Origin of the sequence: Blautia sp. MSK20_18 (assembly GCF_020553125.1) — a bacterium.
Lineage (GTDB): Bacteria > Bacillota > Clostridia > Lachnospirales > Lachnospiraceae > Blautia_A > Blautia_A fusiformis.
In genome coordinates this window covers 1-230,686 of the sequence record NZ_JAJCGR010000001.1, presented here as the reverse complement: position 1 = coordinate 230,686, position 230,686 = coordinate 1, and the positions used below count along the sequence as shown (strand labels likewise).

General features: G+C 44.6%; 212 protein-coding genes, 1 tRNA gene, 3 pseudogenes and 1 other annotated feature (1 of these 217 cut by a window edge). Of the genes and pseudogenes, 71 read left to right on the top strand and 145 right to left on the bottom strand.

Features of this window, described 5'->3' with window-relative positions; all coding sequences use genetic code 11:
* The 6 genes from LI091_RS01075 to LI091_RS01050 all read left to right on the top strand — a co-directional run.
* On the top strand, nt 1-571 hold the 3' portion of the coding sequence (locus tag LI091_RS01075) for a sensor histidine kinase (RefSeq protein ID WP_021651951.1). It extends 347 nt beyond the left edge of the window; 571 of the gene's 918 nt are visible here — the last part of the coding sequence; the start codon falls outside the window, past its left edge; the stop codon is at nt 569-571.
* Nucleotides 572-787: 216 nt separating this feature from the next.
* Nucleotides 788-1,714, top strand: coding sequence for an ABC transporter ATP-binding protein (locus LI091_RS01070; protein WP_044961765.1), 927 nt, complete (start codon nt 788-790; stop codon nt 1,712-1,714).
* The gene (locus tag LI091_RS01065; RefSeq protein WP_021651949.1) at nt 1,707-2,501 is read left to right on the top strand and encodes an ABC transporter permease; all 795 of its coding nucleotides are present in this window, start codon (nt 1,707-1,709) and stop codon (nt 2,499-2,501) included. Before LI091_RS01070 ends, LI091_RS01065 begins: the two co-directional genes overlap by 8 nt.
* Before the next feature lie 12 nt (nt 2,502-2,513).
* A complete protein-coding gene (locus LI091_RS01060) occupies nt 2,514-3,329 on the top strand; it encodes an ABC transporter permease (RefSeq protein WP_021651948.1) in 816 nt (271 codons plus the stop codon).
* Between the two features lie 5 nt (nt 3,330-3,334).
* Nucleotides 3,335-3,796 (top strand): hypothetical protein, encoded by a 462-nt coding sequence (locus LI091_RS01055; protein ID WP_044961764.1) that lies wholly within the window; start codon nt 3,335-3,337, stop codon nt 3,794-3,796.
* Nucleotides 3,797-4,193: 397 nt separating this feature from the next.
* Nucleotides 4,194-4,607, top strand: a complete 414-nt coding sequence (locus LI091_RS01050; RefSeq protein WP_044961763.1) for a sigma-70 family RNA polymerase sigma factor — start codon at nt 4,194-4,196, stop codon at nt 4,605-4,607.
* Nucleotides 4,608-4,752: 145 nt separating this feature from the next.
* Here LI091_RS01050 and LI091_RS01045 read toward each other — a convergent pair whose 3' ends face one another.
* Nucleotides 4,753-6,117: a sensor histidine kinase gene (locus LI091_RS01045; protein WP_021651944.1), complete on the bottom strand. Its 1,365-nt coding sequence runs from the start codon at nt 6,115-6,117 to the stop codon at nt 4,753-4,755.
* Nucleotides 6,118-6,121: 4 nt separating this feature from the next.
* Nucleotides 6,122-6,823, bottom strand: a complete 702-nt coding sequence (locus tag LI091_RS01040) for a response regulator transcription factor (RefSeq protein ID WP_044961761.1) — start codon at nt 6,821-6,823, stop codon at nt 6,122-6,124.
* Between the two features lie 142 nt (nt 6,824-6,965).
* Here LI091_RS01040 and LI091_RS01035 point away from each other — a divergent pair, with 142 nt between their 5' ends.
* Genes LI091_RS01035 through LI091_RS01020 form a run of 4 tightly spaced genes read left to right on the top strand, consistent with a single transcriptional unit; the run spans nt 6,966 to nt 9,534 of the window.
* A complete protein-coding gene (locus LI091_RS01035; protein ID WP_118617161.1) occupies nt 6,966-7,730 on the top strand; it encodes an ABC transporter ATP-binding protein in 765 nt (254 codons plus the stop codon).
* A complete protein-coding gene (locus tag LI091_RS01030) occupies nt 7,727-8,452 on the top strand; it encodes an ABC transporter permease (protein WP_195567463.1) in 726 nt (241 codons plus the stop codon). The genes LI091_RS01035 and LI091_RS01030 overlap by 4 nt, the downstream gene beginning before the upstream one ends.
* Before the next feature lie 16 nt (nt 8,453-8,468).
* On the top strand, nt 8,469-9,233 hold the full coding sequence (locus tag LI091_RS01025; RefSeq protein WP_215707810.1) for an ABC transporter permease: 765 nt from the start codon (nt 8,469-8,471) through the stop codon (nt 9,231-9,233).
* A 4-nt stretch (nt 9,234-9,237) separates the two neighbouring features.
* Nucleotides 9,238-9,534, top strand: coding sequence for a hypothetical protein (locus LI091_RS01020; protein WP_215707811.1), 297 nt, complete (start codon nt 9,238-9,240; stop codon nt 9,532-9,534).
* Nucleotides 9,535-9,914: 380 nt separating this feature from the next.
* Here LI091_RS01020 and LI091_RS01015 read toward each other — a convergent pair whose 3' ends face one another.
* Nucleotides 9,915-10,154 (bottom strand): DUF6061 family protein, encoded by a 240-nt coding sequence (locus LI091_RS01015; protein WP_195567690.1) that lies wholly within the window; start codon nt 10,152-10,154, stop codon nt 9,915-9,917.
* A gap of 390 nt (nt 10,155-10,544) precedes the next feature.
* Between LI091_RS01015 and LI091_RS01010 the strand changes: the two genes are divergently transcribed.
* The 25 genes from LI091_RS01010 (at nt 10,545) to LI091_RS00895 (ending at nt 39,133) form a co-directional block, all read left to right on the top strand.
* On the top strand, nt 10,545-10,877 hold the full coding sequence (locus tag LI091_RS01010) for a DUF3784 domain-containing protein (protein WP_195273880.1): 333 nt from the start codon (nt 10,545-10,547) through the stop codon (nt 10,875-10,877).
* Nucleotides 10,878-10,930: 53 nt separating this feature from the next.
* Nucleotides 10,931-11,311 carry a mannose-1-phosphate guanylyltransferase gene (locus LI091_RS01005; protein ID WP_195273878.1) on the top strand — a complete coding sequence of 127 codons (381 nt, stop codon included), beginning with the start codon at nt 10,931-10,933 and terminating at the stop codon, nt 11,309-11,311.
* A 219-nt stretch (nt 11,312-11,530) separates the two neighbouring features.
* Nucleotides 11,531-12,208, top strand: a complete 678-nt coding sequence (locus tag LI091_RS01000; RefSeq protein WP_265190681.1) for a response regulator transcription factor — start codon at nt 11,531-11,533, stop codon at nt 12,206-12,208.
* The gene (locus LI091_RS00995; RefSeq protein ID WP_265190679.1) at nt 12,201-13,100 is read left to right on the top strand and encodes a sensor histidine kinase; all 900 of its coding nucleotides are present in this window, start codon (nt 12,201-12,203) and stop codon (nt 13,098-13,100) included. The genes LI091_RS01000 and LI091_RS00995 overlap by 8 nt, the downstream gene beginning before the upstream one ends.
* Nucleotides 13,101-13,235: 135 nt before the next feature.
* The gene (locus tag LI091_RS00990) at nt 13,236-13,907 is read left to right on the top strand and encodes an ABC transporter ATP-binding protein (RefSeq protein WP_055053974.1); all 672 of its coding nucleotides are present in this window, start codon (nt 13,236-13,238) and stop codon (nt 13,905-13,907) included.
* 15 nt (nt 13,908-13,922) lie between these two features.
* Nucleotides 13,923-16,565 carry an ABC transporter permease gene (locus LI091_RS00985; RefSeq protein ID WP_265190678.1) on the top strand — a complete coding sequence of 881 codons (2,643 nt, stop codon included), beginning with the start codon at nt 13,923-13,925 and terminating at the stop codon, nt 16,563-16,565.
* Nucleotides 16,566-16,593: 28 nt separating this feature from the next.
* Nucleotides 16,594-16,938, top strand: coding sequence for an Ig-like domain-containing protein (locus tag LI091_RS00980; RefSeq protein ID WP_243279070.1), 345 nt, complete (start codon nt 16,594-16,596; stop codon nt 16,936-16,938).
* 307 nt (nt 16,939-17,245) lie between these two features.
* Nucleotides 17,246-17,800, top strand: coding sequence for an RNA polymerase sigma factor (locus LI091_RS00975; protein ID WP_173760499.1), 555 nt, complete (start codon nt 17,246-17,248; stop codon nt 17,798-17,800).
* Complete coding sequence (locus LI091_RS00970; protein ID WP_265190677.1) at nt 17,773-18,873, top strand: DUF4179 domain-containing protein; 1,101 nt, start codon at nt 17,773-17,775, stop codon at nt 18,871-18,873. The genes LI091_RS00975 and LI091_RS00970 overlap by 28 nt, the downstream gene beginning before the upstream one ends.
* A gap of 84 nt (nt 18,874-18,957) precedes the next feature.
* Nucleotides 18,958-19,137: a helix-turn-helix transcriptional regulator gene (locus LI091_RS18700; RefSeq protein WP_084449169.1), complete on the top strand. Its 180-nt coding sequence runs from the start codon at nt 18,958-18,960 to the stop codon at nt 19,135-19,137.
* 555 nt (nt 19,138-19,692) lie between these two features.
* A complete protein-coding gene (gene mutS / locus LI091_RS00965) occupies nt 19,693-22,311 on the top strand; it encodes a DNA mismatch repair protein MutS (RefSeq protein WP_015525114.1) in 2,619 nt (872 codons plus the stop codon).
* 5 nt (nt 22,312-22,316) lie between these two features.
* A complete protein-coding gene (gene mutL / locus LI091_RS00960; protein ID WP_114001624.1) occupies nt 22,317-24,431 on the top strand; it encodes a DNA mismatch repair endonuclease MutL in 2,115 nt (704 codons plus the stop codon).
* A 27-nt stretch (nt 24,432-24,458) separates the two neighbouring features.
* The gene (gene miaA, locus LI091_RS00955) at nt 24,459-25,412 is read left to right on the top strand and encodes a tRNA (adenosine(37)-N6)-dimethylallyltransferase MiaA (protein WP_265190676.1); all 954 of its coding nucleotides are present in this window, start codon (nt 24,459-24,461) and stop codon (nt 25,410-25,412) included.
* Between the two features lie 21 nt (nt 25,413-25,433).
* A complete protein-coding gene (locus tag LI091_RS00950; protein WP_015525116.1) occupies nt 25,434-26,708 on the top strand; it encodes a methionine gamma-lyase family protein in 1,275 nt (424 codons plus the stop codon).
* Complete coding sequence (locus LI091_RS00945) at nt 26,705-27,910, top strand: NAD(P)/FAD-dependent oxidoreductase (protein WP_265190675.1); 1,206 nt, start codon at nt 26,705-26,707, stop codon at nt 27,908-27,910. The genes LI091_RS00950 and LI091_RS00945 overlap by 4 nt, the downstream gene beginning before the upstream one ends.
* The gene (locus LI091_RS00940) at nt 27,907-29,508 is read left to right on the top strand and encodes an NAD(P)/FAD-dependent oxidoreductase (protein WP_265190674.1); all 1,602 of its coding nucleotides are present in this window, start codon (nt 27,907-27,909) and stop codon (nt 29,506-29,508) included. Before LI091_RS00945 ends, LI091_RS00940 begins: the two co-directional genes overlap by 4 nt.
* Nucleotides 29,509-29,613: 105 nt before the next feature.
* Nucleotides 29,614-30,321 (top strand): RadC family protein, encoded by a 708-nt coding sequence (gene radC / locus LI091_RS00935; RefSeq protein ID WP_022427291.1) that lies wholly within the window; start codon nt 29,614-29,616, stop codon nt 30,319-30,321.
* A 16-nt stretch (nt 30,322-30,337) separates the two neighbouring features.
* The gene (locus LI091_RS00930; protein WP_015525122.1) at nt 30,338-31,351 is read left to right on the top strand and encodes a rod shape-determining protein; all 1,014 of its coding nucleotides are present in this window, start codon (nt 30,338-30,340) and stop codon (nt 31,349-31,351) included.
* A 13-nt stretch (nt 31,352-31,364) separates the two neighbouring features.
* The gene (gene mreC, locus LI091_RS00925; RefSeq protein ID WP_015525123.1) at nt 31,365-32,261 is read left to right on the top strand and encodes a rod shape-determining protein MreC; all 897 of its coding nucleotides are present in this window, start codon (nt 31,365-31,367) and stop codon (nt 32,259-32,261) included.
* Nucleotides 32,251-32,778: a rod shape-determining protein MreD gene (gene mreD, locus LI091_RS00920; protein ID WP_021652034.1), complete on the top strand. Its 528-nt coding sequence runs from the start codon at nt 32,251-32,253 to the stop codon at nt 32,776-32,778. Before mreC ends, mreD begins: the two co-directional genes overlap by 11 nt.
* Nucleotides 32,763-35,660, top strand: coding sequence for a penicillin-binding transpeptidase domain-containing protein (locus LI091_RS00915; RefSeq protein ID WP_110103139.1), 2,898 nt, complete (start codon nt 32,763-32,765; stop codon nt 35,658-35,660). The genes mreD and LI091_RS00915 overlap by 16 nt, the downstream gene beginning before the upstream one ends.
* 57 nt (nt 35,661-35,717) lie before the next feature.
* Nucleotides 35,718-36,506 carry a septum site-determining protein MinD gene (minD, locus tag LI091_RS00910; protein ID WP_118752708.1) on the top strand — a complete coding sequence of 263 codons (789 nt, stop codon included), beginning with the start codon at nt 35,718-35,720 and terminating at the stop codon, nt 36,504-36,506.
* A 45-nt stretch (nt 36,507-36,551) separates the two neighbouring features.
* Nucleotides 36,552-36,791: a cell division topological specificity factor MinE gene (gene minE, locus LI091_RS00905; RefSeq protein ID WP_015525127.1), complete on the top strand. Its 240-nt coding sequence runs from the start codon at nt 36,552-36,554 to the stop codon at nt 36,789-36,791.
* A gap of 3 nt (nt 36,792-36,794) precedes the next feature.
* Nucleotides 36,795-37,970: an FtsW/RodA/SpoVE family cell cycle protein gene (locus tag LI091_RS00900; RefSeq protein ID WP_015525128.1), complete on the top strand. Its 1,176-nt coding sequence runs from the start codon at nt 36,795-36,797 to the stop codon at nt 37,968-37,970.
* Nucleotides 37,967-39,133, top strand: coding sequence for a D-alanyl-D-alanine carboxypeptidase family protein (locus tag LI091_RS00895; protein WP_015525129.1), 1,167 nt, complete (start codon nt 37,967-37,969; stop codon nt 39,131-39,133). The genes LI091_RS00900 and LI091_RS00895 overlap by 4 nt, the downstream gene beginning before the upstream one ends.
* A gap of 83 nt (nt 39,134-39,216) precedes the next feature.
* Here LI091_RS00895 and LI091_RS00890 read toward each other — a convergent pair whose 3' ends face one another.
* Nucleotides 39,217-39,726, bottom strand: coding sequence for a hypothetical protein (locus LI091_RS00890; protein ID WP_129974499.1), 510 nt, complete (start codon nt 39,724-39,726; stop codon nt 39,217-39,219).
* Between the two features lie 195 nt (nt 39,727-39,921).
* On the opposite strand from LI091_RS00890, the gene LI091_RS00885 reads away from it, so the two are divergent.
* The 6 genes from LI091_RS00885 (at nt 39,922) to LI091_RS00860 (ending at nt 45,937) form a co-directional block, all read left to right on the top strand.
* Nucleotides 39,922-40,470 (top strand): hypothetical protein, encoded by a 549-nt coding sequence (locus tag LI091_RS00885; protein WP_015525131.1) that lies wholly within the window; start codon nt 39,922-39,924, stop codon nt 40,468-40,470.
* Between the two features lie 42 nt (nt 40,471-40,512).
* Nucleotides 40,513-41,754, top strand: coding sequence for a DNA polymerase Y family protein (locus LI091_RS00880; RefSeq protein ID WP_092070014.1), 1,242 nt, complete (start codon nt 40,513-40,515; stop codon nt 41,752-41,754).
* Nucleotides 41,755-41,882: 128 nt separating this feature from the next.
* On the top strand, nt 41,883-42,302 hold the full coding sequence (locus LI091_RS00875; protein WP_021652042.1) for a hypothetical protein: 420 nt from the start codon (nt 41,883-41,885) through the stop codon (nt 42,300-42,302).
* Between the two features lie 167 nt (nt 42,303-42,469).
* Complete coding sequence (locus LI091_RS00870) at nt 42,470-43,702, top strand: MYG1 family protein (protein ID WP_114001617.1); 1,233 nt, start codon at nt 42,470-42,472, stop codon at nt 43,700-43,702.
* Nucleotides 43,703-43,777: 75 nt separating this feature from the next.
* Nucleotides 43,778-44,008: a hypothetical protein gene (locus LI091_RS00865; protein ID WP_015525138.1), complete on the top strand. Its 231-nt coding sequence runs from the start codon at nt 43,778-43,780 to the stop codon at nt 44,006-44,008.
* A 174-nt stretch (nt 44,009-44,182) separates the two neighbouring features.
* Nucleotides 44,183-45,937, top strand: coding sequence for an alpha-amylase family glycosyl hydrolase (locus LI091_RS00860; RefSeq protein ID WP_118607987.1), 1,755 nt, complete (start codon nt 44,183-44,185; stop codon nt 45,935-45,937).
* Between the two features lie 220 nt (nt 45,938-46,157).
* Here the strand turns inward: LI091_RS00860 and LI091_RS00855 are convergent, their stop codons facing one another.
* Nucleotides 46,158-47,540 carry a citrate/2-methylcitrate synthase gene (locus tag LI091_RS00855; RefSeq protein WP_022427281.1) on the bottom strand — a complete coding sequence of 461 codons (1,383 nt, stop codon included), beginning with the start codon at nt 47,538-47,540 and terminating at the stop codon, nt 46,158-46,160.
* A gap of 311 nt (nt 47,541-47,851) precedes the next feature.
* Between LI091_RS00855 and LI091_RS18600 the strand changes: the two are divergent.
* From LI091_RS18600 to LI091_RS00810, 9 genes and pseudogenes are all read left to right on the top strand, one after another.
* Nucleotides 47,852-48,037: pseudogene (locus tag LI091_RS18600) on the top strand (purine permease); the annotation flags it as partial.
* A gap of 10 nt (nt 48,038-48,047) precedes the next feature.
* Nucleotides 48,048-48,719, top strand: coding sequence for a response regulator transcription factor (locus LI091_RS00845; protein WP_021652048.1), 672 nt, complete (start codon nt 48,048-48,050; stop codon nt 48,717-48,719).
* On the top strand, nt 48,716-49,726 hold the full coding sequence (locus tag LI091_RS00840) for a HAMP domain-containing sensor histidine kinase (protein ID WP_059085857.1): 1,011 nt from the start codon (nt 48,716-48,718) through the stop codon (nt 49,724-49,726). The genes LI091_RS00845 and LI091_RS00840 overlap by 4 nt, the downstream gene beginning before the upstream one ends.
* 198 nt (nt 49,727-49,924) lie before the next feature.
* Entirely contained in the window at nt 49,925-50,566 is a 642-nt protein-coding gene (locus LI091_RS00835; protein WP_114001614.1) for a GNAT family N-acetyltransferase, read from the top strand.
* Nucleotides 50,567-50,589: 23 nt separating this feature from the next.
* Nucleotides 50,590-51,462 (top strand): DegV family protein, encoded by an 873-nt coding sequence (locus LI091_RS00830; RefSeq protein WP_022427277.1) that lies wholly within the window; start codon nt 50,590-50,592, stop codon nt 51,460-51,462.
* Between the two features lie 174 nt (nt 51,463-51,636).
* Nucleotides 51,637-51,984 carry a hypothetical protein gene (locus tag LI091_RS00825; protein ID WP_015525145.1) on the top strand — a complete coding sequence of 116 codons (348 nt, stop codon included), beginning with the start codon at nt 51,637-51,639 and terminating at the stop codon, nt 51,982-51,984.
* A gap of 4 nt (nt 51,985-51,988) precedes the next feature.
* Nucleotides 51,989-52,561, top strand: a complete 573-nt coding sequence (gene cyaB, locus LI091_RS00820) for a class IV adenylate cyclase (RefSeq protein ID WP_114001613.1) — start codon at nt 51,989-51,991, stop codon at nt 52,559-52,561.
* 390 nt (nt 52,562-52,951) lie between these two features.
* Nucleotides 52,952-53,782 (top strand): rhamnulose-1-phosphate aldolase, encoded by an 831-nt coding sequence (gene rhaD / locus LI091_RS00815; RefSeq protein ID WP_173722139.1) that lies wholly within the window; start codon nt 52,952-52,954, stop codon nt 53,780-53,782.
* A 156-nt stretch (nt 53,783-53,938) separates the two neighbouring features.
* Nucleotides 53,939-54,196, top strand: a complete 258-nt coding sequence (locus LI091_RS00810; protein ID WP_265190673.1) for a hypothetical protein — start codon at nt 53,939-53,941, stop codon at nt 54,194-54,196.
* A 222-nt stretch (nt 54,197-54,418) separates the two neighbouring features.
* On the opposite strand, the gene LI091_RS00805 is transcribed toward LI091_RS00810, so the two are convergent.
* From LI091_RS00805 to LI091_RS00755, 11 genes are all read right to left on the bottom strand, one after another.
* Nucleotides 54,419-55,480 (bottom strand): tyrosine-type recombinase/integrase, encoded by a 1,062-nt coding sequence (locus tag LI091_RS00805; protein ID WP_022427274.1) that lies wholly within the window; start codon nt 55,478-55,480, stop codon nt 54,419-54,421.
* 223 nt (nt 55,481-55,703) lie between these two features.
* Entirely contained in the window at nt 55,704-56,153 is a 450-nt protein-coding gene (gene dtd / locus LI091_RS00800; protein WP_015525153.1) for a D-aminoacyl-tRNA deacylase, read from the bottom strand.
* The gene (locus tag LI091_RS00795; protein ID WP_147603575.1) at nt 56,150-57,577 is read right to left on the bottom strand and encodes an AI-2E family transporter; all 1,428 of its coding nucleotides are present in this window, start codon (nt 57,575-57,577) and stop codon (nt 56,150-56,152) included. The genes dtd and LI091_RS00795 overlap by 4 nt, the downstream gene beginning before the upstream one ends.
* A gap of 170 nt (nt 57,578-57,747) precedes the next feature.
* Nucleotides 57,748-58,389 carry a cytidylate kinase-like family protein gene (locus LI091_RS00790; RefSeq protein WP_022427272.1) on the bottom strand — a complete coding sequence of 214 codons (642 nt, stop codon included), beginning with the start codon at nt 58,387-58,389 and terminating at the stop codon, nt 57,748-57,750.
* 102 nt (nt 58,390-58,491) lie between these two features.
* Nucleotides 58,492-59,406 carry an RluA family pseudouridine synthase gene (locus tag LI091_RS00785; RefSeq protein WP_178529003.1) on the bottom strand — a complete coding sequence of 305 codons (915 nt, stop codon included), beginning with the start codon at nt 59,404-59,406 and terminating at the stop codon, nt 58,492-58,494.
* 51 nt (nt 59,407-59,457) lie between these two features.
* Nucleotides 59,458-59,928 (bottom strand): signal peptidase II, encoded by a 471-nt coding sequence (gene lspA, locus LI091_RS00780; RefSeq protein ID WP_242872557.1) that lies wholly within the window; start codon nt 59,926-59,928, stop codon nt 59,458-59,460.
* A gap of 62 nt (nt 59,929-59,990) precedes the next feature.
* A complete protein-coding gene (gene aroB, locus LI091_RS00775) occupies nt 59,991-61,082 on the bottom strand; it encodes a 3-dehydroquinate synthase (protein ID WP_092069990.1) in 1,092 nt (363 codons plus the stop codon).
* Between the two features lie 20 nt (nt 61,083-61,102).
* Entirely contained in the window at nt 61,103-61,855 is a 753-nt protein-coding gene (locus LI091_RS00770) for a YlmH family RNA-binding protein (RefSeq protein ID WP_021652062.1), read from the bottom strand.
* 4 nt (nt 61,856-61,859) lie between these two features.
* Nucleotides 61,860-62,513 (bottom strand): cell division protein SepF, encoded by a 654-nt coding sequence (locus LI091_RS00765; RefSeq protein WP_021652063.1) that lies wholly within the window; start codon nt 62,511-62,513, stop codon nt 61,860-61,862.
* A 24-nt stretch (nt 62,514-62,537) separates the two neighbouring features.
* Entirely contained in the window at nt 62,538-63,230 is a 693-nt protein-coding gene (locus LI091_RS00760) for a YggS family pyridoxal phosphate-dependent enzyme (protein WP_173760484.1), read from the bottom strand.
* Between the two features lie 19 nt (nt 63,231-63,249).
* The gene (locus tag LI091_RS00755; protein ID WP_021652064.1) at nt 63,250-64,692 is read right to left on the bottom strand and encodes an HlyD family efflux transporter periplasmic adaptor subunit; all 1,443 of its coding nucleotides are present in this window, start codon (nt 64,690-64,692) and stop codon (nt 63,250-63,252) included.
* A gap of 214 nt (nt 64,693-64,906) precedes the next feature.
* Here LI091_RS00755 and lexA point away from each other — a divergent pair, with 214 nt between their 5' ends.
* Nucleotides 64,907-65,527, top strand: a complete 621-nt coding sequence (gene lexA / locus LI091_RS00750) for a transcriptional repressor LexA (protein ID WP_015525162.1) — start codon at nt 64,907-64,909, stop codon at nt 65,525-65,527.
* Nucleotides 65,528-65,706: 179 nt separating this feature from the next.
* Here lexA and rsfS read toward each other — a convergent pair whose 3' ends face one another.
* The 17 genes from rsfS to LI091_RS00665 all read right to left on the bottom strand — a co-directional run bounded on the left by rsfS (nt 65,707) and on the right by LI091_RS00665 (nt 79,732).
* Complete coding sequence (rsfS, locus tag LI091_RS00745) at nt 65,707-66,072, bottom strand: ribosome silencing factor (protein WP_015525163.1); 366 nt, start codon at nt 66,070-66,072, stop codon at nt 65,707-65,709.
* Between the two features lie 6 nt (nt 66,073-66,078).
* Nucleotides 66,079-66,693 carry a bis(5'-nucleosyl)-tetraphosphatase (symmetrical) YqeK gene (gene yqeK, locus LI091_RS00740; protein WP_015525164.1) on the bottom strand — a complete coding sequence of 205 codons (615 nt, stop codon included), beginning with the start codon at nt 66,691-66,693 and terminating at the stop codon, nt 66,079-66,081.
* Nucleotides 66,680-67,321, bottom strand: coding sequence for a nicotinate-nucleotide adenylyltransferase (gene nadD, locus LI091_RS00735; protein WP_021652068.1), 642 nt, complete (start codon nt 67,319-67,321; stop codon nt 66,680-66,682). The genes yqeK and nadD overlap by 14 nt, the downstream gene beginning before the upstream one ends.
* Nucleotides 67,322-67,337: 16 nt before the next feature.
* On the bottom strand, nt 67,338-67,628 hold the full coding sequence (gene yhbY, locus LI091_RS00730) for a ribosome assembly RNA-binding protein YhbY (protein WP_021978046.1): 291 nt from the start codon (nt 67,626-67,628) through the stop codon (nt 67,338-67,340).
* Between the two features lie 11 nt (nt 67,629-67,639).
* Nucleotides 67,640-68,932 carry a GTPase ObgE gene (obgE, locus tag LI091_RS00725; RefSeq protein ID WP_021652070.1) on the bottom strand — a complete coding sequence of 431 codons (1,293 nt, stop codon included), beginning with the start codon at nt 68,930-68,932 and terminating at the stop codon, nt 67,640-67,642.
* 64 nt (nt 68,933-68,996) lie between these two features.
* Nucleotides 68,997-69,284, bottom strand: a complete 288-nt coding sequence (gene rpmA / locus LI091_RS00720; protein WP_015525168.1) for a 50S ribosomal protein L27 — start codon at nt 69,282-69,284, stop codon at nt 68,997-68,999.
* A 5-nt stretch (nt 69,285-69,289) separates the two neighbouring features.
* Entirely contained in the window at nt 69,290-69,610 is a 321-nt protein-coding gene (locus tag LI091_RS00715) for a ribosomal-processing cysteine protease Prp (protein ID WP_092069983.1), read from the bottom strand.
* Nucleotides 69,611-69,622: 12 nt separating this feature from the next.
* Entirely contained in the window at nt 69,623-69,928 is a 306-nt protein-coding gene (gene rplU, locus LI091_RS00710; RefSeq protein WP_015525170.1) for a 50S ribosomal protein L21, read from the bottom strand.
* A 141-nt stretch (nt 69,929-70,069) separates the two neighbouring features.
* Nucleotides 70,070-71,293 carry a ribonuclease E/G gene (locus LI091_RS00705; RefSeq protein WP_320442560.1) on the bottom strand — a complete coding sequence of 408 codons (1,224 nt, stop codon included), beginning with the start codon at nt 71,291-71,293 and terminating at the stop codon, nt 70,070-70,072.
* The gene (locus LI091_RS00700) at nt 71,277-71,993 is read right to left on the bottom strand and encodes a TIGR03936 family radical SAM-associated protein (RefSeq protein ID WP_334292737.1); all 717 of its coding nucleotides are present in this window, start codon (nt 71,991-71,993) and stop codon (nt 71,277-71,279) included. The genes LI091_RS00705 and LI091_RS00700 overlap by 17 nt, the downstream gene beginning before the upstream one ends.
* Nucleotides 71,968-73,839, bottom strand: a complete 1,872-nt coding sequence (locus tag LI091_RS00695) for a TIGR03960 family B12-binding radical SAM protein (protein ID WP_265190672.1) — start codon at nt 73,837-73,839, stop codon at nt 71,968-71,970. Before LI091_RS00695 ends, LI091_RS00700 begins: the two co-directional genes overlap by 26 nt.
* Before the next feature lie 434 nt (nt 73,840-74,273).
* On the bottom strand, nt 74,274-74,765 hold the full coding sequence (locus tag LI091_RS00690; protein WP_195656575.1) for an alpha/beta hydrolase fold domain-containing protein: 492 nt from the start codon (nt 74,763-74,765) through the stop codon (nt 74,274-74,276).
* Nucleotides 74,766-74,797: 32 nt separating this feature from the next.
* On the bottom strand, nt 74,798-75,259 hold the full coding sequence (locus LI091_RS00685) for an NUDIX hydrolase (protein WP_021652616.1): 462 nt from the start codon (nt 75,257-75,259) through the stop codon (nt 74,798-74,800).
* Between the two features lie 22 nt (nt 75,260-75,281).
* A complete protein-coding gene (locus tag LI091_RS00680) occupies nt 75,282-76,208 on the bottom strand; it encodes an AEC family transporter (RefSeq protein ID WP_195656573.1) in 927 nt (308 codons plus the stop codon).
* A 39-nt stretch (nt 76,209-76,247) separates the two neighbouring features.
* Complete coding sequence (locus LI091_RS00675) at nt 76,248-77,696, bottom strand: ATP-binding protein (protein WP_173760480.1); 1,449 nt, start codon at nt 77,694-77,696, stop codon at nt 76,248-76,250.
* Between the two features lie 21 nt (nt 77,697-77,717).
* A complete protein-coding gene (locus LI091_RS00670; RefSeq protein WP_022427257.1) occupies nt 77,718-78,419 on the bottom strand; it encodes a DNA alkylation repair protein in 702 nt (233 codons plus the stop codon).
* Nucleotides 78,416-79,732, bottom strand: a complete 1,317-nt coding sequence (locus tag LI091_RS00665) for a Na+/H+ antiporter NhaC family protein (protein ID WP_331463595.1) — start codon at nt 79,730-79,732, stop codon at nt 78,416-78,418. Before LI091_RS00665 ends, LI091_RS00670 begins: the two co-directional genes overlap by 4 nt.
* 314 nt (nt 79,733-80,046) lie before the next feature.
* Between LI091_RS00665 and LI091_RS00660 the strand changes: the two genes are divergently transcribed.
* Together LI091_RS00660 and LI091_RS00655 are read left to right on the top strand one after the other, a co-directional pair.
* Nucleotides 80,047-81,630 (top strand): glucose-6-phosphate isomerase, encoded by a 1,584-nt coding sequence (locus tag LI091_RS00660; protein WP_265190671.1) that lies wholly within the window; start codon nt 80,047-80,049, stop codon nt 81,628-81,630.
* A gap of 87 nt (nt 81,631-81,717) precedes the next feature.
* Nucleotides 81,718-82,547, top strand: a pseudogene (locus tag LI091_RS00655) (Cof-type HAD-IIB family hydrolase).
* Nucleotides 82,548-82,643: 96 nt separating this feature from the next.
* Here LI091_RS00655 and LI091_RS00650 read toward each other — a convergent pair.
* The 8 genes and pseudogenes from LI091_RS00650 to LI091_RS00615 all read right to left on the bottom strand — a co-directional run bounded on the left by LI091_RS00650 (nt 82,644) and on the right by LI091_RS00615 (nt 89,747).
* The gene (locus LI091_RS00650) at nt 82,644-84,086 is read right to left on the bottom strand and encodes a DUF6935 domain-containing protein (RefSeq protein WP_110104110.1); all 1,443 of its coding nucleotides are present in this window, start codon (nt 84,084-84,086) and stop codon (nt 82,644-82,646) included.
* 294 nt (nt 84,087-84,380) lie between these two features.
* Complete coding sequence (locus LI091_RS00645) at nt 84,381-85,637, bottom strand: competence/damage-inducible protein A (RefSeq protein WP_110104111.1); 1,257 nt, start codon at nt 85,635-85,637, stop codon at nt 84,381-84,383.
* Between the two features lie 31 nt (nt 85,638-85,668).
* Nucleotides 85,669-86,208 carry a CDP-diacylglycerol--glycerol-3-phosphate 3-phosphatidyltransferase gene (gene pgsA, locus LI091_RS00640; RefSeq protein WP_015525184.1) on the bottom strand — a complete coding sequence of 180 codons (540 nt, stop codon included), beginning with the start codon at nt 86,206-86,208 and terminating at the stop codon, nt 85,669-85,671.
* On the bottom strand, nt 86,192-87,529 hold the full coding sequence (rimO, locus tag LI091_RS00635; protein WP_265190670.1) for a 30S ribosomal protein S12 methylthiotransferase RimO: 1,338 nt from the start codon (nt 87,527-87,529) through the stop codon (nt 86,192-86,194). Before rimO ends, pgsA begins: the two co-directional genes overlap by 17 nt.
* 100 nt (nt 87,530-87,629) lie before the next feature.
* Nucleotides 87,630-87,884, bottom strand: a pseudogene (gene rpoZ, locus LI091_RS00630) (DNA-directed RNA polymerase subunit omega); the annotation flags it as partial.
* 53 nt (nt 87,885-87,937) lie between these two features.
* Nucleotides 87,938-88,558, bottom strand: a complete 621-nt coding sequence (gene gmk, locus LI091_RS00625) for a guanylate kinase (protein ID WP_015525188.1) — start codon at nt 88,556-88,558, stop codon at nt 87,938-87,940.
* The gene (locus LI091_RS00620; RefSeq protein WP_015525189.1) at nt 88,551-88,823 is read right to left on the bottom strand and encodes a DUF370 domain-containing protein; all 273 of its coding nucleotides are present in this window, start codon (nt 88,821-88,823) and stop codon (nt 88,551-88,553) included. Before LI091_RS00620 ends, gmk begins: the two co-directional genes overlap by 8 nt.
* A gap of 45 nt (nt 88,824-88,868) precedes the next feature.
* Complete coding sequence (locus tag LI091_RS00615) at nt 88,869-89,747, bottom strand: YicC/YloC family endoribonuclease (protein ID WP_015525190.1); 879 nt, start codon at nt 89,745-89,747, stop codon at nt 88,869-88,871.
* 149 nt (nt 89,748-89,896) lie between these two features.
* On the opposite strand from LI091_RS00615, the gene LI091_RS00610 reads away from it, so the two are divergent.
* Nucleotides 89,897-91,648: an Rqc2 family fibronectin-binding protein gene (locus LI091_RS00610; RefSeq protein ID WP_265190669.1), complete on the top strand. Its 1,752-nt coding sequence runs from the start codon at nt 89,897-89,899 to the stop codon at nt 91,646-91,648.
* Nucleotides 91,649-91,824: 176 nt separating this feature from the next.
* Here LI091_RS00610 and LI091_RS00605 read toward each other — a convergent pair whose 3' ends face one another.
* The 6 genes from LI091_RS00605 to leuS all read right to left on the bottom strand — a co-directional run bounded on the left by LI091_RS00605 (nt 91,825) and on the right by leuS (nt 99,817).
* Complete coding sequence (locus tag LI091_RS00605; protein ID WP_265190668.1) at nt 91,825-93,063, bottom strand: AGE family epimerase/isomerase; 1,239 nt, start codon at nt 93,061-93,063, stop codon at nt 91,825-91,827.
* A gap of 168 nt (nt 93,064-93,231) precedes the next feature.
* Nucleotides 93,232-93,435, bottom strand: coding sequence for a hypothetical protein (locus LI091_RS00600; RefSeq protein ID WP_021978076.1), 204 nt, complete (start codon nt 93,433-93,435; stop codon nt 93,232-93,234).
* A 147-nt stretch (nt 93,436-93,582) separates the two neighbouring features.
* A complete protein-coding gene (locus LI091_RS00595) occupies nt 93,583-94,869 on the bottom strand; it encodes a chloride channel protein (protein ID WP_265190667.1) in 1,287 nt (428 codons plus the stop codon).
* Nucleotides 94,870-94,947: 78 nt separating this feature from the next.
* The gene (locus LI091_RS00590) at nt 94,948-95,604 is read right to left on the bottom strand and encodes a TVP38/TMEM64 family protein (RefSeq protein WP_265190666.1); all 657 of its coding nucleotides are present in this window, start codon (nt 95,602-95,604) and stop codon (nt 94,948-94,950) included.
* A gap of 91 nt (nt 95,605-95,695) precedes the next feature.
* A complete protein-coding gene (locus LI091_RS00585; RefSeq protein ID WP_021652633.1) occupies nt 95,696-97,057 on the bottom strand; it encodes a radical SAM protein in 1,362 nt (453 codons plus the stop codon).
* Nucleotides 97,058-97,399: 342 nt separating this feature from the next.
* Nucleotides 97,400-99,817 (bottom strand): leucine--tRNA ligase, encoded by a 2,418-nt coding sequence (leuS, locus tag LI091_RS00580; protein WP_265190665.1) that lies wholly within the window; start codon nt 99,815-99,817, stop codon nt 97,400-97,402.
* 253 nt (nt 99,818-100,070) lie between these two features.
* Between leuS and LI091_RS00575 the strand changes: the two genes are divergently transcribed.
* Nucleotides 100,071-101,300, top strand: coding sequence for a dicarboxylate/amino acid:cation symporter (locus tag LI091_RS00575; protein WP_015525202.1), 1,230 nt, complete (start codon nt 100,071-100,073; stop codon nt 101,298-101,300).
* 217 nt (nt 101,301-101,517) lie between these two features.
* Here LI091_RS00575 and LI091_RS00570 read toward each other — a convergent pair whose 3' ends face one another.
* The 6 genes from LI091_RS00570 to LI091_RS00545 form a co-directional block, all read right to left on the bottom strand.
* Nucleotides 101,518-103,509, bottom strand: coding sequence for a glycoside hydrolase family 31 protein (locus tag LI091_RS00570; protein WP_022426496.1), 1,992 nt, complete (start codon nt 103,507-103,509; stop codon nt 101,518-101,520).
* 14 nt (nt 103,510-103,523) lie between these two features.
* Complete coding sequence (locus LI091_RS00565; RefSeq protein ID WP_265190664.1) at nt 103,524-105,200, bottom strand: glycoside hydrolase family 13 protein; 1,677 nt, start codon at nt 105,198-105,200, stop codon at nt 103,524-103,526.
* Nucleotides 105,201-105,419: 219 nt separating this feature from the next.
* Nucleotides 105,420-106,427 carry a LacI family DNA-binding transcriptional regulator gene (locus tag LI091_RS00560; protein ID WP_021652638.1) on the bottom strand — a complete coding sequence of 336 codons (1,008 nt, stop codon included), beginning with the start codon at nt 106,425-106,427 and terminating at the stop codon, nt 105,420-105,422.
* Entirely contained in the window at nt 106,424-106,594 is a 171-nt protein-coding gene (locus LI091_RS00555) for a chorismate--pyruvate lyase (protein WP_195656565.1), read from the bottom strand. The genes LI091_RS00560 and LI091_RS00555 overlap by 4 nt, the downstream gene beginning before the upstream one ends.
* 159 nt (nt 106,595-106,753) lie before the next feature.
* A complete protein-coding gene (locus LI091_RS00550; RefSeq protein ID WP_265190663.1) occupies nt 106,754-108,844 on the bottom strand; it encodes an elongation factor G in 2,091 nt (696 codons plus the stop codon).
* A 149-nt stretch (nt 108,845-108,993) separates the two neighbouring features.
* Nucleotides 108,994-109,716: a phosphatase gene (locus LI091_RS00545; protein ID WP_265190662.1), complete on the bottom strand. Its 723-nt coding sequence runs from the start codon at nt 109,714-109,716 to the stop codon at nt 108,994-108,996.
* Between the two features lie 319 nt (nt 109,717-110,035).
* Between LI091_RS00545 and LI091_RS00540 the strand changes: the two genes are divergently transcribed.
* The 3 genes from LI091_RS00540 to LI091_RS00530 all read left to right on the top strand — a co-directional run bounded on the left by LI091_RS00540 (nt 110,036) and on the right by LI091_RS00530 (nt 113,700).
* Complete coding sequence (locus LI091_RS00540) at nt 110,036-111,127, top strand: prephenate dehydrogenase (protein ID WP_265190661.1); 1,092 nt, start codon at nt 110,036-110,038, stop codon at nt 111,125-111,127.
* Nucleotides 111,128-111,198: 71 nt separating this feature from the next.
* Nucleotides 111,199-112,473, top strand: coding sequence for a 3-phosphoshikimate 1-carboxyvinyltransferase (aroA, locus tag LI091_RS00535; protein ID WP_118369235.1), 1,275 nt, complete (start codon nt 111,199-111,201; stop codon nt 112,471-112,473).
* 240 nt (nt 112,474-112,713) lie between these two features.
* Nucleotides 112,714-113,700: a 2-hydroxyacid dehydrogenase gene (locus LI091_RS00530; RefSeq protein ID WP_015525211.1), complete on the top strand. Its 987-nt coding sequence runs from the start codon at nt 112,714-112,716 to the stop codon at nt 113,698-113,700.
* An 82-nt stretch (nt 113,701-113,782) separates the two neighbouring features.
* Here LI091_RS00530 and LI091_RS00525 read toward each other — a convergent pair whose 3' ends face one another.
* Together LI091_RS00525 and LI091_RS00520 are read right to left on the bottom strand one after the other, a co-directional pair.
* Nucleotides 113,783-114,319, bottom strand: a complete 537-nt coding sequence (locus LI091_RS00525; protein WP_015525212.1) for a ribonuclease domain-containing protein — start codon at nt 114,317-114,319, stop codon at nt 113,783-113,785.
* Nucleotides 114,320-114,322: 3 nt separating this feature from the next.
* Nucleotides 114,323-115,168: a deoxyribonuclease IV gene (locus LI091_RS00520; protein ID WP_173740298.1), complete on the bottom strand. Its 846-nt coding sequence runs from the start codon at nt 115,166-115,168 to the stop codon at nt 114,323-114,325.
* Between the two features lie 153 nt (nt 115,169-115,321).
* Between LI091_RS00520 and LI091_RS00515 the strand changes: the two genes are divergently transcribed.
* On the top strand, nt 115,322-116,641 hold the full coding sequence (locus tag LI091_RS00515; RefSeq protein WP_173745764.1) for a CapA family protein: 1,320 nt from the start codon (nt 115,322-115,324) through the stop codon (nt 116,639-116,641).
* A gap of 102 nt (nt 116,642-116,743) precedes the next feature.
* Here the strand turns inward: LI091_RS00515 and queA are convergent, their stop codons facing one another.
* From queA to tnpA, 8 genes are all read right to left on the bottom strand, one after another.
* Nucleotides 116,744-117,769 carry a tRNA preQ1(34) S-adenosylmethionine ribosyltransferase-isomerase QueA gene (gene queA / locus LI091_RS00510; protein ID WP_015525215.1) on the bottom strand — a complete coding sequence of 342 codons (1,026 nt, stop codon included), beginning with the start codon at nt 117,767-117,769 and terminating at the stop codon, nt 116,744-116,746.
* Nucleotides 117,770-117,771: 2 nt separating this feature from the next.
* Nucleotides 117,772-118,524: a tRNA (guanosine(37)-N1)-methyltransferase TrmD gene (trmD, locus tag LI091_RS00505; protein WP_015525216.1), complete on the bottom strand. Its 753-nt coding sequence runs from the start codon at nt 118,522-118,524 to the stop codon at nt 117,772-117,774.
* The gene (rimM, locus tag LI091_RS00500; RefSeq protein ID WP_059085894.1) at nt 118,525-119,031 is read right to left on the bottom strand and encodes a ribosome maturation factor RimM; all 507 of its coding nucleotides are present in this window, start codon (nt 119,029-119,031) and stop codon (nt 118,525-118,527) included. It abuts the gene before it with no gap.
* Between the two features lie 59 nt (nt 119,032-119,090).
* The gene (locus LI091_RS00495; RefSeq protein ID WP_015525219.1) at nt 119,091-119,321 is read right to left on the bottom strand and encodes a KH domain-containing protein; all 231 of its coding nucleotides are present in this window, start codon (nt 119,319-119,321) and stop codon (nt 119,091-119,093) included.
* A 55-nt stretch (nt 119,322-119,376) separates the two neighbouring features.
* Complete coding sequence (rpsP, locus tag LI091_RS00490) at nt 119,377-119,622, bottom strand: 30S ribosomal protein S16 (RefSeq protein ID WP_015525220.1); 246 nt, start codon at nt 119,620-119,622, stop codon at nt 119,377-119,379.
* A 45-nt stretch (nt 119,623-119,667) separates the two neighbouring features.
* Nucleotides 119,668-121,020, bottom strand: a complete 1,353-nt coding sequence (gene ffh, locus LI091_RS00485) for a signal recognition particle protein (RefSeq protein ID WP_015525221.1) — start codon at nt 121,018-121,020, stop codon at nt 119,668-119,670.
* Between the two features lie 3 nt (nt 121,021-121,023).
* Nucleotides 121,024-121,347 (bottom strand): YlxM family DNA-binding protein, encoded by a 324-nt coding sequence (gene ylxM / locus LI091_RS00480; RefSeq protein ID WP_015525222.1) that lies wholly within the window; start codon nt 121,345-121,347, stop codon nt 121,024-121,026.
* A gap of 268 nt (nt 121,348-121,615) precedes the next feature.
* Nucleotides 121,616-122,035, bottom strand: coding sequence for an IS200/IS605 family transposase (gene tnpA / locus LI091_RS00475; protein ID WP_059085701.1), 420 nt, complete (start codon nt 122,033-122,035; stop codon nt 121,616-121,618).
* 385 nt (nt 122,036-122,420) lie between these two features.
* Here tnpA and LI091_RS00470 point away from each other — a divergent pair, with 385 nt between their 5' ends.
* Nucleotides 122,421-123,959 (top strand): PucR family transcriptional regulator, encoded by a 1,539-nt coding sequence (locus LI091_RS00470; protein ID WP_118608052.1) that lies wholly within the window; start codon nt 122,421-122,423, stop codon nt 123,957-123,959.
* 22 nt (nt 123,960-123,981) lie between these two features.
* Here LI091_RS00470 and LI091_RS00465 read toward each other — a convergent pair whose 3' ends face one another.
* The 13 genes from LI091_RS00465 to LI091_RS00405 form a co-directional block, all read right to left on the bottom strand.
* Nucleotides 123,982-124,806, bottom strand: a complete 825-nt coding sequence (locus tag LI091_RS00465) for a TrmH family RNA methyltransferase (RefSeq protein WP_118608053.1) — start codon at nt 124,804-124,806, stop codon at nt 123,982-123,984.
* A gap of 131 nt (nt 124,807-124,937) precedes the next feature.
* Entirely contained in the window at nt 124,938-125,744 is an 807-nt protein-coding gene (locus LI091_RS00460; RefSeq protein ID WP_015525224.1) for an alpha/beta hydrolase, read from the bottom strand.
* Between the two features lie 316 nt (nt 125,745-126,060).
* Nucleotides 126,061-127,869, bottom strand: coding sequence for a Na/Pi cotransporter family protein (locus LI091_RS00455; RefSeq protein ID WP_118608070.1), 1,809 nt, complete (start codon nt 127,867-127,869; stop codon nt 126,061-126,063).
* A gap of 252 nt (nt 127,870-128,121) precedes the next feature.
* On the bottom strand, nt 128,122-129,741 hold the full coding sequence (locus tag LI091_RS00450) for a hypothetical protein (protein ID WP_265190660.1): 1,620 nt from the start codon (nt 129,739-129,741) through the stop codon (nt 128,122-128,124).
* Between the two features lie 96 nt (nt 129,742-129,837).
* Complete coding sequence (locus LI091_RS00445; RefSeq protein WP_022427033.1) at nt 129,838-129,975, bottom strand: DNA cytosine methyltransferase; 138 nt, start codon at nt 129,973-129,975, stop codon at nt 129,838-129,840.
* A 383-nt stretch (nt 129,976-130,358) separates the two neighbouring features.
* Complete coding sequence (gene glmS, locus LI091_RS00440) at nt 130,359-132,197, bottom strand: glutamine--fructose-6-phosphate transaminase (isomerizing) (protein ID WP_022427034.1); 1,839 nt, start codon at nt 132,195-132,197, stop codon at nt 130,359-130,361.
* A 107-nt stretch (nt 132,198-132,304) separates the two neighbouring features.
* The gene (gene ilvA, locus LI091_RS00435; protein ID WP_015525229.1) at nt 132,305-133,516 is read right to left on the bottom strand and encodes a threonine ammonia-lyase; all 1,212 of its coding nucleotides are present in this window, start codon (nt 133,514-133,516) and stop codon (nt 132,305-132,307) included.
* Between the two features lie 6 nt (nt 133,517-133,522).
* On the bottom strand, nt 133,523-134,461 hold the full coding sequence (ftsY, locus tag LI091_RS00430; RefSeq protein WP_015525230.1) for a signal recognition particle-docking protein FtsY: 939 nt from the start codon (nt 134,459-134,461) through the stop codon (nt 133,523-133,525).
* Between the two features lie 18 nt (nt 134,462-134,479).
* Nucleotides 134,480-138,040, bottom strand: a complete 3,561-nt coding sequence (gene smc / locus LI091_RS00425; RefSeq protein ID WP_022427035.1) for a chromosome segregation protein SMC — start codon at nt 138,038-138,040, stop codon at nt 134,480-134,482.
* A 13-nt stretch (nt 138,041-138,053) separates the two neighbouring features.
* Complete coding sequence (gene rnc, locus LI091_RS00420) at nt 138,054-138,734, bottom strand: ribonuclease III (protein WP_022427036.1); 681 nt, start codon at nt 138,732-138,734, stop codon at nt 138,054-138,056.
* Nucleotides 138,724-138,972, bottom strand: a complete 249-nt coding sequence (locus tag LI091_RS00415) for an acyl carrier protein (protein ID WP_021652554.1) — start codon at nt 138,970-138,972, stop codon at nt 138,724-138,726. Before LI091_RS00415 ends, rnc begins: the two co-directional genes overlap by 11 nt.
* A gap of 48 nt (nt 138,973-139,020) precedes the next feature.
* The gene (gene plsX / locus LI091_RS00410; RefSeq protein WP_021652553.1) at nt 139,021-140,067 is read right to left on the bottom strand and encodes a phosphate acyltransferase PlsX; all 1,047 of its coding nucleotides are present in this window, start codon (nt 140,065-140,067) and stop codon (nt 139,021-139,023) included.
* Between the two features lie 230 nt (nt 140,068-140,297).
* Nucleotides 140,298-142,133 (bottom strand): ABC-F family ATP-binding cassette domain-containing protein, encoded by a 1,836-nt coding sequence (locus LI091_RS00405; RefSeq protein WP_022427037.1) that lies wholly within the window; start codon nt 142,131-142,133, stop codon nt 140,298-140,300.
* 455 nt (nt 142,134-142,588) lie between these two features.
* On the opposite strand from LI091_RS00405, the gene LI091_RS00400 reads away from it, so the two are divergent.
* Nucleotides 142,589-143,317: a LytR/AlgR family response regulator transcription factor gene (locus tag LI091_RS00400; RefSeq protein ID WP_022427038.1), complete on the top strand. Its 729-nt coding sequence runs from the start codon at nt 142,589-142,591 to the stop codon at nt 143,315-143,317.
* Here LI091_RS00400 and LI091_RS00395 read toward each other — a convergent pair.
* The 7 genes from LI091_RS00395 to pta form a co-directional block, all read right to left on the bottom strand.
* Nucleotides 143,256-145,124 carry a sensor histidine kinase gene (locus tag LI091_RS00395; protein WP_265190659.1) on the bottom strand — a complete coding sequence of 623 codons (1,869 nt, stop codon included), beginning with the start codon at nt 145,122-145,124 and terminating at the stop codon, nt 143,256-143,258. The two genes, LI091_RS00400 and LI091_RS00395, sit on opposite strands and share 62 nt — an antisense overlap.
* A 40-nt stretch (nt 145,125-145,164) precedes the next feature.
* Nucleotides 145,165-145,839: a hypothetical protein gene (locus LI091_RS00390; protein ID WP_015525237.1), complete on the bottom strand. Its 675-nt coding sequence runs from the start codon at nt 145,837-145,839 to the stop codon at nt 145,165-145,167.
* A 163-nt stretch (nt 145,840-146,002) separates the two neighbouring features.
* Entirely contained in the window at nt 146,003-147,370 is a 1,368-nt protein-coding gene (locus LI091_RS00385) for an MATE family efflux transporter (RefSeq protein WP_021652545.1), read from the bottom strand.
* Nucleotides 147,371-147,466: 96 nt separating this feature from the next.
* Complete coding sequence (gene rpmF, locus LI091_RS00380; protein ID WP_015525241.1) at nt 147,467-147,649, bottom strand: 50S ribosomal protein L32; 183 nt, start codon at nt 147,647-147,649, stop codon at nt 147,467-147,469.
* Nucleotides 147,650-147,652: 3 nt separating this feature from the next.
* Complete coding sequence (locus LI091_RS00375) at nt 147,653-148,180, bottom strand: YceD family protein (protein WP_015525242.1); 528 nt, start codon at nt 148,178-148,180, stop codon at nt 147,653-147,655.
* A gap of 251 nt (nt 148,181-148,431) precedes the next feature.
* On the bottom strand, nt 148,432-149,622 hold the full coding sequence (locus LI091_RS00370; RefSeq protein WP_021652542.1) for an acetate/propionate family kinase: 1,191 nt from the start codon (nt 149,620-149,622) through the stop codon (nt 148,432-148,434).
* Between the two features lie 27 nt (nt 149,623-149,649).
* Nucleotides 149,650-150,657 (bottom strand): phosphate acetyltransferase, encoded by a 1,008-nt coding sequence (gene pta, locus LI091_RS00365; RefSeq protein WP_015525244.1) that lies wholly within the window; start codon nt 150,655-150,657, stop codon nt 149,650-149,652.
* A 428-nt stretch (nt 150,658-151,085) separates the two neighbouring features.
* Here pta and LI091_RS00360 point away from each other — a divergent pair, with 428 nt between their 5' ends.
* Nucleotides 151,086-152,360 (top strand): tRNA(Met) cytidine acetate ligase, encoded by a 1,275-nt coding sequence (locus LI091_RS00360; protein ID WP_022427105.1) that lies wholly within the window; start codon nt 151,086-151,088, stop codon nt 152,358-152,360.
* A gap of 75 nt (nt 152,361-152,435) precedes the next feature.
* Here LI091_RS00360 and LI091_RS00355 read toward each other — a convergent pair whose 3' ends face one another.
* The 10 genes from LI091_RS00355 to LI091_RS00310 form a co-directional block, all read right to left on the bottom strand.
* The gene (locus LI091_RS00355) at nt 152,436-153,596 is read right to left on the bottom strand and encodes a pyridoxal phosphate-dependent aminotransferase (protein ID WP_015525246.1); all 1,161 of its coding nucleotides are present in this window, start codon (nt 153,594-153,596) and stop codon (nt 152,436-152,438) included.
* 218 nt (nt 153,597-153,814) lie between these two features.
* Nucleotides 153,815-154,603: an ABC transporter ATP-binding protein gene (locus tag LI091_RS00350; protein WP_015525247.1), complete on the bottom strand. Its 789-nt coding sequence runs from the start codon at nt 154,601-154,603 to the stop codon at nt 153,815-153,817.
* Between the two features lie 3 nt (nt 154,604-154,606).
* Entirely contained in the window at nt 154,607-155,518 is a 912-nt protein-coding gene (locus LI091_RS00345; RefSeq protein WP_118608071.1) for an ABC transporter permease, read from the bottom strand.
* Between the two features lie 72 nt (nt 155,519-155,590).
* Entirely contained in the window at nt 155,591-156,619 is a 1,029-nt protein-coding gene (locus LI091_RS00340; RefSeq protein WP_021652537.1) for an ABC transporter substrate-binding protein, read from the bottom strand.
* A gap of 132 nt (nt 156,620-156,751) precedes the next feature.
* Nucleotides 156,752-157,002, bottom strand: a binding site (T-box leader).
* A 58-nt stretch (nt 157,003-157,060) separates the two neighbouring features.
* Nucleotides 157,061-158,425, bottom strand: a complete 1,365-nt coding sequence (locus tag LI091_RS00335) for a PFL family protein (protein WP_015525248.1) — start codon at nt 158,423-158,425, stop codon at nt 157,061-157,063.
* A gap of 70 nt (nt 158,426-158,495) precedes the next feature.
* Complete coding sequence (locus LI091_RS00330) at nt 158,496-158,768, bottom strand: ACT domain-containing protein (protein ID WP_015525249.1); 273 nt, start codon at nt 158,766-158,768, stop codon at nt 158,496-158,498.
* A 13-nt stretch (nt 158,769-158,781) separates the two neighbouring features.
* Entirely contained in the window at nt 158,782-159,579 is a 798-nt protein-coding gene (locus tag LI091_RS00325) for an MBL fold metallo-hydrolase (RefSeq protein ID WP_022427103.1), read from the bottom strand.
* Nucleotides 159,566-160,165, bottom strand: a complete 600-nt coding sequence (coaE, locus tag LI091_RS00320) for a dephospho-CoA kinase (RefSeq protein WP_265190657.1) — start codon at nt 160,163-160,165, stop codon at nt 159,566-159,568. The genes LI091_RS00325 and coaE overlap by 14 nt, the downstream gene beginning before the upstream one ends.
* Nucleotides 160,166-162,805, bottom strand: a complete 2,640-nt coding sequence (gene polA / locus LI091_RS00315) for a DNA polymerase I (protein ID WP_265190656.1) — start codon at nt 162,803-162,805, stop codon at nt 160,166-160,168. It lies immediately after the preceding gene.
* A gap of 2 nt (nt 162,806-162,807) precedes the next feature.
* Nucleotides 162,808-163,173, bottom strand: a complete 366-nt coding sequence (locus tag LI091_RS00310) for an anti-sigma factor family protein (RefSeq protein WP_265190655.1) — start codon at nt 163,171-163,173, stop codon at nt 162,808-162,810.
* Between the two features lie 212 nt (nt 163,174-163,385).
* Between LI091_RS00310 and LI091_RS00305 the strand changes: the two genes are divergently transcribed.
* Entirely contained in the window at nt 163,386-164,255 is an 870-nt protein-coding gene (locus LI091_RS00305; RefSeq protein WP_265190654.1) for a DegV family protein, read from the top strand.
* 267 nt (nt 164,256-164,522) lie between these two features.
* On the opposite strand, the gene ftsH is transcribed toward LI091_RS00305, so the two are convergent.
* On the bottom strand, nt 164,523-166,388 hold the full coding sequence (ftsH, locus tag LI091_RS00300; protein ID WP_015525255.1) for an ATP-dependent zinc metalloprotease FtsH: 1,866 nt from the start codon (nt 166,386-166,388) through the stop codon (nt 164,523-164,525).
* A gap of 221 nt (nt 166,389-166,609) precedes the next feature.
* Between ftsH and LI091_RS00295 the strand changes: the two genes are divergently transcribed.
* Both LI091_RS00295 and LI091_RS00290 read left to right on the top strand, forming a co-directional pair.
* A tRNA-Leu gene (locus LI091_RS00295) sits at nt 166,610-166,691 on the top strand.
* A 77-nt stretch (nt 166,692-166,768) separates the two neighbouring features.
* Complete coding sequence (locus tag LI091_RS00290; protein ID WP_118608058.1) at nt 166,769-168,145, top strand: MATE family efflux transporter; 1,377 nt, start codon at nt 166,769-166,771, stop codon at nt 168,143-168,145.
* 126 nt (nt 168,146-168,271) lie between these two features.
* Here LI091_RS00290 and LI091_RS00285 read toward each other — a convergent pair whose 3' ends face one another.
* The 4 genes from LI091_RS00285 to LI091_RS00270 are packed head-to-tail and all read right to left on the bottom strand — an operon-like array spanning nt 168,272 to nt 172,940.
* Nucleotides 168,272-169,561, bottom strand: a complete 1,290-nt coding sequence (locus LI091_RS00285) for a diaminopimelate decarboxylase (protein ID WP_059085911.1) — start codon at nt 169,559-169,561, stop codon at nt 168,272-168,274.
* A gap of 52 nt (nt 169,562-169,613) precedes the next feature.
* Nucleotides 169,614-171,050: a pyruvate kinase gene (gene pyk / locus LI091_RS00280; RefSeq protein WP_129975040.1), complete on the bottom strand. Its 1,437-nt coding sequence runs from the start codon at nt 171,048-171,050 to the stop codon at nt 169,614-169,616.
* Nucleotides 171,051-171,077: 27 nt separating this feature from the next.
* Entirely contained in the window at nt 171,078-171,968 is an 891-nt protein-coding gene (locus LI091_RS00275; RefSeq protein ID WP_059085913.1) for a hypothetical protein, read from the bottom strand.
* 30 nt (nt 171,969-171,998) lie between these two features.
* Nucleotides 171,999-172,940, bottom strand: coding sequence for a magnesium transporter CorA family protein (locus LI091_RS00270; RefSeq protein WP_022426904.1), 942 nt, complete (start codon nt 172,938-172,940; stop codon nt 171,999-172,001).
* 226 nt (nt 172,941-173,166) lie between these two features.
* Between LI091_RS00270 and aroC the strand changes: the two genes are divergently transcribed.
* Nucleotides 173,167-174,261 carry a chorismate synthase gene (gene aroC / locus LI091_RS00265; protein WP_022426905.1) on the top strand — a complete coding sequence of 365 codons (1,095 nt, stop codon included), beginning with the start codon at nt 173,167-173,169 and terminating at the stop codon, nt 174,259-174,261.
* A 128-nt stretch (nt 174,262-174,389) separates the two neighbouring features.
* On the opposite strand, the gene LI091_RS00260 is transcribed toward aroC, so the two are convergent.
* The 7 genes from LI091_RS00260 to hemA form a co-directional block, all read right to left on the bottom strand.
* Nucleotides 174,390-175,472, bottom strand: a complete 1,083-nt coding sequence (locus LI091_RS00260) for a lactonase family protein (protein ID WP_015525261.1) — start codon at nt 175,470-175,472, stop codon at nt 174,390-174,392.
* Between the two features lie 188 nt (nt 175,473-175,660).
* The gene (hemL, locus tag LI091_RS00255) at nt 175,661-176,941 is read right to left on the bottom strand and encodes a glutamate-1-semialdehyde 2,1-aminomutase (protein ID WP_015525262.1); all 1,281 of its coding nucleotides are present in this window, start codon (nt 176,939-176,941) and stop codon (nt 175,661-175,663) included.
* Nucleotides 176,941-177,924 (bottom strand): porphobilinogen synthase, encoded by a 984-nt coding sequence (hemB, locus tag LI091_RS00250; protein ID WP_022426908.1) that lies wholly within the window; start codon nt 177,922-177,924, stop codon nt 176,941-176,943. The genes hemL and hemB overlap by 1 nt, the downstream gene beginning before the upstream one ends.
* A gap of 2 nt (nt 177,925-177,926) precedes the next feature.
* On the bottom strand, nt 177,927-179,432 hold the full coding sequence (gene cobA / locus LI091_RS00245) for a uroporphyrinogen-III C-methyltransferase (protein WP_015525264.1): 1,506 nt from the start codon (nt 179,430-179,432) through the stop codon (nt 177,927-177,929).
* Nucleotides 179,429-180,322, bottom strand: coding sequence for a hydroxymethylbilane synthase (gene hemC, locus LI091_RS00240; RefSeq protein ID WP_334297694.1), 894 nt, complete (start codon nt 180,320-180,322; stop codon nt 179,429-179,431). Before hemC ends, cobA begins: the two co-directional genes overlap by 4 nt.
* Entirely contained in the window at nt 180,309-180,800 is a 492-nt protein-coding gene (locus LI091_RS00235; RefSeq protein ID WP_015525267.1) for a precorrin-2 dehydrogenase/sirohydrochlorin ferrochelatase family protein, read from the bottom strand. The genes hemC and LI091_RS00235 overlap by 14 nt, the downstream gene beginning before the upstream one ends.
* On the bottom strand, nt 180,790-182,019 hold the full coding sequence (gene hemA / locus LI091_RS00230; protein WP_015525268.1) for a glutamyl-tRNA reductase: 1,230 nt from the start codon (nt 182,017-182,019) through the stop codon (nt 180,790-180,792). Before hemA ends, LI091_RS00235 begins: the two co-directional genes overlap by 11 nt.
* A 201-nt stretch (nt 182,020-182,220) precedes the next feature.
* On the opposite strand from hemA, the gene LI091_RS00225 reads away from it, so the two are divergent.
* Nucleotides 182,221-183,018 carry a sirohydrochlorin cobaltochelatase gene (locus LI091_RS00225; RefSeq protein WP_110103277.1) on the top strand — a complete coding sequence of 266 codons (798 nt, stop codon included), beginning with the start codon at nt 182,221-182,223 and terminating at the stop codon, nt 183,016-183,018.
* A gap of 122 nt (nt 183,019-183,140) precedes the next feature.
* Here LI091_RS00225 and LI091_RS00220 read toward each other — a convergent pair whose 3' ends face one another.
* The 8 genes from LI091_RS00220 to LI091_RS00185 form a co-directional block, all read right to left on the bottom strand.
* Nucleotides 183,141-184,352, bottom strand: a complete 1,212-nt coding sequence (locus LI091_RS00220) for an NADP-dependent isocitrate dehydrogenase (protein ID WP_015525271.1) — start codon at nt 184,350-184,352, stop codon at nt 183,141-183,143.
* Between the two features lie 163 nt (nt 184,353-184,515).
* A complete protein-coding gene (locus LI091_RS00215) occupies nt 184,516-185,340 on the bottom strand; it encodes a S8 family peptidase (RefSeq protein WP_015525272.1) in 825 nt (274 codons plus the stop codon).
* Between the two features lie 146 nt (nt 185,341-185,486).
* The gene (locus tag LI091_RS00210; protein ID WP_195656469.1) at nt 185,487-186,446 is read right to left on the bottom strand and encodes a transglutaminase-like domain-containing protein; all 960 of its coding nucleotides are present in this window, start codon (nt 186,444-186,446) and stop codon (nt 185,487-185,489) included.
* 28 nt (nt 186,447-186,474) lie between these two features.
* Nucleotides 186,475-187,464: an SH3 domain-containing protein gene (locus LI091_RS00205; protein WP_195656468.1), complete on the bottom strand. Its 990-nt coding sequence runs from the start codon at nt 187,462-187,464 to the stop codon at nt 186,475-186,477.
* Between the two features lie 15 nt (nt 187,465-187,479).
* The gene (locus tag LI091_RS00200) at nt 187,480-188,877 is read right to left on the bottom strand and encodes an alginate O-acetyltransferase AlgX-related protein (protein WP_195656467.1); all 1,398 of its coding nucleotides are present in this window, start codon (nt 188,875-188,877) and stop codon (nt 187,480-187,482) included.
* Nucleotides 188,878-188,892: 15 nt separating this feature from the next.
* Nucleotides 188,893-190,185 carry an MBOAT family O-acyltransferase gene (locus LI091_RS00195; protein WP_320442561.1) on the bottom strand — a complete coding sequence of 431 codons (1,293 nt, stop codon included), beginning with the start codon at nt 190,183-190,185 and terminating at the stop codon, nt 188,893-188,895.
* A gap of 132 nt (nt 190,186-190,317) precedes the next feature.
* Nucleotides 190,318-190,980: a hypothetical protein gene (locus LI091_RS00190; protein ID WP_129975026.1), complete on the bottom strand. Its 663-nt coding sequence runs from the start codon at nt 190,978-190,980 to the stop codon at nt 190,318-190,320.
* 16 nt (nt 190,981-190,996) lie between these two features.
* A complete protein-coding gene (locus LI091_RS00185) occupies nt 190,997-191,827 on the bottom strand; it encodes a transglutaminase domain-containing protein (protein WP_195656465.1) in 831 nt (276 codons plus the stop codon).
* 140 nt (nt 191,828-191,967) lie between these two features.
* Here LI091_RS00185 and LI091_RS00180 point away from each other — a divergent pair, with 140 nt between their 5' ends.
* Nucleotides 191,968-192,129 (top strand): hypothetical protein, encoded by a 162-nt coding sequence (locus LI091_RS00180; RefSeq protein WP_015525281.1) that lies wholly within the window; start codon nt 191,968-191,970, stop codon nt 192,127-192,129.
* 36 nt (nt 192,130-192,165) lie between these two features.
* Here the strand turns inward: LI091_RS00180 and spoIVA are convergent, their stop codons facing one another.
* The 4 genes from spoIVA to LI091_RS00160 form a co-directional block, all read right to left on the bottom strand.
* A complete protein-coding gene (gene spoIVA, locus LI091_RS00175) occupies nt 192,166-193,635 on the bottom strand; it encodes a stage IV sporulation protein A (RefSeq protein WP_022426914.1) in 1,470 nt (489 codons plus the stop codon).
* Nucleotides 193,636-193,780: 145 nt separating this feature from the next.
* A complete protein-coding gene (locus tag LI091_RS00170; RefSeq protein WP_015525283.1) occupies nt 193,781-195,478 on the bottom strand; it encodes a [FeFe] hydrogenase, group A in 1,698 nt (565 codons plus the stop codon).
* Between the two features lie 15 nt (nt 195,479-195,493).
* Nucleotides 195,494-197,365, bottom strand: coding sequence for an NADH-quinone oxidoreductase subunit NuoF (locus LI091_RS00165; RefSeq protein ID WP_021653014.1), 1,872 nt, complete (start codon nt 197,363-197,365; stop codon nt 195,494-195,496).
* Nucleotides 197,362-197,841, bottom strand: coding sequence for a complex I 24 kDa subunit family protein (locus LI091_RS00160; RefSeq protein ID WP_015525285.1), 480 nt, complete (start codon nt 197,839-197,841; stop codon nt 197,362-197,364). The genes LI091_RS00165 and LI091_RS00160 overlap by 4 nt, the downstream gene beginning before the upstream one ends.
* Before the next feature lie 400 nt (nt 197,842-198,241).
* Here LI091_RS00160 and LI091_RS00155 point away from each other — a divergent pair, with 400 nt between their 5' ends.
* Complete coding sequence (locus LI091_RS00155; RefSeq protein ID WP_265190653.1) at nt 198,242-199,750, top strand: 4Fe-4S dicluster domain-containing protein; 1,509 nt, start codon at nt 198,242-198,244, stop codon at nt 199,748-199,750.
* Between the two features lie 215 nt (nt 199,751-199,965).
* On the opposite strand, the gene LI091_RS00150 is transcribed toward LI091_RS00155, so the two are convergent.
* The 16 genes from LI091_RS00150 to LI091_RS00075 form a co-directional block, all read right to left on the bottom strand.
* Entirely contained in the window at nt 199,966-200,727 is a 762-nt protein-coding gene (locus LI091_RS00150) for a glucosaminidase domain-containing protein (RefSeq protein WP_330583953.1), read from the bottom strand.
* Between the two features lie 30 nt (nt 200,728-200,757).
* Entirely contained in the window at nt 200,758-201,609 is an 852-nt protein-coding gene (locus tag LI091_RS00145) for a bifunctional 5,10-methylenetetrahydrofolate dehydrogenase/5,10-methenyltetrahydrofolate cyclohydrolase (RefSeq protein WP_015525289.1), read from the bottom strand.
* Between the two features lie 14 nt (nt 201,610-201,623).
* Entirely contained in the window at nt 201,624-202,253 is a 630-nt protein-coding gene (locus LI091_RS00140) for a cyclodeaminase/cyclohydrolase family protein (protein ID WP_021651423.1), read from the bottom strand.
* 98 nt (nt 202,254-202,351) lie between these two features.
* Entirely contained in the window at nt 202,352-204,037 is a 1,686-nt protein-coding gene (locus tag LI091_RS00135; protein WP_138277590.1) for a formate--tetrahydrofolate ligase, read from the bottom strand.
* 98 nt (nt 204,038-204,135) lie between these two features.
* Entirely contained in the window at nt 204,136-204,798 is a 663-nt protein-coding gene (locus LI091_RS00130; RefSeq protein ID WP_021650185.1) for a DUF3786 domain-containing protein, read from the bottom strand.
* 27 nt (nt 204,799-204,825) lie between these two features.
* The gene (acsV, locus tag LI091_RS00125) at nt 204,826-206,766 is read right to left on the bottom strand and encodes a corrinoid activation/regeneration protein AcsV (RefSeq protein WP_015525294.1); all 1,941 of its coding nucleotides are present in this window, start codon (nt 206,764-206,766) and stop codon (nt 204,826-204,828) included.
* Between the two features lie 148 nt (nt 206,767-206,914).
* Nucleotides 206,915-207,700 carry a carbon monoxide dehydrogenase/acetyl-CoA synthase methytransferase subunit gene (gene acsE / locus LI091_RS00120; RefSeq protein WP_015525295.1) on the bottom strand — a complete coding sequence of 262 codons (786 nt, stop codon included), beginning with the start codon at nt 207,698-207,700 and terminating at the stop codon, nt 206,915-206,917.
* 110 nt (nt 207,701-207,810) lie between these two features.
* Complete coding sequence (gene acsC / locus LI091_RS00115; protein WP_015525296.1) at nt 207,811-209,157, bottom strand: acetyl-CoA decarbonylase/synthase complex subunit gamma; 1,347 nt, start codon at nt 209,155-209,157, stop codon at nt 207,811-207,813.
* Nucleotides 209,158-209,178: 21 nt separating this feature from the next.
* The gene (gene acsD / locus LI091_RS00110; protein ID WP_015525297.1) at nt 209,179-210,120 is read right to left on the bottom strand and encodes an acetyl-CoA decarbonylase/synthase complex subunit delta; all 942 of its coding nucleotides are present in this window, start codon (nt 210,118-210,120) and stop codon (nt 209,179-209,181) included.
* Between the two features lie 173 nt (nt 210,121-210,293).
* Complete coding sequence (acsB, locus tag LI091_RS00105) at nt 210,294-212,423, bottom strand: acetyl-CoA decarbonylase/synthase complex subunit alpha/beta (protein ID WP_092072021.1); 2,130 nt, start codon at nt 212,421-212,423, stop codon at nt 210,294-210,296.
* 17 nt (nt 212,424-212,440) lie between these two features.
* Nucleotides 212,441-213,214 carry an ATP-binding protein gene (locus LI091_RS00100; RefSeq protein WP_015525298.1) on the bottom strand — a complete coding sequence of 258 codons (774 nt, stop codon included), beginning with the start codon at nt 213,212-213,214 and terminating at the stop codon, nt 212,441-212,443.
* 44 nt (nt 213,215-213,258) lie between these two features.
* A complete protein-coding gene (gene cooS, locus LI091_RS00095) occupies nt 213,259-215,151 on the bottom strand; it encodes an anaerobic carbon-monoxide dehydrogenase catalytic subunit (RefSeq protein WP_021975846.1) in 1,893 nt (630 codons plus the stop codon).
* A gap of 117 nt (nt 215,152-215,268) precedes the next feature.
* Nucleotides 215,269-216,039 carry an ATP-binding protein gene (locus LI091_RS00090; protein ID WP_021975845.1) on the bottom strand — a complete coding sequence of 257 codons (771 nt, stop codon included), beginning with the start codon at nt 216,037-216,039 and terminating at the stop codon, nt 215,269-215,271.
* Nucleotides 216,040-216,151: 112 nt separating this feature from the next.
* Nucleotides 216,152-217,084: a methylenetetrahydrofolate reductase gene (locus LI091_RS00085; RefSeq protein ID WP_059085931.1), complete on the bottom strand. Its 933-nt coding sequence runs from the start codon at nt 217,082-217,084 to the stop codon at nt 216,152-216,154.
* A 23-nt stretch (nt 217,085-217,107) separates the two neighbouring features.
* A complete protein-coding gene (locus tag LI091_RS00080) occupies nt 217,108-217,290 on the bottom strand; it encodes a CooT family nickel-binding protein (protein WP_021975843.1) in 183 nt (60 codons plus the stop codon).
* Nucleotides 217,291-217,354: 64 nt separating this feature from the next.
* Nucleotides 217,355-217,747 carry a hypothetical protein gene (locus LI091_RS00075; RefSeq protein WP_021650179.1) on the bottom strand — a complete coding sequence of 131 codons (393 nt, stop codon included), beginning with the start codon at nt 217,745-217,747 and terminating at the stop codon, nt 217,355-217,357.
* 346 nt (nt 217,748-218,093) lie between these two features.
* On the opposite strand from LI091_RS00075, the gene LI091_RS00070 reads away from it, so the two are divergent.
* Nucleotides 218,094-218,921 (top strand): aldo/keto reductase, encoded by an 828-nt coding sequence (locus tag LI091_RS00070; protein ID WP_265190652.1) that lies wholly within the window; start codon nt 218,094-218,096, stop codon nt 218,919-218,921.
* Nucleotides 218,922-219,075: 154 nt separating this feature from the next.
* Here the strand turns inward: LI091_RS00070 and LI091_RS00065 are convergent, their stop codons facing one another.
* From LI091_RS00065 to LI091_RS00050, 4 genes are read right to left on the bottom strand one after another with little or no spacing between them, the layout of a single operon-like run.
* Entirely contained in the window at nt 219,076-220,092 is a 1,017-nt protein-coding gene (locus LI091_RS00065) for an NAD(P)H-dependent glycerol-3-phosphate dehydrogenase (RefSeq protein ID WP_265190651.1), read from the bottom strand.
* A 12-nt stretch (nt 220,093-220,104) separates the two neighbouring features.
* Nucleotides 220,105-220,752, bottom strand: coding sequence for a glycerol-3-phosphate 1-O-acyltransferase PlsY (plsY, locus tag LI091_RS00060; protein WP_265190649.1), 648 nt, complete (start codon nt 220,750-220,752; stop codon nt 220,105-220,107).
* Nucleotides 220,753-220,756: 4 nt separating this feature from the next.
* The gene (gene der / locus LI091_RS00055) at nt 220,757-222,082 is read right to left on the bottom strand and encodes a ribosome biogenesis GTPase Der (RefSeq protein ID WP_015525309.1); all 1,326 of its coding nucleotides are present in this window, start codon (nt 222,080-222,082) and stop codon (nt 220,757-220,759) included.
* Nucleotides 222,045-223,430, bottom strand: coding sequence for a DUF512 domain-containing protein (locus LI091_RS00050; RefSeq protein WP_173739424.1), 1,386 nt, complete (start codon nt 223,428-223,430; stop codon nt 222,045-222,047). The genes der and LI091_RS00050 overlap by 38 nt, the downstream gene beginning before the upstream one ends.
* A 144-nt stretch (nt 223,431-223,574) precedes the next feature.
* On the opposite strand from LI091_RS00050, the gene LI091_RS00045 reads away from it, so the two are divergent.
* Nucleotides 223,575-224,747, top strand: a complete 1,173-nt coding sequence (locus LI091_RS00045; RefSeq protein ID WP_015525311.1) for a ribose-phosphate pyrophosphokinase — start codon at nt 223,575-223,577, stop codon at nt 224,745-224,747.
* Here the strand turns inward: LI091_RS00045 and pgeF are convergent.
* The 8 genes from pgeF to LI091_RS00005 form a co-directional block, all read right to left on the bottom strand.
* Nucleotides 224,734-225,579, bottom strand: a complete 846-nt coding sequence (gene pgeF / locus LI091_RS00040; protein ID WP_022426627.1) for a peptidoglycan editing factor PgeF — start codon at nt 225,577-225,579, stop codon at nt 224,734-224,736. The two genes, LI091_RS00045 and pgeF, sit on opposite strands and share 14 nt — an antisense overlap.
* 18 nt (nt 225,580-225,597) lie before the next feature.
* Nucleotides 225,598-225,957, bottom strand: a complete 360-nt coding sequence (locus tag LI091_RS00035) for a YraN family protein (RefSeq protein ID WP_044960433.1) — start codon at nt 225,955-225,957, stop codon at nt 225,598-225,600.
* A gap of 45 nt (nt 225,958-226,002) precedes the next feature.
* A complete protein-coding gene (locus LI091_RS00030) occupies nt 226,003-226,758 on the bottom strand; it encodes a ribonuclease HII (RefSeq protein ID WP_015525313.1) in 756 nt (251 codons plus the stop codon).
* Nucleotides 226,758-227,615 (bottom strand): ribosome biogenesis GTPase YlqF, encoded by an 858-nt coding sequence (gene ylqF, locus LI091_RS00025; protein ID WP_015525314.1) that lies wholly within the window; start codon nt 227,613-227,615, stop codon nt 226,758-226,760. Before ylqF ends, LI091_RS00030 begins: the two co-directional genes overlap by 1 nt.
* A 42-nt stretch (nt 227,616-227,657) precedes the next feature.
* The gene (gene lepB, locus LI091_RS00020; RefSeq protein WP_015525315.1) at nt 227,658-228,266 is read right to left on the bottom strand and encodes a signal peptidase I; all 609 of its coding nucleotides are present in this window, start codon (nt 228,264-228,266) and stop codon (nt 227,658-227,660) included.
* A gap of 96 nt (nt 228,267-228,362) precedes the next feature.
* Nucleotides 228,363-228,710 (bottom strand): 50S ribosomal protein L19, encoded by a 348-nt coding sequence (gene rplS / locus LI091_RS00015; RefSeq protein ID WP_015525316.1) that lies wholly within the window; start codon nt 228,708-228,710, stop codon nt 228,363-228,365.
* Between the two features lie 138 nt (nt 228,711-228,848).
* Nucleotides 228,849-229,724, bottom strand: coding sequence for a methionyl aminopeptidase (locus tag LI091_RS00010; RefSeq protein WP_015525317.1), 876 nt, complete (start codon nt 229,722-229,724; stop codon nt 228,849-228,851).
* Nucleotides 229,725-229,920: 196 nt separating this feature from the next.
* On the bottom strand, nt 229,921-230,686 hold a 766-nt coding region (locus LI091_RS00005), incomplete at its 5' end, for an RNA-guided endonuclease InsQ/TnpB family protein (protein ID WP_265190647.1).

Sequence of the window (230,686 nt, the reverse complement as noted above, 5' to 3'; positions counted from 1 at the left end):
AGGAAAAGACCGGGATGATTATATTGAAACCGCCCGCCGGAAAGCCCATGATCTGAAAGAATATATTGATGTACTCTTTGACTGGTTCAAGTTAAATTCTAACGAGTTTGCTTTGGAGATCCAGAGCGTTGAAGCTGCAGAGCTGACAAGAAATATCCTAATCGACTGGATACCGATTTTTGAAGATAAGCAGGTCGATTATGACATTGATATTCCCGAACATCCTGTCCGGGTAAGATTGGATATGGACAGCTATATGAGGATCGTTAATAATCTCATTCAAAATGTAATCGCTCACAGCCATGCAGACAAAATCGAAATTGCCCTGTCAAAGAAGGAAAATAACATGGAGCTGCTGCTTGCGGATAATGGAGTGGGAATTGAGAAGGAAGATTTGAAACACATTTTTGAACGGCTCTATAAGTGTGACAAAGGACGGTCTGACAAAGGCAGCGGTCTTGGTCTTTCTATTGTCCATCAGCTTGTAGAAAAGATGGGTGGGAGCATAACAGTTGAAAGTGTACCGGGAAAAGGAACGGAATTTACTTTGCTTTTTCCTTTGGAAATTTAAGCGGGTTCCCGTCTTTATGGCGGGAGCCTTACTTATTTTCAGAAGTCTTTTAGAAAATGGCATGGGAACCTTCTCAATCCCCAAACGGATTGAGAAGTAGCGGAATAGGATTTACATTGCAATTCATTCCTTAATTGCAAGGTTAATGCAAGGTTGCGGCAAGGTTAATGCAAGGTTGGCATGATAGAATACCTTACAGAACAGGAGGTTTTGAATATGGATACAAATTATATCATTGAAACAAAAAATCTGACGAAGCAATACGGCTCACAAAAGAGTGTGGCTGACTTAAATATCCATGTGAAGCGTGGGAGAATTTACGGTCTGCTGGGCAGAAACGGAGCCGGAAAAACCACTACCATGAAAATACTGTTGGGCTTAACGAAGCCGACTTCCGGGGAGGTCAAAATCTGGGGAAAGTCTTTGAAAGGGAATGAAAAGAAGCTGTTGCCCCGTATCGGAAGCCTGATTGAGTCCCCAGGTTTTTATCCCAATCTGACCGGCACAGAGAACCTGCGTATCTTTGCTACTTTGCGGGGCGTACCAAACAATCATGCTATCAAAGATGCTCTGGATCTGGTAGGACTGCCCTACAAAGATAAAAAGCTCTTTTCACAGTATTCTCTTGGTATGAAGCAGCGGCTTGCCATCGCCCTTGCCGTTATGCACGATCCGGAGCTTTTGATTTTGGATGAGCCGATCAACGGCCTCGATCCCATCGGTATTGCAGAAGTACGCTCCTTTATTCGGGAGCTTTGCAACGCAAGAGGAAAAACTATTTTGATTTCCAGTCACATTCTTTCAGAGATTTCCTTGCTGGCTGACGATATTGGAATTATTGACCACGGTGCATTGCTGGAAGAAGAAAGCCTTGCTGAGCTGGAGCAAAAAAGCAGTAAACATATCCGTTTTACGCTCTCTGATACTGCACAGGCGGCAAGAATTTTGGAACTCAATTTCCATGAAAACCATTTCTCCATACAGGACGACCATAATCTGCGCCTGCACAACCTTGATCTACCTGTGGGGAAAATTGTAACTGCCTTTGTAGAAAATGGATTGGAGGTATCGGAGGCGCATACTTGTGAAGAAAGTCTTGAAGATTACTTCAAGCGTGTGACAGGGGGAGAAGGAATTGCTTAAACTAATCAAATGCGAATTTTTGAAATTGAAACGGAAGCCATTGGTATTTATTTCCCTACTGCTTTCTGTTTTCATGCCATTGGCTTATGCTTTCTTTCTGGCAGATGTAAACACTGATGTGGATGCTGTAAATGGAGTGATGTCCAGCCTATTCCAACTTAGTGCATATTTGTTTTTGATGCCACTTCTTGTGATACTGGCTTCGAATCTGTTGTTTGAGGAACTCGATAATGACACACTGAAAAACCTTGTTACCATACCGGTAAATAGAACCAAGCTAGTGCTGTCCAAAATGCTGGTTTTACTGTTGTTTGCCGTTGGCTTTATGGCAGTTGGAGGATTGGTAAACCTTGCGGTTTTGTTGTTTCAGGGTTGGGAGCCGGTTGGTTTTTTGACCTTGTTTGGCGTTGGGATTGAAGAAGGGTTGATTATGTGGGTTGGCGCACTTCCCTGCATTCTGCTCGTTATTCTTCTTAATAAAAACTATATCGTGTCTGTTGTGATTACCTTTTTCTATACGATTGCGAATTATATCCTTTCCATGAACGATATGTTTCTTACACAGCCTTTTGGTTTGAACATAGGAACCCTGTTCCCGGGACCGCTGGCCTTCCGCTGGACATTTCAATTTTATGACCAAAGCCAGACCAGTGCGGAGTTGGCAGATTTGTTGGAACGGGTCAGTCCGTATTTTCTGAATAGTGTTCAGGTATTTGGTGTGGTTATTGTAGAAGCCATTGTATTTCTTGCGCTGATTGCATTTGTTTACCGGCGTCAGGAAATCTAAGGGGGTGTGACTATGTGGAACTTATTAAAATCGGAATTATTGAAACTGCGCCGGTGCCAAATCCTTTTGGTAGGGTTGGTAGCGCTTGCACTTTGTCCTTTGGTGCAATATGGAAGCCAGTTAATTATGGAGGCGGAGTACCGAAATCCAAACTATGATTTTTCTGCACTATTTGAAAATGTTGTTTGGGGAAACACTCAGATATTCCTTCCAATTTCACTGGTAATGATCGGAGGATGGCTTATAGACAGAGAATCCACTCATGATACACTGAAAAACATCATGACAATTCCTGTTTCTATGCCGAAAATGTTGGGAGCTAAGTTACTTTTAGTCGGTATGCTTGCAGTTTTGCTGGGAATATACAGCGTTGGCATTACCTTGATTACTGGTTTGACGGTTGGATTATCGGGATTGACAGCGGAAGTGTTTTTTCATGGAGGTACGCAGATCGTGTTAGCAGCTCTGACGACCTATTTGGTCTGTATGCCGCTGATTCTGATTTTTGGGCATATCCGAGGGGCATATCTGGGCGGTTCCATTCTGGCGTTCTTTCTTGGATACAGCATGTTGTTTTTCAAAGGTGGTATCCTTGCCAGCATCTATCCGTTCTCTGCTGCGCTGATTTTAGTGGGATTTGACATGAGTGAATATGCCGGAACAACCACATCCTCAACCCCTTTGTTGGCGGTCATTGGGGTTGGCATCATGGTTCTCTGGGCGGTGCTGTTGTTACTGATGTCCAGTAACAAAAAAGAAATGAAATCCCGTAAACAGGCAAATGCCAAGGGAAAAGGAAAGCGTGCTGTACGCAGGAAAGGAAGGTGATAGCTGTGAAGAAAATAGTTTTATCATTATGCCTGATACTATTGGGTGCTTCTGTGCTTTCAGGTTGTACAAAAGACGAATTTCTCGATCAGTATAACAATATTGTTCAGTCTGCTGGTTCCATAGCGCTTACCGGAAATTCATCCTTACAAGGTACGAAAGAAAAAGGAATTGATGATTATACAGGAAGCTATACAGCCAACTATGAGGATTTTTCAGATACAGAGTATTTGTTCGGCGGAACTTCCATAAAGCGTGAAGCTGGTAAGGACCTGTCTATTGACTGCGCGCTGGAGGTTACGGAGGGAACTGCAAAAGTATTTTGGATTTCTGGAGCTGATGAAGCAGTCACTTTGTTTGAAACAACCGGAACATATAGTGACACAATTACACTTCCTGATGGTGGAAATTATATTGGCATTGAATGTGAGAATTTCACTGGAAACATTGAATTAAATATTGAATAATACTCTGCCGGACGACGGCAAAAGAAAAAAAGCCGTCGTAGAGCAGACAATTTGACACGCCCATTTGAAACGGCGGCTTTGATTTTCAGAGCCGCCGTTTCTTTGCGTTTACACAATCCTATGACGACTTGCAGGGACACGGTAGCCGATTGGAGGTTATTTTGCCGTGTCTCGTTTGCTTTTTCAAAGCTCGCATGATCTACATCAGTTAAAAAAGCATTGCTCCTCCCGGGCACGTATAACATTGCATCGGCATTATCGTTCCGTGTAATTCAGTACAATAATGGCTGTTCTTGGTGCCATTATTTCGGAGATACTCCAGTTGTCTGCTGCTACCGTTCCCCATCTCTGTTCGGTTCACCCTTTAACCACCCGTGAATCGAAATGGAGGTACATAATGAAGAAAGTCAATCTCCGGGATCTGTATCCCGATGTTTATAAAACCGATCACTTTGTAGAAGTAACAGAAGATGTGCTGGAGACGATCAGAGATTCTGAGCGTGCAGAAGCTGCCTATGATCGGAGGATGTATCATTATAAGGCGCATTACTCTCTGGATTGTGAGAATGGCATTGAAAATGCGATCCTGATGAAGCCCCAGACGCCGGAAATGCTCCTGGAGGAAAAGCAGCTGCGGGAGCAGCTCTACATCGCAGTGATGGCTCTGCCGGAGAAGCAGGCCAAGCGGATTTATGCCCGATACTACCTGGGAATGACGGTAAACGAAATTGCCGAAGTAGAAGGTGTAGACCCAAGCCGTGTCCGAGACAGTATCCGGCGTGGCTTAAAACAGCTCGGAAAATATTTTTGATAAAGTTTCATTTGATGCGCCTGTTTTTTGTCAGTGTTAATAAGAAGGTTATACCGATTTGAAGTGCGCTTATTAAGAAAACGCCAGATCCAGGGGCGTATCACCTCTGCATCTGGCGTTTTCTTATAGATTTGTACTTGCCTGTTTATCCAATATACGGGAATATTAAAGCAGCTTCACACCCTTTCGGGAAAACATTAGTAAGTTTGAAATTGCCGTTATGAGCTATGGCGACTTGTTGGACAATCAGAAATCCAAGCCCATGTCTTAAATCAAGCCGCTCATCTGTGCTTTCCATATAATGCGGTTTTTCTTCCAGCTCTTGCAGCTTTTCAGCAGACAGACCCGTTCCGTTATCCGTAACCGCCAAGATAAGATAGTTTTGCGATGTTGTAAGCGAAAGGCAGACTTCACAGCCCTGTGGGTTGTGTTTTATGCTGTTCTGGACAAGGTTGTTTACAGCTCGCGAAATCAATCTGGCATCACATTCCAACACAGCATTTTCGGCGTCAGGAGTGATCTTAATTCCGATGTTGTAGCTATCGGAAATTCCTGTATTCAACAGGTCTACTACATAGGATCGCAGTAGTTTGGATAAGCGAACCATCTCTTTATGAAGCGGCTGCATCTCATATTCCAACTGCGATACTAAATTCAAATCCTGCACCAGCTCTTTGATTTTTACACTTTGCTTCCGTACTATTTCCGCCTGTTCACGGATGCTCTTGCTGGCAGCTTTACTTTCTGCAATACGGCCCGCATACCCCATAATCATGGAGAGAGGTGTGCGGATGTCATGAGAGACCCCGCTGATCCAGTTGGCTCTGGCTTCGTTTTGCCTGCTTAATATCAGAGAGGCTTTATTTACGCTGTTCGCAATTTCGGATAACTCTCTATCAATATGGAGAGAAACGGGTTTGCCATCGGCCAATGTTTCAATGGCATCTACAATCGGTTCCGTGTTCTGGATGATCCTGCGTTTTGAAAAATAGTAGGCCAAAAACAGGCACAGCACATCCATACCCAACATTCCTATCACATAGAGGGGAATTTTCTGAATAGTCTCCATGGAATAGTAGTTGCTGGTGAGCTTCATATAGCTATTCTTTGGATACCCTAAAACTAACAATCCATCCTCTGTACTCCAGACAAAAACAGGATAATCCTCCAGATAGCCTTTGGAAAATAAAGCTACCTCTTGAATGCTGTAATGTTGCGGCACTTCTTGTGGCACATCGAGCCGCCAGAAGCATTCGCCCGTTGACGTTAGATACATGGCCCAGATATTGTACTGGCGCAATTTCTGCTCTGCGTAATCGGGCAAACCTTCTGTGGTAGCCGCAGTAGAGGTCAGCTCAAGCATGGCGCGCGGGGACGCTTCTCCGTAATCCTCTGAAACTGTGTGATAGAAAGTCACGCCATACAGAACGACATTGACAATTACCAGGATCAAAAGAAATGCAGCGAAAGACGCCAAGTGCTTTGAAATATAGGTTCCAAAAGATTTCATGGCGTCACTTCCTTGTAATCAGTTTATAACCCAGCCCCTTGATCGTAATCAGGGAAACGGGCTTTGAGGGATCGGCTTCAATTTTTTCCCGAATCCGCCGTACATGGGCATTCAGGCTATTTTCATAGCCGAAAGGATTGTCGCCCCATAATGCTTCACAAAGAGCGTCAACCGTAACGATCTTTCCCTCGTTGCGGGCCAGCGTTTCCAGCAGGGTATGCTCTTTTGCGGTCAGGGGGATAATCTCGCCGCCCTTGTTGACCTCTGCCCGGCTAAAATCAATCGTACATCCATCCAGGAAAACCCGCGGGCTGTCCTCTTTATAAGTTCGGCGCAAAACCGCATAGACACGCAGTAATAGCTCCTGCGGCATAAACGGCTTTGAAATATAATCGTCTGCTCCAAGGCCAAGACCGGCCAACTTGTCTGCTGCTTCGTCTTTTGCGGTCAGAAAGATGATTGGCACATTTGTAAAAGTGCGGAGCTGCTTCATCAGGGAAAAGCCGTCCCCATCTGGCAGCATGACATCCAAAACCATCAAGTCGGGTTTTTCTTTTTCTGCCGTTATTATAGCCTCTTTTACCGTTGCGGCAGTAAGTACCGTTTCAAAACCAGCATCGCTTAAAAAATCGGATACCATTTTCAGCAAATCTGGCTCATCGTCTACAAGCAAGAGCTTCTTCCGATGCAGAAAAGAGTTGTCCATAGCGTCACCTCCCGAAAGTATTATAACATAGGATTTCAAGTCTGCGGAGGGCATCCTCAAAAAGTAAGGTAAAAGTAAGGACGGGAGAATGTAGATGTCAGGTTGAAGTTGTACCATAGAAGCATCGAAAGGAGATGTTTCTATGGACTATATCATTACAACGGAACATTTGACCAAGAAATATAAGAACTTCACTTCGGTCAATCATGTTTCGCTTCATATTCGCAAGGGCAGCATTTATGGTTTTCTTGGCCCGAACGGGGCAGGCAAATCCACTACCATGAAAATGCTGTTGGGGTTGACCGCTCCCACAAAAGGCAGCTTTACCATTGATGGGAAACAGTTTCCGCAGGATCGGATTGCCATTCTCAAAGAGATCGGCTCTTTCATCGAAGCGCCGTCTTTCTACGCGAATCTCACCGGGCGGGAAAATCTTGACATTATCCGCCGCATTTTGGGACTGCCGAAAGCTGATGTGGAAGATGCTCTGGAACTGGTAGGGCTGACCGAGTTTGGCGACCGGCTGGCAAAACAGTATTCGCTGGGAATGAAGCAACGCTTGGGCCTTGCCGGGGCGCTCTTGGGGCGTCCGCCGATTCTGATTCTGGACGAACCCACAAACGGTCTTGACCCGTCTGGTATCCACGAAATCCGCAATCTGGTAAAATCCTTGCCCAGCCTTTACGACTGCACGGTGCTGATCTCGTCCCATATGCTGTCTGAAATCGAATTGATTGCAGATGACATTGGGATTCTCAACCACGGGCGGCTGCTGTTTGAGGGAAGCATGAATGATCTGCGTCAATACGCCCTGCAATCCGGCTTCGTTGCGGACAATCTGGAAGATGTGTTTCTTTCTATGGTTGAGAAAGATAACATGGACAGAAAGCAGAGGGCAAAATTATGAAAACGCTGGCAATCGAACTTCGGAAAGGAAAGCGAACCGGCGTGATTCCCGTGCTGCTGGCCGTTGGTGTCTTGGGAGCCGCCTACGCATTTGTCAATTTCATTGTGCGGAAAGACACACTTCTGAATTTGCCGCTGGCCCCGATGGATGTCTTGTTGACCCAGCTCTACGGCATGATTATGGTGCTGAATCTGTTCGGTATCGTGGTTGCTACCTGCATGATCTACAACATGGAATTTAAGGGAAGTGCCGTAAAGAAGATGTATATGCTTCCCGTCAGCGTCCCGGCCATGTATCTGTGCAAATTTCTGATTCTGACGGTCATGTTTTTGGTTGCAATCGTGCTGCAAAACCTGGCGCTTGCACAGATTGGAATGACGGACTTGCCGGACGGCGCATTTGAGATGGGTACGCTGGTACGCTTTGCCGGATACTCTTTTCTCACATCCATGCCGGTACTGTCGTTTATGCTGTTGATTTCCTCGCGCTTTGAAAATATGTGGGTGCCGCTTGGAATTGGTGTTGCCGGTTTTCTGAGTGGTATGGCCCTTGCAAATTCGGGGCTGACGCTTTTGCTGGTGCATCCTTTTGTGATTATTCTGAAACCAGCAGTAGCCATGAGCGCCCAGCCTGATTCGACGGTTGCCCTTGTCGCTTTAGTGGAAACACTGTTGTTCCTTGTTGTGGGCTTGTGGCTGGCGAAGTACAGACGCTACGAGTAAGGAGGGATAATAAGAAATGAGCTTTTTGGATTTACTCAAAATCGAGTTTATGAAAGTAAAACGCTCCAAAATCGTACCCCTGATTTTCATTGCACCTTTATTGGTGGTGGTTTCCGGGGTTGCGAGTTTGAGCAACTACTTTACACCGGAATACACCAATGCGTGGCCTGCTATGTTTATTCAAAGTGCGCTTGTTTACGCCTACTATCTGCTTCCATTCAGCATGATCGTGGTTTGCGTGATGATCGCAGGACGAGAAACAGGAAATAACGGGATTCTGAAAATGCTGGCGCTGCCGGTCAGCCGCTGCACATTATCCATTGCCAAATTCTGTGTGCTTACCTTTTATCTGTTTATGGAGATGGTGGTGTTTCTTGTCGTATTTGTAATTGCTGGGTTGATTGCGACACAGACAATGGGAGTAACAGGAACCCTGCCGATCCTATATCTTCTGAAATGGTGCTTGGGGCTGTTTCTGACTATGCTGCCGTGCATTGCGGCTATGTGGGCCATCACTGTGCTGTTTGAAAAGCCGCTTCTTTCTGTGGGATTAAATCTGCTGCTTGTGATTCCCGGTGTATTGGTTGCGAATACGCCGCTGTGGATCGCCTACCCGTACTGTTACAGCGGTTATCTCGTTTCCTGCTCTCTCCATGACTTTACAGCAGAAACTTCCGACGCCGCTTTTTCGGTGTTTCCGTTCCTGCCATGCGCGATTGTAGTGTTTGGCCTGTTTTTCGCGCTGGCTGTCACCAAATTTGGGAAAAACGAAATGAGGTAAAACTATGGAAAAGAAAAAACTTCAATCAGTTAGTATCGCTGCGCTCATTGTGAGCATCCTACCGCTGGCGGCTCTTGCCCCATCGCTTCTGCACTTTTCGCTGTTGGATGGAGTCCGAACCGCTTGGGCCGGAGCCAATATCGTTTTTGTCCTGCTGGGTCTGATTCTTTCGGTGGTATGTGTGCGGAGCAGGGAAAGCCGCAGCATTATCAATATTGTATCAACTACAATCAGCGTTTTTTGGCTGCTGCTGATGGTGGGAATTGTTGCGCTTGCCATGTTCCTTACTTTCGTTCAGTGAGGAAACGGTTATGCGTAGAGTTGGGAAATTTATTGGATGCTGCCTGATCGCGGTTTCTTTGCTAGCTTGTACTGCCTGCTCCATCTCGATAGGTTAGAGCAAAAAGCAAAGCTGTATTATGGTAACTATTGCTGTAAAACGGATTTTGATTTAATTCGAAAAATTAAAGCCTTAGTCAAGTAACTAACTACAGACACCATCTGCCAGACGACGGCAAAAGAAAAAAAGCCGTCGTACAGCAGACAATGTGATACGCCCATTTGAAACGGCGGCTTTGAGAAATCAGAGCCACCGTTTCTTTACGTCTACACAAACCTATGATGAATTTTCAAGGAATATTGTAGCCAATAGTGATTTAAATTGTTATATTTGTTTGAAAATCAAAAAAGATCTAGTGAATCTTCTGCATATACCCACATTTGCAAATTTTCATCAAGATATAATCTTGTATATTCCAGTGGTTCATTAATAGCAAGTTCATTTAATACACAGTCTGATCCAGGCGTGGTTTTTAAGTCCTTCTCAGCTTCCCAACAATCAATGCGGAGCATATAGCCGGCACTGGTATAAACATCAATACTGTTGCACTGTGGATTGTATTCTGCAAATATTGTTCTCATCGTATCCCATCTCCCTATGATTCAATCGATCATTAATTGTAAAAATTAAGAAGCATTCCAATCAGTTCACCATGTCAGTTTTATTTTGTGTTATACTATTTTATATAATTTTTTTGCCCTTGTATTTTCCCTTATCAGAGTTCGTAAACACTGGTGGGACGATATAACACAAGGGAAACAATAAGGGAAAGTTCGCCTGTGATAAATTCAGTATTTTCAAGGGTTTGCGGAGAATTTAACAACAAGATATAATAGTTATTAAATTTCTTAAAACAGGTGAAATCTCAATCGGAATTGACCGAGCACATTGGGCGAGGGATACTTCTTATTTGAAGGGAAAGAAGATGGAATTGAAGAGTTTAGAAAAACTTGAATTTAAGGAGCATATAGATGAAATTAGCAGATTTAGCAACAGGTTCTGATTGGATAGTGTGGATTGTCTTTGCAATATTTGCTGTACTTTCTATAACTTTACTTTCTGGACGCGGGAGCTGGTTTATTTCTGGATATAATACAGCTACAAAAGAAGAAAAGGAAAAATATGATGAAAAGAAGTTATGCAGAACAATGGGAATTGGAATGTCTATTATAGCAATTCTTGCATTAATTATGGGCTTGCTTGAAAATATTTTGCCTGCATTTTTTGTATATATTGCATTGGGGATTATTTTGATTGATGTCGTGGTAATTATCATTTTGGGAAACACGCTATGCAGAAAGTAATAACTTCCAGTTAGTTGAGATGTTGCAAAATTTGGAATCAGGAGAGAATAAGAATGATTAACAATTTGATGTACATTGAATTAAAAACGGGATATTCTGATGATGGTCCGGCATGGATTGGATATGTCAAAACTTCAAAAAGTAAGAAAACAATCTATTTTAATGACCATGCCTTTCAGAAGAATATCGGTAACTATGCAAATTATATAGATATTGAAAATGGTGATAAATATTGGCTTTCCGGACTGAAAAAGGAAGAGAGCAATCGTCATTGGGCAGGACATGGAAAGATTATGATTGATCGTAGAGCTGTTAATGAATACCTTTCCCTGATTGGTGAAAAGGAATTGCCATTAAATCTGTTTGAAGTAGTTGATATTGAAGATAGATTTCCGGTTAAAAGAGTAAAAGAATTATTGAATGAAAAGAAATAGCAATGCCAGCAGTCTTGCAATATTGAGAATAAAAAAATTGTGACATTGTCACATATGCGTGCTAATATGATTATAGAAAAAGTGTGCTGCCGATAGACGGTTAGCCCACATACTTAATTGATTGAAAATAACCGTTCAGTTTGCGAGGCGGGGGCGGTTATTTTTGTGTCTTGTTATTAACTTTGCCGAATACCTTTGAGTAACGAGGGAGTAAGATATATGGAGCAGTTATTGATTGTTGAAGATGATATTGGTTTGAATCAAGGTTTATGCAAAGCACTGAAAGTAGATGATCGGAAAATCATTTCCTGCAAAGACCTGAAAACGGCGAAGGAGCAGCTGCTTTGCGGCGGTGTATCCCTGATCCTGTTAGATATCAATCTGCCGGATGGCAGTGGGCTTGAATTGCTACGGGAGGTCAAGGAAACCATACCCGGGATTCCTGTTATTCTGCTGACTGCCAATGATACCGATCTGGACATCGTGGACGGACTGGAGAGGGGCGCTGATGATTACATTACCAAGCCCTTTTCTCTTTCGGTTTTGCGGGCAAGAGTGAATACCCAACTGCGAAAGCAAGCGTCAAGCCATAAAAATGCACCGACCCATATTGATCTTTTTCACTTTGACTTTGAAGCAATGACCTTTTATGTGGGAGATTCAAAAGTAGAATTAAGTAAAACAGAGCAAAAATTACTGCGTCTTCTTGTTGAAAACCGCGGTCAGACCATGTCGCGTGGAAACCTTATAGACAGGATCTGGACAAATGGTGCAGAATATGTGGATGAAAATGCTTTGTCTGTTACGATCAAGCGTCTGAGGGATAAGCTTGGGGCACAGAAATACATTAAAACCGTCTATGGAATCGGTTATAGCTGGGTGACAAAAGATGAATAAAAGCGGCATCGCGATCATACTGCTGTGTTTTCTGGCGGCAGCAGCTGTTGTATTATGGGAGCGGAGAAAGGTCATAAAAACGATGGAAGAAATCGAAAGGATGCTGGACGCCGCCATGACCGGCTCCTTTTCTGAAACAACTTTTGATGAAAGCCAGCTGTCTGCTTTGGAAACAAAGTTTGCACACTATCTTTCTGCCGCAGAAGCATCTTCTCGAAATATGGCACAGGAAAAAGACAAAATCAAATCCTTGATTGCGGACATTTCCCATCAGACGAAAATGCCGATTGCAAACCTGCTGTTATATAGCGAGCTTTTGATGGAGGAAACTCTGTCTGCATCGGCAAAGGAAAATGTGGAGGCACTGTACAAACAATCGGAAAAGCTACGATTTCTGATTGATTCTCTCGTAAAACTTTCCAGACTGGAAAATGGGATCATTTCACTTTCCCCTCAGCAAGCATCACTTCAGCCGCTGCTTGAAAGCGTAGTAGAACAATATGCCGCCAAGGCTTCTGGAAAAGGATTATCCATATATCTGTACGATACAGATATTTCCGCTACATTTGACTTCAAATGGACAGCGGAAGCACTGGCTAATATTGTAGACAATGCCATCAAATATACGGAGCATGGAACAATCACGATTTCTACCGTAAGTTACGAAATGTTTACAAGGATCGATATATCGGATACCGGTTCAGGTATCCCGGAAAACGAGCAGGCAAAGATATTTTCCCGTTTTTATCGTTCAAATGTTGTTCAGGAACAAGAAGGGGTTGGCATCGGCTTATACCTTGCCCGACAGATTATATCCGGTGAGAGCGGTTATATCAAGGTTGCTTCCGTTCCGGGAAAAGGAAGTACGTTTTCCATATTTCTGCCGAAATAACAACAATTCTATCAAAACTGTTAGATTTCATTTTCTGCCGGAAAGAATGTGGAAAGAATCCTATGCGATAATCTGTATGTATCAAAGGATCATTTCCTTTCATACATACAGATTTTTTCATGGAGGTACTCGTTTATGGAGGTTTTACAGGCAAAAGACCTGAAAAAGATTTATGGCTCCGGTAATAACGCAGTTCATGCGTTGGATGGAGTTGATTTAAGTGTGAAGAAGGGAGAGTTTGTTGCAATTGTCGGCACATCCGGATCCGGAAAATCCACGCTGTTGCATATGCTGGGCGGGCTGGATCGCCCTACAAGCGGCACGGTCATAGTGGACGGACAGGATATTTTCTCCCTGAAGGAGGAAGCGCTGACCATCTTCCGCCGCAGGAAAATCGGCTTTGTATTTCAGAGCTACAATCTTGTTCCGGTGCTGAATGTATATGAAAATATCATTCTACCCACTGAACTGGATGGCGGAAAGGTAAACAAGGCTTTTGTGCAGCAGATCGTGCAGACGCTTGGACTGAGCGACCGTCTGGATGCCTTGCCCAATCAGCTCTCAGGCGGTCAACAGCAGCGAGTAGCCATTGCCCGAGCGCTGGCGGCAGCACCCGCTATCATTCTGGCAGATGAACCCACCGGCAATCTGGATTCCAAAACCAGCCAGGATGTATTGAGCCTTTTGAAAGTCACCAGTCAAAAGTTCGCCCAGACAATCGTAATGATCACTCACAACGAAGAAATTGCGCAGATGGCAGACCGCATTATCCGTATCGAAGATGGTCGGATCGTCTCCCAGAACTAACGGGAGGTGGCCACGATGAATGTCAAAAACAGAAAATGTATTCGAAAGCTCAGCTTAAAATCCCTTTATGCGAACCGTCGCCGCAATCTGATCGCCATTTTTGCCATTGCGCTGACAACGCTGCTATTTACTTCCATGTTCACCATTGTCTTGTCGTTGAACGCCAGTTATGAAACCTACCAGTTTCGGCAGGTAGGCGGTTATGCACACGGCACCTTTAAAGATGTTTCCCCCGAGCAGGCGGAACGTATCGCTGCTCATCCAAAGGTGAAGGCTGTGGGGGCACGGAAGGTGATCGGCATCACTGTGGATGGTGTCTTTTCCAAAACGCCTGCAGAGATCAGCTACATGGATGCCAACTGCACCAAATGGAGCTATGCCACCCCTACTACCGGGCGGATGCCCGAAAGCGGCAAAGAAGTAGCCATGGATACGGCAGCGTTGCAGCTGCTTGGCGTAACGCCGGAGCTGGGTGCCGAGGTCACGGTTTCCTATTCCATCACGGACAAGGATCAAACCGCCTTTACTGTAACAGATACCTTTACGCTGGTGGGCTATTGGGACTATGATGAACTAATGCCTGTTCACTACATCAACATCAGCCGTGATTACGCAGATGACATCGAAGCGCAGGCAGTGAAAACAGGGTTACAGCCTTTCCGCACCGATTTGAATGTCATGTTGGCTTCCGGCACAAACATTCAAGGGCAGATGGAGCAGGTGGATACCGATCTTGGTTACACATGGGACAGCTATACTGATCCCAACAGCGTCCGAATCGGCGTCAATTGGGGATATACCTCATCCCAACTGGAGTCGCAGCTCGATCCAGAGCTGATGGTCGCCATAGCAGCTTTTCTGCTGCTGGTGATTTTCACTGGGTATCTTATCATCTATAACATTTTCCAGATCTCTGTTGCGGGGGATATCCGGTTTTACGGACTTCTGAAGACCATTGGCACAACGCCCCGGCAGCTCAAACGCATCATTCGCCAGCAGGCACTTCTGCTTTGTCTGATCGGTATTCCGGCGGGGCTGCTGCTGGGCTATGGCATCGGCGCTGTTCTGGTGCCTGTTGTCTTGCGCTCCACCCAGTTGGATGCAGGCATCACCACCATCAGCACATCGCCTGTGATCTTCCTTGGTTCTATGCTGTTCGCCTTGTTGACGGTGCTCTTGTCCTGTTCCAAGCCCGGCAAAATGGCAGCTAAGGTCTCTCCGGTAGAGGCTACCAAATATACGGATGCGATACAGACTAAGAAAAAACAGCGCAGCACCCGGGGAGCCAAGCTCCATCAGATGGCCTTTGCCAATCTGGGACGAAACAAGAAAAAGACGGTGCTGGTGGTCGTGTCTCTGGCACTGTCGGTGACACTGTTCAATGCGCTGTGTGCCTTTGTGGGAGGCTTCAGCATGGAGAAGTATGTATCCTCCATGACCTGCGCCGATTTTATCGTCAGCACTCCCGACTATTTCCGTTACAACCCGGCAGATGAATTCATCACGCCAGAACAGATTGAGGAGATCGCAGCAAACACAAAGGCCAGTCTTTCCGGCACGGGATATGCTGTGCGAAAACCCGCCTACCTGTGGATGACGGAGGATGCTCTGCGGCAGGACTATGCAAGGTACGAAAGCGCCGAACAGTTGGACAGCCATATGAGCCGTCTGGAGCACCGGGGCAATATGGTGATGGGAGATACCAGAATCGAGGCTCTGGATAACAGTCTGTTTGACAAGCTGCAAGTATTCGACGGAGATATTTCTCCCATGTTGGAGCCGGACAATAACGCCATTGCCATTGCGGTTTCCTTAGATGACTACGGTAATCTGCCCAATCTTGAATACTACCCCAAGGTGGGAGACACGATCACCGTTACCTATGCGGACGATGTGAAATATATCGACAGCCGCACCGGGGAACTCACCGAAGATACACCGGAGGAGTACTTTCAGGCAAAATTGTATGGAGCCAGAGATGTAGAGTACACGGTCTGCGCCTTGGTAGAACTTCCGAATTCCATGAGTTATCGTTATGGTGGTATTGGATATGACGTAGTTTTGTCTGTGGACACCGCACAGAGGGACAGCGGTGGTGCGGTCGTTCCGATGCTCTACTTGTTCGACACAGCGGACGAAGCTGACGAGGCCGAAGCAGAGCAATATCTATCGAAGCTCACGGCCGGTGAGTTTTCGCCCCTGATGTATGAAAGCAAGGCCACGGCTCGGTCTGAGTTTGCTCAGTTCCGGCAGATGTTCCTTCTGATCGGTGGTATCCTTTGTGCTATCATTGGGCTGGTGGGACTCTTAAATTTCTTCAACGCCATGATGACTGGTATTCTTTCCCGCTGCCGGGAATTTGCTGTGCTTCAGGCTGTAGGAATGACGTCCCGACAGCTCAAAACCATGCTGATCTACGAGGGGTTGTTTTACGCAATGTCTTCCGTATCGGTGGCCTTTGTGCTTTCACTGGCGGTGGGACCTCTTGCGGGGAAAATGCTGGGCAGTATGTTCTGGTTCTTTGAGTATCGGTTCACCGTTCTGCCTGTCCTGCTGACAATTCCGGTATTTCTTCTGCTTGGGTGGCTGATTCCCTGCATGATGTATGATAATGCAGCGAAATGCAGCATTGTAGATCAGTTAAGGGATGCTCAATAATTGTTAAGCCAAAATTAGCCCTCTGTCAATGAAAAGGCTGAGGGCTGGAATTCAAATAATAATCAAAGTGACCATTACACTGGCCAGCGGCAAGAAACAGGTCATTTCCGTTACTGTGCAAAAAACAACAGTAAGAACAACAAAGATCACCGGACTGAAATCAAGCGTGACCGTTGCAAGAAATAAAAAACTTACGCTGAAACCGGTCATCGGCCCGATCACTTCCCAGGAGAAGGTTACCTACAGTTCTTCAAATAAGAAGATCGCAACGGTAAGTTCCAGTGGTGTGATCACTGGAAAGAAAAAGGGAACAGCCTATATCACAGTGAAATCTGGAAAGATCCGCAAAAAAGTAAAAGTAGTAGTTAAATAAAAATGATTTAAGCAGGAGCTGCCTTTCATGAATACACATGGAATGGCAGCTCCTTTTTTCATTTTTTGCATGTAGCTTTATTTGCAGAAGTAGATTACGATATTAATAGTTGACCAGGGAGAGAAGAATGATTAGATAATATGTTATAGTGATAATGGAAGCATGGTAACAAAAAAAATTATAAAAATAGAAAAAAAGTGCAACCAAACAGAAAAAAATACGTTCTATATAATAGAAAAGATTAATATGGCACACTGCAAATAACCTATCTGCATAAAAACACTAATATACAGGGGAGAAATGTGATATGGAAGATATACATATTATAAATTTATTTTTAGAAAGATCAGAAGATGCAATTCGCCAGGTAGAAGTAAAGTATGAAAAATTTTGCTTTAAGATTGCATGGAATATTTTATATAACACAGAAGATTCAGAAGAATGCGTAAATGATACGTGGCTGATAACGTGGAATAAGATTCCGCCCAAAACGCCAATAAAATTACCTGCATTTCTTGGAAAAATAACCAGAAATTTGGCATTAGACAATTTCAGAAAGAAAAATGCTTCAAAAAGAGCAGATACACATATGATGGATATTTGTGGTGAAGTGGAAAAACTGGAAAATACAATAAAGGATTATGTGGAAGAGGATATAAAGAAAAAGGAAATTTTGAATATTTTAGAAAAATTTTTAAGTGATTTAAAAGCAGGAGACAGGGATATTTTTGTCAGGCGATATTGGTATATGGATAATATTAAAGACATTGCAAAAAGACATGGATGCTCTGAGACTAAAATTAAATCCAGTCTTTTTCGAAGCAGAAACAGATTATGGGAAGAGGTGAAAGAAATCATATGAAAAAAGAAAACAATTTTTTGGATCTGATGGGAGAAATAGATGAAAAATTTGTTTATGAAGCTTCCTTGCCATGGGAAAAGCGAAATGTTAATTTGAAATTAAAATTAGCAAAGATTGCAGCAGGAGTTGTAATAGCATTATTGATAGGAGGTTTGGGACATCCGCACGAGATAAATGCGGCCTGGGAACAGATTACTTCGTGGATTCAAACTGCATTGGGGATTAATGAAAATGTAGAATCATATATAGATAGTGTTGGAAAAACGATTACTAAAAATGGAATTTCTATTACGTTAGATGAAATTGCTGCTGATAAGGAGAATTTATGGGTGGCAATATCTGACAATATAAATGATTCAAAAGAAAAAGAGACTATTCTACTAACAGAAGTGGAGATAAATGGAAAAGCGGCACAGTTAGATGGAACATATGCTCTGGAGAAAAAGGAGAACGGAGCAGATGGTCAGGTTTGTCATTATAGGTTGGAAGATACAACTATTAAAGATAATACAGCAGATATAAAAATGAAAGTATGGTTATTTGATCCAACAGAAATGGATACTGCAGATACAGAAGATACGGATGACTATATTTTTGAATTTTCATCAAATTGGGAAGAACTGGAGAAGAATACCATAAATGTAAATGTGAATAAAAAAATAAAGATATCTCCAAATCAAAATCTGACGATTTCAAAAATGAGCTTAAACGATTTGGCAAGTACAATTTATGGAAATTTGGATAATAAAGAATATGAAGATTATTATTTAATAGGAACCGACGATAAAGGAAATCAGGGGCTTTATAGAATGACAAATTATGGAGACACAGAGACTGTGTTTGAAGAAAGCAGAAATAATACAAAATATAAAGGAATTTCTCCAGATGCTAAAACGGTGACATTAGAATTATATGTAAATAAAGAAGAAAAAAACAGAACAACATATAAAAAATATGAAACAGGAACAGAAGATACTTACGGAGAAGGCGAAGGACGTGTTTATGAAAGTGATGAAGATCCTCTGGATTTATATAGCCCAGTGGAAGGAAAAATAGAAATTAAAATCAGATGACAAAAGAATAATTTTATCGAAGAGAGGAACAGCCAATATCATCTGCCTTCAGATATTGGCTGTAATATATATGATACATAAAAAATACAAGCAGCAGATAACGATAAGATTCTTATATCAGTCAAGGAAGCCTGTGAACGCACAGGTCTTTCAGAGAAAACCATGAGAACTCTTATGAAGAATAATACCTTCATGGTACGAATTGGGCGAAGAACCCTGATTGATAAGAAAAAATTTCAGAAATGGATAGATCGGCAGTCTTGAAAGGTTTTTGGGGTTGTGTTAAAATTAAGTCCAGTGCCATGCATGATCATCTATTGTTATTAGAAAAAGGATGGTAATGTTATGGAAAAAATCTAAGAGGAAAAGAAATAGGTAAGGGAATCCGACAAAGAAAAGATGGGCGGTAAGAAGCCAGAATCACAATTAAGGGATCTGGCAACCGCCTTTTTCTATCTATGGAACAAATCTTCAGCAGGTGAAAAAGCAAAGAAACATGTATTTGGCGGAAGTTCTCCCAGGTATTCCAGGCTTTGATTCGAGTATGTCCGTTTCAAAATGGTATGAGAAATGGATGGAACTTTATAAGGTTCGGAATCTTAAAGCAACCACGATAAGAAATTATGAAGAAAAGTATGGAAAAGAAAGCTAATTTTACTGATAAAATGACAATTTAGGAAGAGGTTTAAATATTTGGAAAAAGCAAGAAACACTGAAGAAGAGAAAAAAATGGGTCAAAAGTGGGTCAAAAAAAAATATAAGGCATCTGAAACCCGCATAAACACTGGGTTTCCGGCTGATACCAGTACATTATCACCGATGATGAAAGAATACGTAAAGACCAAAGAAGAATACAGCGACTGTATCCTTTTTTACCGTCTGGGCGATTTTTATGAAATGTTCTTTGATGATGCGCTGACTGCATCCAAGGAACTGGAGATCACACTTACAGGAAAAGACTGCGGATTGGAAGAGAGAGCGCCCATGTGTGGCGTTCCTTTTCATGCTGCGGAAACTTATATCAACCGGCTGATCGAAAAGGGCTATAAGGTTGCCATCTGCGAACAGGTAGAAGATCCGAAAAAAGCCAAGGGTCTTGTTAAACGAGAGGTTGTCCGCATTGTCACGCCGGGAACTACTCTGGATACCATGTCACTGGACGAGTCCAAAAACAATTATCTGATGTCCATCGTCTCCATTGGAGAGCATTTTGGCTGTGCAATTGCAGATATCACAACCGGTGACTGTTTTCTCACAGAACTGGATAAACCTCAGAAGCTTCTGGATGAGATCAATAAATTTACACCTGCAGAGATCATCTGCAATGACGCCTTTCTTTTAAGCGGTGTGGATGTAGCGGATCTGAAGGGGCGTCTTGGAATCTGTGTATTTGCTCTGGATCCCTGGTACTTTGACGACCAGCTGTGCCAGAAAACCCTGAAAGAGCATTTTCACGTCGGAAATCTGGAAGGTCTCGGGATCGGAGATTATGACAGCGGGATCATTGCTTCCGGTGCACTGTTCCTGTATCTGAAGGAAACACAGAAAACAGCACTTTCCCATATGGCAAGCATCCGCCCTTACTCTGCTGAAAAATATATGCTCATCGACAGCTCCAGCCGTCGTAACCTGGAGCTTGTGGAAACCATGCGCGAAAAGCAGAAAAGAGGTTCTCTTCTCTGGGTTCTGGATAAAACCAAAACTGCCATGGGTGCAAGAACCCTTCGTTCTTATGTGGAGCAGCCTCTGATCGATGCAGAGGAAATCGAAAAGAGACTTGGTGCCCTGGAAGAACTGAACGCAAAACCTATGGATCGTGATGAGATCCGGGAATACTTAAATCCGATCTACGATCTGGAACGTCTGATAAGCCGTATCAGCTATAAATCTGCCAACCCAAGAGATCTGGTTTCCTTTGCCTCTTCCCTGGAAATGCTGCCTTATATAAAGCAGATCCTTGCAGAATTTAAATCTCCGCTGCTTATGCAGATCAACGAAGACATGGATCCATTGTCAGACATTACCGATCTGATCCGTAATTCCATTGCTGATGATCCGCCCCTTGCCCAAAAGGACGGCGGTATCATTCGGGAAGGTTATAACGAAGATGTGGATAAATTCCGCCGCTCCCGGACAGATGGAAAGAAGTGGTTATCTGAATTGGAAGCAAGAGAGCGGGAACGTACCGGTATTAAGAGCCTGAAGATCAAATATAACCGTGTATTCGGCTATTCCCTGGAAGTTACCAACACCTTCAAGGATCTCGTGCCGGAGGACTATATCCGCAAACAGACCCTTACCAACGCAGAGCGTTACATCACCCAGGAGCTGAAGGATCTGGAGGATCTGATCCTTGGAGCAGAAGATAAGCTTTATGCATTAGAATTTGAACTGTTTTCAGATATCCGTGATCAGGTTGGAGCTGAGGTTGTCCGTATCCAGCGTACTGCAAAGGCAGTAGCTGCTCTGGATGTTTTTGCTTCCCTTGCACTGGTTGCACAGAGGAATAACTTTGTCCGGCCCAAGATCAATGAGACCGGCCTCATTGATATCCGAAATGGCCGCCACCCGGTTGTGGAACAGATGATTGAAAACGATATGTTCATTCCAAATGATACGTATCTTGACAACCACAAAAAACGTATCTCCATTATCACAGGACCGAACATGGCCGGAAAATCCACATACATGCGCCAGACAGCATTGATCGTACTGATGGCACAGATCGGAAGCTTTGTTCCTGCGGACAGTGCGAATATCGGTGTGGTTGACCGGATCTTCACCCGTGTGGGAGCATCCGATGACCTTGCAAGCGGACAGAGTACCTTTATGGTGGAGATGACAGAGGTTGCCAACATTCTTCGTAATGCCACTTCCCGAAGTCTTCTGATCCTGGATGAGATCGGACGTGGAACTAGTACCTTTGACGGCCTTTCCATTGCCTGGGCAGTGATCGAACACATCAGCAACACCAAACTCTGCGGCGCCAAGACCTTATTTGCGACCCATTATCACGAGCTTACCGAACTGGAAGGCAAGCTTTCCGGTGTCAACAACTACTGTATCGCTGTCAAGGAAAAAGGCGACGATATCGTATTCCTGCGTAAGATCGTAAAAGGCGGAGCAGATAAAAGCTATGGTATCCAGGTAGCCAAGCTTGCCGGTGTTCCGGATTCCGTGATCCAGCGTGCCAAGGAACTGGTAGAGGAGCTCAGTGATGCAGATATCACTGCAGCTGTAAAAGATCTAACTGCTCCAAAGAAAAAGCAGAAGATCACCTATGATCAGTTAGATATGGCACAGATGTCACTGTTTGACACGGTACAGGACAATGATATCATTGAAGAGATCAAAAACCTGGAGATCGGGAATCTGACACCAATGGAAGCTTTGAACATTCTCTATAACCTGCAGAACAAAATTAAGAACCGGTGGTGAGACCCTTGAAAAAAATTGCAGTTTTAGACCAGAATACCATTGATAAGATCGCAGCAGGAGAGGTCGTAGAGCGCCCCTCCTCTGTTGTAAAAGAGCTTGTGGAAAATGCCATTGACGCAGGTGCTACCGCTATTACTGTAGAGATCACAGACGGCGGAAAAAAGCTGATCCGTATCACGGACAATGGCTCCGGAATGGATGCAGAGCAGGTTCCGCTTGCTTTTCTCCGCCATGCCACAAGTAAAATTGAAAAAGTAGAAGACCTGACCCACATTGCCTCTCTTGGCTTCCGTGGTGAAGCACTTTCCAGTATTGCCGCCGTCTCCCAGGTGGAGCTGATCACAAAGACTCCTTCCGGGATCAGTGGTACCCGTTATGTGATCGAAGGCGGAAAAGAACAGTCTCTGGAGGAAATGGGGGCACCGGAGGGAACAACATTTCTGATCCGAAACCTCTTTTACAATACACCTGCAAGGAGCAAATTCCTGAAATCCGATATGACAGAAGCCGGTTACATCAATACTCTGATGGAGCAGTTGGCGCTTTCCCATCCGGAAATCTCCTTTAAATATATCCAGAACCGTCAGGTGAAGCTTTCCAGTTCCGGAAACTACAGCGTAAAAGATGTGATCTACAGTGTCTACGGCCGGGAGATCGCCAAGGCGCTTCTGGATGTTTCCTACGAAAATGATTTCATGAAGATCGAGGGCTTTGTGGGGAAACCGGAGATTTCCAGAGGAAACCGTACTTTTGAGAATTATTATATCAATGGCCGATATGTAAAAAACAAGATCATTACCAAGGCCATTGAGGACGGATATAAAGGACTTGTCATGCAGCATAAATTTCCGTTTGTCTCACTTCGGATCGAAATGGACGGCAATGACCTGGATGTTAATGTGCATCCCGCAAAGAGAGAAGTGCGTTTTGCCAGAGAAACCGAAGTTTATACGGCCATTTATGAAACTGTCCGCAAGGTATTGACCCACAGAGAACTGATCCCACAGGTATCTGTTGGAAAAGACGAACCGACATCCCGCACAGAACAGATAAAGCCAGGAAATATTCCGGAGCCTTTTGAAGTAAAACGGCGGCAGGAGATGTACGGTCACCCAAATCGGACGGCAAATATAGCTTCCCATGCTGCACCGACAGCTTCTGAAGTACGTAGTACAGCGCCGGTTCCATCGATACCTTATAATAAGCCAACAAATGGTACCGCCTCCTATGGTTCAGCTGAAACAACTCACAATTCTTCAGCTTCTTCTGCAGATAAATACAAACGTGTGGATTCTCTGCGGGAAAATCCCGTATATGAATCGCAGCCTTTCACAAAAGAAGAAGAGGAAATGTTTTCCGGAACATTAAAAGACGGAAGAAATGAAAATTCCGCTACAGAAACAGCAGATTATGAAGTGATTTCTGAAAAGCCTGCTGAATCGGCACCTCCTGAGGTAGACAACGAGCCGATCAAATCGCAGGAACAGGAACCGCCAAAACAGCTGGAACTGTTCGAAGAACGGCTTCTTGCTCCTGAATCCAGAAGCCGCCACAGACTGATCGGACAGCTGTTTGATACCTACTGGCTGGTACAGTTTGAGGATAATTTTTATATCATTGACCAGCATGCTGCCCATGAAAAAGTATATTATGAGCGATTCGTAAAGCAGTTTCAGTCCCAGAACATCCAGTCCCAGTATGTAAGTCCCCCACTGATCGTTTCACTCAGCCTTGAGGAGGAGAATCTGCTGAAGGCAAACAAAAAGTATTTCCGGGATTTCGGCTTTGAGATCGAACCCTTTGGCGGAAGGGAGTACAGTATCAGTGCGGTTCCCTCCAGCCTTCTGGGAATGACAGAAGAAGAGCTGTTTCTGGAAATGCTGGACCATCTCACTGCAGACGGTTCCAAGGATGCCTTTGAAATTTTTGCCTCAAGGCTTGCGACCATGGCCTGTAAGGCTGCTGTAAAAGGCAATCATTCCATGTCGCCTCAGGAAGCTGATAAGCTGATCGATGAATTATTGACACTGAAAAATCCTTATAACTGTCCTCATGGAAGACCAACGATCATTGCCATGAGTAAGACAGAAATCGAAAAAAAATTCAAACGTATCGTGTAAGATACTTAACATAAACGGAGGAAATATATGAAAAAACCTCTTATCGTCCTTACCGGGCCTACTGCCGTGGGAAAAACAAAGCTTTCCATTGCCCTTGCAAAAGCAGTAAACGGAGAGATCATTTCCGCGGATTCCATGCAGGTTTACCGCCATATGGATATCGGTTCCGCCAAGATCACGCCGGAAGAAATGGATGGCGTCCCACATCATCTGGTGGATGTACTGGAGCCAACAGAAGATTTTAACATTGTCCTTTTTCAGCAGATGGCAAAAGATGCCATGGACAAAATTTATGACAAAGGTCGGATTCCGATCCTGGTAGGCGGCACAGGATTTTATATTCAGTCTGTGACCAGAGATATTGATTTTACCAGCTCCGACCAGGATGAACATTACCGCAGGGAGCTGGAAGAGCTGGCAGAGCAGAAGGGGCCTGCATTTCTCCATGACATGCTTGCCAAGGTCGATCCCAAGTCAGCCGAAGATATCCATGAGAACAATGTCAAGCGGGTGATACGTGCCCTGGAATTTTATAAACAGAACGGTACCAGGATCTCCGAACATAATGAAGAACAGAAGGAGCATACCAGTCCCTATGCACTGGCTTATTTCGTCCTGAACGCACCACGCCCACTTCTCTATGAACGCATTGACACAAGAGTGGACGAAATGCTGAAAAACGGTCTGACAGAAGAAGTTAAAAAGCTTCGGGAGATGGGCTGCCACAGGGGAATGGTTTCCATGCAGGGGCTTGGCTATAAGGAAATCCTGGACTGGATGGACGGAAACTATTCTTATGAGGAAGCCGTAAGGGTCCTGAAACGTGACACCAGACACTTTGCCAAACGTCAGCTTACCTGGTTCCGCAGAGAAAGCGAAGTAACCTGGGTAGATAAAGATAACTTTGATTACGATGACAGCAGGATCCTTTCCTACATGCTTTCTGTATGCAGGGAAAAGGGAATCCTCCCTGCCAAATAAAATAAAAAAGGAAAAATGATCATGAAAGAATTATATGCACAGCTTGGAATCTCTTCTGCAGTTTACGATTTCGGTAAATCTGTGGAAGATTCCCTGAAAGAACGTTTTGAGAAATTTGATAAGACTGCCGAATACAACCAGATGAAGGTTATCCGCGCCATGCAGAAGAACCGTGTCAGTGAGGCTTGTTTCGGAGCTTCCTCCGGTTATGGCTACAACGACCTTGGCCGCGAGACTCTGGAGCAGGTCTATGCCGATACCTTCCACACAGAAGCCTGCCTGGTACGCCCGCAGATCACCTGTGGAACTCATGCACTTGCCATTGCTCTCTTCGGAAACCTGCGCCCCGGTGACGAGCTTCTTTCCCCTGTAGGAAAGCCTTACGATACCCTGGAAGAAGTGATCGGTATCCGCCCGTCCAATGGTTCCCTTGCGGAATATGGCGTAAAATATCGTCAGGTGGATCTTCTCGAGGATGGTACCTTTGATTATGAAAACATTAGAAAAGCAGTCAATGAAAAAACAAAGCTGGTAACCATCCAGCGTTCCAAAGGCTATCAGACCCGTCCTTCTTTCTCCGTAAAACAGATCGGTGAGCTGATCTCTTTTGTAAAAAAGATCAAGCCGGATGTGATTTGCATGGTAGATAACTGCTACGGAGAATTCGTAGATACCATCGAGCCCAGTGATGTAGGTGCAGATATCATGGTCGGCTCCCTGATCAAAAATCCAGGTGGCGGCCTTGCTCCTATCGGTGGTTATATCGCAGGAAGAAAAGACTGTGTGGAAAATGCCTCCTACCGTATGACCTGCCCGGGACTGGGCATGGAAGTCGGTGCAACTCTTGGTGTAAACCGTTCTCTGTATCAGGGATTTTTCCTTGCACCGATGATCACCAAAGGAGCTTTAAAGGGCGCTGTTTTTGCAGCGAACATTTATGAAAAGCTTGGTTTCCCGGTAGTTCCCAACAGCACAGAGCCACGTCAGGATATCATCCAGGCGGTCACTCTCGGAACACCGGAGGGTCTTGTAGCATTCTGCCAGGGTATCCAGGCTGCTGCACCGGTAGACAGCTTTGTAACACCGGAGCCGTGGGATATGCCGGGATATGACAGCCAGGTGATCATGGCAGCAGGTGCTTTCATCCAGGGTTCTTCCATCGAGCTTTCTGCCGATGGTCCTATGAAACCGCCTTATGCAGTTTATTTCCAGGGTGGTCTCACCTGGGAGCATGCAAAGCTGGGAATCCTGAAATCTCTTCAGTATATGGTTGATAAGGAACTTGTGAGATTATGAAAAAATCCGAAGGACCGGACTTAAAAAAACAGATCTTTGTCATAGGAGCCGGTGCTTCCGGTCTTATGGCAGCTATTCAGGCTGCTGTATACGGAGCTGCAGTTACGGTTCTGGAACAAAATGACCGTCCCGGCAGAAAAATCTGTGCTACGGGAAACGGCCGTTGTAATATGACGAACCTGAATCAGGATAAAAACGCTTACCGGGGATCTCATCCTGAATTTGCCAAAGATGCCCTGGCACAGTTTCCTGTGGAAAAAACTCTGAAATTCTTTCAGGAACTGGGAATCTGTACCACAGACCGCAGCGGATGGATCTATCCCCGAAGCAACCAGGCACAGAGTGTGGTAGATGTTCTTGTCATGAAGGCACGCAGCCTGAAGGTAAAGCTGAAAACCAATCAGACCGTTACCGGCGTGTCTTTTGCAGACGGACAGTGGAAGATCCATACGGACGGATGGACCTACAGTGGTGATGCCGTGATCCTTGCAAATGGTTCCCGTGCGTCTTCCGTTGCAGGTTCCTGCGAAAGCGGATATGAAATTGCAAAAAGTCTCGGACATCATCTGATCGAACCCCTTCCAGCTTTGACAGCTCTGAAATGTAAGGGAAATTCTTTTTCCGGCTGGAGTGGTGTACGGACAGAAGGTAAGATAACACTTTATATAGACGGCACACCGACAGTTTCCCAGCAGGGAGAACTGCAGCTTACCGATTACGGTGTATCCGGGATCCCGGTATTCCAGATTTCCCGCTATGCTATCCGTGCCGTCCATGAAAACAAAAATGTGGAGCTTTCCATAAATTTTTTTCCGGAACTGAACCGGAAAGAGCTGGAAGAATACCTGGAGCACAGAAAAGCAGCCTGCCCTTACAAAACAGAAAAAGAACTTCTCATCGGACTTTTTCCTGAAAAACTGATCCGTGTTTTATGTGCACAGAAGGATCTTATCCGCGGAATCACCGATTTTCGTCTCCCGGTAAAAAACGGCCTTTCCTTTGAACAGGCACAGGTTTGTTCCGGTGGAGTGGATACGTCTGAAGTTCACAGCAAAACCATGGAGTCCAGACTTCATAAAGGTCTTTATTTTGCCGGAGAGCTCCTTGACATTGACGGTACCTGCGGAGGTTATAACCTGCAGTGGGCATGGTCAAGCGGAGCTGCCGCCGGTATCTGGGCAGCAAAGGAGGAAGAAAAATGATCCGGATCACACAGCTGAAGCTTCCCATCACTCATACAGAAGAGCAGCTTCACCGAAAAATAGCAAAAATGCTTCGTCTTGGAAATCAGCCGCTCACCTATGAGATTCGAAAACAATCTCTGGATGCCCGGCACAAAGAGGACAAAAAATTTGTCTACACTGTAGATATTAAACTGGATAACGAATCCCGTGTTCTCAAAAAGGTTCACGATAAAAATATTATGTTAACCTATGAGAAGAAATATCATTTTCCCTCATCTGGCTCTGAAACTCTTTCCCATCGTCCTATAGTGATCGGAAGCGGACCTGCAGGATTATTCTGTGCCTGGTACCTGGCCAAAGCCGGGTACTGTCCACTGGTACTGGAACGGGGAGAAGAAGCAGACAAACGCCAGGAAACCGTGGAAAATTTCTGGAAAAACGGCATCCTGGATCCGGATTCCAATGTACAGTTCGGAGAGGGCGGTGCAGGGACTTTTTCCGATGGAAAGCTGAATACTCTGGTAAAAGATACTTTTGGAAGAGGAAAGGAAGTTCTTTCCCGATTTGTGGAGGCAGGAGCTCCCTCTGAGATCCTTTACCAGCAAAAGCCTCATCTTGGCACAGATCAGCTTGTAGGTATCGTTCAGTTTATGCGTCATCAGATTGAAGAAATGGGCGGGGAATTCCGTTTTCGTTCCACAGTAACTGATCTGATGATCCGTGACCGGAAGCTTAATGCAGTCATTGTCAATGCAAAAGAGGAAATACCGGCAGAAATCTGCATTCTTGCTCCCGGCCACAGCGCCAGAGATACGTTTGCCATGCTGGAAAAACACAATATTAACATGGAGCCGAAATCTTTTGCAGTGGGGGTACGTGTGGAACATCCGCAGACCATGATCAACCAGGATCTTTACGGGGAACCGGAAAACGACCGTCTGGGTGCATCCAGCTACAAGGTTACCCATACACTGGAAAACGGACGTGGCGTTTATTCTTTCTGTATGTGTCCCGGCGGATATGTTGTAAATGCATCTTCTGAAGAAGGTATGCTTGCAGTGAATGGTATGAGCTATCAGGCACGTGACAGCCATAATGCCAACAGTGCTATCATCGTTACGGTAAACCCTTCTGATTTTCCTGAAGAGGGAGTTCTCGGCGGAATCGCTCTGCAGCGAAAACTGGAGCGCGCAGCCTGGGAAGCCGGAAACGGAAAAATTCCGGTACAGCTTTTCAAAGATTACTGTACCCATCAGAAAAGTACCAGGCTTGGAGATGTGATCCCCTGTATAAAAGGAGCTTATACACTTACCGATGTCCGCAGTATTTTCCCGAAAGAGATCGGCGATTCCATTGAAGCAGGAATCCATGCTTTTGGAAAAAAGCTTTCCGGTTTTGACCGACCGGATGCATTGCTGGAAGGAGTAGAAAGCCGTACCTCTTCTCCTGTACGGATCGTTCGGGAACCGAAAAAGCTCACTTCCAATATAGAAGGGATCTACCCCTGCGGAGAGGGCGCCGGTTACGCCGGAGGCATTACATCCGCAGCGATGGACGGGATCAAGGTGGCAGAAGCAGTCGCTTCTGTTTATGCCCTGCCTGTAAACAAAATGTGAAAAAAGTGGAAATTTCCGGGATAGAGTGTACATCCCTGCTTTTTTATGCTAAAATAACTTCTGCAATTTTGCATCCCCTTCTTCGAGAGCGAAAAGGGAAATCATATGAAAGATACTATAATGGAAATGCCAGATTATCAGCGTCCGTATGAAAAATGTCTGCGGGAAGGAGAACAGTCCTTAAGCGATCGAGAGCTTCTTGCCGTGATCCTGCGCTGTGGCGTACAGGGATCCAGTTCCCTGACTCTGGCAGATAAAATCCTGAATTTATCGAAACAGACCGGATACAGTGGCCTGCTTGGACTGTTTCATATTTCCATGCAGGAACTGATGAAGATCCATGGAATCGGTAAGGTAAAAGCCATACAGCTGAAATGTATCGGGGAACTTTCCAAGCGTATGGCAACCGCAGCTGCAAAACCGGAATTATCTTTTCACCATCCGGTAACCATTGCGAAGTATTATATGGAGCGGCTCCGGCATGAAGAGCAGGAATTGCTTTACTGCATGATGCTGGACGGACATAACCATTTGTCGGGTGAACAGCTTTTAAGCCGCGGTACAGTCAATGCCACACTGATCACACCAAGAGAAGTCTTTGTAGAAGCTGTAAAGTATCGGGCGGTGAACCTGATCCTGGTCCACAATCATCCAGGAGGCGATCCCTCCCCCAGCCAGGCTGATCTGGATGTTACAGAACGGATCTATCATTGTGGTGAACTCCTCGGCATCCATCTTCTGGATCATATCATTATCGGTGATCACAGGTATGTCAGTTTCCGCGAAAAAGGGATTTTTGATGAATATACTTAAGTGAAGGGACAGATTTATGCTTTTTAGAAATAATTACGGAGTAGACCTTGGAAGCAGCTCTGTAAAAGTCTATTCATTTTTCAGAAACAAAAGTTACATAGAAAAGAACATGGTAGCCTACAGAGGACGCCGGATCCTTGCCATAGGGAACGAAGCTTATGAAATGTTTGAAAAATCACCTGCAGATATTTCCGTAAATTCTCCTATGGCTTTCGGTATGCTGGCAAATCTGGAATTGCAGGAGATCGTCCTTTACAGCATGATAAAAAAAATCGATCATACATCCGGTCTCGGAGCAGACATGTATTTCTCCGTACCACTTGATATGACTGCTATCGAAAAGAGGGCATACTATCATCTGGTCAATGGTCACTGGCTGCGGAAAAACCGTGTTTTTATGGTGGAGGCCCCTATTGCAGATGCCATTGCCATGGGAATCGACCCTGAAAAGAATCAGGGCAGCATGATCGTAAACATCGGTGCACAGAGTACAGAGTTTTCCATCATAACCGACGGCAAGATCATCATTAGCCGTAAGATCCCCATCGGAGGCAGACAGATGAACGAATCTATCTGCAGCGAGATCCGAAAACATTATAATCTTCAGATTGGAACACGAACTGCAAAACGTCTGAAAGTAGTTATGGGAAGACTGAATGATCAGAAAAAAGAAGCCCGAAAAGTAGTCGGGATCGACAGTATTTCCGGACTTCCACGAGAAGAAGTTATTTCTGCCTACGTTGTTAATGAAGGGATCGCCAACTGTGTGAATCAGATCGCAGCAGAGATGAAATCTTTTCTGGAACGTACCCCGCCACAGATTGCTTATCATATCGCAAAAGAGGGCATTTATCTGACCGGCGGCAGTACACGGCTTCCTTATATAGATAACTATCTGGCTAGCTATACAGGATTTGCCTTTAATCTTTCTGATCTGTATGAAACTTCTGCAGCATACGGCCTGGAAAAGATCATCCGCGACAGAAACCTGCGCAAATGGGCCCAGCCGGTAAAGCAGAAAAAACTGTAAAGGGGCATATATAATGAAAAACATCCGAAAAAAAGTGCGTTTTCATTTTAATTTAAAAAGTAAACATCTTCTGGTAATCATGACACTTTTCTGTGGAAGCTGCATTGTAGCTACAGCAGCCTCCGGAACCTCTTCCGCACCACTTCAGGAGGCAGCCGGTTTTCTTATCGTTCCCTTTGAAAAGGGGATCGCCGGTGTCAGCGATATATTTGGAAATGTAAAAAACAATCTTCGTGATAAACAGGACGTGCTTCAGGAAAACGAAGAGCTGAAAAGTCAGATCAACAGTCTTACGGAACAGAATAACATCCTGATCCAGGACCAGACAGAGCTCACACGCCTGAAGGAACTTTACGATCTTGATCAGGAATATACCGACTATCCCAAGGTTGCCGCAAGGATAATCTCCAAAGATCCCGGAAACTGGTATGATACCTTTATGATCAACAAAGGCAGTAATAACGGGATCCGGGTTGATAACAACGTGATCGCCGGAAAGGGTCTTGTGGGTATCGTTACAGAAGTGGGACCTTCCTGGGCTACTGTCCGTTCCATCATCGATGACAGCAGCAATGTCAGTGCCATGGCAGTCAGTACTTCCGACAACTGCGTTGTCACTGGAGATCTGAAACTGATCGATGAAGGCAAATTAAGCTTTGAGCAGCTTTACGATCAGGATAACAAGGTAACAGTCGGAGAACGTATTGTCACCTCGAACATCAGTGAAAAATATGTGGAAGGACTGTTTATTGGTTATGTCAGTGAGATCCAGCAGGATCCCAATAACCTGACAAAAACAGGTACGATCGTTACACCGGTTGATTTCGGTCATCTGAAAGATGTATTTGTGATCACCACCAATAAACAGGACGCGATAGACAAATCGGAGGATGCGTCCAATGAAAAATAGGATTATATTATTTATCACTATCATTGTCTGTTTTCTCCTTCAGTGCACAGTAATGGACCGTATTTCCATTGGATCCATCACTCCAAATCTGCTTTTGATCCTGTGTGTATCCATGGGACTTATGCGTGGAAGAAAAGTCGGTCTGTGGACTGGATTTTTTTCCGGGCTTTTCGTCGATCTCTTTTATGGATCATTGTTTGGATTTTATGCACTGATCTATATGTATATAGGTTTTATCAGCGGCTATGCATTCCGCAGTTTTTATGATGATGATCTGAAAGTTCCGCTTTTTCTTGTAGCAGGAACAGATCTTCTTTATAATCTGGCTGTGTATGGCCTCCAGTTTCTGCTCAGAGGCCGTCTTGGATTCTGGACCTACATATACAGGATCATTATCCCCGAGATTGTATATACGGTTTTTCTCACCATCATCGTATACCGGGTATTTTACTGGATCAACTACCACTTAATGGATACTGTAAGGAAAGAAAGTGAGTCTATTTGGGAATTAAAATAAAAAAAATCATCAAAAAAATCCGTCTGAAACGTACTACAGTTCTTGTGATCGTATTTATTTTTCTGTCATCTGTCCTGGTCCGGCAGCTTTTCAGTCTGCAGATCATACAGGGAGAGGATTACATCAGTAAATTTCAGACACGTACCACCAAAACACGCGTGATCAAAAGCACCCGTGGTAATATTTATGACCGTAACGGCACAGTTGTCGCCTCCAATGTACTTGCATATTCTGTCACATTCGAAGATAGCGGTACATACAACAGCACCAGAGAAAAGAATCTGACTCTGAACGGTATCGCCTACCAGGTATTACAGATTCTTTCCAAAAACGGGGACAGCTTATCTGATAATTTTCATATTACCGTCAATGATCATGGCGACTATGCTTTTGATGTAGATGAAGGATTTACTCTTAACCGTTTCCGTGCGGATATTTACGGAGAAGCACAGATTGATGATCTCAGTGAGGAGCAGAAAAACGCAACCGCAGCCCAGATCATGGATCATCTTACCGGAAGCAGCGGATTTTCTATCGTTCTTTACGGAAAAGATGCCTACACCCCGGAAGAACTTGCCGCACATTCTCTTCCGGAAGAGCTTACCAAACAGGAAATCCTCGAAATTGCGATCATGCGCTATCAGCTGAACACCAACAGTTTCAAGAAATATATGCCGGTGACCATTGCAACAAATGTCAGTGAAAAATCTGTGGCAGCCATAAAAGAAAATCAGGCCGCTCTCCAGGGTATTGACATTGTAGAAGATTCCACCAGAAAATATGTGGACGATGAGAGTATGGCGCCGATCCTCGGTTACACAGGCCAGGCCTCTTCTGAGGAATTGGAAACCCTTCGTAAGGATAATCCTGATTATTCCAATGATGCGGTTGTTGGAAAAGCCGGAATCGAACAGTATATGGAGCTTGAACTTCAGGGAAAAGACGGAGAAGAAACGGTCACAGTTGATAATCTTGGTAAAGTCCTTGACATCGACAATTCTAAAACTGTTGATCCTGTGGCCGGAAACGATGTTTATCTGACCATTGATTCCGACTGGCAGAAGAGTATTTACCAGATCCTGGAACAGCGTGTTGCTGGTATTGTCCTCTCTAAACTGACACCGAATAAAAGCTTTGATTATGAAGCAGAGAAAGATGCAAGTAAGATCACCATCCCAATCTATGATGTATACAATGCACTGATCGCAAACAGTGTGATCGATATCAATAAATTCAGTGATGCAGATGCTTCCGACACAGAAAAAAATTTATACGTCAAATTTCAGCAAAAACAGCAACAGGTTTTTGATACAATAAGTAACAGGCTGACAGGCGACAATCCTCCAGCCTATAAGGATGAAGATACGCAGATGCAGGAATATCTTACCTATATCTGTGATGATCTTCTTACCAATACCTTGAAGGTACTGAAAAGTGATTCCATTGATACCGCGGATGAAACATACAAAGCCTGGAAAAATGATCAGAGTATCAGTCTGAAGGATTATCTGAACTACGCTGCCAGTCAGAACTGGATCGATATTTCCCAGATCTCAACCTCCGGAGAATATCTGGATTCTGAAGAGATCTATCAGGCTCTTACCGCCTATATCATTGATTACCTGAAAACAGATACAGGCTTTTCAAAGCTTCTGTATAAATATATGCTTCAGGAAGACACCATCAGTGGAGAAGATCTGTGTCTTGTTCTCTATGAACAGGGCGTTCTTTCCAAAGAAGACGAGCTGTATCAGACAATGGCCTCCGGTGGTCTTGATGCCTACACCTTCATGTATCGCAAGATCGCAAATCTTGAGATCACACCGGCCCAGCTTGCGTTGGCTCCGTGCTCTGCATCTGCGGTGATCACAGATACTACAACCGGAAATGTTCTCGCATGTGTTTCCTATCCGGGATATGATAATAATCGTCTGACCAACAATATGGATACTGATTATTATGCAAAGCTTTCCACAGATCTTTCCAGCCCGTTCTTCAACAAGGCAACACAGCAGAAGACGGCTCCAGGATCTACCTTAAAGATCTTATCTACTGTTGCCGGCATGTCTGAGGGCGTAATAGATGATGGCACATATATTGAATGTACAGGAAGCTTTGACCTTGTAACACCTCCGATCAACTGCTGGAATAAACAGGGCCACGGTTCTCTTGATATCCGTGAAGCCATTGAGCAGTCCTGTAACGTATTTTTCACTACGATTGGTTTCGAACTTGGTAAAGATTCCGAAGGTAACTTTTCTGAAGCCAGAAGTCTTGGAATGCTTCAGAAATATGCTTCCCTCATGGGATTGGATCAGAAAACCGGCATTGAAATTTCCGAAGCTTCTCCGCAGGTTTCTGACAAAAACGCCGTCCCTTCCTATATTGGACAGGGTACCAATGCGTTTACGACCAGCCAGCTTGCACGTTATGCGTCAACGATCGCCACTTCCGGTACGATCTATAAGCTTTCCCTTCTGGACCGTGTGACGGATTCCAAAGGAAAACTTATAAAGGAATATCCTTCCGAAACAGCTGGACAGCTGGATCTTTCCAGCAATATCTGGGATGACATCCATGACGGTATGTATCGTGTGGTGCAGACTCATGATCAGTTTAACAGACTTGGAGTTGAAGTAGCAGGAAAAACCGGTACTGCCGAGATTGACTATTATCATCCGAACAATGCACTTTTTATCGGATATGCGCCTGTTTCTGATCCCAAGTACGCAATATCTGTACGAATCGCAAACGGATATGCATCCGGTAATGCCTGCCTTGCAGCTAATGATATCTTTAAATACATTTTCGGACTTGCAGATGAAAGCACCATTCTCACTGGCTATGCAGCAAGCGATACCAGTAATGTATCGAATGACTAAACAAACTTTATGAGGATACCAGAAGTGTGGAACATTTTATAGGAGGAATCAGAAAACATGAGTGAAGTCATTGTCATTACATCTGGAAAAGGCGGTGTTGGAAAAACCACCACCGTGGCAAATATCGGGACCGGACTGGCTGCCATGGGAAAAAAGGTTGCAGTTGTAGATACCGATATCGGACTCCGAAATCTGGATGTTGTCATGGGACTGGAGAACCGTATTGTTTATAATCTGGTTGATGTGATCAATGGGAGCTGCCGCCTGAAACAGGCACTGATCCGGGATCGTCGGCATTCAGAACTGTATCTTCTTCCGTCTGCCCAGACCAAGGACAAAACTGCCGTATCTCCGGAACAGATGATCAAGCTTACCGATGATCTCCGGGAAGAATTCGATTATGTCCTTCTGGATTGTCCGGCAGGAATTGAACAGGGATTCAAAAATGCAGTAGCCGGAGCGGACCGTGCACTGGTCGTGACCACACCGGAAGTTTCCGCGATCCGGGATGCAGACCGTATCATCGGGTTGCTGGAGTCCGGAGGGCTCCGTGATATCCGGCTGATCATCAACCGGCTTCGACCGGAAATGATCGCCAGAGGTGATATGATGTCCGTAGAAGATGTGTTGGAAATCCTGGCTGTAGATCTGATCGGTGCGATCCTGGATGATGAACAGATCGTAATCTCCACAAATCAGGGAGAACCTTTATCCGGAAAAAATTCCCAGGCAGAAGAAGAGTATCGCAATATCTGCCGGAGGCTTATGGGCGAAGAGGTCCCTTATGTTACTGTGCGTCGAAAAAATGGTGTATTCCACCGTCTTGGCAGCATTTTTCGAAAATAACAGACGCTTTGCTGTCTGACATTTTTCATCACAGGAGGAATGATTATGGGATTTTTCTCCGGGAAAAACCACTCTGCAGGCTATGCACGCGACAGGATGAAGCTTCTTCTTGTATCGGAACGCATAGACTGTTCTCCACAGATGATGAAGCTTTTACGGAACGATCTGATACATGCCGTAAAAAAATACGTTGTAATTGATGAACCAGGGGTGACCATACAGATCACACAGGAACCACCTGTTCTGCATGCAGTCATACCCGTACTTAAGAAAAGAGATGCATAATTTATGATTAAACAGTATAAGCTGCGGTTTTACAATTTTCGACTGGTGATCTTTCTCCTGGCGATCAGCTTTATTGGAATTCAGCTTGTAGGAACAGCTGCCGACTACCTTCGCACACGTCAGCTTCTGGGTGTGATCATCGGTGTAGTCTTTATGCTGATCCTTTCACTGATGGATTATTCCTGGCTGCTGAATTTTCAATGGATCATGTATGGATTTAATATCGTTATGCTTCTGGCTGTCCGGTTCTTCGGATCCAGCGCCAATGGTGCTGCCAGATGGGTGGATTTAGGTTTTATCCGTTTCCAGCCTACCGAGCTTTCAAAGATCATCATCATCCTGTTTTTTGCCAAATTTTTTATGGATCATGAGGAAGATCTGAATACCTTAAAGACTCTGATACAATCAGCTGTCCTTCTGGTCATCCCACTGATGCTGATCTATGTACAGCCGGATATGAAAAACACCATCACCGTAACAGTCCTGTTCTGTATTCTGATCTACATCGCAGGACTTAGTTATAAGATCATCGGAGGTGTAGCCTTGATCGCGATTCCTCTGGCCATCATCTTTCTGTCCATTATCGTGCAGCCGGATCAGAAACTGATACAGGATTACCAGAGAAACCGTATCATGTCATTCCTGTATCCGGAGAACGAAGAATACGCAGATGATATTGAACAGCAGAACAACTCAAAAACAGCCATCGCCTCCGGAGAGCTTGTGGGACGTGCTTTCAGTAATGACACCAGTGTTACATCCGTAAATGATGGAAACTTTGTTTCTGAGAATCAGACCGACTTTATTTTTGCGGTGGCTGGAGAGCAGTACGGATTTATCGGCTGTACTCTGATCGTACTGCTGCTGTTTCTGATCACCTTTGAATGTATCCGTATGAGCCTGCGGGCCAAGGATCTTGCCGGTAAGATCATATGCTGCGGTGTTGGAAGCATTGTTTCCATACAGAGCTTCATCAACATCTGTGTTGCTACCGGCCTTGCACCAAACACAGGTACTCCGCTTCCTTTTGTAAGCTATGGTCTTACTTCTCTGATCAGTCTGTTTATGGGTATGGGACTTGTTCTCAATGTAGGACTGCAGAGCAGTGCATATAATAAAGAATTACAGAAAAAAGGTCAGAAATCGGATACCTACTTTCGGAAAGAGGAATACTTATGACACGTAAAGAACCTGTAAAAAATCATATACGTTCTGGCAATCCTTCCAGAGGTCAGGCTTCCCGGGCTGCACATACAGCTTCCAAGGGGACAAAAACAACTTCCATGCCGTCTGACAGGACTGTTTCTGCCAGACGTAAAGCTCAAAATACCCGGATGAAACGGATGCGTCGTAAAAGGATCCGCAACACCATTTTTCTCCTTCTTCTGCTGATCGTACTATGCACAGCTGGCGGTTTTGGTGTTTACATGCTGAAGGGCGGAGATTTTTCCACTCCTGCAAATTCTTTCAATGCATTCTCCGAGTTTGATAATACTCTGACTTCCAAAGAAGAGCAGCGCGCGGCAGGTTTCGCCCATGATCTCTGTGTTGTTACAAAAGATGTTGCTCTGGATTCTGTCAGTCTGGATGACAGCCAGTCCGGTGTGCTTCTGAATCTCAGTGATAAAAAGGTACTCTATGCAAAAGGTGCCTACAACAAGGTTTATCCTGCCAGCATCACAAAGATCATGACAGCTATGCTTGCACTGAAATATGGAAACATGGACGATACAGTAACGATCTCACAGGAGAATGTTACCCTGGAATCCGGTTCTCAGGTAGCTGGTTTCCAGGCGGGAGATCAGGTTACCATGGATCAGCTTCTTCATTGTCTTCTTGTTTATTCTGCCAATGATGCAGCATCTGCCATTGCGGAACATATAGGTGGATCAACAGATAAATTTGTAGAGATGATGAACAGCTTTGCTGCAGAACTTGGCTGTACAGGAACTCACTTTACCAATCCCCATGGTCTTCAGGACGAAAATCATTATACAACGCCTTATGACATTTATCTGATGCTGAAAGAAGCCTTGAATTATCCGGAGTTTACAGACATCACACAAATGGCATCTTATACAGTTAGCTATAAGCATTCCGATGGCTCCGATGCAAGTGCTACCTTACCCGCTACAGATCATTATCTTACCGGAGAGGCAGCAACTCCTAAGGATGTCACTATCCTTGGAGGAAAAACAGGAACAACCGATAAAGCCGGTAACTGTCTGGCACTTTTAAGCCAGAATGCTTATGGGAAGCCATTTATTTCCATCGTCATGGGTGCGTCCTCAAAGGATGTTCTTTATCAGGAAATGACATCCTTGCTCCAGAACATCAACTGACAGGATTCCATACAAAAAACAAAAAAGCAGATCTGTTTGAAATTTTATTTCGCAGATCTGCTTTTTTATTCTTTTTTTTACATTCAGTTAATTTCTACTGTATCATCGGTGCCATCACTGCCGGTATCTTCGGTCTCACTGCTATCAAGATCCGTATCCGAAGTACCACTGTAATCATTGTCATCGACCACTTCACCTGAGCCACTGTCCGGATCTTCATAATTGCCTGCGTCTTCACCGGTTCCACCTGAAGTATCCGAGGTATCTACTCCATTGGCTTCACTATCCGTATTGCCGTCGTAAGAATTATCACCTGGATCATAAGTCGGCTCTTCCGTATAGGAATCTCCGTCCCCAGTATCGTCAGAACTCTCGGGCTCACTGCTGTAGCTGTCCTCTGTATAGATTGGAAAATCCGCATCAGCAGTTCCCTCTGATGTAGAATCTGTAACAGGCTCCGCCGCATTATTATCCGGAATAGCAGTAAGATGAGAAACCGTTCCATCCTTTGGGACGACGATATAGATTCCCAGCATCACGATACATAATGCCATGGCCAATCCGGCAATCTTCATTTCTTCCATATGTTTCATCGCTGATGATCTCCCTGTCGTTTTTTTGTATTATAGCACAGAATCACTCATATTTGTAAAACAGCCATGTATTTCTTTTGTTTTTCTGTAACAGTTCCCGAAATTTATTTCGCGATCATATAGACACACTTTCTCTGGGTGTTTATAATAAATAATCATATTTATTCATAAGCTTAAAGAAAGGCGTAACATTTTATGGGCGACTGCATTACCACATACACTGGAAAACATTTTGATCCGACACATCCGGACGAAGAGCTGATCTGCATTGAGGACATTGCACACGCACTTTCTCTTCTATGCCGCGGAAATGGTCATGTAAGGACTTTTTTCTCTGTAGGGCAGCACTGCATCCTCTGTGCCAAAGAAGCCGAAGCACGTGGCTATTCCGGCCGTCTTATACTGGCGTCCCTTCTTCACGATGCCAGCGAATGTTATATGTCCGATGTTCCAAGACCATTTAAGAAAAGTCTTCCTGAGTATCGGAAACAGGAGGAAGCTCTTTTAAACATTATCTATCAGAAATATCTGGGATCCGGACTTTCTGCCATAGAAGAGCAGAAGCTGAAGGAGATCGACAATGACCTGCTCTGGTATGACCTGAAATATCTTCTGAATGAAACACCGGACACTCCAAAACCGGTTGTCCATGTTCCGATCCAATACCGGCAATACCCTTTTTCACAGGTAGAAGAGGAATATCGGAACCTTTTTGATCAGCTGTCTGCAAAAATCTGTAAATAGATATAACAGACACACTTTATACAATTGAAAGAAGAACCCTATATGGAACGATTGATTTTTCATGTTGATGTAAACAGTGCTTTTCTTTCCTGGGAAGCAGCAAAAAGAGTAAAGATGGGACTTCCGGATCTGAGAGACATCCCTTCCTGTATTGGCGGAGACCCCAGTAAACGTACCGGCATCGTTGTCGCCAAGTCCATTCCTGCAAAAAAATACGGAATCCAGACAGGAGAGCCTATGGCTATGGCTTTTCGCAAATGTCCGAATCTTGTGGCCGTTCCATCTGACTTTGAATTATACGATAAATGTTCCAGAGCCTTCAAAAAAATCTGTGGGTCCTATGCACCGGTAATGGAATCCTTTTCCATTGATGAGGTTTTTCTGGATATGACCGGAACCTCCTATATTTACCCGGATCCAGTGGCAACTGCCCATGAGCTGAAGGATAAGATCCGTACAGAACTCGGCTTTACCGTAAATATCGGCATCTCCACCAATAAACTTCTTGCAAAAATGGCCTCTGATTTCGAAAAGCCAGATAAGGTGCATACTTTATTTCCGGAAGAAATCCCTGTAAAAATGTGGCCTCTTCCAGTGAGAGAGCTTCTTTTTCTTGGCAGATCCTCTGAAAAAAAACTGCAGGACGCAGGGATCAGAACCATAGGCGATCTGGCTCATGAAAAAAAAGCAAAGATACAGGCACTTCTCGGTGAAAAAGCAGGACAGCAGTTATATCAGTATGCCCGTGGCCTTGATGACTCCCCTGTGAAAGCAAAACCTGATGAAGCAAAAGGATTCAGTCTGGAAACTACATTTAACGATGATCTGGTCTCACTGGAGCAGGCACTTCCGATCCTGCTGGAACAATGCGATATTCTGGCCGCCCGCATGCGCCGCAAAAAGAAAAAATGCACCTGCATTTCTGTAACCTTCCGTACCCTGGATTTTCGAAACAAATCTCATCAGACTAAACTGCCAAATGCCACCGATATCACAGAAGAGATTTACAGAAATGCCCAAAACCTCTTTCAGGAGTCCTGGATGAGACAGCCACTCCGGCTCCTGGGAGTATCACTGACCGGTCTTACGGATGATTCCTTTGAACAGCTGTCCTTTTTTGAGAATACTCACAAGAAGGAACGCCAGCAGAAACTGGATGCAGCACTGGATTCCATCCGTCTGAAGTACGGAAACGACAAGGTTACCCGGGCCAGTATCATGAACAGCACTGCTCGGATCGGAAGGAAAGCAAAAGCACAAATGGAAAATGAAAGAGAGCAGTAAGGCTTGATTAAAATTACCAGTTTTTTTCAAAAAGCCCTTGCAATTTTATTCACAATGCACTATAATTTGAAGCATATCAATAGCAATTTTATTCAAAATTATTATATGTGTCTAAGGAGGAAAACAGGATGGTTGAACTGATCGTAGGAAAGAAAGGCAAAGGAAAAACAAAAGTACTATTAGACAAAGTAAACGGAGCTGTTAAGGACGCCAACGGCAGTATTGTTTACTTAGACAAGAGCACCAAGCACATGTATGAGCTGAACAACAAGGTCCGCCTTATCGATGTTTCCGGATTTCCGGTTAAAAATGCGGACGAGTTTGTAGGATTTATCTGTGGTATCCTCTCTCAGGATCATGATCTGGAGCAGGTATATCTGGACAGCTTCCTTACAACAGCCAAGCTTGAAGGAAAGGATGCAACCGAAACACTGGATCAGTTAAGTGCCATCGGTGAGACCTTCAAAGTTTCCTTTATTATCAGTATGTCTCTGGATAAAGAAGAAGTTCCGGAAGCATATCAGGATAAAATTATCTGCGCATTATAATAAAATTGAATATGAACGTCCTATTTTGTACATAAAGCATAAAAGAACGTAAATTTTTAAAGGGATCTGTCCTCAGGACGGATCCCTTTTTAACTGTAGGAAACTTTGTTTATTCTTCATTTCTGTGGTATACTGAAGAGCAGAATAAACACACAGGAGCGTTTCATATGAATCATTTACTGGAAAAAATCAAACAAAAAAATGCATCCGCATTCACCCACAGCGGGAAATTTCACGCAGACGATGTTTTTTCTGCCGCTCTGCTTTTATATCTGAATCCCGAGATCACCATCACACGTGGAAACCAGGTTCCTGAAAACTATGAAGGTCTTGTTTTTGATATTGGCAGAGGACAGTATGATCATCATCAGAAAGACAGCCGTATCCGCGATAATGGCGTCCCATATGCGGCCTTCGGCCTTCTCTGGGAAAAGCTTGGACCGGAAATCCTAGGTGAGGAGCTGGCACTAAAATTCGATGAATCCTTTGTCCAGCCTCTGGATATCAATGATAATACCGGTGAAAAAAATGAACTTGCCACACTGATCGGCAATTTTAATCCGGGATGGGATTCCAAAAGCAGTAATGACGAAGCCTTTTTCCAGGCAGTCAGTGTGGCAGGCATGATCCTGGAAAATAAATTCGAGCGTTACCTTGGAAATGAACGTGCAGACAGACGGGTGGAAGAAGTTCTTACAGAACATGCTGCTTCCCTCGCTTCGGGCGATACCCCGGCAGAAAATACCAATATCCTTATACTTCCGGAATTTATTCCCTGCCAAAAACGCCTTTCGGAAACCAACATTGCTTTTGTGATCTTTCCGTCCAACCGGGGCGGTTACTGTATCCAGCCACAGAAAAAAGAATATTCCATGAATTACAAATGCAGTTTTCCTTCTTCCTGGCTTGGCCTGGAAGGCGAAGAGTTATCTTTGGTAACCGGTCTTAAAAGTGCAGCCTTTTGTCATAAAGGAGGATTTCTCATGACCTGCGGAACCCTTGAGGATTCTGTTCTTGCCTGCAGGAGCAGTCTTGCCGCCTTCCATGAAGAAGCTGTGATCGTAAGCCTTGGCGGAAATAAAGAAACAGACATGCTGCTTCAAAAGCTTCCGGATCTTTCTTCTGCCAGGATCGTACATCTGCCGGTTCCCCAATTACCGGAGCTGACTCTGAACGGAATCTACGGAGAACTCTCCATGGAAAAGACAGAATGGAAAAGCTTTATAAAAGACAGGATTAAAGAAATCCTCCGCTACAAACCGGAAGCAGTTTTTGCAGATAATGCCATGTTTTCCCTGTATCCCATCGTTCATGCTCTGCGAAAAAAACATATTCCCGTTCTTACAGCAGTAGAAAAAGACGGACAGAAGCTTCTGGTACGGATCCCATCCGGTTCTTAAAGATCTTAAACATGTAATTAATTGTATTTACAGATATATTCACATTGCGTATTTATACAGAAAGAAGGCATGTTTATGCGAGAAGAAAAATTTAAAATGGAAAGACAGGGGCTGATACAGGTGGGAGATAAAGTAAAGATCTCCGAATTTCTCTCTGCCACAAACTACAGCTATATCATTGAGCCTGCAGTAGCCATGTCTGGCTGCTACAGAAACGCAGACCGCATCAGATCCAAAGAGGGGATCATCAAAAGCATTGAGCATACGCCACGCGGCTTTATAGTTACTGCAGAATTTGACGAATAAACATATGTCCATCAGGTAAGATCCGGCAATTAGCAATATGCCGGATTTTTCGCTGAAAAACTGGCTGATTTATTCTGGATTATATTATAGGAATCTGGTATTATAGAGAAGATATTTGTGTAATTTCTCTAATTATCAGGAAATTGCAAATTTTTAGAACAGAGGTGTAATATTATGAGCTGGTACAACGAAGCAATCTTCTACCATATTTATCCACTTGGACTTACAGGCGCTCCAAAAGAAAATGATTACGGAACTCCTGTACATCGACTGAACACACTGCTGCCGTGGATTGACCACATCAAAGAGATCGGATGTACTGCCTTATATATAGGGCCGCTTTTTGAAAGTGTCGGACATGGCTATGAGACAACCGATTACAAAAAACTGGATTCCCGTCTTGGAACTAATAAAGATCTCACCAATTTTGTAAAAGCCTGCCATGAAAAAGGCATCCGCGTGATCTTTGATGGTGTATTTAACCATACAGGCCGTGATTTCTTCGCTTTTAAGGATATCCAGAAAAACCGTGAGCATTCCCCTTACGTTAACTGGTACTGCAATGTAAATTTCGGCGGAAATACCGAATATAATGACGGTTTTTCCTATGAAAACTGGGGTGGATACAATCTTCTTGTAAAGCTGAACCAGCGCAATCCGGAAGTACAGAACTATATCTGTGATGTGATCCGTTTCTGGGTTTCCGAATTTGATATTGATGGAATCCGCCTGGATGCCGCTGATGTTCTGGATTTTGATTTCATGCGTATTCTACGTCATACCGCAGATGAGGTTAAGAAAGACTTCTGGCTTATGGGAGAGGTCATTCACGGAGATTACAGCCGCTGGGTAAACGGACAGACTCTTCACAGTGTAACCAACTATGCCCTTCACAAGGCACTTTACAGCGGACATAATGACCACAACTATTTTGAAATTGCTCATACAGTAAAATATCTTCAGAATATGGGAGATCTGGACCTCTACAATTTCGTGGACAACCATGACGTAGAGCGAATTCATACCAAATTGCAGAACAAAGCACATTTTGCTCCTGTACATGTACTTCTTTATACTTTACCTGGCGTTCCAAGCATTTATTACGGCTCAGAATTTGGTATTGACGGAAAAAAAGAAAAATTTTCCGATGCCAGCTTACGTCCGGCACTTGATCTTAACGATTATGCGGATGCTGCAACAAAGAACCCATGTACTGCACTGATCGCAGCCCTCGGAAAGGTCCGCCAGGGAACTCCTGCATTAAGCTATGGTTCCTACGCAGAACTGGCTCTTACAAACCGTCAGTTTGCCTTTGCAAGAGATCTGGAAGGCATACGAGTGATCGTTACTGTGAATAATGATGACAGTGATTCAGAGATGAACCTTCCAACAGGAAGTGCTCCGGAATACGTAGGTGCCCTCACAGGTCAGAAGGTTTCCGCACAGGGCGGACGGATCCGTGTCCGTGTTGCAGCAAACAGCGGTGAGATCTGGCTTCCTGCAGGAGATATGCCGGAATATAAGCCGGTTCAGACTAATGTTCTGGAAACTGCCGTAGCAAAAGAGAACGAAAACGCTGCATCTGAGGCAGAAGAGGAGCAGGCGGCTGAAAACAGCACTGTAACAGAAGCTGCCCCGGAAAAAGAAGCTTCAAACGCTGAAAATACAGATAAAGCTTCTGACAATACAGCAAACGCAGCGGATATTCCGTCAACTCCTGAAGCAGAATCCTCCAATACACAGGAAACGGAAACGGTCACTGCGCCAAATCCGCACAAAACACCAGAAGAAATGACAGTAGGCGAACTTCAGGCTGCTATCCTTGCAAAAATGGCAGGAAACGGACCCGTAGATGACCAGATGAAAAAGACCGTATACGACAACATCTGGCATGATTCTCTTGTAAACTGGCTGAAGAGCTTCCGATAGGAAAGGAATAATAAAGTAAGATTCCATAAAAAACAAGGCAATCCGATCATATCTTATGCGGTGAGCCTTGTTTTTTTGTGAAAACAGATATTTATTTTACATAATATATATTATGTATAGTTATGATTCTGTTTTTCTGTAATTTAGGAGAACAAAAAAACAGCAGAGATTTCCAACTTAAATAGGTCAGAAATCCCCACTGCTTTTATCATTCTGTTTATTATCTCTCATCAAAAGGTACAAAATCTGCATGATGCCCCACATACTTATAAGCAGGACGGATGATCTTATTGGCACTGATCAGCTCTTCCAGACGATGTGCACTCCAGCCAGGCATACGTGCGATGGCAAAGATCGGAGTAAAAAGTTCTTCCGGAATACCAAGCATTGAGTAAACGAAGCCACTGTAGAAGTCAACATTTGCGCAAACATTTTTGAACAGCTTTCTGTGTTCCATGACCAGTTTTCCGGCAATACCCTCAACCTTATCATAGAGTTTAAATTCATCTATCATTCCTTTTTCCTCTGCAAGAGCCTGTGCAAAACGTTTCAGGATCACTTCTCGCGGATCGGAGAGTGTATAAACTGCATGTCCCATACCATAGATCAGACCTGCATGATCAAATGCTTCTTTATTCAGTATTTTCTGCAGATATGCCGTGATCTCCTCATCACTTTCCCAGTCCTTTACATTGGCCTTCAGATCTGTAAACATGTTCTGGACCTTCAGGTTGGCACCACCATGACGCGGTCCCTTCAGTGAACCGATGGATGCAGAGGTAGAAGAGTAGCTGTCTGTTCCGGAAGATGTTACTACATGTGTGGTAAAAGTAGAGTTATTACCACCGCCGTGCTCTGCATGAAGTACAAGTGCGATATCAAGGACCTTGGCCTCAAGCTCTGTATAATTGCCATCCGGACGAAGCATCAGAAGGATATTCTCGGCAAGTGAAAGCCCCTTCTGCGGATTGCGGATAAAAAGTGTCTCGTCTTTACGGAAATGACGGTATGCGTGATAGGAGTAAACCGCGATTTCAGGAAGCTTAGCGATCAGTTCCAGAGACTGGCGGAGTACATTCTCCACAGAAATATCTTCCGGGTTATCATCATATGTATAGAGAGCAAGTACGCAGCGCTCCATAGCATTCATAATATTGGCATTGGTTCCCTTCATGACAACGTCACGGACAAAACGTCCTCCCAGATCCTCCATGTCAGAAAGAAGCTCAAGAAATCTGGAAAGCTCTTCCTTGCTGGGAAGCTTACCGAAAATCAGAAGATAGATCGTCTCCTCAAAACCAAAACGTCTGTCCTTCAGTCCGTTTACGATATCCTGCACATCGATTCCCCGGTAATACAATGCACCGTCTGCAGGAATACGTCTGCCATTGACCAGCTTATAGCCGGTAACATCGGAAATCTCAGTAAGACCTGTGAGAACACCTTTACCTGCGGAATCACGAAGTCCTCTTTTTACATCGTATTCCACATAAAGGTTGGGATCGATGTGATGATTCTCTACCAGTTCCTTTTCAAAGAATTTCATTCTGCCTTTCAGCTGTTCGGAGTCCTCCAGACTCATCATTTCATGCTTTTTTTCCATAATCTTTTTCCTCGTTTCCCCATTGTATATTAAAAAACACTGATACAGTTAAGATTGGTTACATCTTTGTAATCAGTGTTCGGGTATGGCATACATTTGTGTTTACCTGGTTAATAATTCTACAGTAAAAGTTTCGAAAATGCAAGAGGGTATTTCTTTTTTTCGTGTATAAATATTCATAATATGACCTAATTCATCTATTATTACATTTATTCATCAAAATCCGTCTGGTTTCCACAACGAATCTATGTTATGATTATTCCGTAATTTTTCTTATAATAGTAGTTTGTTTCACATCGGACTGCTGCCGCCTATCTCTTTCTCTTGCTGTCGGAATCGGATTCACCACAGCAAGTGAGAGCGGGATCTGGGATATTTTCCCGTCGATCATACAGTCCGTTTTTGCGTAAAATGTAGTTGCTGTTGTATTTATCATATCCATTGTTTTAAGCTGTATCCTGCCTGAAAACATGGACATTGAAAAGATCAAGGAATAGGGATGTAAAAATGTTTAAAATTCTCATTGCGGAAGATGACCTGGAACTCCGCCAGCTTTTCCGGCATGTCCTCTTAAAAAACGGTTATACAGTAAAAGGGGTCTCTGACGGGCAGGAAGCGCTGGATGTCCTGGAAAAAGATTATTACGATCTGATCATTTCGGACATAATGATGCCCAACATGGATGGCTATGAACTGGTCCGCTCACTCAGAGATGCCGGAGATTCCATTCCTGTACTTATGGTCACTGCCAAAGATGCTTTTGATGATATGCGTATGGGATTTCTGTCCGGTACCGATGATTATATGGTGAAACCGGTCAATATCAATGAACTGGTTTTGCGGGTAGGTGCACTTCTCCGCAGAGCACAGATGATCAATGAGCGGAAACAGCGAATCGGAGATACCATTTTGGAGTGCGATTCCCTGACGGTCTCCACCTCCTCGGAAAGTATGGTACTTCCTCAGAAAGAATTCATGCTCTTATATAAGATGGTTTCTTTTCCGGGAAAAATCTTTACCCGGCAACAGCTTATGGATGATATCTGGGGATATGATTCCGCAAGCGATGCCCACACAGTAGATGTCCACATTGGAAGGCTTCGGGAACGCTTTCGCGATAATCCGGATTTTAAGATCGTGACGATCCGTGGAGTTGGATATAAGGTGGTAAAGGCATGAAAAAGAAACTCTTCATAAATTTAAGCATTCGTTTACGTTTTATCTTTATGATCATGTTGGAGCTTGTCTGTGTATCTCTGATATCCTGGCTTGTTATGGATGTACTGCATATTTCAGCTGTTCCGAACATCGTATGGATCATCCTGGCCAGCGTGACCGCAGGGGGTGTCCTTAACAACTTTCTCAGTATCCGGTATTTCGGTCCTGTACTAAAGCTGAAAAAAGCCATGCAACAGGTTGCTGAAGGCGATTTTTCCGTCCGACTGGAAACGGAAAAGCAAATGAAGGAAATCCGGGATATTTATTCTAATTTCAACCTGATGGTCCAGGAACTGGAAGCAACGGAGATTCTGCAGACAGACTTTGTTTCCAATGTTTCCCACGAATTCAAAACTCCCATCAGTGCTATTGAGGGTTATGCAACTCTGCTGCAGGATGATGACATGCCTATATCAGAAGAGCAGGAGCAGTACATCAGCAAAATCCTTTTTAACACCAGAAGGCTTTCCCACCTGGCAGGAAATATCCTGTTGCTGTCCAAGATCGAACACCAGTCGATCCAGACCCGTCAGAACTGGTACCGTCTGGATGAGCAGATCCGACAATCCATTGTTATGATGGAACCGAAATGGTCAGAAAAAGAAATTGAATTTGATGTGGACATGATGGATGTGGAGTATCTTGGAAACGAAAATCTCATCTGTCATGTATGGGACAATCTGCTTTCCAATGCTATCAAATTCAGTCCCTGTGGTGGTACGATCTATATCCGGATGATGCCGGAAGGAGAAAAGATTCGTTTTTCCATAGAAAACGAAGGCCCCCAGATCAGTGAATACTCCATGAAACATATCTTTGACAAATTTTACCAGGGCGACAGTTCCCATAAACAGGAGGGAAACGGTCTTGGACTTGCCCTTGTAAAACAGATCCTGAACCTGTGTAAGGGAACCGTTTCCGTGGAAAATATTCCCGGAAGCGGCTGTCGTTTTACTGTTATACTGTAAAACAAATATTTTACACATATCCATAAAACCAAAAAACAGCGGACACCTTATTTTTCATGAGGTTCTTCCGTTGTTTTTTATTTATATAAACTTTTTCATAAACTTCAACAATTGTTGAGAAACAGTTGATGTTAAGTTGCAGATCATCTTTTAAAGTATAGGATAGTTATTTATGAAAAAATACAGGAGATATGGACTATGTTATTAAAAAAAGCACCTGCCTACCGGAAAGCAGAAAAGGAAGATTTTTCAATAATCCGGGAATTTATCCGAAGAAATTATAAAGACCGCTGGGAGTTTGAGGAAACACATACCGAAAAACATCTGACCAGACTTTTCTTTTACACCTATATGATATACAGAGATAGCGTTACCGTGGCAACCTACCGTGATCAGGTAGTTGGGGTGCTCATTACCGGTAAAGAATCTCATGGCCATTTTGCCCCGGTTTTCCGTTTGAAAAAAGGCTATCATTTCCTGCGCCTGAAGTTTACTAAGGAAGGCCGGAAGAATCTGGAGCATTTTAACAAACTTCAGGATATGAAAAAACAATTGACTGTTTCCCCGGAGAAACCGACTCCCGGAAATATCCTCTTTCTTTATGTAAGCAAAGATTACCGTAGAAACGGAATCGGTACCGGGCTTCTCAAACAGATTTCAATAGAGAAGGATACGGATTATTCCATATATATGGACCAGCTGGATCAAAGAACCTTTATGGAAAGTCATGGTTTCGTAAAGAAAAACGAGGTTTCCCAGATGCGGGAGCTGAACAAAAAACGCTTCCGTGAAAGTGTAGCTCTTTATAAAAAAGAACCGCGTTGCGAAACACATTCATAAATTACGCAGGAGATAAATGGAAAATGAAAAAAATTGGAATCATGGCTGACAGCCACAGTGGCATTTTAAAACAAGAAGCAGAGGAACTGGATATTCATGTCCTTCCCATGCCTTTTTATCTGAATGGAGAACTGTTTCATGAAGACCTGGATTTTTCCAGAACAGGATTTTATGAGAAGCTGCGTGAAGGAGCAGATGTTTCAACTTCACAGCCTTCCCCACAGGAAGTTATGGAAATGTGGGACGAAATGCTTTTATCTTATGATCAGATCCTCTACATTCCGTTGAGCAGTAGTTTAAGCGGTTCCTGCATGACTGCTGCCGCCTTGTCTCAGGAACCAAAATACGAAAACAAAGTGTATGTGGTAGATAACGGGCGTGTTTCCACACCCCTTCACCGTTCCATTCTGGATGCGATAGACCTGGTGGAAGATGGATATACAGCACCGCAGATCAAGGATATTCTGGAAGCTTCCCGTGAAAAAACCGTGATCTATGTCGGATTAAGTACACTGGAATATCTGAAAAAGGGAGGCCGTATCAATACCACCACAGCACTGGCCGCAAATCTTCTCAATATCAAACCGGTTATGAAATTTGGAACCGGTAAACTGGATGTTTTCCAGAAATGCAGAGGCATGAAAAAATCAAGAAAAGCCATGATCGATGCTATGCACAGAGAATTGGAAACAACTTTCAAAAAAGAATATGATGCCGGAAAAGTATATCTTATGGCTGCCTCCAGCAGCACTGCGGAAGTTACCGCAGACTGGATCTCACAGATCCGGGAAAGCTTTCCGGGAATGGATGTGATGTGTGATGATCTTTCCCTTGGACTTTCCTGCCATATTGGCCCGGACGGACTGGGAATCGGTTGTTCCTGCATGCCTTTATAAAAAACGTCTCAATATTTTCTGCAAATAATCCAGGGTTGTGGTATGATATTGTTATCAATACATAACAGGCAGATTTTATCTGTTATTATAGCACTTCCAACCATTCATGTTCTGCACAGCTGAACTTGATGCAGTAATTTCTGGGAGTGCTATGATCAGAAGGGAGAAATTATCATGGCAAAAACAATTAAAGAATTAACACAGGATCTTCTTCAGGCACCATCTGCATGCAAAGAAGTAAAAGAAGCGGCACAGAATTATCTGGATGCGGCAGGAACTGAGAAAGAAGCAGATGCGGCAACTGCTTACGTAAAAGAGCTGGAAGCAGATATCATGCCCATCGACGGACTGATCTCTTTTGCAGGTTCTGACATGGGCGCACAGGTATTTGGCGCAGATGACGCAAAAAAGATCCTGGCTCATGCTGAGGAGATCAAAGCTTCCGGTGCAAAATACTGTGACTGCCCAGCATGTGCAGCCTGCGAAGCACTTCTGAACAAAAAAGCAGAAATTCTGAAGTAATCACATGGCCCAGTTTGAAATTGAGATCAAGCTTCCATTAAAGAATCTTAAGGAAACCCTGAAATTTCTGACAGATCAGGGATTTCAGGAGACAGCACAGATCCAGGAAAAAGATACCTATTTTAACAGTGTCTATCATGATGTAAAAAAACGTGATGAAGCACTGCGTATCCGAACAAGCACAGACTGCAGATCCGGTATTTCTAAGACTCAGATTAATTTTAAGGGACCCAAACTGGATAAAATCTCCATGTCCCGAATGGAACTGGAAACAGAAGTATCCGATGCAGAAGTGCTTAAAAATATTCTCATCCATTTGGATTTTTCTCCGGTAGCGTCTGTCATGAAAACGCGAAAGTATATGAAATGTGGCAGATTTACCGCCTGTCTGGATCAGGTAGAGGGACTTGGAGACTTTTTGGAGCTTGAGGTGATCGCAGAGCAGGAAAGTGAGCGGAAAGAAATTTTATCCAAAATGGAAGATCTGCTTGCCATATTGGGATATCACATGTCGGACACTGTACAGACTTCTTATCTCAGTATGCTTCAGCAAAAATTAAATAAAAATCTTCTTTAAACCAGCAGGAATATTTTCGTGTGAGTATCAAAGGTACAGAATACGGAAATGTTCCTGTTTTTTCTTTTCTTACAATTCTTCGGCGTTCCAAGTTTATCTACCATACTATAAATCCCACATCACAAAGCAACATCAAACCACATTCAATGTACATGTCATTACTATTGACCACTCGTGTTTTTTGTTGCTTTATGTTTATTTTTATGTGGTTTATTGAATGTTTACAAGATTTTTTGCATTTTACATGTGGATTTATTGATATTTTTTCAAAAAAGCTCTTTACAAATCCACATAATCGGGCATATAATAAAGTCACAAACAACAAGAAAGCATATTGAAGCAATCGCAAACCCAACAATAAACCACATTTAAACACGGAGGAAATATATTATGAAAATTCTTGAATCTAAATTCGTACAGGGTTTTATCAAAATGGCAGACGATGGATATCAGCAGGGATGGCACGAGAGAAACGGTGGAAACTTAAGCTATCGTCTGAAAGCAGAAGAAGTAGAGATGATCCGTCCACGACTGAACGCACCTGGAGAATGGACCCCTATCGGTGTTGAGGTTCCGGGACTGGCAGGAGAGTTTTTCCTGGTAACAGGAAGTGGAAAATACTTTCGTAATATCATCGTTGACCCGGAAGTATGTCTTGCGATCATTGAGCTTGACGAGACAGGAACCAATTACCGTATCCGCTGGGGTCTTGTAGAGGGAGGAAGACCGACCAGCGAGCTCCCGACACATCTTATGAACCATGAAGTAAAGAAAAAGCTTACCAACGGAAGACATCGTGTTATTTATCATGCACATACCACCAATACCATTGCACTTACCTTTGTTCTTCCTCTGGATGACAAAGTATTCACCCGTGAACTCTGGGAATCTGCAACAGAGTGTCCGGTAGTATTTCCGGATGGTGTGGGAGTTATCGGATGGATGGTTCCAGGCGGAAGAGATATCGCTGTCAAAACTGCTGAACTGATGAAAAAATATGATGTGGTTATCTGGGCGCATCATGGTATGTTCTGCTCAGGCGAGGATTTCGACCTGACCTTCGGACTTCTTCATACCGTTGAAAAATCCGCAGAGATCCTGGTTAAGATCTTATCCATGGCTCCACAGAAGCTGCAGACTATCACACCGAATAACTTCCGCGCCCTTGCAAAGGATTTCAAAGTAACTCTGCCGGAAGAATTCCTTTACGAAAAGAAATAAAATCCTTCATATGCAGCAAATCCTATAATCGGTATCTCTATCTGAAACTTTATCAGAAACAACCAAATATTTGCTGATTTTTGCCGATAAATCTGGTATGATAAAAACATATCTGGTTTATCAGCAAATTAATATCAGAAAGGATATGGATAAGGTATGGAAGAATTATATAAAGCGATCGAAGAGAAGATCAAGGCAAGCGGATACCCGCGAAAGATTTCCGGAGAGGAAGTTTACGACGACATCTGCGATCAGATCGATGGGAAAGAGAATGGATGCTATGTGCTGCTTTCCAAATTTGATGATGATGTGATCTTTGAATATCATATCTCAATTATGGACAGTGAATTTAATCTGGGTGTTCTTACCATGCGTACTCCGGAAGGTGTTTTTGAGGCAGATTTTGATAAATAAGTTAAGTACGGATTTTGATTTTGGGTCATGGATATAATACAGATGTCCACAACCACTGCTTAAAGTTTTTTTGAACCCTACAGGGAATTTGAGATTTTCTTGATCTGATTAAATATGTAGAGGCAGTTAATTTACATAATTTATATTATGTGAACTAACTACCTCTATATTTATATGCAATGTATGCCAAACGAATCAGTTGCTCCGTAGTCCAATTATTCATCAGTCCTCGCGAAGGCGTACTGCCTTGGCCGCCTGACGCCGTCTGGCATCATCCAGAGCCGCATAATGCTTCTTGGTAGTATTGACATCCTTATGTCCCAAAACATCTGCTACAAGATAAATATCACCGGTTTCCTGGTACAGGGCAGTACCATAGGTGCTGCGAAGCTTATGCGGAGTGATCTTTTTTGTAGTTGTGATCTCCCTGGCATATTTTTTAACCAGATTCTCGATAGCCTGAACACCGATCCGGCGGCGTTGGGTAGAATAGAAGAGAGCGTGCTCATGGCCTGCCAGAGGCGTAATATTCTCCCTGACTTCCAGATATTTCTTCAACGCTTTTTCTACTTCAGGACCAAAGTATACAACCATTTCATTTCCGCCTTTCCGGGTAACTTTGATTCCATTGTTTTTGAAGTCTACATCCTCAACATCCAGTCCGACACATTCCGATACTCGGATCCCGGTACCAAGAAGGAGAGTAACAATAGCAAGATCTCTGTCCTTCGTTTTTTCATGGTACATCCGTTTCTGCCCGGTCAGCGTATCTCCGCAATGTTCAATATAATCCAGCAGCATGGCAACCTCATCTGTATCCAGACGGATAATATTCTTATCATGGATCTTGGGCACATCGATCAGAACAGACGGGTTGGTGGTGATCATTTCATGTTTATAATAGTAAGCATAAAAACTTCTTAAAGCAGAAATTTTACGTTTGACGCCACGTTCACCATTTGTTTCCGTTTTGGAAGAGTCGGCAGATTTATAAACTTTGAGAAATTCTTCATATTCCTCAAGATCAACAGCCTTGACCTGATCCAGAACATCAACTGTGAAATCCGACATGGTTTTGTCTTTGAACATTGGATTTTGCTCCAGTAAAAACTGGAAAAATATACGAATGTCATATGCATAGGAAATTCTGGTCTTGGTTGTAGTCGTTGCATCAATAGCCCGGAAATAATCCCTGCAAAATGGCGGAAGCGTTTTTAAAACCTCACGGAGTTTTAAAGTATTGTCAATGTCATTTTGTTCGTGGTAAGTAATTTTGTTATCCATAAAAACTCCTTAATATATAAATTTTACATAATTTGCAGGAAATACCTGAAACACCTGTTAAAAGAAGTGGTTTTACACTCATCTATATCTATACGACAAACCCGAGTTTTTCAAATAGATGGGTAGTATAAACAGCTACTTCCTACAAAATTGCCTGTTTTTGATAAATTTTCAAGTAAATAAAGTGCCTCCTTATGGAAGCACTTTTTATTATTATTTGTCGTTACCCTCTGAGGTTTTCATCAAAAATAACGGTAAACGGCCCGTCATTTTCCAAAGATACTTTCATATCTGCACCAAAAATTCCGTGTTCCACAACCGGAACCTGTTTACTGGCTTCTGAAATAATATATTCATATAATTTATTTGCTTCATCCGGTGCACCGGCTTCTATAAAGCTTGGACGGTTTCCCTTACGGCAGTTTGCATATAAGGTAAACTGTGAAACCAAAAGCAATTCCCCGTTTACATCCGCCAGGGACAAATTGGTCTTTCCATTTTCATCCTCAAAAATACGAAGTCCCAGAAGCTTTTTCAAATACCAGTCTGCATCCTCTTTGGTGTCCTCACGGCCAACGCCGATCAGAACAAGAAACCCTTTTCCGATTTTTCCGACAATTTCTCCGTCTACTTTGACTTCTGCATGATTTACACGCTGAATTACAAATTTCATAACCTGTTCTTCCTCCGTCTCCGTCTGTTTTTCTGCTTCAATCGAAAGCCTATATATTTCGCCTGAATAAATTTAACTAAAAATGTAAACATTCGTTTAATTTCATCCCAAGCCCCGGACCAGATTCTGTTTTTTTCCGCTTTTACTGTAACTTCCTGTGCTTTTGATACGGATTTTTTCACCGGCATTGGCAGGACCTTTCCGGAAACGGGGTCTACACAATCAATATCTCTATAAAACTCAGCATCTGCAGACATATCTTTTTCATCAAGACTACGTCCGATCAGCTTCCATACGGCAGCATTCAGCACAGCAAATACCGGAACTCCAACGATCATTCCCGGAACTCCAAATAAACCACCACCGACCATGATTGCAACAATAACCATAAAGCTGGACAGTCCGGTCGACTCACCCAGGATCTTTGGTCCAAGGATATTTCCGTCAAACTGCTGAAGGATCAGAATAAAGAGCAGGAAATACAAACTCTGAATGGGATCTACCAGCAAAATAAGAAGAATACATGGAACTGCTCCCAGATATGGCCCGAAAAACGGAATAACATTTGTAACACCGACGATCACACTGACCAGAATCGCATATGGGGTTCCGATGATCGATGTTCCAACATAACACAATACACCGATAATTGCGGAATCCAGGATCTTTCCGCTGATAAATCCACCAAAGGTTTTATGCGTAAAACGCATGGAATGAACAAGAAAGGTTGCCCATTTGGTTGGAAGAACTGCATAAACAGCCATTTTTGCCTTGGCAACAAATCCCTCTTTATCCGCCAGTATATAAAGAGATACGATCGCTCCAATAAGGAAATTCTTCAGAAAAACAAGAAGATCCAGAAAGCTTGCGGATATATTTTTCATCATAAACTGCATCTGGGGAAGGATCGTATTTGTCAGATACTCCTGTAATCTACTGGAATACTGATTGATCTGGCTGATCATATCCGGATTCAATTTCCATCCCTTTTCCACGACGGAGTTTAACCAGTTTTCCACTACACTTACGTAATGAGGAAAACTGTAAATAATATTCATGATGCTTCGAATCAATTGAGGAAGGATCATCATGACAAGGGCATAAATGACCAGAAACATAAGAAATACAGAAAGGATCACACAGATCCAGCGTACTACTTTCCTCCCCTTTTTCTGAAGTGTTTTATTCCTTTTTTCAAAAATCGGAAAAATGATCTTCCGCTCCAAAAAATTAACAATGGGGGTTAGCAGATATGCTATGGCAGCTCCGTAAATGATCGGCGCCATAATACCGAAAAATGTTTTAATTCCGGTGATCAGAGATTTCATATGGAAAATCCCGTAATAAAATAAAATACTGGCAGCAATAACCAGAAATGCAGTCACACCTAACTGCACATAACGATGGTTCCAACGAATTTTCATAGTAATTTCCTCCACCAGGTGATTATAACATAGCATCTCTGGTTTGTGTCTAAAAAAAACATAAACATTATTTTCCAATAACCTGCAAAGATAAATTCCGACTTCAGGGTATCGCGCTGATACAGAAAACACCCCGCCATAAAATGGCAGGGTGCCTAAAAATCTGATGTTTATTTTTTCAGGCTGTCATAAATGTGAATGGCTTCGATGATTGCCTTCGCAGTTCCATCAATGCCAAGCTTGCTGCTATCCAGACAAAGATTATAGCTGTCCGCAGATCCCCATTTCTTGTTGGTATAATAATTATAGTAGCTGGAACGGCTTTTGTCTGTTTTGTTGATCATGTCCTTAGCCTCTTTGGCATTTTTATTGTATTTCTGAGCAATACGGTTGATACGCCAGTCAAGGTTTGCATGAACAAATACACTGAAACAATCCGGATTATCTGCAAGTGCATAATCCGCACATCTGCCGACCATTACACAGGGACCTTCTGAAGCCAGCTTCTTGATTGCCTCAAACTGTGCAAGAAAAATCTTATGGTTCATAGGCATGTCTGTAAATCCGGCTGAGGAATACCCAAATGAATAAGTATCCATTACAAGAGAATAAAGAAAACTGTTTGTTGGCTTCTCATCATGATGCTCAAACAGCTCCTTGCAGATCCCACTGTCATTGGCTGCGTGCTCCAGCAGCTCTTTATCATAGCATTTGATTCCAAAATATTTAGCAACTTCCTGGCCGATCTGTCTTCCGGCGCTGCCATATTTACGACCGATAGTAATAATAGAACTTGTTGTATTGTTACTCATAACAGCCACATCCTTTCTGCTCAGATTCAGCGAATTTGCAAATATTAACTCCGCTTCCTCTTTAATATAGTTATTATACACTATATTTCACAAGTTTTCCAGTTATTTTCGAAATTTTGTCAGCAATTTAACAAAATATTCCGGAAGTGGGGCTGTAAATTCCATATATTCCCCGGTACGTGGATGAACAAATCCAAGGATCATTGCATGAAGTGCCTGTCCCTCCAGATGATAGGGATTTCTGGATGAACCATACACCGTGTCCCCAAGAAGCGGATGTCCGATACTGGCCATGTGCACACGGATCTGGTGGGTACGTCCTGTTTCAAGACGACATTCCACATACGTGGCCTCGCCAAAACGTTCCAGCACTTTGTAATGTGTTATTGCATCTTTACCATTTTTATGATTGATGGCCATTTTTTTACGATCTGTCGGATGCCGTCCAATAGGTCCCTCTATGGTTCCCTCATCCTCTTTCAGATTTCCCTGCACAACTGCCCGGTAGCGTCTGCGGATACTGTGACATTTCAGCTGTTCTGCCAGATCCCGGTGAGCAATATCATTTTTGCATACCAATAGTGCCCCGGTGGTATCCTTATCAATTCTGTGGACAATTCCAGGCCGCATCACTCCGTTAATACCGGAAAGGCTGTCACCACAATGTGCCATAACTGCATTGACCAGTGTTCCCTGATAATGCCCAGCTGCAGGATGTACAACCATCCCTTTGGGCTTATTAACGATCAGTACATCTTCATCCTCGTAAAGAATATCCAACGGAATATCCTCCGGAACGATATCCGGCTCACTGGAATCCGGGATCTCCAGATGGATCCTGTCATTTTCACGAACCTTATAATTAGATTTGGCAGCCTTCTCTCCCACGGTAATCTGTCCTTCTTTCAGAAGTTTCTGAAGGAAAGACCTGGAAAGACCGCTGTCTTTCTCAGCAAGATAGCGGTCGATTCGTATACCTGATTCTTCTTTTTCTACTATATAATCATATATTTCCATTTATATCTCCTACAAAAACAGACAAATGCATGATATATCTCTCTGCCCGGATCACTGTTTGATATTCAGAAACGCAAAATCATCATCTCTGTATTTCGTGCATACAAACAGGATCAGAAAAATTCCACTTACAACCACATAAACATCCGCAAGATTAAATACCGGAAAATCGATCAGGGAGAAATAGATAAAATCGATCACATATCCTCTGAAAAAACGATCAATAAAATTTCCCAGTGCACCAGCTGCAAGTACTGTAGCAATGGTGAGCAACGGCAGATAAAACCGCTCTTTCGGAATACGGATCCATGCATAGAGGATCACTCCCAGAAACAGTACACTCACAATGGCAAAAAAGAGTACACTTCCCTGAAACATTCCAAACGCAATTCCCCTGTTTTCCGGATAGAGATAATGAAGTTCAAGTACGCCAGGAATCAGCGAAACCGATGGTTGTCCTTTCAGATACAGATATGACAGCCATTTTGCTCCCTGATCCGCAGCCACGAGTAAGATCAGCAAAAAAATGTCCCCCGACATACACTTACTAAAAGACATTTTCTGATGATGGTTAACACGACTGATCATAGAGTTATCTCCTGAATACAGGAAAGCATTTCTTCATCGGTAACTGTTTTGTCGATAAAGCTTTTTCCGATACCATCCATCAGGATAAACCTGATATGTCCCTGTTCCATTTTTTTGTCTTTCTTTGTTGCGGAAAGAACTTCTTCCGGGATAAGACCATCTACATGCACCGGAAGATCGTAATCCGAACATCCCTGGCAGATTTCCTGATATTCTTCTTTGGTCAGAAGTCCTCGTTTCATGGAAAGATATGCCGCTGCCACCAGTCCGACTCCCACACACTGTCCGTGGAGCAGGGTGAAATTCTTAAGTTTTTCTACTGCATGCCCCACAGTATGTCCCAGGTTAAGAAGCGCACGCTCTCCCTGTTCCTTAGGATCACGTTCCACAACGCCTGCTTTGATCTCACAGCATCTGCGTACCATTCTGGCAATCTGTTCCATATCCAGCTTTTTGATCCCTTTCTGCTCACAGCATACATAGCGGAAAAAATCTCCATCACAGATCAATCCTGTTTTTAAGATCTCACCCATTCCGCAGGCAAACTGTTCTGCCGGAAGCGAAGAAAGAGTGCTTAGATTCATATATACAAGACGTGGCTGGTGAAAAGCTCCTACCATGTTTTTGTACTGCTGAAAATCTACGCCGGTTTTTCCGCCAACGCTGCTGTCTACCTGTGCAAGCAGTGTTGTCGGTACCTGAATGAAGTCAATCCCCCTGAGATAAGTTGCCGCGCCAAATCCGGTAAGGTCGCCTACCACACCACCGCCTAATGCAACAAGCAGACTTTTTCGGTCAAGACCATTTTGGATCAGGGCCTGATACAATGCCGAAACGGTATTAAGGTTTTTGTTTTTTTCTCCTGCCTCAAAGGTGAACACAGAAATATCGGAACTTACCTCACTTAAAACCTGTTTTACAGATTCTTCATACAGTGGTCCCACATTAGAATCTGTTACAATGCAGATTTTTCTGTCAACAAGTCCTTCTTCCTTCATAACCTGTGCCAGATTAGAAAAATCTTCTTCAAAACAGATGGGATAATGAAAATCACCTTCTCGTTTTACAAGTAATTTTGATGCTGTCATTGCGTTTTCCTCCTAGCTGTTCAGATATAAAGCAGAATCCGTACCCCAAGACGTCCTTTTTTTGTCTGACGGGATACTCCATCATAAATAAAACGTCCCTTTTTCCGAACGGATATGATGTCTCCCTCTTTGGGCTCATAACCATTGGATGTGATCAGTTTTCCATTTACAAAAACAAGCCCTTCTTCAATACAATGCACAATACTGCTTCTGGAAGTCCCAAAAGCCAGTGCGATCAGAGAATCCAGGCGTACGGACGCACAGGTTCCACTAACTGGTTTCAGTTCCGGCCTCGGAAGATCACCCGGATCTTCTATCTTCGACGCCACAACTGTGGTATGTCTTACACGACACAGATTCTCCAGAAAAAAATCTGTCATCTGACGCAGACAAAAAAAACTCGCAGTATGATCTTCTATAAGAATATCCCCAACAACACTCCTGTCAACCCCAAGATTCAGGATCGCTCCCAAATAATCCCGATGTGTCAGATCTTCTGAAAATTTCACTGCTTTTGGCTCAAGCCGGATACAATCAATGGGATAATCCCATGTAAAAGCAAGAGCATCAGGGTGAAAGGCTACCATCTGACGCTCTGCATTCTCATATCCGCCAAAACCTTCCGCTGTAACACCCAGCTTATGAAAATTCTGACTGTTTAAAATATTCCGTTCATTTAAATTAAGAAAATCCGTAAATGTGGTAATATCTCTCTGATAGGCCAGATTTGCCAGTTCACGGATTCTCTTAACAAAAAGTTCTTCTTTATCCATGAGGTTAATAACCCACTCTAACAGACGGCACAGAACCGCCAAGGATATTCTGAAGATCACCTGTAATATCTACATTATATGGTCCAAGTACAAAAATATAGCTGGATACCTGCTGAAGGCTTCCTCCAAGTGAATAACATGCACCGGAAGTAAAATCGATGATCCTCTGTGCAAGCTCCACATCGATTCCTTCAAGATTCAGGATCACGGTAGAATTATCGACCAGTGTATCCGCAATTTCTCTTGCTTCCTCCATGGTTGTAGGCTTGATCACACAAACTTCCATATTTGCAGCCTGGGAAGAACGCTTGCTTGTACGCATTGGGGTAATCTTAGAAGAAGGTGCCGGTCTGGAAATACGTTCCTGCCTTGCCGGGGCCTTGGCTGCAGCTGTCTTTGCAGATGACTTGGCAACAGGTGCCTTAACCGTTTCATCTTCCGGCTCATCCTCTAGAAAATCCTCTTCCTCGTCATTTTTTTTCTTGGAAAATTTCTCAAAAAATTTCTTCTTTGGTTTCTCTTCCATATCATCATCTTCATCGAGGAAATCGTCATCATAATCGTCCTCATCCTCAAGAAGGCTATCATCTAACAATTCGTCATCGTCATAATCGTCGTTCAGTTTGATGGCATCTAAAAACTTGTCTAAAACGCCCATTTTAAATCTCCAATCTTATTAGTCTTATAATGCGTAATTTCTTGCACCAAAAATACCAGTGCCTACACGCACCATCGTAGCGCCCTCCTGCACGGCAACCATGTAATCTCCGGTCATTCCCATACTCAGAACACTCATAGTAACATTATTAATGTTTTTAGCAGCAATGTCAACACTTAATTTCTTAAGTTCACGGAAAATTTCGCGATTTTCCTCTGCATTATCAACATAGGGAGCAATTGTCATGAGCCCCTTTATCCGAATGTGTGAAAAATCTGCGATCTGTTCTATAAACGGTAAAACTTCTTCCGGTTTCAGACCAAATTTACTTTCTTCCTGCGCTACATTTACTTCTATAAGGATCGGAACAATAACCGCTTTTTTCGCTGCTTCTTTTTCAATCGTCTCGGCCAGGCGAAGCGAATCTACAGAATGGATCATTGCAACTTTATCCACAATATATTTTACTTTATTACGCTGAAGATGTCCGATCATATGCCATTTGACATCTGAAGGCATCTGATCATATTTATCCACGATCTCCTGCACTTTGTTCTCTCCAAAGACACGTGCTCCGGCATCATAAGCCTCCTTCAGCATCTCCACCGGTTTGGTTTTGCTTACTGCGATCAGTGTGACTTCATTCGGATCTCTGTTAATTTTATTGCAGGATTCATTAATATTTTTCTGCACCTGTGCCAAATTTTCCGCTACCATGATATAAATCCTCCTTTAATCAGTAAAGTATATCCTGTTCACTTACTTTATCTGCATTTTTCACAATACGGTCATATCGGACAAGCCCATTATAGGTTTCCTTTGATACAACCGCATATTCCTCATTTTCATCCAGGATCTCGATCCGGCGGAATACCGCATATCCCTGATTGACACAGAAAACTCCCTCCAGAACTTCTGTATCTCCGATGATAAACTTCTCTCCACTATCCGGATCAACAAGAGCATCTCCTTCTTTAAATTTATTCTTGTCTACGTAATAAATATAGCTTGTTTCCTGTGTTTCTTTGTCTGTGATCTCATCACGGCCATAGATACCGGCATTGACAAAGGTTGTCGTACTGTCGCCCTTTTTATTTCTGCCGGAAAGCATAAATCCGGATTGCTGTGTTTCATCATCCGTCGTAAGATATTTGGAAGGTATTGCATAAAACTCCTTCGTTACGATAGAAGATAACGGGATCTTTAAACCTGTCACATTGTTCGTGACAAGTTCTATTTCCAGAAACCGGTCTGACGCATATCGGATCAGTCCCTTATTAAAATCAATCTTACCGTATTTAGCCCCATCGATCTCCATGATTGAAAAGTCTCCTGTCTGCGTCAGATCATCTTTCAGAAACTTGACGCGGATCGATGTACGCTCCTTCAGATTAGCAGCCTGCTTCTCACTTAAAGGAATCAAAAGACTCCAGCGTTCATCTGTAATGATCGTATAAATATCATCTCCGGCCTTTATCTGTCCATCTGTTTTCAGATCCGTTTCCTGATAGGAATTCTGATCAAAATCAGCAGCTGTGACATTATCAACGGTTTTGGTTTCGTAGCCATCTGTAGAATACAGGATGATCCCGTCTGTCTGCGCACGGCGGATATTTGGATCACTGGAAACTATAGTTGTAACTGTGGCTTCCTCTCCATCTTCAGACGTCGTGCTTGCAGAAGAAGCTCCCGAACTGTCTGAAGCATACTGAAGGATGCTTCCATTGAGCTGATATTTAAAACTATAGGCACTGTTGAATTTGCTGGGATCAAATCCTTTGGAAAAGCTTTGCATATTACTGCGTATATCCGCCAGTTCCTCTCTGCTCAGAGAGGTTACATTGTCTGCAGATCTTGAACTGTTCAGGCTGTAGACAGCACCGTTGGCATTGATCTTGGTACCTTCCCTTGCGTAATATGTAACGTAACCGCCCGCATCTGCCTGCACTACGTTCTCTGTCATGATCGCCAGCCCTGTGTATGTCTCATTCATGGATAACGGACCGGAGGGAACCTGATAAGATTCCATATGAGAAGCTGTAAGATAAAGAATCACACTAAAGATCATATAGATAAAAATTGCTCCGAACATTACAGTTCCAATGTTCAGACCAAAAATTTTACGAAGCTTTGCTAAGAATCCCGGAGTTTTTCCGGAATGTACTTTATTATCCGGCAAATGAATGCCTCCTTTACATCGTTCATCTCTTAAAGTTCGTTTTATTGTAACATTTTATTTAAATGAATACAAGCTTTAAAACGTGCGAACATACTTTCCGAATATCCGTTTGCCATTTTTTCAAAAGTATGTTATACTATTCAAAATATAATTTCGTGATGCTGTCATATTATGGTCGACAGCAGATAAAATCAACCCAGGGAGGTAAGTACACATGACATATGGCAGAATCAGTAAAAAGCAGCAGGAAATACTGGATTATATGAAAAATGAGATCCTTAACAGAGGTTTTCCGCCCTCCGTCCGTGAAATCTGTGAAGCAGTAAACCTGAAATCCACATCTTCCGTTCACTCCCATCTGGAAGCTCTGGAAAAAAACGGATATATCCGCAGAGATGCCACCAAGCCCCGTGCGATCGAGATCATTGATGATAATTTCAATCTGGTCCGCCGCGAGGTTGTCAATGTTCCTCTTGTAGGCACTGTTGCTGCCGGACAGCCGATCCTGGCAGTGGAAAATATCGATGCTTACTTTCCGATCCCGGCTGAATATATGCCCAATGAACAAAGTTTCATGCTGACTGTCAAAGGTGACAGTATGATCAATGCAGGTATTTTTGATGGAGATCAGGTTCTTGTAAAGCAGCAGGCAACAGCAGAAAACGGCGACATGGTAGTTGCTCTGATCGATGATTCTGCAACAGTTAAGACTTTCTACAAAGAAAATGGTTATTATCGACTTCAGCCGGAGAACGACAATATGGAACCGATCATCATCACCGGTAATCTGCAGATCCTCGGCAAAGTATTTGGTGTATTTCGTTTCTTTTCATAAAAATATAAACAACAGATCCCACCCAATGTAATGTGATTTAAAAAGAGAGATATCTTTAAGGTAGCTGTACAGCCCCACAAAGATATCTCTCTTTTCTTTTTCAGCAGAAAACTTCTGCTTTTTGATTTCTTCTTATTTAGTTCACATAATATTTTTACAGTAAACTAATATAACAAATTTTACTCATTCTCACCAAGAAATTCTTCCGCATCAAGAATCTTGCCGTCTCTCCAGATCCTCTCAAGATCGTAGAAAAGTCTGTTTTCCTCATCAAAGATATGGATGATCATATCACCGTAATCCATGAGGACCCAGCTGGAGTTTCTGGTTCCCTCGATCTGTTTTGCTTCATATCCGGCACGGCCAAGCATTTCATCTGCATTGTCAACCATTGCCTGTACCTGATTCTGGTTGGAAGCACTTGCGATCACAAAATAATCTGCGATCACGGAAACCTCATGGATATCAATGATCTTGATATCCTTTGCTTTTTTATCATCCAGTGCCTTGCAGGCGATCCGGACCATCTCTTTTTCGATACTCATAGAATTTTAATCCTCCTGTCTGTTAGCTGCATCCTGCATTTTTCTGTCATGGAGTTCTTTATAATAAACATAAGCATCCCTGGTCGTACTGTCGATTTCCTTGGGATTTTCCTCCAGATATTCCAGTGTATCCTTTAAAATCTCATACATACACTCATCCAGATCTTCAAAAGCAATCTTTCGCACCTTCGCAAGATTCGGAGCTTTGTCACGCATTGGTTCAATATAGTCTGAAATATATACGATCTTCTCAAGAAGGCTCATTCCCGGTCTTCCTGTTGTATGATAAGTGATCGCTGTCAGGATCTCTTCGTCTTTAATATCATATTTACTGCTGGCCACATAAGCCCCCAGTTTGGCATGAAGAAGAAACGGATGATCCTTTTCAAAATCTGATACCGGAATATCATGCTGGCTGCACAGCTTCAGTTTCTTTTTATTAGGAATACACTTTGCACTGTCATGAAGAAGTCCTGCAGCCTGTGCATCCTCCAGATCATAATCATAAACCATGGCAAGCGCAGCACAAGTGTACATAACCCCCATTGTATGCTCAAATCTAGCCTCATCCAGATATTTGGAAAGTTTCTTTTTTATCTTGATAAAATCATATTTTCCCATCTGAATCATTTCCTTTATAGATATCGTTTTTCTCAATATAGGAAATCACAGGCTTGGGAACATAATAGCGGAGACTCTGCCCGCTTTCATGCCAGGAACGGAGCAGCTCACTGGAAACATCAATATTCATGGTATCCAGTCGAATAAAATTCCCGTTATACTTCTGTGACAGAAGTTGCATCTGCTGATCAAGTTCCTTCAATGGAGTATGATCTCTGGTTGCCACTACCAGTACTGCTTCCTGACAAATGCGTTCCGGTTCCATCCAGGTATCAAAATTAAAAAGCGAATCTGCACCGATGATAAAATAATACTCTGTGTCCGGATTCGCTTTATTCAGCTGTTCCAGAGTCCGGTAAGTATACGTATAGCCTTCCTCATGCATCTCGATCAGAGACAGCTCAAAGTGAGGATTATCCTCTATGGCAAGACGGACCATTTCCGCACGCTGTTCATCAGTCGCTCTGCCCTTACGGTTCCGTTTATGAGGTGGATTTCCGCAGGGCATGAACAAAACTTTATCAAGCTCAAGCTGTTCATAGGCTTTTTCTCCCAGGATCAAATGCCCCATATGAATGGGATCAAAAGTACCACCCATGATTCCTATTTTTTTTGTTGCTTTGCTCATTTATAACCTCCCGAGATTACGGAAGAATGATTTTTTTCTTGTCCTTTTTACCTTCTCTGTAGAGAACGATCTTTTTACCGATCACCTGTACTACCTGAGATCTTGTTCTCTCTGCAAGAACCTGTGCCATTTCACGTGGATCCTCCAGACAGTTCTGAAGAACGCTGATCTTGATCAGCTCTCTTGCTGCAAGAGCTTCCTCAACAGCAGCGGTATTTTCAGGAGTAAGACCACCCTTGCCAAGCTGAAGGATCGGATCCATTGTCATGGCAAGGCCTTTTAAATATGCTCTCTGCTTACTTGTCATTGTCATACCTCTTATTTATAATAATCAAAATCAAAGCCATACATACGAACCGTATCGCCTTCCTGGATACCGGCTTTTTCCAGTTCCTCCAGGATACCGCCCTCTTTCAGGAATTTCTGGAAGAAGGCAAATCCCTTCTCAGAATCCAGATTTGTATAGCCAAGCATTTTTTCAATCTTAGGACCTTCCACAAGGAATACTTCCGGATCTTCCTCGCTGCGCTCCACAGTAAACGGAAGATTTTCATTTACAAGAACATCTTCCGGGAAGAATTCCTGTTCAAACACTACCGGTTTCATCGGGCTCTTATCCAGAAGCTCTTTCACATGGAAAAGGAGTTCTCTGACACCCTGCCCGGTAACGGCTGAGATTGGATAAACCGAAATACCCTGTGGCTCAAATTCTGCTTTCAGTTGATCAATAGGGCTTTCTTCGCCATCATCAAAAATACAGTCAATCTTGTTGGCTGCGATCACCTGCGGTCTTGCTGCAATTTCCGGATTGTAGGCCTCCAGTTCTTTATTGATCTTGTGGATATCCTCCACTGGATCACGACCTTCTACGGAAGCGGCATCTACAATGTGGATGATAACTCGTGTACGCTCAATATGACGGAGGAATTCATGTCCAAGTCCCACACCTTCTGATGCACCCTCGATCAGTCCCGGGATATCAGCGATAACAAAGCCGCCGTTATCAGTATCTACAACTCCAAGATTAGGGCTCAATGTTGTAAAATGATAGTTGGCGATCTTCGGCTGTGCATTTGTCACACGGGAAAGGAAAGTAGATTTACCAACATTCGGAAATCCTACCAGACCGACATCTGCGATCACTTTAAGTTCAAGGAGAACCTCAAGTTCCTGAGCCGGCTGTCCAGGCTGGGCATATTTCGGTACCTGCATGGTAGCTGTTGCATAGTGCTGATTGCCTTTTCCACCACGACCGCCTTTTAATACGACCTGTCTGCGATTCTCACCGGACATATCCGCGATGACCTTGCCGGATTCCGCATCCATGATCACCGTACCTTCCGGAACCTTCAGGACCACATCCTTACCGTCTGCACCATGGCAGCGTTTTTTACCGCCTTCCTGGCCATCCTCAGCTTTATATTTTCTTCTGTGTCTGTAGTCTCCGAGAGTATTCTGGCCCTCGTCGATCTCAAAAATCACATCACCGCCACGGCCACCATCGCCGCCATCCGGCCCGCCATTGGGTACATACAGCTCACGTCGGAAGCTTACATGTCCGTCGCCGCCTTTACCGGAGCGGATAATGATCCTTGCTCTATCTGCAAACATATTACACCTCTATTCCAAAAAAAGGCTCCAAACCGGATCGATTTGAAGCCTTTTACCTATTTCATTACTCTGCGTCTACAGGAACGATAGAAACCTGTTTCTTATCGCGACCTTTTCTTGTGAATCTTACGACTCCGTCTGTAAGTGCAAATAAAGTATAGTCTTTACCGCAGCCTACGTTTTCACCTGGGTGAATCTTGGTTCCGCGCTGTCTGTAAAGAATGTTTCCGGCTTTTACAAACTGTCCGTCTGCTCTTTTCGCACCTAATCTCTTAGACTCGGAATCACGACCGTTCTTTGTAGAACCAACTCCCTTTTTATGTGCGAATAACTGAAGGTTCATCTTCATCATTGTTGTTACACCTCCTTGACTTTTACTGTCAAATATCGATTGTTATAACTACCAGCAATTTCCGTCAGACCGAGAAGTAAGGAATCCATAAGGAGCATCCCCCGTTCAGAAAGATCATTTCTGAAATGAATGGAAACAAATCCATCCTCTTCCTGCACATCAAATTTATCATCTGTGAATTTCTCAAGAGAATTCACCGTGGTAATGATCAGTGCAGATACCGCAGCACAGACAATATCCTGTCCGGCTTCTGCATAACCGGCATGTCCCTTCGAAATAAATTCTTCGTAAGATCCGTTTTTCTTTCTGACTTTAATTGTAATCATGATGACACCAGATTAACCGTTAATCTTTTCGATCTTAACCTTGGTGTACTGCTGTCTGTGTCCGTTTTTCTTGTGATATCCAGTTTTGCGTTTGTATTTGTAAACGATGACCTTGCGATTCTTACCGTTTTCAACTACAGAAGCGGTAACACTGGCATCTTTTACATCCTCGCCAACCTTTAATCCGTCATTGCTGACTGCGATCACGTTGTCAAATGTTACGGTTTCACCAGCTTCTACACCGAGCTTTTCAACTTTAATTACGTCACCCTCGGCAACCTTGTACTGTTTACCACCTGTTGCAATAATTGCGTACATCTGTGGCACCTCCTAATTATTTACTCGCCAAATTCGGTGGCTCCTGTTCTGAAACTGAAGCTCTTTAACCTCTTTGTGCGGCATACTCGATTATCATAACAGTGACATACTGTTATGTCAATAGTTTTTTTGATATTTTTATTATTTTTTTGTAAGCTCCCGAATGTCCTCGATCACCGGACGTCTTACTTTCTTTCTGGTCATTTCCAGGATATGCAATGGTGTGATATCAATGGCCCTGCTCTTTATCGGATCTTTTCTGAGGAGCTTCTGTAAAACATGAAAGAGTTCATCTCTGTGATCCGGATTTTCCATGTTGATAAAATCGATCAGGATAATACCTGAAAGATTACGCAGCCGTAACTGCCGGCCGATCTCCGCAGCCGCTTCCAGATTGATCTTGCGAAAGGTTTCTTCCATTTTCTTCTTTCCGGTATATTTTCCACTGTTTACATCAATGGATACAAAGGCCTCCGTCTGCTGGATCACCAGAAATCCGCCGCTGTTCAGCCATACCTTTTCTTTCTGGATCGCATCCAGTGCGGTTTCCACGCGATACAGCTTATAAAGCGGAAGAAGTTTGTCCTGATAAAAACGAAGCTTTTCTTTAAGCTCCGGGCTGATCTCTTCCAGATATCCCCGGATCATTTCCCCGATTTCCGGCACGTCGGTAATGATCTCATCCAGGTCACGGCCATAAGCATCTCTTACAGCCGCCACATAAAATGGTTCTGTCTCCAGTACAAGACTGAAACAGGTACGGTTCCGTCCCTGAACTACGGCTTTATGGTAGCGGCCCTTCAGCCACTCCAGTTCCTTCAGGATCTCTTCTTTGGAAGCGTCTGCGGCATTGGTCCGGACAATGATACCGAATTCCTTATCCGGACGCTCTGCTTCCTCTTTCAGCCATCCGCTGAGGCGATGGCGATCTTCCAGTGCCAGCTTGGAAGACAGACCAAACTTTTTATCTCCTGTAGTGAGAACAAGATATCTTCCCGTAAAATTCAGATTGGATGTCAGTGCCGGAAGTTTTCCCTTCATGGCATCCCTGCTCACCTGTACCAGGAGCTCATCTCCAGGCCGCAATGGTCCGTTTCCTTTTCTTCCTGCGGAAAAAACAGCTCTCTGTGCCTCTGCAAGAGAATAGTAGCATCTCTTTCCAGGCTCGATCTGCACAAAAGCCGCCTGGATATTGGATGCGATATTTTCGACCTGTCCGGTGTATATATTTCCAAGAATGGATTTTTCCTGATCGGATTCCAGTCGGATCTCAACGATCCGTTCCTCCTCTGAAAGGGCCGCTACTGTACAGGGCACACCATGGATCTCCATTCTTGTTATGATCAGTTTACTCAATTTCCTCACCTAATGATTCCAGAGTCACAAAACGTGGGCTTGCATTTTCTCCTTTATCGGCATACATTTCCAGACGTTTCACTGTGAAGGCAAATTCCGGAAGTTCTTCTCCAATCCAGTGGAAAAAGGTGTTTGTTACCATCTCCGGCTTCGTATAATTAGAGCTTGCAGATGCCAGCATATAAAAGAACCCATTCTCTCTTACTTCCATTTTATAGATATTCGGACGAAGATCGATCTCCTTTTCGCTGCGCTTGGTCTGCTTGGTCACTTTGATCTCCGGCTGTGCCAGAAATTCTTTCACACGGCTTTTCCAGTCAATAGAAGGCTCTTTGCCCGGACGGAACTCCACAAGATAATCTGCTGCTGCCACCAGTGCCATCGCTTTACCCGCTTTTCCATCCTCTACCTTGCGGACGCTAACGATATGCATCCCCTCTGCCATCTGTTCCTCCAGACGGGCTGCGATCTCTGCAGTAGGCATATCTTCTGCCATTTCCAGGTCAAAATAATCTCCGAGACTCTCCATCCCCACTCCAAGTGGAACCGCAAAAGACATGATCATATGCGGGCTGTATCCACCGGAAAACGCTACCGGAAGCTCTGCACGACGAAGTGCTTTCTGGAAATAACGCATGGTATCCAGATGTCCCACAAACTTCATAGGACCTTCTTTGCTGAATTTAATTCTTACCTTCAAGGCAGACACCTCCTTTAAATTTCATAGCTCCACATGCAGAACATTTCTGACGGCAGTTTTCCGTCACAACACCCTCTTTTGCACGCTGCCATTCACGCTCCAGGAATCTGCGGCTGACACCGGTATCAATGAAATCCCATGGAAGGATCTCATCCAGGCTTCTTTCACGAAGTGTGTAGAATGTCATATCCACTCCGCATTCAGCCATAGCTTCCTTCCAGATATCATAATCAAAATTTTCTGTCCAGGCATCGTAAAGGGCACCTTTTTCATAAGCCTTCAGGATCACATCCGCGCATCGTCTGTCCCCGCGTGCGAGAAATCCTTCCAGAGCTGTTACATCCGGTTCATGCCAGTTATAACGGATACTCCTCTGATTCAGCTGGGCGCGGACTTCATTTTTAACCACCTTGGCTTTTTCCACAAAATCCTGCTCTGTATACATTGGTGCCCACTGAAATGGGGTAAACGGCTTCGGCACAAAGAAAGATGTGCTGACGTTGATCTGTACCTTACCTTTACGCTGTTCTTTCGGAACTACCTCATAATAGGTCTCTGCGATCTTCTGTGCCAGATGAGCAATTCCCTTCATATCGTCTTCTGTTTCTGTAGGAAGACCGAGCATAAAGTAAAGCTTCACCTGATTCCAGCCACCCTTGAATGCTTCGCCTGCACCATGAAGGATCACTTCCTCTGTCAGACCTTTGTTGATAACGTCACGAAGTCGCTGAGAACCGGCCTCCGGAGCAAAAGTCAGGCTGCTTTTCTTTACATCCTGCACTTTACTCATAACATCCAGCGCAAACGCATCGATCCTGAGAGATGGTAAGGAAATATTAACAGCCTTTCCATGAAACTCTTCGATCAGGAAGTTCACCAGTTCTTTCAGCTGGGAATAGTCACTGGAGCTTAAGGAACTAAGGGAAATCTCTTCGTGTCCTGTATTTTTCAGCATGATACGTGCGGATTCTTTCAGAGTCTCCACATCACGTTCACGGGTAGGACGGTAGATCATTCCTGCCTGGCAGAAACGACATCCACGGATACATCCTCGCTGGATTTCCAGAGTTACACGATCCTGTGTAGCTTTAATATGTGGAACAACCGGTGCTTCCACTGCACGGTATTCCTTCTCCATATCTATAATCAGCTGTTTCTGGACTTTTTCCGGAACGCCAGCCTCTGTTGGCGCAAAGGATGCGATCGTGCCGTCTTCTTTATAGGTAACTTCATAAAGAGATGGAACATAAATTCCAGGGATCTTAGCTGCTGCCAGAAGAAAATCTCTCCTGCTGCCGCCAGCTTTCTTATTGGCCTTATAAGCATCAAAAAGAGCATCATAAACCGTCTCGCCCTCTCCAATATAGAACAGGTCAAAAAACGGCGCCAGCGGCTCCGGATTATACGCACAGGCACCACCACCGATCACAATCGGGAAATCCTCACCACGGTCCGCACTTTTCAGCGGAATCCCGCTGAGATCCAGTACCTGGAGGATATTGGTATAACACATTTCATAACCAAGAGTAATACCAAGAAAATCAAAATCACGGATCGGCTCCTGGGACTCCAGTGCAAACAACGGAATCTTCTTCTCCCTCATCACCTTATCCAGATCCGGCCATGGAGAAAAGAGACGCTCACACCATACATCCTCACGCTGGTTGAACATGTTATAGAGGATCATCATGCCCAGGTTTGACATGCCGATCTCGTAGACATCCGGGAAGCACATTGCAAAACGGATATCTACCGCATTTTTATCTTTCATTACGGAGTTAACTTCACCGCCAATATAGCGGGCAGCTTTATCAACTTTGAGCAAAATTTCATCACTTAATGCTAATTTTCTCATTCTATCCCTTTCTAAAATTAGTAATATTTCACAAAGAATTTAAAGATATAAAATTCAGTGAAACATCAAAAATGTTTATATTTGTAAGCCAATTCTTGTGTAAAAAGTTGCTATAAAATGATGCCCAAAACCCCGTTTGGTCAAAAATGGACATTTTTTCAACTTGCCAACAACGGTTATCATTACCCTCAAACAGTTAATATCCTGCGGATTTTCGCGAACTTATCGTAAAGAAAAATGGCATTTTGTATATTAAAATACAATGCAATGCCAAATATCACTAATAGCACAAAATTGACATACCTTCTCCCTATTATAATCATCTATGGTTAGGATTTCAAGAAAATTGTGTTCTTAACTGTATATGGCGATTGCATCCTTGTGCAGGGAGAATAATCCGGATCCGGACTCCAGTAAGGTTTCCTGGCATTTCATCAGTATTTAAAAAGAAATTCCACCATCTGCGTATTTGCACATTTACTTTCCTCCATTTCAGGAAAAGTTGTACTAAAAGCATGCGGAAGTTTTTTGTCCACCTCATAATCTTCAAGATGACAGATCACACCGGCTTTTTTTATCGCTTTTGCATACTGTCTGCTGTAATTTCGAAGAGTATCTCCGTAAGCTGTGACCAGAAATGACGGTGGCAGGTTTCGGATAATTTCTTTGTTTTCCGGATTTATATATGGATAAAACGAACTCTTTTTCCAGTGTTTCCCGTAAATATAGGAGGGAAGAACCTTCATAATTTTTCGGGGACGGTAAATATCCATGAAATGACAGGGCTTTCCATCTCCCATATAGTCAATGTCACAAATGAGTTCCACATCTTCCGGAAACGGATATTCCGCTTCATGTTTTTTCAGAAAATTATCAAGAAGTTTTTCTTTTTTTGCGGTTTGCTGTGCAATCATTTTATTAAACATGATTTCCCCTCCAGCTATGAAACAATCTACTATTAATACAAATGAATTTTCTTCTCTACAAGTCTGTCACCTTCATACTGCAATTTTACAGAAAAAAAGCGTTTTTCTCCTGAAAGGAGCAGATCAAGAAATACCTGATCCCCCTCCCATGCCGGAAGATTCGGCACCATGGCTTTGTCAACCCAGCAAAGTTCTCCCTCATCACATTCAATCAGTTCTCCTGCATATTCATCGGCCGTGAACACACACATAAGTTCTGATTCGCATTCACTGTTTATAAATGTCACCAGGCCACGGAACTTATAGGAGGTAAGTGTCAGCCCTGTTTCCTCTTTCACCTCACGAACAAGGCATTCTTCCGGAGTTTCCTGACTTTCCACATGCCCGCCAACGCCGATCCATTTGCCCTCATTCATATCATCCTGTTTTTTTACTCTGTGAAGCATCAGGAATTTATCATCGTTTTCTATATAACATAATGTCGTTGTCGTCATTTGATCCCTTCTTTCAGTTCCATCATCCTGCCACTGCCAGTGTGATATAAACCAGGATTGAAACCACACAATACAGAGAATTTGTTGTGGATGCATAAGCACTGCTCTCTTTCTTTCTCAGAAAAGTCTGCATACTGAATGTAGCAGGCGAGGACATATATGTAATAACCGCCAGGTTCAGAAGCCTGGAACCTCCTACCAAATATTTTACTGCCATGAGAACTCCCGCAATCATCACTGCCTGCAAAAGGACTCTCAGCAATATGGTTTTGAGGCAGGGGCTGATAAGTTCCGGCGCAAGTTCCATACTGTACCCAACTACAATAAGAATAATCGGCGTAATGGCCGTTGTCAGAATATTCTCCACACTGAGATAACAATTGCCAAAAGGACTGTCCAGAAGCTGGGTGATCATTCGTGTCAGTCCCGCAATAATTCCAAGAACCGTTCCTATAAAAGCAGGGGTTCGCAATGCACTGTAAAACAGGCTTTTTGCATTGATCTTTTCCCCGTTTTCCGTCTGTCCCAGCATTCCCATATACACACTGAATCCAAAAAGAAGTCCCGCAATATCCAGCACTGCAATCTGTGAAAGATTTTCGCTGCCACAAAGACTTGTATACAACGGATAAGCCATCATTCCACCTTCATAGATACAGACCAGAAACGGAAGATATTTCTTATATGGCTCGTCCATAAATCTTTTCATCCAGAATCCTGCCCCAAATGAAATCAAGAGCATCACAAACATGATCAGAACCAGAATTCCGATCTTTCCACTGTACTCTGCTGTTGCCAGTGCATGAAAAATTGCCACAGGAAGCATAATATTTGTTACCAGTGTTTTCATGTTATTGACACCACTCTGATCTAAAAGTTTCCATTTTCTGCACAGGATTCCAAGAATGATCATCGCCAGTACAGGCAAAACAATCTCCAAAACTTCCATCCCTCTGTCTTCCTCTCCATTGTCTTTAATCTTTTGTTTTTATCTGTTTCTGTGCATCTGCAAAATCTCCATCATCACTTCATATACCGCCATATTCTCTCTCACCACCAGAGCCAGGCTCTCTTTCGCCTGATTCAAAAGATGAAAAAGTTTTCGTACACTGGAATATTTTTCCGCAGAGCACCTGGATCTTAAATATCCTTTTTCGTCGTAATAATACTGTTCATCCAGCAATACAACGATCTTCTCCGCATCTCTCACTGCCTGGATACCAAGCTGTCCAGAACCCTCTGGCATCCGCTGCTGATATCCCTGTCCCGCAAAATCATTCAGAAAATTTTCCACCTCGCGGTCATTATTGGCATACACCACTGCAATATGCGGATACCATCTGGGGCTTCTTTTTTCCGGCAGGTGCATCATGTTCTGGATAAAAGAGGAAAGTTCCGCATTGGTACGGATCCGGTTTGTCAGATGGAATTTCTGGATCTCCGGCAGATTTCCCAGGCTTTCCACAATGCTACGATCCATCTCTTCCGGTGAGATCACATCCTCGGAATCACTGGAAAAGATCACCGGCCTGTGCTCACTCCATGTAAGCAGAACCGATAATTTTTCCAGGGACAGAAGATGTGCTTCATCTACCAGAATGCTGCTGTAACAGCCAAGATCCGTCGTTCCGTCCAGCTGAGTATCTGCCAGAAAATCTATCCGCCGCAGACGTTCATGAAGAATCTTCCATTCTTTTCCCGCCTCTCCACAGTGAATGATACAGACTCTCTGGCGCACGGACAACTTCATCGCAATATCATAAAGCAACAATGTTTTTCCGGTTCCTGGAAGTCCGCTGAACCAGAAATATCCTCCTCTTTCTCCACGTATTCTCTTCAGAATCTGCCGTTCAATATCTCTCTGCTGGGAAGTAAGGAAATACTCTTTTTTGAGAAAACGCTCCGGTTCTGTCAGCGGAGAGATCAGATAAAGCTCTGCCTGAAACAGATCCTCGATATCTCCCTCATAGTCCGGGCTTTCTTTCCCCAATGCAATACATAGCTGTTTCCAGTCCCCCTCCACAATGTGATCGTGATTGGTCAGTCTCACCAGACGATCTTCACTGCTGATATAGGTATAAGACAGGATCGATTTCCCAAAAACAGACAGATAATACCGGTTCTGAATCAGCTGTCTTCGAATGGCCTCATCCGATACACTGCCGCTTTTCAGTTCAATATTTACGATCTGATCATCCTTGATCTGAAGGAGATCAAACTCCTTTCCAAGCTTCGGGATCTGGAACGAATAAAAAAGCCGGAGCTTATATACCTCTTCCATATGCAGTTCCAGCTGCTTCACCAGTGCTTTCATACTTTCCAGTTCCCACTCTTTGATCCTGAGAAAAAAATCTCTGCCGGAAAGCTGGCGTTCCAGCTTCTGGACACATTCCATATTTTGATTTCTTGTAAGTGCATAGATCGATATTGCCTTCATATTTTAACCCTTACCTGCTGTTTATTTCTTTATCCGCAGTGTCCTGAGATGATTCTTCTGTTCCTGTGTGATCCGGTAGCTTTCAATGGATTTCTGGATCGTCTTGTTATGAGTCCAGATATCCATTCTCTGCTCTTCCAAGAATGGAAGGATCTTCTCATACTGTTTTGCCAGTGCTGTAGCAAAATACCAGGCTCGCATCATATTTACATAATATTCTTCCGAGCGGATCGCTGCCACTTTCTCCGGATATTCCGGTTTAAATCCTTCGTCCAGATAATGGCGCATCAGCATACTGATCCCGAACCGGATGATATACGGCTTATCCGACTCCATCCAGCGATAAATCTCCCGGATAAATATATCACGGTGTTTTTTCATCATATGGAGCGCCAGCAGATCACAGGTCGCCCAGTTATCAATATACGGAAGAAAACGCTCCAGTTCTTTCAGACATTTATCATAATCTCTGATCTGCTCGATCAGCAGGCCATGGAGATTATTTTCCTCATAATACTGATGAGGAAGAACCTTCAGGAACATTTCGGATCTTTCTGTTTTTCCAAATTCTTTTGCAAATTTCCGGAGTATCGGTGTCCGGATACCGATGATCTTTTCTTTCTCCACAGTCGGAACCAGCCTTGCATGAAAATCCCGATATCCTGTATCCTGCATTTCAAACAGTCTTTTCCGGACATCCCGGATCATCTCTTCCTGATTCATTTATCATCCCCGCCTTTTATACCAAAGATCGCGATCAGAGAACTCACTAGCAGAAGCATGGGGTAAAACAGTTTCGGCATGATCTGAAAAGCAGAAAGCTCAAATCCCAGTTCCTTTGCCGCAGAAATGGCAACCAGCATCTGGGCTCCATATGGGATCACCCCCTGGAAAATACAGGAAAATGTATCCAGGATAGAAGCTGTCTTTCTGGAAGTGATCTTATATTCCAGCGCCATTTCCTTTGCAATGGGGTTGGCCATAACAATAGCTACCGTATTATTGGCTGTTGCGATATCCATGGCTCCAACCAGAAGTCCCATACCAAGAAGTCCGCCTTTTTTCCCTTTAAAAACTCTCTGTATTCCGGAAAGCAGCGCTTCAAAGCCTCCATGCTCCCGGATCAGCGCACACATGGCTGCTACAAGGATAGCCACCATACAGGTCTCGAACATTCCGGAAACACCGGATCCGATATTGGTCAGAAGCTCCACCGGTGTGATATGTCCTCCAAGAAGCATGATAAATGCGCCGGAGATAATTCCAATCAGAAGTACCACAAATACATTGATGCCGATGATCCCGCCGATCAGCACCAGAACATATGGAAAGATCTGTATAAGATGATAATCCTGTACCACTCTTCCCTGGATCTCTGTCTGAAAAGACAGGATAAGGATCAGGAGCAGTGTAACAACAGCTGCCGGAAATGCGATCCAGAAATTTTCCCGGAATTTATCTTTCATCTGACAGCCCTGACCGTTGCAGGCTGCGATCGTGGTATCAGAAATAAAAGAAAGGTTGTCACCAAACATGGCTCCTCCCATCACCGATGCCACACAAAATGCCATATCAAAACCGGAAGCTTTGGAAACCGCTACCGCAATAGGGGTAAGAAGCGTGATCGTCCCAACGGAAGTTCCCATAGCCACAGATACGAAGCAGGCAACTACAAACAATACCGCAACAGAAAAACGTGCCGGTATCAGAGAAAGCATACAGTAGGCCACACTTTCTGCACTGCTGCGCCCCACAACACCCACAAAAGAGCCTGCGGTCAGAAAGATCAGAAGCATGGTGATGATATTTTTATCTCCTACTCCTTTTGCCATAAGCTCCAGCTTTCTGTCAAAGCTGATCGTTCTGTTCTGAACACATGCCACCAGGATCGCAGACAGAAAAGCCACAACGATCGGTACATTATAAAATCCCATAGGGATCTTCATCACATACTCAAACAAAATTCCCAGTCCCAGATACAGAACCAGAAAAACACCGATAGGCAACAGTGCAATCACATTTCCTTTTTTCTTCATTTCCTCCATAAAACAATTCCCTTCATCACTTATTATATTCCCGGTTTTTTTCTCCGGGTGATCTGTTTTCTATCATATCATATTTCCCCATTCCTGTCCTGCTGCTGACGGAAACTTCTTCATATTTCCGTCACGATCCTGTTATCTCTGATATTTTTTACCTTATTTAACAAGATTTTCACCAATTAAATCGTTCCTTCCGTTGAAATCCAGAGCTTTTTTCAGTATAATTGGCTGTAGACAATTGTGAAAAAGATATCCGAAGGATTTATGGTGATATCTCTGATCACAGTCATTAAAGGAGGAATATGATTATGGCAACATGGAAAAATCTGGACACTCTTGCTTCTTACAGCAAACTTAACAGTCTGAAAGATCACGTGAACATTGCAGAGGCAATGTCTGGCGAGCAGGGTGCAGAACGTGTAAAGAAGTACAGCGTACCGATGGCAGCAGGTCTGGCTTACAATTACGCAGCTAAGGAAGTGGACGAGACCGTTCTTGACGCACTTTCCAAACTGGCTGATGAGGCAGAACTGATCGAAAAATTCCAGGAATTATATAACGGCGCAGTGATCAACACAGGCGAGAAACGTATGGTCCTTCATCATCTTGCACGTACACAGCTTGGCGAGCCTGTTGTTGTTGACGGTGTGGACAAGCGAGAATTCTATGTAGCTCAGCAGAAGAAAGCTGCAGATTTTGCAAACAAAGTACATGCAGGTGAGATCACAAATGAAGCCGGTGAGAAATTCACTACGGTTGTACAGATCGGTATCGGCGGAAGTGACCTGGGACCGCGTGCATTATATATCGCACTTGAGAACTGGGCAAAGGCAAACAACACCTTCAAGATGGAAGCAAAATTCATCAGCAACGTTGACCCGGATGATGCAGCTGCTGTTCTTGCATCTGTAGATCTTGCTCATTCTCTTTTCATCGTTGTATCCAAATCCGGTACAACACTTGAAACTCTGACAAATGAGGCATTCGTAAAAGACGCCCTTACAAAAGCGGGCCTGAACCCATCCAGACATATGCTTGCTGTAACCAGTGAGACCTCTCCTCTTGCAAAGAGTGATGAGTACCTTACCGCTATTTTCATGGACGACTATATCGGCGGACGTTACTCTTCCGTTTCCGGCGTAGGCGGAGCGATCCTTTCCCTTGCATTCGGACCGGAAGTATTCGCAGACATCCTTGACGGAGCTGCCGAGGAGGATAAGCTTGCAACAAATAAGAACATTCTTGAGAACCCGGATATGCTGGATGCCCTGATCGGCGTTTATGAGAGAAATGTACAGGGATATCCTTCTACTGCAGTTTTACCATACTCACAGGCATTAAGTCGCTTCCCTGCTCATCTTCAGCAGTGTGATATGGAGTCTAACGGTAAATCTGTAAACCGCTTTGGTGAGCCGGTGGATTATGTGACCGGACCGGTGATCTTTGGTGAGCCAGGAACCAACGGACAGCACTCCTTCTACCAGCTTCTGCATCAGGGAACCAATATTGTTCCGCTTCAGTTCATCGGCTTTAAGAAGAGCCAGCTTGGTGTTGATGTTGATATCGAGAACAGCACAAGCCAGCAGAAGCTCTGTGCAAACGTTGCAGCACAGATCGTTGCTTTTGCATGTGGAAAAGAAGATGAGAACCTGAACAAAAACTTCAAGGGCGGACGTCCTTCCAGTATCATTGTTGGTGAGGAACTTACACCGAAGTCTCTGGGTGCGCTTCTTGCACACTTTGAGAACAAGATCATGTTCCAGGGCTTTGTATGGAACCTGAACAGCTTTGACCAGGAGGGTGTACAGCTTGGTAAGGTTCTTGCAAAACGTGTTCTCGCTCATGATACAGACGGATCACTGAAAGTTTACAGTGATCTTCTTGATATCTGATAAACAGATAGATACCGTCCCGGAAAATGTTTTTTCGGGACGGTTTTTCTGTATATGTGACCTTAACCGGGAAAGGAAATCTTAAATATGCAGCAGATAAAAATGATCGGTCTTGATCTGGACGGAACTCTTCTGAATACAAAAAAAGAACTCACAGAAAATACCAGGCGCGTTCTCAGGGAAGCTATTGATGCAGGTATCCTTGTTCTGATGGCTACCGGCCGGCCATATACCGGCATTCCCGCGGAACTGAGAAATTTTCCGGGAATTCACTATGCTCTCACCTCCAACGGAGCCAGAGTCCTTGATACAGACCATAATAAACTTCTTATCGAGCAGCTTCTTCCCATGGAAAGTGCAAAAAAGCTCTCCGTATCTTTGAAAAATATGATACTTTAAGTGAGATCTATTTTGACGGCCAGGGATATGCAGACGCTGCCAAGCTTGATAATGTAGGAAAATACCATCACGACCCTAATATGTGGAATTATGTCCGTACTACCCGTATCGCGGTTCCGGACATCCAGGATGTCATTACAAAAGAAAACAGAAGCATGGATAAAGTCCAGGCGCTTTTTGCAGACATGGAGGAACGTGCCGCCGCCTGGAAGGAATTAAGTGAACTTAAGGAGCTGGAGCTTGTAGGCTCCTTAAGCTACAATATTGAGATCAACGCCGCCGGTGTCAACAAAGGAACCGCTCTTGTTGCTCTTGGCGAAATGCTGGGAATCCCAAGGGAATCCATTATGGCATGCGGAGACGGTGACAACGATGTCCATCTTCTCCGGGAAGTCGGTTTTGGCGTAGCCATGGCCAATGCACAGCCCCAGGTAAAAGAAGCAGCCGATTATATTACTGCTTCCAATGACGAAGACGGTGTAGCACGCGCCATTGAAAAGTTTGCGCTGCACCGATGAGATATTCTATTATGTATGCCCAAAAGGAACCGACAGTTTTTACGCTGTCGGTTCCTTTTTTAGAATGGGATTGAATAGCGGTACATTCACATTCGATCAATATTCATAGTTTCCTGCCGGCTGTTTGATCCTGGTAAGAAGATCATGCCAGGACTGATCCCAGATATACCATTTTCCGGTTTTGGAGTGCTTATATGTACAGATCCATCTGGAACTGTCGCTGCCTGCAAAATCAGTAAATGATCTGTAAATCGCAGGAGTGGTCTGGGTCGGTTCAAAATACGGGATATCTTCACTGATGGAATTTCCCTTACCCGGAAGTGTGTCCTGTCTTAACGTAATGGAAATCGGTTTAGACGGAGTATAATTGTTGGCCGGAGTTGCTCCGTTCAGGTAAGAATTGCCAAGATATTTATATCCGTTATCCGCTTTCATACGATCCCTCAAAAAGTTTTTGTAATACTGAGTCATCTCTTTATTATTGAGATAAGAAATCATCTCCTCGCAGTCCGTCGGATTGGTCGGTGTCCAGGTACGATATGCAAGGATCAGCAGAGCCATGGTCTTATAGCGTCCGTCTGCCGTTGTGATATCATACTGTTTCAGTTCCTCTGCATTGGTCGGGATCGTGGTAAAGGTGTAAGTATAGGTATTTATCGTTACATTAATGACTTCCTTCTGTCCTTTATCATTGGTGATCTCTTTTTTTGCAGATTTAGTTCCTTTTGTAAGAACCGGCTCCACCTGTTTCTTTACTGTCTGTGTCACGTGGACAGTACAGCTGCCTCGCCAGGTACTCTTATCCCGGACCTGGATCTTTGTTGTTCCCACATTCACTGCCGTTACCTTGCCTTTACTGTCTACAGTTGCAACAGATGTATCATCACTGGTCCATACAAGAATCTCTTTATAATTCTTTACCTGAAGCTGTCTCACATCACCTTTATTCATATTTAAGGTGGTGTCACTTAAAGATGGTTTCGGCACCGGTGTAGGTGTCGGCTTCGGTTTCTGCGCTGCTTTTACTGTAACCTTACAGTTGAATTTCTTCGTATTTGCCTTCGCTGTGATCACTGCTGTTCCTTTTTTCACTGCGGTGATCTTTCCTTTGGAATCCACACGTGCGATCTTCGGATTGGAAGAAGAATATTTCACCTTCACAGTTGTTCCTGTCAATTTAATGGCACTGGATTTCTTTTCTGTTAATGTCAGCGATGTCCTGCTGAGCTTCGGTGTTTCTACCTTTACAACACATTTATACGTTTTTTTGCTTACCTTTGCATAGATCGTTGCGGAACCTTTATTTTTGGCAACCACCTGACCTTTGCTGTTTACGGTCGCAACACTCTTTTTGGAAGATCTCCAGGCAACCTTCTGCCTGGTTCCGGTAACCTTAAGTGTTGTCTTCTCACCTTTTAAAAGAGTTACTTTTGTTCTGTTCAGTTTTGGTGCGGCGCTGACCGTCACACTTCCAAATGCCATCGTAAAAATAAGGCTGATCAGCAGCACAAAACACAATAGATTTTTTCTCTTTTTCATTCTGATTTCCCCCTTTCCGGTAAAACGTATATTTACGTCATATATTGCTTTAATCACATTTTAGAGGAAATCCCTTATAAAAACACTAGCACTTATGATAGTATCCTTGTAAATATGATCGTTTATATTCTTTCATCGCCCATACCGGGGCTTATTGTCAGGAAACAAAAATAAAACAGGACTGATTTTTGATACAGATACTTGAAATCGAAAGTTTCATCTGTTTAAAAATCAGTCCTGTTATATAAAAAATATCATGGTTGATCCGTAATAGCAGGCAGATCAAGACATTCGCTATCTGCTCATAATGATACAGTCACGTAACATCGCCAGTGCATGCGCTGTAGTCTGCTCGCGGATCCGCATGCGATTTCCTGTAAAGTGGAACTCTTTGGCAATAGCCTTGCCCTTATAGCAGCAGCCCATAAATACAGTACCAACTGGAGTTTCCTTTGTTCCGCCTCCCGGTCCTGCCAGACCCGTCACGGAAATACTGATGTCTGCTCCGGATGCTTTGCAGGCGCCCTTTGCCATTTCTCTGGCACATTTGGCGGAAACTGCCCCCTGCTCCTTCAGAGTACGCTTCTTCACTCCCAGACATTTATGCTTGGCCTTGTTACTGTAAGTCACAAAGCCATAGCCAAACACCTCAGACGCACCGGATACATTGACAATGCGCTGGGCGATCATACCGCCGGTAAGCGATTCCGCCAGGGAAAGCTTCAGATCTTTCTCTTTCAGAAGATCGATCACTGCTTCCTCCAGTGTCTTGCTCTCATCTGTAGCGAAAACATTCTCTCCAAAACGCTTCTTTAGCTCCTTGACAACCGGTTTGATCAGCTTTCTGCAGGCCTTTTCATTCTCTGCGCTTGCTGTCACACGAAGATGCACTTCACCGGTTTTTGCATAAGGTGCAATGGTAGGATTGGTCTGGCTTTCGATCAGATCCTGGATTTCCTCTGCTACCTGACTCTCACCGATCCCGCTAATCTTTACCATCTGGGACACAATGATCTCCGGCTGGTTTTTCTGCAGATATGGGACCACGTACTCCTCGAACATGGGCTTCAGCTCATTGGGAGGTCCAGGAAGAAGGATCGCGGTTTTTCCTTTTTTCTCAAGGATCAGTCCCGGAGCAGTTCCGTTATGATTGTCAAGAACAATGGCTCCCTCAGGAACCATGGCCTGTTTATAGTTGTTCTTCGTGATACGTCTCTGAGGATTGTTTTTCTCATATTCCTTCAGATATTTATCGATCAGTTTCCTTGAGTGGGAATCTTCCTTAAGAGACATTCCCATCAGATCCGCAGTTACTTCCTTGGTGATATCATCCTCTGTTGGTCCAAGACCTCCGGTGAGGATCACAACATCGGAACGATCCAGTGCAGTACGGATCACGTCACGCATACGGCCTTCATTATCACCTACTACATCCTGATAGTAAACACTTAACCCAAGCAGGGCGCATTTTTCAGAAAGATAGGCGCTGTTGGTATTTACGATATTTCCTAGAAGGATCTCGGTTCCTACGGATATCAGTTCTGTGATCATGAAAAGAAACTCCTTTCGTATACTCTGATCCCTACTCCTGCATGGAAAGGACCTTTCTGTTCTGCATGATATAAGTCAGCAGGGAGATAATGGTCAGTGCAACGGACAGCCAGATAAATATCTGTGTCAGCACTGCAAAAACACCTCCGAAATCCAGCATCAGAAGTATGATCATGATCATCTGGGAAACGGTTTTGAATTTTCCCCAGTAGTTTGCGGCAATGACAATTCCGTTCTCCGCTGCGATCAGACGGAAACCGCTGATGATAAATTCCCGTCCGATGATAATGATCACAACCCATGCCGGAAGCTTGTCAACCTCGATCATGCAGATCATGGCAGAGCATACCAGAAGCTTGTCTGCCAGCGGATCCATAAATTTTCCAAAATTGGTTATCAGGTTATATTTTCTGGCAAGATGACCGTCAAACCAGTCTGTCACACTTGCTGCGACAAAAATCGCAAGACAGATCCAGCGGTTTGCTTCTCCTCCCCAGCCTGTCAGTAAGAAAACTACAAGAAATGGTACAAGTATCATTCTTGCAACTGTAAGTTTATTCGGTGTATTCATCGCTCAGCACTCCTATCAAATCATACTCAAGCGCACCTGTCACACGTACCTTTGCAAAATCACCTGTCATAAGCAGTTCGCCTGTCTGAACGAAAATGTATCCGTCAACCTTCGGTGCATCCCCGTAGGTACGTCCGATATAGGCACTTTCATCTGCAACTTTTCCTTCGATCATAACAAGAAGTTCCTGTCCGATACGGTCCTGGCCTCTGTCATAAGAAATCTCCTGCTGAAGCTCCATCAGCTCGTCTCTGCGTTCTTCCTTCACTTCTTCCGGAACCTGGTCTGCCATCTCTGCTGCCGGGGTATTCTCCTCCGGAGAGTAAGTGAAGACACCGAGACGGTCAAATTCCATCTCATCTACGAACTCCTTCAGTTCTTCATGGTCTTCCTCCGTCTCACCCGGAAATCCGGTGATCAGAGTTGTACGCAGTACGATATCCGGAATCTCCTTACGGAGCTTTCCGACAATATCGATCAGTTCCTGTTTGGAAGTACGGCGGCCCATTCTTTTAAGAATTCGGTCCGATGCGTGCTGGATCGGAATATCCAGATAATGACAGATCTTCTTCTCATCACGAATGGTTTCGATCAGTTCATCGTAAATCTCCTCCGGATAACAATAAAGGATGCGAATCCAACGGATACCTCTGATCTCACAGAGCTTCTTTAAAAGAATGTGAAGAGATTTTTTGCCGTAAAGATCCTTTCCGTAAACGGTGGTCTCCTGTGCTACCAGGATCAGCTCTTTCACTCCCTGTTCAGCCATATCCTCTGCCTGGGCAATGAGGCGCTCCATTGGGACGCTTCGAAATTTACCTCTGAGCTTCGGGATAATGCAGTAGGTACAGTGCTTGTCGCAGCCTTCTGCGATCTTCAGGTAGCCGAAATGTCCACCTGTTGTAAGGACACGTTTGCTTCCTGTATCCGGCAGATAATCAATATCACGGAATTCTTCGAAATGATTTCCGGCTACTGCTTCCTCCAGAGCCTTTACGATGTCGCCGTAGGATGTGGTTCCAAGAACAGCATCGACCTCCGGAACCTCCTCAATGATCTCTTTCTGGTATCGCTGTGCCATACAGCCGGTAACGATCAGTGCATGGCAGCTTCCTGTTTTTTTGTATTCTGCCATTTCAAGAATGGTTTCCACACTCTCTTCCTTGGCATCCTTGATAAAACAGCAGGTATTGATCACGATTGCATCTGCCTGTGTTTCATCGTCTGTGATCTCATGACCTCCGGATGTAAGAAGTCCCAGCATTTCCTCAGAATCCGCTAGGTTCTTGTCACAGCCAAGAGAGATGAATAATATTTTCATAAAATTACTCCGCTTCTGTCTGAGCTGCTTCTACAGTCTCAGTGCCTTCTGCGGTCTCGCCCTCTGCTGCCTCAAGAGCCTCCTTCTCAGCTTCAAGAGCCTCCAGCTCTTCCTCTTCCTCCTGTCCGGGAAGGATCTTTACTTTGCCCTTGTAAAGCTCATCAATGGCAACGGAAAGCGGTTTCTTTCCTGCTGCACCCGGTACAAGCGGCTCTGCTCCTGCGATCAGCTGGCGGGCACGTTTGCTTGCTGCAAGTACAAGAGAATAACGGCTGTTCAGCACGAGAGCCTCATCGTCGTCCTCGTTGTTTGTGTTGATAGCCTCAATTAATTCTGAATAAGATGGATGTATCATATCTTTTCTCCCTTCTGTAACGGCAGGGCCGTATTTAACTTTTTAATTGGTATTTATAAAAAAGCTTCCGCTTCTTTCTGGATCCTGGATACAAAATCATGATTCCTGGATGTACGCATGCGCTCACACCGGATGGTCTCATGAAGTGTATCAACACATTCCTCCAGATCATCATTGATCAGGAGATAATCATATTTATCCATTCCTCTGGATTCTTCAACCGCTCTTCTGAGACGCCCGTTGATCACATCCAGAGTCTCTGTTCCGCGACCTACCAGACGGTTCTTAAGCTCCTCCATAGACGGCGGACATACAAATACCAGCAGTGTATCCGGAAACTTCTCACGGATCTTCATGGCACCCTGGATCTCGATCTCAAGGATCACATCTTTCCCTGCGGAAAGCTGCTCCTCTACATATTTGCGGGGTGTGCCATAATAATTCTCCACATACTGTGCATACTCGATCAGTCCGTCTTCCCGGATCAGCTGTTCAAATTCTTCTTTTGTGCGGAAGAAATAAGCCTCTCCGTCCTTCTCACCCGGTCTTGGATTTCTGGTAGTAACAGAAACAGATAATGCATAATTGTCATATTTTTCCATCAGCCGTTTCATGACAGTACCTTTTCCGGAACCGGAAAAGCCCGAAACAACAACTAAAATTCCCTTACTCATTTCCTTCCTCCCTCATTTCCTCTCCATACGCTTCCGAAAATCTCCTGGCAATAGTTTCCGGCTGCAGAGCGGAAAGGACAAGATAATCATCGGAAGTAACAATCACTGCTTTTGTTTTTCTTCCCTGTGTGGCATCGATCAGAGTTCGGGTCCCCTTGACACTCTGTATCATGCGCTTTACAGGAGCGGCATCCGGACTTACCACAGCCACGATCTTGCGTGAATTGACAACATTTCCAAAGCCTACATTAATAAGTTTCGCCATTTACGCTCTCCCTTTCTGTCTGTGTACAGCCTGTTTCCTGTCCGGTTACTCGATATTCTGGATCTGCTCACGGATCTTCTCGATCTCTGTCTTCAGATCGATGGCCGCGTTGGATACAATAAGATCATTGGATTTAGACAGGATAGTGTTCGCCTCACGGTTCATCTCCTGTGCCATGAAATCCATCTTACGTCCCACGCCCTCGTTCTCATCCAGGATCTTTCTCATTCCGTGGATGTGGCTTCGAAGACGTACCGTCTCCTCATCATTGCAGATCTTATCTGAAAAAAGTATCACCTCTGCGGCGATCCTGGAATCATCGATCTGGTTATCTTCAAGTAGCTCGTGCATCTTGGCTTCCAGTTTCTCCCGATAAGCCTTCACTACTTCCGGAGAACGTTTTTCCACTACATCGACCTTTGCTTCCAGTCCGTCCAGCTTCCCAAGAAGATCCTGTTTCAGATTAGCACCCTCACGCTGGCGGGTCTCCACAAATTTCCGGCAGGCCTCATGAAGCGGACCTTCCAGAAAATTCCAGAGCTCTTCCTCATCCGGAGCCTGCTCTTCCATTGTAAACACATCCGGATATCTGGAAAGTGTGGAAACACGGATATCATTCTCGATCCCCAGTTCCTCACTCATCTGGTTCAGATAGCCCAGATATTCCTTTGCCAGCTCTGCATTGTATTTCAGAGCCATTCCGCCCATTGTATAGTCTTCATAGGTGATGAACACATCGACTTTGCCGCGGCGGATATAAGTCTTCATCACATTTCGGATCTCTCCCTCAAAATAGCTGAGTCTTTTCGGCATTTTGATGTTCAGATCCAGATATCTGTGATTGACGGATTTCAGTTCAACAGAAACCTTACGCTCTCTGGAAACTGCTTCTGCCCTGCCAAAGCCGGTCATACTTTTTATCATGTTATCCTCCAATACTGCCTCTTAAGTTTATCAGCTGCTGATAAATACAGTAACTGATTGCATACGGATTTATTATAGTTCATTCCAAAACCCTAGTCAAACTCTTTTTTTACTGTTATAATGATTGATGTTGAAATGGAGGTAAAATCATGGCATTTGACGGAATTACAGTTTCTGCTCTCGTGGCAGAGATCGATGATAATTTAAAAGGCGGACGTATCAACAAGATCGCCCAGCCGGAAAACGATGAACTTTTGATCACAGGAAAGGGTGCAAATGGACAGAAACGTCTTCTCTTAAGTGCAAGCGCATCCCTTCCTCTGATCTATTTTACAGATAAGAACCGTATCAGTCCTTTAACCGCACCGAACTTCTGCATGCTTCTCAGAAAGCACATCGGAAGCGCCCGTATCCTTGATGTGAAGCAGCCTGGAATGGAGCGCGTGGTGGAATTTGAGCTGGAGCATCTTAATGAGCTGGGGGATCCCTGCAGAAAGCGTCTGATCATGGAACTGATGGGCAAGCACAGCAACATCATCTTCTGTGACGAAAAAGGCATGATCCTGGACAGCATCAAGCATGTCTCTTCCCATATGAGCTCTGTCCGTGAGGTTCTTCCCGGAAGAGAATATTTCATTCCCAATACCAGGGATAAAGAAAATCCGCTGACTGTTTCCGAGGAAGAATTTACCGGACATATCTGTAAAAAGCCTGTGAATATTTCCAAGGCGCTTTACACTTCACTCACAGGTATGAGCCCGGTAATGGCTGAGGAGATCTGCTACCGTGCATCCATTGACGGAAGCGATGCATCGCAGTCCCTGGATGAGGCAGCCTGCACCCATCTTTATCATACCTTTCTCCGCCTTATGGAACAGATCCGGAACAGAGAGTTCACCCCGAATATTGTCTACCGCGGAGAGGAACCTGTGGAATACGGTGTCTTTCCTTATCAGCAGTTTGGCAGTGAATACCGCAGCGAAATCTTTGACAGTGTCTCTGTTATGCTGGAAACCTATTATGCTACCAAAAGTCTGCTGACACGTATCCACCAGAAATCCTCCGATCTTCGCCGTGTAGTACAGACCGCTCTGGAACGTAACCGAAAAAAATACAACATCCAGAAAAAGCAGCTGAATGATACTGCAAAAAAAGATAAATTCAAGGTCTACGGTGAACTGATCAACACCTACGGATACGGGCTTGAGGAAGGCTGCAGATCCTTTAAGGCACTGAACTATTACACCAATGAGGAGATCACTATCCCTCTTGACCCGACACTGACTCCGGCACAGAATTCCAAGAAATATTTTGATAAATACGGAAAGCTAAAGCGTACAGAGGAAGCCGTCACAGAACAGATCACAGATACGGAAAGTGAGATCTCTCATCTGGAATCTATCTCCAATGCTCTGGATATTGCCAGATCTGAAAGTGACCTTTCCCAGATCAAGGAAGAGCTCACTGAGTACGGCTATATCAAACGTCACTACACAAACAAAAAAGGCCAGAAAGCCCAGCCGAAATCCAAACCGCTCCACTACATATCCAGTGACGGTTTTGATATCTATGTAGGAAAAAACAATTTCCAGAATGATGAGCTGACTTTCAAGTTCGCAACCGGAAATGACTGGTGGTTCCATGCAAAGAAAATGGCTGGTTCCCATGTGATCGTCCGCACCAAAGACGGTGAACTTCCGGACCGTACTTTCGAAGAAGCAGGCCGCCTGGCAGCCTGGTACTCCAAAGGACACTCTGCTCCCAAGGTAGAGATCGATTATATCCAGAAAAAGCATGTGAAAAAACCTGCCGGTGCGAAACCCGGTTTCGTTGTTTATTACACCAATTATTCTCTCATGGCTTCTCCGGATATTTCGGATCTGAAAGAGGTTACGGAGTAATAACTATTCAACAAAAAACCTTCCTGTGTTTTCTTATTTCTTCAAGACCGGATACCTGTATCTCTGCAAGTATCTGTCCTGAGAAATTTTTCTGTAAACACAGGAAGTTTTTTTATTGAACATTCGCACTCCGCTTCGTTACATGCTCACGAACAAAAATCGCAAAACGATTTTGTTCAGATCTCCAGTTTTTTCTTCACTGCCGGTGCAATAGACGTATCTGCTTTATGATATGGGATCAGTGTAGACTGCAGTGCATGGTACAGATCGGATTTTCCGGGCCATACGGTTCCTTTCAGATGATTCTGCTCATCCAGCTGATGAAACCAGGAGCCGTTTTCGTGATCCATGACCACTTCATCCAGGTACTTCATAAACGCAGCATAATCTTTCGCATATTTCTTCTTACCGGTCACCTGATAAAGAACTGCAGAGGTATTGATCGCTTCCGCAAGAGTCCAGTGCATACGGTCATGTACCACCGGTTTGCCATTCCAATCTGTCGTGTATACAATTCCCGGTGCACCATCTGCGTTCCAGCCATCTTTTATTGCTGTTGTGTAAAGGTTTTCTGCTGCCTGAAGATGTTTTTCCAGTTTTTCTTTCTCTTCTCCACAGTTTGCAAGCGTCCACTGTGTGATCAGCCTTGCCCATTCGATTCCATGTCCCGGTGTTGCGCCGTACGGCTTGAACGGATCATCCGGACGGTCACGGTTGCAGTCAAGATCTGCCACCCATTCCTTCGTAAAATGTTCCGGGATCCTCCAGGAGTTATCTTCTGCCCACTGGATCACATGATCAATAATCCTGCCTGCACGAATGTGATATTTTTTATCCCCGGTGACATCTCCTGCTGCCAGAAAAGCCTCTACCGTATGCATATTGGCATTTAATCCCCGGTAATCATCCAGCACGGTAAATTCCGTATTCCAGGTGTCGCAGGCCAGCCCCTCCTCTTCATTCCAAAAATGTCGGTCATAAACAGCCAATGCCTCTTCAAGGAGCTCTTTCGCCCCGGGCCTTCCGGCTGTCAGTGCGGAAGATGCAGCCAGGATCACAAATGCATGGGCATAACACTGTTTATTGGGCACAATATCTCCTTTCGGTGTTACACCTGCATGCCAGCCACCGTTTTTTTCATCGTGAAGCTCTCCCTTCAGACCTTTCAATGCCGCATCCGCAAGCTCTCCGCTTCCCTCATGGCCAAGCATCAGACCCAGACTGTATACATGAGCCATACGACAGGTGATCCAGGTTTCCCGATTTCTGTCCTTCCATGGTGTTCCGTCGTCCCCCAGATAATAGGAACCTCCATTCGGTGAAGGAAACCGATGTCCGAAATTCAAAAGCTCCTCACAGGATGCTTTCAGGAATTCCCGATTTTCTTTTGTGCTAATCTCATATTTGCTGTTCATTTCAACCACCCCATCTACTTTTTTCTTTAGGATACCATTCTTTTTTGGGGACTTCAATTCCTTTGGATTCTTTTGACAGATTGACGAAAAAAGGAGAATGCCATATACGCATTCTCCTCATATTCAGACTTCTTAATTCCATTACCGTAACGGTCACAGATATCCTCATTAATCTTCAAAACAGGTGATCACATAGCGGTCACTTTCTATGATCACATCAGAAACATTATCTCTGTCCCAGATCGCATCGCTGATGATATCTTTCAACTTATCATCCATAACGATATTAAAATTCTCCTCGATCACCTGAAACGGGACTCCCTCATTCTCCTGTGCATACTCCATGATAAAATCAAGAATCTTCTCTTCCATACCTTAAAATCTGCCTTTCTGTAAATACTAACGTTTAATATATTACATCAGATTTCCGCAGATGTCCAGATATTTTCCAGCCATGTCCATGTGGTATTCCATAAGACATTATGCCAATATACACACCTCTTCACATTTCGTTCTATATCAGAATCTGGTATGTCGGTTCACATATTTTGCTTTATATTTGGAGTACACAATGGTCTGATCCTTGTAAAGGCCATAATATCCCGATGCTGCATAGCTGATAGATACTGCGATCAGATAGAAGGATACTCCCTTAAATCCAAACATTTCAAAAGCGATCAGGATCGAAGTGATCGGACAGTTGGTCACACCGCAGAAAACTGCTGCCATTCCGCAAGCTGCACAGATCGACGGAGAAATTCCCAGAAGATTACCCATCACACAGCCAAAGGTAGCTCCAATGCAGAAAGAAGGTACGATCTCTCCCCCGCGGAATCCTGCGCGCATAGTCAATGCTGTAAGCACCATTTTCCAGAAAAAGGCGAAAGTATCCGCCTGTCCGTTTTCCACCGCTTTTTCAATAAGCTCCGCACCAGCGCCCATATATTCATCTGTTCTCAGAATAAAGGTGACAACAATGACCAGGCAGGCGCCCACTGCAACCCTGACATATTTATTCTTAAACCATCTGCCATAAAGTCCTGCTGCACCATTCAGCGCAATACAGAACATAATGCTGACAATTGCACAGCCCAGAGCGATCACTCCCATTTTCAGGCCAGTTTCCACAGTCAGTGCCGGAATATCCGTCACATGAAAACTTTCCGGTGTGACTCCCATTCCGGCTGCAAATCCGGAAGCGATCAATGACGCGATCATACACGGCATCAGTGCTGCATAATACATCACGCCCACACTGACCACTTCCAGCGCAAAAACTGCCGCTGCCATCGGTGTTCCAAACAGCGCGGAAAACGCCGCGCTCATGCCGCACATGACAATTACATGACGGTCCTCCTCGTCCAGATGGATCCATCTTCCAAGCTGGTTGGCAATACTTCCTCCAAGCTGGATCGCTGCTCCCTCACGTCCCGCAGAACCACCGGTAAGATGAGTCAGCGCCGTTGTGATAAAGATCAGAGGCGCAGAAAGGATTGGCACATCATCTCTGGAACGCACGGTAGAAAGAACCTGATTGGTCCCTCCATCCTCTTTTCCAAGCTTCTCATACAAAAATACAATGACAAGTCCGGATAATGGCAGCAAAAAGAAAATCCATTCATGAGCCTTCCGATAATTGGTCACTGCCTTCAACGTAAAAGAAAACAGTGTACTGGCAGCTCCTACGATACATCCTGTAATGACAGCAAGAACCAGCCACTTGATCAGATTTGAGATATCCCGGCTGATTCTTGCACTGTAATAATATAAATGTTCCTTTAATCTTTTGTTATGATCGATCCCCATGTTCCTTCCCTTCTTTTCTTTACTGTCTGCATTATACTACATTTTTCCTCTCAGTAAAAGCAGGAAGAGAAAGCCCTGTTATTTTTTCTTCCGGGAAATATGCCTGTGTATCAGGATCGAGAATACACTGATCATCACAAGAAGCACTGCGGAAAGCCAGAATGCCGGAGACTTCGGATTTTTGATATTTGCTCCAAATATTGTAGCGAGAATAACTCCCGGCAGCGTTCCAAGCACGCCACCTACCATATAGGTTCCAAATGGGATCTTTTCAGCTCCGAGAAACAGACTCACAGCATCTCCCGGTAAAAAGTTCAATGTCCGCATAAAAAATGAAATATACAGGGAATTTCCGTTCTGGTAATCTACTACTGTTTTCAGTTTCGGATATTTAGCTGTAAGACTTTCCACCATGGATACACCTGAGAAGCGTCCCATCCAATATGGAAGCGCCAATGTAACTGCTCTTCCCAGAAAGTTCACCAGAAGTGCAGTTCCTGTAGAAAACAGATGTCCTACAGCAAGCTGCAGGATCGCAATTGGAAATATAAAAGAGACACTTTTCACTGCATAAAGCCCAAGCATAAGTAATGCAGCCTTAACAGGTTCCTCCGGTGTATAGCTTAAGATCCTTTCCACAGACAGATCCTCTCTATAACGGATACAGAAAAGGAGAAGCACAAGAAGGAGCACCGCCGGCAGATATTTTCTGATGTTATCAATCATTTTTTTCATGGTCTGATCCCTCCGTTTTCAAAAAAAGAGCACCGGCACCTGTTTTCGGTACCGTGCTCTTTCATAAGTTCTGCTTTTTTAAGTTTCAGGATCAGCAGCCTTTCTTCGCTGCCTTTCTCTCCTGGTCTTCCTTCCACATTTCCTCTGCTACCGGTTTCCAGTTTTCAGCATACCGGTCACATTTCGCACAGAGATGCTCTGCACTCTCCGGTGACTGAAGATCTGTGGAATGTGCTCCGGATTTTTCTACCATTTCTCTCAGCTTCTGCGGATTTTCAAGCATCGGGCATGGACGGTACATATTGTCATTAAACGGCTGTCCGTCATGATATGCCATCATCATCGGAGACTGCAGTGCTTCCAGAAGTGTTTTCTCGCGGATATTGGAATCAGAATAATGGATAAACACACATGGATCGATATCGCCGTTTGCATTGATATGCAGATAACGACGGCCGCCTGCAATACATCCTCCCACAAACTCTGCATCATTCTGGAAATCCATGGCAAACAACGGCTTTGTTGCACGGTATTTACGGATACGCTCATAGGTTTCTCTTCTCTGTGCAGGAGTAGGAAGCAGCTCCGGTGCTGCATCATTTCCAACCGGCATATAATGGAAATACCAGATAAAGTACGCTCCAAGATCGATCAGGCTGTCGTAAAATGCCTCTGATGTGATAGACTCGAAATTTGCACTCGTATAACATGCAGAGATACCAAATACAAGCTTCTTCTCTCTGAGAAGATTGATGGCCTTGATAACCTTCTGGTATACACCATTTCCTCTTCTGCCATCTGTTGCAGTCTCAAATCCTTCCAGTGAAATTGCAGGAACAAAGTTTCCTACCCGAAGCATATCATTTGCAAAATCCTCATCGATCAGTGTTGCATTTGTGAAGGAAAGGAAGATACAGTCATTATGTTTCTCGCAAAGACGGATCAGATCCTTTTTTCTTACAAGTGGCTCTCCGCCTGTGTAAATATACATATAAACGCCAAGCTCCTTACCCTGGCGGATGATGTCATCGATCTCATCGTAGGTGAGGTTCAGCTTGTTTCCATACTCTGCTGCCCAGCATCCTGTACAGTGCAGGTTACATGCACTTGTTGGGTCAAGAAGGATTGCCCACGGGATATTACAGCCATATTTCTCACGGCATTCATCCTGTTTCTTCCAGCCTGCAAGATTTGCATTGATAAAGAAGTTTGCAACCAGAGTTTTCATAACATGCGGATCAATATCAGTTACCAATCTATGAATAAACGGATAATACGGATGTTCCGGATTGGAAATGGCTGCGCGGATCATTGCTCTCTGTGTAGGAAATCCACCACCGGAAAATTTATCTGCCCAGTCCATGATCTTGATAAAATTCTTATCCGGATCTTTATAAACATAGTTAAATGCCTGTTCAAGTCCGAATTTCTTAAGTGTGTTCATTGCGCTCATACTATCTCTCCTTATTTCTCTCAATGTAAATATGCAATCTAGCTAAACGGACATCTTCATTCCGTCACACTGCATTTCGAGTACCAAAGCTTTCTTACTATCTTTGCCTGACTCATGGTGTTAGTGTACGTTTTTTCCATTTGAATAACAATAGGCAATATAATTGGTATGACCAAAAACTAGGCAAATCTGTTAAAATGCCTAAATATTATTGGCATTTATTCTAAATAACATTAGTTATTTTTGTGCATACTTACTTCACGATGTTTATCCATATAAAAAACACCCTGGCAAAGGCAGAAATATCTTCCGCCCTGCTTCGGGTGTTTTTGATTTATCTTATTACTTTACTACGATATTGATGATCTTCTTCGGTACGTAAATCTCTTTGATGATATTTCCGGAAATCTTATCTGCAACTGCCTTCTTTCCTTCGGCAATCGCATCTTCTTTGGAGATTTCTGCCGGAATACTGATAACAGCCTTGGTCTTGCCGTTGATCTGAACCGGAACCTCGATCTCATCATCCTTCATAATCTCCTCATCGTGAGCCGGCCACTGTGCATGGAAAATGGAATCCTCATGACCAAGCTTCTCCCAGATCTCCTCTGCAATATGAGGAACAAATGGCGCAAGAAGAATGGTAACTGTCTCGATGGTTTCTTTGTCAACAGCGCCGTCGTTCTGCTTTGCGATAGCAATCAGCTTGTTTGTGTATTCCATAAATCCGGACACTACGGTATTCAGGCTGAAGGCCTCAAGTCTGCTGGTGATATCGTATACCATCTTATGACGGGTCTTCTCCATCTCTTTGGTAGCCGGGATATCTTTCTCAATGCTGTCAAGAGCCAGATTCCAGAAACGTTTCAGGAATCTGGATACACCATCGATTCCTCTGTCATCCCATTCTGCATCCAGTTCCGGCGGTCCTACGAACAGCTCATACATACGTAAGGAATCACATCCGTAATCATTTACAAGATCATCCGGTGAAATAACATTTCCTTTGGATTTACTCATCTTGATTCCGTTTTTACCTGTGATCATACCCTGGTTGAACAGCTTGACAAACGGCTCATCGAAATCAATAGCTCCGATATCATACAGGAACTTGGTGTAGAATCTGGAGTACAGAAGATGAAGAACAGCATGCTCTACACCACCGATATACATATCTACCGGCAGATATTTATCAGCTTTCTCTTTGGAAACCAGTTCTTTATTATTCTTATTATCTACATAACGGAGGAAATACCAGGAAGATCCTGCCCACTGAGGCATGGTGTTTGTCTCACGTTTTGCAGGAGCACCACAGCATGGGCATGTGGTATTTACCCACTCGTCAATAGCTGCAAGCGGTGACTCTCCGGTTCCTGTCGGCTGGTAGCTTTCTACCTCCGGAAGTCTTAACGGAAGCTGATCCTCCGGTACCGGTACCGCACCGCATTTCGGGCAGTGTACGATCGGGATCGGCTCACCCCAGTAACGCTGACGGGAAAATACCCAGTCTCTTAGTTTGTAGTTGACAGTCTTACGTCCGATACCCAGCTTCTCGATGATATGCGGTGCTTCCTTCTTCAGTACGGAAGATTCCATTCCGTTCCACTCACCAGAGTTGATCATGGTTCCGGAAGCCTCTGTGTAAGCTTCTGTCATATTCTGAATCTCTTTACCATCTTTTGCGATAACCTGGATGATCGGAATATCGAATTTCTTTGCGAACTCAAAGTCACGGTCATCATGAGCAGGTACACACATGATAGCACCTGTACCATAATCAGCAAGTACATAGTCAGAAAGCCAGATTGGAAGCTTCTCGCCGTTCAGCGGATTGATCGCATAAGTACCTGTGAACACACCGGTCTTCTCTTTATCCTGAAGACGGTCTACATTGGATTTCATGGAAGCATCAAAGATATATTTCTCTACAGCCTCTCTTGTCTCGTCTGTTGCAAGAGATTTTGCAAGAGCATGCTCCGGTGCAAGTACCATGAATGTTGCTCCATGAAGAGTATCCGGTCTTGTTGTATAGACCGTGATCTTCTCTTCTCTTCCCTCAACCGGGAAATCGACCTCTGCGCCGTAGGATTTGCCGATCCAGTCTGTCTGCATCTTTTTAACCTTCTCCGGCCAGTCCAGTTTATCCAGATCACTTAAAAGTCTGTCTGCATATTTTGTGATGCGGAGCATCCACTGACGGAGGTTCTTTTTGGTAACCGGAGTGCCACAACGCTCGCAGCATCCGTTTACAACCTCTTCATTTGCAAGACCTGTCTTACAGGAAGGGCACCAGTTGATCGGGAACTCCTTCTCATATGCAAGCCCCTCTTTGAACATTTTTACAAAGATCCACTGTGTCCATTTATAGAATTCCGGATCTGTTGTGTTAACCTCCATATCCCAGTCATAGATCGCTGCGATATCGTTGATCTGACGTTTGATATTTTTGATGTTTGCTGCTGTAGATACTGCCGGATGAACACCCATCTTGATGGCATAGTTCTCAGCCGGGAGACCAAAAGCGTCCCATCCCATCGGATGGATCAGGTAATAACCCTGGAGCATTTTATAGCGGCTCCATACATCAGAGATCACATAGCCTCTCCAGTGTCCTACATGAAGACCGTTTCCGGACGGATACGGGAACATATCCAGACAGTAGTATTTCGGTTTCTTGCCATCATTGACATTTACCGGCTTTTTCTCCCAGTTTGTGCGCCATTTCGCTTCGATGGCTCTATGGTTATAAGGTGCAGCCATTTTTTTATTCCTCCTGACAAATTACTCAGTATTAATACTTTAATGCTTTCACACACTGCTATTAATTTTAACTACTTATGATGTATTTGTCAAACAAAAATCCAAAAACAGCCCTTTTCCATCAAAATATACATGAACCTGCAATCCTGGCCTGGTTTAGTTGACGCTTCTTTTTTCACATGATATAATTTCCTGCATGTATTTTCCTATATTATACATACCATACATATTTATCTTAGGAGGGAACGCATAAATGAAATCTTTTTATTCCTGGTACCGGAAGCATATTACCGGTGCGATCTTTACAGGACTGATCCTGGGTATCCTCACAGGACTTTTCCTGGCCGGACGGTTTGAACCTGTCCTCACTGTGACCAGTCTGATCGGAAGTATCTACATGAACGCCCTGAACATGATGATCTTTCCCATGGTCTTCTGTTCCATTGTCATTGGAATCTGTTCCATCGGAAACGCGCGTACTACCGGCAAGATCACTGCAGCATCCATGATCTATTTTCTCTGCACAACGGCACTTGCCAGCCTGTGCGGACTGATCATCCCGAGACTGATCCATCTCGGAAAGGGAGTCAAATTTGAGATGGCAACAGCCGATATCCAGGCTACAGAAATGAGCAGTATCCTTGACACCCTGAAAAACCTGATCCCTTCCAACCCAATCGCCGCATTTGCTGACGGAAACATGCTCCAGGTTCTGGTGTTTGCCCTGATCATCGGTTTCACACTGATCGCAGTCGGTGAAAAAGGAACTCCATTCCTGAATCTGATTGATTCCATCAATGAAGTATGCCTGAAGATCATCACAACCATCATGTACTTTACACCCATCGGTGTTTTCTGTACCATCGTACCGGTTGTGGAAGCCAACGGAACTGAAACGATCATTTCCCTTGCAACACAGCTTGTCATTCTGTATGTGGCATTCTTTGGCTTCGCTATTGTAGTGTACGGTTTCTCTGTAAAGCTGATCGGCAAACAGAGTCCGCTGAAATTCCTGAAAGCGATCCTGCCAGCAGCACTGAACGCCTTCGGAACCTGCTCAAGCTCCGCAACCATTCCATTAAGCAAGCAGTGTATGGAAGAAGAAATGGGCGTATCCAACCAGATCACCAGCATCGCCATTCCTCTTGGTGCTACCGTTAATATGGATGCTGTATCTATCCTGATGTCCTTTATGATCATGTTCTTTGCAAACGCCTGCGGGATCCATGTAAGTATTCCTCTTATGATCATTATCCTTCTTGCAAACGTACTGCTTTCCGTTGGTACTCCAGGTGTTCCCGGTGGTGCTATCGCATCTTTCGCAGCACTGGCAACTATGGCCGGACTTCCTGCCGGAGTTCTTGGTGTTTATATCAGCATCAATACCCTCTGTGATATGGGCGCCACCTGTGTCAATGTTATCGGTGACATGGCATGCTGCTCTGTACTGAAAAATGTTATCCAGATTGAGGAAGAAGCATAAACAAATCTTTCTGAAGTGTTATTTAAACAGAATACGAATTACTTTACATAAAATATTTTATGTAAAGCAGCAATAGCAAAAGCCGTAAGATATATGTTTAAGAAACTTTCACATATACTTACGGCTTTTCTGTTTATCAACTGTTCACATCCTGTATTCTTTATACTGTTTAACGTAAATGATGTAACACAGAAATTTATATTTCATTTTGCTGACTTTATTTTTTCAGAACACGGTAATTTTCTTCTCTGTCGTAATCCTTATGGACCCCATCGTCCTCATATAAGGTATACTCCGCACCTTCATATCCGAGAAGCTGCATATTTTTTGTATCCAGAGCTGCCACACATTCCGCTGCTTCTGCAACCGGAATACATTTTCCCTTCCGGATAAACAACGGAATCTCATTCAGTGCCACCTCTACATAATGAACACCCTTTTCAAGGATCTCCTCTGCAATGGTTCCATCCGGAAGGAATTTCACAAACTTCATCTCCTCCGGAAGATATACATAACGGCCTCTTGCGTTCTGTTCATAAACCGGAGCGATCATGATCTCATTTCCAAGAAGCAGCTGGTCTTCCACATGTACAGCAATCTTATCCTCCGGATAAACAAAGCCCAACGGCCGGAAATACATATCATCGTTCAGAGCCGCCTTCATATATTCACTGTAAAGATATGGAATAAGACGATATCTTACACCGATCACATGACGGAAATCTTCCACATTTTCAAACTGGTAGCATTCCTGCTCTCTGGTACCGATTGCTGTATGATCACGCATCAGCGGTGTGAATACTCCAAGTGCCAGGAAACGAAGCAGCAGTTCTCTTGTTGTATCAGCGCCAAATCCACCCAGATCTGCTCCTGCATACAGGAAACCACACATATTCAGAGATGGCATCATCTTCAGGTTCAAAAGGATATGAGCCCACCAGGATTTATTATCGCCGGTCCAGATCCCACCATAACGATGCATACCAATATAGGATGATCTGGAGAACATCAGAAAACGTTTTTCCGGATCGATCCGTTCAAAAGCCTCCCCTGCGGCTCTGGTCATATTGTAGCCAAACAGGTTATGGACTTTGTCATGGCGGATCTTTCTGCCATCCACATTATGGTAAAATCTCCGATAATCTTCCGGATTGTTTGCAACATTGCGAAGTGCACTCTGCATCTTCCAGATATGGATCTTTCCTTCCGTATCTTTTGCAAATTCTCCTGCAAGCTCTTTGACCTCTTTCATTCCCTCTGTGGAATAGAAGATCGCCGGCTCATTCATATCGTTCCAGAAACCGTCGATTCCCTTCTCGATCAGGAAACGGTATTTGTCACCGAACCATTTTCTGGCATCTTTGTTCAATACATCCGGAAAATGAGTATCCCCCGGCCATACAGCAGCTACAAAATCACTGCCGTCCTCTCTCTGGCAGAAGTAGCGGTTTTTGACACCCTCTTCATAAACATCGTATCCCGGCTCTACCTTGACGCCGGCATCGATGATCGGGATCAGACGGATATCCTGATCCTTCAGTTCCTTTACGAATTCCGGAAAATCCTGAAAATTCTCTTCACTTAATGTAAAGTCCTTATAAGACTGCATATAATCAATATCCATATAGATCATATCAATAGGAATATGATTTTCACGATATCCAGCTGCAACCTTCCGGAAATCCTCTTTTGTAGTATAGCCCCATCTGCTCTGGCCAAATCCAAAGGCAAATTTCGGCGGGATATAGCTTCTTCCGATCACATGACGGAACTGCTTTACAATATCATAGGGACTCTCCCCTTCGATCACATAAAGCTTCAGGTCTGCATTTTCGCAGGTTACCTTCATGGTATCCATTCTGGTATAGCCAATGTCAAAGGTGATCGCTGCCGGATAGTCAAAAAACATTCCAAAGGTTTCTTTTCCGGACACAATGATAAGATTATGTGCACCGTACAGGGAATGTTTATCCTCTGTATGCTCCGGATCATCGGTACAGTTACTGGTGTAAATGAATCCTCTCTTGTTGATACCGCGGTTGGATTCTCCCAATCCGTAGACGATATCCTCTTCATCCATGATATAAGTAAAAGAAAATCCATCTTCTGCACAGATTTCTCCATATCCTGGCTTTCCTTCTGCTGTCTCAATGTTTTCTGTCAGTGCCTCAGTCTCAAAGGGCTCTCCATATACATATTTTTTTATCATTTTTCCCTCTCCTGTTACAGATTTCTGTAAAGAACAAATGCCTCATAAGGTTTCAGGACCACTTTCTTTCCAAAATCCTTTCTTCCAAGATTTGTAATCAGACATTCTGCATTTTTCTGAAATTCTTCCGGAATTTCCATTTCTGCCACATGCTCACTGAAATTGCAGACTGTGAGAAGCTTCTCTCCCTCAAGGGTTCTGGTATATGCAAAAATCTGATCATGATCTCTGTAAAGTGCCTCAAAAACACCGTAAACGATCACCGGTTTTTCTTTTCTTAAACGGATCAGCTTCTGATAATAATGGAAAATAGAATTCGGATCTGAAAGCTGCTGCTTCGCATTGATCTCCTTATAATTAGAGTTTACCCTGATCCATGGCGTTCCCTCCGTAAAGCCGGCCTGATGAGAATCCTCCCACTGCATTGGTGTTCTGGCATTGTCACGTCCTCTCAGCATCAGGCACTTCATCATATATTCCGGTGTATAAATACCTGCTTCTGTATATTCATGGAAATACTGAATACTCTCGATATCACGATAATCCTTAAGCTCTGTAAAATAAGCATTGGTCATTCCAAGCTCTTCTCCCTGATAAACATAAGGAGTTCCCTGCATCATATGAAGACAGGTTGCCAGCATCTTGGCTGAAGTTTCCCTGTATGCCGGATTATCATTTCCAAATCTGGAAACACTTCTTGGCTGGTCATGATTTCCAAGAAACAGACTGTTCCATGCTTTTCCCGCAAGCTCTTCCTGCCATTTGATCATAACCTTTTTAAATTCCTGGAAATCGTATTTCTCGGTAGTCCATTTACCATGGTCTGATCCCTGGTCCTCTACATGCTCAAACTGAAACACCATGTTCAGCTCATTCCTGTCCTCACCTGCATATTTCTGTGCCTCTTCGATAGTCACACCGGAGGTTTCTCCAACTGTCATCACATCGTATCGGGATAAAACCTCTCTGTTCATTTCCTGAAGAAACTCATGGACCCTCGGGCCATGGACGCAGTAAGGACCAAAATCACCGTATAATCCTCCATTCATTTCTCCATCCGGATATGACTGATCCTTGGAGATCATGCTGATCACGTCCATTCGGAAACCGTCGATTCCTTTTTCACACCAGAAATTCATCATATCGTAAACTTCCTGACGAACCTTTTCATTTTCCCAGTTCAGATCCGGCTGTTTTCTTGAAAACAGGTGAAGATAATACATCTCTGTCTGAGGATCATACTCCCATGCAGGTCCTCCGAACGCACTTCCCCAGTTATTCGGTTCTTTTCCATTCACCGGCTCTCTCCAGATATAGTAATCCCTGTAAGGATTATCTTTGGATTTCCTGCTTTCAATAAACCAGTTGTGTTCATCGGAAGTATGGTTTACGACCAGATCCATGAGGATCTTAATGCCCCGTTTATGCGCTTCTTCAAGAAGCTTTTCATAATCCTCCATGGTTCCATATTCTTTATAGATTCTGCGGTAATCGGAAATATCATAGCCATTGTCATCCTGCGGAGATTCCAGCATGGGTGAGATCCAGAGAACATTTACTCCCAGTTCTTTCAGATAGTTCAGTTTTTCTATGATCCCGGGAATATCACCAATTCCGTCTCCGTTGCTGTCCTTAAAACTTCTCGGGTAGATCTGATATACCACGCTTTCTTTCCACCAGTTTTTTTCCATGGTAAATTGCCTCCTTTTTCTGTTGATTCTGAAATCAGCATATCCTATCCCACCTTTAAAATCAATAAGTTTCTCGTGAAACTTAAATTACTGCCAAACTTTTCTGTTTTTTTTATGCAGTTTTAACAATAAAGCACTACTGGCCTCTAAAAATAATTTCCAACCGTATTTCGATGATGTGCCAGGAAAAGTCAGCACAACATAAAAAAAGAGATCCTGCTACTCTTTTACAGAATCTCTCTTTACAAGCCAGACAGGGCTTTTTACATTTTTTTCGGCAGGTTCCTTTCCCTCTGCCATAAGAAGCAGCTTCCGCAAGGCCAGAACTGCTTTCTGATGAACATCCTGATGAATGGTGGTCAGCTTTGGCCTGACGATCTGCGCATAAAAATTATCATCAAAGCCGGTAATGGAAATCTGATCCGGAATCCGGATTCCCCTGTCTGTAAAAAAATTGATGGCCTCCACAGCTGTGTAATCCGAAGAAAATGCCAGAGCCTTTGTCTCCAGAAAATGAGGCAGCAGCTCTTCATATTTTTTCAGTCTGCGCCGGGGTTCCTGGGGAACCACCACATAGCGGGAGCGGCTGCAGAAGCCGCCATTTTTTTCCATAGCCTGTTTGAATCCAAGCCATCTGGCATAATCACTGTCCTGCTCTGTTTCCGCAACAAAAAGTGCCCGGTGGTATCCACAGGAATGCAGATATTCCCCGATCTGATATCCGCCGGAATAATCATCCACTCCTACATTCTGAAAGCTATATCCACCCTTCGGATAGGCATCGATCAATACCATTTTTTTATTCAGTTTTCTGGAAAGCTGATGATACTGTTCTTCATTATACCCTATAATGATAAGACCCTCTACATTCCAACGGGATGCCATATCTACCACATTATCGATCCGTTCACCGCCAATGAGCATAATATAATAGCCTCTGTTTTCTGCTTCGACCTGCAGCGTTCCGGTGATCTCTCCCACAAAAGAATCCTGCAGAGACTGCATACCATGAATGAAGGAAAAACCAAGAACCACTCCAATGATCCTTGAGCCGTGTCCGGATAGCATCACAGATCCCATGTGGGGAACATAATTCTGCTCCTTCAGGATCGCCGTGATCCGGTCAATGGTGCTCTGTGAAACCCGTTTTGTATTTCCATTGATCACATTGGATACGGTTGTACGACTGACACCTGCCATATCCGCGATATCCTGCAGCCTTATCATTTCATTGAATACTGCATCAGCTCATAATGAAGCTCACAGCCCTCATAGATTTCTGCCGGAAGTAATGCTCTGGCAACCACTTTCAGTTCCTCCTCCAGCTGATCCACACGCTTCAAATGTGCATAATCTCCGTCAATCTGTTCCACGATATAATCACATACTAACATTTTTTGTCCTCTCTCTTTTCTTTTTTGCTCATACTTCAATAACCTGTATGAGCGCAATTCGTTTCTCTGACTGTTTATTCACGAATGCATCTAAAAACAGGCTACAGCAAATGCTGCAGCCTGTCAACTCTTTATTCTGCCCTCAAAAAATATCTCTGTTTATTCGTCAGCACTGTCAACCTTGCTTGCGCGTGCCGCGATCTCTTTCTCCTGGATATCATTAGGAGCCTGCTCATAGCGTGCAAATTCATAGGAGAAATCTCCGCTTCCACCGGTCATGGAACGAAGGACAGTGGAATAACCATAGATTTCAAGAAGCGGAACATCTGCCTCAATGATGGTATTTCCTTCGTGATCCGGATTCATTCCGAGAACACGACCACGTCTCTTGTTCAGATCTCCCATAATATCACCGGTATATTTATCCGGAACTGTAATCTTCATGGAGATGATCGGCTCAAGAAGTACAGGAGACGCTTCCATAAAGCCCTTCTTGAAGGCAAGGATAGTTGCCATCTTAAATGCCATCTCAGAAGAATCTACCGGATGATAAGATCCATCATAAAGGGTTGCCTTCACACCAACAACCGGATATGCAGCCAGAGGTCCCTTGAGAACACATTCCTGAAGTCCCTTCTCAACAGCCGGGAAGTAGTTCTTCGGAACTGCACCACCTACAACTACCTGCTCAAATACATAAGGTGTTTCCAGATCGCCAGATGGCTCAAAGCGCATCTTAACGTGGCCATACTGTCCGTGTCCGCCGGACTGTTTCTTATGTTTGCCTTCTACATCTGAATTCTTACGGAGTGTTTCACGGAACGGAACCTTCGGTTTGGAAAGCTCTACATCCACTTTATAGCGCTCCTTCAGCTTGCTGACAACGATATCCAGATGCTGATCTCCCATACCGTAGATCAGGCTCTGACGGTTTGCACTGTCATTGACAACCTTCAGTGTTCTGTCCTCTGTCATCATCTTGGCAAGGGACTGTGCGATCTTATCCTCGTCGCCCTTCTTCACTGCCTTAAATCTCTTATATGTATATGGTGTGGAAAGTATAGCCTTTGGATAAAGGATCGGATTCGCCTTGGTTGCAAGGCTGTCACCGGTCTGTACACTGCCAAGCTTGGCAATGGCACCGATATCCCCTGCAAAAAGCTCCGGAACTTCGATCGGTTTGGAACCTTCCAGGACATAAAGCTTGTTTACACGCTCCTCTGTTCCTTTCTCTACATTAAGAAGTGTATCATCGGATTTCAGCACACCGGAGCATACCTTGATCAGAGAATATTTACCAAGGAACGGATCCGCGATGGTCTTAAATACATAGGCGGATTTTGCCTTGGCAAAGTCATAATTGGCCTCAAAGATCTCGTTAGTCTTCTGTGCGATACCATTGCAGGAACGTCCGCTTGGGCTTGGGAAGTAACCGCAGATATCATCCAGAAGGTTAGATACACCGCGAAGGTTCACCGGTGATCCCATGCATACCGGAACAATACTTCCATCCTGTACATTGGTTGCAATAGCGGCGGAAACCTCTGCTACGGAGAAGGTATCTCCCTCGAAATAACGGTCCATAAATTCTTCGCTTGTCTCTGCAACAGACTCCATCAGAGTTTCATGATATTTCTCAAGATATTCTGTCAGATAATCCGGAACCGGGCATTCTTCCTTGCCGGCCTTATCAATATATCTTCTTCCTGCCTGCTTCACAACATTGACATAACCTACAAACTTACCATCCTCACGGATTGGGAAATGAAGGGGAGCGATCCTCTTGCCGTACAGCTCTGTCAGCTCTTCCACGACCTCACGATAGCTGACATCATCCACGTCCATATCTGTAACAAAGATCATTCGCGGAAGCTTATATTTCTCACAGAGATTCCATGCTTTCTGTGTTCCTACCTGAACACCGGCCTTACCGGAAACAACGATGATCGCTGCATCTGCGGCACTGACTGCCTCCTCAACTTCTCCCACAAAATCGAAGTATCCGGGAGTATCCAGTACATTTACCTTCACCTTGTCCCATGGTACCGGGATCAAAGAAGTTGTGATGGAAAAATGTCTCTTTATTTCTTCCTTGTCATAATCGCTGACAGTATTGCCATCCTCAACACGTCCGAGCCTGCTTGTCATACCTGCCAGATAAGCCATTGCCTCAGCCAGTGTTGTTTTGCCTGCGCCACCATGACCTAATAGGACTACATTTCTGATTCGGTCTGTTCTGAAAACGTCCATATGTAATACCTCCCTGTTTGTCTTACTTAATATGTTCACATTTTACTAAATTTCCATGCAAATTTCAAGTATTTTATTCAATTTTGACAACTTTTTTTCAGAAAGTTTTTCGTATTACCGTCAATTAATACAGAACAGTCGTCTATCTTTCAGAATTTCCGGTTTACATACTTTTTCACGGCATCCACAGAACGGTTCAGTACCAGCTCTTCCGGAAAATCCAGTTTGGTCAGAAGGTCTCTGGCAAGATCAAATTCCCCGATCAGAAGATCAAAATGGGCATCACTGTCCATAACCACAGGTACCCGATATTTTTTGCAGTATTCCAGCATGATGGTATCATTCTCTACTGCATTCTCACGGTTACAGTCAGGGTCTATGGAGTGATTGTTCAGCTCCAGGACTTTACCGTATTCTCTGGCTCCCTGTACAAGCGCCTCATAGTCAACCTCGTATCTTCCGTCATCCGGATGTCCGATGATATTGACACACGGATTCTTCATAGCATTAAGATAGGCCTCCGTATTCTCCTGTCTGCTGCCTGGTCTGATGCATGGAACATGAAGACTTGCAATGACCACGTCCAGCTTCTCCAGGGTTTTCTGCTCAAGATCTACCGTTCCCGCCGCATCCAGGATATTTACCTCCGAACCCAGAAGCAGCTGAATCCCGTACATTTCACGGGGTACTACCTTTATATTCTGGAAATAAAACTTATGACAGGTTCCGGGCATTTTCGGTGCATGCTCTGTGATTCCCAGAAGTTCAAGGCCTTTATCGGAAGCAGCCTTGGCCATCTCGCGAAGTGTGCAGTATGCATGTCCGCTGGCTACGGTATGTGTGTGAAGATCCATAACTGACTGATATTTCATGATAAATTCTCCTCTGTATCTTATATTGTTTTTTTCTTATTATATTATACGTCCGAAATCTCCGATTTCTCAAGCCTTTTTCTATTGTTACTGTTTACTCCGTTCTCAGCAACACGCTTCGCGGAATATTACCAATGAACAGTAACTTTCTATTACTCTTCCCTGTTCGCAAAACATTACGGTAAACAACTATAAAAATGGCCTTCCTGTTTCCGCTAACATTTGTTGACATTTTTCACACTTTCTTTTACAATATAGTCGTGATTTACACTATTAAAGAATAAAAGTAAAAAGTAACCTGAAAGGACTCTGAAGTACTATGAAAACCATAGGTTTTATCGGCCTTGGACTGATCGGCGGCTCCATTGCCAGAACCATACGAAAATTTCACCCGGATTATCGCCTGCTTGCCTTTGACAAAGACAGAACTGCTCTGGCAGAGGCAGTCAGTTTAAACGTGATCAACGGGATCTGTGATATTGACGATGAGCAGTTATATAACTGTGATTATCTTTTTCTCTGTGCACCTGTAGAATTTAATGTGGAATACATGGAAAAGATCAAAGATTCTCTTGGAAAGAACTGTATCCTCACAGATGTAGGCAGTGTAAAAAGCGTTATCCACGAAAAAGTAACCGAGCTCGGACTTGAAGGACGCTTCATCGGCGGTCATCCTATGGCAGGCTCCGAACGCAGCGGTTTTTCCAATTCCAGTGATCATCTTCTGGAAAATGCTTATTATATCATCACTCCGGGAGGAGAAGTTGCTTTGGAAAAGATTTCTGATTTCACAGAACTGATCTCCTCTCTTGGTGCGATCCCCCTTGTTATCACTGCAGAAGAACATGATTTCATCACGGCAGGAGTCAGCCACCTTCCTCATATCGTAGCCTCCGCTCTTGTAAATCTTGTAAATCTTCTGGATAACGACGCCCAGTATATGAAAATGATCGCAGCCGGCGGTTTCCGTGATATCACACGTATTGCCTCTTCTTCACCGGTTATGTGGGAACAGATCTGTCTGGAAAATCAGAAAAACATTTCCACGGTTCTAGATGAATTTATCCGTATGCTGATCCAGATCCGCTGTTCCATTGACAACAAAGAAGCTGACAACATCTTTGACATGTTTGCAAGCTCCAAGGATTACCGTGACTCCATTGACATTGTAGACAACAGCCTGATTCCCCGCTCCTATGTCCTTTATATCGATGTGGCAGATGAGGCCGGTGCCATTGCAACCATCGCAACCATCCTTGCAACAGAAAAGGTCAGCATCAAAAATATCGGTATTATCCACAACCGAGAATTTGAAGATGGCGTTCTGAAGATCGAATTTTATACAGACGCAGCTCTGGAGCAGGCTAAAGTGCTTCTTACAAAACGTAATTACAAGATCTGCGAACGCTGATATATAAACGGCAGCAGATATCCGATCTGCTGCCATGTATTTCAAAAATAACAATACAGGCAGGTACTAATATGGAAATCAAAAAAGCAAAAAAATTATCCGGCTCTCTTGCCATTCCCGGAGATAAATCCATTTCTCACAGAGCTGTCATGTTCGGCTCTCTTGCAGAAGGCACTACCAAAATCACAAATTTTCTGGAGGGTGCAGACTGTCTCTCCACTATTTCCTGTTTCCGGAAAATGGGTATTAACATTGAAAATACAGAAGGAGAGATCCTGGTCCACGGAAAAGGTCTCCATGGTCTCTGTGCTCCGTCAGAGACTCTTGACGTCGGTAACAGCGGTACCACCACCCGCCTCATCTCCGGGATCCTTGCAGGACAGGACTTTGTATCAGAGCTTACCGGCGATGCTTCCATCCAGAAACGCCCTATGAAACGGATCATGACTCCGCTTTCCCAAATGGGTGCCGATATCGTAAGTCTCAACGGAAACGGATGTGCACCGCTTAAGATCTCCGGAAAAAAGCTCCATGCCATCCACTACAATTCTCCGGTAGCATCTGCCCAGGTAAAATCCTGCGTACTTCTTGCCGGAATGTACTCTGACGGCATTACCCGTGTAACAGAGCCGGTCCTTTCCAGAAATCACACGGAGATCATGCTGAATTACTTTGGCGCCAATGTAACCGCAGAGGGAACAACAGCATCCATCAAACCGGACCCATCTCTTTACGGACGTGAGATCCTGGTTCCGGGAGATATCTCTTCTGCAGCTTATTTTATCGCAGCAGGTCTTCTTGTTCCCAACAGTGAGATCCTTCTGAAAAATGTGGGGATCAACCCGACCCGTGACGGCATCCTCCGTGTATGCAGGGCCATGGGAGCAGATATCACTCTTCTTAATGAAACCACAGAGGGCGAACCTACTGCCGATCTTCTGATCCGCTCCTCTGCGCTTCACGGGACCACAATAGAAGGCGCGATCATTCCTACTCTGATCGATGAACTTCCGATGATCGCCGTTATGGCAGCTTTTGCAGAAGGAACCACTGTTATCCGGGATGCACAGGAGCTTCGTGTCAAAGAGTCCGACCGCATCCAGGTTATGACGGAAAATCTTCGGAAAATGGGCGCAGAGATCCAGGAAACCGAAGATGGCATGATCATTCATGGTGGAAAAGCCCTTCATGGCGCAGAGATCGATTCTCATCTGGATCACCGTGTAGCCATGTCTTTTGCAGTAGCAGGACTGCTTTGTGAGGGAACACTTTCCATCAAAAACGGAGAATGTGTCAACATCTCCTATCCGGAATTCTATTCCGATCTTTATAGTCTGGCAGAATAATTATCTTATATCCAGACAGAGAGCATTTTCATGTATCACAGCGTCTGTTCCATCAGATGACAGTGCATAAAATGCTCTCTTTTTTTATATTTCGTATAATTTTTATTTATTATGGATATCATAATTCCAAAATGAAACCATTTTTTTGATAAATTTTATCGTTTTTCCCACTTTCCAAATTCCTACTATTATGGTATTATTTTTTCGGAAAATAATTATTTCCAGAGAGGAGCAACGATTATGAAAATTTTGTTTTATGACACCAAGAGCTACGATAGGGAATTTTTTGAGAAGCTGCTTCCATCTTATCCAGGTATTGAAATTAAATTCATTGAAGCAAATATCCATGAAGAAACCGCAGCTCTTGCCCACGGCTACGATGCCATCTGTGCATTTGTAAATGCAGATCTCGGCGCACCGGTCATTGAAGAACTTCACCGCCAGGGTGTAAAACTGATCCTCATGCGCTGTGCCGGATACAATAATGTTGATCTGGAAACTACAGCAAAATGCGGGATCCAGGTGGCACGTGTTCCCGGTTATTCTCCGGAAGCAGTTGCCGAACACGCCATGGCACTGGCTCTTACTGCCAACCGGCACACCCACAAGGCATATATCAAATGCCGTGAAAATAACTTTGCACTGAACGGTCTCATGGGCGTTAACTTTTATCAGAAAACAGCCGGAATTATCGGCACCGGAAAAATCGGTCAGGCAATGGCAAAAATCTGCCGCGGCTTTGGCATGAAGGTAATTGCTTATGATCTTTTCCCTAATAAAAATCTTGACTTTCTGGAGTATGTTTCACTGGACGAACTCCTTTCCACCAGTGATCTGATCAGTCTGCACTGTCCGATGACTCCGGAAACAGAGCATCTGATCAACTCCGAAACGATTGCAAAAATGAAAGATGGTGTGATCCTTGTAAATACCTCCAGAGGTGGACTGATCAAAACCGATGACCTGATCGCAGGTATCCGTGATCACAAATTCTTCGCCGTTGGTCTGGATGTTTACGAAGAAGAATCTGCATATGTATATGAAGACATGTCAAGCAGCATTCTTCCTACTTCCACGATCCAGCGTCTTCTGTCCTTCCCAAATGTGACCATGACCTCACATCAGGGATTCTTTACGGTAGAAGCACTGACCAATATTGCGGAGACAACCCTGGAAAACGCAAAAACTTTTATGGATGGAGCTGAAATGAAAAATCTGGTCCACTGATCAGTCTCAACCCTGACATGCAAAATCCCCCGGATACTGATCGTTTATCTGTATCCGGGGGTCTTATTTTGTTCTTTTGATTTTAATAGATCTCGTCAAAAGACTGTCCGTCATCGTCTGTGTAATAAATGCGCTTTGCATCCTGAGTGAAGATCAGCTTCTGTTTCCCTGCATCATCAAGGCTGCACTGCTGATAGGTTACGCCCTCCTCTACCGGAAGCATACTGTCTGCATTATCATAGTCTGCAGCAGTCAGATTGGAGGGTACATGGCCATACTCATAAATGTACTGGGCCACTTCATCTTTATCTGTATAGGTGCCATTTTCATCCAGTTTCTTTTCGCTCTGTGAGTCTGCTGCATCCGATGAAGCGGACCCATCTGTGTCTCCTGATCCTGCAGCATTTTCAGAATCCTGCAGCTGCTCCAGGTCGCTTTCATCAGCTACTGCCATCTCATCGTCACCATTCTGGTCCATGGCCTCCACTTCATCCTCACTCAGAGGTTCCAGGTCATCCTGAAAAGCAGATTCGTCATATTTTTCCTTATCTTTGCATCCTCCCAGCATCATCGCTGCCACCCCGGCAAGCACCAGGATAAAATATCTGAACTTTTTCATGGATCAATCTCCTTTCATGGAATATCGTTCTCGTAAAAGTGCAATTTCTCTTTTCCATCCTTCATCATCATTTGGTGTCTCCAGAATAAAGGGAATTCCCTCAAGAGCCGGATGGCACACCACATTCACAAGTGCATCCAGGCCGATCTGGCCTTCGCCGATCTTTGCATGGCGATCCTTATGACTGCCCAGTCCGTTTATACTGTCGTTAAGATGAACAGCCTTCAATCTGGAAAGGCCGATCACCCGGTCAAACTCATCAAGAACACCATCCAGATCATGGACAATATCATAACCGCCATCCCATACATGACAGGTATCCAGGCAGACACCCAGTTTATTATTTTTTTCCACCCTGTCAATGATATCACGAAGCTCCTGAAACGTTGCTCCTACTTCCGAACCCTTGCCGGACATAGTTTCCAGAAGGACGGTCGTACTCTGTTCTTCTGTAAGGACATCATTGAGGATTTCCGCAATTTTGGTAATTCCCGTCTCAGTTCCCTGCCCTACATGACTGCCCGGGTGAAAATTATAATAATTTCCCGGTGTATATTCCATACGTTTCAGATCGTCTGCCATGATCTCTCTTGCAAAATCTCTCAGATTTTCTTTTGCGGCACAGGCATTCATGGTATACGGTGCATGTGCCACCAGCTTTCCAAAATGATTTTCCCTAGAAAGCTCCAGAAATCTTTCCACATCTGCAGGATCGATCTCTTTTGCCTTGCCTCCTCTGGGATTGCGGGTAAAAAAAGCGAACGTGTTTCCACCGTTTTTCAGCATCTGACGCCCCATGGCAGCATAGCCTTTGGACGAACTTGTATGATTTCCGATATATAATACCATATCAGTACCATCTCCCTGTAGTTTATATTTCTGCCTTTTGGCCTAACTATTATATCAAAAACTTCTTTTTCTGAAAAGTCCGCGATTCTTTCTTTACAATACTTACCATTCTTTCTATAATAAAGATATCTTTACATACGAAGGAGAAAAAGAATGGCAAACGACAATCGAAGGCGGCCGCCTCATGGCCATGATCCGGAGCAGGCACGCAGAGAAGCCACCAAAGCACGGGAAGCACGGCGAAAGCATTCTGGTTCTGCATCCCGTAATTCCCGTTCACGTTCCACTGGGACTCGCAGGAATGACATCAGCAAAAAATCCAGATATTACCAGGTACGCCGTCAGAAAATGTTTCTTGCAGCTGGCGGGATCCTGATCATACTTATTCTTGTGATCATTTTTTCCGCACGTGCATGCATTTCTTCCCGGAAAGCTGCAGAAGCCGCTGCACTGCAGAAGGCCCAGGAAGAGGAGGCCGCAAAAAAGGCAAAAAAAGAAGCTGCTGCTGTGAAAGATCCCGTTTCACTGACGCTCAGCGTAGTCGGGGACTGCACATTGGGTACCGATGAGACCTTTGATTATGACACAAGTCTGAACGCATGCTACGATAACAACGGCAAAGATTATTTCTTTAAGAATGTAAAAAGCATCTTTGAGGCAGATGACCTGACAATTGCCAATTTTGAAGGAACTCTCACCGATTCCGATGCCAGAGAAGATAAAACCTTTGCATTTAAAGCACCTGCCGAATATGCTCAGATACTCACCAGCGGTTCCGTTGAAGCCGTAAACACTGCAAACAATCACAGCCATGATTACGGAGAGCAGAGCTACACGGATACTCTGACTGCTCTGGATAATGCAGGCATTACACACTTCGGTTATGATGATACTGCGGTTATGGACATCAAGGGGATCAAAGTTGGCCTTGTCGGAATTTATGAGCTGAAGGATCATCTTGGACGCGAACAGCAGCTGAAAGATAATATCGCAAAGGTCAAAGCAGATGGGGCAGAACTTATAGTTGTGATCTTCCACTGGGGCAATGAGACCGAAACAGTTCCTGATACCAATCAGATGACCCTTGGCCGTCTTGCTATCGATGAAGGTGCAGATCTGGTATGTGGCCATCATCCGCATGTACTCCAGGGAATCGAAACCTATAAAGGAAAAAACATCGTCTACAGTCTTGGCAATTTCTGTTTTGGAGGAAACAGTTCTCCAAGTGATATGGACACCATGATCTTCCAGCAGACCTTCACTGTCACCTCAGAAGGCGTACAGGCTGATAACGTGACCAATATCATTCCCTGTTCTATTTCTTCCGCAGATGGCTACAACAATTATCAGCCAACTCCTGCATCCGGAGATGAGGCATCCAGGATCAAATCCAAGATAGAGGAACGCAGTGCTGCGATTCCTGCCGCGGATTCTTCATCCGCTACATCGGAAGGCTCTGACAGTGAAGAATAAATAGCATAACAAAAAATAATATCCCAACAGATCCTGTAATAATGCATGTTTCCATGCTGCGATCCGTTGGGATATTATTTATATAAAAAGTAATTTTAAATCTTATTCGATCATCATGGCATCCCCGAAACTGAAGAAACGATATCTTTCCTTAACAGCTTCTTCATAAGCAGCCATAATATGTTCTTTTCCGGCAAGGGCTGAAACTAACATCAGAAGCGTGGACTCCGGCAGATGGAAATTGGTGATCAGTCCATCGATAGCTTTGAATTTATATCCAGGATAGATAAAGATCTCTGTCCATCCGCTTCCGGCCTTCACGATTCCATCTTCTCCGGCTGCGGACTCCAGGGTACGGCAGCTGGTAGTTCCCACAGAAATCACTCTTCCGCCGTTTTTCTTTGTATCATTGATCAGTTTTGCCTGATCTTCTTCTACAATATAAAACTCCGAGTGCATATGATGCTTTTCTACATCATCCACCTTTACCGGGCGGAAGGTTCCGAGACCTACATGCAAAGTTACATGTGCAATATTCACACCCTTCTCCTTTACTTTCTCAAGAAGCTCCGGCGTGAAGTGAAGTCCTGCGGTAGGTGCGGCAGCAGATCCCTCATTCTTTGCATATACAGTCTGATAACGGTTCTTATCCTTCAGCTTGTGGGTAATATACGGCGGCAACGGCATTTCTCCCAGCTGATCCAGGATCTCTTCGAAAATCCCCTCATAATGGAACTGGATCAGACGGTTTCCCTCATCTACAATATCAATGATCTCACCCTTCAGGATACCGTCACCAAAAGTGATCTTTGCACCGGGACGTGCTTTTTTTCCCGGCTTTACAAGACACTCCCAGATATCATTTTCGCGGCGTTTTAGAAGCAGGATCTCGATCAGCGCTCCAGTTTCTTCCTTGTGACCATAAAGACGTGCCGGGATAACCTTGGTATCATTGATCACAAGACAGTCTCCCTTATGCAGGTAATCCAGTATATCGGTAAAATGACGATGTTCGATACTTCCATCTTTCAGGGACAGATGCATCAGTCTGGAAGAACTTCTGTCCTCCAGCGGATCCTGAGCGATCAGTTCCTGCGGCAGATCATAATAAAAATCTGATGTTTTCATAATTATTTTTCCACTTCCTCTTTCCACTGTTTGCGAAGCCTGCGGACCTCGTTCCACTCTTTGTTGGTCAGATCAGCTTTTGGTAAAAGATCCGGCCTCCATTTGGCTGTACGGATGATAGACTGCTCTCTTCTCCATTTATCCACATTGGCATGGTGTCCAGAAAGCAGCACCTCCGGAACCTTTTTGCCATGCCATTCCTCCGGGCGGCTGTACTGGGGATACTCCAGAAGATTCCCGGAAAAGGATTCCGTCTCACCGGATTCCTGATTATTCAGAACACCTGGTACCATTCTGGAAATAGAATCCATCATGACCATAGCCGGAAGTTCTCCTCCGGTAAGTACATAATCACCAATGGAAACATAGTCTGTTACGATTTCTTCCAGAACACGCTCATCAATTCCCTCATAATGACCACAGAGGAAAACCAGGTCTTCTTCCAGGGCAAACTCTTTTGCCATATCCTGATTGAAGGTTTTTCCCTGAGGAGTCAGAAAGATCACGCGGGGTTTCCTTCCAATACGTTCTGCAATGGATTCATAAGACAGATATACCGGCTCCGCCTGCATCAGCATTCCGGCTCCACCGCCATAAGGATAATCATCTACCTTCTGGTGCTTATTGAATGCAAAATCCCGTATATTGATCGCTTCCAGTGATAACAGTCCCTTTGTAATGGCACGGCCTGTAATACTTGTGTTCATTCCGTTCTCGATCATTTCCGGAAATAATGTAAGTACATGATAATTCATTTAAACAAGCCCTTTCATCAAATGTACAGTCATGGTATTTTTTTCCACATCCACATCAAGAACACAGTCATGGATCGCAGGAAGCAGGATTTCCTCGCCATCCACACGATCTACAATATAAACATCATTGGCGCCGGTCTCCATCACATCACGGAGCACTCCGAATTTCTCCCCATTCTCCAGAAGTACCTCCATTCCGATGAGATCCGCCACATAATATTCGTCCTCGCCAAGCTCCTGTGCCTCTTCACGTGGGATCCAAAGCTCACGGCCCTTATACATTTCAATATCATTGATGTTGTCAATGCCTTCAAACTTCAGGATCGCAAGATTTTTAAAAAACTTTACATTCTGAATATTCAATCTGCGAAGCTCTTTTCCTGTATCCAGAAGCACATATTCAATATCAAGAAAACGCTCTGCGTCATCCGTTGTCGGAAAAACTTTTACTTCACCACGGACGCCATGGGTCGTTGTAATAACTCCTACCTTTAATAAATCTTCCATTTTTGCTCCCTTTCAGAGTAAAAACAGGAGCCATGGAATCCACAGCTCCTGTCTCTTTTTCATTGCAGAATATCTACAATCACTTTTTTGCTGCTTTTTGAAGAAGCCGCTTTCACAACAGTACGGATTGCCTTGGCAATTCTGCCCTGTCTTCCTATAACCTTACCCATATCGGCCGGTCCGACCTTCAGTTCAACAACAATCGCGTCGTCTTTTTCAGTCTCAGTAACGACTACTTCATCCGGATTTTCAACAAGAGATTTTGCAATTACTTCTACAAGTTGTTTCATTACATACCTCCTTGCTCCTGCCTCATTGAGGCCACAGATCCAAATCTGTCAGGTATTATTTCTCGATTCCGGCAAGTTTAAGAAGCTTAGCAACTACCTCTGTAGGCTGAGCACCAGCTGCAAGCCATTTTTTTGCTGCCTCTTCATCAATTTTGTATACGCTTGGGTCAAGGTTCGGATCATATGTTCCGATCTCTGCGATGCATCTTCCGTCACGTTTGCAGCGAGAATCTGCTACTACGATTCTATAGAAAGGTGCTTTCTTCTGTCCCATTCTTCTTAATCTGATCTTAACTGCCATTTTTGTTTTCCTCCAATTATCTTTCTGAAAATTTATTGTTATTTATTAAAAGGGAAGCTTAAAGCCGCCTCTTTTTCCCATATTCATCTTGCCGCCTGTTAATCCCGGCATCTGTTTCATCATCTTCTTGCTCTGCTCAAACTGCTTCACAAGACGATTTACTTCTGTAATATCCACTCCGGCGCCTCTGGCGATACGGTTCTTGCGTGAGATGTTCAGAATGTTAGGGTTACTTCTCTCCTGAGGTGTCATGGAAAGAATGATGGACTTGGTACGGTCCATAGCCTTCTCATCGATCATACCCTCGATATCCTTCATCTTACCGCCCATTCCGGGAAGCATGTTCAGGATACTGGAAATACCACCCATCTTGTTCATCTGCTCCATGCTGGTAAGATAATCATTGAAGTCGAAGTCCATTTTCTTCAGCTTCTTTTGCATCTCCTGAGCCTGTTCCTGATCCACAGATGCTTCCACCTTCTCGATCAGACTCATTACATCGCCCATTCCAAGGATCCTGGAAGCCATACGTTCCGGATAAAACTGTTCCAGATCTGAAAGCTTCTCTCCCATACCAACATAGAAGATCGGTTTGCCGGTCACGGCTTTAATGGAAAGCGCAGCGCCGCCTCGTGTATCACCGTCCATCTTAGTCAGGATCACACCATCAATGCCGACTTTATCAGAAAAGTTCTGCGCCACATTTACTGCATCCTGTCCTGTCATGGCATCAACTACAAGCACTGTAGCATCTACATTCACATTCGCTTTGATATCCTCAAGCTCCTGCATCATATCCTCATCAATGTGAAGACGTCCTGCTGTATCGATGAGCACAACATTCTGCTGATTGGATTTCGCATGCTCGATAGCTGCTTTTGCAATATCCACGGGATTCTGCTTATCTCCCATGGAAAAGACCTCGACGCCCTGTTTCTCACCGTTTACCTGCAGCTGTGTGATCGCTGCCGGACGGTAAACATCACAGGCCACAAGCAGTGGTCTCTTTCCCTTGGATTTCAGTTTGCCTGCCAGCTTGGCAACCGTCGTTGTCTTACCTGCACCCTGAAGACCAACCATCATAAGAACGGTAAGATCCATTCCCGGTTTGATCGGAAGCTCTGTTGTCTCACTTCCCATCAGGTTGACCAGCTCATCATTTACGATCTTGATCACCATCTGTCCCGGATTCAGACCATTCATAACATCCTGTCCGATAGCCTTTTCCTGAACGGATTTCGTAAACTGCTTAACGACCTTAAAGTTAACATCCGCTTCCAGAAGCGCCATCTTAACTTCCTTCAGTGCTACCTTGACATCAGCCTCTGTGAGACGACCCTTGCCCTTCAGCTTCTTAAATACATTCTGCAGTTTATCTGTTAAACTCTCAAATGCCATTGATCATAACTCCTCTAATATCACATTGGAAATCGCCGCAATATCTTCGGCGTGGTACTTGTCAGCCAGTTCATGGATCTTTATGACCTGACTGCGGATGTTCAGGAATTTCTCGACCAGATGAAGCTTCTCTTCATATTCTTCCAACGTCCGATTGCACCGTCTGATCATATCATGCACACCCTGTCTGCTGATGCCAAGTTCCTCAGCAACCTCACTTAAGGAATAATCCTCAAATACCACACTGGTGTACACCTGCCGCTGCCTCTCTGTCAGAAGCTCTCCATAAAAATCAAATAAAAATGTCTGCTCTACAAATTTCTCCATCTGTAATCACCTTGGCTATCATACACGATTCCGACACACCTGTCAAGGGTTTTTGCTTTACAAATTTATTTTTTCCTGAATTTCACAAAAAAAGGCCGGAAAAGCACTTTTCTGCTGGGTTTTGCAGGCTTTTCCGACCTTTGTTATTCTAAGTCATGAACCACCAGTTCAACTGGTGGTTTGATTATGCCCCTATAAGGGGCCTATGCCTGCAACGCCTGAAAGGCGGATGCCTCAAGCACTTATACCGGCTGGCCTCTAAAAGAGGCTATCTTCTAGTATCTTCTCTTCTCGATTCTTCTTTTTGTTGCTGAATGTATTCCTTTACCGCATCTTCTGTGATATTGCCTACTGTTGCGACATAATATCCTCTGGCCCAAAAAGCTTTTGACCATCCATTTACACTTTCCGGATATTTATCGTGTATCATTAATGCACTTTTTCCTTTTATGTACCCTACCACATCTGACACTTTTTCGCTTGGCGGAATGCCTAAACACAAATGTACATGATCTGCGCATACTGCACCTTCTACTATTTCTATGTTCCGGTAATCGCACAGTTTTTTTATTATTTCTCTTACATCTGCTTTTAATCTTCCGTACATAATTCGTTTTCTATACTTTGGTATAAACACTATATGATACTGGCATTTATACCTTGTATGTGATAAACTACTACTGTCCACGTTGGACCGCCTCCTATTCTCTTTAGTATTGGCTTGAGACACCTTTACTATTGTATCATAGGAGGCTTTATTATACATTCTACAACGTCACTACTACACTATTCGCCCCAGCATAGCTGGGGGATTAGCTCTTTCATTTACTTCTTATTAATAAATGTGATATCTTTTCCATATTCTTTGATCAGCTTCGGAAGATCATTAACAGACATACAGCCCTGCTCTTTTTTCCGCACTTGTTTTGCCACACCCCAATATAAAAGGCTTGTTTCTGCACTTGTTTTTTCCTTATGATTCTATTATACTGTAAATCAAAAGAATCACAATTCCACATAATATGGCTATTATTCCTGTTTTTTCCTACAAAATATAGGAGGGAGGATTTTCCTTGAAACTCAGTGCAAAACTCATCTGCTATCATTTACAGAAATCTTTTCCCATGCATACATCCAGGCTGGATACATTCCCCACCCTTTCCTGCCCTTCCCGCTTTGAAAAGAACACCTCTCTTCAGGATGGGCGTGTTTACCTTATCACAGATCCGGATTTTCAGCTCACTTTTCATCATCCCAAAAATATTCTGTTCCTGATGATTGGAAAAATCTATCAGAACTACGAATTAACTCAGCCAAACATGTGTATCATCCCTGAAGATATTCCAGTCAATATTGTCTTTAACAGGATTCAGGATATTTTTATCCTATATGATCAGTGGAATCAGTCCCTGATGGATTCCCGTCTCCGGAACGCATCTATCCAGGAGCTTCTGGATCTTACAGCTTCCATTATTCCCAATCCAATGATGCTGATCGGTATGGATTTTACTATCATTGCCTCCAGAGACTGGAATCTAAGTGATCTTTCCAATTCTGTTTTGGGTTCCACTGAAAATTCCTGGGCTATTGTGGACAGCCTGAAGCAGGATCCTCATTACGAAGAGGCTTTTTATAAAACCGGATATTTTTATTATCCGGGAAATGGCCTTACTGCTCCTTCTCTTTGCGTAAATATCTCCAATAATGATAAAGCAGTATACAGGCTGATGTTTTCCGAAGGTGAGGTTCCCCTGGATGATACGTTTGGTTTTGTTCTGGAGTACCTTTCCCAGATGGTATCCCATGCACTTTCCACAGGAATCATGCACAGCCGGGATAAAGCTTTTCCTCTGCATCAGATTTTTATGTCCATTCTGACTGATCCCGGAGCTGATTATGTAAAAGTCAGTCAGCAGCTGACAAATGTAGGGTGGCTTTCTTCCCATATATATCAATGTATTTTGATCCAGACCGGGCTGATCGACCAGAAAAATCTGACCCTCAATGCCATCTGTAATTATCTTGAAAATACGATCCCGGCCAGCTGTGCTACCGAATATAAAGGAAATGCGGTGCTTTTTATCAATCTGGATCTCTGCACTCTGACTATCCATGAGATTTCCGATAAGATCGAGGGTTTTATCAAAAGCAGCATGTTAAGCGCCGGATACAGCCGGAAGATGCTTGGACATTTCAATTTCCACCGGCAATACACGCAGGCTTCTGTTACCCTGCAGGTTGGAAAACGCAAAAATCCCGCAGAAAGTATCCACTATTTTGACTCCATCGCTCTGCCCTATATTCTGGAACAGGCAACCAAAAAGCTTCCTGCTTACATGGTCTGTCACGAAAAGCTTCTGTCAATGAAATATAAGGATGAGGCAAAGCAATCTCATCTCTATGAAACACTACGTTGTTTTCTGGAGCACAACCAGAACATTTCTCATACTGCCAGCGCTTTATTTATCCACAGAAGTACTCTTCTTTATCGTCTGGATAAGATCAAAGCTTTTCTGGATTCAGATCTTACAGACAGAAACGAGATCCTGTATCTGTTGCTTTCTTTTCATCTGATGGATATGGAAGAAGAAAACCGGAATGCAAGATCATAAAAACGGGAACTCTCTTAAATATTTAGCGTTTTCCCAGCTGCCAAAATGCAACTGCACTGGCTGCCGCCACATTCAGTGAATCCACACCGTGTGCCATTGGAATACATACTGTATAATCACAGTCCGCAATGGTCTTCGAAGCAAGGCCATCCCCCTCTGTTCCAAGAACTACTGCCAGTTTTTCTTCTGCCATCAGATGAGGATCATCAATATCAAAGGAATCCTCCCTAAGAGCCATGGCTGCCGTCTTAAATCCCATCGCTTTCAGAGACCGGATTCCTTCCGTTTTCCACTCTGTTTTTTCATCAAAAAATGTCCATGGTATCTGGAATACGGTTCCCATGCTGACACGGATCGCACGGCGGTACAATGGATTGCTGCACCCCGGTGTCAGCAGCACCGCATCCATCCCAAGAGCCGCCGCAGAACGAAAGATCGCGCCTATATTAGTAGGATTTACCACATTTTCCAGAACTGCGATCCTGCGGGCATTTTTGCATACATCGACTATATCAGGAAGCGCCGGCCGGCGCATTGCACAGAGCATTCCTCTTGTCAGCTTGAATCCAGTCAGCTGCGTCAACACATCAAATTCTGCCGTATAAACCGGGATGTCTCCACAACGACGGATCAGTTCTTTTGCCTCACCCTCAACATGTTTATGTTCCACCAGAAAAGAAATCGGCTGGCACCCGGAATCCAAAGCTCTCTCAATAACCTTCGGGCTCTCCGCAATAAAGATCCCCTTCTCCGGTTCTGCCCGGTTCAAAAGCTGTATCTCCGAGATCCTGGCATATACATCCAGCTCCGGAGCGTTGAAATCTGTGATTTCTATGATATTTGACATGGTTATTTTTCTCCTGTTCTATCTTCTTGTTTTCATCCTGCTATTGTAACAGAATCTCTTTGCAAAAGAAAGCCAGGTGTTATATGTTTCCACCTGGCTTTGCTGCTACTTGTAAAACAATTTGTTTATATTCAGATTCTCACTTCCATCCACCGGATCATATCCCCGATCACTTCATCTTTACAATACTCATTCAGGATCTCATGAAAAAGTCCGCCGTAGATCTTCATCTGCTTGTCTTTTGATCCTGCTTCTTTAAAGAAATCATAGGTATCCTGTACACTTACCAGACCGTCTTTCTCGCCGTGTGTCATAAGGACTGGATAATGGAACTCTGCTTTTTTCTCTTTGAACCAGTCAAGTCCGTCGCAGATCGCATAGCATAACCCCGCTGTAAAGGACTGTTTATTGTATGGATCTTTTCCGTACCAGTCTACCACTTCCTGTACAGAGCATACGCCTGAACCCAGCTGATTGGCAAGGCGCGTATGTACATCCATTTCTCCCGGCACACCACGTATCAGATTGCCGTTATCTGCGGTTAGCGCACCACTGGTAATGATCCCCCGGAGCTTTTTGTCCGGATATTTGGCTCCGTACAGAGAAACCGTAAATCCGCCCATGCTGTGTCCCAGAAGAAATACCGGAATATCTGGATTTTCCTCAATTGCCATATCCACAACTACGTTGGTGTCGTCCAGAAGCTCATTGAAATCTGAATAAAAAGTCTCTTCACCCTCAGACCGTCCATGTCCTCTGTGATCAAAACGATAGGTTCCGATTCCCGCCTCATGAAGTTTTTCCGCAAAATAATCGTACCTGCCCTGGTGCTCACAGAGTCCGTGGACAATCACGATCACCGCTTTATTGTCTGCTGCCGTTTCTTTTTTCAGATACAGTTTCGTTCCGTCAAACGATGTGATCATACTTTCACCCATAATAAAACCCTCCCTTTTCTTTCTGCGAGATACATATCCCCATTATATGTCTCACGCTATCTGATAGGTTTATCATATCATGAAATCTGTATTTTGATAACCCTTATTCGTAATTATCAGCAATTATATGTTTTTTTACAAAAAGTAATAAAAAATAAAGGGGTGACATATTTTGTTCTCTGAACTATAATCACCTCAGTACAAAGGGGCTGTCGCACTAAAAAATTAGTGCGACAGCCCTTTCTTTTTTCATTGTTAGGGCAAATCCCTAACAAAAACAGCAGCGGAATATCTACATTTCCGCTGCCTGAATTTCTTATTCTACTTCTTCCGGCTCCATGCTGAGCATATGGCCTTCCTGATTTCCAATATCATATTTCTGTCCGTATTCCTTGAAATACTGGTAGTAGTCCGCACTGTTTGTGGGATAGATCTTAGAATCGTGAATATGAAGATCAGATCCTGTCTCTCCGCTCTTCATAAGTGCCACCATAGCACTTGCACAGTGAGTTGCGATACGACAGAAACTGTTGAGGATATCACTAAATACCGTTCCCTCTTCCAGTCCGCATTTGCCCTGGCTCAGTCGCTCTGCATGACGCATCTTCAGTACATCACAAAGTCCTGTGATCACAGCTCCGAGAGGTGCTACTCTCTGTGCCATTTCTTTATCGTCTTTCATGAAAGCATTGCAGGTTATATTGATATCCTCACGAACTGCCTCCATAACAACATTCAGCTCATCCCAGGCTTCCTGTGAAAAATTCGTATGGTTATCATGCATTTCATTGGACATATGAGCAATGTAAGAAGCATGATCACCGATACGCTCAAAGTCATTGATCGTATGCAGATACAGTGAAGTCTGTCTTGTCTGTGCAGAATTCATCTCTCTCTTTGTCAGCTGGATCAGATACTCTCCTAGACGACTTTCATACTTGTCGATCAGATCCTCTTTTCGCTGAACCTTATCATACTTATCCTGCTGATAATCATTCAGAAGATTCATGGCTCTGTTGACATTCTTACGGAGCTTCTTGGACATTCCGTTCATTACACGGTGACACTGTGCGATAGCAAGGGCCGGGTAATTCAGAAGACGCTCTTCCAGAAGATCAAAGTCTGCCTCATCTTCCAGATCTTCTTTGTCATCCTTCACAAGCCAGCATACCAGCTTCTCGATCTTTGGAATGAATGGAAACAGCACGATAACCGTTGCCAGACGGAACACCGTATTCAAAAGTGCGATCGCTACCGGTGTCATGGTCATATCCATAAATGTAAAATGTACAAACGCATTCACGGTATAAAAGATCACTGACCAGAGGATCAGACCAAACAGGTCATTGATCAGATATACAAGAGCAGTTCTTTTACCGTTCTTATTTGCTCCGATGGCTGAGATCAGAACTGGACATGCAGCACCAACACCGATACCAAGAACGATCGGAAATGCACTTGCAAATGTCAGGATACCGGTTACGGAAAGAGCCTGGAGCACACCGACTGTTGCAGACGCACTCTGGAGTACCGCAGTAAAAGCGATACCTACGAGAATACCTGCGATCGGATTGGAAAACATAGTCAGCATCTTGATGAACATCGGACTCTCACGCAATGGAGATACCGCACCACTCATCATCTGCATACCTGTCATCAGGATCGCAAAACCAAGCATGATATTTCCCACGTTCTTATGTAAGGTACGCTTACAGAACATACGGAAAATAATACCAACTACAGCCACAACAGCAGAAATAGTTGCTGTGGAAAGAACGCTGGCGATTCCATTGGATCCTTCAATATAAGAAAGACATAAGATCCAGCCAGTAATACTGGTTCCGATATTGGCTCCCATGATGATACCGATCGCCTGTTTCAGTTTCATCATACCGGAGTTTACAAAACCGATCACCATAACTGTCGTCGCAGAAGACGACTGGATCACACTGGTAACACCAGTACCAAGTGCGACACCCTTCAGCGGAGTATTGGTCATCTTATAAAGAAATGCTTCCAGCTTATTACCTGCTGCCAGCTTCAGACCATCGCCCATTAGGGACATACCAAACAAAAATAATGATACTCCACACAACAAAGATAAGATCATTGAAAAAATTGCCATAATTTTCTCCTTTGTCATACTCGCTTCCTGTCATAATCTGTCAGGAGCCATGTTATCCTGAAAATGCAACTTTACATTTCCTTAATCTGGATTTTTCTTATTTTTAACATTTTCCCATTTATTATGCCACATCAATTTCCATATTACAACAACAGATTTATTTCGAAAATAAAAAAAATCGAAGGCAGCGGATCATCTTCCAAAACTCTGCCTTCGAAATGAGTATTTTTGAGTTATTTTTCACAAAATTTTTTATTTTTCCAGGCGCATCAGCATATCATCCAAAATATTTTCCAGGTACTCTCCCGTTGTTCTTTCCCCTTCTTTTTTTATCTGGAGCATCGCTTTCAAATCTTCATCGGACAGGCAGATGATCAGTTTCCCGCTTTCCCGTAGACTTCCCCGTGCAGCCATTTTCGCATGTTTATCCGCTCCTTTTCTGGAAATAATGATCGCAACTTTACGGAGAGCTTTTTCGTACAGATATTTTTCTGTAGTGTAAATTTCCCTCTGAGTAATAGGCTTTTCATAGTTTTTAAACTCGAACACGATATATTTCGTAGAAAAATACTTACAGATCGTGTCAAAAAAATCCTGTGTCACCCCGTTTTTGATCTTACAGCACATGTCAAAACGATACAGATTTTCCTCTGTTGTCTTCTGCTGCTCCCACAAAGTCAGATATTCTCCAAGGATATATTTCAGAATAGAAACACAAAGTTCCTCATATTTCTTGAAAGCTGCACTACCGGTCTCCAACACTTTTAACTGCGCTATATAGCTGTCAGCAACCGATTCCGGATCCGTATTCTCCATCTGGCTGCTTTCCTCAAAGATAAAAGGCTCCGGTCTCTCCGGTTCTATGTTTTCCACCGAATAATTCAGAATCGAGATCAGTTCGTTCTTCAGTTCCGGATAGTCCTCAAAGAGCCACAGCACATTTCGGATGTCCCAGACATATCCAAGCTTCGCCTCTTCGTACTTTCTCTTAGTCTCATCAGAGACCAGATTCGCCACTACACAGATATTTTGTAATGGCAGATCCTTTTTCTGATCTGACACTGCTTTTCCAACCAGGCGGCTATAACTCTGCAACCGTTTAAGTGTAGCGATTTCTTTGGAATCACTGTACATTCTGGTCATAAAGACCCATTCATCGCTTTGGAAAGAAACCCCTTTATATGTAAGGTATTTTTCAAAAAGCTGCTTAAAGCGGGCCATATTTTCCCAGTTTTTCATCTGCACATCACCCTCTGAATTTATATAGGGTTCTACGCAGAGATTGCGAACGACCTGTTCTGTCACTTTTATGTTCGGCGCATATATCAGGCTTCTGTACATCCGGCTTTTGTTTGGCACAGAACGTGGAAAATCTTCCGGAAATCCCTTTAATCTGGCTATTTCTTTGTGTGTGATCTTATGATAGACGCCATGGATACGGATCAGCGGCATTTTTATCAGATTCAGACGAACCTGCCCGGATTCCCGATAACCGCCTTTTTCCCAACACAAAACGCTGTCGCCGGCATGCGAAGCATCTATCTTCTCTTTCGCAAAATCAATCCTGTAATACCAGGAATCCTGTGGATTCATTTCCACCCAGCCATCCAGCAGGATACTACTCTTATGGAACTGCACCGGCATGATCATATCCGAAGCATTCACTCTTTTTAAAACAATATATGCAAATTCTTCCCGCAGCGGAAATGCAGTAACCTCCGAACTCTGGATATTTTTATGCGTGATATGGTATCCATATTCTTGCAGCTGAAAAATGTGCTCCTTTATGAACCCTTTCCATAATTGCTTTTTCATAACAAAAAGAATGACCGGCGGCCGTCTTCTTTGCACCAGGGCCAAACTACGAAACACCTCTTCTTCTTTCGACTGCGTCAGACCAAAAGCCCAGACATTACTATCCGGAACTGTGGCAGGATCTATGGAAGAAAGGCTGCATGCAGTTACATTTTAACTTATATTTTCCTGATAGATCTCTGTCACTTTCCTGTCCGGCTCATATGCTTTCAAAATCTCATAACCGGCATTTTTAAAACCCAGAGTCAGTGCACCGATACCGGCATTAAAGATCACCACTGTATTCTTCATATATTTTTTCCTATCTTATTATTTGTACTGTGACAGCAGCTCCAAAAGCTTACCACTGTTGATTGGTTTGTTATAATTGATCCCCACAAGCCAGGATATTCCCTGTACATTTCTGTAAAGACTCCGGATAATTTTTCTCCTTTATCTGCTCTATGGCTGTCCGGGCACTCTGGTTTCAGTTCAATCTCCTCTCTGGCACTACCGGCATAAGCATGTACCCGTCACCCCTTCTTAATATCCCCTGAAAAGCAAAATAATTTCACAGCATCATATGTCTATATGATACCATGAAACTATTTTTGCGTAAAGATTTTATAAAAAAGCCTCAGAGTATTTTCGCATATACATACTCTGAGGCTTTCTCTATAGTCCATATATATTTTTTACTCCACTGTCACGCTCTTCGCCAGATTTCGTGGTTTATCCACATCCAGGCCTTTGGCTACGCTTACGTAGTAGCCCAGAAGCTGAAGCGGGATCACTGCCAGGGATGTTGCAAAGTGCGGGTCTGTTTTCGGGATGTAGACGGTGAAGTCTGCGGTATCCTCGATATTGTAATTGCCAAATGTGGTCAAGCCCATAAGGTAGGCGCCACGGCTCTTACACTCAACCATATTGCTGACTGTTTTTTCGTAGAGATCCGGCTGGGTCAGCACACCGATCACAAGAGTCCCGTCTTCGATCAGGGAGATCGTTCCGTGTTTCAGCTCTCCGGCAGCATAGGCTTCAGAATGAATGTAACTGATCTCTTTCATCTTCAGACTGCCCTCCAGGCTGATAGCGTAATCAATTCCTCTTCCTACAAAGAAAGCATCTTTTACATTTGCCTGTTTTGAGGCAAACCACTGGATACGCTCCTTATCTTCCAGGATCTTACAGATCTTATCCGGAAGTGTCTGCAGTTCACTGATATAATTGCTGTAGGCTTCTTCTGTGATCGTTCCTCTTACCATTGCAAACTGGATCGCAAGTGTATAAGCTGCGATCAGCTGTGTGCTGTACGCCTTGGTAGTAGCTACAGAAATCTCCGGTCCGGCCAGAGTATAAAATACATTATCAGCCTCACGTGCAATGGAAGATCCCACTACATTAACGATTCCCAGTGTACGAATACCATTTTCCTTGCATTTACGAAGTGCTGCAAGACTGTCTGCTGTTTCACCGGACTGGCTGATGATCACTGCAAGGCTGTTGGTGTTAAGGGCCATTTTTCGGTAACGGAATTCGGAAGCGAGCTCTACCCTTACCGGAATCTGTGCAAGATCCTCGATCACATACTGTGCTGCCATTCCTACATGATAAGCGGAGCCGCAGGCTATGATATAGATCTGCTGGATGTTCCGGATGCTTTCTTCTTCCAGGCCAACTTCACTGAGGTCGATCTTTCCATCCTTGAGCACGGAATTCAACGTATCCAGTACTGCCTTTGGCTGTTCATGAATCTCTTTCATCATGAAATGCTCATATCCGGCTTTTTCCGCTGCTTCTGCATCCCATTCAATGGTTTTCAGCTCTTTCTCGATCTCATCTCCATCAAGATTGTAGAAGGTGACTTCGCCTTTTTTCACACGCGCCATCTCCAGATTGCCGATATAATATACATTGCGGGTGTATTTCAGGATCGCCGGTACGTCAGAAGCGATAAAGGATTCATCTTCTGCCACTCCAAGGATCATGGGGCTGTCTTTTCTGGCTACATATATTTCACCCGGATAATCCTTGAACATGATCGCAAGGGCATAGGAACCACGGATACGTACCATGGAATGTGTGATGGCATCCACCGGTGTTCCCTCATATTTCTTGTAATAATAATCGATCAGCTTGACTGCTACCTCGGTATCGGTCTCAGAATAGAAAGTATAGCCTTTACGGGTGAGCTTATTTTTCAGTTCCTGATAGTTCTCAATGATGCCGTTGTGGACTGCTACGATATTACCGTCGTCTGTCATATGCGGATGTGCATTGTTCTCAGAAGGTTCACCATGAGTTGCCCATCTGGTATGACCGATACCACAGGTTCCCGGTACAGTCTCTCCGCCGTTTGTCTTTTCTGACAGAACTTTCAGTCTTCCCTTGGCTTTGATCACTTCCGTCTCGTCCTCGCCGTCACGTACGGCAATTCCAGCGGAATCATATCCTCTGTATTCCAGCTTGGAGAGTCCATCTAAAAGGATCGGAGCTGCCTGGTGTCTACCTGTAAATCCTACAATTCCACACATATTTATCTGTCCTTTCTGTCTATGCAGGTATTTTCGCAAAAGACCGGGCTGTTACATCATATGCAACAGTCCGGTCAGAAGTTTCAGTTATTGCAATATAACACGTCCTACAGTATAGCACGTACCACTCTCGGTTTGCAACCCGCTTTTTCCAGAGCTGCAACGATCTGATTCTTATGATCTGTTCCGAATGCCTCCATAGTGATCCGAAGTTCTACGGCTGCATTTCGGTTGGTACTTACAAACTGGTTATGATCCAGTTTGATAACATTACCCTGATTTTCAGCGATCACACTTGCAACACGTACCAGTTCACCTGGCTTATCCGGAATAAGTACAGATACAGTAAAGATACGGTCGCGTTGGATCAGCCCGTGCTGTACAACCGATGACATGGTGATCACATCCATATTTCCACCGCTTAAGATGGAAACGATCTTCTTATTCTTTACATCCAGATGACGGAGAGCTGCTACAGTAAGAAGTCCTGAGTTCTCTACGATCATCTTGTGGTTTTCTACCATATCCAGAAAAGCCACGATCAGCTCATCATCATCGATGGTAATGATATCGTCCAGATTTTCCTGGATATATGGGAAGATATTTTTTCCCGGAGTCTGTACTGCAGTACCATCTGCGATAGTATTTACGTGAGGAAGCGTTACGACCTCCCCTTTCTCCAGGGATGCCTTCATACATGCTGCGCCTGCCGGCTCAACACCGATGACTTTGATGTGTGGGTTCAGAAGCTTCGCAAGTGTGGAGACACCTGTAGCAAGTCCGCCCCCTCCGATCGGTACCAGAATGTAATCTACAAGCGGAAGTTCCTGTACGATCTCCATGGCGATAGTTCCCTGACCGGTTGCTACTGCCGGATCGTCAAATGGATGGATAAAGGTATATCCTTTTTCTTCTGCAAGGGCAAGTGCGTGTGCGCAGGCTTCGTCATACACGTCGCCGTGAAGGATAACCTCCGCACCGTAACTCTTGGTGCGCTCTACCTTGATCAGTGGTGTGGTAGTTGGCATGACAATGACTGCTTTTACTCCATATTTATGTGCAGCATAAGCAACACCCTGGGCATGATTTCCTGCAGATGCAGTGATCAGACCTTTGTTCCTCTCTTCGTCAGAAAGTGTGCTGATCTTGTAATATGCGCCACGCACCTTATATGCACCGGTACGCTGCATATTCTCTGGCTTCAGATAAACCTTATTTCCCGTCATATCTGAGAAATAACTGCTGTATATCAGCTTTGTTTCCTGTGTCACTTCTTTTACTTTTGCTGCCGCTTCCTCAAAGCTCTCTAATGTAAGCATTTGTATTTAGCTCCTTTCTTCTACGTCAAAGAGGGCGTTTACAAATGCGTCTGCATCAAATTTCTGCAGGTCATCGATACTTTCGCCTACTCCGATGTATTTTACTGGTATGTCAAGCTCAGACTGGATCGCTACTGCGATTCCGCCCTTGGCTGTACCATCAAGTTTGGTAAGAATGATTCCGGTAACGTTTGCGACCTCGGCAAACTGTCTTGCCTGGGAAAGCGCATTCTGGCCCGTGGTTCCGTCAAGAACTACCAGCGTTTCTAAATATGCTTCCGGATACTCACGTTCCAGAATACGGTAAATCTTGCGAAGCTCTTCCATAAGGTTTTTCTTATTATGAAGTCTTCCTGCGGTATCGCAGATCAGAATATCTGCATTTCTGGCTTTGGCTGCTGCCACTGCATCATAGACAACAGATGCCGGATCTGCTCCGTCCTGGCCGCCGATGATCTCAACGCCTGCACGGTTGGCCCACTGTGTCAGCTGCTCCCCGGCTGCCGCACGGAAGGTATCTGCAGCTCCGAGGATGACCTTTTTTCCCTGATCCTTTAATTTACCGGCCAGCTTGCCTACAGAGGTAGTCTTACCTACTCCATTGACACCGATCACAAGGATCACGGATTTCCGGTTCTCAAACTCATATTCTGTGCTTTCTACCTGCATCTGTTTTTTGATGCTGTCGATCAGAAGCTGTTTGCACTGGGACGGCTCCTTGATATGCTGCTCAGCAACCTGCTCCTTTAAATGCTCCAGAATGGAGGTGGTTGCGTTAATGCCGATATCTCCCATGATCAGGATCTCTTCCAGTTCTTCATAAAAATCATCATCAATACTGGAAAAACCGCTGAAAATGGAATCAAATCCGGCAACGATATTGTCTCGCGTTTTGGTAAGTCCACTTACCAGACGTTTAAAAAATCCTTTTTTTTCTTCTGCCATACTGATTCATCCCCTCTGCTACTGGGTAAGCTGGTTCTCTACTAAATCTACGGATACCAGCGTGGATACCCCTTTTTCCTGCATGGTAATTCCATAAAGCCTGTCTGCTGCATTCATGGTACCACGTCTATGTGTTATTATAATAAATTGTGTGTTCTTCGTCAACTTCTGAAGATATCCCGCAAAACGTCCTACATTGGAATCATCCAGTGCAGCCTCGATCTCATCCAGAAGACAGAATGGTGAAGGCTTCAGATTCTGGATCGCAAAAAGAAGTGCAATGGCTGTCAGTGCTTTTTCTCCACCGGAAAGCTGCATCATGTTCTGAAGTTTTTTTCCGGGCGGCTGGGAAATGATCCGGATCCCTGCCTCAAGGATATCCTCGTCTTCCGCAAGTTCCAGAGTTCCCCGGCCTCCGCCGAACAGTTCTTTGAAGGCTTTATCAAATTCTTTCTGGATCTCTCCGAATTTTTCGGTGAACTGCTTCCGCATGCCCTCATCCAACTCCTGGATGATCTGTTCCAGCGTTTTTTCCGCCTCCAAAAGATCGTTGTACTGACCGCTTAAGAACGTATGCCGTTCCAGAAGTTCTTTGTAATCCTCAATGGCATTGACGTTGACAGAGCCAAGAGCTCGGATCTCGTCCTTTAATTTATGGATCTGCTGCTTCATCACATGCCTGTCATTCATTTCTTCTTTCCTGTACTGCAAGGCATTATTCGGAGTGATCTCGTATTCTTCCCACATATAGGAAATCCTTGCTTCCCGGTTCTCTTCGATCTTTTCTGCCTGAGTCTTCAGTCGGAAGCATTCTTTGTCCAGAAGACTGATCTGGCCAGACAGCTCATCACGCTTTTCAAAAAACTCCTTATGGCTTTTTGTGCGCTCTTCCTTTTCCTGCTGCCATTTTTCCAGCTGTTTTGCAGCCGCCTCTTCTTTTGCGGCAAAGCCTTCGATCTCCTTACGGACCTTGTCGATCGTCTTTCTCTTTTCTGCAGTTTCCTGGCTGCCTTTTTCCAGAGAATCCAGAATTTCTTCCCTCTCTTTCGAAAGAACTTCGATCTCCTCTTTCAGACGCCGCAGATTTTCCTTTATGAAGCTTTCCTTCTGCTGGGATGCAGATGCGTCAAGACGAATCCTTTCCAGCTTCTCTGAAGTCTCCGCTTCGTCCTTTTTCCAGTCCTCCAGTTCCTTCTGCCGGGTCTCGATAAACGTTTCCAGCTCTTCCTCATCCCTTTTGGATGCTTCAAGTTCCTGCGTGATCTTTATGTTATCTGCCTGCATGTCTCTTGCCTGAAGACGGATCTCCTCCTGCTCCCTCTCAATCCTGGTATAACCGCCGCGGATCTCCTCCGCTTTTTTCTCCAGCTGTTCAATGTTCAACCTGGCTGTATTCTGCTGAATGGATTGTTCCTGAAATTTCTGCTGCAGCGCCGCCACAGCATCACGCATCTCATTTCTTCTGCTGCGGTTATCTTCCATGGACTGTCGGATCTCATGATACCCGGCTGCCAGCTCTTTTACCTTCTTTTCCAGTTCCTCGATCTCACGACGACGCCCAAGAAGATTGCTGTTGTTCTTAAAAGCTCCACCGGTCATGGAACCGCCTGGACTTAAGGATTCTCCCTCCAACGTTACCATACGGATACTGTGTCGGTATTTTCTGGCAATGGCAATAGCATGATCGATATGATCCACCACCAGCACTCTGCCAAGAAGATACCCGATCAGACCGTCATATTCCTTCTCTGCAGTTACCAGGCCACTGGCAAGACCAATAGCTCCCGGTTCGTTCAAAGCACCTCTCTGATTAAACTCGCCTCTTGAAGAAATGCTGTTTAACGGGAGAAAAGTCGCACGACCATACCGGTTTTTCTTCAGGAATTCGATCATCTGCTTAGCAGTCTGCTCGTTATCCGTAACGATATTCTGAATACTTCCGCCAAGAGCTGTCTCAATAGCGATCTCATAATTTTTTTCAACGTGAATGATATCCGCCACTACGCCACGGATCCCAGGAACATGATTCTTCTGTTCCATGACACGGCGGATACTGTTTCCATATCCATCATAACGTTCTGTGATATTGCGGAGGGATTCCAGTCTGGATGCCTCTCTATGATAGGACGTCTGTTCCTTTTCCAGCTGTGTATTCTGCTGTTTAAGGGTTTCCTGAATGGCATGTATCTCTTTTGTAAGACGGCTGCCTTCTTCTCTGGTTTCCTGAATGGCTTTCGTGATAGTGTCGTATTCCTTCTGTGCCTGATCGATCGCTGACTGCTGCTCCTCTTCCTGGGTTTTCAGGGAAAGGATCCTCTGACTGATTCCTGCTTTCCGGATATCCAGCTGCTCCTTCATGGCATCAAAACGCTGTGCCTTACCTTTGGTGTTTGCACGGGAATTAAGGATTTCAATGATCTCATTCTTACCATCTTCCACTGCCTGGGTGCATTCTTCGATGCTGCTCTGGATATTGTCCATTTTTTTCTGCTCGTCAGCAAGTTTTCTGTCGATCTCCCGTAAATTTGCCTGAAGATCTGCTTTTTGCTCTTCCAGAGCCTTCTGGTCTGCAGATTTTTTCTCCGTATCTTCCTGAACTGCTAAAAGACGGCTGCGATAATGACTGTCATTCTGCTCTCCTGCCAGGATCTGTTCATGAAGAACATTGATCTCACCGGACAGCTGTTGTTTACGGATAGCACGATCCCGGCTTTCTTCCCGCAACGCCTCCATCCGCTCATTCAGCTCTTCCAGTATTTTTTCCAGACGTTCATATTCATCCTTGGTACGACTATGAGCATCCTGGGCTTCTTTTAACTGATTTTCTGCGATCCTGGTTTTTTCTTCCAGCTCGCGGATCAGATTTCCGGTGTGTTCATATTCCAGGAGGAACATATTTATATCCAGCTCTTTCAGATTTTCTCTTTTTGCCAGATATATTTTTGCAGTCTCAGACTGACGTTCCAGCGGTTCCAGCTGCTTGGTCAGCTCACTTAAGATGTCCGTGACACGGACCAGATTCTGTTGTTCTTCCTCAAGCTTCTTCAGTGTGGTATTTTTTCGTCTTTTAAATTTGACGATCCCGGCTGCCTCGTCAAAAAGCTCTCGGCGTTCTTCGGGTTTTCCACTTAAGATCTTATCGATCTGACCCTGTCCGATGATGGAATATCCTTCTTTTCCGATACCGGTATCATAGAACATCTCATTGATGTCCTTTAAACGACAGGAGCTGCCGTTGATGCGGTATTCGCTCTCACCGGAACGATACAGTCTTCTGGTAACGGTTACTTCTTCAAAATCCACCGGGAGCTTGTGATCACTGTTATCAAGTGTAATAGCCACGGACGCAAAGCTCAGAGGCTTGCGAAGCTCCGTTCCTGAAAAGATAACATCCTGCATATTCCCGCCTCGAAGCTGCTTGGCGCTCTGTTCTCCCAGAACCCAGCGGACTGCATCGCCAACATTACTTTTTCCGCTGCCGTTAGGTCCTACGATGCCGGTGATCCCGTTATGAAATTCAAAATTTATTTTCTGTGCAAAGGATTTAAATCCCTGCACCTCTATATTTTTCAGATACATTGGCCACCTGCTGTTATTTTATACTGCGTATTGCCTCTAGAGCTGCAGCCTGTTCTGCTGCCTTTTTTGTATGGCCGATTCCGGTTCCCATACTTTTTCCATTGATCAGCGCCTCCACAGTAAAGCTCTTGCTGTGGTCCGGTCCCTCTTCTTTCAGAAGACGATATTCCACCGGATGATTTCCGCCTTCCTGTACCATTTCCTGAAGCACTGTCTTGCTGTCATAAAAAATCCTCTTATCCTCCAGATCGTTCAGGATAAATTTCATAACAAAAGCCTGTGCCGGTTCAAATCCACCGTCCAGATACATAGCCCCGATCAGAGATTCCAGGGCATCAGAAACGATGGAATCTCTTTTACGACCGCCCATCATTTCCTCACCTCTTCCAAGGAGGATAAACTCCGGAAGCCCGAATTCTCTTGCACAGTAGGCAAGACTCTTTTCACATACCATGCTGGCACGTTTCTTGGTCAACTCACCTTCCTGATTATTCCGGAATTTTTTGTACAAGAAATCACTGCTGATCAGCTCCAGCACCGCATCTCCAAGAAACTCCAGACGCTCATTGCATCCAAGCTTTCCAAGGTGTTTTTCGTTGGCATAGGAGCTGTGTGTCATTGCCTGCTCCAATAAAGATTTTGCGGTAAACTGGTATCCGATAGTCTGCTCCAGCTTTTTTAAATTATTTTCCATTTCTTCTTCCCTTCGTTACTCGGCGAAGAGTCTCCACTGCATCGCCGACAGTAACGATCTCCTCGGCTTCCTCCGGGGCGATACGAACATCAAAAGTTTCCTCCAGATCAATAAGAATCTGAAAAAAATCCAGAGAATCCACTCCCAGATCATCCACAAAGGTAGTTTTTTCTGTAATGGCATCCATATTTCTTCCCAGAGTTTTTTCGATGATGGTCTTCAGCATTTCCAGTTCCACGACTGTTCGCCTCCTGTTCTGTCTGTAATATTTCCGGCAATCCCGGTTTTATTTTTTTTCGCTTTTTTCTTCTGCCTGTGCTTTCTGCTCGGCTGCTATAAACTCCTCGATCTTTTCATTGATCTTCTCTTCCTTAAACTGCTCGCACTGAAAGATCGCATGACGGATTTCTACGCTTTTGGCACTTCCGTGGCTTTTGACCACAAGACCTTTCAGACCAAGAAGCGGTGCTCCGCCATATTCACTGGCATCAAATGATTTTAAGGTTTCCTTAAGAGCAGGTTTTACCATCAGAGCTCCCATTTTACTGCGAATGTTTGTCATCATACCTTTTTTGATCATAGATATCAGAGTAGCTCCAACACCTTCATAAAGCTTGAGGATCACATTTCCTACAAAAGCTTCACAGACTACTACATCTGCATAACCTGACGGGATATCTCTCGCCTCAATACTTCCGATGAAATTGATATCCTTACATGCTTTTAACAGAGGGAAGGTAGCCTTTACCAGCGCATTGCCCTTTTCTTCCTCAGCACCGTTATTAACGATAGCAACTCTTGGTTTCTTAATACCCACTACATTTTCCATATAGATGGAACCCATCTGCGCAAACTGTACCAGATGATCTGGTCTCGCATCTACATTGGCACCACAGTCGATCAGAAGGGAAACGCCCTTTGCCGTAGGGATCAGCGGAGCAAGAGGTGGTCTCCGGATCCCTTTGATCCTGCCTACGATCACCTGGCCTCCTACCAGTACCGCACCGGTGCTTCCGGAGGAAACAAAGGCATCGGCCTCCTGTTTTTTTACAAGATTTAATCCCACTACAATAGAGGAATCTTTCTTTTTCTGGATAGCCATGACCGGAGGTTCCGCAGTCTCGATCACCTGAGACGCATGCACCACACGGATCCTGTCCTTAGGATAATCCGGGTATTTCCGAAGCTCTGCTTCGATCACATCCTGTACTCCTGTAAGGATGACCTGGATGTTCTCTTTTTCTTTCACAGCTTCCACTGCGGCTTTTACCGGTTCCTCGGGAGCATTGTCACCACCCATTGCATCTACAACGACTTTTACCATTTCTGACATATGTTGTCCTTTCTCTGTCCGAAATCTTTTCGGAATGCATATGGTACACTGTAGTGAAAATCCTCATACACATCCGTATAAGGATTTTCATTGCAGAGTACCAAAAGTTAAGCGGATATTCGAAATCCGCATTCGCTACCTACTCATAACCGAATAACTGCTTTGCAGTTTATCCGGTTAACGTACCGTTATTTATGATACTAGAGTTTTGCCTGAGAAGTCAATATCTTTTACTCTTTCTGATTTTCAATCTGCTCTGCAAGATCATTTAAATATACCCAGCGATCCATTTTTTCGTCCAGCTTCTGCTGGATTTCCTGCTGCTCGTCGGAAAGCTCCCGGAGTTTTCCCGCATTTGTGGCATTGGCAGCCATCTCTTTGTCAATCTGCTCCAGACGTTCTTCCAATGCTGCAATGTCATCGTCAATAGTGTCAAATTCTTTCTGTTCTTTATAGGTGAATTTCAGTTTCTGTTTCCGGTTCTGTTTCCAGGTATCTGCAGCGGATTTCTTTTTCTCAGGCTCAGCTGTTTCTCCCTGTACTGTACCGCCATTCATATCTGAACGCGTTTCCAGAGACTGTCCCTTTCTTTCCTTTGCTTCCAGATAATCCGTATAACCGCCCTCATACTGGACAAGCCGGCCATCTCCCTCAAATGCCATAATACGGTTCACCACATTATCCAGGAAATAGCGGTCATGGGACACCGTGATCACGATGCCGGAAAAAGAATCCAGATAGTCCTCAAGAATGGTCATGGTGGGAATATCAAGATCATTTCCGGGCTCATCAAGAAGAAGAACATTTGGCGCCTCCATCAGAACCTTCAGAAGATACAGTCTTCGCTTCTCACCTCCGGAAAGCTTCTCCACCGGAGTGTACTGCATGGCCGGATCAAAAAGAAATCTCTCAAGCATCTGGGAAGCTGTGATCCTTCCTTCTTTTGTCGGAACATATTCCGCCACCTCACGGATATAATCGATCACCCGCTGTCTTCCATCCATATCCGGAACGTTTTGGGCAAGATACCCGATACGGATCGTTTCTCCGATCTGAATCTCTCCGGAATCCGGCAAGATCAGTCCATCTGCCATTTTAAGAAGTGTGGACTTACCGCAGCCATTTGGTCCGATGATCCCGAGACGCTGATCACGAAGAACAATATGATCAAAATCATTGATCAAAAGACGACCTTCGATGGTTTTACTTACATGATGAAACTCTATGGTTTTCTTTCCCATACGGGTCTCAATGGAATCCATTTCCACATTCTGCTCTTTCAGCGGGGTTTTTCCCGCCTTCAGTGCTTCCAAACGGTCAAGCCTTGCTCTCTGTTTTGTACTTCTGGCACGGCAGCCTCTTGCTGCCCATTCCAGTTCCATCCGAAGTACACTGCGGCGCTTCCGGTCACTGGCAAGCTCCATTTCCTCTCTCTGCGCTTTCAGCTCCAGAAATCTGGAATAATCTCCTGCATAGGAATATAATTTTCCGTGGCTGATCTCCAGGATCCGGTTTGCCACACGATCCAAGAAATAACGGTCATGAGTGACCATGATCACCGTCCCACGAAAATTCCGGAGAAAATCTTCCAGCCATATGACCATTTCTCCGTCCAGATGATTGGTAGGCTCATCCAGGATCAGAATGTCAGCTGGATTTAAAAGCATCCTTGCCAGCGCCACTCTTTTCTTTTCACCACCGGAAAGATTATCCATATTAATATTCTGATCGGTAATACCAAGTGTATTCAGCATGCGTCTGGCCTCACTTTCGGTACTCCAGTCCTTCTGCCATTTGCCTTCTGCCACATAGTCCAGAATGGTCATATGCTGCGGAAATTCCGGAGTCTGGGGAAGCCAGCTGATCCGGATCCCGTTCTGGGTGATCACCTGCCCTTCGTCCGGTTCTTCCTCTCCAGCGATCACGCGGAGCAAAGTAGTTTTACCGGTTCCGTTTACACCGATGATACCTATTTTTTCTCCCTGATCGATGCCGCAGGAGATATCATCAAATATCACCTTATCTCCAAAAATTTTGTGGATATGTTCTATATTAAGAATGTTCATGCGCATTTTCTCCGTTTTTTTCCAAAGTATATAAAAATCATTTCCATGATAGCGAATTTCCACGATTCCGTCAAGAATCACTGTTATGACAGGGGAAAGGGCTGTACCTCGAATCTGGAAGTACAGCCCTCTTGGGGGATTGTTTTTTATCTGGATCTTGGTCAACAGTTTCTGGTGTCGCCAGCTGCTGCCATTATTTTTCGTATATCCACCGCCTTTCGTATCTTTTGACGCTATTGTAAAAAAAATAGCAGGAAATGACAACAGACCTGTGACAAAATGACAGTTTCCATGAAATATGACATTTTTATTTTAAATATCTGCTAAAAGCACGTTTATCCCTGATAATTTTCTACACAATACGTCATTTCAGGCCAAAATCCGATATTGGATATACATAAAAGTTATGATATACTATTTTTACTACTCTTTTATAAACCGGAGGTTATATTATTTTGAATATTGCAATTATTGATGACATCTCAACGGATGCAGAAACCCTGAAGAATATCGCTGTTTCCTATTTTGAGAAAAAACAGATCCGGGCAGAAATCTGTCATTTTTCCAGCGCAGAAGAATTTTTTGAAGATTATCAGCCCGGAAAATTTCAGATCCTGTTCCTGGATATTTATATGGACGGAATGACAGGTATGGAAGCTGCGCGCAGGATCCGAAGACAGTCCGATAACTGCATCCTTGTTTTTGTCACTACCAGCAGTGATTTCGCTGTGGAAAGCTATGATGTAGGAGCCTCCTATTATCTTCTGAAACCATTTCAGCCAGAAAAACTCTGTTCCATTCTGGATTCCTTTCAATCCAGGCATTTACTGGCATCCCGTTACATTGAAGTCGTTTCTGACCGGGTTCCCATCCGGGTCCCTCTGCGCAGTATTTTATATGCAGATACATTCCGAAATGCAGTGTGCCTTCATACCGACGCCGGTCCGGTCCGGTCTTATCTTACCTTTCACAAATTTGAGGAGCAGATCCGGGACTGTCCCAATTTTCTCTCCTGTTACCGTGGCTGTGTCGTCAATATGGACCGTATACAGGAAGCTTCTGAAGAAGGCTTTCTTCTGGACAACGGGGAGGTCGTCCAGATCCGGAAACGTGGCTCTTCTGCTATCCGTAAAGCCTATCTTCAGTATCTCTTTGCGTCAGATGAAGAAATATCTCAGCTTTAAAAATGCCATTTTCAGACTGAAAATCCGCAAACCCTCCATAACGTGCCGCAATTTCCATGATCGACGCAGTTCCGATCCCCTGTCCGGAATGCTTACCTGAAAAAAATCCTGTTTTATTTCTGCGTAAGGGATCTGTGCAGCTGTTTTCTTCTTTTATAAGAAGTTTATTATTTCTGGTACGTATCTGTACACGGACAAATCTGGAACTGCCTTTCGGACAAAGCTGTGCCGCTTCTATGGCATTTTCCAGAAGATTTCCAAAGAGACGACAAAAATCTGTATCCTGGATCCCTGTTTTTTCCGGTGCCTCTACCTGACACTGAAAAACGATCCCGTTTTTTCTGCATAGTTCTTCATAATAATGTAAGATCGCATCGGCAACCTGATTTTTACAGTAAGAATGATAGGTCAAACGTTCCTGGAATTCACGGGTATACCGGCAAAGGTATTTCTGCATTTCTCCATACTGCTCACGTTCCAGTAATGCAGACAGAACACGAAGGTGCTGACGCATATCATGACGGACACGGCTGGTTTCTTCCATCTGTTCTTTTAATCGGTCGTAATGATTTTTCTGGGCAAGGAGACGAAGTTCAGTCTGATGACTATATACCTCATAAGTCAGACTGATCTTATATGCTTCTGACAGGTCTCTCCACAGAACACAGCCAAACGCAGCTGTCAGTATCAGCCCACCTGTCTCCGGGAAACCTCCTCCCAAAATCGGCTCATAAAGATACCCTATCCGATCTGCCACAAGGGAACAGGCATAAATCGTTGTTCCCACCAAAACGATCTTTCCATATCTGCAATCTGTTTCTCCAAAAGTATTGAGCAGCATATAGATCGCTGCCACCCATTTGACTGCCTCACTGATCCAGACAACATCATAAAGAAGCCTGGCTGAAGGAAGTATATCCGCAAAAATCTCCAGAAAGAAAGCTACTACGATCCAGAGATCGATCAAAAGAAACAGATATATGCCCCTTTTTTTTCCTATAATACAATCCTCAAGCCGGATCATGCAGGAAAGGATCAGATAATAGATCATAGTTTCCAGGGCATACCAGGGCTTTGTGGGAAGAAGAAAAGAATTATGTACCAGGGAGCATAACGAATATCCTGCCACACAGAGACAGACCAGATTAAAAATAGCAAATTCTTTTGTCCTGGTTCTGACATGTACCATAAGAGTCCCAAACATGATACAGATACAGAACGCAATGGCACAGCCGCTTCCGAGTACCCGCAGTCCTCTCTGTATGCTTACACGAACCGGAGATCCCAAAACCGGAATAGCCTGGATTCCGGGTCTGATATGGCTTTTGTCTGCTACTGCTATGACAATCTCCACAACCCCGGATCCCTGAAACGTAAAAACACGGTTCATGATCCGGTCCATATAGGTTTTTTCGTCAGGATCCCCCACTTCCCCGGCCAGTTCTCCATTGATATAGATTCGGTATGCGGAAAAAACCTCCGCCATAGATATCGCCCAGATTTTTTCCTCTTCGGGCAGGATCAGAAACATCCGGTATGTCCCACATCCATACGTAGAAGCCTCTTTATTCCCCAGTTCCATTTCATTACGTTCTCCGATCGAAATATAACAACTGTAATATCCTGGATCCTTTTTCAGCATCTCAGGTGTAAGCAGCTTTCCCGGAAAATATTGCCATTCCCTGGCAAGATAATGTAGCTTTGCCGCCGCATCTTTATCATCCAGACAAAGGATTCCCTGAATGGGCTGCTCGCCTTTCGCTGTATATTCATTATTTATGAGATACATCATAAAAAAAGCAGTCATAGATAACACCACAGTAAGTCCAAAGATCAGGGTCCATTGCCTACTTTTCTCCTTTATGACTGTCACCTCGCTTTCCGGATCTGCTTCGGATTCCTACGATCAGCACTGTTATCATTGTTGCTGTCGTCAGGACTGCCACTGCAAAAGGATTCTCTTCTATATCATCTATTTTCCGACCTCTTACGCAGAAGATTCCTGTCTCGTCCGTGTCAACGATCAGAAGATCCTGCTTTTTATCCAGGAATGTCTTTAGTTTTCTTCCTCTGGAATCCGTAATTTCCATAGTTTCCGGACCTCCGTTGGGAAACATCGCTTTTACCGGTATCATGATCCGGCTCCCCGGAATATCCGTGATCTTCTGAGTGCCTTTATAGATCTTTATTTCATATGAATGATTGGAAACCTTTTGTACCAGTGCCTGTATTGTACCATTCTCTGCTACCTTCCAACTTTGTGCCACAGAAGCAGGGATACGAAGACTGATTCCTTCTTTTTCAAAATTTATATCTCCCATATATTTCAGGATCAGATCCAGACGTTTTCCACTGATCACAGTCCATTTTTCAGTAACAACTTCTGTTACCTTTCTGGCCGGCTGCTGCACTTCAGGTTCAGCCCGTACAGTTCTCGCGTTATAAATCATACCGACACACAGCGCAATAACTTCAAGTATCAACCAAAAACCATATCGTATTGTTTTTTGCAGATTATACATATCTGGTCATCCCCATTACATATGTTTCATCTATCTGCATCCAGAATACCTCTTTTTCAGCTTTCAGGCAATCAAATCTATACGTAATAAATCGACATCTTTCGAACAAAACAAAGGTGCTGATCACTGCTATTACACAGAATCAGCACCTTTTCATATATCGTTATTTCTTTTTCTGCATACCTGGAAATCGCCGAAAATAATAGATGACAAACAGTACCGCAGTAATTATCCAGGACACCGGATAACTGAGCATGATACTGTCGATCCCCGGATGAGATCTTACAAAGGCAAACAACCAGATGATACGTAAAAGACAGACCCCTCCACAGGTCAGGATCATAGGAACCAGTACTCTTCCGGCACCACGCAGCGCTCCGGAAAGAATTCCGATCACAACATAAATAGCATAGGACGGAATCAGGAAACGGATCATATGCACCCCAATGTCTACAACCACCTGATCGGTTGTAAACAAATGGTAGATCGGATTTGCGAACAGAATAAGTGCTCCGCTTACAATAAACGCCGAAATGTATGCCATCACCATACAGACGCGGACACTTTTTCGCATGCGGTGGTATTTTCCGGCACCATAATTCTGTCCCACAAAGGTGGTAATTGAGATGGCAAAAGCATTGCATACCATCCAGAACACCGCATCAATCTTTCCCATAGTTCCCCAGGCTGCCACTGTGTCAGTCCCCAGTTCATTGACAAAAATCTGAATGGTGAGATTGGCAATATTATACATCACCGATTCCAGTCCTGCCGGAAGTCCAATCCTGAGAACTGCCCCCAAAGACCGGAGATCAAAACGGATCTCATGAAATTCCAGACGATAAATATCCTCTGCGCGCATCAGGAACCAGGTTACAAGGATGGCACTGACTGCCTGGCAGCTGACTGTTGCAAGTGCAACACCGAGGACTCCCATATGGAAGATCACTACAAATACAACATCCAGCAAAATATTCAACAAACAGGTAATGATCAGCACATAGAGCGGTCTTTTGGAATCTCCTACCGCTCTTAGGATACTGGATACCATGTTGTAGACCAGATTGAAAAATGTTCCCGCAAAATAGATATGCAGGTACAGCACAGAATCGGGAATTACTTCTGCCGGTGTTTTCATCAGGTGAAGGATCGGCTCAGCCAGGATAAAACCTGCTGTTCCCACAATAATACTGGCAGCCAGGCAGAAGATCATGGATGTGTGAAGTGCTTTTTTAAGGTTTTTGTGGTCTTTCGCTCCGTAAAACTGAGAAATCACTACAGACGCACCGGAACATAAACCTACAAAAAAACCTACGATGAGATTCACGATCATACTGGATGAGCCTCCTACTGCTGCCAATGCTTCTTTTCCCACAAAGCGGCCTACTACAACTGTATCGGCAGTATTGTAGATCTGCTGGAACAGAGTTCCAAACAAGATCGGAAAAAAGAATATCAGAAGCTGCTTCCAGATCACACCCTCTGTGATCTGGTTCACGGCGGTATTTTTCTGATTCTTGTTCTGTTTCATATTTTTTTATTTCCCCCCAGAGTATAAAAAAAGCCGGTATACTTATCTCAGCATACCAGACTCTTTTCGCATCATATATTGACTGTCTAATTAAAATTAGTCCTCAACTTTGATGATTTCCTTCTTATTGTAGCTTCCGCAAGCTTTGCAAACTCTGTGTGGCATCATAAGTGCTCCACATTTGCTACATTTAACAAGGTTCATAGCGCTCATTTTCCAGTTCGCTCTTCTCTTGTCACGTCTAGCTTTGGAAGATTTGTTCTTAGGACAAATGGACATAGGTTACACCTCCTTAAATTTACTGAATATATCACTGATAGCTGCCATGCGGGGATCCTTAGGCTCCTCCTTGCATCCGCAGGGACCTTCGTTCAGGTTCTTCCCGCAGCGGCTGCAGATACCTTTACAGTCTTCTTTACATAAGACCTTTAAAGGCCAGCATATCAATACCTCAAGATAGACCAACCGGTCCACATCCAGGTTCATACCTGTGAGATAGCTGCTTTCATCCAGATCATTGACACGCTCTTCATCAGAAAGCTTCATATCGAGCTTCTTCTTAAATTCCAGCGGTATCTCGACGGCTACTGTCTCAAGACAGCGGTCACATGGAATGCCCACTGTGATCTTACCAGTTCCTGTAAGCTCAAGAACCTTATCACCGGTATTGGTGATCGTAAGCTCTACCGGTTCCTTCGCAAGTACCGGAAAACTTCCCATCTGAAAATCAATCTTCTCCAGTTCAGGAGCAACTGATTCCTGGATCGTCTTGCCATCACAGGAAGAAATGTCTAATAAATGAATCTGCATAAGTCTCTCCTATCCACACTCAATCCATTATACATATGGTCTTGTGATTTGTCAACGTTATTTTCGGGAAAATATTACATTTTTTTAATTTTTTGTTACTGTTGGCTTAATCAGAAATTCGGGGTAAATTACGGGGGTGGACCTTTAATTGTCCGCCCCCCGAATGTATACTGCTGATCCACAGTAATATATAATTCTGCCTGATTACCGATCATGCCCGAACGGTTCTGTACCGGTACTGAAACAGCTGATTATACCAGTGCTACAGTCTCACGGCAGATTGCAAGCTCCTCGTTTGTCGGGATAACTGCAACCTTAACCTTGGAGTCCGGTGTGGAGATCACGATTTCCTCGCCACGATGTCCGTTAGCATCTTTGTCAAGTGTTACGCCAAGGTATCCGAGATAGCTGACAACCTTCTCACGTACCGGGATCGCATTCTCACCGATACCTGCTGTGAAGACGATCGCGTCAACACCATTCATTGCTGCAACATATCCGCCTACGAATTTAGCGATGCTATAGCAGAGAACGTCGATGGCATTAGCTGCATCCTCGTTTCCGCCTTCAGCTGCCTCGTTGAGGTCACGGAAGTCGCTGGAAAGTCCGCCGGAAAGTCCGAGAAGACCAGATTTCTTGTTGAGTACATTCATAACGCCCTCAATGTCCAGGTTCTCTTTCTTAGCAATGAACTCCATGATAGCCGGATCGATGTTACCGGAACGAGTTCCCATAACAACACCTTCAAGTGGTGTAAGACCCATTGTTGTATCTACACATTTGCCATTTACAACTGCGCTGATGGAAGATCCGTTTCCAAGGTGGCAGACGATAACTTTGGAGTTGTCTTTGTCAAGGCCAAGGAAATCAACAGCTCTCTTGGATACGAAGCTGTGGGATGTTCCGTGGAAACCGTATCTTCTTACTTTATATTTCTTGTAGAAGTCAAGCGGAAGTCCATAGAGATATGCTTTAGCAGGCATTGTCTGATGGAAAGCGGTATCAAATACGCCTACCTGTGGTACGCCTGGCATAAGCTCTGCACATACACGGATACCAATGAGGTTAGCCGGGTTGTGGAGCGGTGCAAGGTCATTGCACTCTTCTACTGCTTTGATCATCTCGTCTGTGATCACTGCAGAAGAAGCAAATTTCTCGCCTCCGTGTACGACACGATGTCCAATCGCATTAACCTCTTTAAGGCTTCCGATCGCACCTGTTTTATCGTTTGTAAGAGCATCCAGTACCATCTGGATTGCTTCTTTATGTGTTGGCATAGCTGCCTCTGTGATCTCTTTGTCACATCCGGCTTTCTGATATACCAGTCTTCCGTCAATACCGATTCTCTCGCAGAGACCCTTTGCAAGTACATTCTCTGTCTCAGAATCGATTAACTGATATTTTAATGAAGAACTTCCACAGTTGATAACTAATACGTTCATGATTTAACTCTCCTGATCTTTTAATAATTATTTATCCTCTGCCTGGCACTGTACTGCTGTGATCGCTACAACACCTACGATATCATCTGCAGAGCATCCGCGAGACAGGTCGTTTACAGGTTTTGCGATACCCTGTGTAACAGGTCCGTATGCTTCTGCTTTACCAAGACGCTGAGCAAGCTTGTATCCGATGTTACCTGCATCAAGGTCAGGGAATACCAGTACGTTAGCTTTACCTGCTACTTCGCTTCCCGGTGCTTTGGATGCGCCTACGCTTGGAACGATAGCTGCATCAAGCTGGAACTCTCCGTCAAGTTTAAGCTCCGGATGCTCCTCTTTGGCAATTCTTGTAGCCTCTACGACTTTATCTACGTCAGGATGCTTTGCACTTCCCTTAGTGGAGTGGGAAAGCATAGCTACGATCGGCTCCTCCTGAACAAGAAGCTTAAAGGACTCAGCAGAAGATGCTGCGATCGCAGAAAGCTCATCCGGAGTCGGGTTCTGGTTCAGACCGGAATCAGCAAATACGAATGCACCGTTTGCACCATACTCGCAATCCGGAACAACGATCAGGAAGAATGCGGATACAAGCTTGGTTCCCGGTTTTGTCTTCAGGATCTGAAGGCATGGACGAAGTGTATCTGCTGTAGAATGGCATGCACCGGATACCATACCGTCTGCATCCCCCATCTTAACCATCATTACGCCATAGTATGGGTACTGAGTATGAAGGATCTCTTTCGCTTTCTCAGGTGTCATTCCCTTCTTTGCTCTCAGCTCTACAAATTTATCAATATATGCCTGAGTTCTGTCAGATTTCTCCGGATCTACGATCTGTGCACCGGAAATATCAAAGCCGCCCTCTGCAGCTTTCTTGTTGATCTCTTCCTCATTACCGATGAGGATGATCTTTGCAACTCCCTCTTTCAGAATCTTGTCAGTTGCCTCAAGAGTTCTCATATCCTCTGTCTCTGGCAGTACAATTGTTTTTACGCTTTCTTTTGCTCTTTTTTTAAGCAGTTCAACAAATCCCATGATTAAATGGCTCCTTTCTTGATGTAACAAAAACGCTAGTGTCTGTTCGGGCACTACACTATGTTTATTATACCCCCTTACCCTTTTCTTTTCAAGCGTTTCATTGTCAGAAAATGGCTATACTGCGTATTTTTTGAAGTGCAATTGTTACTGTTTACCGACAATGTTCTGCGATGTGTTTTTTGTGGATAAAGATCACAGATGGCCCGAGGATTTCGGCGCATAATTATAAATTTGCGTGATTTCTGTATCTCACAAAGGGTGTTGCTGGGCCCAGAGCGGACAGCAGCATTCGGGTTTATGGCAGCAAAACAGATTTCGAATGCCGCTTAACTTTTTACATTGCTTATGTTAAAATAGCACCATTATTATAATATAAGAACTTATTTCAAGATTTGAATTTTCAGAAACGGCAGGTACTTTTTTATATGAAAGTTGTTGGAATCATTGCAGAATATAACCCATTTCACAAAGGTCACGAATACCAGATCCGCTATGCCCGGGAGATCCTTGGTGCCGATTATATTGTGATCGCCATGAGCGGGGATTTTGTCCAAAGAGGGGCTCCTGCCCTTATGGAAAAACATCTCCGGGCTGAGATGGCTCTTCTCGGAAGCGCCGATCTGATCCTGGAAATGCCGGTACAGACAGCAACGGCCAGTGCGGAAGGATTTGCCGCAGGTGGCGTAAGCCTTCTTGACGGGCTTGGTGTTGTAGATGAGCTATGTTTCGGAAGTGAATGCGGAGATACAGAGACTCTTATGAATATTGCACAGATTCTTATAAAGGAACCGTTTGAATACCGCAAACTCCTTCAGCAGAATCTTCGTACCGGAATGAGTTTTCCTGCTGCAAGAAGCAGTGCTTTGATCCGTTACATGCGAGAAAAAGCCACTTCCGTGCATAACACATTCGGCGTTTCATCAGAACATATTGAACTCATTCTTTCTTCTCCCAATAACATCCTGGGAATCGAATACTGCAAAGCGCTTCTCCGTCTTAACAGCCGTATCCTTCCTCATGCACTTTTAAGAAAGGGATGTGGTTATCATGATACGGATTTTTCTCTTCTTTCCGACGAAGAATTTCCCTCTGCTTCCGGCATCCGGAGCCTTATGAAAAAATCCGAAGGAACTGTGCAGTCTGCTGATCTTTCCCGGTTGATCCCTTCTGCTTCCCTTCCGGGATTCCTGGATTCTCTCAAAAAAGGAGCATGGCTTTCTGACTCAGCACTGGATCTTCCTCTGCATTACAAACTGCTTCTGGAATCCGAAGAAACTTTAAAAATGTATCCGGAGCTTTCGGATGCACTGATCCGGCGTATCCTGAAATCCCGAAATCAATATGAAGGTTTTTCCCAGTTTGCGGATCTTTTGAAAACACGGGATATTACCCGTTCTGCTATCTGCCGCAGCCTTGTCCGGATCTTTCTTGACCAAAAAACAACAGCACCCGGACACATTCCCTATGCCCGGGTACTTGGCTTTCAAAAAAACAGCGCTCCGCTTCTCAGCCAGATCAAGAAAAACTCCTCGATCCCGCTGATCACCAAAGCCGCCGATGCATCTGCGATCCTCGATGAAACTGCGCTTCGACTTTTTAATGAAACCTGTGCGGCTTCCAATCTTTACGAAATGCTTCTCTGCCACAAAACAGGTCAGCCTTTCATCCACGAGATGAAAAAGCCGCTGCGGATCATTTAAGCTCCACAGCGGCTTGAACGCTGATAAGTAATCTTTTCATGGCTTGAGATCGGATTTTGAACAACTTTCAGTTATTCAGTTTAATCCGCTTTTTCGGATCGCTTCCACTGCTTCCCGGATCTTCTCCGGCGGAAGTACCAGGGCGAAACGTACGTAGCCCTCTCCGTGGGGACCAAAGCTTGCTCCCGGAGTCACGATGACGCCGGCCTTTTCCATCAGTTCCATACAGAATGCCATGCTGTCGGTGCGGCCACCCGGGATCTTCGCCCAGACAAACATGGTGCCTTTTCCATTTGGAAGTTCCCATCCGATATCACGAAGTCCCTGGCAGAGAGCATCTCTTCTCTCCTGGTACTTCTGACACTGTTCTTTTACGCTGTCCAGCGGTCCCTGAAGTGCTGCAATAGCTGCTTTCTGAAGCGGCAGGAACATGCCGAAGTCGATCTGGCTTCTCAATTTGCGGAGCGCTGCGATCACATCCGGCCGGCCTACCAGAAAGCTAAGTCTTGCGCCTGTAACATTGAAGGATTTGGAAAGACTGAAAAATTCCACGCCAATATCTTTCGCTCCCGGAGTGGCCAAAAAACTTCCTCCAAATGCCCCGTCAAAAATAATATCGCTGTACGCATTATCATGAATGATCAGAATATCATATTTTTTCGCAAATTCCACGATTTCTTCGTAAAGTCCCGGAGTGGCAATGCTTCCTACCGGGTTGGACGGCAGGGATACTACCATATATTTAGCCTTATTCGCTATTTCTTCCGGAATTCCCTTTACATAGGGAAGAAAATCATGCTCTGCAACCAGCGGATAATAGTAAGGAACTGCTCCTGCCATCAGACTTCCTGCTGCAAATACGGGATAGCACGGATCCGGAAGAAGTACTGTATCTCCCTCATCACAAAGCGCCATGCCAAGATGCCCCATTCCTTCCTGGCTTCCATAAACAGTCATTACCATGTCCGGTGTCAGTTCCACATCAAAACGTTTCTTATAATAAATACAGACTGCATCCAGAAGCTCCGGCAGATCACGGAGACTGTATTTCCAGTTGTTGTCATCCATAGCTGCTTCCGCTACAGCTTTCTTGATATATTCCGGAGTCTTGAAATCCGGAGTTCCCACACTCATGTTATAGATCTTCATGCCCTGTGCTTCCAGCTCCATACGCCGGTTGTTCAGAGCAGCAAAAATTTCATCTCCAAATCGGTCCAGTCTTTTTGAAAACTGCATGTCATTCGTCCCTCTTCCATAATAAAATCAAACGGATATTCGCAATCCGCTTCGCTACTTGCTCATAAATGAAATCACAAAGTGATTTCATTTATTTTATCACGGTAACGTAACATACTCAAGAATTTTCATAAAAAAAGAACCATCACCTGTGTAAAGCGGCTATTCATTTTCCACTTTACACATGATCGGTAACGGTTCTTCATTATTTATTCCGTTTATTCAGACAAAAGAATACGGTCATTATCCAAAGCCTTGCCCACTCCCGTTTTAAATTTCTCAAGAAGGCCATCCACGGTCATATCCTTCTTCTCTTCCCCTCCGATATCCAGCACGATATTGCCGGAGTCCATCATCAGGATACGGTTACCAAGATCAATTGCTGACTGCATATTGTGTGTGATCATCAGACAGGTCAGCTGATTTTCTTCCACGATCCGTCTGGTGAGATTAAGGACTTTCTCAGCAGTTCCCGGATCAAGGGCTGCAGTATGCTCGTCCAGAAGAAGTAATTTCGGCGGATTCATGGTTGCCATCAAAAGCGTCAGCGCTTGTCTCTGTCCACCGGAAAGAAGACCTACCGGATGGCTCATCCGCTCTTCCAGCCCAATGTCCAACTTCTTTAATTCCTCACGAAAACGTTCTTTTTCCTGCCGGGTCGTGCGGGAAAGCCACCCACCCTTGCCGGCTGCAAGTGCAAGATTCTCTTCGATCGTCATTCCCGGTGCAGTACCACGCATCGGATCCTGATAAAGACGTCCGATCTCTTTTGCGCGTGCATGCTGCGGCATAAATGTGATATCCCTGCCATCCAGCTCGATCGAACCGGCATCTGTAAGAAAATCACCGCAGATCGCATTAAAAAGTGTTGATTTTCCTGCACCATTGGAACCGATGATCGTAGCAAAGTCGCCTTTTTTCAGTTCCAGGGAAAGATCTGTGATCGCCTTTTTTTCGTTTACGGTTCCCGGATTAAATGTTTTTGAAATATGGCTGATTTTCAGCATGAATCATCTTCCTCCTTTTGTATGAGTCATTCTTCTTCGGATCTGCGGCCACTGTTTCTTAAGATACGGACCGGAAATTGCAAGAACAACGATCACAGAGGATACCAGCTTCAGCATAAATGCCGGCATATTGAACCGAAGTGCGATGGTATACACAAGGCGGAAGATAAAGGAACCAAGCACCATTCCCACCGCTCTCGCAAAAATTCCTCCATGTCCGAGAAGAGTACCTCCGATCAGCAAGGATGCCAGTGCGATGGTGACCATACCCTGACCGATGTTGATATCTACGGATTTCTGTGACTGAGACAGAAGACATCCGGAAAGTGCGGTAAATGCATTTGCCACGCAAAGGCCGATGACCGTTGTAAAGACCGGATTGATGGAGGAAGATTTTACCATATCAGAATTATTTCCGGTTGCCCGGATCGCAAGACCAAGTCTTGTTTTCAGAAAGAATACCAGAAATACGATCACGAGGATCACTGCGATAGCTGCAATGAGGATATCTTCCCTACCTTTTAACGCTGTACCTGCAAGCGCATCCTTCATCATGGTAAATACTGTGGTCGTCCGATTCATATTGATCAGGGATGACCCTCCCATGACCGCGATATTTACGGAATATAATGCAGTATTTACAATAATACCTGCAAGCAGGCTGTCTACCCCCAGCTTCGTCTGCAGGATAGCCGTTACAAATCCTGATGTAACACCTGCTGCCATGGCTGCCGCAATGGACAGAAACGGATGTCCGCTTACAGCAACTACGGCTCCTACAGCGGCCCCGAAGGTAAAGCAGCCATCTGTAGAAAGGTCGCAGACATTCAGCATGGAATAACTAAGGAACAAAGCAAGAACTGTCAGAGAACAGATCAGTCCAAGCTTCAGGGCAGTCTCCCCGAGGGAGAGCATAGTTGCAATCGTCACAGTGATTTCCTCCAATTGGATTTATTTCATAACTGCTCACAAAAGTGAGCGGTTAATTTATTTTGATTCTACTTCATCAAAGCTTTCTGCAGTTGTGATCTCATTTACCTGTGTGCAGAGAGGCTCAAATGCCTTCTTTACGGTATCGAAATCAAGTCCAAGTGCCTTGCAGGTTTCTGTATTAACTGTTGCAGTACCATTGTCAAAGGTTTCAACAGCTGTCTTAGACGGATCCGCATTATCTATCAGGATGTCAGCGATCATATCGGCTGTTTTCTGTCCCAGATTTGCATAATCAACACCATATCCTACAAAGGCACCATTTAATGCAAAGGAGTCGGCACCTGTGTAGTGCGGGATTCCTGCGTCGATGAATTTTTCATAAATAGAAAGCTCTGCTGTCATGATGGTGTTGTCCGTAGGTGTAAATACGGCATCCACACCGTCAGCGATCAGTGCATCTGCTGCGAGCTGGACTTCATCGGTAGTGGTTCCGGTACGCTCTACATATTCGATTCCCTCTTTATCCAGATAATCTTTTGCTTCCTGGATCGCTGTTGTGGAGGAATCCTGTCCGACATCATAGAGAAGACCGATCTTCTTTACATCCGGATTCTGTGCCTGGATCAGCTTCATGATAGAAGAAGTATCCAGGTAATCGCTGGTTCCTGTGATATTTGCACCAGGAGCATCCAGAGAATCTACAAGACCGGAGCCAACCGGATCAGATACTGCGGAGAAAACAACCGGTGTATCGCTTCCCTCTGTAGCGGACTGCATACGCATTGCCACCGGTGTAGCCACACCAACCATCAGGTCAACCTTATCCGCCTGAAAATCTGAAATGATCTGTTCCATAACACTGGCATCTGCATTACAGTTATCATAAGACACATCAAATGTGACACCCTTTTCTTTGCCAAGCTCCTCCAGACGGGACTGGATGTTGTCTACGATCTGGTTCAGGGAAGCATCATCTACATAATTGCAGATGCCCACTTTAAAATCCTCCGCCATAACCGGGCTTGTCATCATCATAGTTGTTGCTGCTACTGCTGCTGCGATCACTAACATTCTTTTTTTCATGGTTTTGTTCTCCCTTCTTATTTCCGCTTATGATTACCTTTTGTACACCTTGCGGTCTGCTTTTCCGGAACAACTTTCATGCAACAGAATCGCTTTTCCTGTAACACAAAAACCGTCCCAAGCTTATATCATGCTTGAGACGGTAATAAAAGTTCTTTATTATCGCGGTACCACTCAAATTGACGAATCGTCCACTTTCCGGTGTACTAACATACACTCCTCATTGGTAACGGGTTCGGTTCCCGTCGGCGCCTACTGTACAGATAAATAGTTCGGGCCGCCCTCGAAAGTCCATTCAACATCTGGTCCCCTGCGGATTTCCACCATCACCGCTCTCTGTGAAGCTTCCTGAAATGTTTACTTCTCTTTCTCACTGGTTTGTTTTTTAAGTTGTGTTTACTTTAGCACATCAACGTGAGTCTGTCAAGTCCAAAAATAAAATTAATTCTTAAAGCTGTGGATTGGTGCCGGGATCCTTCCACCTCTCTGTACAAATGCATCACAGGAGAAGGAATTTACTGGCATGATCGGAGCATAGCCAAGAAGACCTCCGAACTCAACCGTTTCGCCCACACCCTTACCGATAACCGGGATGAGACGTACTGCAGTTGTCTTCTGATTTACCATACCGATGGCAGACTCATCTGCGATGATACCTGCCAGTGTAGTCGCCTTGGTATCTCCCGGAACTGCGATCATATCCAGACCAACAGAGCATACACAGGTCATGGCTTCCAGCTTCTCCAGAGTAAGAGCTCCCTCGTTTACCGCATCGATCATTCCCTGATCCTCGCTGACAGGAATAAAGGCACCACTTAATCCGCCCACAGCAGCTGCTGCCATAACGCCGCCTTTCTTCACCTGGTCGTTGAGAAGTGCAAGCGCTGCAGTTGTTCCAGGTGCACCGGCTCTCTCAAGGCCGATCTCTTCCAGGATCTCAGCTACGGAATCACCGATAGCCGGTGTCGGTGCAAGAGAAAGATCCACAATACCAAACGGCACGTCAAGACGTTTGGATGCCTCACGTGCAACCAGCTGTCCAACTCGTGTAACTTTGAATGCGGTACGTTTGATCATCTCGCAGAGAGTTCCGAAGTCCTCGCCACGAACCTGCTCCAGAGCTTTCTTTACAACGCCAGGGCCACTGACACCTACGTTGATGATGCAATCCGCCTCTGTGACACCGTGGAACGCGCCTGCCATAAACGGGTTATCATCCGGTGCGTTACAGAATACTACCAGCTTGGCACATCCAAGAGAATCCTGGTCCTTAGTAGCCTCTGCTGTTGCGAGGATGATCTCGCCCATCAGCTTTACGGCATCCATGTTGATACCGGTCTTGGTGGAACCAACGTTTACAGAACTGCAGACGCGCTCTGTTTCTGCCATTGCCTGAGGAATGGAGCGGATAAGAAGCTCCTCTGCCGGAGTCATTCCTTTGCTTACCAGTGCAGAATATCCGCCGATAAAGTTAACGCCAACTTCCTTGGCACATTTATCCAGCGTTCTTGCGATGGTCACAAAATCCTCCGGTTTCTTACATGCAGCCCCGCCAACCAGAGCAATGGGTGTTACGGAAATTCGTTTATTTACAACCGGGATACCGTACTCGGTTGCGATCTCATCACCGGTAGCTACCAGATTTCTGGCCTTTGTGGTGATCTTTTCGTATATTTTCTGATTCAGTGCATCCAGGTCAGGATCGATACAGTCCAGAAGGCTGATCCCCATGGTGATGGTACGCACATCCAGATTCTCCTGCTCGATCATTTTATTTGTCTCGTTTACCTCAAAAATATTGATCATTTTATTTTCTCCCTGATGATTGATGTAAAGTAGATATCATATGCATTGGCAATCCGCATTCGCTGCTTGATCATACTCGATGCATCATGTTAAAAATATCTTCATGCTGGCAGTGGATCACAACACCGATCTCCTTGCCCAGATTTTCAAGCTCTTTTGCAAGTTCACCGCCATCCTTTTCACATTTTGCTGTGTCTGCGATCATCATCATGTTGAAGTAACCCTGAACGATGGTCTGAGAAATATCCAGAATATTAACCTGATTCTCTGCAAGATATGTACAAACCTTTGCAATAATTCCTACTGTGTCATTTCCTACTACTGTGATAATTGTCTTCTTCATCGTTTTTTCCTTTCTACACTGTGATTATTTCTGATATGTGATCCCTCTTCGCTACCTGGATCTTAAAATCCCTGGAACGGTACGGGTTGTCACCAAGTGTCACCTCCGAGCACACAGTCTCGTAGGCAAGTTCTTCATAGTTGTTTTCTCTGCTTAAATGGCCAAGAAAAACCGCCTTCAAATTATCATGGAGGATCCGACAGAGCAGACGTCCTGCATTCTCATTGGAGAGATGCCCACGGTCTCCCAGAATCCTCTGTTTGAGATAATAAGGGTATTTTCCAACCTGAAGCATGCGGATGTCATGATTTGCTTCCAAAAGCACCGCATCCAGATTCTCCAGATTTTTTACAATGTAATCATTATATTTTCCAAGGTCCGTGGCAATGCCCACAGAATGCTCTCCACATTCCAGGCGGTAACCCACCGGCTGTGCAGCATCATGGGGAATGGTAAAAGGATTTACCGTCAGGTCCTTGATCTCAAAAGGCTCATCCTCCCGGATCTCGTGGATCAGTCCCTCCGGCATTTTTCCAAGGGATTTCATACGAAGCATGGCATCTGCGGTTCCACCTGTGGTATAGATGGGAATTCCGTATTTTCTGGAGATCACTCCCAGTCCCTTGATATGGTCGGAATGTTCATGTGTGATCAGGATACCGTCCACATCTTTTCCGGTAAGATCCAGGGAATTCAGGCCTTTTTCGATACTCTTCCCGCTGATCCCCACATCTACCAGAACATGTGCCTCCTCAGATCCCACATAAATACAGTTGCCGCTGCTTCCGCTGGCAATACTACAAAGTCTCATTTCTCTCTATCCCTTCTCTGATCTGTCTCCGGGTACCCTTCAGATCTCCATTATTCTCGATCACATAATCCGTATGTTCTCTGAAAACCTGGTCAGATACCTGATTTCGGATAATGCCAAGAGATTTCTCTCTGGAATAACCACGGCTTTCCATCAGACGACGGATCCGGATTTCCTCCTCTGTATACACATACCAGACTTCATCACAGAATTCCTGATAATTCTCTTCCAGAAAAAGAGCAGCTTCCACAACACAGATCTCTCTTCCGGCTTCCTTCTGTTCTCCAAGAAGATCTAGGATTCTCTGCTTTACAGCCGGATGGATGATCCCGTTTAATTTCAAAAGCATATCCTTATCTGTGAATACTACATCAGAAATCCGTCTCCGGTCAATAGTTTTATCTTTTTTTATGATTTCTTTTCCAAACAATGCGATCACCGCATCGTAACATTCTTCCCCCGGTTCCATCAGAATGTGACCAAGCTGGTCTGCCTGGATCACATATGCCTGGAAATCTTCTTCCAGGATTTCAAGTACTGTACTTTTTCCGGCCCCTACTCCGCCGGTTACTCCGATCACTCTCATTTATTTCGCCTCATACCAGCTGTCACCCTGGTGCATATCTACGTCAAGTTCCACTGCAAGGTCTGCAGCTCCCTTCATCTCTTCTTCCAGAATACGGGAAACTTCCTCGATCTCTTCTTTCTTTGTCTCGATCAGAAGCTCATCGTGAACCTGCAGCACCAGTCTTGAACGCAGTCCCTCTTTTTTCATTCGTTCATAAACATGGTTCATGGCTATTTTGATGATATCTGCTGCAGTACCCTGGATCGGAGAGTTCATGGCTACACGTTCTCCGAAGGAGCGCTGCATGAAATTACTGGATCTCAGCTCCGGCACGGGCCTTCGTCTGCCGAACATAGTTGTCACATAACCGTGTTCCTTGCCATCCTTTACCAGACCGTCCAGAAAGCCCTTGATCTTCGGATAGGTCTCGAAATATTTCTCAATATAGGCAGATGCCTCTTTTCTGGTAATACTCAGATCCTGGCTCAGTCCAAAGGAACTGATCCCATAAACGATTCCGAAATTTACCGCCTTGGCATTTCTTCGCTGAAGAGATGTCACTTCATCCAGCGGCACATGAAACACCTGGGATGCGGTGAGCCGGTGGATATCCTCCGCCTCACGATAAGCCTGGATCAGTTTTTCATCACCGGACATATGTGCCAGCACACGAAGCTCGATCTGGGAATAATCGGCATCTAGAAATACAAATCCCTCTTCCGGCACAAAAACCTTACGGATCAGCCTTCCCAGCTCCATGCGGACCGGTATGTTTTGAAGATTCGGATCTGTACTGCTGATACGACCGGTTGCTGTGATCGTCTGATTAAAAGTAGAGTGGATCCTTCCATCTTCTCCGATCACATTTCCGAGACCATCTGCATAAGTGGATTTCAGCTTGGTCAGCTGGCGGTACTCCAGGATATCTTTTACGATGGCATGATCCGGCGCCAGCTTATCCAGGATATCCGCCGCTGTGGAATAGCCGGTCTTGGTCTTCTTTCCACCTGGAAGTCCCAGCTTTTCAAAAAGGATCACACCCAGCTGTTTCGGGGAATTGATATTAAACTCCTCCCCTGCTTCCTGCCAGATGGTTTTTTCCAGCTCCTGGATACGGACTTTAAGTTTTTCACCATAGCTCTTAAGCTCTTCACCCTTAACGGAAATCCCCCATTTTTCCATGGAGTCCAGGGTAAAGACAAGAGGAAGCTCGATCTCATCATAAACCTTACGCATGCCTGTTTCATCCAGTTTTTCAAGAAGAACCTTTCGGGCCATGCAGGGCACAAACGCCTGATAGCAGGCATAATTTCCAAGGCATTCCTGTTCCTCTTCCCAGGCCTTTTTCAGAGAAGTCTTTCCAAGAAGGTCTTCCTTTGAGGGGAGCATCATACCATCCAGATATTCTCTGGCGATGTCATCATGGGAATAGGAAGATTTCAGCGGGTTCAGAAGATATGCAGCAACCCCCGCATCAAAAACCTTCTTCGGATCATCAAGGGAAACATGTTTGAGAACTGATTTAATATCCATAGCACAGAGCACCGTACTGTCCGCCAGAGTTTTCAGTTTTCCGCAAAGGTAATCCCCTGTGAGAAGTCCTCCTACCGGAATCTGATAGATTTCTTTTTCATCCAGGACCAATCCCACGGTATACACCTGATCCGGATCTGCAAGAACAGAAATACCCACCTGATCTTTCTGCGCTGCTTTTTCAAACAGTGCCTCTACACCGGAAAGATCATTACAGGTAAAAAATTCCAGTTCCATGGAGGAATCTGCTGTCGTAGCCGGATCAAAACGGTTCAGCATGTTCTTAAATTCCAGGCGTTTACACAATTCATATGCCTCCGGAGTATAGGGATTTTCCACTTTCGCTTTTTCGTAGGAAAATTCCAGCGGACTATCTGTGTTGATGGTTGCAAGCTCTTTGGAAAGCTGTGCCAGATCATAATGCTCGCGGAGAGATTCTTTCGCCTTATTAGGCTTTACCTCTTCCAGATGCTCATAAGCATTCTCAATGGAACCGAACTGCACGACCATCTTGGTCGCGGTTTTCTCTCCAACGCCCGGGATTCCCGGAATATTATCAGAGCTGTCGCCCATCAGCGCTTTCAGCTCTATGATCTGCGGCGGCGTTACCTGATATTTCTCAAGAACTTCCACTGTATGGTAGTTTTCAATGGTTGTCTTTCCCCGGACAGTCTTCGGAAGCCGGATCAGCACCTTATCTGTGGCAAGCTGAAGAAGATCACGGTCTCCGGAAAGAATGGTAACATCCATACCCTTTGCTTCACTTCTTCTGGCGACCGTACCAAGAAGATCATCTGCTTCATAGCCTTCCAGGGACATGATGTTGATTCCCATGGCTGAAAGCATCTCCTTGATCAGCGGAACCTGTTCCCGAAGCTCCTCCGGCATGGGTTTTCGGGTACCTTTATAGGCTTCATATCTCTTATGCCGGAACGTAGGTGCACTCAGATCAAATGCAACGGTAAGATACTCCGGCTTCTCTTCCTCCATGATCCTGAACATAATATTCAGAAATCCATATACCGCTCCTGTATGACGTCCTTCTGCATTGGTAAGATCCGGCAGACCATAAAACGCACGGTTCAGGATGCTGTGACCATCGATCAGTAATATTTTTTCACTCAAAATCAAATTCCCTCCTTCAGTTCCAGGATCACAAAAACAAGAAAGACCACCAGTGCCGCGATCAGAACGCAGACTGCCACTGCAGCGATCGCTCTGTGAAATTTCTTTTTTCGGATATACCTTCTGGATTTTCGGATATCCTCTTCCAGAAGCTCCTTAAAATCCAGAACAGTATCTTCCTGTTTCTCATCCAGCTGCTGCATGGCCTTATGTACAATGAAATATGTGGCAAGCTCATCGTAGCAGGAGGAACACTTCTCAATATGCTCCAGAAAATCCTCCAGATCATTCAACGGCAACGTATGATCGATATATTTATTAACCATTCCCTCTGCAATACGACAGTTCATATTTTCCCTCTCTTTCAAAGCAGCGGATCCTCCCATATGATAAGCCTCTTCTGAGATCCCGCTTCACAATTTGCCCCAGACTGGGGACATATTTCCCAGAATGTTATACCATTATAGCGAATTAAACGTTGAATGACAAGGGCGGTTTCCTGTGGTATACTTGAGATATCCCGGTCAGAAAACAGAAAAACTGACCAAATATGAAAATCCAGGCAAGGAGGATCACCATTATGAAATCTATAGCAATCGTTACAGACAGTAACTGCGGCATGTCTCCCGCTCAAGTAAAAGACCTTGGCATCTACATGCTTCCAATGCCGTTTTTTATAGATGATAAGGAATATCTGGAAGACATTGACATGAACCAATCAGAGTTCTTTCAGCATCTTGAACAAAATCCAAGCTGCAGAGTTTCCACATCCCAGCCCACACCGGAATCCGTCACTACCCTCTGGGACAAGCTGCTCAAAGACTACGACGAAATCGTACATATCCCCATGTCCAGCGGTCTCTCCAGTTCCATGCAGACTGCCCGCATGCTTGCAGAAGACTATGATGATCGTGTACGTGTCGTAAACAACCAGAGGATCTCCGGAACCTTACGTTACTCTGCCATTGAGGCTATCCAGCAGGCTAAAAACGGTCTCTCTGCCGATGAAATTGGAACCTGGCTGGAAGAAACCCGCTTCGACTCCAGCATCTATATCACTGTAGCTACTCTGAAGTACCTGAAACAGGGCGGCCGCATCACGCCTGCAGCTGCAGCCATCGGAACCATGCTCCGTCTGAAACCGGTTCTGCAGATCCAGGGCGAAAAGCTGGACGCCTTCTCCAAGGCCCGCACCATGACCCAGGCAAAAAACACTATGACTAAAGCCATCAAAGATGACATTGCAGACCGCTTTGGAGAAAAGATCAACCTGGATGTCATCCACTCCCACAACCTGGAAGCAGCCGAAGAATTCCGGAAAGAAGTCCTCACCACCTTCCCGAATATCGGTGAAGTCAACATCTTCCCTCTCTCCCTGAGCGTCTCCTGCCACATCGGCCCCGGAAGTCTGGCACTCACCTGTTCCAAGGTACACCCGGAAATATGGTAAAGACTAGTCAGAAGCAATCCACATGGCCAGAGCACAGCCGGAGGGAATACTTCTGTATGGCTCTGTCTCTGGAGGAGGGCTGCTAGTTCTTAGGTTCTGGAAATCTGCGTTATTAAAAAAAGTTCGGCTGTCTGAGCGGCAACAAGCCGCGAGTTCCGAACTTTTTTTAATGGTTTTAGCAGATTTTCAGGGCCTTAGAACTAACGCCCAACGGAAGCCGAAGACCATACAGAAGTATTCCCTTCGGCGTCCCTCCCGCCAACATATTTAATTTTCCTGTGTATTCTCAATCTCCACCGGCGCTTCATTCAAGATCTTCATAAACTCCTCACCGGTGATCGTCTCATGCTCATACAGATACTTGGCAATCTCATGGAGCTTTCCGATATTATCCGTCAGGATCTTCGTAGCCTTTTCATGCTCCCGTCTTACAAGCTCCACAACCTTCTTATCCAAAAGCGTCTGCGTCTCAAAGGAACAGGTTAGACTTGCATCTCCGCCAAGATACTGATTGCTTACATTTTCCATGGCAACCATGTCAAAATCATCACTCATACCATACCTGCTGATCATCGCTCTGGCAATCTTGGTCGCCTGCTCAATATCATTGGAGGCACCGGTAGTAATGGAATGGAAGATCAGCTCTTCCGCTGCACGGCCGCCTGTAAATGTAGCGATCTTATTCTCCAGTTCTTCCTTAGTCATCAGGAAATGTTCCTGCTCATCTACCTGCATGGTATATCCCAGTGCACCGGAGGTACGTGGAATGATCGTGATCTTATGGACCGGTGCAGAATCTGTCTGCTTGGCAGCAACCAGTGCATGACCAACCTCATGATAGGAAACGATCAGCTTTTCCTTATTGGAAAGTACACGGTTCTTTTTCTGATATCCGGCAATAACAACTTCGATGCTTTCTTCAAAATCCGCCTGTGTGGCAAATTTCCGTCCGTCGCGGACTGCACGGAGAGCTGCCTCGTTGACAATATTAGCAAGCTCCGCACCGGAGGCACCGACTGCCGCCTTGGCAATTTCATCAAACCGGACTGTATCCGCAATTTTGATCTTCTTGGCATGAACCTTCAGGATTTCCTCACGCCCCTGAAGATCCGGAAGCTCAACCGGGATCCTTCTGTCAAAACGTCCCGGACGAAGAAGTGCAGGGTCAAGGGAATCCGGTCGGTTGGTAGCTGCCAGGATCACAACACCCTTGGAACCGTCAAAACCGTCCATCTCTGTCAAAAGCTGGTTCAGTGTCTGCTCACGCTCATCGTTTCCGCCGCCCATTCCGGAGCCGTCACGTTTCTTGCCGATGGTATCGATCTCATCAATAAATACGATACATGGTGCCTTCTCATTGGCCTGTTTAAAAAGATCACGGACCTTGGCAGCACCCATACCCACAAACATCTCCACAAATTCCGAACCGGAAATTGAGAAAAACGGAACCTCCGCCTCACCGGCAACTGCCTTGGCAAGAAGAGTTTTACCGGTTCCGGGAGGGCCTACAAGAAGGGCACCCTTCGGCATGGAAGCACCGATCTCTCTGTATTTCTCCGGATTATGAAGGAAATCTACAATTTCCGTCAAAAGCTCCTTGGCTTCATCCTCACCGGCAACATCTGAAAATTTGATTCCCGTAGAGGATTTCACATAAACCTTGGCATTGCTTTTGCCAAAGGACATCATTCCTCCCGGTCCTCCGTTTCCCATGGAACTCATCATCTTCTTGCTGAGCCAGCGTCCCAGGAGAATAAAAATTGCGATCGGGAGTACATATCCCAGGATCAGAGATAAAAGCAGGGACTGTCTCTGAGGTGCAGTACCCTCTATACTTACGCCCGCATCGTAAAGATGGGATACAAGATCCTGATCCTCTACAGATACCGTCTTACAATAGACATCATTTCCATCTACCTTCATCGTATAATAGATATAATCAGAATTAATAGTTGCTTCATATACTTTTCCTCTGTCTACAGCTTTCAGGAAGGTGGTGTAATCGGTCTCTTTTACACTTCTCTCAGAAAGAGCAGGAAGAGCAAAAACATTCAGCAGAACAATAATTACGACCGCAATAATGTAATATACATACAGTGGCCGCTTCTCTGGTTTTTTTGAATTCAGATTCATGCAGTCTCCTCCGTTATCTTATAGTATATTGCTATATCCACAGTGCTATATCAAGTGGTACAGCCTTGTAGTACACTCTACCACTTTTTTCAGTCAATTTCAAGGATGCCTCATCCGATTTCATAAACTTTTTAGAATTAAAAATATTTCCAAATAATACCTTTATTCTGAAAAAATCCTTGCAAGCCACCTGATACTGTGCTATTATAATAAATGGTTATGCCGCTGTGGCGGAATTGGCAGACGCACTTGACTCAAAATCAAGCGGAGCGATCCGTGCCGGTTCGAGTCCGGCCAGCGGCATTCGCATAAAAGACCTGACGGAGAAATCTGTCAGGTCTTTATTATATACTATCAAAAAACACGAAAGGAATAAAAAAATGGAAAAAGACAAAAGCTTTTTAGGAACCGAGTCTGTCGGAAAGCTTCTTCTGCAGCTTGCACTTCCTACCGTTGCCGCACAGCTCATCAATATGCTCTACAATATCGTCGATCGTATCTATATTGGTCATATTCCCGGAGAGGGTGCTCTTGCCCTTACCGGTGTAGGTGTATGTATGCCGCTTATTATGGTCGTATCTGCCTTCGCTGCTCTTGTCGGAAACGGAGGCGCTCCCAGAGCCAGCATCTTTATGGGTAAAAATGACACGTCGAAAGCCGAACAGACTCTCGGAAACTGCTTCACCATGCAGATCATCATCTCCCTGATCCTGACTGTTATCCTGTTTCTCGGAAACCGCAGCCTTCTCCTTGCATTCGGCGCCAGTGCAAACACCATCGACTATGCGGTGGGTTACATGAATATCTATGCAGTAGGAACTATCTTTGTACAGCTGACTCTTGGCATGAATAATTTCATCACAGCCCAGGGATTCGCAAAAACCGGAATGCTCTCCGTATTGATCGGTGCGATCTCCAACATTATTCTGGATCCGGTTTTTATTTTCGGATTCCACATGGGTGTCCGGGGCGCTGCTCTGGCAACAGTGATCTCCCAGGCATTTTCCTGCATCTGGGTCCTCTCCTTCCTCTTTGGAAAAAAGACCTTCCTGAAGCTTCGGAAAAGCACCATGAAACTGAAAGCCGATATCATTCTGCCCTGTATGGCTCTTGGCTCTTCTCTCTTTGTCATGCAGCTCAGTGAAAGCGTTATCTCTGTCTGCTACAACTCCTCCCTCTTAAAATACGGCGGGGATGTTGCCGTAGGAGCCATGACCATCCTTACCAGCGTCATGCAGTTTGCCATGCTTCCTCTTCAGGGACTTGGTCAGGGTGCACAGCCTATCATCAGCTACAACTATGGTGCACGTAACGAAAAACGTGTACGTTCTACATTTAAGCTTCTTATAAAAACAAGTGTTTCTTATTCCGTGATCCTGTGGCTGATCATTATGATCTTCCCGCAGATCTTTGCCGGAATGTTTACTTCGGACAGTACATTACTTGCTTTCACAAAAACAGCGCTCCGGATCTATATGGCAGTTGTGTTTATCTTTGGTATCCAGATTGCCTGCCAGATGACCTTTATCTCCCTTGGCAGAGCCAAAGATTCCATCATTGTGGCTATTGTCCGGAAATTTATTCTGGTCATCCCGCTGATCTATATCCTGCCCAATATTTTCCGTGCTGACCGGACAAATGCAGTTTATATGGCCGAGCCGGTTGCGGATATCCTGGCCGTTACATTTACTGCCATCCTGTTTTTCTTTGAGTTTAGAAAAGCCTTGGCAGAAATCTCCGGCAGCCGGAAGCAGTAACCCTGCATTTGACCACCTTCCGCCCTGCTCGCGATCTTATGCCTACCAGATACTTAAACATAAAACAGCCCTCTATGCATCATTACCAAGATGCATAGAGGGCTGTTTTTATATATTTCCGCTATTTTATTTCAGTTCGTCTTCATCCTGAAGAAGTTTCTCAAAAACAGGGAAGCAGTCAAAGGTTGCAAAATAATCTCTCGGTGTCTCGGCACGACGGATCATCTCAAAGCTGCCGTCCTCATGAAGAAGGATCTCTGCAGATTTCAGTTTACCATTGTAGTTATAACCCATTGCAAAACCATGAGCACCTGTATCATGGATCACAAGAAGATCTCCCTTGTCGATTTTCGGAAGCATACGGTCAATGGCAAATTTATCATTATTCTCACAGAGGGAACCTGTCACATCATATTTATGATCGCACGGCTCGTTCTCCTTACCCATAACCGTAATGTGATGATAAGCACCATACATAGCCGGACGCATCAGATTTACTGCACAGGCATCTACGCCGATATACTCTTTATGTGTATGCTTCTCATGGATTGCTTTTGTGACAAGGCAGCCATACGGTCCCATCATGAAACGGCCAAGCTCTGTATAGATCGCAACATCACCCATTCCTTCCGGAACAAGTACTTCTTCATAAACCTTGCGGACACCCTCACCGATCACACGGATATCATTTGGCTCCTGATCCGGTTTATAAGGAATTCCGATACCACCGGAAAGGTTGATGAATTTAATGTGTGCACCTGTCTCCTTCTGAAGCTTCACGGCAAGCTCAAACATAACCTTTGCAAGCATTGGATAATAATCATTGGTCACTGTGTTGCTTGCAAGGAATGCATGGATTCCAAACTCTTTGGCACCTTTGGATTTCAGGATACGGAATGCGTCAAAGATCTGCTCGGTAGTCATTCCGTATTTTGCATCTCCGGGATTATCCATGATACCGTTACTGATCTTAAATACTCCACCTGGATTGTAACGGCAGCTGATCACTTCCGGGATTTTTCCGAGAGCTTTCTCTACGCTCTCAATATGTGTGATGTCATCAAGGTTGATGATCCCACCGATCTCATCTGCATATCTGAACTCTTTCTCCGGTGTGTCATTGGAAGAAAACATGATATCGCCCTTTTTGCAGCCTACTGCCTTGGCCATCATAAGCTCTGTTTCTGAGGAGCAGTCGCAGCCACAGCCATACTCCTGCAGAATATTGATCAGATATGGATTCGGTGTTGCCTTTACCGCAAAAAATTCCTTGAATCCTTTGTTCCATGCAAAGGCCTCTTTCAGGGCTTTTGCATTCTCACGGATTCCCTTCTCATCATAGAGATGGAAGGGTGTCGGAAACTTTTCAGTAATTTCGTTGAGTTTCTCAAGTGTCACAAATGGTTCTTTTTTCATAATAACTGCATCTCCTGTTTTTCCGACTGCTGTTCCCGAAGAAAACTCAGTCTTATTCTGCCTCGATCACGTGCATCATATTTGTCACTGCACCACGACCGTTTGTCATGTTGGTCGCAGGGTCTCCTGCTGTAAATACAACAAGGTCTCCTTTATGTATCAGATGACGGCTGCGGACAACATTCATAGCCTGAGACATGATATGGTCCGTGGTATCTCTCTGATATCCTTTCAGAGGTGTTACACCCCAGATCAGCTGAAGTTTATGCTGGATGGTTGAGTTTGGTGTGATCGCATAGATCGGAACCTTCGGACGGAAATTGGAGATCAGTCTGGCTGTATTTCCACTCATTGTCGGTGTTACGATAGCGTTCGCCTTCAGGTTCTTTGCAGTACGCACCGTTGCAAGTGCCACTGCACTGGAGATCTTCTCTCTTCCGTCCATGGAACGATGTTCAATAAACACTTTATAATCCAGATGCGGCTCTGTCATCTCTGCGATATCTGCCATCATCTTAAGAGCATCAACCGGATATTTACCAGCTGCTGTCTCTCCGGAAAGCATGATCGCATCGGTTCCGTCGTAGATCGCATTGGCAACATCAGCTACCTCTGCACGTGTAGGACGCGGATTACGGATCATGGAATCAAGCATCTGTGTTGCTGTGATAACCGGTGTATAATGTTCATTACACTTACGGATGATCTCCTTCTGGATGTGAGGTACCTGGCTTGCAGGAATCTCCACACCAAGATCTCCTCTGGCAACCATGATACCGTCAGATGCTTCAATGATGGAATCAATATTCTCAACACCCTCTGCATTCTCGATCTTCGCGATAATACCGATATCCTTTCCACCATTATCATTCAGAAGCTTACGGATCTCACGGATCACCTCTGCGGAACGAACAAAAGATGCCGCGATGAAATCAAATTTCTGCTCGATACCAAAGATAATATCCTTCTTATCCTGCTCTGTGATTCCCGGAAGATTTACTTTTACATAGGGAACATTTACACCCTTCTTCTCTCCCAGCTCACCACCGTTTAAGATATCACAGACAATATCGGTTCCCTTGATCGCCTTAACCGCCAACTCGATCAGACCATCATCAATGAGGATCCTGTTTCCCGGTTTTACATCCTTGTAAAGTGTCTCATATGTGATAGCAACCTTTGTGCTGTCGCCTTCAAAATCGCCAATTCCAAGTACAAACTGTTTTCCCGCTTCCAGCTTAACCTTCTGTCCGTCCTTTAAAAGTCTGGTACGGATCTCCGGGCCCTTTGTGTCAAGAAGCATGGCAATAGGCATATCAAGCTCCTCACGAAGCTCCTTGATCATATCCACACGGCCCTTCTGCTCCTCGTGATCTCCGTGAGAAAAGTTGAATCTGGCAATATCCATTCCATTCTCCATAAGAGCCTTCAGAGTTTCCCTGTTATTGCTGGCAGGTCCAAGTGTACAGATAATCTTAGTTTTTTTCATAATAATGTTCTCCTTCGTTTGTGCGTTTTACTGCACGTGTTTATGTGTAAATAAATGATCCTGACAATATTCATAATTTCCGTTGCACTTTGAGCAGAAACGAAACTCCAGGTTTGGGTCATCCTTTTCGGTACGTCCGCAGATCGCACATTTATGCTTGGCGATCCCATTCGGACCGGACCCTGTTCTGGAAGGAGCCACAGCCTTCTTAAACTGCTGCCTCCTGTGGATCTCCTTCGGATTGTATCGGTTCATATCACGGGTACTGAAATAAAAGATCACAAAGTTTAAAAGTGATGCTACGATCGGTACTACACCTACCCAAAGCCCGACTCGAAGATAAGATACGATATCCCACGCAATGAACAGTCCGTATACAAAGGCCATCCATTTCATCCTGATCGGGATCACAAACATAAGAAGCAGCTGAAGATCCGGATATGTGACTGCATAGGCAAGGAAAATAGAAAGACTGATATAATATGTGGTAAAAATATTTCCGCCAAGAGAATAGGCGATCCCGTTCATCACCACATAACCACCTGTAAATACATGTAAAAGCACTGCTGCGATCACAGTAAACAAAACACCTGAAAAAATATACAATGTGTACCGGAAAGTTCCCCAGGTACGTTCCAGTGAAGTACCAATCGGATAATAGAAAAAAAAGATTGCGAGAAGGAACATCACAAGATTGCCGGTTCCTCCCACACTGGACGGCGGATAGATCACCCATGTCACCAGTCTCCAGATCTGTCCCTTCATGACCATGGACATATCAAGACTCAGCATATTCAAAACTCCTGGAGCAAACATAGCCAGAAAATACCCCAGCACATAACATCCGATGATGTAAACAGTCAGATTCGGAACCCCGAATCTTCCGAATTTACGTTCCAGTTTGTCGATAAATTTCATTAAAATCTCCTTTCAGAAAACTTTTGAAAATCAGAAAAATCGCTTCTTGGAAAGAATGATCGCTGCCACAACACTGATTGCCACAGAAATCAGGATAATGATCAGAAATCCCAATGGACTCCTTGATAAGGGCATACCGGAACCAGCCACATTCATTCCGTAAGCACTGAACACAATAGTCGGAATACTCATGACAATAGTAATGATCGCCAGTACCTTCATAACGATATTCATATTATTGGAGATGATCGATGCAAAAGCATCCATAGTTCCGTTCAGGATACCGCTGTACACATTGGCCATTTCGATCGCCTGCTTATTCTCAGTGATGACATCCTCCAGAAGATCGGTGTCCTCCGGATATTTCTTGATGCTGTCTATCTTCAGAAGCTTCTCCAGCACAACCTCATTGGACCGGAGTGATGTGATAAAATAAGTCAGGGATTTCTGCAGCTCCAGAAGCTCGATCAGCTCTTCATTTCTTGTGGAAAGATGCAGTTTTTCTTCCACCTGCTCACTTTTTTTGTCAATGATACGCAGATAACGCAGGTACATGCTCGCATTTCTGTAAAGGATCTGAAAGATAAAACGGGTCTTCATATAGGTAAAAAAGCTCCGGACTCTTCCCTCCATAAATCTGGTAAGAACCGGTGTGTCCTCCAGACAGATGGTAAAGATCATAGACCCCGTCACAATGATGCCAAGCGGTATTGTCCCATACCAGTCCTTGTCATTACGTTCCTCGATCATAGGAACATCAACCAGGATCAGTGTATAATTATCCTCAACTTCGATACGTGACCGTTCTTCCTCATCCAAAGGGGATCGTAAATCGTCAACCTCTATATCAAACTTCTCGGAAAATTCAAAAATCTCTGTTGCCGTCGGATTCGTCAGCGCAATCCAGCAGCCTTCCTCCGGTTCCTGTATCTGGTGGATGGCTCCGTCTATTGTCTTGTAAATCCTTACCACGATTCCCACTTCCCTTCTCTTGCTTTTCTTTTGCCAGGGCAAAATTCTTTTTTATTATAAATAGTCAAAATAGCTTTGTCAATTCATACCTTTTCTTTTTAAAAGAGCTTTTAAATAATTTCACATGATCTTTACATAAAAATTCATTCTGCCTTCCACGTTCTTTACATTTTTTCCGGCTTCCTATATAATGATTCCAGAATTCCAACGAAAGGAAGTTATACAAATGAGTCAGTCATCATTCGGAAAAAAATTCGTGGTTACCACCTGGGGAGAATCTCACGGCAAGGCTATCGGTGCCGTTCTCGACGGCTGTCCCGCAGGTCTTTCTCTCTGCGAAGAAGATATCCAGGTTTTTCTTGACCGGAGAAAGCCCGGTCAGAGCCGTTATACAACTGCCCGTAAGGAAGGAGATCTGGTGGAGATCCTTTCCGGAGTTTTTGAAGGAAAGACTACCGGTACTCCAATTTCTCTTCTGATCCGCAATACAGATCAGCGTTCCAGAGATTACGGAAATATCGCATACTCCTATCGTCCCGGTCACGCAGACTTTACCTTTGACCAGAAATACGGATTCCGTGATTACCGTGGAGGTGGACGCTCCTCCGGAAGAGAAACCGCCGGACGTGTGGCAGCCGGTGCCATTGCCATCAAGCTGTTAAACGAACTTGGCATTACATTTACTACCTACGCAAGATCCATCGGTCCTGTAGAGATCCGGTCCTTCTCAGAAGAAGAGATCCGAAATAATGCACTCTGCATGCCAGATGCCGACGCAGCCGCAAAGGCATCTGCCTATCTCGAACAATGTCTGAACAGTCAGGACAGTGCCGGCGGTGTGATCGAATGCCGCATCAAAAACGTTCCTGCCGGTCTGGGCGATACGGTTTTTGACAAGCTGGATGCTACCCTCGCTCATGCGATCATGTCCATTGGTGCTGTAAAAGCTGTTGAGATCGGTGACGGCATCAACGTGACACGTCTTACCGGTTCCGAAGACAACGACGGTTTTGTACAAAAAGACGGCATTATTTCCAAAACTTCCAACCACGCAGGTGGTATTATGGGCGGTATGAGTGATGGCAGCGATATCATTCTCCGTGCACATATCAAACCAACTCCTTCCATCAGTCAGTCTCAGTCTACTGTGACCAACACCGGAGAAAACCTGGAGCTTGAGATCAAGGGCCGGCATGATCCGGTGATCGTACCGCGTGCAGTAGTCGTTGTGGAAGCTATGGCAGCACTTACCATTACAGATGCACTTTTTAACAATATGAGTGCACGGATGGATCGTATCCACGAATTTTATCAGCGGTAATTTCACATTTTGACCTGTCAGATAAAAAAATATAAATGCGCAAAAAAACAGACTCAGGGAAAGTTCCTACTCGTCCCTGAGCCTGTTTTTGTCTGCCTGTGCAAGACTTACTTTGATCAATCCTGTTCTTAATCCAACTGCTCCCATGTATCCGGTACCGGCCAGATATGGATACAGTTCGGTGTCTCGATCTTTCTCGGTTTTTCGTTCATCATGATGATATTCTTTTCATAATCCACAGTGAAAACGGTAATACTGTTGCTGGCATGATTGGCAATAGCAATATGCTTGTTATCCGGGAAGATCATAAGATCCTTCGGGTAATCACCACTGATCGGAAGTGTAAATTTCTTGGTCAGAAGGCCTGTTTCCTGGTCTACTGCATACATAGTCACAGTATTTTCCCCTGCTGTTGTACAGAAAAGATATTTACCGTCCGCAGAAAGAGACATACCGGAAGCTGCGTTATGGAGCGCATCATTGGAATCCTCTTTTCCAAGAGTGGTAATGCTCTGAAGCAGCTGAAACTCCGGGTTCTTACCGCTTCCGTCATAGCTGTATACCTTCACCTCATTGCTGAGCTCAAAAAGAAGATATGCAAATCTTCCGTCATCACTGAAGCGGATGATACGAGGGCCGCTCTCTCTCGGGCAGCGAAGAATGTCAACCAGCTCCAGTTTGTCTTTCTTCTTATTGATACGATAGATCTTAACCTGATCGATACCATTATCTACCGCACAGAGATACTTATTATCCGGTGTCGGACGTACACAATTAACATGCGGACGGAAGTTACGCTCTGCCACGCTTCCAAGTCCCTTGTGGAAAACGCCGTCCATAACACTTCCCAGACGGCCGTCTTTATGTGTATGTACAACCGTTACCTTACCATCATGGTACCCTGCCACATAAAGATATCTTCCGTCCACATCTGTTGCAAGATAGCAGCCTCGCATTCCGTTGATATCCACACTGTTGAGGCGGGTAAGATCACCGTTCTTGTCTCTTTCAAATACAGCTACACCCTCATCCTCAATGGAATACAGATATTTACCGTTTTTTGATACTGCCAGATGAGAAGCATTGCTAACTTCCACTTCGCTTCGTTCTGTGAGTGTTCCTTTTTCTACATCTACATCGTATACCTGAATTCCCTTACTGGTTCCATGGGTATATGTTCCCACGTAAGCCACGTACTTCTTTTTTCCCATAAGTTCTGGCCTCCTGCTTTTTACATTGGTTACGTATTTTTGTGTTTATTTTATCACAAAGCTTCTGCAAGAACAAGTTACCATCCTGTTATCTTTTGTGCAATTTTTTATGCAAAGCTACCGTTCACTATGGCGTTCACACATAATCCACGCAAATGAATCGGCTCCTGCGCATCCATTACGCCTCTTTACAGATCTCCCAAAGCGCCTCTCATTGCTTCCAGAGTTTCATCAATTACTTCATCTGTATGCGCTGTGGAAAGGAACATCGCCTCAAACTGGGAAGGTGCAAGATGAATGCCTCGTTTCAGCATTCCCTTGAAATATTTTGCAAAAAGCTCCAGGTTGGATGTTTTTGCAGAAACATAGTCTTTTACCTCCTGGTCTGTAAAGAAAATACTTGCCAGAGAAGAATCATAGTTTACCTGATATGGAAGACCTTTTTCCTCCACGATCTTCTTCAAGCCGCCGTAAAGCTTCTCACCTTTGGCAGCCAGATCTTTGTAGATTTCCTGATGCTCATAGAGATATTTCAGCTGTGTGAAACCTGCAGCCATGGCAACCGGGTTTCCGCTTAAGGTACCTGCCTGGTATACAGGACCACACGGTGAGATCAGATCCATGATCTCCTTACGTCCGCCATAAGCGCCTACCGGCATTCCTGCGCCGATTATTTTCCCGTAGGTGACAAGATCCGGACGGATACCAAAATACTCTGCTGCTCCGCCAAAGGCAAGTCGGAAGCCTGTGATCACTTCATCAAAGATCAGCAGACAATTATGCTCATCGCAAAGCTCACGAAGCCGCTTTAAGAAGCCTGGTTTCGGAGGAACCACACCCATGTTTGCTCCTACTGCCTCCACGATCACGGCTGCCACATTTCCCTCTTCCTGTTTGAGAAGTGCTTCCACACTGGCGGCATCATTGTAGGTAGCCGTCATGGTATCCTGTGTACAGCCCTTCGGAACACCGGCGCTATCCGGAATACCACTTGCCATGACACCGGAGCCGGCACTTACCAGAAGGCAGTCACTGTGTCCGTGATAGCAACCTGCAAATTTGATGATCTTGTCTTTTCCGGTAAAACCTCTTGCTGCACGGATGGCACTCATAACAGCTTCTGTTCCTGAGTTTACCATACGGATCATATCTACATGTGGAATATGTTCACAGATAAATTCTGCGATCTCTACTTCGATTCCTGTAGCACAGCCAAAGCTCAGGCCATTTTCGCAGGCCTTGATCACACTCTCGCGGATCTCCGGGAAATTATGTCCCAGGATCATCGGGCCCCAGGAATCAATGTAATCCACATAACGGTTTCCATCTACATCATAGATGTAGCATTTATCTGCTTTTTCAATAAAACGAGGTGCCTCACCGATGGCTCCGTAAGATCTTACCGGGCTGTTTACGCCTCCCGGGATTCTTTTTACCGCACGCTCAAATAACTGTTCTGATCTTGTCATCAGCCGATCCTCCCTTCATCCATAAGTCTTGCCAGAAGCTCCGCATAATAGGTAAGATAGATCTGCGCACCGGACCGGAATGCTCCTGTAGCCATCTCACCCACGATCCTTTCTTCGTCGATCCAGCCGTTTGCAGCTGCTGCTTTTACCATTGCATACTCACCACTGACACTGTATGCGGCAACCGGAACGTTTGTGATCTCCTTTACCTGCCAGATCATGTCCTGGTATGCAAGAGCCGGTTTTACCATGATGATATCTGCACCCTCTTCCACATCTGCAAGTGCCTCTTTCAGCCCTTCTCTGCTGTTGTGAGGATCCATCTGGTAGCTTTTTCTGTCCCCAAAAGACGGAGCAGAATCTGCTGCCTCACGGAACGGGCCATAAAATGCAGAAGCATATTTTACTGCATAGGACATGATCGGTGTTGTATAATGTCCGGCCTTGTCCAGACACTGACGGATTGCTGCAACACGACCATCCATCATATCAGACGGAGCAACCATATCTGCACCTGCCTCCACGTGGGAAAGTGCTGTTTTTGCAAGAAGCTCCAGCGTCTTGTCATTGTCCACATCATGACCGCAGAGAACGCCGCAATGGCCATGGGAAGTGTACTCACACATACATACATCTGTTACATAATAAAGCTCCGGAAATTTCTCTTTTGCAATGCGAAGAGCTCTCTGAACGATCCCCTCCGGATCATAGGCACCGCTGCCCACTTCATCCTTATGGTCAGGAATACCAAAAAACATCACACTGCCTACACCGGCTTTGGAAAGCTGTTCCAGTTTATACGGAAGACGGTCCAGGCTGTAACGGTACTGCCCGGTCATGGACGGAATTTCTTCTTCCTTATTTTCTCCTTCCATTACGAACATAGGATACATAAGAGAAGATTTATCCATTCTTGTCTCACGTACCATCTTACGAAGGTTTTCGCTACCTCTTAATCTTCTTGGTCTTTTTGTCAGTTCCATGATCATTCGCTCCTTTTCATATCCACCACCAGCTTGACAAGACTGTCAATGGTGGCTTTTTCTGACATATATGCTTTCATTCCAAAGCTCTCAGCAGCCGCCTTCGTCTGTCTGCCGATGCAGGCCGCCTTAACCTTTGAATAATCCAGTCCTTTTGTTCCCTCTACAAATCCCTTCACAGTGGAGGCACTTGTAAACACCGCACAGCTGATCTGTCCTGTTTCAAATTCCTTCTTCTCATCGATGAGCTGGCTCTTTTCGTAAAGAGTCTGATAAGTCGGAACATCCTCGACCACAGCGCCTGCCTGTGCAAGAAATGCGGTGAGCTTTTCATTACCCTTTTCTGCCCGCGGGATAAGTATCTTTTCTCCACCGGAAAGAAGCTCTGAAAGTTCCTTTCCAAGAGTATCCCCGTCATATACCGACGGCACAAAATCTGCCAGCAGACCTCTTTCCTTCAGGGCCTTTTTTGTTCCTTCCCCGATCACGGCCAGACGGGCATTTCCCATGGCACGGATATCTTTTCCATGGCGGATCAGTTCTTCAAAAAATACCCTTACACCTGTAGGGCTGGTAAATACAAGCCACTGATATTCCTCCAGGTGATCCAGCGCTTTATAGAGACGGCTCTGGTCTTCCATGGGGACAGTACGGATCGCCGGAAGCTCCAGAACCTCCGCGCCTTTTTCACGAAGCATGTCCGCAGTTCTGGAAACAAGCTCCTTCGGTCTTGTGACAAGGACCTTCCATCCTGAAAGCGGCAGTTCTTCATACCAGCCAAACTTCTCTGCCAGTGTACATACCTTACCCACCACAATGATCGCCGGTGTCTCAATCCCCTGGCGTTTCACCTCTTCTTCCAGGGTAGAAACTGTTGCTACGATCCGTTTCTGACCTGCTGTAGTTCCCTTCTGCAGGATCGCCGCAGGCATGTCCTTTTCCATTCCTGCACCTATCAGACCCTCGCAGATATCCGGAAGTGCGGACACGCCCATCAGAAATACAAGCGTTCCCTTTGTATCAACAAGTGCCCGGAAGTCTATATCATATTCTTCTCCGGCCCTCTTATGTCCTGTAATGATGTGGACTGAAGAACAGAAATCCCTGTGTGTTACCGGAACCCCGTTATATGCCGGTACTGCAATGGAGGAAGTAACACCCGGAACAACCTCATAAGGGATCCCATTCTCCCGAAGAAGCTCCAGCTCCTCTCCTCCTCTTCCAAAGAGGAATGGATCTCCGCCTTTCAGGCGCACCACACGAAGACCCCGCTGTGCCTCCTCAAGAAGTACCTGATTGATATTTTCCTGACGCATGATATGGTGACTGGCACGTTTGCCTACATTGATCAGCCTGGCATTTTCCGGGATTCTTGACAGAACTCCCTGACCTACCAGACTGTCATAGACGACCACATCTGCCTGTTCCAGCACTTTGAGGCCTTTTAATGTAAAAAGGCCGATATCGCCAGGACCCGCTCCTACCAGCCATACTTTTCCTGTTTTCATCTGTTTTCTCCTTTTTTCCGAAGAGTTTCTGCCAGTTCCCTGCCTAAGCTTTCCGCATCTGCCTTATTGCCACGCAGTGTTCCTGTTACATAGGAACCGTCTTTTTCATTATAATAAAGCCCTCTGAGATAGATCTCATCCCCGAGAATTTCCGCATGGGCAGCCACCGGAGAAGAGCATCCTCCATCCAGGAGCTTTACAAAAGCACGCTCCGCACTTCCCGCGGTCCAGGCATCCTTATCACAGTAGCCCTCCAGGAAATCATAAGCTTCCCCTTTTCTTCCCTGTACAGCAAGGATTCCCTGACCAGCAGCCGGAATGATCTCATCTGCTGTAAAATACCGGTTGATCCTGGATCCCAGTCCGAGTCTCTTAAGGCCGGCAGCAGCCAGGATCAATGCACTGTACTGTCCTTCATCCAGCTTCCGGAGTCTTGTCTGAAGATTTCCGCGGATACTTCTGACATCCATATCCGGATACAGTTTTTTAAGCTGTAAGGTTCTCCTTAAGCTGGAGCATCCAAGGGGCTTGCTTTTATCAAGTTCAGAAGCTCCCTCAGGAAGAACCAGTACGTCTCTCGGATCTTCTCTTTTGGAAAAAGCCAGAAGCGGCAGCTCCTCCGGAACCTCCATAGGCATATCTTTCAGGCTGTGTACAGAAAGAATACTTCTTCCATCTATCAGTGCTTTATCCAGCTCCTTTACAAAAAGCCCTTTTCCGCCAACCTTATCCAGTGTACGGTCCAGAATGATATCCCCGGTAGTTTTCATAGTGAGGATTTCCACTTCCAGATCCGGATTTTTTCCTTTTATGTAGTCACGGACCATTTCGCTCTGCAGCACTGCAAGCTTACTCTCTCTGCTGCCGATCACGATCTTATCTCTCTTCATCTTCATCCTGCTCTCCCAATACTTTTTCCAGCGCATTCTGAATCTCTTCCCTTACACGCTTTGCTTTTTTGTGATCCAGTCCGCTGGCTGTAACTCCAACTACCATTTCATCCCGCATATATACGCCCGGAAAATAAAAATCACAGGCTTCCCGGTCGGAGGCTACATTAACATAAATGCCCTCCTCCTTACAGACACGGTGGATCTCATCATTCAGCTTCCAGTCATTGGTGGCTGCGATCACCATATATGCGTTGGCAAAGTCTGAACGTTTCACGGGACGGATATATAAAGTTACAGTTCCTGCTTTTCCAAGATCCATAAGCTCCTGGGTCACTTTTGTAGCCACTACCGTGATATTTCTTGTAAATTTCAGAAGAGTCTTTATTCTTCTGGTAGCAATATTACCACCACCTGCCACAACGATATTTTTATCGGACAGGTCTATAAACATGGGGAAATAAGGTTTATTCTTCATAAAGTTTCTCCAGTCCTTCCACACATTCCAGAAAAGCATCCTGGTTCAGGCTGTCCCGAAGCCCGAAGATCAGCTTGTTCACAACCTTTCCGGCTGCAGTATCCACTGCTTTTTTCAGTTTTTCTCTGTCTGAATCCTCCATAGGAGTTTTCCGGAAGATTTTTTCGATCCTCAGGTTCAGATCTTCCACAGCATCCGCTTTGATCTCCTGGATGCGCGGGATGATATCACGACCTTCCAGCCACTGGAAAAATTCGTTCATCTGGGCCTTCACAATGGCTCCTGCTGCTTCTAGGTTATCTGCAAGTTCCTTCGGTGTCTCGCCGGTTCGGAAGCTGTCCATATCATAAAGTGTGATGTTATCTTTTTTTCGGATCTCCGGATCAATATCTCTTGGAACTGCCAGATCGATAAGGATCATAGGTCGTTCCACACGTACATCCTCAAACAATTCTTCCGTCAGTGTATAATTGGGGCTTGCTGTTGCGCTGACCACCAGGTCACACTCCGGCAGATAATCCATTCTCTCACCATAATTGATCCTGCTGCATCCAACAGGAATGCTCACAACACCACTTCTGTACTGACGGATCGTAACCGTCACATCCGCTCCTGCTTCACGCAGTGTCTGGGCAGCCATCTTCCCCATCTCACCGTTTCCGATCACCATACAGACTTTATTGCGAACATGATAACCGCCCTCTTCCAGAAAACGGATGGCCTGATGGATCACAGAAGGATTTCCATGGGAAAACGGCACTTCCGTTTTGATCTTCTTGCCTGCAGTTACCGCCATACGGAAAAGCACCTCCAGAACACTGTCTGTGGTAAACTCATCCCTTGACATACTCAACGCATCTTTTACCTGGGTCAGGATCTGATCTTCCCCCAGGATCTGGGATTTCAGTCCGCTGGTAAGATAAAACAGGTGTTCCACCGCCTCTTCGTTTTCTCTGCTGGTAAAATACTTCTGGTATTGTTCTCCCTGCACACCTTTCAACGAGCAGAGCCACTGATACAGGTCCGGCTTCTCCTCATCTGCAGTACTTACCCACAGTTCCAGCCGGTTACAGGTCGACAGAATAATACACCCGCAGATCCCAGCTTCTTCTTTCAGCCTGCGCAGCGCCTCTCCGGTATTTTTACGGGTAAAAGCAAACTGCGCTCTGACATCTACAGGTGCCATATTATGATCGATTCCAATCATGAATATACTCATGTCCTACGTTTCTCCTTTGTTTCCACAATCTTTTATAATGATAAACATTTCCGTAAGGAAAGTCAACTACGATTGACAATGTCAGCCCTCCCTTTTATAATATCTTATGGTAGAAATTGCGGATCATCTTTATATTCCAGCGGAGAAATATAAAGAGTTTATCATAATCACCATAATTATCAGGATGGAGGAAATCCCCGTATGAACTCAGCTTCAAAAAAAGCGATCCTAGTAGTAAGTTTCGGCACAAGCTATGAAAACACCCGTAAGCTTACCATCGAGGCCATCGAGCACGATATTGCCGATGCATTCCCGGCCTGTCCCACCTACCGTGCATGGACAAGCAAAATGATCATTGCCAAACTGAAAAAGCGGGACGGTCTTACGATCCACACGGTAAAGGAGGCTCTGGAACAGATGCTTCTGGATGGTATCACCGATGTGATCGTACAGCCGACTCATGTGATCAACGGTATCGAAAATGATCAGATGAAAGCCGATGCGCTTTCTTTTCGTGACCGTTTTTCCAGTATTGTTTTCGGAAATCCTCTTCTCACAACAGAAGAAGATAACCAGGCGATCGTCCGGGTAGTTGCAGATGAATTCCGGGACATGGATCCGGACACTGCACTTGTACTGATGGGACATGGAACAGAACACTACGCAAACACGGTTTACGCTGCTTTGGATTACCGTTTTAAAGATACCGGACATAAAAATATTTTTCTTGGAACTGTAGAAGCCTATCCGGCCCTGGACTCCCTTCTCCGGGCTGCCGACAGCTTTCATCCGAAAAAGATCGTGCTGGCGCCTTTCATGATCGTAGCCGGCGACCATGCACAGAACGATCTGGCCGGTGCAGATCCGGACTCCTGGATGAACCGTCTTTCTTCCGAAGGATATGAAGTCACCCCTGTACTGAAGGGACTTGGCGAATATCCCCAGGTCCGGCAGATCCTTGTGGAACATGTACAGCAGGCCATGAACGCTTCGATCTGACAGAGATCAGATGATCCATATATATCCCTCATAAAAAAACTGCACCGTGATCCATCCCTGGATCTTCCGGTGCAGTTTTTTATTTTTTATGAAATTACTTGAAATTCTGAAATTCCTGTTATTTATGCCATCAGTTCATCCAGTTTTGTCTTTACAGCAAGGATAAACTCTTTGCTGTTCAATACCTGTACCTCTTTCAGGGAAGTGATCAGTGCAAGATCCTTGGTCATCTTTCCGCTTTCAATGGTATCCAGTGTTGCTTTTTCCAGTTTTCCTGCAAAATCAGCAAGTGCTTCATTTCCGTCCAGCTCGCCTCTCTTGCGGAGAGCTCCTGTCCATGCAAAGATCGTTGCAACAGAGTTTGTGGATGTTTCTTTTCCCTCAAGATGACGATAATAGTGTCTCTGAACTGTTCCGTGGGCAGCCTCATACTCAAAATATCCCTTCGGGGATACCAGTACAGAGGTCATCATGGCAAGAGAGCCAAATGCGGAAGATACCATGTCGCTCATAACATCTCCGTCATAGTTCTTGCATGCCCAGATAAAACCGCCTTCTGCCTTCATAACACGGGCTACGATATCATCGATCAGACTGTAAAAATAGGTCAGGCCGGCTTCCTCAAATTTATCCTTAAACTCTGCATCAAAGATCTGCTGGAAAATCTCTTTAAATCTTCCATCGTATGTTTTGGAAATGGTATCCTTGCTTCCGAACCATACATCCTGCTTTGTGTCCAGTGCATAATTAAAGCAGCTTCTCGCAAAGCTCTTTACGGAATCATCAAGATTATGCATGCCACGGAGAACACCTGCTCCATCAAAATGCTGGATCAGCTCCTTACGCTCTTCTCCGTCTTCGCCCTCAAATACAAGATATGCATCTCCCGGCTTGTCAATATAAAATTCTGTATTCTTATAGATATCTCCATATGCATGACGTGCAAGTGTGATCGGTTTCACCCAATTCTTTACACATGGCTCGATTCCCTTTACAACGATCGGCGCACGGAATACAGTTCCATCAAGAATAGCACGGATCGTTCCGTTTGGACTCTTGTACATTTTTTTCAGGTCATACTCTTCCATTCTGGCTGCGTTTGGCGTGATCGTGGCACATTTTACGGCTACTCCGTATTTCTTGGTTGCTTCTGCTGCATCAATGGTAACCTGATCATCTGTCTCATTTCTGTGCTCAAGACCAAGATCATAATATTCTGTATTCAGTTCCAGATACGGTGTGAGAAGTTCATCCTTGATGATCTGCCACAGGATACGTGTCATCTCGTCTCCGTCCATCTCAACTAAAGGTGTCTGCATTTTGATTTTTTCCATATTATTTTCTCCTTTTGAGGTTTATTCTCCTGTTCGGATTCCAGGTGCTCTTTCCTTTAGAATCTTTCTTCAGCACTTTTACTGTACATTGTACTCATATTTTCCGGTTCCGTCAACGCTTTTGTGCTTTACCACACTATGTTTATAAGAATTGTATAATAATTCAGCCTGCCAACAGTTTTTCACAGTTAAATTTTCCCCATCCCTGCTGATTTCTGGGAAGTCCCATATCTTCTGCATTTTCTCTTAACAACATCTTTACCTCTACATTAGAAAGCCGGGGATCTTTTTCCAGAAGGCAGGCGATCCCTCCTGACACCAGAGGCGTCGACATGGAGGTTCCGCTTTTGAGCCCATATGAGTACGGCAGTCCCGGTGCACAGGCAATGACCTGGCTTCCCGGCGCTACCAGATCCGGTTTGCACACACAGTCAAAAGTAGGGCCTCTTCCGGAAACTGCCTTTCTGCCATTCAGCATATCACTGGAGCCTACGGTAATGATCTTCCGGCTGCTTCCCGGTGCTGTTACCGTGCCGGCCCCCGGTCCCTGATTTCCTGCTGCAGCTACCACCACAAATCCCAGATCCCAAAGTTTTTCCACTCCTTCAAGAAGATCTGTCTGTTCCTTATGATCCCGGGATGTTGTTCCCACTGAAATATTAACGATACGGATATGATAAATGCTTCCAAACTCCATGATCCACCGAAATGCCCGCATCACATCCTCCCTGCTTCCGTTCCCGAAACGATCCAGAACCTTCAGAGCAGCGATACTGCAGCCAGGTGCAGCCCCTTTATATTTTCCACCTGATGCAGTTCCGTCCCCTGCAAGGATCCCGCTGACATGAGTCCCATGTCCGTTATCATCATATGGGCTGCGTCTGACTCCTGTAAAATCACGAAACACGGAAATACGGCTGCCAAAATCTATATGAGGAAAAATACCGGTATCCAGAACCGCCACGCCTATCCCTTTTCCTGTATACATCCTTTTATACCTTTCCAAAGCTCTCCCGCCGGACAGCTGACCTTTCTTTAGCTTATTCTGCGACCATCTTTCCCGCTACTCGTTTTATATAAAAAGACCCCGGGATCTTACATCTGAATCCCCGGGATCTTTGCTGTATATTTTATTTAGTTTCCTCTTCCTGTACGGAAATTAACTGTTTTCTGGATCTGATTGTCCATTCCGTAGCTGTAGCTTCCATAAACTCCGGTATGCCAGCCCTTAGCCTGTCCTTCCGGGTCATAATGAAGTCCGTTTATGATCACCCAGCTATGTCTTGTAAAGCCATCTCCGGCTCCATCTCTGGTTCCCGGAACACGACCACATACCACATATGGATCATATCCGATCTCTCTTGCCAGTGCAGCAAATGCACAGGCATAGCCATAACAGTTTCCCTTTCCTGTAGCAAGCGTTCTCCACGCAGTCATTCTCCACCAGTCATTCTGATTTAAATTCGGATAATAGGCAGATGAATAATAGGTATTATTTATCACATAACTCCAGCACGCCTGCAGCTTCTGGCTTTTGGACATTCCACTTCTTGTAATATTTTGGACCACGCCTATACAATGCAGCTTCAGACTGCGCATATCATTTTTTACAGCCTGCCCCTTTCCGTTAAACCGGATTCCCTCCAGAGTACGGTTTTTGTAAAAACGTCCCCAGGAATCCGCATAGTAAAGATTTCTATCCGGAAGGCACAGCCAACCCTTTGAAGGATTTCCATATTTATTTACGTAATAGGAATATTTTCCTACATTTACGATACGTGACGTCTTTCCGTTCAAAAGGCGTCCTGCAGTATCAAACACATAGATCCTGGAACCGATCTTGTTATGGTAAGTTAACGCATAATATTTAGGCCCGAAATAATACCGTTTTCCCTTTACGGTCTTCCATTGGTTTCTGATCTTTCTGCCCTTGGTGTAGTAGTAATATTTTCCTTTTTCTCTGTAGAGACCGGTTTTCTTCTTTACAGTTGCCGTAGTAGTTGCTGCCTGCGTCTCACAGGTTACGGAAACCGTGCAGATCTGCACCGCAAAAAGCATGACCATCGCCATAAAAAACAATTTTACTCTTTTCATACGTATCTTTCCTTATCGTTCATTCTAATCAATACTCTTCGTATCTCACACTTCCGTCAGAATAGGTGATCTCATAGTAGCCATGACCACTTCCGTCACAGTCATCATAGGCCTGACGGCTAACTTCGGTAGGTTCTGCTGCAGCTGCCTCTGCTGCTGCCTGTGCCTCTGCTGCTGCCTGTGCCTCTGCCGCTGCCTGTGCGTCTGCCGCTGCTTGTGCGTCTGCCGCTGCCTGTGCGTCCGCTGCTGCCTGCGCGTCTGCCGCTGCCTGCGCTTCTGCTGCTGCCTGTGCGTCTGATGCCGCTTTTGCCTCTGCCACTTTTTTCTCTTCAGCTGCTTTCTGCTCTGCTACCAGCTTGTCGATCTCATCTTTATTGGAAGTGAAGTATGTATGTGCCGCATATCCCTTAACACCATCTCCTTCAACCTTCAGCCATCCAGGGCATACACCGGTTACCTTGAACTCGGTTCCAAGAGATGTTACTTTCAGGGATTTTGATTTTGTATCCGCTTTTTCACGGATATTTACATTGGATTTTGCATAGGTAGTGGCAGCTTCTTCCAGCTCAGTCTCCTCCGCATCTTCCAACGCTTCCTGAGATTTTCCTTTTTCATCTGTGTAGGAAATATAAAGGATCTCATACTCATTATAAAAAACAGGTTCTTTCCAGTCATCCGGTGTCACATTCCGGAAGGTATGCTCTGTACCATCTTTCATGGTGATCACTAGATCCTGACCTGCCGCATCCTTGGAGTCTTTCTTTTTGCTGTCGTCCTCTTTTGCATCCTGAAGCTCTGCGGATTTCACCTCAAGTCCGCTCTGATTTTTTACTGTAAGCTCTCCGATCTGAAAATCCTCTGCGGTCTCTTTTTCTTCTGCGGAATCTTTATCGCCAGTTTTCTCTGCGGTTTCCTCCTTTGTCGTTGTCTCGCCTGCAAAAGCAGCTGTCGGTGCCCCCAGACACATCGCTGCGATCAATGCTGCCCCTAAAAGCACCTGTACTGTTTTTTTTCTCATTTCTTATATCCTCCTTTATAGTGTCAGTCCGCCTATTATACGGGCTGAATCTTTGTTGCCTGTAAGAATTTCGATCTGATTTCCGTCTGCTGCAAGAAGTGAACGGTCCAGATATAAGCAAAAACCGCTGCTGTCCGTTTTTCCATCTTCTGTGGAAACATCCATCGGAAATGCTTCATAAATCTTATCATGGTTCAATCTTATATAAATCCTGCTGTCTGTATCCAGATATTTTTCTTCAATACAACCTGTGATCTTTTCCAGATTTCCCTGGATCTCGCACTGAACTGCTCCGGCACCGGCAGGAACCGTATCTTCTTCCGTAACATTCACCTGACACTCCGGTCCTTCCATGATCGGCGGTGACTGTGCCATTTCCGGGAGAAAACGCTCTGCCCGTTCCACGATCACAGTATCTGCATTCTTCTCATCCACTTCACTCATCTGGTAAGGTACTCCTCTGGAAAAATACGCACTGGAATAAGCATCTGCCATAAACGGAAGCAGTGCATTACCAAAAGAATCACGGAACATGACCAGACTTCCTTCCTTCACAGGATTTACCGTTGTGATCTTCGGATCAAAATTACTTACCACTTCTCCCACATAGGCAAATGTTGTCTGTCTGTCATAATAAACTTCCTCTTCCGGTGTCGTTGCAAGAGGATACAGCATCTCATCCAGATCTCCTGTGAAATCTGTTTTTATAGTATAGGGTTCCTCCTTATAGGAAACATGCTCCTTTTTCAGAGAAGACAGCAATGTATCCGCCGCAACTGCAGCACCCTTGTTGTTCCAGTGTGAATCTCTTTTGTGATAAAGAACTTCTTTCTCTTCTGAAAGAGTTTCATACAGATCTCCGTAAGAAACCTGCTCCTGCCTGAGATATTTCTGAAGATTAACAAGGTTTTTGTCCGATGATACCTTCAGGCTGTCATAGTACGGCATGTTCTCTCCATAGAGTGAGTTTTTATTAGGTGCCACAGTAAAAAGAAACTGCACACCTTTTTCATTCAATGTCTCCTGCATCATGGCCAATGTATGTGCAATATTAAAAAGGCTTCTCTCGGAAAGAAGCTCCTCTCCAAGATAATCCTCCAGCGAATCCTTATAATAAAGCCAGTTATCGGTTCCCTGGATCACACCATCTGCAGTAGATACTCCGAAAATCTTCCCGTTCAAAAGGGCATTTGCCGTTACAAGCTCATTTCGAAACGCAAAATGTTCCTGAAAATATTCGCCTGCTTCCGGCAGCCAACGGGTATTGATCTCGTTTTCTTTTTTCAGTTCAGGAAACTCAGCCAGTCTTCGGTTTTCAGACGATGCTTCCTGCTTTGTCACCGCCATCCCCAGAGATGGCACAAGACAAGCTGCAAAAAATGCAGTAATATAAAGCACCTGCAATTTTTTCATGTTTTCTGCCTCCTCTTAAAATCGAAAATAGATGAACGGATTATAGGTTCCGCCGGCAAGGCTCAATACACAAAGCGCAAAACCAGCCAGACTTAATACATAGTTAAAGCCTTCATACCATTTATACTTTTTCAGCATGCTGTTTACCGGAACTGCTGCGACCAGTGCCGCTGCCAGCGTTACAAGATATACCGGTGTCAGCTGCTGCAGTGTAAGGCTCATTGCGGAAGCCTTCCATCCAAAATCCGTAAACATTTCTCTGATCCAGAAGCATCCCTGCTTCATAGTGTCCGCACGGAAAAACACAAAGCCAACACAAACTACCAGAAGTGCATAGACATGCTGAAAAAAGCTCTTGAGCTTTCCGCCCTTTTTCCCGATAAATGGGATATACTCTTCCAGCATCAGGAAAAAGCCATGATAAATTCCCCAGAACAGAAAATTAAAGGAGGCACCATGCCAGATACCTGTACACACAAAAACGATCATTTTATTGACCACTGTACGGAATTTCCCTCTGCGGTTTCCCCCTAACGGAATATACAGATATTCCTTAAACCATCCTGAAAGAGACATATGCCATCTTCTCCAGAATTCACGGATACTGGCAGAAATATAAGGATAATCAAAATTCTCATGGAAATGAAATCCAAACATCATTCCGAGTCCCAGCGCCATATCACTGTAGCCGCTGAAATCAAAATAGATCTGCAGCATATAGGAAACTGCGCCCAGCCAAGCACCCGGACCGGTGATTCCGGTTGCTGCCGCACCAAAGAGATTATCCGCCACAAGTCCCATTGTATTGGCGATAAGAACCTTTTTGCTCAAACCTGCAATGAAACGCCGGATTCCTTTTCCGATTTCCTCCGGCGTCTGCTTACGATTATTGATCTCCGCCTCCACATCATGATACTTAACGATAGGTCCCGCGATCAGCTGTGGGAAAAACGAGATATACAGAAGCACCTTTCCGAAATTCTTCTGAACCGAAGCATCTCCCCGATAAACATCGATCACGTAGGAAAGTGCCTGAAAAGTAAAAAACGATATTCCGACCGGCATCCGGACCTGCGGAACCGGAATTCCGGCACCGGTAATAGAATTAAATGTCTCCACCAGAAATCCGGAATATTTAAAGATCACAAGAAGACCGAGATTTATCACCACAGCCAATGTCATTGTGAGCTTACGGATCTTCGGACATTCCCCTGTCAGGCGCGCTAAAATATAGTTGCCCGCCGATGAAGCAACCAGTAATATTACATAAATCGGTTCTCCGTATGCATAAAAGACCAGACTTGCCACTACAAGCAAAAAATTTTTGGCCCGCATCCCAGGTAAAAGGAGATGCAGACAAAAAGCAGCCGGAAGAAATACACACAGAAATACCATTGAACTGAAAACCATAATTATATTTATTTATCGGTCTGGCGAATCTTATTTGCTGATCACGTCCAGTACGATTTCCTTCCCTTTTTTGTCTTTGTATGTATTGACCCAGAATCTTGTGTATTCCAACAGATATTCCTGTCCGTCACCATAACAGCCATCTGTCTTTCTGGTACGAAGAGGTCTGCCAAGGGCTTTCCGCAGTGCTGCAGAACTCTTTTCTCTTACAAATGCTTTCCTTAATCTTGAAGATGTTCTGGCATCGTATACACCGGTTTTTGTATTAAAAGCATAAAATCCGGCTCTGGACTGTCCATATGCGGAATAATAAACGCCTTTTACCATCTGTGCATACCGGTTAAATCCATAGTATTTCCCGCCGATCTTTTTTACAAGGAGATAGTTCTCCCCGAAGAATGTTCCACCTTTATAAGCCTTTCCGGTGTTGGAAAAATAGTATCTGTATGTCATTTTTTTGCCGGTAGTCTTATTAGCGACAGTCACGGTTTTCCATGTATTCTTTACTTTTTTTCCCTTCACATAATAGTAGTATTGTCCGCCCTCTTTTTTGAGACCGTTTTTTACCTTGGCTGCCTTGGCTGTAGATGCTGCCTGTACAGTCTGAACCGCAATAAGCGGTTCAGCTGCCGGCATCTGGAGCATCATCAGACAAAGTACTGCTGCCAGGATCTTCTTTGTCCACTTTTTCATGATCTGCTCCTGTTCTTTAGAGAACGATATCTTCTCTTCCTTCAGTTTTATAGTATTTTTTCATGGATGAAGATTTCTGCATATAATATTTAACATCTTTTCTGGATTTGTTTCCTGCTGCATTTGCATCAAATGTATACCAGGTATTTCCGATCTTGATCTCTGTCCATCCATGTGGCTGCCATTTATTTTTATTAAATACATTACTTTTTCCCCAGCATACACGGACCGGAAGTCCTGTTGCACGTTTAGCCTGTACTGCAAAGGCTGATGCAACACCGTAGCAGTTTCCTTTTTCCATTCCCATGGTCAGATATGCAAACATCTGGCTTTTACCTTTTGTAAACTGCAAAGGTTTTCCGTCAAAGCCCTTCATTCTCATATATCCGTATTTTTTGGAACAGTTAAACAATTTCTGAAGAGCCGTTTTTTTCTGCGCAGTTGTAGTCAGACTTGCAGAAATCTTCTGGCTGCGAAGCACTGAATCTGTCATCTTGATCAGTTCTACATTTGCTTTTTTGGATTTCCCAGTGTATTTTCCGTTGGAAGCAAACTGCATGGTTTTGTAGGTATTTCCGGATTTTACTGTATACCATCCGGTCTTTCTTGCACCATTCGAGCCTAAATAATATATCGCACCATTGATCTTTTTTAATTTGTTGGTAACTTTTTTACCTTTGATGTAGTAATAATACTGACCGCCCTCTTTTTTCCAGCCATTTTTAACAGCTGCTTTTGCGGTTGTTGTGGTTGCTGTTGTTGCCGCCTGCGCACACACTGTGCCAAATGTCAGGCAAAACAGCATCGTAATCATGAGAACAAGCTGTGCGAATCTTCTCTTTTTCATGGTTTCTTTTCCTCCTGTTTTAAAAATCTTCATACCCGGTGATAATTATAGCATTGCTCTGATTTTCTTGCAATATAATGTATAAAATACATTATCTCCTCCAATACTTAACATATCTGAAAAATAAAGGAGGTTTTTCTATGCTTCTCTTTTTTCTTGTATTCTTCGGACTCCAGATCTTTGTTCTTTTCTGCTGTGCCGCTGCAGGAAATGACGCCGCTTCCCAGGAACTATCTGACCAGGAACAGCTTCAGTTTATCGCAGAATGGAAAAAACAACATCAAAAAAAGGACGTCTGCTGAAGAACGTCCTTTTTGCTTTGCAATTCTATTCTCCATTCATATGATGATACACACCAGTCCGCCTTTGCTGTCATTTACGATCTTCTTCATAGTATCCTGAAGCTTCACCTGACTTTCTTCGCTGATCATGGCCAGCTTGTTCCGGATTCCGTCTTCCACCAGCTGCTGGATGGATTTTCCGAAAATATTGGTCTCCCAGATACTTTCCCCTCGCTCCGGGCTTTCTCTGATATACTTTATCAGGTCCTCCGCCTGCTGTTCTGTACCAACGATCGGAGCGATCTCCGTTTCGATTCCCGCCCGGATCATATGAATGGACGGACTTTTTGACCGGATCTTTACTCCGAATTTATTTCCCTGACGGATCACCTCAGGTTCCTCAATAGTGATCTCGGAAAGCTCAGGCACCACAACCCCATACCCCGTTCCTTTTACCGCTTCCAGGGCAGCCTGGACTTTTACAAATTGTTCCTTCATACCGGCAAGCTCTTTTATGGTCTGGATCAGTTCATATTCGCTTTCCATGGATATCCCGCTCATTTCACTGAGCATCTGATAATAATAAATGTCTTTTACTGCGATCCGGATACGGACTTTTCCATCGGAAAGACTGACCTGCTCAAGCAATGTATCTTCCACATATGGACTTTCCAGATATACTGATTCTCTGCTTACATCACGCACATGAGTAAGTCTGGTCATCTTTTCCCGAATCTCATTTAACAGAGCCGCCTTTACCTCATGTTCCGGAGAAAGCATCTCCACCCATCTGGGAACAAAAAGCTCTATCTCACTGACCGGGAATTCATAAAGGATCTTCTCCAGGATTCTGGTCACATCCTCTTTTCGAAGCTGTTCACAGTTGACTGCCAGAACGGATACTCCAAATTTCTCTTCCAGATGTTTTACAGTTTTTCCGGTTTCCTCACTGTAGGGAGTCTGGGAGTTTACCAGGATCAGAAAGGGTTTTCCCTGGACTTTCAGCTCTTTTATGGTCTGTTCCTCTGCCGGGATAAAATTTTCTCTGGGAATCTCCCCGAAACTTCCGTCTGTTGTGACTACAATCCCAATGGTGGAATGCTGGCTGATCACTTTTTCCGTTCCAATGCGGGCTGCATCATGGAACGGGATTGCTTTTTCCTGCCAGGGAGTTTTGACCATCCGCTCCCTGCCTTCTTCCACATTTCCGGATGCATCCTTTACCAGAAAGCCTACACAGTCAATGAGTTTTACCCGGATTTTCTGGTTTTCCCCTATGGATACTTCCACTGCTTCTTTTGGAATAAATTTGGGTTCTACGGTGGTGATCATTTTTCCGGCACCGCTTAATGGCAGTTCATCCTGAAGTTCTGCTCTTTTTCCCTCGCTGATCGATGGCAGTGCTATCAGCTCCATAAATCTCCGGATGAATGTGGATTTTCCTGTACGGACCGGTCCCACAACCCCTATGTAGATATCCCCGCCCGTCCGCGCCTGGATATCACGGTAAACCTGAAAGTTTTCCATATAAAAAAGCCTCCCTGCATATACTGGCCTGTAAGTTCCGGGAAACGTCTTAAAAAAGACAGTTCCCGCATACCACAGTATATGCCCGGAAGGCTTCTTATATGCTGCTGTTCACCGGGAACAGCAGCTCTTTGTATTCCTCATATCAGTCTTTGATATAGAACTCATTGTGAAGCAGATGATGCTCTTTGCCTTTGAGGAGTCCCTCATAAAGCTCCAGAACCAGTGGGTTCTCATCGGATTTCTTGATGATCATGGTATTGTCTGCATTGTACAAACCTCTTGCTCTGGCTGCCTTGGTTCTGTCACCGGATCTGGTCGGCTGACCTCCACCCATAATACATCCACGGCGGCATGCCATAACCTCGATCAGATGATAGTTTGCCTCACCGTTCTTCACACGTTCCATAACGGTTCTTGCATTTGCAAGGCCGCTGGCAACACATACATTGATATCCATTCCCTTGTACGGTACGGTAAATTCCTTGATTCCCTCTTCACCACGAACACCGCACTCTGCAATCTCATGCATGGCTTCCTTGCTGTGATCCGGGCTCAGTCTTCGAAGAACTGCCTCGGTAACACCACCGGTAACACCGAAGATAACGCCACCGCCGGAACCAAATCCAAACGGCATATCGCATGCTTCCGGATCCAGTGTTGCAAAATCAAGACCAAAGTTATCGATCATGCGGAGAAGCTCTGTGGTTGTGATAACGATATCGGTATCCTGCTCGCCATCGGTAAAGCTGTTCGGGCGGATTGCCTCTGCCTTCTTGGCTGTACATGGCATAATGGAAACCATAACGGTCTTCTTGCCTGCTGCATGCTCCGGATCACGGAAGTATTCCTTGATAACCGCAGACATCATTCCCTGTGGGGAACGGCAGGTAGAAATGTTCGGAACATATTCCTTATACTGATCTGTGATGAACTTCACCCATGCAGGACAGCAGGAGGTCAGAAGCGGAAGGTTCTCACCCTTCTCCACTCTGTTTAGGAACTCCTTGGTCTCTTCCATAATAGTAAGATCGGCGCTGAATGTGGTATCGTATACTTCATCAAAGCCCATTCTGTGGAGTGCGTTGACGATCTTGCCCATAACGCTCCTGCCCTTTGTGAGGCCGTAGTGATCACCAACTGCTACACGGACTGCCGGCGCGATCTGGGCAACCACACGGGTATCCTTGTCCGCAAGTGCATCCCAAACCTCATCCATATGTGTACGAATGGAGATGGCTCCTGTCGGACAGTAAACACGGCACTGACCACAGTTTACACACTGTGTCTCAGCAATCTTTTTATTGAATGCAGGCATAACCATGGCCTCTGTTCCACGGAATGCGAATCCAAGAGCTCCGATTCCCTGAAGTTCCTCGCAGGCACGTACACAGTTGCCGCAGAGGATACATTTGTTCGGATCACGGATGATGGACGGTGAACTGTCATCGATCTCGTGCTGTTCTCTTGTATTTTCAAAACGGATATCCCGCACGCCAAGGCGATGTGCCAGCTCCTGCAGGATACATTCGCCGCTCTTTACACAGGTTGTACAGTCACGGCAATGTGCTGCAAGAAGCAGCTCCACGATCAGTTTACGATATTTCTTAATACGACCGGAGTTGGTATAGATAACCATTCCGTCTCTCGGCTGCTCGGAACAGGAGGCAAATGTTTTGCCTCTGTCATCCTCAACTGTACAGAGACGACAGGCACCAAAGGTGGAAACCTCTGAATGATAGCACAGTGTGGGGATATTGATACCGGCATTCCTGATGACTGTCAGGACATTTTTTTCGTCAGTAAATTCTACTTTTCTTCCGTCAATTGTCATTGTACCCATAAGATATCCTCCCTTCTATGCTTCCACATAAATCGCATCAAAGTTACAGTTATCCTTACAGGATCCGCATTTGATACATACGTCATTGTTGATTACATGTGGATGCTTGATCTTTCCTGAAATCGCACCAGTCGGACAGTTCTTTGCACACTTGCCGCAGCCGATACAGAACTCAGGATTGATATGGAATTGACGGAGCGCCGTGCAGACCTTCGCACGACATTTTTTATCTACGATATGCTCTACATATTCGTCACGGAAACGCTTCAGAGTACTGATGACCGGAAGCGGTGCACTCTTACCGAGTCCGCACAGGGCCATGCTCTGAACCATGTTTGCAAGCTCTTCCAGCTCATCCAGATCGGAAAGCTCACCCTTACCTGCGACGATTCTCTCCAGGATCTCAAGCATACGTTTGGTACCCTCACGGCAGGGAACACATTTACCACAGCTCTCACGCTGTGTAAAGCTCATGAAGAAACGCGCAACCTCTACCATACAGGTATTCTCATCCATAACAACAAGTCCACCGGAACCCATGATGGCATCCAGCTTCTTAACAGAATCAAAATCAAGCGGATGATCGATCTGATCGTCGATCAGACATCCACCGGAAGGACCACCGATCTGTACACCCTTAAATGCAGCACCACTCTTAAGACCACCACCGATGTCATAAATGATATGACGGAGGCTTGTTCCCATTGGAACCTCGATAAGACCGGTGTTCTCAATGGAACCGGTAAGTGAGAAAGTCTTGGTTCCAGGGCTTCCCTCTGTACCGATGGTGTGGAACCAGTCTGCTCCCTGAAGGATAATCTTCGGTACGTTGGCATAAGTCTCTACGTTATTCAGAACCGTAGGTTTACCCCACAGGCCCTGCTCAACCGTTCTCGGAGGTTTTACTCGAGGCATACCTCTGTTGCCTTCGATAGAAGCAGTCAGGGCAGAACCTTCACCACATACGAACGCTCCGGCACCGCGATTGATATGTAAGTGGAAATTAATACCGGAACCAAGGATATTATCACCAAGAAGGCCATAGGACTCTGCCTGCTCAATAGCCATTCGAAGTCTCTGTACAGAAAGAGGATACTCGGCACGCACATAAATATAACCATCTTCTGCACCTACTGCATAGGCAGCGATCACCATACCCTCGATCATCTTGTAAGGATCACCTTCCATTACGGAACCATCCATAAATGCTCCCGGGTCACCCTCATCACCGTTACATACTACATAACGGACTTTTTCCGGCTGGCGTGCAACCTGTGACCATTTCTTGCCTGCAGGGAAGCCTGCACCGCCACGGCCGCGGAGACCAGACTTCGAGATCTCGTCGATAACACCCTGTGGGGTCATCTCAAAGAAAGCCTTCGCCATAGCGGAAAATCCGCCTACGGAAATATATTCATCAATGGACTCTGCATCGATCTTGCCACAGTTCTCAAGAACGATCCTTGTCTGCTGGTTCAGGAACGGAATGTCACTGGGATGTGGACAGGCCTCATCATTATGACGATAAAACAGACGCTCAACAGGCAGTCCGCAGATCACGGTCTTCTCTACGATCTCGCGACAGTCGTCTACCTGAACATGTACATACTGATAATCATAGGGCTCAATTCTCATAAGAGGACCAAGTTCACATAAGCCCTGGCATCCGGTCTTAACGATTCCTACATGAGGAACATCCTTCTGCATCTCAACCGCAACACCCTCGATTCCCTCACAGAGTCTTGACATTTCTTCATAAATCTTCTGAGCACCGGAAGCAATACATCCGGTACCGGAACAGACGAGAACACGGCAGGTATAGCCATCAAGATTCTTCTTAACCTCAGCCTGTTTGTTTTTCAGATCTTCCATACTGGTTATACTCATACGCTCTCACCTCTCAATTCATTTAAAAGCTCAACAGCCTTCTCAGGAGTCATCTTCGGGTGAACTTCATCATTTACAGTCAGTGTCGGTGCAAGTCCGCAGGCACCAAGACAGGAAACTGTCTCAACGGTAAACATCATATCATCTGTAGTATGCTTCTTATGACTCAGTCCAAGTTCCTTCAGCATTGCTTCCTTTACAGGCATGGACTTACGTACATGACAGGCAGTACCGTCACATACCTTGATGATGTACTTGCCCTTCGGCTCAAAGGAAAAGTTTTCATAGAAAGTAGCTACACTGTACGCCTTCGCTTCTTTTACACCAATCTGTTCCGCAACATAAGTAAGAAGCTCTCCCGGAAGATAACGGTACTCAGCCTGAATATCCTGCATGATCGGAATCAGTGATGCAGCTTTCCGGCCGTAGTGCTCGATGATCTCGTCCGTTTTTCTGTAATACGTCTGGTCTAACATTCGGTTCCCTCCTTGTTTCTCATAGATTTTCCACTTGATCAACCTGTTCCACTACAGGTTAATGCTTTAACACTCTGTCAGTGCCGCGCATTTATGCAAATCATTATTTTGCACCATTTCATGCCTTTAATTATAACTTATATGGTCATTTTTCACAAGCGGTTTTTTTGCTTTTTTCAGAATATATTGAAATGTTTACAGTGGCTTACTGATTTTGTATCTATTTTCCATAAAATATGTTCAATTTTTAACAGCCTTGATAATAAAGATACAAATCTGCTCTTTGTTTCTGCCCCAAAACATTAAAGCCGGTTATTGATTTTATTTCTCAATTACTTTAAGATAGATAAAAAGTGCGTGGAAAACATTTAATTAATTTATTTTGTAAAGGAGAACATCTATGCGAAATCTTGACACACCAGTAAAACAGATCCGGCGAAAGATTTTTACCGAAATTGCTAAGATCGGATTTGAATCCACGGACGAATCAATGATCCATGATATCGAATCCATTCCCTACAATATTGTAGAGGAACGCGCGAAATACCGCGAAAGCATCTATCGTGAAAGAGCTGTTGCAAGCGAACGTGTCCGTCTGGCCATGGGACTTTCCCTCCGCCCGGAAAATCGTTCCGTCCACCTTACCGATGGCGTGAAGGCCAGCAACATTGACGAGAAATATTATGAACCACCTCTTATGCAGGTGATCCCTTCCGCATGTTCCGCATGCGAATCCAACAAATACGAAGTCAGCAACATGTGCCGCGGCTGTGTCGCACATCCCTGTTTACTCACCTGCCCCAAAGGCGCCATTTCCATGGTAAACGGAAAATCCTTCATCGACCAGGACAAATGTATCCATTGCGGAAGATGCAAAGCTGTCTGTCCTTACGATGCCATCGCCCATAAAGAACGCCCCTGCGAACGTGCCTGCGGTGTAAAAGCCATCGAGAGCGATGAACAGGGACGCGCCTCCATCAACCAGGATAAATGCGTATCCTGCGGCATGTGCATGGTCAGCTGTCCATTCGGAGCTATCTCCGACAAATCCCAGATCTTCCAGCTGTCCCACGCCCTTCGAGAAGGAACTGAGATCATTGCAGAAATCGCCCCCGCCTACATCAACCAGTTCGGCGAAGACGTCACCCCGGGCAAATTCCGCTCCGCCCTTAAACAGCTGGGCTTCTCAAACATTTACGAGGTAGCACTGGGCGCAGACATCGGCTGCATCTCTGAGGCACACCACTACGCCAAAGAAGTAGCCACCGGCAACCTCCCGTTCCTCCTCACTTCCTGCTGCCCGTCCTGGTCCGTCATGGCAAAGAAATACTTCCCGGCTATGATCGACAACATCTCCCAGGAGCTGACCCCGATGGTGGCAACTGCCCGCATTGTAAAAAAAGAACACCCCAGCGCAAAAGTAGTCTTCATCGGACCATGCGCCTCCAAAAAACTGGAAGCCATGCGACATTCCGTAAGAAGTGATGTAGACTTCGTGATCACCTTCGAGGAACTCTGGGGCCTGTTCGACGCCAAAAGCATCACCCCATCCACCTGCGAAGAGCTCCCGGAAGAAACCCAGGCCGCAACCGCAGCAGGACGAGGCTACGCCATTGCAGGCGGCGTAGCCGGAGCCATCGAAAACTGTCTGAAGGAATACTATCCCGATGTACCAGTCCACATCGAACACGCAGAAAGCCTTGCCGAATGCAAAAAAGTCCTCACTCTGGCAAAAGCCGGCAAGATCAAAAACTGCATGATCGAAGGAATGGCCTGCCCCGGAGGCTGCATCGGAGGCGCCGGAACCAACGCCGGCTTCGCAAAAACCTCCAAAGCCCTCAAAAAATACGTAGACAGCTCAGAACCAAAACTCCCCTCACAGGAACTGGAAAACCTGGAGTTGAACTAAATACCCCCAATATATCGAAATACTTTTTAAGCATTATTAAATAAAAAACGGAGATGCAACCTAGATGATTAAAAATCCAGGTTACATCTCCATTTTTTATCAACCAGGACAGGGCAAAGCCCGCCTCCATCCCTCATCCACATCCTTCCCCATAGCCAGACAACCTAACACCGCCAACGCACAGGCCCGGAAGGGAGTGCGGTTCGCCACCACCACTACTTCTCCACCGTCTCCGTACTCTCCGGCCAGGTATACTCCTCCCCCTTCAACTCCGCCAGAAGACTCCTAAGCTTATATCCATAATTCCTCCCGGCGGCCCATCCGCCCCCATAAGGATTCTCCTGGATCCCAAGCCACTCCACATAAGGCGCACTCTCACGGGAAACATACTGGAACCGATTATCCACACAAGCCTGGTTCAGCTCCTCCGAAGAAGCATAAGCCTTCAGATGCTGCACCTGCGCCCGAATTCCCGTCCTTACATCAGGAAAAGAATTACCGGCAACACCACCACCGGTAGTTCCCAGCCCCGAAAAATTAAACTGCCCCGCACTGGCATCCCCACCAAACTGAAGCCATCCGGTCTCAAGCATGGCCTGCTCAAAAACAACCTCTCCACGGACGCCCTCCGCATCCGCTTCCTCTATCACAATCGTGCAAAACGTATCAATATCCGGTGCACCACCCTCCGTCAGGATGCCGGAAGGATACTCCACATTCTGCGCCTCATACTGCACTACCATATCCTCCGCATCCACTGTGGTACACCCCATGATCGTATAATATCCATAAGTATTATCTGTGGAATCATCCACAAAACCCTCTGTATCACTCTCTCCAGATGACTGAGGCTTCGAAATCTGACCCTCCATAGAATGATCCGCTTCCTCTGCCAAAACACCTGCAGGCGTTCCGAACACCAGAACGCCTGCAAGTACCATCATCCGTAAACAAAAACTAATTCGGAATCTGTACATATATAAATGATCAATCCTTTATTACTGTTATTACTGCGCTTTTCTCATTGCAGCTTCAACCACATGACCTACAAGAACAGAAGTTGTAACACTTCCTACTCCGCCAGGAACCGGTGTGATCGCATCAACGATTGGCTCAACTGCCGCATAATCAACATCACCACAAAGCTTGCCCTCTGCATTGACATTGATACCAACATCGATAATAGTCTGTCCCTCTCTGACATAATCAGCGCCGACAACACCAGCACGACCAGCTGCAACGATGACGATATCCGCCTCTTTTGCAACAGACGGCATATCAACGGTTCTTGTATGGCAGATCGTTACTGTCGCATTTTTCTTAACAAGCATCATGGCAGCCGGTTTACCAACTACAAGACTTCTTCCGATAACAACCGCTTTTTTGCCTGTGCAGTCGATTCCATAGTGATCAAGGATCTCCATGCATGCCTGCGGTGTACATGGCGGGAATCCGATCTTCTTGCCTGTAAATACACCAGACATGGAAAGATCTGTCATACAGTCAACATCCTTCTCTGCTGCAAGTGCATTCTCGATCACTGCCTGATCCAGATGTTTTGGCAGCGGACGGAACAGAAGAACTCCATGGATCTTGTCATCTTTGTTTACTTTATCGATGGTTGCAAGAAGCTCATCCTGTGAAACATCCTCCGGAAGAAGGATTTTCTCACATGCAACACCAAGAGTCTCACAGCGCTTTGTAGCACCTCTCTCATAGGAAATATCGCTTGGATTCTCACCAACACGGATAATGCAAAGTGTAGGATCTACACCTTTTGCCTGAAGCTCTGCAACGTTCGCTTTGATCTTTTCATTGAGAGCCGCTGTTACTTCTTTACCTAATAACTGCTTTGCCATTTGTCTGGTTCCTCCTATTTCAGTCTTCCGAGAACACTGTCAAATGTCTCGTCTGCGATCTTTGTATATTTCTCAAGCATAGCGTCTGCTTTTTTGTTTAATTCCTCTGCATACGCACGGTCAGCCATAGATTTTGTGTTAATGTACACATTCAGGCTTGCTCCCTTAAGAGCTGCTTTGCAGAATGCAGCACCTACACCAGCATCACTGATTGCAAGCTTAGAACCTTTTGCTCCGAACTCAACGATAAGTTCAATAGCCTCGCAGCATTTCTCCATGATCTCCATAGGAACAGAGCATGCTTCCTTGAGGGCAGCTTCCATTACTCGAGCCTTCTCAGCCTTCTCTTCTTCTGTCTCTCTCGGCATTCCGTAAGCCTTGGAAAGAGGCTCAAAAACTTCCGCATCTCTCTCGATCAGATGAAGGAAATCTTTCTGAAGCTGATCACATTTCTTTTTCAGCTCCCACATTTCATCTTCTACATCTGCATATTTTTTCTTACCGACAGTAAGGCTTCCAACCATATTTCCAAGAGCTGTACCAACAGCAGCTACAAGGGCAGATGCACCGCCGCCGCCTGGAACCGGTGCCTTGGAGCTTAATACCTCGACAAATTCAGTACATGTACTGGTAGAAAATCCCATAGGACTCTCCTCCTTATATTCTTATTTTAGCACTCTTTAGAGCCCATTGGGGGCTTTATAAAAAGCCCCCTCCGGTTGTTTTTGATCTTATGTTCCGATTAGAAGAGACCTGTGATCTTACCTGTCTCATCTACATCGATCTTGGTTGCTGCCGGAACTTTCGGGAGACCTGGCATAGTCATGATCTCACCTGTCAGAGCAACGATGAATCCTGCACCTGCGGAAATCTTCAGGTTACGTACTGTTACCTCAAAGTCTGTCGGTGCACCAAGTTTTGTCTGATCATCAGTCAGACTGTACTGTGTCTTAGCAACACAGATCGGGCAGTTGCCAAATCCAAGTGTTTCCAGCTGTTTTGCCTGTTTCTGAGCATTTGCTGTAAGAACAACTTTCTTACCACCGTAAACTTTCTGTACGATGTTATTCAGTTTATCCTCGATGGATCCCTCAAGCTCATAAGCATATGTGAAGTCATTCGGCTCCTCAACAAGACGGATTACTTCCTCAGCAAGCTTCATGCCGCCTTCGCCGCCTTTTGCCCATACCTCGGAAAGTGCAACGTTAACGCCAAGCTCTTTACATTTTGCCTCAACCAGGTCAAGCTCTGCCTTGGTATCGGTCGGGAATGCATTGATAGCAACTACACATGGAAGTTTGTATACATTCTTGATATTGCTTACATGTTTCAGAAGGTTTGGAAGACCTTTCTCAAGAGCCTCAAGGTTCTCGTTGTTCAGATCTGCCTTCGGAACACCACCGTTGTATTTCAGTGCACGAACAGTAGCTACGATAACAACTGCGCTTGGATGAAGGCCTGCCATACGACACTTGATGTCAAGGAATTTCTCTGCACCAAGGTCAGCACCGAATCCAGCCTCTGTGATAGCATAATCTGCAAGTTTCATAGCCATCTTTGTAGCTGTTACGGAGTTACATCCATGAGCGATGTTTGCGAATGGTCCGCCGTGTACGATTGCAGGAACATGCTCCAGTGTCTGTACAAGGTTTGGTTTCAGGGCATCTTTCAGAAGTGCTGTCATAGCACCCTCTGCATGAAGATCACCAGCTGTTACCGGTTTCTGCTCGGAAACTTTACCATAGGTATATCCGATGATGATTCTGGAAAGTCTCTCTTTCAGGTCTTTGATGTCACTTGCGAGGCAAAGAACTGCCATGATCTCAGATGCAACTGTGATGTCGTATCCGTCTTCACGAGGCATACCGTTTGTTCTTCCGCCAAGACCATCTACTACATTACGAAGCTGACGGTCGTTCATGTCCACGCAACGTCTCCATGTGATCTTTCTCGGGTCAATGTTCAGGTCATTGCCCTGGAAGATATGGTTGTCGATCATTGCTGCAAGAAGGTTGTTTGCCGCACCGATCGCATGGAAGTCACCGGTAAAGTGAAGGTTGATATCCTCCATCGGAACTACCTGTGCATAACCGCCGCCTGCTGCACCACCTTTTACACCGAATACCGGTCCGAGGGATGGCTCACGAAGAGCTACCATTACTTTTTTGCCCATTTTCTGCATTGCATCTGCAAGACCAACGGTTGTTGTTGTTTTTCCCTCTCCTGCAGGTGTCGGGTTGATAGCTGTTACGAGGATCAGCTTACCATCTTTCTTGTCACTCTCTTTTAACAGATTGTAATCAATTTTTGCTTTGTACTTACCGTACTGCTCCAGATATTTGTCATCAATACCTGCCTTCTCTGCAATCTGTGTAATTGGAAGCATTTCGCACTCCTGTGCAATTTCGATGTCACTTTTGAATCCCATAATGTTACCTCCCTTTAGGTATTTTTACAGTTTTTAATCCCTTAAAACTGCATTTCTATAAAAACAGGTCCCATCCTGTTCTTAACTATTTTTCATTTTTAAAGACATTTCAGAAATGCCTTTAAAGACCCAATGATAACGTCTCCCATAACGGCCATATCCTCAGCCGCAAAGGAAACCGGAAAATTATCGGAAAACAAGATCTGCGAAGACGGCGGGAACTCATCATCGCCCTCCCAGAGGATCATCTGAACTACATATCCCGGAAAGATCTCCACCTGGTATGCAATATCTCCATGATCCACGGGAACCGCATGGATGTGTTCCATGATCTCCTTGAAATCCTTAAGTCTGTTTCCGTATGTGAAAGCCAGGCGTTTGATGCACCTGCCATCAAACTGACGGAGATAAACCTCTCCCCAGGGCATTTCCCTGTATGTTTTAAACCTTCCGCTTCCCTGAGATACATTCCCGTTCAGCAGAAAACGGATAGCTAGGATCTTTGCATAATGCATTTCCTCAAGAGGATAAAATCCCGCATCATCTTCCTCATGAGTTATCTGAAAATCCGGCCAGGAAATATAATAAACGCTTCCCAGGAATTTCAGAGTCAGTTCTTTCTTCTCTTCGTCATAAGGAAGCGAAAGACGTCCGGCAATTTCTGCCGGGTCTGCCTTAGCGAACTCCTCTGTATAATGCTCCCAAGGCATTCTTTCTTTGCTGTCTTTTTCATAATTCAAGTCATTTATACTAAAAGCCATGTTTTACCTCTGCTGTTTTAGTCTGCTTTATCTCTTCTGCTGTTCTTCCATAACAGACGGAAACAGATTTGTGTCCGTATGCGGAATAAAGCATGCACCTACAAACTCATCCATATAGGTAGGAACTGTAGAAAGCTCCAGGTAAGTCATATTGGAAGCCAGTTCATAGGTTTTCTTCTCTGCTGATGTGGAATGAAGCATCAGATAAGCACCTGTAAGAGAAGAGTTTCCAATGTAATGGAACTTCTCAAGAGGAATATCCGGGAACATTCCGATATGCACTGCATTGGCCATATTGATTCCGCTTCCGATTCCACCGGCAACATATACATCGTCGATCATGGAAACATCGAAGTCAAGAGAATTCAACATGGTACGGATTGCTGAGAAAATAGCGCCTTTGGCACGAATAAAGTTATCAATATCTACTTCTGTGATCTCAACATCCTTGGCAGAACCGGCTTCCTCTTCAAACGCGATCACATAGCTTCCCATACCATAATGATCGTGACGGATTCTTTTGCCTTCACGGACAAATTTTCCCTTCGGATTGATGATTCCTGTCATAAAAAGTTCACTGATCACATCAATGATACCGGAACCGCAAAGTCCTACCGGTTTGGTTCCAGGTTCACCTACAACCTTATATGTCGGCTCCATAGTTTCTTTATCAATGGTACATGCCTCAATAGCACCGTCTGTAGCACGCATACCACAGCTGATATCTCCACCCTCAAAGGCAGGACCTGCGGAACATGCACAGCTCATCATAAAATCGGAATTACCGAATACAAGCTCTCCGTTAGTACCAAGGTCGATAAACAGAGAAAATTCCGGTCTGTTCCAGATCATACTTACCAGTGTACCGGCAGTGATATCTCCACCTACATAGCTTCCGATATTCGGAGCCATGATAATATGTGCATCCGGATTGATCTCAATTCCCACATCCGATGCAAACAAGGAATTTGTTTTGAAAAACGTAGGAATATACGGTTCCATACGAAGCGGATCCGCATTGATCCCTGCAAACAGATGATTCATGGTTGTATTAGAAGCAACACACATCCGGTAGATCTGTTTCTCCGGGAAATGAATGCTTCTGCACATCTCATGGATCATCGGGTTAATGGTCTCTTTGATCACCGCGTCCTGAAGTTTCTTCTTTCCGCCAGGTTTCTGAGATTCGATGATACGGTTGATAACATCCGCACCAAAACGGATCTGTCCGTTTCCGGAAGAACTCTTGGCCAGGATCTCTCCTGTTTCCATATTGATCAGGACTGCCGAAACGGTTGTGGTACCGATATCTACAGCAAGACCACCGATCACAACATCTTTCTTACTGTCAAAAATATCATAAACATACATGTCATTTGGTGCTGTACGAACCACGCACTTCACAGAAAATTTACTCTCACGAAGTACATCTGGAAGCTTCTTAAGCACCGCATACGGAATTCTGACACGCTTCAGGTTCATAAACTTCTGAAGTGCACGGGTCAGTCTTTCATTATCCGGCATGGTATCATCCAGTGATGGAATATCCATCTGAAGTTCCACAACATCAAGACTGTTTGTAAGTTCTATGCCAGCCATCTCAACTTCATGCTTGGCATTTTCAAAAATAGCGATTTCTTCTTTTGAGCTCAAATCAGCCACTTTCATTCGGCTCTTATATGCGGATGCAATATCCGGAACAAGAACCTCCACATCTGCACTGATCTTGCTCATACAGGCCAGACGCCAGCCTGCGCCATATTCTTCATCCGAAATATGAAGAGTTTTCTTTGAGTCCAGTTCTCCGCTTTTTAACTGTACCCGACATTTTCCACAGGCTCCGTTTCCGGAACATGGTGCATCGATAGCCACATTGGCACTACGAGCAACCTCCAGTAAATTATCCCCCGCATTGGCAAATGCTTCTACCGTACTGCCATTTTCAAAAGCAAAAGTCACCTTAAACATTCGGCAACCACCTTTCTCGCCTCGTAAAAGTTATTCGTCTTCCACCTGTGGCGTTGGGAGTTAGACTAAACTATATTAGTAAAAAAGAGGCTGAAGGCCGAAGCCCCCAGCCTCTGAAACAGCGCTCCTGTTTTGTTCACACGCCAAATTAGATCTCAAGGTAAGAATCTGCGTAAAGTGTGTTACCCTTGAATACGTCACAGGATTTGATTGTCTCCATAAGACGAAGGTCGTTAGGGTTAACGATTGCAGATGTAAGACCATTCATCATAGCCATAGCTACAAGAGCAGAGTCCATGATCGGACGGATATGTTTTGGCATACCGTTACTGTTGTTGGAAAGACCGCCAGTGGAGTTCAGACCCATCTCGGAGAACATCTTGATTGCCTCAAGAACTTCCATCTGTTTGTCCTGCATTCCTTTTACAACAAGGAAAAGCGGATCAAACCAGAGATCCTCTGCTTCCATACCAAGGCCAAGACCTCTCTCAAGCATGTTCTGGCAGTGCATCATACGCTCGTCATTGTCTGATGCAACCATACCGGAAGAGCAAAGTGCGATACAGATCGCATCGTTAGCTGCTGCAAGGTCGATATTGGAAATTCTGTCTCCAGCATCTGCAGAGTTTACGATCGGTTTACCTTTGCTTCTGTTGTATACGGAAATACCAGCCTCAATAGCTTTCTGGTTTGTAGTATCCAGAGCAAGCGGAACATTGTCAAACTCAGACTGAAGGAGCTGTACTGCCCATTTCATAAGGTCCTCGCCATCGTTCTCAGCAGGTCCGATATTTACGTCAAGATATGTAGCGCCTGCATCAAGCTGCTGTTTTGCTCTTTTGATGATCGGCTCAGGATCTCTCTCAGTAAATGCTTTATTTACTGCCGGTGCTGTTGTTGAAAGTCTCTCCCCAATTGTTACAAATTTTGCCATACTCGTGTTCTCCTTTACATATTAGTAGGATATGGCTGTGTAGCAAACCTGCACAGCCGTTTATAACTGCCGGCGATATTGCCGGACAGCTGATTTCTTAAACCTTAAGTTTATGCATCAAGGTCTTTTAAGAATTTCACAAGCTGTACTGCTTCTCTTGGTCCTACGATGATCTCCCATCCAGGAAGCTTAGCCTCAAGATCGCCCTTAAGAACTGCTACTTTACCAGGAATAACCAGTCTTCTGCATTTAACCTTCGGCTCAACATTCTCTTTGATATACTCGGAGATGCTGTTTCCGGAGAATTTACCTGCTGCCCAGGATGTAAGTACGGAAAGTCCGCCTGCATCATTGATCACCAGGTTAAGCGGAACACCGGAACGCTCCAGCTCGCCAGATACTACGAAATATGTAAGAGCAAAGTCTACTGTTGTTACAACGAGAGAATTCTCGTCTGCTCCGTTCAGAGGATAAATGCCCGGTTCTACCTTCATTGGCTTCTGCGGGTCTGTAAATACGTTCTGACGAAGACCGAACAGCGGAAGTGCCTCTGCATATGTCATCTGCTCCATAACGATGATAGAACCATATTTCATAGTAAACATGGAAGCAAGTGCTGCCTGTAAATGTTTGTCACCCTTCGCAAGTTTAACAAGGTTAACGATAGAAGGATAACCAAATGTTCTGTCCTGATTCTTAAGAGCTGCACGACGAACCTGTACAGTATTTGCAAAGGTCTCTTTGATGTCAGCTCCTGTTGTATCAAGTACAAGATTCTTGTTGCCAAGTTTCTCAATAGCTGCTGTAGTATCATATAACTCATTGATGTCCTTACCGGATACACCGAGAACTACGCCTGCATCTGTAGCAACCTTGCTCATTGCCTCGTAGTTGGAAGCGTTTGCTCCGTTAAGAACCGGTTTGCCGTCCTTACATACTTCAAGGGCAGCTTTTGCGATCTCAGGATCTGTACAGCCAAGGATCAGTGTTCTTCCAAGACCTTTAGCCTTCTCTACAAGTGCTGTAAATTTTGCAGCATCTGCATTCTCATCGCAGTTTACATACACAAGCTCTACATGCATTCTCTCACCGATACGATCATAGTCAACGTGTGGGATCTCTGCAAGTTTTGCTTCTACTTCTTCATCACTCATGCATGTGCAAAGTGATACGGCATATCTTGTTTTGCTTACAAATGTCTTCTCATGTCTGAAAAGAACAGTCTCTCCACCAAGTGTAAACTCTCCATCGCCTGTTCCGATCTTGATAGTTTTCATTGGCGGTGCAGTTGCCTCAGAAAGAGATGCTAATGCATCCTCGGACATATGAGGACACTGCTCAATTTTCATAGCGCCCTGTGCAACTTTCATAGAGAAAGCCATACATGTAGGGCATCCACATTCCTTACAGTTTTTCTTTGGTGTTAATTTAAAGATCTGAATACCATTCAGTGCCATAGCTCTTTATCCTCCTATTTATTACGCAAGTGCTTTGATCAGCTTGGAAATTGTCTTAACAGATTCCGGATGTCTTAAGATAACTGCATCAGAACCAGCTGCAAGATCAGCTGCTGCTGTCTCAACTTCCATGTCGATTCCACGCTCGTCCTGTGGTCCCCATGCCGGCATGTCTGCTTCAGAAGCCATTGCCTCTTTAACATTCCATGTCTCAGCGGATACAGGTGTAATAATAGGCATCTGCAGCATGTTATCATTCTGGCCTAAAGCGGCACCTTTGATACGGTCCATAGTAGATACTACGTACTCATATCCATAACCAACTGCTGCACTACCGATATTCATAACGATCTTCTTAGCATCTACACCAAGCTGTGTAGTAACAACGTTAAGCTGTTTAGCAAGGTTGATATCAACGGCAGACTCAGCGCCTACGATCTGATTGTAAGCAAGACCTGCTGCTGCACCGATCGCTTTGTAGTTCTCCTCTTTCTCGGAAAGGATCAGTGCATTTCTGCCCTGAAGAGCCTCTGCAACCTTCGGAAGGAGCTCTGCATCCTTCTCAACATTCTTGCAGCCCTCTACAACCAGTGGACAGTCAACTGCATCTGCAACTTCTTTAACAACTGCGATCAGCTCATCGATAGATTTGTTAACACCGTTCGGGTCGCCGCCCTCAAGAATAAGTGCAACAAAGTCAGCACCCTCCATAGCTGCAGCTTTCTTAGCAATGTCAGCCATTGTAGTAGCGCCTTCATAGTAAGCTTTGATACCTTCAGATACGCCCTCAAGACCCATATCAGAGATCTCTACACCGATCTTCGGGCAGTTCTCTGACTCTGCGTCAAAGGAATAAAATGGGAATGTACAATCCCCACCAATTGTCACAGTCTTATCTCCGCTTCCGATTGTGACAGCATTAATCTTTGCATTGAACTTTTGTGGTTTCTGATTAAACGGCATTTTTCGTTAGCCTCCTTAAAAATAATAATTAAAAAACTACAGAGCTTCTTATATTATACTACATAGCACCAGTTATTGGCAAGATGCAGCACTATATTTCTGTTAAAAAATCAACAAACTTTTTAACAGTTTGCAGGAGAAAGGATGTCCGCACATCCTTTCTCCCTGATAAATTACATCATCGGATCAAGTCCGAGAGCCGGATGTCCTTTTTCTGTAAGGAATGCAACCAGTGTCTCCGGATCTTCTGCGATCGTCTCATCACCGATCATGTCTGTAAAGTTATCGATTCCGTAAAGCTCTTTTGCAGTCTTATTAAGTCTGTCAGCTACGAATTCTTTCAGTTCTTTCGGCATCCATACGATACGCTCGATACCGCCCTCAGCCTTCATGAACTTCTTGGAGGAAATGAAATGTTTACCATGTCCCATGAATCCAGGTGTCTGAACTCCACCACCTGTCATGGATGCCATCTCAGGGAATGTCATTCCAAGTGGTGTCATGCCTGCATACTCACGGTTAGCAATAACAACACCGTTGGAGAATGGCTCGATACCACAGATACACTCGAAGCATCCGCAGGAAGTCATCGGATCCTGCATGATGGAGTACAGTGTAACGTGCTCCAGAGCACCCTGGGAGAATTTCTGAACTGCCTCATCAACGTCCTCATAAGAACCAAGATTCTCATCGATCGGACGCTCTTTTGTGATGATCTGGCAAGGACCAGCTGGGTCAAGCTGATGTGTAGCTTTTGCATCCAGCCATGAAACCGCACCGCAAAGACCAAGTCTCTCAGGTGTTACTACACATACGTGGCTTGGTGCGAATGCCTGGCAAAGGATACAGCTGTAATATACGTCAACAGACTCATCTGTCAGAGTATCAAGACGCTCATCACGTTTGTCAAAGATCGGAATTGCAACCTCATGACGGATTCTTGTACACTCAGCAGGATCTGTATAGATAACAACCTCACATTTATCAACAACCGCATCGAACTCATTCTTAACAGATGCATAAAGAACCTCACCGATATGTTTGATTCTGAAGCCTGCATTAAATGCATCAATGCTGATACGGATACGCTGCATATCACGCTGTCCTGTATGGTATACACCCTCGATACAGTTGATGTAGTTGTGGAATTTACGCTCGATAACCGGCTCAAAGTCAGACTGCATATTCTTACCTGCAACTTTAACAACATATGCAATGCTGTTCTTGCTGCCGAATTCCATCTCATCTACTTCAGGTCCGATTACTGTGATCTTGTGATCCTCGATCTCAGAAGCATCACAGGTCTGTACAAGCTCTGCACAGTCTACACGGGAGCCATCGAACTCAACCTGCATATCTTTACGACGGATGATCTCACCCTCGAATGCAGATGCGAAAGCAACCGGAATATCAATATTTGTGATCTTGATCTTAATATCACGCGCCTCAAGAGAAGTAGCGTTAAATTTGCTTACGTCCTCCTGAACGATAAGGCTCTTCGGTACACGGAAGATATTCTCTGTCTCATTTGTAACAACCGGGAATCCAAGTGCGATAGCGCCTGCACCGCATGCTACGATCACATCATCCAGAGGTTTGAATGCGTTAACAAATGCCGGTACACGATCCATTGTGTATTTCATAAGTGTTCCTGCATCTCCAGGTGTTACGTTACCGAAGATCAGAGCTGCACGGATCGCAACGGAAACTACATGAACAACAGATGTAACATCTTTTCCAAGAGGAATAACACGAACGTTGGCACCTGTCTTCATTCCGGCTTCTGCAACCTGATCAATGATTCCGCCAACAAGTGTTACCAGGATACCCTGTGCCTGATAGCTCTTTACAAGAGCAACACCCTCTTCTGTAGTAGGAGCAGCACCAAGGATAACAGCAACACCTGGGATATCGCCTGTTACAAGCGGTACACCGAGCTCACGGATAACAGCATCACCAAGATGTCCATAGCATGGCTCTTCGTAAGGAGTTGCTCCGTCGATATATTTCAGAACCTCGATGAACTCTGCGCAGAGTGCTGTAGCAACACCGGACATGAATGCATCGTTCAGTCTTTTCTCTCTTGTCATAAGTGTTTTTACAACGCCAAGAGCTTCTTTTAATTCTTTTAATGTTGTAACTTTTGTTCCTGTTACAGCATAGTAGCAAGGAAGGCTGTAAGCGGTATTCGGGAAGCTGACAGCTTTGTCTTCGCCATACTGAGCGATCGCGCCGTCAATAGCACCCTCTGTTAAACCATATACAGCATCGTTTCCGCCGAATACTCTATCAAATAAAGTCACTGTAATACCTCCTATTTTTACAGAATTGAATTCTGATCAATTTTGTCTTTGATTTTTCTGATTTCAGCTGTTACAGTTTCACTGAAATCGTAGGGAGATTTTCCCTGACGATCAGCATCTATAACTTCTGTATTGTAGTGGATCATTCCAAGCAGATCCTCTGCCGGGATCTTACTCCGGATAAATTCCTCATCCTCCGGATTTCTTACCTTATTGGCCACGACCTTAACCTGAGAAACTCCCAGATCCTTTGCAAGACGTTTAACATTCTTATATGTCTGTACACTTCTTGCCCCTGGTTCGATCACTACAATAAATTCATCCATGCTCTCCGTGGTGCCCCGGCCCAGATGTTCCAGGCCGGCCTCCATATCCATGATCACCACATCATCTCTGTGGATCACAAGGTTATTGATCACTCTTTTAAGCATCACATGTTCAGGACAGACGCATCCGCCTCCACCTGTTTCCACAGTTCCAAGGACAAGCAGCTTTACGCCATTACAGGTTTTTCCATAAGTATCCGGAATATCGTCTACCTTTGGGTTCAGTTTATAAAACTGATTCTGGCTGTTGGCTCCGGTGCGTTCTTCTATGAGCTTACGCATTTTTGAGATTGGAACAATAGAATCCAAGGTTTCCTCGTCAAATCCAAGGGCAAGACCCAGGTTCGCATCCGGATCCACATCCGCCGCAAGGACTTTTTTTCCCTCATCTGCGTATAGTCTTGCAAGTGTTGCTGCGAAAGTTGTCTTTCCTACTCCGCCTTTACCGGTTACTGCTATTTTCATTTTACGTCTTCCACCTTTTATAACATTTTAAAGATCGCAACGGATTAGATTCCTAATGCTGTTCTCTTCTCTTCAATTCTCTCGATCATAAGATCAACTAATTTCTCGATGTCTGTCTCTACTGTGTAAGCAGCACCTGTCCATTTTCTTGTTCCCTCTGTAAGAAGTTCGCACATTTCTGAAGAACCGGAAACATATGGATCAACGCCAAGGAATGTATCAATACCAGTACCAACTACGTAGTTACCGATGGATACAGCTTTTTCAGACATCCACTCAGGAGCACATCCTACTACAGGAAGCTGATTGATCTGAAGTCCTGCATCTTTTGCAAGTTCAGCAGCCAGGATCATCATACGGGAGATATCTACGCAGGATCCCATATGAAGTACTGGTGGGATATCAGCCAGCTCACAGACACGTTTCAGACCTGCACCGCAGAGATCTCTTGCGGATTTGTCCATCAGACCAGCTTTAGCAGCTGCCTGTGCGGAACATCCGGAAGCGATGATAATGATATCATTTGCGATACACTTCTTCATCAGTTCGATATGTGCATAGTCAGGACGGATCTTAGGATTGTTACATCCAACCATAGCAACAGCACCACGGATAACACCGGAAGTGATGCACTCAAGTAATGGTTTGGTTGTTCCTGTTACGTCAACCTGAGAGTTTGTAACACCATCAAGAACTTTGACGATTGCTTCTACTGAGTAACCAACAGTAGCTTTCTGTTTCAGCTGCGGGATATGTACAAGCTCAGGTTTTCTGTTCTTGAAGTTATCGATAGCCATCTTAACGATTGCTTTTGCATTTTCTCCTGCTGTCTCAGCGTTAAATCTGATAAATTCAGAATCCGGCATCTGAGCGATCGGAGAAGTTGTAACAAATTTAGTATGGAAACATTTGCTCAGAGGTCCTAATGCAGGGAAGATACACTGAACATCAACTACGATCGCCTCGCAGGCACCTGTCAGTACTACGTTCTCCTGCTGCAGGAAGTTACCAGCCATCGGAACACCACGACGCATAGCTACCTCGTTAGAAGTACAGCACACACCGGAAACGGTGATTCCTTTTGCTCCTACAGATTTTGCATAATCAATCATTTCTTTGCTGTCTGCATACTCACAGATCATCTCAGAAAGACTCGGATCATGTCCGTGTACAACAATGTTTACGTTCTCTTCAACCATTACTCCAAGGTTAGCCTCTGTATCAAGTGGCTTCGGAGTTCCGAATAATACATCAGAGAACTCTGTTCCCATCATGGAACCGCCCCATCCATCAGCCATACCGCAGCGAATAGACTGTTTTACAAGTGCTTCCGGAAGAGATGAACATCCCATATGAGACATATGCAGGGAGCTTGCAACCTCACGGTCGATAGCACGTGGTGCGATTTCGTTCTCGATCAGTTTTTCTTTCTGTCCTGCAGGCATTCTGTCAAGGAATCTCTGATATCCGAACGGTTTACCATATTCCATAAGACCGATCTCAGCCATCTCATGAGCCAGATCATAGATATCCTTGCCTTCTGTTTCCACGCCCCACTCTTTAGCGATGCGAAGCAGTTTCTCAGGATCTTTTACCTGATAATTTCCGCCCTCTTTTGCACAGTACAGTGTATGGCAGATCTCACGACCATGATCGGAGTGAGTAGCTGCACCACCGGCTGTAAATTTAAGGAAGTTTCTTCCTACGATACCATGAGCATCACATCCGCAGATTCCTCTTGGAGCCTTCGGTGTAATACGACACGGTCCCATTGCACAGATACGGCAGCAGATACCCTGCTCACCGAATTTACAGTGCGGAGTCTGGTTCTTTGCACGGATCTGCCATGCATCTGCTCCTACCTTTGCACCTGTCTCGAGAAGACGGGCTGTAGCGGCTTCAAATTCCTCCACTGTAGTTAATTTGAATTCACTCATTATAGACCTCCTTTAATAGCACATCTATTTTTATTTTTCTTTTTATAATAAGCCCAGGGCAGGAACCCATCCCCACCCATGGGTTATTTTCTTTTTTAAAAAAAGGTTTATATTTCGTTATAAACCTAATTTATCAAAAATTTCAAAAGCTGCTTTTCTCATCGGATTATCCTCAGGAAGAGTAACGGTTGGTTTACCATCGCAGTCATATTCATAAACTGCCTCATCCTGTGGTACCACACCGATCAGATCGAGTCCCTGATTCCGGATTTCCTCAAGGATTCCTGAATTCAGTTCTGCTTTTGGCGCGCGATTGATAATAAGACCTACTCTGGAAGGCTTCATATCGCATTCCTTAATAAGCTCTGCGATCCTGCCAACTGCCTGAACGCCTCTTCTGGAGCAGTCACTTACAAGAATTGCTGTCTCCATGCTCGGAAGGATTCCTCTGCTGATATGTTCCATTCCAGCTTCGTTATCCACAACAATATACGGATAATTTTTCTGGTATTTGGCAAGCTGTGCCTGAAGCAGACCATTTACAAAGCAATAGCAGCCTTTTCCCTGGGTTCTTCCCATTACAAGAAGATCATAATCATCTTCCTCTGCAAGAGCATCCTCAAAACGTACCTCCGCATAATCTGCCTTGGACATTCCTTTGGGGATCGGGCTTTTCTCTGTCATCTCAGCATGTGCGATCTCCTCGCGGACATCGCCAAGAGTCGTATCTACTTCTACGCCAAGAACCTCATTCAGATTTGAATTGGCATCTGCATCTACAGCCAGTACAGGTCCTTTTTTCTTTTCGCAGAGATACTGGATCAGCATTCCGCATAATGTAGTTTTTCCAACGCCGCCTTTTCCGGCGACTGCAATAACATGTGCCATAAAACGGGCACCTCCTGATTTTATATCTGTTATGCCGGCGCATAAGGGAGGTGCCTGATACTGTTCTGGCACCTCCGCATCGTGCCGGAATTCTTATTTATTTCGTTGATGATTAGATAAGTGTACGAAGTCCGGATCTGTCAATGATCTCGGATACATCTTTCCATTTGTTTAATGCATAAAGATGGATACCGTCAACACCAAGAGCGCGATACTCATCGATCTGTCTGATGGTGTATTCGATTCCTTCTTCTTTGAATCGTTTAACCTTGTCCTCATAGAACATGTCAAATGGTTTACCATCAGCATCTTTAGCGTTAAACGGATTCGGGAACAGCCAGTTTCTGGAGATCAGCCTGCAAAGCTCACTGTCCATTACACAGCCATTACGTGAAAGAGCCATATTAATGGTAGCTGCCTGATCCAGGATTGGCATTACACCAACATCTACAGGCATTGTCACTCCAGCCTCGCGGATAGCGTCCAACCAGTATTTAAACTGTTCCATATCCCAGCAGAGCTGGGTCATGATATAATCAGCACCATTGTCCTGTTTCTGTCTCAAAACAGCAATATCAGCATCCAAGCTTCTGCATGCGATATGGCCTTCCGGTGAACCGGCTACTGCGATCTCGAACTTATCGCCAAATTCATCACGGACAAATTTAACAAGGTCTGTCGCATAATTGAAGTCTCCGCAGGTTGTTGTCTCACCAAGTGGAATATCTCCGCGAAGTGCCAGCATATGGTCAACGCCATCTGCCAGATACTGTTCCAACTGCTGTCTGATTCCTTCTTTTGTGTTCTTGATCACTGTGAAATGTGTTACAGGAACAGTTCCTGCATTCCTGATCATCTGGCATACTTCCCTGTTGGCACCGACATTTCCGCCGCCGGCACCGTATGTACAGGAAATATACTCCGGTCTATACTTCATGAGATGTTCAATGGTTCCCGGCAGGTTTGCCATACCTTTTTCTGTCTTTGGCGGAAAAAGTTCAAAGGAAAGCAGCATTTTTTCTCTCATTGCTTCAGATAATTTCATTGATCGTCCTCCACGTATTTGTATCAGTCACACTGCAGTTTCACGATGCTGTTTGCAAGATCCACCATAAGGATACTGCCTTCTACCACGCGCTCATCTCCCATGATATCTCGAAGGATCAATTTATTTCCGTCCACATCGATCCGGCTTACATTCTTAAAGATCACAGAATTATCTTCTTCCTTATATACTGTTGCAAGACACATAATCATTCCTCCAAATAAGTGGCATCATTTAACCACTATGCTGTCAAAACTATTCTGTCGGTTTTTATTTCAACTCTTCCTTAACAAGTGTAAGGGCAAGTCCAAGTCTCATATTGCCTTTCTGAAAATCTGCAACTGCCTCTTTGATCGTCTTCGCAGCTGCATCCATGTTAAGCTTCTTAAGATTGTCAGCCATCTGATCAAGTTCTGCGGCATGATGCTCGTTATGCTGCAGCATGTAGGTAAGAAGTGCTACAGTCTCATTCTTGCAGTCACCGTTCTCGCAGGAACCGCAGTGTCCATCACCGTGTGTATGACAATGGTTATCTCCTTCCGCATGGCTGTGTGTATGGCTGTGAGTCACACCGTCCTCATGGGTGTGCTCATGTGTATGTTCATGGCTGTCTGCATGTCCATGCTGAACAAGATTGCCATTCTCATCTTTGATTAAATGCATAAATACCCCTTTCCTGTATCCGCTGGGCGGACACTCTCATGACAAGAATTTATCAATTAAATTTATTATACATCTTTTCACTGTTATTATCAAGAAAATAATTATAAAATATAGCCAAAATTATATGCTGTTTTTCCTATTTTTCCAAAAACTTTGACAGTAAATTAACTCGATTGTTTCATTTTTAACGAAGTTAGTCTCTCCAAACCACAACTCATTACCCAGTCTGCGCGTCTGTCCAACTCTAAGCTTTATCACTTTTGTAATATAATTGATGTGATTCTTTCATATTTTTGTGCTATAATAGCAAAAGCATGGAAAGCAGAACATACAAGGAGGAATTATTTTGAAAGAAACTGTTTTTCTGAACAACGACAGAGAAATGCCTCTTCTGGGGCTTGGCGTATACAAGTTGCCCGATGACGTACAGGCCGAAGCAGCAGTCACTTCTGCTATTTCCGCCGGCTACCGCATGATCGATACCGCTTCTGTTTATAAAAATGAAGAAAGCGTTGGACGTGCCATTGCCAAATGCGGAGTTCCCAGAAAGGATCTTTTCATCACCAGCAAAATCTGGAACAATGCGCAGCGTCTCGGCGATGTCCAGGGAGCTTTTTCCCGTAGTCTCGACCGTCTGAAAGTCAGTTATGTAGATCTCTATCTGATACACTGGCCGGTTCCCGGCTGCTATTTGAGCACCTGGAAAGAGCTGGAATCCATTCTGGAATCTGGACGTGCTTTAAGTATCGGCGTCAGTAATTTTGATATCCGGCATCTGGAAGAGCTTCGTAAAATATCCGGGGTTATTCCTGCTGTAAACCAGATCGAGTGCCATCCTTTGTGTTACCCTGCTGAACTGATCGAATACTGCAAGGCTTTCGGTATTCAGGTACAGGCTTATGCTCCTCTGGCAAGAGGTGCATATTTTGATAATGATGTAATGTGTGTTCTGGGGACCAAATATGCCAAGACTCCTGCACAGATCGGGCTTCGCTGGGCAATACAGAAGGGAATTTCTGTCATTCCGAAATCCATCAACCCGGAACGAATCCGCAGTAATGGAAACATCTTTGACTTCAACATCGAGGATGAAGATATGGCGATCATTGATACACTGAACGAAGATCTGCATACTTCTCATGTTCCAGAAGATCTCCGTGATATTCAGTTTTAATTTCCATAATAATGCAAAAAAGATATCTGTCAGAGCATAAGTGATCTTCTGGCAGATATCTTTTTATTTTTTCTTTTCAGTTGATACGGCGATCCTGTTATTCCCTGCTTAGCATTTCACATATCTGAAACCCGGAAATATTTAACTGATCCGCTCACGCATTCTCCCACGGGAGCATGGGCGTTTCCACTTTTTTATCACGCAGCATCAGGTCCATTACTGCTTCCGATGCTGATTTTCCTTCAAACAGTACGCGGTTCACTTCCGTTATGATAGGCATCTCCACCTCATATTTCTCCGCAAGTTCTCTTGCAGCTCTTGCAGAATAAACACCTTCCACAACCATCTGCACTTCTTTCATAGCTTCTTCCATCGTATATCCCTGGCCGATCAGATATCCAGCCTTTCGATTACGGCTATGCTTACTTGCACAGGTCACGATCAGGTCGCCGATCCCGGACAGGCCGTAAAAGGTTTCCATCTGCGCCCCCATTTTTTTACCAAGTCTTCCTATTTCCGTGATTCCCCTGGTGATCAGTGCCGCCTTGGTATTATCTCCATATCCCAGGCCGTCGGCAGTACCTGCTGCCAGTGCGATCACATTTTTCAGTGCTCCGCCAAGTTCCACCCCAAGGATATCCGGTGTTGTATACACGCGGAACACAGGGCTCATAAAAATACTCTGAAGGTATTCCGCATTTTCCTGTGTATGTGCGCTGATCACACAGGTTGTAGGAAGTCCGCGTCCTACTTCTTCCGCATGACTTGGACCGGAAAGTACAGCTACATTACCCTGCGGGATTTCTTCTTCGATCACCTCGCTGAGTGTTTTCAGTGTCTTTTCCTCAATACCTTTAGCAACATTGACGATCTTCTGGTCCCTGCATACAAACGATGCCATCTTGTGTGCAGTACTCCGGATATACGGGGAAGCTACTGCCAGAACTGTTACATCCACATCCTTAAGCGCACGCTCCAGATCTGTCAGGACATCGATTTCATCCGGAAGCCGTACCCCCGGAAGCCTGTCAGGATTTTCTCTTTTTTCCCGGAGTTTCCGGGCATTCTCCGGTCTTGCTGACCAGAGAAGGACTTCATGGCCATTATTATGCAACAGGAGTGCCAGAGCTAATCCCCAGCTCCCCGAACCCAGTACGCTGATTTTTGCCATAAATCTTACCTCTTATTTTTTATTCTTACTGCTTAAAAACACCTTATTCTCTGTTCCATGAAACAGTCTTACAATGTTTGCCCTGTGTCTGTAGAACGCCATTGCTGTAAGAACCGCCATCACGATATAAAGCTCAACAGTATGCGCCTGATCCATCCCATATTTTCCCATATGTCCAAAAAACAGGACCAGGATAAAAGCCACCGCATATGCACTGAGAGAGCAAAGCGATACATAATGAGTTGTAAAGAACAGTGCAAAAAAGACAACTGCACATACAATAAATATCCGCCAGTCAAAAGCAATGATCATGCCTACAGAAGCAGCAATTCCCTTTCCACCGCGAAATTCCATAGAAATCGGAAAATTGTGGCCAAGGATACATCCCAATGCTGCATAAAGGGTAAGGAGCGGAAGGATACTATTCATGGAATTTCCATAAACCATTCTCACGATCACAATAGCCAGTACACACTTCAGGCAGTCTCCCAGCAGGGTGATCGCTCCCGCTTTCTTTCCAAAGGTCCGGAAGGCATTCGTAGTACCCGCATTCCCGCTGCCATGATCTCTGATATCTGTCTTGTGGATTTTTCCAATAATATAGCCTGTCTGAAAAAGCCCGCATACATAACCGATAACAAGACAAATAATACGTTCCATACTTTTATTCCTTTTCCCCGCGCTCGCGGATGATAAATTTCAGGGAAGTTCCAGAAAATCCAAAAGCATCCCTGATCTTGTTCTCCAGATATCTTACATAGGAAAAATGCATCAGTTCCTTGTCATTGACAAAGATAACAAATGTCGGCGGTTTTACCGCAACCTGTGTCATATAGAAGATCTTCAGTCTTCTTCCTCTGTCAGACGGCGGCTGCTGAAGAGCGACTGCCTCAGAAAGGATCTCATTAAGAACACCTGTCTGGATACGAAGTGTCTGATTTTCGATAACTGTATCGATATTTTCGAAAAGCTTTGGAAGTCTCTGACCTGTTTTTGCAGAGATAAAGATGATCTGTGCATATGGCATAAAGGAAAGGATCTGACGGATCTTTTCCGTATGCTTGTAGATGGTCTTGTCATTTTTCTCAATGGCATCCCATTTATTTACCGCTACGATGATACCCTTTCCTCTGTCATGAGCGATTCCCGCGATCTTAGCATCCTGCTCGGTAACGCCCTCGGAGGCATCGATCACAACTACAACCACATCTGCACGCTCTACAGCTGTCACAGTACGGATAACACTATAGCGCTCGATCTCTTCTTTTACCTTACCCTTGCGTCGAAGTCCTGCAGTATCGATAAAAATATAATCTTTTTTGTTCCAGGTAACCTTTGTGTCTATAGCATCACGTGTGGTTCCTGCAATATTGGATACGATCACACGCTCCTCTCCAAGAAGCTTGTTGATCAGAGAAGATTTTCCCACGTTCGGCTTTCCTACAATGGCGATCTTCGGAATATCATCCTGATCTTCCTCTTCACTCTTATCCGGGAACTCTTTGATCACCTCATCCAGCATATCTCCAAGGCCTTGTCTGTTAGCTGCGGAAATCGGGATCGGTTCTCCGATTCCAAGATTGTAAAACTCATATACGTCCATCATATATTTCTGGTGGCTGTCTACCTTGTTAACTACAAGACGTACCGGCTTGCCGCTGCGGCGGAGCATATCTGCCACCTTGGCATCGGAATCCACAAGACCCTGGCGAACATCTGTGATAAAAATGATCACGTCTGCCGTATCAATGGCGATCTGTGCCTGCTCTCTCATTCTGGAGAGAATGATATCGCTGCTGTCCGGCTCGATTCCGCCTGTATCGATCAGAGTAAATGTCCTGTCAAGCCATGTGACATCTGCATAAATCCTGTCACGGGTTACTCCTGGTGTATCCTTTACTATGGAAATATTGTCACCTGCCAGAGCGTTAAACAGAGTGGATTTGCCTACATTAGGCCTTCCCACTATCGCTACTACTGGTTTGCTCATAAATCTGTCTCCTTCTTGTTTGTTTATGTTCCGGAGGGTAGATCACGGCTTCCACCAGATCACGTCCTCCTGTGTCTACGATTACAATTTCTGTGTTCAGTGCTTCCGAAAGCTCTTCCAGCGTCATGTCATCCAGAAAAATCTCCTCGTCACCTTTCAGCATGCTGCATGGGATCAGAAGCTTCTCTCCAAGGTCAAGACCGGAAAGCTGCTCTTTCAAATCCTGCCCTGTGATCAAACCGGACACCGTGATCTTTTCACCGAAAAAACGATTCTCGATGGTTGTGACCGGAATCTGCACATTGGGATATTTCTTCTGGATCTCTTTAATATAGCGTGCGATAAAAGGCGCTGCCAGTTTTCCTGTGGCGATCCTGCCTGTCACCTTACGGTCGTCACCGGAAAGCCCCTCCAGCGTTTCTTTTACTTCCGTTTCCAGAAGTCTGAGCATTCCCACGCCATTCTCAAGCTGCAGATATCCATCATATTCATCCTCACAGGGAAGCTCCCTGTCTGCCAGAATATACCATTCGTCTGAAGCATGGATAAAATGGATCCCATATTTCTCCATCATGATCTTCTGCCAGCGTTCGATCTGCCCCAGGACTTTTTCAGCATCTTCCTTATTAAAAGGTTCCAGAGGATAGAGACCTTCTCTGTATTTGGTAAGTCCTACCGGTACAACAGAAACACTCTGAAGGACCGGCGCATAAGCGGAAAGCTTTTCGAGGCTGTATTCCAGCTCGTCTCCGTCATTGACACCCTTACACAGTACGATCTGTCCATTCATGGTGATTCCTGCATTGTACAGCATATCCACCTTATCCAGAGCCTTTCCTGCAAAACGGTTATGCAGCATTTTACACCGGAGTTCCGGATTCATTGCCTGGAACGAAATGTTGATCGGTTCCAGATGATAGCGGATCACACGCTCAATATCCTTCTCGCTCATATTGGTAAGCGTAACATAATTTCCCTGAAGAAAGGAAAGCCTGGAATCATCATCCTTAAAATACAGCGTCTCACGCATACCTGGAGGCATCTGGTCAATAAAACAGAACATACACTTATTTGAACAGGAGCGATAGTCATCCATCAGTCCTCCGTTCTCAAATTCTATTCCAAGGTCTTCCTCATATTCCTTCTCTACCTCCAGCTCCCACTCTTCACCATCAGGCTTCTCTACCAGAAGCACCACGAGCTCTTCATTCATGAGATACCGGTAATCGAAGACATCTTCCACAGGCTGTCCGTTTACAGACACAAGTCTGTCTCCCGGCTCCAGCCCCAGCTCCTCGGCAATACTGTCGGGCAGCACCCTGGAAATCATATGCTTTCTTAATTTCATCATTATCTCCCTTTTCTATCCCGTATATAATAACAACTTTGCTCTTAAAAATCAACACTTTGAGAAAACACCTTGACTGACACGTGGGTCTGATGTTATAAATAGACTGAGAATTTTTAATGACATACACTTAGGAGGAATATTATGCCAAACATAGAATTGCTGGAAAAGTCTATGCCTGTTGCCCCGATCCGAATCGCCGCACTTGCCGGATGCCGCGAACTGGCCGAGGAGGTTGACAAAAAGCTGGTTAAATTCCGTAAAGAACTTGTAGCCGCAAAAAAATCCACCATCATCCCACAGGGATATGCAGAAAAATCTTTCCTTGTAGATTGCGAATGCCCACGTTTCGGAACCGGTGAGGGTAAGGGTTACATCAAGGAATCTGTCCGCGGAACAGACCTTTATATCATGGTAGATGTGACCAATTACAGCCTTACTTACAGCGTATGCGGTCATGAGAACCACATGTCTCCGGATGACCATTACCAGGATCTGAAGAGAATCATCTCCGCAGCCACCGGTAAAGCACACCGCATCAACGTTATCATGCCATTCCTTTACGAGGGACGTCAGCACAGACGCACCAAGAGAGAATCTCTTGACTGTGCACTTGCACTTCGCGAGTTAAGTGCCATGGGTGTTTCCAACATCATTACTTTTGATGCTCATGACCCACGTGTACAGAACTCTATTCCGCTGAAGGGCTTTGATAACTTTTTCCCCACATACCAGTTCCTGAAAGCACTGGTCAAAAATGTCCCTGATTTCAAGCTTGACAATGATCATCTCATGATCATCAGCCCGGATGAAGGTGCCATGTCCCGTGCTGTATACTTCTCCAATATCCTTGGAGTCGATATGGGTATGTTCTACAAACGCCGTGATTACTCCACCGTTGTCAACGGAAAGAACCCGATCGTTGCTCACGAATTCCTCGGAGATTCCGTAGAGGGCAAAGACGTTGTCATCATCGACGATATGATCTCTTCTGGAGAAAGTATGCTGGATGTTGCCCGTCAGCTCAAAGAGCGTAAAGCCGGACGTGTATTCGTCTGCACAACCTACGGTCTGTTTACAGATGGCGTAGCCAAATTTGATGAATATTACGAAAAAGGCTGGCTGGACAGAGTCATCACAACCAACCTTAACTATCGTATTCCTGAGCTTCTTGATCGTCCATACTATATCGAAGCAAACATGAGCAAATATCTTGCAAGTATCATCGATATCATCAATCATGATGTATCTGTCGAGAAGGTTCGTTCCAGCAACGAAAAGATCATGGATCTCATGAAAAAAGTCAACGAACAGTAATAAATGCTCCCAGGTTTCCACGTTTCCCGTGAGAAGCCCTGTGTGAGTAAAGAAAGAGCGGATTACAGCAGGTGCAGATGCCCGGCATTGAGATCCGCTCTTCTTTTATGCCTGCATCCAGAAAGATCCTTCGGTTCGCCTCCCACAGATTCAGCTGGTATTTCCCATCTGGTTTTCTGTAAAAAAGCACATCCCAGTATTTTTCTTCAAACGCCTCTCTAAACTGATCGATCACATCTTCACTAACTTCATAGCAATCCTGACAGATAGAAGGACCAATGGCTGCATAAAGCTCTGAAGGATCTGTCTGAAATTCCTCAGTCATCTTCTCCACCGTCACTTTTCCGATCTTTCCTACAGTACCTCTCCAGCCGGAATGAGATAATCCCACAGCTCTATGTACCGGATCTATAAAGAAAAGTGGTACACAGTCCGCATAAAACGTTGCCAGCACCAGTCCCGGCACATTGGTGATCATTCCATCCACATCTGTATAAGGTCTTGGTTTTGTGATCCCATTTCCTCTGTCTTCTTCCGTGACCACACGTACATTGGTGGTGTGTGTCTGATCAGAGGTTACGATATCTTCCATGGAAAATCCCATAGCAGCAGAAAGTCTGCGGTAATTTTCCCGCACCGCAGACTCTTCATCCCCTCTTGTGAAGCTTAAGTTCATAGATTCATAAATCCCCTGGCTTACTCCTCCCAGGCGGGTACTGAAGCCATGTACGATCCCGGGAAATTTCTCAAAAGCAGGATATGTAAGCCAGGTAACCTTGTTCTTCTGATTTACATTCATTAGCTGTTTATCTTTATACCATTTTATTTTCATCTTATGTGACCAGTCCTTTCAACTGCAAAAATCAAAAGCATTTTTTATCCAGTGGATGTTCTCTCCATCAATTCCTACTACGTCAAAACGGCAGGGAGGCAGCTCCCGGTATCCATGTGCAATCAGATAAAACATTGCCACTTTGCTGATGATCCTCTGTTTTTCTCTCCCTACCGCTGAAAAAGGACTTCCACTCTTTCCGTTCTTTCTGTATTTCACTTCAATAAACACCAGATATCTTCCATCCTGCGCAACAAGATCGATCTCACCACTTCGGCAGCGAAAATTTCTTTCCTTGATCTGCAGCCCCTTTTCTTGCAGGAACGCTGCAGCAATTCCTTCATAATAGCTGCCCTTCTGTCTTCTATTTTCCTTCAGATAAACAAAACCTTTCTGTTTTTGATGTCGGTATCTTAAGTATTTTTATACAAAATGTGTGATAAACGTTTTTCTATGTATCGGACTTGGTCCATATTTCTTCAATGCTTCAATATGCGCTGCAGAACCATATCCTTTATTGGAGGCAAATCCGTATTCCGGAAGAACCTTATCATATTCTTCCATCATCCGGTCTCTGGTCACTTTGGCAACAATACTTGCTGCCGCAATGGATACACTTTTTGCATCACCTTTGATGATGGGTACCTGCGGAATCTGGATTTCCGGTATGGTAACCGCATCGTTCAAAAGCAGCTGCGGCTGCACAGAAAGCCTGCTCACTGCCTGACGCATTGCCTCATAGGTTGCCTGCAGGATATTGATCTCATCAATCCTCTCCGGACTTGCCATTCCAATTCCAACAGAAACTGCTCCCTCCAGGATCACATCGTACAATTCTTCTCTCTTCTTAGCTGTAAGCTTTTTAGAATCATTCAGCCATAAAATATCGCAGTCTTTCGGAAGGATCACCGCACAGGCGACTACCGGTCCGGCAAGAGGGCCTCTTCCCACCTCATCGATCCCGCAAAGATATCCAAGATGCTCATATTCATGTTCATATTTCTTCATGCTCTCTGTACGTACACGCTCATCCTCCAGAGCCTGAAGCTTTTTGTGATACTGCTGGATCAGTTTCTGTACACCGCTTCTCTCATCATTTTCATAATGACGAAAAAGGGCGTTATATTCGCCCTCCTTCGCTGACGCAAAACGCGCCTTGATATCTTTCATTGTTTCCATTACGCTTCCTCCGGTCCTTTTGGAAACTCCAGAGTCACTTTTCCCAGTTTTCCGGAACGAAATTCTTCCAGCAAAAGGCGGGATGCTTTCTCATAATCAAGCTCTTCTCCCTTTTTCAGACATCCTCTTGCTTTCGCAACTGCAGTAAGGATATCCAGCGGTTTCAGCTCTTCTTCTACATTGTATCTCTCTCTGATCGCTGCCGGATAAAACTCCTGCAGATATCCGATCAGACCCAGGGCAAGTTCTTCGATGTTCAGAATATCGTCCTTGATCGAACCGATATAGGCAAGACGCATTCCAACTTCCTGATCTTCAAATTTCGGCCAGAGAATTCCAGGGGTATCCAGAAGCTCCACACTTTTATTCAGACGTATCCACTGTTTTCCTTTTGTAACTCCTGGTTTATTACCGGTCTTGGCACAGGCTTTTCCTGCAAAGGTATTGATAAATGTTGATTTTCCAACATTAGGGATTCCTGCAACCATCGCACGTACCGGACGGTTTTTGATTCCTCGTCTCCGGTCTCTCTCTGTCTTTTCCTTACATGCCTCTGTGATTGCCGCAGAAACGGCCTTCATAGATCCCTTATTGCGAGAATCAATACTTACCGCATAGATTCCTTTTTCTTTGAAATATTCCATCCAGGCACGGTTCTGTCTCTCATCGGCAAGATCTGCTTTGTTGAGAAGGATCATACGCGCCTTGTTTTTTCCCAGCTCATCAATATCCGGATTTCGGCTGGAAAGAGGAACTCTTGCATCTACAAGCTCAATGATCAGATCGATCAGCTTGATATCTTCCTGCATCTGACGCTTCGCCTTCGTCATATGGCCTGGATACCACTGTACGTTCATAATTCACCTCATTTATCTATACTTTAATCTGTTTACTTTGATCTATTTTATAAAACCTATTTTATTTTTCGGAGAAACTGTAAACCAAACTTTCCCGACAATGTACTTCTTACTGATATTTCCGATATCGCTGAAGCGGCTGTCCTCACTGTTATTGCGATTATCACCAAGGACAAAATATTCCCCGCTTTCCAGAGTTATAGCACTATTTGCAAGTCCTCCATCTGTCATATCCTGATAAGCTCCGTTTTCTTCATAAACCTTGCCGTTGATATAGATCTTCCCGTCTTTAACCTGAACAGTCTCCCCGGGAAGGCCGATCACACGTCGGATATGCAGGGCTGCCGAGTCACTGGCGCTTGTTTTAAAAACGATCACATCTCCACGTTTTGGTGAACTGACCTTATATAAAGCCCTGTTTACAAAAAACTTTTCACTTACAGAATACGTGGGTTCCATGGCACTTTCCTGCAATGTCACAGTCTGAAATGCAGAGATTGCAACCAGCACAGCAAAAACCAGGGTCACAATAATTTCAAATACCCACTTCACGATTCCTCTTGTCCTGTCATCACGAAGCTTCTCCCTTGCTTCGGAAACAGCTCTGTTTTCCTTCAGATTTTCAATATTAATCTTCTTATTTAATCCCATATTCTATCCCCTGTATGTGTCTTTACACGCATACGCACTGATGTAAAAAGAGGGACAATAGCAAATGTTATTGTCCCTGCCTCTTTACTTATGAAATTATTTTACAAGCTCTTTAACCTTAGCTGCTTTACCTACACGATCTCTCAGGTAGTTCAGTTTCGCACGGCGTACTTTACCATGACGGATAACCTCAACCTTAACTACATGTGGGGAATGAAGCGGCCATGTTTTCTCAACACCAACACCGTTGGAGCTCTTTCTTACTGTGAAAGTCTCTCTTGTGCTTCCACCCTGTCTCTTAAGTACTGTACCCTCGAAGATCTGAACACGCTCACGTGTTCCCTCTTTGATCAGTGCGTGTACTCTTACTGTGTCTCCTACGCGGAACTGCGGTACTTCAGCTTTCAGCTGAGCGGACTCAATGTTCTTAATAATTTCGTTCATTTCTTTCTCTCCTTAATTATACTGGATGTTCTTAATACACATATGGTAACAGAGGACCATCTTTTTTCACAACATATGTGATTATACACTAGATAACTTCTCATTGCAAGGACTTTTTTTCCGGATTTTCGATGGCTTTTACCAGCAAAGGACCTCATGTCCTGTTTCTGTAACAAGGACCATGATCTCCCACTGTGCCGATGGCAGACCATCCTCTGTCCTCACTGTCCAGTCATCGATCTCATCTGTATAGATTTCATCAGATCCCATATTGACCATTGGTTCAATAGTAAAGATCATTCCGGGTACCATGAGTACACCTGTATCTTCCTTAGATGTGTAGCTTACCCATGGATCTTCATGAAACTCAAGACCTACACCATGTCCGCCAATTTCTCTCACAACTGTATAGCCGTTTTCCACTGCATGTTTGTGTACAGCACTTCCCATATTTCCGATCGGTGTCCATGGTTTTACCTGTTCAAGGCCAAGCTCTATGCATTCTTTTGTCACACGGACAAGCTTCTCCTTCTCCGGACTTACCTGTCCAATACAGAACATACGGGAGGAATCAGAAAAATATCCCTGATAAATGGTGGATACATCTACATTGACAATATCACCTTCTTTTAAGACAATTTCTTCATCCGGGATTCCGTGGCATACTACCTCGTTGATAGATGTACATACGCTTTTTGGAAAACCTTCATAATTAAGTGGTGCCGGAATTCCGCCATGACGTACTGTTTCTTCATGTACCCAGTCATCAATCTGCTGTGTCGTCACGCCTGGTCCGATATGCTCTGCAACATAATCAAGAACTGCAACATTGATCTTGCAGCTCTCTTTGATCTTCTCGATCTGTGCAGGTGTCTTGATCAGATCATGGTCAAGAACTGCATACCCCTTCTTTTTCATGAGTTCCATTTTTTCATCAAATGCTTCATGACATTTTTTATATTTTTTTCCGCTTCCACACCAGCAGGGATCATTTCGTTCAATTTTTTTAGACATCTTTTTCTTCTGCCACTCAAAATATGTGTAAATATACTCACATCGAGATAACGTAGACTCTCACGAGTTCTACTTACTGCTTCACCGTGTATGTTTTTGATTGATCGAAATCATATCTACTCACAAGTTCTTGTACACTCCGCAGTCGTAAATTCCCGAAAATAGCCTTCGGTACATACTTACGTTTGCGTTTTAGTTATGCAACTTCGTAAGTTATTGCATCTCTCAAATTAAGTGCAGCATTGAGATCTCTGTCTTCGACATAACCGCAACTGCATTTGAATATTCTATCTGAAAGCTTTAAATCTTTTTTGATAGCGCCACAGCAGTGACAGGTTTTAGATGATGGATACCATCTATCTACTATTCGAAGTTCGATCCCATTTTCATTGCATTTGATTTGCAGCTTTGTTCTAAATTCATAAAACTTTTGTGATGCAACTGCTTTTGAAAGATGTCGATTCTTCATCATACCATTTACATTTAAGTCCTCGATCGTTATATAAGATGGCTTGGTTTTCACTATCTCAGCGATTGTCTTGTTAATGTAATCAGTACGGATATTATCTATCTTATGATGAAGTTTCTGTACCTTGAGTTTTTGTTTTTGTATATTCGCCCTTTGAGTGACTTCTCCTTTCTTTAGATTTTCATACTTACGGGAGAGACATCTCTGTTCCCGAATAAGTTGTTTCTCAAGCTTTTTCAGTCTTGCTGACTTGTTGATGTTCTTATAAGTCTTACCATTAGAAACAATGGCAAAATCCTTTAATCCCAAGTCTATGCCAATTCCTGCATTGGAATTATCAGCAATCTTGTTATCAGAAATTTCTACAAGAACTGAAACATAGTATCTGTCAGCTTTCATTGAGACCGTGCCACTTTTAACCACATATCCGTCTTTAGCTGTTGGAATATATCCTTTTTCTTTGATACGGACCCAACCAAGTGACGGAATATTG

Coding starts and splice junctions, on each gene's coding strand:
- LI091_RS01070 (WP_044961765.1), top strand. CDS start 788: ATGGATACAAATTATATCATTGAAACAAAAAATCTGACGAAGCAATAC.
- LI091_RS01060 (WP_021651948.1), top strand. CDS start 2,514: ATGTGGAACTTATTAAAATCGGAATTATTGAAACTGCGCCGGTGCCAA.
- LI091_RS01050 (WP_044961763.1), top strand. CDS start 4,194: ATGAAGAAAGTCAATCTCCGGGATCTGTATCCCGATGTTTATAAAACC.
- LI091_RS01045 (WP_021651944.1), bottom strand. CDS start 6,117: ATGAAATCTTTTGGAACCTATATTTCAAAGCACTTGGCGTCTTTCGCT.
- LI091_RS01040 (WP_044961761.1), bottom strand. CDS start 6,823: ATGGACAACTCTTTTCTGCATCGGAAGAAGCTCTTGCTTGTAGACGAT.
- LI091_RS01035 (WP_118617161.1), top strand. CDS start 6,966: ATGGACTATATCATTACAACGGAACATTTGACCAAGAAATATAAGAAC.
- LI091_RS01030 (WP_195567463.1), top strand. CDS start 7,727: ATGAAAACGCTGGCAATCGAACTTCGGAAAGGAAAGCGAACCGGCGTG.
- LI091_RS01025 (WP_215707810.1), top strand. CDS start 8,469: ATGAGCTTTTTGGATTTACTCAAAATCGAGTTTATGAAAGTAAAACGC.
- LI091_RS01020 (WP_215707811.1), top strand. CDS start 9,238: ATGGAAAAGAAAAAACTTCAATCAGTTAGTATCGCTGCGCTCATTGTG.
- LI091_RS01015 (WP_195567690.1), bottom strand. CDS start 10,154: ATGAGAACAATATTTGCAGAATACAATCCACAGTGCAACAGTATTGAT.
- LI091_RS01010 (WP_195273880.1), top strand. CDS start 10,545: ATGAAATTAGCAGATTTAGCAACAGGTTCTGATTGGATAGTGTGGATT.
- LI091_RS01005 (WP_195273878.1), top strand. CDS start 10,931: ATGATTAACAATTTGATGTACATTGAATTAAAAACGGGATATTCTGAT.
- LI091_RS01000 (WP_265190681.1), top strand. CDS start 11,531: ATGGAGCAGTTATTGATTGTTGAAGATGATATTGGTTTGAATCAAGGT.
- LI091_RS00995 (WP_265190679.1), top strand. CDS start 12,201: ATGAATAAAAGCGGCATCGCGATCATACTGCTGTGTTTTCTGGCGGCA.
- LI091_RS00990 (WP_055053974.1), top strand. CDS start 13,236: ATGGAGGTTTTACAGGCAAAAGACCTGAAAAAGATTTATGGCTCCGGT.
- LI091_RS00985 (WP_265190678.1), top strand. CDS start 13,923: ATGAATGTCAAAAACAGAAAATGTATTCGAAAGCTCAGCTTAAAATCC.
- LI091_RS00980 (WP_243279070.1), top strand. CDS start 16,594: ATGAAAAGGCTGAGGGCTGGAATTCAAATAATAATCAAAGTGACCATT.
- LI091_RS00975 (WP_173760499.1), top strand. CDS start 17,246: ATGGAAGATATACATATTATAAATTTATTTTTAGAAAGATCAGAAGAT.
- LI091_RS00970 (WP_265190677.1), top strand. CDS start 17,773: ATGGGAAGAGGTGAAAGAAATCATATGAAAAAAGAAAACAATTTTTTG.
- mutS (WP_015525114.1), top strand. CDS start 19,693: ATGATGAAAGAATACGTAAAGACCAAAGAAGAATACAGCGACTGTATC.
- miaA (WP_265190676.1), top strand. CDS start 24,459: ATGAAAAAACCTCTTATCGTCCTTACCGGGCCTACTGCCGTGGGAAAA.
- LI091_RS00950 (WP_015525116.1), top strand. CDS start 25,434: ATGAAAGAATTATATGCACAGCTTGGAATCTCTTCTGCAGTTTACGAT.
- LI091_RS00945 (WP_265190675.1), top strand. CDS start 26,705: ATGAAAAAATCCGAAGGACCGGACTTAAAAAAACAGATCTTTGTCATA.
- LI091_RS00940 (WP_265190674.1), top strand. CDS start 27,907: ATGATCCGGATCACACAGCTGAAGCTTCCCATCACTCATACAGAAGAG.
- radC (WP_022427291.1), top strand. CDS start 29,614: ATGAAAGATACTATAATGGAAATGCCAGATTATCAGCGTCCGTATGAA.
- LI091_RS00930 (WP_015525122.1), top strand. CDS start 30,338: ATGCTTTTTAGAAATAATTACGGAGTAGACCTTGGAAGCAGCTCTGTA.
- mreC (WP_015525123.1), top strand. CDS start 31,365: ATGAAAAACATCCGAAAAAAAGTGCGTTTTCATTTTAATTTAAAAAGT.
- mreD (WP_021652034.1), top strand. CDS start 32,251: ATGAAAAATAGGATTATATTATTTATCACTATCATTGTCTGTTTTCTC.
- minD (WP_118752708.1), top strand. CDS start 35,718: ATGAGTGAAGTCATTGTCATTACATCTGGAAAAGGCGGTGTTGGAAAA.
- minE (WP_015525127.1), top strand. CDS start 36,552: ATGGGATTTTTCTCCGGGAAAAACCACTCTGCAGGCTATGCACGCGAC.
- LI091_RS00900 (WP_015525128.1), top strand. CDS start 36,795: ATGATTAAACAGTATAAGCTGCGGTTTTACAATTTTCGACTGGTGATC.
- LI091_RS00895 (WP_015525129.1), top strand. CDS start 37,967: ATGACACGTAAAGAACCTGTAAAAAATCATATACGTTCTGGCAATCCT.
- LI091_RS00890 (WP_129974499.1), bottom strand. CDS start 39,726: ATGAAACATATGGAAGAAATGAAGATTGCCGGATTGGCCATGGCATTA.
- LI091_RS00885 (WP_015525131.1), top strand. CDS start 39,922: ATGGGCGACTGCATTACCACATACACTGGAAAACATTTTGATCCGACA.
- LI091_RS00880 (WP_092070014.1), top strand. CDS start 40,513: ATGGAACGATTGATTTTTCATGTTGATGTAAACAGTGCTTTTCTTTCC.
- LI091_RS00875 (WP_021652042.1), top strand. CDS start 41,883: ATGGTTGAACTGATCGTAGGAAAGAAAGGCAAAGGAAAAACAAAAGTA.
- LI091_RS00870 (WP_114001617.1), top strand. CDS start 42,470: ATGAATCATTTACTGGAAAAAATCAAACAAAAAAATGCATCCGCATTC.
- LI091_RS00865 (WP_015525138.1), top strand. CDS start 43,778: ATGCGAGAAGAAAAATTTAAAATGGAAAGACAGGGGCTGATACAGGTG.
- LI091_RS00860 (WP_118607987.1), top strand. CDS start 44,183: ATGAGCTGGTACAACGAAGCAATCTTCTACCATATTTATCCACTTGGA.
- LI091_RS00855 (WP_022427281.1), bottom strand. CDS start 47,540: ATGGAAAAAAAGCATGAAATGATGAGTCTGGAGGACTCCGAACAGCTG.
- LI091_RS00845 (WP_021652048.1), top strand. CDS start 48,048: ATGTTTAAAATTCTCATTGCGGAAGATGACCTGGAACTCCGCCAGCTT.
- LI091_RS00840 (WP_059085857.1), top strand. CDS start 48,716: ATGAAAAAGAAACTCTTCATAAATTTAAGCATTCGTTTACGTTTTATC.
- LI091_RS00835 (WP_114001614.1), top strand. CDS start 49,925: ATGTTATTAAAAAAAGCACCTGCCTACCGGAAAGCAGAAAAGGAAGAT.
- LI091_RS00830 (WP_022427277.1), top strand. CDS start 50,590: ATGAAAAAAATTGGAATCATGGCTGACAGCCACAGTGGCATTTTAAAA.
- LI091_RS00825 (WP_015525145.1), top strand. CDS start 51,637: ATGGCAAAAACAATTAAAGAATTAACACAGGATCTTCTTCAGGCACCA.
- cyaB (WP_114001613.1), top strand. CDS start 51,989: ATGGCCCAGTTTGAAATTGAGATCAAGCTTCCATTAAAGAATCTTAAG.
- rhaD (WP_173722139.1), top strand. CDS start 52,952: ATGAAAATTCTTGAATCTAAATTCGTACAGGGTTTTATCAAAATGGCA.
- LI091_RS00810 (WP_265190673.1), top strand. CDS start 53,939: ATGGAAGAATTATATAAAGCGATCGAAGAGAAGATCAAGGCAAGCGGA.
- LI091_RS00805 (WP_022427274.1), bottom strand. CDS start 55,480: ATGGATAACAAAATTACTTACCACGAACAAAATGACATTGACAATACT.
- dtd (WP_015525153.1), bottom strand. CDS start 56,153: ATGAAATTTGTAATTCAGCGTGTAAATCATGCAGAAGTCAAAGTAGAC.
- LI091_RS00795 (WP_147603575.1), bottom strand. CDS start 57,577: ATGAAAATTCGTTGGAACCATCGTTATGTGCAGTTAGGTGTGACTGCA.
- LI091_RS00790 (WP_022427272.1), bottom strand. CDS start 58,389: ATGAGTAACAATACAACAAGTTCTATTATTACTATCGGTCGTAAATAT.
- LI091_RS00785 (WP_178529003.1), bottom strand. CDS start 59,406: ATGGAAATATATGATTATATAGTAGAAAAAGAAGAATCAGGTATACGA.
- aroB (WP_092069990.1), bottom strand. CDS start 61,082: ATGACAGCATCAAAATTACTTGTAAAACGAGAAGGTGATTTTCATTAT.
- LI091_RS00770 (WP_021652062.1), bottom strand. CDS start 61,855: ATGGATAAAGAAGAACTTTTTGTTAAGAGAATCCGTGAACTGGCAAAT.
- LI091_RS00765 (WP_021652063.1), bottom strand. CDS start 62,513: ATGGGCGTTTTAGACAAGTTTTTAGATGCCATCAAACTGAACGACGAT.
- LI091_RS00760 (WP_173760484.1), bottom strand. CDS start 63,230: ATGGTAGCGGAAAATTTGGCACAGGTGCAGAAAAATATTAATGAATCC.
- lexA (WP_015525162.1), top strand. CDS start 64,907: ATGACATATGGCAGAATCAGTAAAAAGCAGCAGGAAATACTGGATTAT.
- rsfS (WP_015525163.1), bottom strand. CDS start 66,072: ATGAGTATCGAAAAAGAGATGGTCCGGATCGCCTGCAAGGCACTGGAT.
- yqeK (WP_015525164.1), bottom strand. CDS start 66,693: ATGGGAAAATATGATTTTATCAAGATAAAAAAGAAACTTTCCAAATAT.
- nadD (WP_021652068.1), bottom strand. CDS start 67,321: ATGAGCAAAGCAACAAAAAAAATAGGAATCATGGGTGGTACTTTTGAT.
- yhbY (WP_021978046.1), bottom strand. CDS start 67,628: ATGACAAGTAAGCAGAGAGCATATTTAAAAGGCCTTGCCATGACAATG.
- obgE (WP_021652070.1), bottom strand. CDS start 68,932: ATGTTTGCAGATAGAGCAAGGATCATTATCCGCTCCGGTAAAGGCGGC.
- rpmA (WP_015525168.1), bottom strand. CDS start 69,284: ATGATGAAGATGAACCTTCAGTTATTCGCACATAAAAAGGGAGTTGGT.
- LI091_RS00715 (WP_092069983.1), bottom strand. CDS start 69,610: ATGATTACAATTAAAGTCAGAAAGAAAAACGGATCTTACGAAGAATTT.
- rplU (WP_015525170.1), bottom strand. CDS start 69,928: ATGTACGCAATTATTGCAACAGGTGGTAAACAGTACAAGGTTGCCGAG.
- LI091_RS00695 (WP_265190672.1), bottom strand. CDS start 73,839: ATGAGAAAATTAGCATTAAGTGATGAAATTTTGCTCAAAGTTGATAAA.
- LI091_RS00690 (WP_195656575.1), bottom strand. CDS start 74,765: ATGTTTAATAAAATGATTGCACAGCAAACCGCAAAAAAAGAAAAACTT.
- LI091_RS00685 (WP_021652616.1), bottom strand. CDS start 75,259: ATGACGACAACGACATTATGTTATATAGAAAACGATGATAAATTCCTG.
- LI091_RS00680 (WP_195656573.1), bottom strand. CDS start 76,208: ATGGAAGTTTTGGAGATTGTTTTGCCTGTACTGGCGATGATCATTCTT.
- LI091_RS00675 (WP_173760480.1), bottom strand. CDS start 77,696: ATGAAGGCAATATCGATCTATGCACTTACAAGAAATCAAAATATGGAA.
- LI091_RS00670 (WP_022427257.1), bottom strand. CDS start 78,419: ATGAATCAGGAAGAGATGATCCGGGATGTCCGGAAAAGACTGTTTGAA.
- LI091_RS00665 (WP_331463595.1), bottom strand. CDS start 79,732: ATGAAGAAAAAAGGAAATGTGATTGCACTGTTGCCTATCGGTGTTTTT.
- LI091_RS00660 (WP_265190671.1), top strand. CDS start 80,047: ATGGCAACATGGAAAAATCTGGACACTCTTGCTTCTTACAGCAAACTT.
- LI091_RS00650 (WP_110104110.1), bottom strand. CDS start 84,086: ATGAAAAAGAGAAAAAATCTATTGTGTTTTGTGCTGCTGATCAGCCTT.
- LI091_RS00645 (WP_110104111.1), bottom strand. CDS start 85,637: ATGATCACAGAACTGATATCCGTAGGAACCGAGATCCTTCTAGGAAAT.
- pgsA (WP_015525184.1), bottom strand. CDS start 86,208: ATGAATACACCGAATAAACTTACAGTTGCAAGAATGATACTTGTACCA.
- rimO (WP_265190670.1), bottom strand. CDS start 87,529: ATGAAAATATTATTCATCTCTCTTGGCTGTGACAAGAACCTAGCGGAT.
- gmk (WP_015525188.1), bottom strand. CDS start 88,558: ATGAGTAAGGGAATTTTAGTTGTTGTTTCGGGCTTTTCCGGTTCCGGA.
- LI091_RS00620 (WP_015525189.1), bottom strand. CDS start 88,823: ATGGCGAAACTTATTAATGTAGGCTTTGGAAATGTTGTCAATTCACGC.
- LI091_RS00615 (WP_015525190.1), bottom strand. CDS start 89,747: ATGATAAAAAGTATGACCGGCTTTGGCAGGGCAGAAGCAGTTTCCAGA.
- LI091_RS00610 (WP_265190669.1), top strand. CDS start 89,897: ATGGCATTTGACGGAATTACAGTTTCTGCTCTCGTGGCAGAGATCGAT.
- LI091_RS00605 (WP_265190668.1), bottom strand. CDS start 93,063: ATGAACAGCAAATATGAGATTAGCACAAAAGAAAATCGGGAATTCCTG.
- LI091_RS00600 (WP_021978076.1), bottom strand. CDS start 93,435: ATGGAAGAGAAGATTCTTGATTTTATCATGGAGTATGCACAGGAGAAT.
- LI091_RS00595 (WP_265190667.1), bottom strand. CDS start 94,869: ATGGGGATCGATCATAACAAAAGATTAAAGGAACATTTATATTATTAC.
- LI091_RS00590 (WP_265190666.1), bottom strand. CDS start 95,604: ATGAAAAAAATGATTGATAACATCAGAAAATATCTGCCGGCGGTGCTC.
- LI091_RS00585 (WP_021652633.1), bottom strand. CDS start 97,057: ATGAGCGCAATGAACACACTTAAGAAATTCGGACTTGAACAGGCATTT.
- leuS (WP_265190665.1), bottom strand. CDS start 99,817: ATGGCTGCACCTTATAACCATAGAGCCATCGAAGCGAAATGGCGCACA.
- LI091_RS00575 (WP_015525202.1), top strand. CDS start 100,071: ATGAAATCTTTTTATTCCTGGTACCGGAAGCATATTACCGGTGCGATC.
- LI091_RS00570 (WP_022426496.1), bottom strand. CDS start 103,509: ATGATAAAAAAATATGTATATGGAGAGCCCTTTGAGACTGAGGCACTG.
- LI091_RS00565 (WP_265190664.1), bottom strand. CDS start 105,200: ATGGAAAAAAACTGGTGGAAAGAAAGCGTGGTATATCAGATCTACCCG.
- LI091_RS00560 (WP_021652638.1), bottom strand. CDS start 106,427: ATGATAAGGCTGCAGGATATCGCGGATATGGCAGGTGTCAGTCGTACA.
- LI091_RS00555 (WP_195656565.1), bottom strand. CDS start 106,594: ATGTTAGTATGTGATTATATCGTGGAACAGATTGACGGAGATTATGCA.
- LI091_RS00550 (WP_265190663.1), bottom strand. CDS start 108,844: ATGGACGTTTTCAGAACAGACCGAATCAGAAATGTAGTCCTATTAGGT.
- LI091_RS00545 (WP_265190662.1), bottom strand. CDS start 109,716: ATGAAATATCAGTCAGTTATGGATCTTCACACACATACCGTAGCCAGC.
- LI091_RS00540 (WP_265190661.1), top strand. CDS start 110,036: ATGAAAACCATAGGTTTTATCGGCCTTGGACTGATCGGCGGCTCCATT.
- aroA (WP_118369235.1), top strand. CDS start 111,199: ATGGAAATCAAAAAAGCAAAAAAATTATCCGGCTCTCTTGCCATTCCC.
- LI091_RS00530 (WP_015525211.1), top strand. CDS start 112,714: ATGAAAATTTTGTTTTATGACACCAAGAGCTACGATAGGGAATTTTTT.
- LI091_RS00525 (WP_015525212.1), bottom strand. CDS start 114,319: ATGAAAAAGTTCAGATATTTTATCCTGGTGCTTGCCGGGGTGGCAGCG.
- LI091_RS00520 (WP_173740298.1), bottom strand. CDS start 115,168: ATGGTATTATATATCGGAAATCATACAAGTTCGTCCAAAGGCTATGCT.
- LI091_RS00515 (WP_173745764.1), top strand. CDS start 115,322: ATGGCAAACGACAATCGAAGGCGGCCGCCTCATGGCCATGATCCGGAG.
- queA (WP_015525215.1), bottom strand. CDS start 117,769: ATGAAAACATCAGATTTTTATTATGATCTGCCGCAGGAACTGATCGCT.
- trmD (WP_015525216.1), bottom strand. CDS start 118,524: ATGAATTATCATGTACTTACATTATTTCCGGAAATGATCGAGAACGGA.
- rimM (WP_059085894.1), bottom strand. CDS start 119,031: ATGGAAGATTTATTAAAGGTAGGAGTTATTACAACGACCCATGGCGTC.
- LI091_RS00495 (WP_015525219.1), bottom strand. CDS start 119,321: ATGAAACAACTTGTAGAAGTAATTGCAAAATCTCTTGTTGAAAATCCG.
- rpsP (WP_015525220.1), bottom strand. CDS start 119,622: ATGGCAGTTAAGATCAGATTAAGAAGAATGGGACAGAAGAAAGCACCT.
- ffh (WP_015525221.1), bottom strand. CDS start 121,020: ATGGCATTTGAGAGTTTAACAGATAAACTGCAGAATGTATTTAAGAAG.
- ylxM (WP_015525222.1), bottom strand. CDS start 121,347: ATGGAGAAATTTGTAGAGCAGACATTTTTATTTGATTTTTATGGAGAG.
- LI091_RS00465 (WP_118608053.1), bottom strand. CDS start 124,806: ATGTCAAATATCATAGAAATCACAGATTTCAACGCTCCGGAGCTGGAT.
- LI091_RS00460 (WP_015525224.1), bottom strand. CDS start 125,744: ATGGGTGAAAGTATGATCACATCGTTTGACGGAACGAAACTGTATCTG.
- LI091_RS00455 (WP_118608070.1), bottom strand. CDS start 127,869: ATGGCAATTTTTTCAATGATCTTATCTTTGTTGTGTGGAGTATCATTA.
- LI091_RS00445 (WP_022427033.1), bottom strand. CDS start 129,975: ATGAAGAATACAGTGGTGATCTTTAATGCCGGTATCGGTGCACTGACT.
- glmS (WP_022427034.1), bottom strand. CDS start 132,197: ATGTGTGGAATTGTAGGATTTACAGGTAGACACCAGGCAGCTCCGATC.
- ilvA (WP_015525229.1), bottom strand. CDS start 133,516: ATGCTTACATTAGAGAGCTTTGAGGAAGCGGCAGCAAAAGTAAAAGAA.
- ftsY (WP_015525230.1), bottom strand. CDS start 134,461: ATGGCAGAAGAAAAAAAAGGATTTTTTAAACGTCTGGTAAGTGGACTT.
- smc (WP_022427035.1), bottom strand. CDS start 138,040: ATGTATCTGAAAAATATAGAGGTGCAGGGATTTAAATCCTTTGCACAG.
- rnc (WP_022427036.1), bottom strand. CDS start 138,734: ATGGAAAATAATTTAAAAAAGCTGGAGCAGACTATCGGATACCAGTTT.
- plsX (WP_021652553.1), bottom strand. CDS start 140,067: ATGTCAGAAATGGTAAAAGTCGTTGTAGATGCAATGGGTGGTGACAAT.
- LI091_RS00405 (WP_022427037.1), bottom strand. CDS start 142,133: ATGAACATTCTTAATATAGAACATATCCACAAAATTTTTGGAGATAAG.
- LI091_RS00395 (WP_265190659.1), bottom strand. CDS start 145,124: ATGACTGCTTTTTTTATGATGTATCTCATAAATAATGAATATACAGCG.
- LI091_RS00390 (WP_015525237.1), bottom strand. CDS start 145,839: ATGTATAATCTGCAAAAAACAATACGATATGGTTTTTGGTTGATACTT.
- LI091_RS00385 (WP_021652545.1), bottom strand. CDS start 147,370: ATGAAACAGAACAAGAATCAGAAAAATACCGCCGTGAACCAGATCACA.
- rpmF (WP_015525241.1), bottom strand. CDS start 147,649: ATGTCCATTTGTCCTAAGAACAAATCTTCCAAAGCTAGACGTGACAAG.
- LI091_RS00375 (WP_015525242.1), bottom strand. CDS start 148,180: ATGCAGATTCATTTATTAGACATTTCTTCCTGTGATGGCAAGACGATC.
- LI091_RS00370 (WP_021652542.1), bottom strand. CDS start 149,622: ATGAACGTATTAGTTATCAACTGTGGAAGTTCTTCATTAAAATATCAG.
- pta (WP_015525244.1), bottom strand. CDS start 150,657: ATGGGATTTGTTGAACTGCTTAAAAAAAGAGCAAAAGAAAGCGTAAAA.
- LI091_RS00360 (WP_022427105.1), top strand. CDS start 151,086: ATGAAAGTTGTTGGAATCATTGCAGAATATAACCCATTTCACAAAGGT.
- LI091_RS00355 (WP_015525246.1), bottom strand. CDS start 153,596: ATGCAGTTTTCAAAAAGACTGGACCGATTTGGAGATGAAATTTTTGCT.
- LI091_RS00350 (WP_015525247.1), bottom strand. CDS start 154,603: ATGCTGAAAATCAGCCATATTTCAAAAACATTTAATCCGGGAACCGTA.
- LI091_RS00345 (WP_118608071.1), bottom strand. CDS start 155,518: ATGCTCTCCCTCGGGGAGACTGCCCTGAAGCTTGGACTGATCTGTTCT.
- LI091_RS00340 (WP_021652537.1), bottom strand. CDS start 156,619: ATGAAAAAAAGAATGTTAGTGATCGCAGCAGCAGTAGCAGCAACAACT.
- LI091_RS00335 (WP_015525248.1), bottom strand. CDS start 158,425: ATGATCAATATTTTTGAGGTAAACGAGACAAATAAAATGATCGAGCAG.
- LI091_RS00330 (WP_015525249.1), bottom strand. CDS start 158,768: ATGAAGAAGACAATTATCACAGTAGTAGGAAATGACACAGTAGGAATT.
- LI091_RS00325 (WP_022427103.1), bottom strand. CDS start 159,579: ATGAGACTTTGTAGTATTGCCAGCGGAAGCAGCGGCAACTGTATTTAT.
- coaE (WP_265190657.1), bottom strand. CDS start 160,165: ATGAGAGTGATCGGAGTAACCGGCGGAGTAGGGGCCGGAAAAAGTACA.
- LI091_RS00305 (WP_265190654.1), top strand. CDS start 163,386: ATGAAATCTATAGCAATCGTTACAGACAGTAACTGCGGCATGTCTCCC.
- ftsH (WP_015525255.1), bottom strand. CDS start 166,388: ATGAATCTGAATTCAAAAAAACCAGAGAAGCGGCCACTGTATGTATAT.
- LI091_RS00290 (WP_118608058.1), top strand. CDS start 166,769: ATGGAAAAAGACAAAAGCTTTTTAGGAACCGAGTCTGTCGGAAAGCTT.
- LI091_RS00285 (WP_059085911.1), bottom strand. CDS start 169,561: ATGAAAAAAGAACCATTTGTGACACTTGAGAAACTCAACGAAATTACT.
- pyk (WP_129975040.1), bottom strand. CDS start 171,050: ATGAAAAAAACTAAGATTATCTGTACACTTGGACCTGCCAGCAATAAC.
- LI091_RS00275 (WP_059085913.1), bottom strand. CDS start 171,968: ATGAAATTTATCGACAAACTGGAACGTAAATTCGGAAGATTCGGGGTT.
- aroC (WP_022426905.1), top strand. CDS start 173,167: ATGAGTCAGTCATCATTCGGAAAAAAATTCGTGGTTACCACCTGGGGA.
- LI091_RS00260 (WP_015525261.1), bottom strand. CDS start 175,472: ATGGGAAAAAAGAAGTACGTGGCTTACGTGGGAACATATACCCATGGA.
- hemL (WP_015525262.1), bottom strand. CDS start 176,941: ATGACAAGATCAGAACAGTTATTTGAGCGTGCGGTAAAAAGAATCCCG.
- hemB (WP_022426908.1), bottom strand. CDS start 177,924: ATGGAACTGACAAAAAGACCAAGAAGATTAAGAGGTAGCGAAAACCTT.
- cobA (WP_015525264.1), bottom strand. CDS start 179,432: ATGAAAACAGGAAAAGTATGGCTGGTAGGAGCGGGTCCTGGCGATATC.
- hemC (WP_334297694.1), bottom strand. CDS start 180,322: ATGAAGAGAGATAAGATCGTGATCGGCAGCAGAGAGAGTAAGCTTGCA.
- LI091_RS00235 (WP_015525267.1), bottom strand. CDS start 180,800: ATGAAGAATAAACCTTATTTCCCCATGTTTATAGACCTGTCCGATAAA.
- hemA (WP_015525268.1), bottom strand. CDS start 182,019: ATGAGTATATTCATGATTGGAATCGATCATAATATGGCACCTGTAGAT.
- LI091_RS00225 (WP_110103277.1), top strand. CDS start 182,221: ATGAACTCAGCTTCAAAAAAAGCGATCCTAGTAGTAAGTTTCGGCACA.
- LI091_RS00220 (WP_015525271.1), bottom strand. CDS start 184,352: ATGGAAAAAATCAAAATGCAGACACCTTTAGTTGAGATGGACGGAGAC.
- LI091_RS00215 (WP_015525272.1), bottom strand. CDS start 185,340: ATGTATACAGGAAAAGGGATAGGCGTGGCGGTTCTGGATACCGGTATT.
- LI091_RS00210 (WP_195656469.1), bottom strand. CDS start 186,446: ATGAAAAGAGTAAAATTGTTTTTTATGGCGATGGTCATGCTTTTTGCG.
- LI091_RS00205 (WP_195656468.1), bottom strand. CDS start 187,464: ATGAGAAAAAAAACAGTACAGGTGCTTTTAGGGGCAGCATTGATCGCA.
- LI091_RS00200 (WP_195656467.1), bottom strand. CDS start 188,877: ATGAAAAAATTGCAGGTGCTTTATATTACTGCATTTTTTGCAGCTTGT.
- LI091_RS00190 (WP_129975026.1), bottom strand. CDS start 190,980: ATGAAAAAGTGGACAAAGAAGATCCTGGCAGCAGTACTTTGTCTGATG.
- LI091_RS00185 (WP_195656465.1), bottom strand. CDS start 191,827: ATGAAAAAGAGAAGATTCGCACAGCTTGTTCTCATGATTACGATGCTG.
- LI091_RS00180 (WP_015525281.1), top strand. CDS start 191,968: ATGCTTCTCTTTTTTCTTGTATTCTTCGGACTCCAGATCTTTGTTCTT.
- spoIVA (WP_022426914.1), bottom strand. CDS start 193,635: ATGGAAAACTTTCAGGTTTACCGTGATATCCAGGCGCGGACGGGCGGG.
- LI091_RS00170 (WP_015525283.1), bottom strand. CDS start 195,478: ATGGGTACAATGACAATTGACGGAAGAAAAGTAGAATTTACTGACGAA.
- LI091_RS00165 (WP_021653014.1), bottom strand. CDS start 197,365: ATGAGTATAACCAGTATGGAAGATCTGAAAAACAAACAGGCTGAGGTT.
- LI091_RS00160 (WP_015525285.1), bottom strand. CDS start 197,841: ATGTTAGACCAGACGTATTACAGAAAAACGGACGAGATCATCGAGCAC.
- LI091_RS00155 (WP_265190653.1), top strand. CDS start 198,242: ATGCGAAATCTTGACACACCAGTAAAACAGATCCGGCGAAAGATTTTT.
- LI091_RS00150 (WP_330583953.1), bottom strand. CDS start 200,727: ATGTACAGATTCCGAATTAGTTTTTGTTTACGGATGATGGTACTTGCA.
- LI091_RS00145 (WP_015525289.1), bottom strand. CDS start 201,609: ATGGCAAAGCAGTTATTAGGTAAAGAAGTAACAGCGGCTCTCAATGAA.
- LI091_RS00140 (WP_021651423.1), bottom strand. CDS start 202,253: ATGGGATTTTCTACCAGTACATGTACTGAATTTGTCGAGGTATTAAGC.
- LI091_RS00135 (WP_138277590.1), bottom strand. CDS start 204,037: ATGGGATTCAAAAGTGACATCGAAATTGCACAGGAGTGCGAAATGCTT.
- LI091_RS00130 (WP_021650185.1), bottom strand. CDS start 204,798: ATGGCTTTTAGTATAAATGACTTGAATTATGAAAAAGACAGCAAAGAA.
- acsV (WP_015525294.1), bottom strand. CDS start 206,766: ATGTTTAAGGTGACTTTTGCTTTTGAAAATGGCAGTACGGTAGAAGCA.
- acsE (WP_015525295.1), bottom strand. CDS start 207,700: ATGGCAAAATTTGTAACAATTGGGGAGAGACTTTCAACAACAGCACCG.
- acsC (WP_015525296.1), bottom strand. CDS start 209,157: ATGGCACTGAATGGTATTCAGATCTTTAAATTAACACCAAAGAAAAAC.
- acsD (WP_015525297.1), bottom strand. CDS start 210,120: ATGCCGTTTAATCAGAAACCACAAAAGTTCAATGCAAAGATTAATGCT.
- LI091_RS00100 (WP_015525298.1), bottom strand. CDS start 213,214: ATGAAAATAGCAGTAACCGGTAAAGGCGGAGTAGGAAAGACAACTTTC.
- cooS (WP_021975846.1), bottom strand. CDS start 215,151: ATGAGTGAATTCAAATTAACTACAGTGGAGGAATTTGAAGCCGCTACA.
- LI091_RS00090 (WP_021975845.1), bottom strand. CDS start 216,039: ATGGCACATGTTATTGCAGTCGCCGGAAAAGGCGGCGTTGGAAAAACT.
- LI091_RS00085 (WP_059085931.1), bottom strand. CDS start 217,084: ATGAAATTATCTGAAGCAATGAGAGAAAAAATGCTGCTTTCCTTTGAA.
- LI091_RS00080 (WP_021975843.1), bottom strand. CDS start 217,290: ATGTGTCTTGCAACAGTATATAAGGAAGAAGATAATTCTGTGATCTTT.
- LI091_RS00075 (WP_021650179.1), bottom strand. CDS start 217,747: ATGCATTTAATCAAAGATGAGAATGGCAATCTTGTTCAGCATGGACAT.
- LI091_RS00065 (WP_265190651.1), bottom strand. CDS start 220,092: ATGGCAAAAATCAGCGTACTGGGTTCGGGGAGCTGGGGATTAGCTCTG.
- plsY (WP_265190649.1), bottom strand. CDS start 220,752: ATGGAACGTATTATTTGTCTTGTTATCGGTTATGTATGCGGGCTTTTT.
- der (WP_015525309.1), bottom strand. CDS start 222,082: ATGAGCAAACCAGTAGTAGCGATAGTGGGAAGGCCTAATGTAGGCAAA.
- LI091_RS00050 (WP_173739424.1), bottom strand. CDS start 223,430: ATGAAATTAAGAAAGCATATGATTTCCAGGGTGCTGCCCGACAGTATT.
- LI091_RS00045 (WP_015525311.1), top strand. CDS start 223,575: ATGCCAAACATAGAATTGCTGGAAAAGTCTATGCCTGTTGCCCCGATC.
- pgeF (WP_022426627.1), bottom strand. CDS start 225,579: ATGAAAATAAAATGGTATAAAGATAAACAGCTAATGAATGTAAATCAG.
- LI091_RS00030 (WP_015525313.1), bottom strand. CDS start 226,758: ATGGAAACAATGAAAGATATCAAGGCGCGTTTTGCGTCAGCGAAGGAG.
- ylqF (WP_015525314.1), bottom strand. CDS start 227,615: ATGAACGTACAGTGGTATCCAGGCCATATGACGAAGGCGAAGCGTCAG.
- lepB (WP_015525315.1), bottom strand. CDS start 228,266: ATGGGATTAAATAAGAAGATTAATATTGAAAATCTGAAGGAAAACAGA.
- rplS (WP_015525316.1), bottom strand. CDS start 228,710: ATGAACGAAATTATTAAGAACATTGAGTCCGCTCAGCTGAAAGCTGAA.
- LI091_RS00010 (WP_015525317.1), bottom strand. CDS start 229,724: ATGTCTAAAAAAATTGAACGAAATGATCCCTGCTGGTGTGGAAGCGGA.